The organism is Streptomyces sp. NPDC048479 (assembly GCF_040651435.1).
GTDB lineage: Bacteria > Actinomycetota > Actinomycetes > Streptomycetales > Streptomycetaceae > Streptomyces.
The window spans coordinates 1-168,553 of the sequence record NZ_JBEZKA010000021.1; the positions used below are offsets into that span (position 1 = coordinate 1).

Below are 168,553 nucleotides of genomic sequence, written 5' to 3' on the forward strand. Positions count from 1 at the left end.
CGATCCGAACGGCCCACCGACACCGCACCACGAGTCAGACACCACAACGGCGCCTCCACCCCGGCATCACCCAACGCCTGCACCAAACCAGCCGTGGCCAACAACCCACCGGACTCGTCCAGCCCCAGCAACGACACCACACCAGCACACGAACCCGCCTCGACCAACAGCTGCGCCAACGCGACCCGATCCGCACCGGCCTCAACCACCACCCGCCGGACCTCAACACCACGCTCAGCCAGCCCACCCACCACAACCGAGTCGTCCACACCCCCGGCCGGCACCACTACCAGCCAGGAGCCGGACAACCGTGCCCCCGACGAGACCTCAGCCAGCGGCTTCCACGACACCCGGTACCGCCAACCATCCACCTCCGACTGGGTACGGCGTCGGCGACGCCACGCCGACAGAGCCGGCACGACCTCGCTGAGCGGCTGTTCGCCGTCGAGGTCCAGTTCGAGCGCGGCGGCGAGCGTGGCCACGTCCTCGTGCTCGACGGCGTCCCAGAAGACGCTGTCAGCCGGGTCGGTACGGCGCGCGGCGCCGGCGGATTCGGCGGCGGGGGTCCGCGAGTCCATCCAGTAGCGCTGCCGCTGGAAGGCGTAGGTCGGCAGATCGACCCGCTGGGCACCCGTACCTGCGAAGAACGCTGCCCAGTCCACCTCCACACCCCGCACGTGTGCGCGGGCGACGGCGTTGAGCAGAGTGTCCGCTTCGGGGCGGCCGGAGCGCAGGGCCGGTGCGAAGGCGATGCCCTGCGGGTCGACGCAGTCCTGCGCCATGGCGGTGAGCACGGGGTCCGGTCCGAGCTCCAGGAAGGTGCCGGCGCCGCGCTCCTGAAGAGTGCGTACGCCGTCGAGGAACCGTACGGCGTCCCGGACGTGACGCACCCAGTACTCGGGGGTGGCCAGTTCGGCGGCGGTGGCGGTGCTGCCCGTGAGGAGGGAGACGACGGGGAGGATGGGCGTCCCGTAGTCCAGCACCTGGGCCACGCGGAGGAACTCCTCCAGCATGCCGTCCATGTGCGGCGAGTGGAACGCATGGCTCACCGTCAGACGCTTCGCCTTGCGGCCCTGAACCTCGAAGGACCCGGCGATCGCAACCGCTGCATCCTCGTCACCGGCGATCACGACCGACTGGGGACCATTGATCGCCGCAATGCTCACCCGGTCCGTGAGCAGCGGCAGGACCTCGTCCTCGGATGCCTGGACCGCGATCATCACGCCACCCGTCGGCAGCGCCTGCATCAGCCGCCCACGAGCCGCCACCAGCATGCAGGCGTCTTCCAGCGAGAACACACCCGCCACATGCGCTGCGGCGATCTCACCGATCGAATGCCCCGCCAGGAAATCCGGCTTCACACCCCACGACTCCACCAGCCGGAACAACGCCACCTCAACCGCAAACAACGCAGGCTGCGTGTACGCGGTCTGGTGCAGGAGTGCGGCCCCCGGTGTGCCCTCGTCCGCGAACAGCACGTCGAGGAGCGGGAGTTCGAGCTGTTCGTCGAGGTACCAGCAGGCGTCGTCGAGGGCGTCGGCGAACACCGGGTACGTGTCGTACAGCTCACGGCCCATGCCCAGCCGCTGGCTGCCCTGGCCGGTGAAGAGGAACGCCAGCTTGCCCGCCGCGGGCGCGCCCTGGACGACGGAGGGTGCGTCGGTGCTCTCGGCGAGGGCGTGCAGTCCGCGCAGCAGCGTCTCGCGGTCGTCGCCGAGTACGACGGCGCGCTGCTCGAAGCGGCCTCGGGTGGTCGCCAGGGAGTGGCCGATGTCGAGGGGGGTGACGTCCGGCTGTGCTTCGAGCCGGTCGCTCAGCCTGCGCGCCTGCGCGCGGAGCGCTTCGGGGGTCTTGGCCGACAGGGTCCAGGGCAGGAGGCCCGGTGCCGCAGGGGTGTCCCGTACCTGCTGCTCGTCGTATTCGGTGGCTTCGGCCCACTGGTCCGATGCGAGGCTCTCGGTCTGCCGGCCGGATTCGGACTTCTCGGCCGACTGGTCCGATTCGGACCGCTCAGCCCGCTGTTCGGACTCGGGCCCCTCGTGGTCGGCCGCCTGCGAAGCGTCGCGGTCGTCGGCCGGCGGCTCCTCGATAATGGCGTGCGCATTGGTGCCGCTCATGCCGAACGACGAGACACCTGCCCGACGCGGACGGTCCGACTCCGGCCACTCCACGGCCTCCGTCAGCAGGGAGACCGCTCCGGCCTCCCAGTCGACGTGCGGGGTCGGCTCGTCGACGTGGAGTGTCCGGGGCAGGACACCGTGCCGCATGGCCATGATCATTTTGATGATGCCCGCGACACCTGCGGCGGCCTGCGTGTGGCCGATGTTCGACTTCAGGGAGCCGAGCCACAGGGGCTGGTCGTCGGTGTGCTGCTGGCCGTACGTGGCGAGGAGCGCCTGGGCCTCGATCGGGTCGCCGAGCCGGGTGCCGGTGCCGTGGGCTTCGACGACGTCGACCTCGGCGGCGGACAGGCCGGCATTGGCCAGCGCCTGCCGGATGACGCGCTGTTGGGAGGGGCCGCTGGGTGCGGTCAGGCCGTTGCTCGCACCGTCCTGGTTGATGGCGGAGCCGCGGACGACGGCCAGGATCTTGTGGCCCTTGGCTCGCGCGTCGGAGAGCCGCTCCACCAGCAGCATGCCGACGCCCTCGCCCCACGCCGTACCGTCGGCGGCCGCGGCGAACGGCTTGCAGCGGCCGTCGGGAGCCAGGCCGCGCTGGCGGCTGAAGGAGACGAAGGATCCGGGGCTAGCCATCACGGCAACGCCGCCGGCGAGCGCCAGGGAGCATTCGCCGGTGCGCAGCGCCTGGACTGCGAGGTGGAGGGCGGCGAGAGAGGAGGAGCAGGCCGTGTCGACGGTGACCGTCGGGCCCTCGAATCCGAAGGTGTAGGCGATACGGCCGGAGGCGACGCTCGCCGCGTTTCCGGTGACGAGGTATCCCTCGAATCCGTCCGTGGCATCCTGGAGCCGGGGACCGTATTCCTGGGTCTCGGCGCCGACGAATACGCCGACTTGGCCGCCACGCAGCCCTGAGGGGTCGACTCCGGCCCGGTCGAATGCCTCCCAGGACGTTTCGAGAAGCAGGCGCTGCTGCGGGTCCATCGCCAGTGCCTCGCGCGGTGATATGCCGAAGAATGCCGCGTCGAATTGGTCGGCGTCGTGCAGGAATCCGCCCTCGCGGGCGTAGCTGGTGCCGGCCCGGTCGGGGTCCGGGTCGTACAGCGCGTCGAGATCCCAGCCGCGCCCGGTCGGGAATTCGGAAATGGCGTCGGTGCCGGCCGCGACGAGGTCCCACAGCGCTTCGGGGGACTGGACGTCACCGGGGAAGCGGCAGCCGATGCCCACGATGGCGATGGGTTCGTCGCTGCTGACGGCGGCGGTGACGGGCGTCCCGGTGTGCTCGGTCAGGCCGAGGATCGCGGCGCGCAGATGGCGGGCGAGGTGCACGGGGGTGGGGTGGTCGAAGGCGAGGGTGACCGGCAGGCGCAGGCCGGTTCCGGCGACGAGCCTGGCGTGCAGATCGACGGCGGCGAGCGAGTCGAAGCCCAGGTCCAGGAAGGGGCGGTGGGGGTCGAGGGTGGCGGGGGCTGTGTCCCGCAGCGCGGCGGAGGCCAGCGAGGCGACCCACTCCAGCAGGGCGGCGTGCTGCTCGGTCTCGGTGAGGCCGGCCAGGCGCTGCTCCCACGACGAGGCCCCTTCGGGACTTTCGCCCTGCGTTCCACCGGCCTCGGAGGCGACATTGATTTCGGGCGTGAAATCCTCGGACTCATTCAACATCGCGCGCTCCATTACCCCCGAATAAAGAATCCAAGACCAGGGGTCACTCTTGCATGCGGAAGAAGAGGGAGAAACCCCTAACAAGCCCCTACGGACCCCTAACCCCCGGGCTCAGGCAGCGCCTTGACTCGGCATGCGCGACTGCATCAGGATGCGCCGAGAAGGCTGGTAATTGCAAGAATAACGATGCTATTCCATCGTCGAACCTCCGGCCTGGCAAATACACAGCTACCCGAGAGGAGCGCGTTTCCATGCGCGTGCTGTTCGTCTCGTATCCGGCCATTGGCCATGTCTTTCCCACCATTCCGCTGGCCTGGGCGCTGCGCTCGGCCGGACACGAGGTACTGGTCGCCAGTGCCGGCGACGCGCTGGAGGCCGCCAACGCCGGTCTGCATGTGGCGGATGTCTCCCCCGGCTTCGAGCTGGAGAGCTTCCTCCAGTCGACGGCCGGTGAGCTGATGGCTCGGCTGCGCGGTCCGGGCGGTGTCGACCCGATGGACGGGCTGAGGCTCTTCACCCACCTCAACAACCATCTGGCTGACGGCATCGTGCGGACCGCCGACGCGTTCCGGCCCGACCTGATCGTCTTCGAGCAGATCTTTGTGTCGGGTCTGATCGCCGCCGCGCGGCTGGGCGTCCCGGCGGTGCAGCACAACTTCGGCTTCGCGCGCGGTACGCAGCTGCGGGAGCTGACGGTGTCGATGCTGGGCGAGACTATGGCCCGGCACGGCGTGGACCAGGTGCCCGGCCGGGTACCGACGATCGACATCGCGCCGCCGAGCATGGCGGAGCCCGAGCGCGACGGCTGGTCGATGCGGCCCGTCCCGTACAACAGCGGTGCCGTGCTGCCGGACTGGCTGCTGGACGAGCCGAAGGGCCGCCGGATCGGTGTGACGCTGGGCACGGCTTCGGTGCATGTGAACGGCCTGGGGCCGGTTCAGCGGATGGCGGCCGCCGCCTCCGGGGTGGACGCGGAGTTCGTTCTGGCGCTGGGTGATGTGGACACGGCTGCGCTCGGCGAACTGCCCGACAATGTGCGGGTCGTGGGGTGGGTGCCGCTGACGGCGCTGCTGCAGACCTGCGACGCGGCGGTGCACCACGGTGGTGCGGGGACGACGCTGGCCGCGCTGAACGCGGGTGTGCCGCAGCTCGTCCTGCCGGACGGCGCGGACCGTCAGATCAATGCGGAGGCCGTACGGGACCGGGGCGCGGGTCTGCTCGGCACGGCCGACGATCTCGACGCGGCGGTGCTCGGGCGGCTGCTGTCGGACGAGAAGATGACGGCGGTCGCACATGAGGTGCGCGAGGAGATCGGGACGATGCCCTCTCCCGCGTCGCTGGTGCCGAGGCTGGAGGAGCTGGCGGGCTGAGCGCGCGGAAGGACAAGCGGCAGGGGCCGTATCCGGAAGGCGTTTCCGGATACGGCCCCTGCCGCGTGCGGGCGGTCGGTGCGAGGTGGAGGGGCGGCACGGGGGTCGCCGCCCCTCCACCTCTCGGGGGATCGCCAGTTGGTCTGAGGGTCAGCCGCGCGGGACGCGTTCGATGAACGGGGCGAGCAGCTTGGGCACGGCCTCTTCGGCGAAGGCCAGGCCGACGCCGACGGATACGTCCCGGACCTTGTAGGAGCCGTCGCCCGCGGCGGTGGTGGCGCCGATGGTGAGCAGTCCGTTGCGTCGCTGGAAGTAGGAGCGGGTGATGTTCCAGCCGATGACGCCGTCGCGCTGGAGGGCGGCGGTGCGGCGGGCGAAGGTGCCGGCGCGGACGACGAGGTAGCGGTCACGGATTCCGTGGCCGAGGGCACGGTAGGCGTCGTTGGCGAGGGCGATGACGACCGGCAGGCCGACGAGGGCCGTGATCCAGGCGGTGTGCACCAGGACGGGGGTGAGCCACAGCCCCAGGCCCAGCGGGATCGCGACGACAGGTGCGAGGACCATCAGGCCGCGGTTGATACGGCGGCGCAGGGCGACGCGAGGGTGCGGGACGAGCTCGGTCAGCTCGGTCGGGGACTGTTCCTCGGCGAGGACGTCGGCGGCGACCCGCAGGGCCTCGTCCCGGGGCACAGGCGGGGTCAGGGAGCGGCGGCTGCGGTTCTCGTCGCTGTTGCCGAGGCCGCTGGCGATGGCGTTCAGGCGGGCGCCGCCCGCCCAGCGCAGCAACATCGGCTCGGCGACCTCGACGCCGCGCAGCCGGCGCTCCTCGATGGTGACGGAGCGGGAGATGAGCAGTCCGCGGCGGACCCGGAAGACACCGTCCTGCTCGCGCTCCAGGCGGTAGTTGGCCCAGGCGTCCACGAAGGTGGCGGTGGAGATCGCGACACCTGCGACGGCGGTGATCACGACGGCGACGAGTATGCCGAACCACAGGGGTACGGAACCGAAGCGGTCCTCGATGCCCTTGACGATGCCGAGTTCGAGCGGGTCGATCTTCATCTCGTGCAGGATGCGGTAGGCGGTGCCGACGCCGGCGAAGACACTGCCGACGCCCCACAGGGTGAGCGGCGCGTACCGCAGCCAGGCCCAGTCCATCTCGGCGATGGTGACGTCCTCGTCCTGACCGGTGGTGCGGCCGCTGCCGCGGCGGTCGAGGAGGAGCCTGCGCAGTTCGCTCGCCTGATGCTTGGTGATGCCGTCGAGGGAGAAATTGCGGCTGGCGGACGAGCTCTGTTCGCCGGTGCCGATGCGCAGCGAGGTGAGGCCGAAGAGGCGGTGCATCGGCTTGGCGTCGAGGTCGACACTGCGGATCCGGTCGACGGGGGCCGAGCGGCGGCTGCGGAAGAGCAGCCCGGAGCGCAGTTCGACGCGGTCGCCGGTGACGCGGAAGCGGGTGGTGAGCAGCCGCATCGTGCTGATCCCGGTGATGACCAGGAAGGTGATCACCAGTGAGCCGAGCGAGATGAGGGCCTGGAGGTTGGCGCCGGTGAGGGCGACAGTGACGGCGAACAGGGCGAGCGGTCCGGCGAGCATGCTCAGATTGACCAGCAGCAGCCTGGGGCTGAGCCTGCTCCACTCGGTGCCTTCGGCGGCGCCGTTGGAGGTCCCGGTGGTCTCCCGCTGCTCGGTGTCGTGGCTCATGTCGCGTCTCCCGGCGTGGCCTGGGTCGACTTGGTGAGGTGCTCGACCACTTCCTGCGCGGTCCGGTGGTCGATTCCCTTGATCCTCACGGCGCCGGAGGAGGAGGCGGTGGTGACGGTGATGCCGGAGAGGCCGAAGAGCTGCTGGAGAGGCCCGCGGAGGGTGTCCACGGTCTGGATGCGGGACAGCGGCACGACCCGCCAGCGCTGCCAGAGCCAGCCGGACGCCGCGTAGACGGCTTCGTCGGTGGTCTCCCAACGGTGCACCCGGTAACGCCAGACGGGCATGACGGCCATGTAGGCGAGGCCCGGTACGAGCGAGATCAGGAAGGCCCAGCCGAAGAACGGCCTGGCGGGCGGGATGAAGAGATACAGCACGCCGAAGACGATCGGCAGGGGCAGGGCGAACATCGCCGACTGAAGCGTCCACCAGCCGACTGCCCGGCCCTCGACACGATTGCGCGGGGGCCTGAGCCTCACATCATCCATGCGTTCCACTGCTTCACCCTAGCTCTGAGACGATCTTGCACCGAACCGGACCTGACGCACCGTCATATCAGTGCGCGCTGGCGGAACTCCCCTGGTGTGCCGCCGCGTTGCCAGCCGCCGGAGTCGGCCCGCCCCGCAGCCGGCGGCGCTTGTTCAGCAGGACGGCGGTCCGAGTCAGCACCATAGCCAGGGCCATGAAGACGAAGGCGTTGGAGTAGACGTCCTGTCCGCTGAGCTTGTAATCGATGCTGAAACGGATGATGCCCTCGCTGAACCAGTGCTCTGAACCGTAGGCGAAGAGCACACGTGAGGCGGACAGCGCGGTCCACACCAGCGCGTAACCGATACCGCCCTTGGTGTAGATCTCACCGGAGGCGTCCCGGTGGGCGGGGAGCAGTGCCGCGGCGACCAGTCCGCAGATGACACCGGCGCCGATGCCCGCCAGCTGGAGCGAGGGATCGTTGCCGTCGACCGGCAGCGTGTGCACGAAGAGCGCGAGGACGATGACGACCGCAAGGATCGAGCGCAGCATCCGCATATTGGTGACTTGGCGGGTGCCGAGGTCGGTCGACAGAATGATGGTCAGGATCGTCCCGCTGGCGATCAGTGCGGTCAAGAACGGGCTCATGGGGTGGGCCTCTTCCTCTGCTTCGGCAGTGCCTGTCGTTCGGCAGTGCAGTACTCCATGCCTCTCACCTGCAACGCTATGGGGCGGGCGGGGGACGCGAGGACAACTGACCGGTGGGTTCGGCTGTCAACCGACCGGTGGACACGGTGGACGCCGCCGGGCGCACGGCCGCCCTCGTGCCGCGCCCGGCAGGGGTGATAGGACTTGTCGGGTGAGCACTGAAACCCGGGCGGCGGAGGCGGCCGACGGCCCGGATCACGCGCCCGAGGCGGGAACCCGGTGGTTCGGCCTGTGGGACGCCTTCTTCGCGGTCTCGTACGCCGTCACCACCATGCTGCTGTTCACCTCCGCGGGTGAGCAGGTCCACCGTGCCGTGGCGATGGCCGCGCTGACCCTGGCCGTGCCCTGGTACGCGGCCCTGGGACGCAGCGCGATGATCCAGCAGGGCCAGGGGCACGGCCGGCGCAGCATCGTCTTCTCCGTCGGCCTGTTCGTGCTGTTCGCGGTGGCCGTGGTCTTCGACCTGGCGGCCTCCTTCGCGCTGTTCGCCGTGGTCCCGATGCTGATGATGAGCCTGGCGACCTCACCGGCGATCGCCGTGGTCATGCTGGCCAATCTGATGCCGGTCATCGTGGTGTGGCTGCGCGGCGGCACCCTGAGCCGCGACATCCTGGCCGTCCTGCCCACCTCGCTCCTCGGCATCGCCCTGTCGGTCATGCTCGGGCTGTGGATCACCCGCGTGACCCGGCAGAGCCGGGAACGGGCCGAACTCATCAAGGAGTTGCAACGCAACCGCGAGCATGTCGCTCGGCTGTCGCGCGAGGCGGGGGTCTCCGCCGAGCGCGAGCGGCTCGCCCGGGAGATCCACGACACCCTCGCCCAGGGCCTCACCAGCATCATCGGCCTCGTACAGGCCGCCGAGACCGACTTCACGGCCGACCCGGAACTGGCCAGGTCGCATCTGGGGCTGGCGGGCCGCGTGGCCCGCGAAAGCCTGGCTGAGGCCCGCGAGTTCGTCACCGAGCTCACCCCGCCCGCGCTGCAGGAGTCCTCGCTTGTGCAGGCGGCGCGGCGGCAGGCCGAGGGCCTGACGGCGCAGACCGGCATGCGGGCGGACGTCACCGTCGAGGGAAACGAGCGGGAGCTGCCGATGGCGGTCAGCGTGGTCCTGCTGCGCTCCCTCCAGGAGGCCATCGCGAACATCCGCAAGCACGCGGGCAAGGCACGCACGGCCGAGATCCGGCTGGTGTACGAACAGGACACCGTCCGGCTGCTCGTACGGGACGACGGGCCCGGGTTCGCCGTCACCGAGGACCAGCAGGGATTCGGGCTGCGCGGTATGCAGGCCCGCGCACACGGGATCAGCGGGGCGGCGACCGTGGTCAGCAGCCCCGGGCGGGGCACCACCATCGAGGTGACAGTGCCCGTGCCCGCGAGTGGAGAGGCAGCCGATGAGCGCTGACAAGACGATCGGCGTGATGCTGGTCGACGACCATCCGGTCGTACGGGAGGGCCTGAGCTCGATGCTGCAGTCCGCCGACGGCGTGAGCGTCGTCGGGCAGGCCGGCTCGGGCGAGGAGGCGATCACGATGGTCGCCAGGCTGGCTCCCGACATCGTCCTGCTCGACCTGCAGATGGGCGGGATGGACGGAGTGGAGACCACCGGCCACCTGCTGCGCGCCGCTCCGGCCACCAAGGTGGTGATCGTGACGACGTACGAGAGCGACACCGACATCCTGCGGGCCGTGGAGGCGGGCGCGGCGGGCTATCTGCTCAAGGGCAGTTCGCGCGACGACCTGGTGCAGGCGGTGAAGGCGGCGGCCCGCGGCGAGACGGTGCTGACGCCGTCGCTGGCCCCCAAGCTGTTCCGGGCCCGGGTGGTGGAGCCGCCGGCGCTGTCGGACCGTGAGCGCGAGGTGCTCCAGCTGGTCAGCCTCGGGCTGACCAACGCGGATATCGGCCGTCGTCTGTTCATCAGCGAGGCGACGGTGAAGACGCATCTACTGCGGTCGTTCAAGAAGCTGTCGGTTTCGGACCGGACGGCCGCGGTGATCACGGCACTGGAGCGCGGCCTGCTGTCCTGACGGGTTCGGCCGGGGGGACGGCGAGCGCCGAGCCCCCCGGCGGTGAGCCCCGGCGCCGGGCTCCCGGCGCCGAGCACGGTCAGGCGATACCCGGCAGGCTCATGTCCGACAGCCGGGCGGGCAGATCGCGGCGCCGCTTCACCTTCAGCTTGCGGTAGATGCGCGTCAGATGCTGCTCGACCGTCGACACGGTGACATACAGCTTGGTCGCTATCTCACGGTTGGTGTGGCCGCGCGCCGCCAGCAGCGCGACCCGCGCCTCGGCCTCGGATAGCACCTCGACCTCACTGGGGGGCTCTGCCTCCCGGCCGCTCTGCGCACCGGCCTCGCCGTCGCCCTGGCCCGGCATGAACTGCTGGCACAGCGGTTCGGCGCCGCAGGACTTGGCGACGTGCCACGCCTTGCGCACCAGCATCCGAGCCCGGTTGAAATCGCCCAGCGCACGGTAGCCGCGGCCCAGCTCCCCCAGCGCCACGGCCAGTTGGAGCCGGTCTCCGCCCTCCTCCAAGGTCTCGACGGCCTCGGTGAGCCGCTTGAGCCGGAACGTGAGGTCACCGCCGGTGCGGGCGAGCGCGAGCAACAGGAAGCCACGCGTCCGGCTGCCCACGGGCCCCGTCTCGCGCTGCTTCTGCTGCTCGGTGTACTCCTTCGCGCGCGCGGGGTTGCCGAGGGCCAGCCACGCCTCGGCGGCGTCCAGCCGCCACGGCATCAGCTCCGCCGCGTCCATGTCCCAGGCCTGCATCAGCTCGCCGCAGTTCAGGAAGTCGCGCAGGGCGGCGTGGTAGCGGCCGGTGGCCAGGTGGCAGCGGCCCCGGGCCCTGCGGTAGTGCAGGCCGGACAGGGTGTCGAACATGGCCTCGGGCACGGGCTGTTCGAGCAGGCTCATCGCCTCCTCGTGGTTGCCCATCTGGATCTCGGACTCGACGAGGATGGCCAGCGGCAATGCGATGCCCACGCCCCAGCTCTGCAAAGAGATGCGGGACATGGCGTGGCGGGCCTGGGCGGCCGCGCCGGGCAGATCGCCCTGGCGCAGCGATATCTCGGCCCGGACCACGCCGAGGGCGGCCTGCCAGGTCGGGGCGTTGCGGGCGGAGCACTCACTGAGCAGTCGTTGGCACCAGTCGAGCGCAAGGTCGAGGCGTCCCGCGTAGACGACGGCGAGGAGGGCGAAGACGAGGGGCTGGAGGGTGCGGTCGCTGAGGTGGTAGCGCTGGAGCACCCGTGTGGCCTGGCTGACGGCGGCGGCGGCCCGGGTCCCGCCGCGCAGGGCGGTGCGGACGGCGTCGGCGGCCTGGACGTAGGCGTTGTCGGGCATGTCGTACGGGACGCTCTCGAGCCCCGCGACGGGCAGCGCCCCCGGCGCGCCTGACAGCGTTGTCGGCGGAGGTTCCACGGCGGCGAAGATGTCGCGGACCGGTGGGCTGACCATCGAGAGCCAGCTCTGGGCGGCGGCGAGCGTGCTCGGGTCGTACGCAGGCGCCCGTCCGGCGGCCTCGGCCTTGCTGCCGGTCTCCTGCAGCTGGAGTACCGCCTCGCTCGCGCCCTGGGACTCCCCCATCCACACCAGGCACGACACGGCCTGGACGAGATCACGGTCGGCGAGCCGGCCGGCGGTGAGCTCGCGGGACAGCTGCCGCAGATGCCCCTCGGCCGCGGCCGGGCTACTGCGCCAGACGATGCTCACCAGCCGGGACTTGAGGGCGGCGTGCCGGGGGCCCTCGACACAGGAGGCGACCGCCAGTTCACCGCAGCGCAGGGCGAGTTCGTGCTCATCGTCGACGAGGGCGTACTCGGCCGCCTCCTGGAGGACGGGGATCGCCCAGTCCTCGACGTTCTTGCGGGCGGCGAGGAGGTGGCGGGCGACATCGAGCGCCGCCGCGCCTTCCTGGTGCAGGAGTCTCGCGGCGCGCAGGTGCAGTGCGGACAGCGCGCCGGGCGGGGCGGCTTCCAGGACGGCGGTGCGGGCCGCGGGGTCGCGGAAGGAGCCGTTGTGCAGGACGGCGCACCGGCTGAGGTCCTGTAGGGCCTGTTCGGTGGCCTTGACGTGCAGGTCGACGATCCGGCTGAGCAGGACCGCGGAGCGGGCGTCACCGAGTACGGCAACGCCCCGGGCGACGGTCAGCAGTTCGGGGTCGCCGCGGTGCAGACAGTCGAGCACGGCGCGCTCGAAGGTCTCGGCGGGGGCGAGCCGTTGGAAGGGCTCGCTGTCCCCGAGCGCCGTGAGGCCGTCGTCGACCAGCGCCCTGACCAGCAGCGGATTGCCGCCGGTGGTCTCCTGGCACTCGGCGGACAGCCGTTGCGCCGCCGAAGGTGAGAAGTGGTCGGCGAGGACGCGCGCGGTGCCGCCCGTGGTGAGCAGGGGAAGCCGGAGGCTGGTGCAGTTGGGCTGGCGCTGCAGTTCGGCGTGGAAGGCGAGTTGCGCGGGCCGCAGCCGGACGGCTTCGGTGAGCACGATCAGGACACCCGCCTGCCGCACTCGGCGGGCGAGGCACAGCAGGAAGGCGAGGGAGAGTTCGTCGCCGTGGTGGACGTCGTCGACGGCGATAACGACGGTCCGGTTCCGGGCGATCCGCAGCAGCGCGGTGGAGACATGGGGCAGGACGCGCATGCCTGCCTCGACGGCGCCTTCGGCGTCCGTCGTCTCGGCGGAGACGCGGTCCAGCAGTTCGGTGGCGTAGGCGTGGACCTCGGGCGACAGGGGTGCCGCGCTGTCGAGGATTCTGCGCAGAACTCCGAAGGGAAGATAGCGCTCCGCCCGGGAGCCGGCGGCTTCCAGCACCAGCGCGCCCTCGGAGATCGCCTCTTCGGTGAAGCTTTCCAGCAGACTCGTTTTGCCGCCGGCGACTGCCCCGCTGATGACGGCGACGCGTCCCCGGCCACGCATTGCGCGGCCGAGCAATTCCCTCAGCGTCTCCAGCTGCTTCTCGCGCTCGACGAGCCTAGCCCCCACTGACTTTCCTTCCCCCGAACTGCACGACTTGCGAAGACCTCACAACGGGCCCGGCGGGCGCCCGACGAAGGCGCCGCCGCACCACGCGGTGTGCGGGTGCACGGTGTGCACCGCCGGGCCGTCACCGCGGCCTGCCCCGTTCGGTCGCCATCGGTCGGCCGTTGGTCGTTCGGCTTCCCGGCTCCGCCACTGCGGCGGAGGTTGGCACGGGGCGTGCCGGGTTTCCCCGGCCTGGTCCACAGCGCTCTGCTCAGTCCTTTCGAGCTGCTGCGGCGAGTTCCTCCGAAACAATTTTCAAGATCTGTTCCTGATGATTCGCCAAGAAGAAATGGCCGCCCGGGAAACGATGTATGTCGAATCCACCGGCAGTGTGCGCTTCCCAGGCGGCCGCCTCTTCCCGGCTGGTCTTCGGGTCTGCGTCACCGGCCAGTACCGTGACGGGAGTACGCACGATGTCTTCCGGCGCGGCACGGTAGTTCTCGATGGCGGTGTAGTCGCTTCGAATCGCGGGGAGCACCATGCAAAGGATTTCCTCGTTCCCGAGTATCTTCGCGTCGGTTCCACTGAGTTCCCGCATTTCCGCCACAATTCCGTCGTCATCACGCAGATGCACGGTCTCGTGGCGGAAACTGGAGGGCGAGCGCCGGCCGGAAGCGAAGATCCGCACCGGAGTGGCGCCGTGGTCACGCTCCAGCCTGCGCGTCACCTCGAAGGCAAGAATCGCGCCCATGCTGTGGCCGAAGAACGCCAGGGGGCGATCGAGCCACGGTACGAGTTGCTTGGTCAGGGCGTCTGCGTAGGCGCCGATGTCGGTGATCCCGGGCTCGTCCCTGCGGTCCTGCCTGCCGGGGTACTGCACCGAGAGCACGTCCACCGCCGGAGCCAGCGACTGGGACATGGGGAAGTAGAAGGAGGCCGATCCGCCGGCGTGCGGCAGACAGACCAGTTGGATCGGGCTTTCGTCCGAAGCGTGGTAGCGGCGAACCCAGCGGCTAGTGTTTTGCTTTTCAATCAACGGACTGAAACTCCCTGTTCAAGTCCCAGATGCAGCGCGCTCGTTCGACGGTTCGAACCCTTCCGCCACTTCCGTACGCGCGTTTCGGTATGGCCATGTCTAGCAGAGCGGCCAAAGCTTGGAGTACCCCTACTTCACACCCCTACTTTGGCTGGAACCACCCACTCCGGAGCCCTGACCTGGCGTCCGGTCTCCCTATGCGACGACAGCGCCCCCTGGCCCGACCGGGAGCGACGGCAGCCCGGTTCGACGGTTCTCCACCGATTGCTCCACCACGGAACCCGGCAGGGGCGACTTCTGCCGCGTGGCTCAAAACAGGCCCAACCGCAACTCCCCGCAGAGGGCATTTCTTTACCTTCGCTTTGCGGACGGGGCCGCAGCCGCTTCGCCAGGTCGTCCGAGGTAGGTACGCCCCCCGGGCCTGAAACGCAACTGACCGCACGCCCAGTAGTGTGCACTGGGCGTGCGGTCGGTCGGATGGCTGAAGTGGGCTACTTGCCCGGTGTACGGGAGCCGGACCCGCCGGGCTTGGCGGGGGCCCAGGTGGGCTTCGCCCTGGCATCGGCAGGATCGGGTTCGCCGAGCAGGCCGTCAGCAAGGTGCCTGCGGCCACGGCGAGGCCCAGGAGCTTCCACCTCAGTGCCGTGATCAGTTCCTTAACCGCGCTCCGCCGGGGCCTGCTCTTCCGGTCTCGACATGTCTCCTCGTCGCCTCGCTGCAATGGCCGGGTGGCCGTGGTCGGTGCGGCCGCCGCCAAGGTACAGAGGCGCCCTGGCTTACGGACCGAAGGCGGCGGGGCGGTGTCGCTGGAGCGGCACTCAACTCCGCGCGTTGAGGACAACCATTTTGCCAGCTGGACCTGGGGAACGTGGCGCGCCTCGGCGACGATTTCATCGTGGGCCTTCTGCGCTGACCTTCGTCACGCACGCAGCCGGATCCTCAGCGGTGTGACGAAGGGGGACGTCAACGACGAGAGCGGAAGTTCGTGCACTCCCGCCGGCGCCCCGCTCGCGTCAAGGCCGCCCGCCCGAAGCTGGTCATGAGTCGCATCAAGTGACCAAGCCTGTGGGTAGGCCCGGCGGTCGCTCCGTGCACCCTGAGCGACTCATGCCGCCCGCAGAGGGCCCCGGCTACAACGAAGCATCTGCGGGCTGAACCGGTCGTACGTCAGGGAGATGTGCCGGCAGGGCCTTTCATGACCAGGTCTGGCGCCCCCACCACGGGCCGGCCTGCTGATGTCGCTACTGATGCCGCCCCACGCTTGTCGCCTGCGCGGTGGGTCACGTTACGTCGCGGTGACCGATGCCCTCCTGAAACAGGGTGCCTAGTGTCATCTCGTCCCTGGCAGCAACGGATCGGAATCGGACCCGCATGCGTCTGCTCACGTACTTCATCGGCTGCAGCGTCGACGGCTTCATCGCCGGTCCGGACGGACAGTGCGACTCTTCCGGCTTCGACGGCGACCTCAAGGCCGCGATCCTCGCCGAGTACCCCGAGACCATCCCGGACCACGTCCGCAGGTCGCTGGGTGCCGTCAGCACAGCGAACAGGAGGTTCGACACGGTCGTCATGGGGCGCGGCGCCTACGAATCCTCTCTGGCGACCAATGTCACCAGCCCGTATCCCTACCTGCGCCAGTACGTGTTCTCCTCATCCCTCGAACAGCCCGCCCCTGACGTCGACGTCGTTGCCGGCGACCCGGCGGCATTCGTCCGCGAGCTGAAGCAGCAAGCGGGCAGGGGCATCTGGCTGTGCGGCGGCGCGGTGCTGGCCGGACAGTTGCTGGGTGAGATCGACGAGCTGATCGTCCACCGTTACCCGGTGGTGTTCGGGGACGGCATTCCCCTGTTCCATACCGCATTCGACCCTGCCGCCTTCACGCTGACCGGCTCCCGGGTCTTCACCACGGGCGCGACCGTCACCACGTACACCAAACCGTAGGAGAGCACGTGTTGTTTCGTCCCACGACCGAGGCCGATCTGGAGCGCATCGTAGAAGTGATCGTGGATGAGCCGGTGGGCTGGATAGGGGCCGACCGCTACCTGGCCGAGCTGCGGCAGGGCATGTACCGGCCGCAGTGGACCTGGATCGCCGAGGACGACGGGCAGGTATGGGCCAGAGCCCTGTGGTGGGGGCAGGCGGACAGCGCTCACCCCGTCGCACTGGACTGCCTGCACGTGGACCCCGCACTCCCCGACCGGGCGCAAGTGGCGGCCGAGCTACTGAGCGCCGGGCTGCGGGCGTTCGCCGACCACGGAGCGCCCAAACCTCCGCTGTACAACCTGACGCTGCCCGTCGGCTGGCGTGACAATCCAGCCGCAGCGGCCGCCGTGGGCTGGCGGCGCCAGGCCGCCGTAGCGGCCGGGCTCACCCACGAGGTGGAACGGCTGCGCCTGGAGTGGACACCCGATGCCGGCCTTCCCCGTGCCGAGGGCCGGCTGGCCTTCGCCCCGGCGTCGGACGAGGAGTTCCTCCAGTTGTTCCGGAGGATAGCCGTCGGTAGCCTGGACGACGAGACCCGCAGGAACATCGCGGTCAAGGGTGCCGAAGCCACCGCCCGCGACGAGATGGACTTCTACCTTGGCTGCCCCGGCCGGCGCGAGTGGTGGCGACTGGCGCACACCCCGGACGGGCAGGTCGTGGGACTCGCTCTCCCGTCCGCGACGCCGTACGCCCGCAACGTCGGCTACCTGGGCGTCGTACCCGAGTTCCGCGGTCGCGGGTACGTGGACGACCTCCTCGCCGAGATCACCCGCATCCACGCGGACACCGGTGCCGAGCTCATCACCGCCACCACGGACAGCGGGAATGCGCCGATGGCCGCGGCCTTCGCCCGCGCCGGCTACCGGACTTCGGAGATCCGCATGATCTATTCGACCCCGGTGGCATGAAGGCCGAGGCAACACACCCAGCGCCCCGGACGATCAGCACGCCGCAGAACAAGCGCTGCCTCCCGCGGCGACGCAGTTGCCGTCTCATACCGGCCACCGGCCCCACCGATAAAGGATGTTGCGTTGTCTCCCGATCCGACCACCGTGCACCCACTGCCGGCGCATGACCGCGTCGTGTTCCTTCGACCGTTGATCACCTCACCGAAGATCGCCATAGGCGAGTACACCTATTACGACGATCCCGAGGGCGCGACAGACTTCGAGCATCGCAACGTGCTCTACGCCTACGGGCCGGAGCGTCTGATCATCGGCAAGTACTGCGCCATCGCCACGGGCACCAAGTTTCTGATGGCCGGCGCCGAGCATCCGACGATGGGGGTGTCCACGTTCCCCTTCACCATGTTCGGCGGCCGGTGGGCCGAGCAGACCCTGGACATCGTCACCGCCATGCCCAGCCGCGGCGACACAGTGGTCGGCAACGATGTGTGGTTCGGGCACCAGGTGACGGTGATGCCCGGCGTGCGGATCGGAGATGGCGCCATCATCGCAGCCGGCGCGGTGGTTACCGCCGACGTCACCCCCTACACGATCGTGGGCGGCAACCCGGCCCGGCCGATCCGGCAACGCTTCGCCGATGCCGACATCGAGCGCCTCCTGCACACCGCATGGTGGGACTGGCCCGCCGACCTGGTCACCGAACACACCCGCACCATCATGGCGGGGGCCCCGGCCGAGATCGAAAGTATCGGCAAACAGCATGGTCAGAGCGGCAGTTGAGGGCGGACGCCACCGGACCCCACTCATGGGGGCGGGAGAGCGCACATCGTATGGAGAGAAGTGAAAAGTTGATGCCAGTGTTCATCGAGGAGTTCGCCGTAACCGATCGCGACAGCGGCCCCTACGCGCTCACCAATGGCCCGGACGGGGCGCTGTGGTTCACCCTGGTCCACAGCGGAAGGATCGGACGGCTTGTGCCCGGCGGAGAGCCAACGAGCCATCAACTCGATCCGGAGTGCGGGCCGATGATGATCGCTGTCGGGCCGGACGGCGCCTTGTCGTTCACCGAGCACCGGGCACACCGCATCGGTCGGATCACGCTTGACGGCAAGGTGGCGGAGTTCGCGCTGCCCACGGCTGAATGCGGGCCGTTCGGGATCGCCGCCGGGCCGGATGGGGCGCTGTGGTTCACCGAGATCACCGCCGACCGGATCGGCCGGATCACCACCGACGGTCAGGTGACCGAGTTCGCGCTGCCGGCCACGGGGGCCTTCCCTTCTGCGATCACCGCCGGGGCCGACGACGGGATGTGGTTCACCCTGAACCAAGCCAACGCGATCGGGCGGATCGGCATGGATGGAGCCATCACCCTCCACGATCTGCCGACCGAGTCCGCTGCTCCGGTGGGCATCGCAGCCGGGCACGACGGGGCGCTTTGGTTCGTCGAGATCGGCGCCGGGCAGATCGGGCGGATCACCGCCGATGGCGCGATCACCGAGTTCCCGCTGCCCCACCGCACCTCCCGGCCACATGCCATCACCCCCGGCAGCGGTGGCGCGTTGTGGTTCACCGAGTGGGCGGGCAACCGCGTCGGCTCCATCACCCCCGACGGCATCATCACCGTGCACGACCTGCCGACCGCCGGCTCGGAACCGCACGGCATCACCCTGGGCCCGGACGGAGCCCTGTGGACAGCACTGGAGATCGGCGCACTCGCCCGCATCACCGCGACCCGGACTCCGGCGGCCCAACTGGGCCCCTCGGCACCTTCCGCGTAACAGCAAGTCCGGACGACGCAGCACACACAAAGGGAGACACCCATGAAGTACGCGCTCGTGATATTCGAGACCCACGAATCACGCAGCGGGATCAAGTCTGATCCGGCCGCCCACCGAAAGGCATACGAAACCTGGATCGGTCAGATCGCGGCGGCAGGCAAACTGATCAGCGGCGATGCCCTCGAAACCGATCCCCCCACCGCGGTAACCGTGCGCAAGGCGGCCGACAGAGCCTCCACCGTGGCCGAGGGGCCCGCGCACGCCGGTGAGGAGACCCTTGGCGGCTGGTTCGTCATCGACGTGGCCGACCGTGCGGAAGCCGTAGAACTCGCCAAGGCGCTCGCCACCCCCGAGACGGTCGAGATCTGGCCGCTCCTCGAAACCGCCTGAGCCGCGCCGCCGACACACGAGAACAGAGAGGCACCCCCGAGGGCGCACACACGGAGGCCGATCCCTTCGTTCGCGTCCGAGGGCCGGCGGCCCCTGCCTGGTTGTCCGTCGCCGACATCACCAGCGTCCTTGCATGCATTGCCGCGATCGCCATCGCCGGGGACCTCTCCCCGCACATACAGTGGTGATCATGTGCTCGGTCGCGGCCGGGCCGCGGACCGGGGAGAGCGTGCGGTGCAGGGACGTGAACAAGAGCGGCGACATATCGAACGGATGCTCGCCGACGCCCACCGCGGGAAGAGCAGCGCCCAACTCCTGCACGGTGAGGCCGGCATCGGCAAGACCACCCTCCTCGAGCACGCGGTCGCCTGCGCGGAAGGCATGGGCGTGCTGCGGGTCGAGGGCATCGAGTCGGAGATGGAGCTCGCCTTCGGCGGGCTCCATCAGCTCTTCCTGCCGCTGCTGGACCTCATCGACCGGCTTCCCGCACCGCAGGCCGGGGCCCTACGGGCCGTCTTCGGCTTGAGCGACGAGGCCGTGCGTGATCGTCTCACCATCGGGCTCGCCACGCTCTCACTGCTCTCCGAGGCCGCCGCGGAGAGTCCCCTGCTGTGCCTTGTCGATGACCTGCAATGGATCGACCAACCGTCCGCGGACGCACTGACCTTCACCGCCCGGCGGCTACGGGCAGAAGGCATCGCCATGCTCTTCACCACCCGCGACATCTCCCCGGAGAGCGGATCAAGGGCACTGCCCCGAGTACACGTCACCGGCATCGACCGGCGGTCGGCCGTGGCGCTGCTGCCCGGCCTTGCGCCCCCGGTCGCCGAGCGGATCATCGACCAGGCACAAGGCAACCCACTGGCGCTGCAAGAACTGGCCGCCGCCCTGACCCCGGCACAGCGGGCCGGACAACTGGGACCACTGGCGCTGCCCGATGCGCAGCTGACGCCGCCGAGCCAGCTGCGGGACGCGTTCGCACAGCAGCTCCGCCGCCTCCCCGAGGCCACCCAGCGCATACTCGCGGTAGCCGCCGCCGACGACACGGGGGACCTCCCCACGGTGCTGGCGGCCGCGGACCGCCTCGGCGGAGAGATCCGGGATCTGGAGCCCGCCGAACGCGCCGGACTGATCTTCGTCTCCGCACAGAGGCTGCGATTTCGGCACCCCCTCATCCGGTTCACCGCCTACCAACAGACCCCGCTCGCCCGGCGGCTGGCGCTGCACCAAGCATTGGTGGCAGTGCTGGACGGCACGCAGCACGCGCACCGACGCGCCTGGCACCTGGCCGCCGCCACGACCGGACCGGATGAGCAGGTCGCCGCGGAGTTGGAGCGGGTCGCCGTGTGGGCGGGCAGCAGGCAGGCGATGGCGTCCGCCTCCGCCGCGTACGAGCGAGCCGCCCACCTCACCGCCGATACACAGCAACGCGCCCGCCGGCTGATCAACGCCGCGCAAAAGGCGAGCGAGGCCGGCCAGGACGAACGGTGCCGCGACCTCACAGAACAGGTGCCGCTGCCACTCCAGGACCCGGGCATGGCAGCGGACTTCGCCCGCGTTCGCTCCGTGGTCGAACTGGGCTACGGCAGCCCCGGTCAAGCCGCCCGCATCCTGGCCGACTGCGCGGACACGGTCGCCGCCGACCGCCCCGACAAGATCGCCCCGTTGCTGACCGACGCGATCCACGCGGCTTTCGCCGCCGGCGACCCAGCCCTCATAGCCGAGATCAGCGTCCGTACGCCCCTCCTTCCCGTGCTGGCCGTACCCGCCCAACTGCTTGCCGGCAACATCCCCGGCGCATGTCGGACACTGGACGATCTAGTACGCGCCGGTCGGCTCGCCGGCAGCGGGCTCATGGACCGGTTGATGACCGGGATCTACTGTCACCTGGTCGCCGACCACGCGGCCGCACACGAGCTGGCCGTCGCCGCGGTCACCCACTGCCGCGAGCAGGGCATCGGCGGATGGCTGCCCACCACGCTGCATCTGCGCGCCCAAGTGGAACTGGCGCTCGGCCGACACGACGACGCGCACGCACACGCCACCGAAGCACTGGGGCTGGCAGACGGCTACGGCCTGGACCACCGAGCCGCCCACCTGCGCGCCCTGTTGGCGCTCCTTGCCGCCGTGCGAGGGGAGGAGGCGATGGCACAGGAACTGGCCGACCAGGCACTGGACTACGCCCGTCCCCGTGATGTCGGACGGGCCACGGCGGAGGCGCTGTGGGCGCTGGGGCTCCTCGACCTCGGCCTCGGGCGAGCCCAGGCCGCGCTGGAACACTTGACCGCGGCCCGGCAGGCGGCGGGTCACCCCCTCCTGGCGCGCCCCCTGTTGCCAGATCTGATCGAGGCCGCCGTTCGCGCCGGCCACCCGGAGCGTGCGCAGGAGCCCGCGCAACAGCTCACGACATGGGCGGCCGACCTCCAGCAGACCCACTTCGCGGCGCAAGCCCACCGCTGCGCGGCCCTTACCAGCCCGGACACACAGGCCGAGCAGCATTATCTGGCCGCCTTGAACCTTCACGACGACGGCAGCGACTTCGACCGGGCCCGCACCGAACTGCTCTACGGCGAGTGGCTACGCCGCTCGCGACGCAAGCTCGACGCCCGCGACCACCTGCGCACCGCGATGGAGCTCTTCGACGAACTGGGCACACAGCCATGGGCCCACCGGGCACGCACAGAACTGCAGGCAGCCGGCGAGACCCACGACCCGGCCGAGGCCCCCGACTCACCCATGAGCCGCCTGAGCGCGCAGGAACGCGAAGTCGTCCGGCTCGCAGCCACCGGGGCCACCAACCGCGAAATCGCCACGCAACTGTTCCTGAGCCCGCGCACCGTCGGACACCACCTATACCGCGCATTTCCCAAGCTGGGCATCAGCTCACGATCGGAACTCGCCGACCTGCTCGCTTCCTGACATCACGCCCACGTTGCCGGACCGCGTTCGACTCGGCATCGACGAGGACCTTGAAATGCCCCCGCACGAACCGCGCTCGTACTGAAGCCCACCGCCGACGCGGCGTGCGAACCTCAGTCAACAATGACAAAGCGGAGCCTCAGGGTACGGCAGCCCGCCCATCGCCACCTGCAAGAAACCTCACCTGACGCCTCATCAGGTAACGCTCCAAATGTGCGTCACCGTGCGTCACGACATCGCCCGTAACGGCCACGGCGCACATCATGCACACTACCTAAAACCGCAGGTCAGGAACCCTTTGTGGCAGGCTCAAGGATCGCGACGCACTCCACGTGATGCGTCATCGGGAACAGGTCGAACGCCCGCAGGGTGCGCGGCTTGTAGCCGTTGTCGCGGAAGTACGCCAGGTCGCGCGCGAGCGCCGCCGGGTCGCACGCCACATACGCGATACGGCGCGCGCCCAGGGCCGCCAGCTGCTTCACCGTCTGCTTGCCCGCTCCCGCGCGCGGCGGGTCGAGCACGATCAGGTCCACCTCGGTGATCTGCGTGCGCGGCAGCACCTGTTCGACCTTGCCGTGTTCGATGCGTACGCGCTCGAAGCCCTGCAGGTTGTGGCGCGCGTCCTCGACGGCGCGCTTGCCCGACTCGATGCCGAGCACCGCGCCCTTCTCGCCCACCCGGTCGGCGATGGCACCCGCGAACAGGCCGACCCCGCAGTACAGATCGAGTGCCATGTCGCCCTTGCGCGGCAGCAGGCCCTGCATCACGGCCTTCACCAGGGTGTCGGCGGCCTGGGGATGCACCTGCCAGAAGCCGCCGTTGCCGACGCGGTACGTACGCTCGTCGGCGCGCTCCCGGACGAAGGCGCGGCCGTGCACCCGGTGCACTCCGCCGTCGCGCTCGTCGACGCGCAGCACCGAGACCGGCTTGTCCAGTTCGACCAGCGGCAGTCGACCGCCGGGCCGCGGGGTGAGGATGACCTGGCGGTCGCTGGATCCAGTCGCCGCGATCGCCTCGACCGTGGCCATCTGGGACCAGTCCTGCTTCTCGATGCCGAGTTCGGTGACCCCCGGGGCGGCGATCATGCAGTGATCGATCGGCTGGACATCGTGCGAGCGGTGCTTGCGCAGCCCCGCGCGGCCCTCCGTGTCGATCGCGTACTGCACGCGCGTGCGCCAGGCCGGCACCTCGCCCTTCGGCAGCTTGTCGCCCTCCGCGGGCATGACCGTGCCGTCCCAGCCGGCCTCCTCAGGGGTGAGGCCCGCGAGCCGCTGCAGCTGCTCGGCGATCACCTCGCCCTTGAGCCGCCGCTGGGCGCCGGGCTTGGCGTGCTGCCAGTCGCAGCCGCCGCAGTTCCCGGGGCCGGAGTACGGGCAGGGCGCCTCGATGCGGTCCTTCGACGCCTCGATGATCCGCACGGCGTCGGCGCGCAGGAAGCGGGAGTCCTCCTCGCCCTCGGTGATACGGGCGACGACCTTCTCACCGGGCAGCGTGTGCCGTACGAACAGCACCCGCCCCTCCTCGGTGCGGGCGATGCAGTGGCCGCCGTGTGCGACGGGCCCGACCTCGACCTCGTATTCCTGCCCGACCAGCGAAGACTCAGGTGCGTTCTGCATGGCGGGGTGACTCCAGAGGATCAAAGGAAAACGGCCGGACAACAACCCACCACTGTACGTGGGTGTCGACCGGCCGCCTGCCATGAACGTTCGAGCGGAAGTCTCAGCTCGTGCGCGAGGACTCGAAAACTCGAAAACTCGAAGACCCGCGGACTCGAACCTCAGCTCTTGCCGGTGGGCTCCTTGGGCCGCTGGTCCACGGGCCCGCGCCGTACCGAACCGGGCGCGTTCCACTCCTGGCGCTTCCTCGCCCGCTGCTTCGCGGCCTCCGAGGACTCCAGCTGGTACGGCACCGAGGTCACCATCACTCCGGGCGTGAACAGCAGCCGGCCCTTGAGGCGCAGCGCGCTCTGGTTGTGCAGCAGATGCTCGTACCAGTGCCCCACCACGTACTCGGGAATGATGACGCTGACCACGTCCCGCGGACTCTCGCGCCGCAGCCCCTTGACGTACTCGATGACAGGCCGGGTGATCTCTCGGTACGGAGAGTCGAGGATCTTCAGCGGCACATTGATGCCGCGCCGCTCCCACTCGTCCTTGAGCGCCTTGGTCTCGGCCGCGTCGACGCTGATGCTGAGCGCTTCGAGCTTGTCGGAGCGCATCAGCTTGGCGTACGCGAGGGCGCGCAGGGTCGGCTTGTGGATCTTGGAGACCAGGACGATGGAGTGCACGCGCGACGGGCGCACATAGTCGTCGGGACGCTCCTCCGCCGCGGCGATCTCCTCCGACACCCGGTCGTAGTGCTTACGGATCGCGGTCATCGTCCCGTAGAAGATCACCATGCCCAGCAGCGCCACCCAGGCGCCGTGCGTGAACTTGGTGGCGAGCACGACGACCAGCACCAGGCCCGTGAAGAAGGCGCCGAAGGTGTTGATCGCGCGGGAGCGGATCATATGGCGGCGCTTGGCCGGGTCCTTCTCGGTCTTCAGATGGCGGTTCCAGTGCCGCACCATGCCGGTCTGGCTGAGCGTGAAGGAGACGAAGACGCCGACGATGTAGAGCTGGATGAGCTTGGTCGAGTCGGCGCCGTACAGCCAGATCAGGAGTACGGCAGCGCCCGACAGCAGCACGATGCCGTTGGAGAAAGCGAGCCGGTCGCCGCGGGTGTGCAGCTGGCGCGGCAGATAGCGGTCCTGGGCGAGGATCGAGCCGAGCAGCGGGAAGCCGTTGTACGCGGTGTTGGCGGCCAGGAACAGGACCAGCGCGGTCGCTGCGGCGAGCACCACGAAGAAGAACGTTCCGTCACCGAAGACGGCGGCGGCGACCTGCGAGATCACCGGGTTCTGGACATAGCTTTCGCCGACCGGGCTGCCGTTGTTCAGCAGGTCCTGCGCGGGCTGCTCGGCCATCTTCACATCGCTGGCCATGGCCAGGGCGATGATGCCGCAGAACATGGTGACGGCGAGACCGCCCATCAGGGCCAGCGTGGTCGCGGCGTTCTTGCTCTTCGGCTTGCGGAAGGCGGGCACGCCGTTGCTGATCGCCTCGACGCCGGTGAGCGCGGCACAGCCGGAGGAGAAGGCCCGCAGCAGCAGGAAGACGAGGGCGAAGCCGGCCAGTCCCTGGTGCTCGGCCTTGATCTCGAAACCGGCGGTGGGGGCCTGCATGGTCTCGTCGAGCACCAGGCCCTTGAAGGCGCCCCAGGCGATCATGATGAAGACGCCGGCGACGAAGACGTACGTCGGGATGGCGAAGAGCTTGCCCGACTCCTTCACGCCGCGCAGGTTCATCAGCGTCAGCAGGATGATTGTCCCGATGGCGCAGAGAACCTTGTGCTCGACGACGAAGGGGATCGCGGAGCCGAGGTTCTCCACTCCGGAGGCGATCGAGACCGCGACCGTGAGGACGTAGTCCACCAGCAGTGCGCTGGCGACGGTGAGGCCGGCCTTGGGCCCGAGGTTCGTGGTGGCGACCTCGTAGTCGCCGCCGCCGCTCGGGTAGGCATGCACGTTCTGACGGTAGGAGGCGACGACGGTGAACATCAGCACCACGACGGCGAGCGCGATCCAGGGGCTGAAGCGGTAGGCCGACACGCCCGCGATGGAGAGCACCAGGAGGACTTCGCCTGGTGCATACGCCACCGAGGACAGCGGGTCGGAGGCGAAGACGGGAAGCGCGATGCGCTTGGGGAGGAGCGTTTCTCCCAGTCGGTCGCTTCGCAGCGCCCGCCCGATCAGGATCCGTTTGGGCACGTCGGTCAGTTTGGGCACGCAGAGGATCGTAAGCGTTCCGTATGAACACCGCCCACCCACCACCCCCCTACCGCTGCGGAATCTCCCGCTCCCCCGCGCAGGGAGTCCCTGGGCGGACCGCGCGTGTGTAGCTTGGGCCGCGGTCTGAGACCCTGACCCTGTTAAACCTGAGCAAAAAACCATTGACAGCCGGAAGGACGGTCGTGCACATCGTCATCATGGGATGCGGGCGAGTGGGAGCCGCTCTCGCGCAGACCCTGGAGCAGCAGGGGCACACGGTCGCCGTCGTCGACCAGGACCCCACGGCCTTCCGCCGCTTGGGCTCCGGGTTCGGCGGCCGCCGCGTCACCGGAGTCGGTTTCGACCAGGACACCCTGCGCGAAGCGGGGATCGAGGACGCCGGCGCCTTCGCCGCTGTCAGCAGCGGCGACAACTCCAACATCATCGCCGCGCGGGTGGCGCGCGAGATGTTCGGCATCGAGAACGTCGCGGCCCGTATCTACGACCCGCGGCGCGCCGAGGTGTACCAGCGCCTGGGCATTCCGACTGTCGCCACGGTCCGCTGGACCGCCGACCAGATGCTGCGGCGTCTGCTGCCGTCCGGCGCGGAGCCGCTGTGGCGCGACCCCAGCGGCGGTGTGCAGCTCGCCGAGGTGCACACCTCGGCCTCCTGGATAGGCCACAAGGTCAGCACGCTGCAGGAGGAGACCGGCGTGCGCGTCGCCTTCCTCACCCGGCTGGGCGAGGCGATTCTGCCGACGTCGCAGACGGTGCTGCAGGAAGGCGATCTCGTCCACGTGATGATGCGTACGGACGAGGTCGAGAAGGTCGAGGCGGCCTTCGCCGAGGGCCCTGAGGAGGGCGGTCACTGATGCGGGTCGCTATTGCGGGCGCCGGCGCGGTGGGCCGTTCCATCGCGGGCGAGCTGCTGGAGAACGGTCACGAGGTCCTTCTGATCGACAAGGCGCCGACCGCCATCTCGGTGGAGCGGGTGCCGCAGGCGGAGTGGCTGCTGGCCGACGCCTGCGAGATCACCTCGCTCGACGAGGCGGCGCTGCAGCGCTGCAACGTTGTGATCGCGGCGACCGGTGACGACAAGGTCAATCTGGTCGTCTCGCTGCTGGCGAAGACCGAGTACGGGGTGCCGCGGGTGGTCGCCCGGGTCAACAACCCCAAGAACGAGTGGCTGTTCAACGAGTCCTGGGGTGTCGACGTCGCGGTCTCCACGCCGCGTCTGATGTCGGCTCTGGTCGAGGAGGCGGTGAGCGTCGGCGACCTCGTACGGCTGCTGCGCTTCAGCCACGGCGACGCCAACCTGGTCGAGCTCACGCTGCCCCCGGAGTCGGCCCTGGCCGGCACCCAGGTCAGCGATGTGGCCTGGCCCGAGGACACCTCGCTGGTCACGATCATCCGCGGCTCGCGGGTGCTGACGCCGGGCTCCGAGGAGACTCTGGAGGCCGGCGACGAGCTGCTGTTCGTGGCCGCGCAGGCGCGCGAGGAGCAGCTGGAGGACCTCCTCTCGGTACGCCGGGAGGACGCTTCGAGCTGAGTCTCGCAGGCAGTACGCGGATGGGGCGCCCGGATGATTCCGGGCGCCCCATCGGCTTATGAGCGAGAAAACCGCGAGAAGAGCTAGGGCTTGCGGTGCTTGGCCGGACCGTCGGTGATGCGCCGGGAATCGGCGCCGTCCGCGAGGCGCTGCGCCGCATCGTCGACCAGGGGCTTCATCGCCTCGCCGAACTGCTCCGCGGTGTCCCGGCGCTCTTTCCCGGCGCGCTCCTCCGCCTCCATCTCGGCGAAAACGTCGATCGGCGGCGGCGCCTTGGCCAGGAAGACCCAGGTCAGGTACACCGCGAGCAGGAACGGCGGGATCTTCAGCGCCACCAGAACCCAGCCGAGCTGAGCGGTGTCGGCCCACCAGTAGAGCGGGAAGAGGATCGCGCACTTGGCGAGCAGGATCAGGCCCCAGGCCCAGCTGGCCTTGGCGTACGCCTTCTTGCGGCCGGGGTTACGGGTCCGCCAGGAGAGGTTCTCCTTGAAGACGGGGCCGAGGATCAGGCCGATCAGCGGGACGCCCGCGATCGTGGTCGCGATGTACGCCACCGCCAGGCCGAGCGTGTAGATCATGCCCGGCAGATAGAAGTCCTTCGCATTGCCGGTCATCATCGCGAAGACGACACCGAAGGCCACTCCGAAGACCCCGCTGAAGGCATGCTTGAGGGTGTCCCTGCGGATCAGCCGGACCGCGACGAGCAGCAGGGACACCGCCAGGGCCGCGATGGCCGAGATGTGGAGATCCTTGTTGACCGTGAAGATCGTGACGAAGAGCAGCCCGGGGAGGACCGTCTCCACCATGCCGCGTACGCCGCCGAAGGCCTCGAACAGTGCGGCCTCCGTGACGGCTTTCGCGTCGCTGTCCTGCTGGTCGTTCGTCGTGGTGGTGGTCGGCTTGTCGAAAGACGTCACCGGCTACTCCTGTCCGAGCGGTCGGAGTTCGTATTTGGGGTTGAACAGCACCCGGCGGCCGTGGTTCATGGAGATCCGGCCCGAGGCGATGAGCTTGCGGCCCGGCTCTATGCCCACTATGGAACGGCGGCCGAGCCAGACGACGTCCAGCGGGGCCGTGCCGTCGAAGAGTTCCGCCTCCAGCGCGGGCACTCCGGCCCGCGGACGCAGGGTGACCGTGCGCAAGGTACCAGTCACCCGGACTATCTGGCGGTCGTTGCATTCGGCGATGCGGGTACACCCCGATGCCTGCGCGTCCTCCTGCAGCTCCTCCGACTCGAGGTCCTCCTGGGAGGTGGACAGCCGGTCGAGCATGCGGCGGAACCGGCCGGCGGGCTTCGCCGGCCTCTCGGCCTTCTCGGAACGGGGTACGGCACTCATACAGAAAGCCTACCGGCCACGGCCTGTGTGCCGGATCAACGCTCGAAGCGGTATCCCATGCCCGGTTCGGTGACGAAGTGCTTGGGGTGCGAGGGATCGTCTTCGAGCTTGCGGCGCAGCTGGGCCATGTAGACCCGCAGATAGTTGGTCTCCGTGCCGTACGAGGGGCCCCAGACCTCCTGGAGCAGCTGCTTCTGGCTGACCAGTCGGCCCGTGTTGCGTACAAGGACTTCCAGGAGATGCCACTCGGTCGGGGTCAGCCGGACATCGCGACCGTCCCGGTGCACCTTCTTCGCCGCGAGGTCGACGGTGAAGCCCTCCGTCTCGACGATCACGAGATCGTCGTCACCGCCCCCGACCGGCTCGGCCCGACGGACTGCGGCGCGCAGCCGGGCCAGCAGCTCGTCCATGCCGAAGGGCTTGGTGACGTAGTCGTCGGCGCCGGCGTCCAGCGCCTCGACCTTCTCGTCGGAGGTGTGGCGGGCGGAGAGCACCAGGATCGGGACGCGGGTCCAGCCGCGCAGGCCCTTGATCACCTCGACGCCGTCCATGTCGGGCAGACCGAGGTCGAGGACGACGACGTCGGGGGGACGGGCCGCGGCGATCTGGAGCGCGGTCGCACCGTCGGGGGCCGCGTCCACCTCGTACTTGCGCGCCTTCAAATTGATCACGAGGGCACGTACGATCTGCGGCTCGTCGTCGACCACGAGCACCCGGGTCATTTTTGCCGGCCTGCCTTTCTGCGGTGTTGTGGCTGCGCTGCCGTCTCTTTCTGCGCTGCCGTCTCTTTCTGCGCTGTCGTCTGTTGCTGCGCTGTCGTCTGTTGCTGCGCTCCCGTCCCGGTCATGAGGTGACCTGGGCAGGAAGGTCGGAACTGGCCGGAGCGATCCCGGGCGCCGCCCTGAGGGTGAGGACCATGGTCATGCCACCGCCGGGGGTGTCCTCGGCGATGAGCGTGCCGCCCATGGCATCGACGAAGCCGCGCGCGACCGCGAGACCGAGGCCGACTCCGGCGCCGCGTGGAGCGTCACCGTAACGCTGGAACGGCTCGAAAATCCGGTCCTTCGCGTCATCGGGAACGCCGGGGCCTCGGTCCGCGACCCGCACCTCGACTCGGTCGCCCAGCGTGCTCGCGGAAACGGTGACGGGCGTGGCGTCGGGGCTGTACTTGACGGCGTTCTCGACGATGTTGGCGACGGACCGCTCCAGCAGTCCCCGGTCGACGGCCACCATCGGCAGCGTCTCCGGAATGTCCAGCTCGACGCTCTCCACGGGCACTCCGACGAGCGCCATCGGGACGACCTCGTCGAGGTCGGTCACCCGGATCAGCGGGGCGACGGTGCCGGTCTGAAGCCGGGACATGTCGAGGAGGTTGCCGACCAGATGGTCGAGCCGGTCGGCGCCGTCCTCGATGGCTTCGAGCAGTTCCGCCTCGTCCTCGTCGGACCAGGCGACGTCGTCGGACCTGAGCGAGGAGACAGCGGCCTTGATGGCGGCCAGCGGGGTCCGCAGATCGTGGCTTACGGCGGCGAGAAGCGCCGTACGGATGCGGTTGCCCTCGGCCAGCCGACGGGCCTCCTCCGCCTGCCCCACCAGCCGCTGCCGGTCCAGTACGACCGCGGCCTGGGCCGCGAAGGCCGCCAGCACCCGGCGGTCCTCGGCGGGCAGTACGCGGCCGGAGAGGGCCAGTGCCATATGGGCGCCGACCGGCATGTCCACGTCCGCGTCCTCGGGACGTACGACGGAACTGGGGCCGACGCTGCCCGCGCAGGTCCAGGGGGCGACGTCGCTCTCCCGCTCCAGCAGTGCCACGGACTCCATGGCGAAGGTCTCGCGGACCCGCTCCAGCAGGGCGTCCAGCGTGGTCTCCCCGCGCAGCACACTGCCTGCCAGGAAGGAGAGGATCTCCGACTCGGCTCGCAGCCTGGCGGCCTGGTGGGTGCGGCGGGCAGCCAGATCCACGACGGACGCGACCGCCACGGCCACCGCGAAGAAGATCACAATGGCGACGATGTTCTTCGGGTCGCTGATCGTCAGGGTGTGGGTGGGCGGGGTGAAGTAGTAGTTCAGCAGCAGCGAGCCGACGGCGGCCGAGGTCAGCGCCGGCAGCAGTCCGCCGAGCAGCGCCGACACCACGGTCAGGAAGAGGAAGACCAGGACGTCGTTGGCGAGTCCCAGACTGTCGTCGAGGCCGGCCAGTACCAGCGAGAGCAGGACAGGACCGACGACGCCGACCAGCCAGCCGGCGATGATCCGGGAGCGGCCGAGGCGTGCGCCGCGGGCCACGGGCAGTCCGCGACCCTTGCCGGCCTCGCCGTGAGTGACGATGTGTACGTCGAGGTCGGGGCCGGAGTCGCGGGCGACAGTCGCGCCGACGCCGGGGCCGAAGATGTACTGCCAGGTCTTGCGGCGGCTGGAGCCGAGCACGATCTGGGTGGCGTTGACTCCGCGCGCGAACTCCAGCAGCGAGGACGGGACGTCGTCGCCGATGACGTGGTGGAAGGTGCCGCCGAGATCCTCGACGAGGGTCCGCTGGACGGCCAGCTCCTTGGGCGAGGCGGAGGTCAGTCCGTCGCTGCGGGCGATGTAGACGGCGAGGATCTCGCTGCCGGAGCCCTTGGCGGCCATCCGGGACGCGCGGCGGATGAGGGTGCGGCCCTCGGGACCGCCGGTGAGGCCGACGACGATGCGCTCGCGGGCCTGCCAGGTGGAGCGTATGTCGTGCTCACCGCGGTACTGCTGGAGGTATTCGTCGACCCGGTCGGCGACCCAGAGCAGGGCGAGTTCACGCAGTGCGGTGAGGTTTCCCGGGCGGAAGTAGTTGGAGAGGGCCGCGTCGACCTTGTCCGACGTGTAGATGTTGCCGTGAGCCATCCGGCGGCGCAGCGCCTGTGGCGACATGTCGACCAGCTCGATCTGGTCGGCCCTGCGGACCACCTCGTCGGGGACGGTCTCCCGCTGGCGAACAGCGGTGATCGACTCGACGACGTCGCCGAGGGACTCGAGATGCTGGATGTTGACGGTGGAGATGACGTCGATGCCGGCCGCGAGCAGTTCCTCGACGTCCTGCCAGCGCTTGGCATTGCGGGAGCCGGGCACATTGGTGTGGGCCAGTTCGTCCACGAGGGCGACGGTGGGATGTCGTTCGAGGACCGCGTCGACGTCCATCTCGGTGAAGACGGTGCCGCGGTACTCGATCTCGCGGCGCTGGGTCTGCTCCAGGCCGTGCAGCATCACTTCGGTGCGGGAACGTCCGTGGTGCTCCACGAAGGCGACGACACAGTCGGTGCCACGCTCCACCCGGCGGTGCGCCTCGGACAGCATCGCGTATGTCTTGCCGACGCCCGGCGCCGCGCCGAGATATATCCGTAGCTTGCCGCGTCCCATGGCCTCATTGTCTTTCAGGAACAGCTGTGTACGCTGCGTCGACCTTACGGCCGGAGATTCGGAAAAATCGGGCCGGGGACGGGCCTCAGCTGCGTATATCCCTAGCCTGTTGACCGCGGATCAGCCCTTCTCGGTGAGTGCCTTGAGTGCGATGTTGAGCTGGAGGACGTTCACGGTCGGCTCGCCGATGAAGCCGAGGGTGCGGCCGTCGGTGTTGTCCTTGACGAGTTTGTCGGCCTGGGCGACGTCGAGGTGGTTCTTCTCGGCGACGCGGTGGATCTGGAGCGTGGCGTACTCGGGGGAGATGGCCGGGTCCAGACCGGAGCCGGAGGAGGTGACGGCGTCGGCCGGCACATCCGAGCGCTTGACCTTGTAGGTGGCGGTGGAGTTGTCCTTGACGACGGCGGCCTTGGCGTCGGTGACCCACTTGATCAGCTCTGGGTTGTCGCCGGAGCGGTTGGTCGCGCCGGAGAGGATGAGCTGGTACTGGGTGTTGACGCTGTTGCTGCCCAGGCCGTTGGAGGGGCGCGGCTGGAACCACCTCAGGTCCGGTGCCGCCGCCTCCTCCGGGTCGTTGGAGTTCTCCTTCGGCAGGTTGTAGGTCTGGCCGATGAGGTCGGAGCCGACGACCTTGCCGTCCGCCGTGATCTCGGAGCCGTTGGCCTTGTCGTTGAAGAGGGCGCGGGCCACCCCGGTGATGGCGAGCGGGTAGACGACGCCGCAGACCAGGGTCAGGACGAGGAGGGCGCGCAGCGCCGCCCAGGCCAGCCGTGCGGTGTTTCCTGCAGAGTTGTTCATGGTCGTCACCCGATGCCAGGGATGAGGGAGATGAGCAGGTCGATGAGCTTGATGCCGATGAAGGGCGCGATCAGGCCGCCGAGGCCGTAGATCCCCAGGTTGCGGCGGAGCATCTTGTCCGCGCTGGTCGGCCTGTACTGCACGCCCTTCAGGGCGAGCGGCACCAGCGCGATGATGATCAGCGCGTTGAAGATGACGGCGGACAGGATCGCCGACTCCGGGGAGGACAGGTTCATGATGTTGAGCTTGTCCAGGCCCGGGTGGACCACCGCGAACATCGCCGGGATGATCGCGAAGTACTTCGCGACGTCGTTGGCGATCGAGAAGGTCGTCAGCGCGCCCCGGGTGATGAGCAGCTGCTTGCCGATCTCGACGATCTCGATCAGCTTGGTCGGGTTGGAGTCCAGGTCCACCATGTTCCCGGCCTCCTTGGCGGCCGAGGTACCGGTGTTCATGGCCACACCGACATCCGCCTGCGCGAGAGCCGGGGCGTCGTTGGTGCCGTCACCGGTCATCGCGACGAGCTTGCCACCGGCCTGCTCCCGCTTGATCAGCGCCATCTTGTCCTCGGGGGTGGCCTCCGCGAGGAAGTCGTCGACGCCGGCCTCATCCGCGATCGCCTTCGCGGTCAGCGGGTTGTCACCCGTGATCATCACGGTCTTGATGCCCATACGGCGCAGCTCGTCGAACCGCTCCCGCATGCCCTCCTTGACGACGTCCTTGAGGTGGATGACACCCAGCACGCGGGCACCGTCGGCGTCCTCGACCGCGACCAGCAGCGGAGTGCCGCCCGCCTGCGAGATCTTGTTGGCGGTCGTGTCCGCGTCCTCGACGACCCGGCCACCGTGCTCGGTGACCCAGGAGATCACGGAAGCCGTCGCGCCCTTGCGGACCTTGCGGCCCGTGCCGTTCTCGACGAGGTCGACGCCGGACATCCGGGTCTGGGCCGTGAAGGGCACCCACTCGGCATCGATCAGCTCGCCCTGCTGGCGCTCGCGCAGACCGTACTTCTCCTTCGCCAGGACGACGATGGAGCGGCCCTCCGGGGTCTCGTCGGCCAGCGAGGACAGCTGGGCGGCGTCGGCGACCTGCGCCGCGGTGGCACCGCTGACCGGGACGAACTCGGCGGCCTGCCGGTTGCCGAGCGTGATCGTGCCGGTCTTGTCGAGCAGCAGCGTGGAAACATCACCGGCGGCCTCGACCGCACGCCCCGACATCGCCAGTACGTTGCGCTGCACCAGCCGGTCCATACCGGCGATGCCGATCGCGGAGAGCAGTGCGCCGATGGTGGTCGGGATGAGGCAGACCAGCAGGGCGGTCAGCACGATCATGGTCTGCTCGGCGCCCGCGTACTTCGCGAACGGCTGCAGCGTGACGACCGCGAGCAGGAAGACGATCGTGAGGGACGCGAGCAGAATGTTGAGCGCGATCTCATTGGGCGTCTTCTGCCGGGCAGCACCCTCGACCAGGGCGATCATCCGGTCGATGAACGTCTCGCCCGGCTTCGTCGTGATCTTGACGACGATCCGGTCGGAGAGCACCTTTGTGCCACCGGTGACCGCTGATCGGTCGCCGCCCGACTCCCGGATGACCGGGGCCGATTCACCGGTGATGGCCGACTCGTCGACCGACGCCACACCCTCGACGACGTCACCGTCGCCGGGGAGGATGTCGCCGGCCTCGCAGACCACCAGGTCACCGATGCGCAGCTCGGTGCCGGGCACCCGCTCCTCGCTCTTGCCGTCCCTGGACAGGCGGCGGGCGATCGTGTCGGTCTTGGCCTTGCGCAGGGTGTCGGCCTGCGCCTTGCCGCGGCCCTCGGCGACCGCCTCCGCCAGATTGGCGAAGATCGTGGTCAGCCACAGCCAGGCCGCGATCGCCCAGCCGAACCAGTCGGTCGGGTCCTTGATCGCGAAGATCGTCGTCAGCACGGAACCGACCAGGACCACGAACATCACCGGGGACTTGATCATCACCCGCGGGTCGAGCTTCCTGACGGCATCCGGGAGGGACTTGATCAGCTGCCTGGGGTCGAACAACCCCCCGCCGACGCGGGTGGCGTCGTGCTTGTGACCGGTCGGCACATCGCTGTGCGGTGCGCGCGTGGGAGTTGTAACGGGCATGGAGTCGTCTTGCTTCTTTACGTCGGGGGTCATGACGCCAGCCCTTCGGCGAGCGGACCCAGCGCCAGGGCCGGGAAGTAGGTCAGACCGGTGATGATCAGGATCGTGCCGACCAGCAGGCCGGTGAAGAGCGGCTTGCTGGTCCGCAGCGTGCCGGCCGTCTCCGGGACGGGCTTCTGCTCGGCGAGCGAACCCGCCAGCGCCAGCACGAACACCATCGGCAGGAAACGGCCGAGCAGCATCGCCAGACCGAGGGTGGTGTTGAACCACTGCGTGTCCGCGTTCAGGCCCGCGAAGGCCGAGCCGTTGTTGTTGCCGGCCGAGGTGTACGCATAAAGGGTCTCGGAGAAGCCGTGCGCACCACTGTTGGTCATCGAGTGCACCGGGGTGGGCAGGGCCATCGCTGCGGCGGTGAAGCAGAGCACCAGCGCCGGCGTGATGAGGATGTAGCAGGCCGCCAGCTTGATCTCACGGGTGCCGATCTTCTTGCCCAGGTACTCGGGCGTACGGCCCACCATCAGACCCGCGATGAACACCGCGATGATCGCCATGATCAGCATGCCGTAGAGACCCGAGCCGGTACCACCGGGCGCGATCTCGCCCAGCTGCATACCCAGCATCGTGATACCGCCACCGAAACCGGTGAAGGAGGAATGGAAGGAGTTGACCGCACCGGTCGAGGTGAGCGTGGTGGCCACCGCGAAGATCGACGAGCCGCCGACTCCGAACCGGGTCTCCTTGCCCTCCATCGCACCACCGGCGATGTCGAACGCCGGGCCGCCGTGATGGAACTCGGTCCACATCATCAGCGCCGTGAACCCGAGCCAGATCGTCACCATCGTCGCCAGGATCGCGTAACCCTGCTTCAGCGAGCCGACCATCCTGCCGAAGGTGCGGGTCAGCGCGAACGGGATCAGCAGGATCAGGAAGATCTCGAAAAGGTTCGACAGCGGGTTCGGGTTCTCGAAGGGGTGGGCCGAGTTGGCGTTGAAGTAACCGCCACCGTTCGTACCCACCTCCTTGATCGCCTCCTGCGAGGCCACCGCGCCGCCGTTCCACTGCTGCGAGCCGCCCATGAACTGGCCGACCTCGTGAATGCCCGCGAAGTTCTGGATCGCGCCGCACGCGACCAGCACGATCGCGCCGATCACCGAGATCGGGATCAGGATCCGGACGGTGCCGCGCACCAGGTCCGCCCAGAAGTTGCCCAGCTCACCGGTCCGGGAGCGGGCAAAGCCCCGCACCAGAGCCACCGCGACGGCGATACCCACCGCGGCGGAGACGAAGTTCTGCACCGCCAGACCGCCGGTCTGCACGACATGGCCCATGGCCTGCTCGCCGTAGTACGACTGCCAGTTGGTGTTCGACACGAACGACGCGGCGGTGTTGAACGCCTGGTCCGGGCCGATCGAGGAAAAGCCCAGCGAGCCGGGCAGGGAGCCCTGCAGCCGCTGCAGCAGATAGAGGAACAGGACACTGACCGCGGAGAAGGCGAGCACACCGCGCAGATAAGCGGGCCAGCGCATCTCGGCCGAGGGGTTGGCGCCAATGGCCTTGTAGATCCACTTCTCCACCCGCAGATGCTTCGTCGAGGAGTAGACCCGGGCCATGTAATCGCCGAGCGGACGGTAGGACAGCGCAAGCGCGGCGATCAGCGCGAGCAGCTGGAGCACACCGGCAAGGAAGGGGCTCATATCGAGGCTCAGAACCTCTCCGGGTACACAAGGGCGAGGACGAGGTAACCCAGCAGGGCGACGGCCACAACCAGGCCAACGATGTTCTCGGCAGTCACAGCTTCGCCACCCCCCTGGCGATGAGAGCCACCAACGCGAAAACCGCGAGCGTGGTGACGACGAAGGCCACGTCGGCCATCGTGTGCTCCTGGATGAGGTACGGATTTTCGGACCTCTCGAGGAAACCTCCTCACGACGCCTTTTCGGCCACCGTTGACGGCTCCCATACGGCCGGCGGCGCCTCCTTGACGACTCTCATACGGAATCGGCGCCCGCCCGGCGCTGACCTGCAAAAAAGGCCGGTGGGCCGTACTCCCGTCGAGGGAATACGGCCCACCGGCCGAGTCGATTTCAGGTCGCCGTGTCAGCGCACCTCGGTGATCTCAGGTCCGCGCTGCAACTGCCCCATGCCTCCGGAGAAGCGTGAGCCTTCCTGCTCCTCCTGCTGGACACCCTCGGGCACCATCTGGGCGTCTTCCGGCAGCTTGAGGACGATCGGGTCGCGCGGCGCCATCGGTCCTTCGCCACGTACGACCACGGTGTCCCGGAAGATCTGCTCCAGCAGCCCGGCGGCCTCCGGCTGCACCGCGCCCTGCCCGGAGATCACTCCGCGCAGGAACCATCGCGGCCCGTCGACGCCGATGAAGCGCACCAGCTGCACGCCGCCGGTGCCGTCCGGCAGCTGTACGGGCACCTGGGCCCGCAGCTCCCAGCCCAGCGGGCCCTCGACCTCGTCGATGATGCCGCCCTGCTGGGTGATGCCGGAGGCGATCTCCTCGCGGACCTCGCCCCAGATGCCTTCCTTCTTGGGCGCTGCGAAGGCCTGCAGCTGTACGGCGCTGTCGCGCAGTACGACGGTGGCGGCGACAATCGCGTCACCTGCGACCTCGACGCGCAGCTCCATGCCGTCGACCCCGGGCACGAAAAGACCGCCCAGGTCGACCCGGCCCTCGCCGGGCTTGGACACCTCGGAGACGTCCCAGGGGCCGTCGGGCCGGGGCGCCGGCGGAAGGTTCACCCGGCGGGGCGCGCCTTCCTCGTCGGCGTACTCCGTGTCGCGCTCGTCGACGACCTGCTCGGCCTCGCCCGCTGCGTCCGCCGTGTCCTCGGCGGAACCACTCTTCTTGCGACGTCCGAACACGTCACTGTCCTTCCCGGTCGGATACGACCGAAGCGTATCGATTCCCACCCGTTGAGCCGTCCACAGCGGCATGACCGCCGGTGGACCCGAAGCCCCCCTCGGCCCGCGCCGAGCCGGGAAGCTCCGCCACCTCGTGGAAGCGCACCTTCTCGACCTGCTGGACGACCAGTTGGGCAATCCGGTCGAACCGATCGAACCGCACACTCTCGCGCGGGTCGAGATTGACCACGATCACCTTGATCTCCCCACGGTACCCGGCATCCACCGTCCCCGGGGCATTCACAAGGGCTACTCCGCAGCGGGCTGCGAGACCGGAGCGGGGGTGCACGAAGGCGGCGTACCCGTCGGGGAGGGCGATGGACACTCCGGTGGGCAACACCGTCCGCTCGCCCGGTGCGAGTTCGGCGGCCTCACAGGTGACCAGATCGGCTCCGGCGTCGCCGGCGTGCGCATACGTCGGCAGCGGCACTTCCGGGTCGACTCGGCGGATCAGGACATCGACAGGGTTACGCATCAGGGGTTCACCTCAAAGGCGCGGGTGCGCCTGATCCGGTCGGGGTCGGCCATGGCTGCCTGGATCTCCTCCGGGCGGCCGTTGTCGATGAAGTGGTCGACCTTGACCTCGACGAAGAGTGCGTCGGCACGGACGGCGACGGGCCCGTCGGGGCCGCCGATCCGGCCCACGGCGGTGGAGTAGATCTTGCGGCCGGCGACCGCGGTCACCTCGGCCTGCAGATGCAGCACGGTGTCCACGGGCACGGGCCGTACGAAATCGGTCTCGAGCCGGCCGGTCACCGCGATCACCCGCAGCAGCCAGTTCAGCGAGCCGAGGGTCTCGTCCAGCGCCGTGGCGAGGACGCCGCCGTGCGCCAGGCCGGGTGCGCCCTGGTGGGCGGGCTTGACGGTGAACTCGGCGGTGATACGTACACCTTCGCCGGCCCGTGCCGCGAGGTGCAGCCCGTGGGACTGGCCCTCGCCGCAGCCGAAGCAGTGCTCGTAGTGCGAGCCGAGGAGCTCACCTGGGGCCGGGGCGTCGGGGTGCCGTACCGGCGGTATGGCATCGGCCGGCGGGGTCAGAGCCGCGGCGCGGGCCGAGGGTCCGGGGGCCGCCCCCCGGGATTTCGCAGTACTCACAGGCGCAGACCTTACCCGCGCGGGTACCCGCAGGTCGCGCCGTGCCAAGCTTGGTTTCATGCAGCCTTCCGCCCCGCACTACGAAGAACGTCTCACCGCGCCCCGTTCGTGGTGGCTCATCACCGCGCTCGTGGGTGTCGCGGGCGGGCTCATCATGCTGCCGCTCGGCCCTCTGGCGCTGCTCGGAGGTCTGATCGCCGCCACCGCGGTCGCAACGGTCGTGGTGAGTTCGTACGGCTCGGTCCGTATCCGTGTGGTGGCCGGCTCACTGGTCGCGGGCGACGCGCTGATCCCGCTGTCGGCGCTCGGCGAAGCCGAGGCGCTGGACGCGGAGGAAGCGCGCGCCTGGCGCTCGTACAAGGCCGACACGCGGGCGTTCATGCTGCTGCGCAGCTATGTGCCGACCGCCCTGCGGGTGGAGGTCACGGACCCGGACGACCCGACGCCGTACCTGTATCTGTCGACCCGGGACCCGAAGGCGCTGGCTGCCGCTCTCGCGGCCGTTCACCCGGTCTGACTAGGGGCCCCCTGTCAGCGCCCGAGCTCTCTCGGGATGTACACCGTCTCAAGGGGGTTCTCGGGCTGTTCCAGCGGCGGCAGCGCGGGCAGCGCGTCCCATGGGATCTGCCGGCTTCTCAAGTCCTTGCGGATCCGGTTCGCCAGCTTTCTGGTGTCCCGGCGGTTCATCACTGCGCCGACGGCCGCGCCGACCATGAACGGCATGAGGTTCGGCAGATTGCGGACCGTGCGCTTCATGATCTGCTGCCGCAGCTCACGCCTGAGCTGACCGCCGAGTGCGGCGTTGATCGTCGCCGGTTTGGTCACCTGGATCCCGCGCTCCTCCGACCAGGAGGTCAGATACGCGGTGCTGCGCTCCATGAGGGTGCCGGGCGGCCGTATGCCGTAGACCTCGTGGAGCTCGGCGATGAGTTTGAGCTCGATCGCGGCGACGCCGACGATCTCGGTTGCCAGCTCGGCCGGCATTGCGGGCGGTACGGGCAGCATCGCGGCCGCGCCGATGCCCGCACCCACCGTGGAGGTGGCGTTCGCCGCGCCCGCGACCAGCTTGTCGGCAAGCTGCTCGGGAGCGAGGCCGGGGAACTGCTTGCGCAGCGTCCCGAGATCGCGCACCGGAATGCGTGGTGCGTTCTCGATGAGCCGGTCGGCGACGTACGCGAGCGCCGCTTTGGCGCTCTCGCCGCTCCTTCGGAAGCCGTTCCTGACCGTGGCCAGGCGTGGGGCCCTGGTCGGGGGCCCCGCCTGATCCGCGGCACCGGGTGGTTCGAGCGAGGCCATCAGGCCCCGCCCCTCGTCGTCTCCTGCACCGTCGGGCAGCAGAGCGGCCGAGTGCTCGGCAGACGCCGTGGCGCCTTCTGCCGGGCCCGTACCGCCCTGGTGCCCCTCCGGCGGCTTCTGACGCCGGAAGCGCCGCTTCCTGGACGGTGTTTCGCCTGCCACGGCCGGCCGGACCTCAGTCGCAGTCGCGGCAGATCGGCTGACCGTTCTTCTCGCGCGCCAGCTGGCTGCGGTGGTGCACGAGGAAGCAGCTCATGCAGGTGAACTCGTCGGCCTGCCGGGGCAGCACGCGGACGGACAGTTCCTCGTTGGAGAGGTCCGCTCCGGGCAGCTCCAGGCCTTCAGCCTGCTCGAACTCGTCGACGTCGACGGCCGAGGTCGTCTTGTCGTTCCGGCGGGCCTTCAGTTCCTCAAGGCTGTCCGAGTCGACGTCGTCATCGGTCTTGCGTGGGGTGTCGTAGTCCGTTGCCATGTGTGCCTCTCCCCCTCTGGGTGTCTGCGGTGTCTCAGCGCACGTAACGCGTGAGAGGCCGGACTTGTGCCCGACCTGAGGCGGAGATTTTGCCTCACATCAAGGTCTGTTACTCAATCGACACCCAACCGGACCCCTCAAGAGTGCTGGGGTTGGGTGGCGATCGGGACCGTACACGGTCCGAATGTCGCACTTCACGGGCGCCACCCCGTGTACTTCCCGTGATCCCACCCCCCGGAAACCCGGACTTTTCCCGGCTTTCCGGCAGGAGTCTTGATCACGGAGAGTAGGTGGCCTGAAATTCGCCTGTGTGATCGACCCCACACGGGCCTCTCGGGCACGGGTCCCGAAAATTCCGCGTAAAGCGAACGAAGCGAGAAAAACGATTCGCGTCGCTCAGCATCTCAGACCGGGAGGGTGACACGCATCACGAGGCCACCGCCCTCACGAGGCTCCGCGATGATACGGCCTCCGTGGGCGCGGGCTACCGAGCGGGCGATCGAAAGCCCCAGGCCGACACCCTTGTCGCTGCCGGTCCGCTCCTGCCGCAGGCGCCGGAAGGGCTCGAAGAGATTGTCGATCTCGTACGCGGGAACCACCGGTCCCGTGTTCGAGACCACCAGGACCGCCTGGCCCTGCCGGACCTCGGTGGTGACATCCACCCACCCGCCTTCCGGGATGTTGTAGCGCACGCCGTTCTGCACCAGATTCAGGGCGATCCGCTCCAGCAGGACGCCATTGCCCTGTACGACGGCGGGCGCACGCTCCCCGCGGATCTCCACGCCGTTCGCCTCGGCCTCGGCCCGCGTCTGGTCCACGGCACGCGTGGCGACCTCGGCCAGGTCCACCGGTTTGCGCTCGACGATCTGGTTGTCGCTGCGCGCGAGCAGCAGCAGGCCCTCGACCAGCTGCTCGCTGCGCTCGTTGGTGGTCAGGAGCGTCTTGCCGAGCTGCTGGAGCTCCGCGGGCACCCCGGGGTCGGAGAGGTGGACCTCCAGCAGCGTGCGGTTGATCGCGAGGGGCGTACGGAGCTCGTGCGAGGCGTTCGCCACGAACCGCTGCTGCGCGGTGAAGGCCCGCTCCAGCCGGTCCAGCATCTCGTCGAAGGTGTCCGCGAGCTCCTTGAGCTCGTCGTCGGGGCCGTCCAGCTCGATCCGCCGCGAGAGGTCGGAGCCGGCCACCTGACGGGCGGTGCGGGTGATCTTGCCGAGCGGCGAGAGGACACGCCCCGCCATCGCGTAACCGAAGGCGAAGGCGATGATGCTGAGGCCGAGCAGTGCGAAGAGAGAGCGGCGCAGCAGGTCGTCCAGGGCGTGCTGGCGCTGCACGGACATGCAGGTCTTGAGCGCCGTGTTGAGCTGATCGTTGTTGATCACGCCGTTGAGCTCCGGGCAGGTGGGGCTGTCGAGAGTCACGTTCACACCTGTGACCCTCAGCGCCAGCTCACTGCCCTGGTGGATGGCCTGCGCGGCGAGCAGATAGATGATCGAGAGCAGCAGGATGCCCGCGATCAGGAACATGCCGCCGTACAGCAGGGTCAGCCGTATCCGGATCGTCGGACGCAGCCAGGGGCGTACGGGATCGCGCGGATCCCACGTCGGCTTCGGAGGCGCCTGCGGTGGCGCCGGGGCAGTGGCCATGGGGTCAGATCCGGTAGCCGGAGCCGGGCACGGTGACGATCACTGGCGGCTCGCCGAGTTTGCGGCGCAGGGTCATCACCGTCACACGGACAACATTGGTGAACGGGTCGGTGTTCTCGTCCCAGGCCTTCTCGAGGAGCTGCTCGGCCGACACGACCGCGCCCTCGCTGCGCATCAGCACCTCCAGCACCGCGAACTCCTTGGGCGCGAGCTGGATCTCCTTGCCGTCGCGGAAGACCTCACGGCGGTTGGGGTCGAGCTTGATGCCGGCGCGCTCCAGGACGGGCGGCAGCGGCACGGTCGTACGGCGGCCGAGCGCCCGCACCCGGGCGGTGAGCTCGCTGAAGGCGAAGGGCTTGGGGAGGTAGTCGTCCGCGCCGAGCTCGAGGCCCTCGACGCGGTCGCTGACGTCTCCGGAGGCGGTCAGCATCAGCACCCGGGTGGGCATGCCCAGCTCGACGATCTTGCGGCAGACATCGTCGCCGTGAACCAGCGGAAGATCACGGTCCAGCACGACCACGTCGTAGTCGTTGACCCCGATACGCTCCAGAGCGGCAGCGCCGTCGTACACGACGTCGACGGCCATGGCCTCCCGGCGCAGTCCGGTGGCCACCGCATCGGCGAGCAGCTGCTCGTCCTCGACGACGAGTACGCGCACGTCGCTGTCCTTCCTCTGTGCCCGTCAAGCGTGATCAGGGCAGGTGTGTGAGCACTGGCTGTGCGCTTCCATCCTGCCCGTTACGCGCGTAAACCGGCTGTAAGGCGGAGTGCCCGGACCACCCGCCCCAGGAATTCACCGGATTCTGCAACCAGTTGAGGTTTCTCTGAGGGAAGGCTGGGGGAGGACGACTGCACACCCCGAGATCACGCCCTGTTTGTGGCATACCACGACCTGTTCCAGGGTTGATCCACCCACCGTCGGCACACCCCCGTGCCACCGACCCACGACGAGGGGGCGCACCATGGACGCATTCACCACAGGATTGCTGCAGCGCATAAAGGCTGCCGAGACCGACCTCACGCTGGCTCGAGAGACGGGCGACGACTTCCTCGCGGATGTCGAGCAGGCAGAGCTGGACGACCTGCACCGCCTGGCGGCGGAGCACGGCGTGCAGCTCAGCGCCGCGTAGCGCGGACCGTACCCAACCGATACGAGAGGGCCCCGACGCCGCTGGACGACGTCGGGGCCCTCTTGTGCCGGATGCAGGGTTGATCCCGTCGTGGTGCCGGGCTGATCTAGTCGTGCCAGGCGCCGAACTCCTCCAGCAGGGCCTGCAGCGGCTCGAATACGCCAGGGCTCGCCGCGACCGCCAGATCGCCGTTCGCCGTGTCGCCGGGGCGGCCACCGGTCAGCGCCCCCGCCTCGCGCGCGATCAGGTCGCCCGCCGACAGGTCCCAGGGGTTGAGGCCGCGCTCGTAGTAGCCGTCCAGGCGGCCCGCGGCGACATCGCAGAGGTCGACGGCCGCGGAGCCGCTGCGGCGGATGTCACGCAGCCGCGGGATGAGCCGCTGGGCGACCTCCGCCTGGTGGGTGCGTACGGTCGTGACGTAGTTGAAGCCGGTGGAGACCAGGGCCTGGTCCAGCGGGGGCGCCGGACGGCAGCGGAGGGGCTTGTCGTTGGCGTACGCGCCGCCGCCGAGCACCGCGCGGTAGGTCTCGCGGCGCATCGGCGCCTCGACGACCCCGACGACCGTCTCGCCGTCACGCTCGGCACCTATGGAGACCGCCCAGGTCGGCAGCCCGTAGAGATAGTTGACCGTGCCGTCGAGCGGATCGATGACCCAGCGGACGCCGCTGGTGCCGGTGGTGGAGGCACCTTCCTCGCCGAGGAATCCGTCGTCCGGGCGGCGCTCGCTCAGGAACCCGGTGATCAGCTTCTCCGCCGCGATGTCCATCTCGGTGACGACGTCGATGGGGCTGGACTTGGTCGCGGCGACCCCGAGGTCGGCGGGGCGGCCGTCGCGCAGCAGCTCCCCGGCCCGGCGGGCGGCCTCCAGGGCGAGGTCGAGGAGTTCGGACAGGAGAGGATCGGTCACAGGTCTTCCTTACGCGTACGTGCTGTCGGCACCGGCGGCCGCGGGCTTCGGCGTCCGGGCCGGACAGCAGCCGACCGGACAGAGGTCGTGGGAGGGGCCGAGGCTTCCCAGCGCGCACCGTTCGGCGCGCACGCCCCGTTCGGTCGCCGCACGCTCCAGGACGAGGTCCCGTACGGCCGCCGCGAAGCGCGGGTCGGCACCCACCGTCGACGATCGCCGCACGGGCAGCCCCAGCTCGGCGGCCTTGGCAGTGGCCTCCGTGTCGAGGTCGTACAGGACCTCCATATGGTCCGAGACGAAGCCGATGGGCACCATCACCACGGCAGATGCGCCCGCGGCGTGCAGCTCCTCCAGGTGCTCGCAGATGTCCGGCTCCAGCCAGGGGATGTGCGGGGCGCCGCTGCGCGACTGGTAGACGAGCTCCCAGGGGTGCTCGACGCCCGTCTCCTCGCGCACGGCGTCCGCGATCAGCCGGGCCACGTCCAAGTGCTGCCGTACGTACGCACCGCCCTCGCCGTGCTCCTCCACCGGGCCCGATCCGTCGGCGGCTGACGTCGGGATGGAGTGGGTGGTGAAGGCCAGCCGGGCGCCTGCCCGCACCTCCTCGGGGAGGTCCGCGAGGGACTCCAGGACGCCTTCCACCATGGGCCGTACAAAACCGGGGTGGTTGAAGTAGTGCCGCAGCTTGTCCACGCGCGGCAGCTCAAGGCCTTCCGCCTCCAGCGTGGCCAGCGCGTCCGCGAGGTTCTCGCGGTACTGCCGGCAGCCCGAGTACGAGGCGTACGCGCTGGTGGTGAGGACGGCGATGCGCCGGTGGCCGTCCGCGACCATCTCGCGCAGGGTGTCGGTCAGATACGGCGCCCAGTTCCGGTTTCCCCAGTGCACCGGCAGGTCCAGGCCGTGTTCGGCGAAATCCTTGCGCAGGGCGTCCAGCAGGGCGCGGTTCTGGTCGTTGATGGGGCTGACCCCGCCGAACAGGAAGTAGTGCTGACCCACCTCCTTGAGCCGTTCCTTGGGGATACCGCGGCCGCGCGTCACGTTCTCCAGGAACGGGACGACGTCGTCCGGGCCCTCGGGTCCGCCGAAGGAGAGCAGCAGCAGAGCATCGTAAGGGGCTGGATCGCGCTGATCGGACATGGGTCCGATCCTGCCACCAGCCTCTGACAGCGGGGAAACCGCCGTGCGCCGGGCTGCCGTTCGGACGTAATCTGTGAACGCCACTGATACGCCTTACCGGAGCACCGCTTGCCCAGTCCGTACCGCGCCATCTTCACCGCCCCCGGCAGCAAGGGGTTCTCCGCCGCGGGCTTCTTCGGGCGGATGCCGCTGTCCATGATGGGCATCGGGATTGTGACGATGGTTTCGCAGCTCACGGGGCGCTACGGGCTTGCGGGCGCGCTCTCCGCGACCCTTGCGATGTCGGCCGCGGCGGTCGGTCCGCAGATCTCCCGGCTCGTCGACCGGCACGGTCAGGCGCGCGTGCTGCGCCCGGCCACGCTCGTCTCGGTGGCGGCGGTCACGGGTCTGCTGATCTGCGCCCAGCAGGAGGCCCCGGACTGGACGCTGTTCGTCTTCGCCGCGGCTGCCGGCTGTGTGCCGAGCGTGGGCTCGATGATCCGGGCCCGCTGGGCCGAGATCTACCGGGGATCGCCGCGCGCGCTGCACACCGCGTACTCGTGGGAGTCGATCGTCGACGAGGTCTGCTTCATCTTCGGACCGATCATCTCCATCGGGCTCTCCACCGCCTGGTTCCCGGAGGCGGGCCCGCTGCTCGCCGCCGTGTTCCTGCTCGTCGGCGTCTTCTGGCTGACCGCTCAGCGCGACACCGAGCCTGTTCCGCATCCGCGGGAGCACCACACCGGTGGCTCCGCGCTCCGCTCCCCCGGACTGCAGGTCCTGGTGGCCACCTTCGTGGCCACCGGCGCGATCTTCGGCGCGGTCGACGTCGTCACGGTCGCCTTCGCCGACGAGCAGGGCCACAAGGCCGCGGCGAGCCTGGTCCTCGCGGTGTACGCGCTCGGCTCCTGCCTCGCCGGCGCGGTTTTCGGGCTGCTGCACCTCAAGGGCCCGGCCTCCCGAAGGTGGCTGGTGGGAGTGTGTGCGATGGCCGTGAGTATGATCCCCCTCCAACTGGCCGGGAACCTTCCCTTCCTGGCCGTGGCGCTCTTTGTCGCGGGCCTGTCCATCGCACCCACGATGGTGACCACGATGGCTCTCGTCGAAGCGCACGTACCGCGCACCAAGCTGACCGAGGGCATGACCTGGACCAGTACCGGGCTCGCGGTCGGTGTGGCGCTCGGCTCGTCGGCCGCAGGCTGGGTGGTCGACGCGTCCGGGGCGGACGCGGGGTATGTGGTGCCCGCCGTGTCGGGAGCGATCGCGGCCGTGGTGGCGTTCCTGGGGTACTGCCGGCTGGCCAAGCCGGTGCCGACGCGGGAGGGGCAGCGTGAGCGGGACTACGAAGACGGGGCGCAGCACATGGCGTAACTGGGCGGGGAATGTCACCGCCCGGCCGGTACGGGAGGTCTCGCCCGCCTCCGCCCAGGAACTCGCCGACGCCGTACGCAAGGCGGCCGAGGACGGCCTGAAGGTGAAGGCCGTCGGCACGGGCCACTCCTTCACCGCTGCCGCCGCCACCGACGGAGTGCTGATACGGCCCGATCTGCTGACCGGAATCCGGGACATCGACCGTACGGCGATGACCGTGACCGTCGAGGCGGGCACCCCGCTCAAGCGGCTGAACGCGGCCCTCGCCCGCGAGGGCCTGTCGCTCACGAACATGGGCGACATCATGGATCAGACGGTCGCGGGCGCGACCTCGACCGGCACGCACGGCACAGGCCGCGAATCGGCCTCGATCGCCGCGCAGATCAAGGCACTTGAGCTGGTCACGGCGGACGGATCGCTGCTGACCTGCTCCGAGAAGGAGAATCCGGAGGTCTTCGCGGCGGCCCGGATCGGGCTCGGCGCACTGGGCGTCGTCGCCGCGATCACCTTCTCCGTGGAGCCGGTCTTCCTGCTGACGGCTCGTGAGGAACCGATGGCCTTCGACAAGGTCACGGCCGAATTCGACGCGCTCTTCGCGGAGAACGAGCACTTCGAGTTCTACTGGTTCCCGCACACCGGCAACTGCAACACCAAGCGCAACAACCGCAGCGCGGGTCCCGCCGCTCCGCCCGGACAGATCAGCGGCTGGATCGAGGAGGAGCTGCTCTCCAACGGCCTGTTCCAGCTGGCCTGTTCGCTCGGCCGGGCCGTGCCCGCGACTATTCCGGCGATCGCCAAGTTCTCCAGCCGCGCCCTCTCCGCCCGCACCTACACGGACATCCCCTACAAGGTTTTCACCTCTCCGCGCCGGGTGCGGTTCGTGGAGATGGAGTACGCGCTGCCGCGCGAGGCCGCGGTCGGGGCGCTGCGCGAGGTCAAGGCGATGATCGAGCGCTCGCCGCTGCGTGTGAGCTTCCCGGTGGAGGTGCGTACGGCACCGGCGGACGACATCGCGCTCTCCACAGCGTCGGGCCGGGAGAGCGCGTACATCGCCGTGCACCTGTACCGGGGCACGCCGTACCAGTCGTACTTCACGGCGGTGGAGCGGATCATGACCGCGCACGGTGGCCGACCGCACTGGGGCAAGGTGCATACGCGGGACGCGGAGTACTTCGCCGAGGTGTATCCGCGGTTCGGTGAGTTCACGGCACTGCGGGACCGGCTGGATCCGGAGCGGCTGTTCGGCAACGACTATCTCCGCCGGGTGCTGGGCGGCTGACGGCCGTTCACTGTCCGGTCGTCGTACCGGTTCAGGCTCCGGTGTCGGGCTGAGGGGCCGGAGTCGTGCCGGTGGAGCCGGACGGCGTCGGTGCCGGAGTGGGGGTCGGGGCGTCGCCGCCGAGCGCGCTGCCCGAGACCTGCGGAAGGCTCAGATCCAGCCGCTGTTCCTGCTCTTCGGTTTTTTTGTGCTCTTTATTCTCTTCGCTCGGTTCCTTCTGTTTTATCGCGCCGTCCTGCTTCTGATCCATCTTTCAGTCCCTGATTGCCCATCTGTCCCGCCGTGCACCCAGTAGGGACATTTGAGCGAAGCGAATAGTTCCCTTTGGGCAGATTCTGTGAAGCAGAACACCTGGTCACGCATGCCCAGGAGGCCCAACTCCCGTACTCCTGGAGAAGTTCGGCGGCGCGGCGGTCCACCCCCGTGGCCCGAATGGAGTACTGTGGCGAGCCCTGGGCCGGCCTCCCTCTCGGGTGGTGGGACCCCAGGTAGGGGGCCGAAAGCGGCGCTCGATCCGGCGGCGCCGCGGCACCGCACGGGTACCCGATGCGAAGAGTGACGGATCAGTCACTCAGAGTCGCAAACAGGTAACCGTGCCATAACGGCGATCCAGGGCCTGTGCCCGACACGCCGGGCAACTCGGCAAGGTTGTGGCAGGCTGCACCCGGGCAGGCCACACTCGACTAGCGGAAGCAGCGACGCACGTGACGTCGGCAGGCACCACCCGGGAGGTCCCCATGCCCGAACTGCGTGTCGTGGCCGTCTCCAACGACGGCACACGACTGGTGCTCAAGGCTGCGGACAGCACGGAATACACGCTTCCGATTGATGAGCGGCTGCGCGCTGCCGTACGCAATGACCGCGCCCGCCTCGGCCAGATCGAGATCGAGGTGGAGAGCCATCTCCGGCCCCGAGACATCCAGGCCCGTATACGTGCCGGAGCCTCCGCGGAGGAGGTCGCCCAGCTCGCCGGAATTCCGGTCGACCGGGTGCGCCGCTTCGAGGGGCCCGTGCTCGCGGAGCGCGCTTTCATGGCGGAGCGGGCCCGCAAGACGCCCGTACGCCGTCCCGGCGAGAACACCGGACCGCAGCTCGGCGAGGCGGTGCAGGAGCGGCTGACGCTGCGCGGCGCCGAGAAGGACACCGTGCTGTGGGACTCCTGGCGCCGCGACGACGGCACCTGGGAGGTGTTGTTGGTCTACCGGGTGGCGGGCGAGCCGCACTCGGCGAGCTGGACGTACGACCCGCCGCGGCGGCTCGTCCAGGCCGTCGACGACGAGGCTCGTGCGCTGATCGGCGAGACCGACGACACGATCGCGGCGACGCAGGAGCCGAGCTTTCCGTTCGTACCGCGGATCGCACGGCTGCCGCGGGACCGGCCGCTGGACCGGGCCCTCGACCGTCAGCTGGAGCGTCCGACCGCGTCGGCGGCTCCGGCCGAGCCGGAGGAGGGCGGCGGGGAGCGGGACTCCCTGACGAGTCTGCTGGAGGCGGTGCCGAGTTTCCGCGGCGACATGGTCGTCCCCGAGCGCCCGGCACCACCGGAGCCGCCGGCCACCGAGCCGGTACAGGAGCCGGAGGCGGAGGAGCCGGTGGCCCCTGCGGCCTCGGCCGGTGCGGGGTCGGCGTACGCGGATGTGCTGATGCCGCGTTCGGTGGCCGGTCACCGCGACCGCCTGACGGGCACGACGGACCGCCAGGCGGAGGCGGACGGCGTCCGCCCGGGCCGGCGGGCGGCGGTACCGAGCTGGGACGAGATCGTCTTCGGCACCCGCCGCAAGAAGCAGGACTAGCGGGCACGGCCCATTGCCCAGAGGGTCCGGCACGGTCTTCGTGCCGGACCCTTTTTGACGCGTACTCAGGGGTCTCGCCGAGCCGCCCGCCCTCGAAGCAGGGGTACGCGGGTGTCCCTGGGTCGCCCGGGTCGGCCTCACGCCCCCGCCGAGACCGTCAGCCCGGCTGCGGGCCCGTTGCCACCGGGCGGGTCGGGTCCGTGGACCACTCGGACCAGGAGCCTGCGTACAGGGCCGGCTCGAAGCCCGCAATCTCCAGGGCCAGGGCCTCGTGTGCGCCGGAGACGCCCGAGCCGCAGTAGACGCCGACGGGCTTGGCCTCCTCGGACGCCCCCAGTTCGAGGAAGCGGGCAGCCAGGGCCTCCGCCGGCAGGAAGCGGCCGTGCTGGTCCACGTTCTCCGTGGTCGGGGCCGAGACCGCGCCCGGGATATGGCCTGCGATGCGGTCGATCGGCTCCACATCGCCGCGATAGCGCTCCGCCGCGCGCGCGTCGAGCAGCAGGCCGGAGCGGGCCTGCGCCGCGGCGGCGTCCGCGTCCAGCAGTGGGAGCGCGCCCGGCTTCGGGGCGAACGTGCCCTCCTCGGGAGAGGGGACCCCGGTCTCCAGCGGCCCGGTCCACATGGCGAGGCCACCGTCCAGGACCCGCACATCCTCGTGGCCCGTCCAGCGCAGCAGCCACCAGGCGCGGGCCGACGCCCAGCCCTGGCCGCCGTCGTACGCCACCACCGGCGAGCCGGGTGATACGCCGGCGCGACGCATCACCGCGCCGAAGGCCTCCGGCTCGGGCAGCGGGTGGCGGCCTCCCGCACCGGGCGGACCGGCCAGTTCCGTATCCAGGTCGACGAAGACCGCTCCGGGGATGTGTCCAGCCTCGTACGCGGGCCGCCCATGCGGGCCGCCGAGCTGCCAGCGGACGTCCAGAAGAACCGGACGGCGGGATCCGGTCAGCTCCTTCGCCAGTTCCGTGGCGGAGATGATGGGGTTCATGTGAGCCATCCTCGCGCAGTGACTGGCCGACCCGTAACGCAGCCGAAAAGGATGAGACGTGCCAAAAAGGGCATCCTCCAGCGGGAACCCGCCAAATGCGGCGCGGCCGGGGCACGCCGGACGCTCTGTGGTGCAAGCATCTGCACGGGGCACAGTTCCGCACAACGGCATACCCGGTCCCCCCGCACGGCCACCACGATGGTCCGAGGAGAGAGTGACGATGACCGAGGCGACTCGGCACACGCCCGGCACACCCTGCTGGGTGAGCTTGATGGTGCACGGCCTTGAGGCGACGCAAGATTTCTACGGAGCGCTGTTCGGCTGGGAGTTCTCCCCCGGTCCCGAGCAGTTGGGCCCGTACGTCCGCGCGCTGATCGACGGCAAAGAGGTCGCGGGCATCGGCCGGATCCCGACCAGTCGGCAGCTGCCGATCGCCTGGACGCCGTATCTGGCGACCGACGACGCGGATGTGACCGCCGAGACGATCAGAAGCTGCGGCGGCACGGTCGGTGTCGGCCCGCTGGACGCGGGCCCCGCGGGCCGGATGGCCATCGCGACCGACCCCTCGGGCGCGGTCTTCGGCATCTGGCAGACGGCAGCCCACGGTGGCACCGCGGTGTACGGCACGCATGGCACGCCCGTCTGGAACGAACTGGTGACCACGGAGACCTCGTTCGTCGGCAAGTTCTACGAGGCGGTCTTCGGCTATGAAGTGGAGGCAGTCGTCTCGGCCGACTTCGACTGTCTGACGCTGCACCTGGCGGGACGCCCGGTCGCCGCTGTCCACGGTGTGGGCCAGGCCCTTTCGCGCAGGGGCTCACACTGGATGACCCACTTCGAGGTCGAGGACACCGAAGAGGCCGCACGCCAGGTGGTGGAGCTCGGCGGGCACGTGCTGCAGCCGCCGAGAGACGGCTACCGCGGCCGGCTCGCGACCGTCGCGGACCCGGAGGGCGCGGTCTTCACGATCGTACGGACGACCTCTCGCTGACCTCGACGGGCAGGACGTCCGGGGAGAGGGCGGCCGCGCGGGCGGTGGCGGCCGTCATCCGCCGCCGGTGGTGGCGTCGGCAGAGCACCTCGTAGCCGATCTCGTCCGGCGACTGGTCGACGTCACCCACGACGACCTGCGCGCCCTCGAGGACCATGATCCCGCCGACGGTACGGGCGTTGTGCGTGGCACGCGCGCCGCACCAGCACAGCGCCTCGACCTGCAGTACCTCGACCCGGTCGGCGAGCTCGACGAGCCGCTGCGAGCCGGGGAAGAGCTTGGAGCGGAAGTCGGTGGTGATACCGAAGGCGAAGACGTCCAGGTCGAGGTCGTCGACAACACGGGCGAGCTGGTCGATCTGCTCGGGCGCGAGGAACTGCGCCTCGTCGGCGATCACGTAGTCGCAGCGGCCGCCCTTGGAGAGATGGGCGACGAGATACGCGTAGAAGTCGAAGCCCTCCGCGGCTTCGACCGCGTCGGTGACCAGGCCGAGCCGGGAGGACAGCTTGCCCTCGCCGGCGCGGTCGTCACGGGTGAAGATCATGCCCTGGAGGCCGCGCGCGGACCGGTTGTGCTCGATCTGAAGAGCGAGGGTGCTCTTTCCGCAGTCCATGGTTCCGGAGAAGAACACCAGCTCGGGCATGGGGAGTTGAGGACCTTTCGGGTCTGGGTGAGGGAGGCGGTTACGAGCGTACTTCGAAGAGCGGGACGAGCTGCTCGGCGGGGGTCATGGAGCCGTGCATCCCGACCATCGCCGACTCGTGCGGCTCATTGACGGAGGCGGTGATCACCACATCGTCGCAGGCCGCGGCGACGACGTCACCGATCCGTGCGTACACCCGCTCGTCCACCCGGTCGCCGAACCATCCCGCGGCGATCGCCTCGTCCCGGCTCGCCACCCAGAACTGCTCGCCGAGCACCTCGCGCCAGACCGTGAGCACATCGGACTCGGCACCCGGCACGGCGTAGACATGGCGGGCGCGGCCCTCGCCGCCCAGCAGGGCAACCCCGGCGCGCAGTTCCCAGTCCTCGTCGAAGTCGATGCGCGACTGTTCGTCGAAGGGGATGTCGATCATGCCGTGGTCGGCGGTGACGTACAGGGCGGCGCGCGGCGGGAGTTGCTCGGCAAGGCGCTGCACCAGCCGGTCGACGTACATCAGTTGGCCGCGCCAGGCGTCGGAGTCCACGCCGAAGCGGTGGCCCTTGCCGTCCACATCGCTGTAGTACGTGTAGACCAGCGACCGGTCCCCCAGGGCCAGTTGCTCGGCCGCCAGGTCCATCCGCTCCTCGCCGGAGAGCCGGCCGAGGAAGCTGCCGCCGCTGAGTGCGATCTTGGTGAGCGGGGTGTGCTGAAAGGTCGGCGATGTCACCTGTGCGGTGTGCACACCCGCGGCGTCGGCGAGCTGGAAGACCGTGGGGTAGGGCTGCCAGACGTGCGGGGCCGTCCAGGGCTTCCAGCGCAGCTGGTTCATCAGCTCGCCGGTCTCCGGATTGCGCGCGGTGTAGCCGGGCAGGCCGTGTGCGCCGGGCGGCAGGCCGGTCCCGACGGAGGCCAGCGAGGTGGCTGTGGTGGCGGGGAAACCGGCGGTTATGGGCAGTCCCGTGCCGCCGCGCGAAGTGGCGAGCAGCGAGGTGAGATACGGGGCCTCGTCAGGGTGGTTCTTGATCTGCTCCCAGCCGAGGCCGTCGATCAGGAAGACGCAGTTCCGGTCGGCGGGGGTCAGCTCGGGGATGCTCTGCGCCAGGCCCGGTACGCCCTGGCCCGCGGCGAGCGTCGGGAGCAGATCGGCGAGCGATCCAGTGCCGTACTCGGGGACGGGCGCGGTGTCGAGGGCGAGCGGAACGGGGTCGTCCGGCCAGACTGCGGGCTGAGCCATCAGCGCGTGGCTGCCGTGGCCTCGGAGAGCGCCTGCGCGAAGGCAAGCGTCTGCCGGACCGCGTCCGGGCCGTCGCCGGCCTCGCTGACGCGCAGGCTCAGGTCGTCCGCGGTGGAGTTGCCGGTGTAGCCGTGATCCGCCTCGCAGTTGGGGTCGCCGCAGGCGGCGGGCTCCAGGTCGATACGGGAGACAGCGCCCCAGCCGATGGTGAGGACGACCTCGCGGGGCAGGGTGCCGGGGGTGTACGACTCCGGGTTCGCGACGACGCGGCTCACCACGACCGACGAGATCCGGCCGAGCTTGACCGATTCGGTCGAGGTGGTGGCGTACGGCGTCGGGGAGCTGGAGTCGGCGGCCTGCTCGTCGGTGTGGCTGACGATGAAGCGGTTGGCCGTCAGGACGAGGACGGTGACATGGCGGCGCACCTCGTTGGCATCGAAGGTGGTTTCTTGGTGCACCAGGTACGACGCAATCTGCTCGCCACCGACAGCGGCCTCCACCGCCTCGGCCACGAGGGCCGGGTAGTAGCCGCTGCGCTCGATCGCCGCGCGCAGCCCCTGGGTCGTCGTACCGGTCTTCGCCATGCGGTCCATCCTACGGGGCTCGGGGGGTACTGAGCGCTCAGTAGCTGGGGAGTCGGCGGGGGCCCAGGTCGGTGCGGGCGGGCGACGGCGCGAGCCGTACGGACGCGCCGAGCACAGAGAGGCCATGCTGAGCGACGACGACCGGTTCGAGGCTGATTCCGACCACTTCCGGGTGATCGTCGACCAGTCGTGACACCCGGAGCAGCAGCTCTTCGAGGGCTGGGGTGTCAACGGGCGCGGAGCCCCGCCAGCCAAAGAGGAGCGGGGCCGTCCGGATCGTCCTGATCAACTCCGCGGCGTCCCGGTCGGTGGCGGGCACGAGCCGGTGGGCGGTGTCACCGAGCAGCTCGGAGGCGGCTCCGGCCAGCCCGAAGGAGAGCACGGCGCCGACGGCGGGGTCGATGGCGGCGCGTACGACCGTGTCAACGCCGCGCGGGGCCATCGCCTGAACGACGGGCTGGAGCTCCTCGGGCTTGCCGAGGGCGTCGGTCAATTCGCGGTAAGCCTGCCGCAGTTGCGCCTCGTTGGCCAGATCCAGCCGTACGCCGCCGAGGTCGGCGCGATGGCGGAGGTGCGGGGCGGTGGTCTTGAGGGCGACGGGGTAGCCGAGGCGGCCGGCGGCGGCCACGGCGGCGTCGGGACCGGGCGCGGGGAGGGTCGGCCGTACGGGGATGCCGTACCGGCCGAGGAGCTCGTGGGCGGCAGCGGGCCCCAGGGTGCTGCCGCGAGGGTCGGTGAGCCCGCCGAGCAGTGCGTCGATCTGCGCGGCCGCGCCGGCCTCGTCGATGTCCTCGTACTGTGGCACCCTGCCGGGCTCGGCGTCCTGCCGGCGCCACTGGGCGTACTTGACCGCCTCGGAAAGGGCTCGGACGGCCCGCTCGGCGGCGGGGTAGGCGGGGATACGAGAGGCGTGCGGGGCGGTCGCGGGGGCCGGGGCGGCGTAACGGACGGCCGCGGAGACGGCGGACGAGCTCGGGGCGGGTGGTCGGGTGCGGACGGCCGCGGAGACGGCGGACGAGCTCGGGGCGGGCGGTCGGGTGCGGACGGCCTGCGGCGCTTCGTGGCCGGGGCCCGGGTTCCCGTCGTCGGTCGCGTGTGCCTGGACCGTACGCGTACTCGTCGCCGCCGCCAGCGCCTCCGCCAGACCCCCGATCTCCACATGGACCACCGCGACCGGTTTGGCCGGGGCCGTGGTGACCGCGTCGCGCAGCGCTGCTGCCAGGACCTCGCCGTCGCCCGACTCCGTGACGCCGTTCTCCCCTACCCACGGGATCGCCGTCACCACCACCGCGTCGCAGGCGTCGTCCACCAGGGCCTCGGCGAGGGCGGCACGGAAGTCCGCGGGCGTGGCGGCCGTCGTGAGGTCGCGCGGCCGGAGGGGACGGAGGCCGTCGGCGAGGCAGGCGTCGTACGTGAGGAGGCCGAGGGACTCGGAGTTGCCGAGGATCGCCACACGCGGTCCTGCGGGCAGCGGCTGGCCGGCCAGCAACAGGCCCACGTCGACGAGTTCGGTGACGGTGTCGACGCGGATCACGCCGGCCTGGCGGAACAGCGCCCCGACCGTGGTGTCGGGGATCCGGGTGACCGGCACCGCGTGTCCGGGCGGCGCGCTGCCGCTGTGCCGGGCGCCCTTCACCACGACCACCGGTTTCACCGCCGCCGTTCGCCGGGCCAGGCGCGTGAACTTGCGCGGGTTGCCGATCGATTCGAGGTACAGCAGGACCACATCGGTGTCCGGGTCCTCGTACCAGTACTGCAGAAAGTCGTTCCCGGACACATCCGCGCGGTTGCCCGACGAGATGAAGGAGGACAGCCCGGCGCCGCGCCGGTGCAGGCCGGCGAGCAGCGCTATGCCGATGGCGCCGGACTGGGTGAACAACCCGATGCGGCCGGGCGCCGGGGACTCCGGGGCCAGCGAGGCATTGAGGCGGACGGTGTCGGCGGTGCTGATGATGCCGAAGGAGTTCGGGCCGATGATGCGCATCCCGTACGAGCGGGCCTGCCGCACCAGTTCGCGCTGGCGCTCCCGTCCTGCGGCCCCGCTCTCGGCGTAACCGGCGGTCAGCACGACCAGCCCCCGGACGCCGTGCTCGCCGCAGTCGGCGACCACTTCGGGCACCCGCTCCGCCGGGACGGCCACGACCGCCAGGTCGACGGTCTCCCCGATCTCGCCCACGGAGCGGTGGGCCGGGACGCCGTCGACCTCGGCCTGGTCCTCGGGAAAGGCGCGGTTCACGGCGTAGGTACGTCCCGTGTATCCGGCACTGAGGAGGTTGCGCAGGGCGGTGCGGCCCACGCCGCCGGGCACGCGGCCGGTGCCGATGACGGCGACCGAACCGGGCGCGAGGAGGCGCTGCACGGAGCGGGCCTCGGCGCGCTGCTCGCGGCCGCGCTGGACGGCGAGGGACTCCTCGGTCGGTTCGAGGTCGAGGGTGAGATGGACAGAGCCGTCCTCGAAGCTGCGCTTCTGGGTGTAGCCGGCATCCCGGAACACCTTGATCATTTTATTGTTGGCGGGCAGCACCTCGGCTGCGAAGCGCCGGATGCCGCGTTCGCGTGCCACCGCGGCGATGTGCTCGAGGAGGGCGGAGGCCACGCCGCGACCCTGATGGGCGTCCTGGACGAGGAAGGCGACCTCGGCCTCGTCGGCGGGGGCGCTCGCGGGCCGGCCCTCTGCGTTGATCCGGTCGTAGCGGACGGTGGCGATGAACTCGCCGCCCACCGTGACCGCGAGACCCACCCGGTCCACATAGTCGTGATGGGTGAAGCGGTGGACGTCCTTGTCGGAGAGCCTGGGGTAGGGCGCGAAGAAGCGGTAGTACTTCGACTCGTCGGAGACCTGCTCGTAGAAGCTGACCAGACGGTCGGCGTCCTCGGTGGTGATGGGCCTGATGCGCGCGGTGCCGCCGTCGCGCAGCACCACGTCTGCTTCCCAGTGGTCGGGGTAGGCGTGATCCGACGAGGTCTGCATGGGGAAAGCGTACGGCTCAGCCACGGGTCGCGGAGGTGGTTGCCGCGGGGCAGTCTGAGAAGGCCGATCGGCGGCCGATCCCGGGTCCGGGGCCGGTGCGAGCACGCAGAACCACATGAGAGACTGGTCTAGACAACCACTGAGACTCGAAGGGCAACACCATGGCTGAGCGCCGCGTCAATGTCGGCTGGGCCGAGGGCCTTCACGCCCGCCCCGCTTCCATCTTCGTCCGTGCCGCCACGGCCGCCGGCGTCCCCGTGACGATCGCCAAGGCGGACGGCACCCCGGTCAACGCCGCCTCCATGCTCGCGGTGCTCGGCCTGGGCGCGCAGGGCGGCGAGGAGATCGTGCTCGTTTCCGAGGCGGAGGACTCCGACGCCGCGCTGGACCGTCTCGCCCGGCTCGTCGCCGAGGGTCTCGAAGAGCTTCCCGAGACCGTCTGAGCCGATCAGGCCCATTACCCACGGCAAAGCCGCGGTGTCCCGAATTCTCGGACATCGCGGCTTCGTCATTTCTGGACGCGGCTTTCCTGGACGCGACTTTCGGCCCCGGCGCTTTGTATGCGGGCAGCAGAAAAAGGCCCCGCCAATATCTACCCTTTGTATACGGTGCACCTGTTAATGGCGGGCGCTTGCGATGTTTACGGCATGTTGCGAAGTCCTCACCCGCTCGGGGCGGCGCAGCCGGTGCGCGGCGGCAGCCCGTTCGGTGTGCACGGCCGTCAGCGCCCGCGCCCGTTCCGCGTCGCCGCGCGCCACCGCGTCCACGATCGCGCCGTGCTCGATCCAGGACTCGACGGGCTTGGCGGGCTGCTCGACGGCGTACATCCAGGCGATCTTGTGCCGCAGCTGGGTGAGCAGAGCGATCAGCCCCGGACTGCCGGAGGCCTGGGCGAGCGTCTCGTGGAACCAACCACCCAGTGAACGCAGATCCTCGCCCTGACCACGGCGGGCCCGCTCCTGCCCCAGTCTGACCAGGCCACGCAGCACCTTGAGATGTGCCTCGGTGCGGCGCTGGGCGGCGCGCGCCGCACCCATGGGCTCCAGCAGCATCCGGATCTCCAGAAGGTCGGCGGCCTCCTGCTCGGTGGGCTCGGCGACACAGGCGCCGGCGTGGCGGCGGGTGGTGACGAAGCCCTCGGACTCCAGCGTGCGCAGGGCCTCGCGCACCGGGACCCGGGAGACGCCGTAGCGGCGTGCCAGCTGCTCCTCGGTGAGCCGGCTGCCGCGCTCGAATACACCGGAGACGATGTCGTCGCGGATCGCCGTGCATACCGAGTGCGCGGGAATGCGCATGACCGAACCTCCGCTTTAATCCGCGCGAAACGCAGCCGATTGACGTCTGTTCGGTGACTCTATTGCAGTGGGCGGGATTTTCCGATGGGAGACCGGAATCCATGGATATCTTTTGGCCAGAACTCCGGTGGGGCGGCAAACGCCGAAGGCCCCGGCGGTGAGCCGGGGCCTTCGGGAAGCACGCGGGACCGGGCATCGGCCCCGTCGTCGGATCAGACGTTGACGCCGTGCGCGCGCAGGTACGCGACCGGGTCCATGTCGGAGCCGTACTCGGGGCTGGTGCGGGCCTCGAAGTGGAGGTGCGGACCAGTGGTGTTGCCGGTCGAGCCGGAGTGGCCGATCTGCTCGCCCGGGGTCACCGACTGGCCTACCGAGACGCTGATGGACGAGAGGTGACCGTACTGCGTGTACGAGCCGTCGTTCATCTTGATCACAATGTTGTTGCCGTACGCGCCGCCCCAGCCGGCCTCGACGACGGTGCCGGAGCCGACCGCGTGCACGGTGGTGCCGGACGCGGCGTGGAAGTCGATCCCGGTGTGGCTGCCGGAGGACCAGATGGAGCCGCCGGTCTTGTAGCCCGTGGACACGTACGAGTGGGATATCGGCGCCACGAAGGAGTTGAGGCGCTTGCGCTCGGCCTCCCGGGCGGCGCGCTCCTTGGCCCGGCGGGCCTCCTTGGCGCGGGCCTCGGCCTTGCGCTTCGCCTCGGCCTTCGCCTCGGCCTTCGCCTCGGCCTCGGCGGCCTCCTGCTTCTGCGCGGCGGCCTGGTCGGCGATCTGCTCGGCGAGGGAGTCGGCGGCCACGATCTGGGTCAGGCCGGTGTCCTCGACGGTGGTCGCGCCGTTCTCGGCGGCGAGTGCCGGGGAAGCGAGGGTTCCGATGACGCCGGTGGTGGCGAGAGCCGCGACGCCGGCGATGTTCGCCCTCTTGCGCGTCATTCGGCTCGGGGCACGGTGCTTCCCGGTGGCACGGGTGAACGCCATGAAGTGGCTGATCCTTTCCTTCCTTCTCGCCTACCGGGTTAGCTGACGGGTTCGGAGCAGGAAGGTCTCCTACAGGCCCCTCCGCAGGTGCGAAGGCGCCCGATTCACCCCAGGGACTGAGTGGGTCCCCGGCTCCCCAGGCTCGCGCCAGACGGGGACTCGGCGATGACTGTCCGATGCCGCGGATGCGGCGGGCTACTGGCGGACAGCCGGACCGACGCTAGGCGGGCCGTCTTTCAATCGCCAAACAGACAGGCCCTTTTGTAGCGCACGCCACAGGGCAGACAGGCAACCTCTCCAACAAAACGGACATAAGACGGAACCCCGGCATCCCAAGGGATGCCGGGGTTCCGCTTGCCCGTTTTGAGTTGTCTGCCGGATATCCCCAATCAGCCTGTGACAACCGTCACTTCGCCGATGCCGAGCGCCTTGACCGGCTCCTCGATCTGCGAGGCGTCGCCGACGAGCACCGTGACAAGACGGTCCATCGGGAAGGCGCTGACAGCCGCGGCCGTCGCCTCGACGGTGCCGGTCTCGGCCAGGCGCACGTACAACTGCGCCTGGTAGTCGTCCGGGAGGAACTGCTCGACCTGGTCGGCGAGCGTGCCCGCGACGGAGGCGGCCGTCTCGAATTTCAGCGGGGCGACACCCACCAGGTTCTGCACGGCGACATCGCGCTCGGCGTCGGTCAGCCCCTCGGCCGCGAGCGTACGCAGCACCTTCCAGAGGTCGTCCAGCGCCGGTCCGGTGTTCGGGGTGTCCACGGAGCCGCTGATGGCGAGCATCGCGGCGCCCGACCCGTCGGGAGCGGAGCGCAGCACCTGGCCGAAGGCCCGTACCCCGTAGGTGTAGCCCTTCTCCTCGCGCAGCACGCGGTCAAGGCGCGAGGTGAGAGTGCCACCCAGGCAGTACGCCCCGAGCACCTGGGCCGGCCAGACGCGGTCGTGGCGGTCCGGGCCGATGCGGCCGATCAGCAGCTGCGTCTGGACGGCGCCGGGACGGTCCACGATGACCACACGGCCGGTGTCGTCGGCGGTGATCGGCGGTTTGGGACGGGGCGCGGCGCTGTCGCCCTTCCAGGTGCCGAGTGAGTCGGCGAGCACGGCGTCCAGGTCGATGTCCGTGAGGTCGCCGACGATCACCGCGGTGGCGGTGGCGGGCCGGACATGCGCCTCGTAGAAGGCCCGTACGGCCGCGGAGTCGATACGGGCGACCGTCTCCTCCGCGCCCTGCCGGGGGCGCGACATACGCAGGGAGGCCGGGAAGAGCTCCTTGGAGAGCTCCTTGGCCGCACGGCGGGCCGGGTTGGCCGTCTCGTGCGGGATCTCGTCCAGCCGGTTGCGTACCAGCCGCTCCACCTCGTTGTCGGCGAAGGCCGGCGCACGCAGCGCCTCGGCGAGCAGGCCGAGCGCCTTCGGCAGCCGGGAGACCGGGACCTCCAGGGAGACGCGGAGACCCGGGTGGTCGGCGTGCGCGTCGAGGGTGGCGCCGCAGCGCTCCAGCTCGGCGGCGAACTCCTCGGCGGTGTGCTTGTCGGTGCCTTCCGACAGAGCGCGCGCCATGATCGTGGCAACGCCGTCGAGGCCCTCCGGCTCGGCGTCCAGCGGGGCGTCGAGGCAGATCTCGACGGCCGCCACCTGCTGGCCCGGGCGATGGCAGCGCAGCACGGTGAGGCCGTTGTCCAGCGTGCCGCGCTCGGGGGCCGGGAACGCCCAGGGGCGGGCGGCGCCGGCCTTCGGCTGCGGGTGGAACTCCATGGTCACGGCAGCGTCGCTCACTGGTCCGCCCCTTCGCGCTCGTCGTTCTCGTCGCTGTCGCTGTCGCCGTTGTCCGCGGAGAGGGGCTCGTAGACCAGCACCGCCCTGTTGTCCGGGCGCAGCCGGGCCTTGGCGACCGCCTGTACCTCTGCGGCGGTGACGTCCAGCACCCGCTGCACGGCGGTCAGTGCCAGCTGCGGGTCGCCGAACAGCACGGCGTACCGGCACAGTTCGTCGGCGCGGCCGGCGACAGTGCCGAGCCGGTCCAGCCACTCGCGCTCCAACTGGGCCTGCGCCCGCTCCATCTCCTCGGGCGTGGGGCCCTCCGCGGCGAACCGCGCCAGCTCCTCGTCGACCGCAGCCTCGATCTGCGGCACCTCGACACCGCCGGAGGTCTTGACGTCCAGCCAGCCCAGCGAAGGGGCGCCGGCCAGCCGCAGCAGACCGAAGCCGGCCGCGACGGCCGTCTGGTCACGGCGCACCAGGCGGTTGTGCAGCCGCGAGGACTCACCGCCGCCGAGGACGGTGAGCGCCAGGTCGGCGGCGTCGCTCTCGCGCGTGCCGTCGTGCGGCAGGCGGTAGGCGGCCATCAGCGCCCGGGCCGGGACCTCCTCGACGATCTCCTCGCGCAACTGCTCGCCGGTGATCTCCGGGAGGGAGCCGTCGCGCGGCGGCTGCTTGCCCTCGTGGGACGGGATGGAGCCGAAGTACGTCTCGATCCAGGCGAGCGTCTGCTCCGGGTCGATGTCGCCGACGACCGACAGCACGGCGTTGTTCGGCGCGTAGTACGTACGGAAGAACGTGCGCGCGTCCTCGAGGGTCGCGGCGTCGAGATCGGCCATCGAGCCGATCGGCGTGTGGTGGTACGGGTGGCCCTCCGGGTAGGCCAGAGCCGTCAGCCGCTCGAAGGCCGTGCCGTACGGGACATTGTCGTACCGCTGGCGGCGCTCGTTCTTGACGACGTCACGCTGATTCTCCATCGACTCGTCGTCGAGAGCCGCGAGCAGCGAGCCCATGCGGTCGGCTTCCAGCCACAGGGCGAGCTCCAGTTGGTGCGTGGGCATCGTCTCGAAGTAGTTGGTGCGCTCGAAGCTGGTGGTGCCGTTCAGCGAGCCGCCGGCTCCCTGAACCAGCTCGAAATGGCCGTTCCCCTTGACCTGGCCCGAGCCCTGGAACATCAGATGCTCGAAAAGGTGAGCAAGGCCGGTACGGCCCTTGACCTCGTGGCGCGAACCTACGTCGTACCAGAGGCAGACCGCGGCGACCGGGGTCAGGTGGTCCTCGGAGAGCACCACGCGCAGGCCGTTGGCCAGGCGGTGCTCGGTCGCTGTCAGGCCGCCGGAACCGGCCTGCGCTGTGGCCGTGTGACCCATGGGCATGTACGTCCCTTCGATCGCGATATGGAGAAGTCCTGCCACTGTATGCAAGCGATCTGACACCTGGCGAAGTTCCCGGCCGAGAACGGCCCAACGACGGGTCGAGGTCGGCGTTGTCAGAGGCTCGGTCCACAATGGTCCGCGTCAGAACCTGAGTACTGCCCCGCACAAGAGCGAGAAGGAGCCGCAGCCGCGATGGCCCGCCGCAGCACGAAGACCCCGCCGCCGGACGACTTCGAGGAGAAGATCCTCGATATCGACGTCGTCGACGAAATGCAGGGCTCCTTCCTCGAGTACGCGTACTCGGTGATCTACTCCCGGGCCCTGCCGGACGCCCGCGACGGTATGAAGCCGGTGCACCGCCGCATCGTCTACCAGATGAACGAGATGGGCCTGCGCCCCGACCGCGGCTATGTGAAGTGCGCCCGCGTGGTCGGCGAGGTCATGGGTAAGCTGCACCCGCACGGCGACGCGTCGATCTACGACGCCCTGGTGCGGATGGCGCAGCCGTTCACGATGCGCCTGCCGCTGGTCGACGGCCACGGCAACTTCGGCTCCCTCGGCAACGACGACCCGCCGGCCGCCATGCGGTACACCGAGTGCCGGATGGCGGATGCCACCAGCCTGATGACGGAGTCGATCGACGAGGACACCGTCGACTTCCAGTCGAACTACGACGGCCAGGAGCGGGAGCCGGTCGCACTCCCCGCCGCCTATCCGAACCTGCTGGTCAACGGTTCGACCGGGATCGCCGTCGGCATGGCGACGAACATGCCGCCGCACAATCTGGGCGAGGTCATCGCCGCCGCCCGGCATCTGATCAAGCACCCGGGCGCGGACCTCGACACGCTGATGCGTTTCGTCCCCGGGCCCGACCTGCCCACCGGCGGCCGGATCGTGGGCCTGAACGGCATCAAGGACGCGTACGAGACCGGCCGCGGCACCTTCAAGATCCGCGCGACGGCCTCCGTGGAGGACGTCACGGCGCGCCGCAAGGGCCTGGTGATCACCGAACTGCCCTTCACGGTCGGCCCGGAGAAGGTGATCGCGAAGATCAAGGACCTGGTCTCGGCGAAGAAGCTCCAGGGCATCGCGGACGTCAAGGACCTCACCGACCGGCAGCACGGTCTGCGGCTGGTCATCGAGGTCAAGAACGGCTTCATCCCCGAGGCCGTGCTGGAGCAGCTCTACAAGCTGACGCCGATGGAGGAGTCCTTCGGCATCAACAATGTGGCGCTGGTGGACGGGCAGCCGCTCACCCTGGGGCTCAAGGAGCTGCTCGAGGTCTATCTCGATCACCGCTTCGAGGTCGTGCGGCGGCGCAGCGAGTTCCGGCGGGCCAAGCGGCGCGACCGGTTGCACCTGGTCGCGGGCCTGCTTGTCGCGCTTCTCGACATCGACGAGGTCATCCGGCTCATCCGGTCGAGTGACAATTCCGCGCAGGCGAAGGAGCGGCTGATCGAGCGCTTCTCGCTCAGCGAAATCCAGACTCAGTACATTCTGGACACTCCGCTCCGCCGGCTGACCAGGTTCGACCGGATCGAGCTGGAGAGCGAGCGAGACCGGCTCAACGGCGAGATCGACGAGCTGACCAGGATCCTCGACTCGGACGCCGAGCTGCGCAAGCTGGTCTCGACCGAACTGGCCGCGGTGGCCAAGAAGTTCGGCACCGAGCGGCGCACGGTGCTGCTGGAGTCGGCGGGTACACCGCTCGCTGCGGTGGCGCTGGAGGTCGCGGACGACCCGTGCCGGGTGCTGCTGTCCTCGACCGGTCTGCTGGCCCGCACCGCCAATGGCGAGCCCCTGGCGCACGAGGGCGGAAAGCGCGCCAAGCACGATGTGATCGTTTCGGCGGTGCCGGCGACACAGCGCGGCGATGTGGGCGCTGTGACCTCAGCCGGGCGGCTGCTGCGGCTCGCGGTGATCGACCTTCCGCAGATTCCGGACACTGTGTCCTCGCCCAATCTGTCGGGCGGTGCGCCGGTCTCGGAGTTCCTGTCGCTGGAGGAGGACGAGACGGTCATCTGCCTCACCACGCTCGACGAGTCCTCGCCGGGCCTCGCGGTCGGCACGTTGCAGGGTGTCGTCAAGCGCGTCGTCCCCGACTACCCGGCGAACAAGGACGAGTTGGAGGTCATCACCCTCAAGGAAGGTGACCGGATCGTCGGCGGGACCGAGCTGCGTACGGGCGAGGAGGACCTGGTCTTCATCACCTCCGACGCCCAGCTGCTGCGCTACCAGGCCTCGCAGGTGCGGCCGCAGGGCCGGGCGGCCGGCGGCATGGCCGGCATCAAGCTGGCGGACGGCGCCGAGGTGCTCTCGTTCACGGCGGTCGACCCGGCCGGCGACGCGGTGGTCTTCACCATCGCGGGCTCGCACGGCACGCTGGACGACTCGGTGACGACGTGGAAGCTCACCCCCTTCGACCAGTACCCGCGCAAGGGGCGGGCCACGGGCGGCGTGCGCTGCCAGCGCTTCCTCAAGGGCGAGGATGTGCTGGTGCTGGCCTGGGCGGGCGCGGCACCGGCCCGTGCGGCGCAGAAGAACGGCGCACCGGCCGAGCTCCCGGAGCTGGACCCGCGGCGTGACGGCTCGGGTACGCCGGTGACGTCGGCGGTCGCGGTGCTGGCGGGCCCGTTGAGCTAGTCGAGCTGCTGGAGCGCGGTCTCCGCCGGCTCCGCTGTCTCATCCGGTTCGGCCGGTACGTACCGCAGGACGCCCCATATGCTCCGCTCGTCGGGGGCGTCCTGCGGACCGGTCTGCGCGCAGGACTCCAGCTGCTTGCGCAGCGCCCCGGCGTCGACGCCCGAGCCGATCAGCACGAGCTGCGTCAGCCGCTCCTCGCCGGGCGCCCAGCGTGACGGGTAGAACCGCAGAAACCGGCCGACGGCATGGACGGCGTACCGGTTGTCCGGGTCGGCGGTCCCGAAGTCGACGAATCCCTTGATCCGGTAGAGCACTTCGGGCCTGGAGTCGAGGAACTCCATGAACCGGCGCGGATGCATGGGCGCGTCCGCCGTGAAGGCGAGGCTCTCGTACGCGGTGTGCAGATGGTTCGTATGGCCCTGGTCGTGGTCGTACTCGTCCGCGTACAGGTCCTCGAAGGACAGCTGGCGTACCTTCTCCTGCCGCTCCGGCCGCACCGCGGGATCGAAGAGCATCTGCGGGTCGACCCGCCCGTGTTCCACGGTGATCGCGGGCGTGCCCGCACCGAGCTCGCCGAGCGTCCCGAGCACTCGTCCCAGTGCGTCCGGCTCCACCCGGTCCGCCTTGTTCAGAACGACGAGATCCGCGATCGCGAGATGCCGGTCGATCTCGGGGTGTCGCGCCCGGGTCGCGTCGAACTCGGCCGCGTCGACGACCTCGACCAGTCCCCCGTACACGATGCGCGGATTGTCGCTGGCCAGCAGCATCCGTACGAGCTCCTGCGGCTCGGCAAGCCCACTGGCCTCGATGACGATGACGTCGATACGCGCGGCGGGCCGGGTGAGTTTCTCCAGATAGTTGTCCAGCTCACTCGCGTCGACGGCACAGCACAGACAGCCGTTTCCGAGGGACACGGTGGAGCCGACCTGCCCTGCGACGGTCATGGCGTCGATCTCGATGGAGCCGAAGTCATTGACGACGACACCGATGCGGGTGCCGCCGTTGCGACGGAGCAGGTGGTTGAGGAGGGTGGTCTTGCCGGATCCCAGAAAGCCCGCGAGGACGACGACGGGGATCTGCGGCTTGCTCAAGGGGGCACCTCGGGGGGTTCTCGACTGCGGCGGGGGCTCCCCAGGATATGGGCGCGGCGCGAAGTGAACGGTTGTTAGCGGCGCGCAGCGGGCACACATGGGACACGGCCCACGGATATACGCCACCGCGTTCCCTCTGTGCGCCGTTTTCTCCGCCTCCCGGCCGATCAGAGCCGCTCGGCACTCTGGGAGTCGGTACACGCAGTCACCGGCCTCCACATCGGCCGGTCGCCTGTGAATCGGGGGTTGACATGAGCACACAGGGGAACGGCAACCGGGGTGTCATCGCCGGTGTCGCGGTTGTCTTCCTGAGCGCATTGGCGGTCATCGGACTGGTCGCTGCGCTCAGCCTCGCCATCAGCGCCACGATGAAGGAACTCGCGCCCGACACGGACGTCTCTGCCGCCAATGCGGTTTTCTCCGGTCTGGCCTTCGGCGCGGTGATCGTCGCCCTGGTGATTCAGCACCAGCAAATGCACCGCCAGAACAGCAACCTGAGCACCCAGCTGGAGCACATGGAGCAGGCAAACAGTTTCCAGCGCCGCGCCGACATCACCAACCAGCAGCGACTCCATTTCGAGCTGCTGAGCAAGGCGATGGACGATCCGGACCTGGCCGCTGTTCTGGACACCTACGACGCCGCGTTATCGCCGGTGAAGCAGCGCCAGTTCCTCTACGCCAATGCCCTGTACCAGCACGTTCTGCACGCCTACCGGATCGGGGCGGCAAGCGAGGACGACGTCCGAGGACACCTTCGAGTGATTTGCCGGAACCCCATCTTCCGCGAGTTCTGGGCTGCTACAAGGGACCATCGCGCCAGCGTGAGTTACGAATCGCAGGAGGCCTACCTGGGGCGGCTGGTCGATCGCCTCATCAACCGTCAGGGGGATGACGGCCGTGGCTGGTGGGCCGACTGACGCTGCGTGTGTGATCTTGACTTAGCACGGCGATTCATCGCACCCCTACCACCCTCCGAGGATCCCCCAATTGAAGATCGTGCGCCGGATCGGAGCATCTCCCCGTCAGCGCGGAAGCATGTCAGGACAAACATGCCCGGACATCTTCGAGCTGAGTGACGGCAACTTCGCCGTCATCGGCACAGACGCCACGGAGGTGCTCGACCATGAGCTCCCCTCCGACGCAGGACGCGCCGACTACGAGCGGATCGTGATCATCAGTCGCGACACGCTCATCAGAGCGAAGGCAGACATCCCGGACGCTTGATCGGCGCAGGGACCCACACGTGCTCGGCGCCCACAGGTGCCGAGCACGTTGTCGTTCACGGTCTGCCTGTCAGGAGCGGTAGGCCTCCTTTTCACTGAACTGCGCCGCCGGCCAGCCGGTGTTGGCCGTGACCGGGAGCCGCAGATGGCGCGTCGTGGTGCCGGCGGGCAGCGGGACGGTGACCGTGTTGCCGCTCGCCGGGTCGAAGCGGTAGCCCTTCGCGGCCACCGGTGTGGAGTAGGACGAGCCGTTGACGCTGCCCAGTACGGACAGGGTCTGGGTACGCGCCTGCCAGACCTCGGGCGGCGGCAGTTTCAGCACCAGGCGGGTCACCCCCGTGGCCACGCCGAGGTCGACCGTCAGCGACTGCGGGAAGGCGTTGTTGGTGCTCTCCCAGTACGAGTTGGCGTCACCGTCGACCGCCTTGCCCGGGGTGTAGACGCCGACCGAGCCGGTCGCACCGGCCGGGCGGCCCTTGGCGAGGTTACGGCCGGGGTCGGGCGGCGGGGTGGACGCGGCATCCAGGAGCTCGTGCGGGATCGAGTCGAAGAACCGCTTCAGCAGAAAGATGTTGAAGGCGTTGGTGACGGACGGAAGCCAGATCGCCCAGGGCGAGTTGAGCAGATTGCGCTCCACTATCGGCACATCGAGCACCGTCAGATACTGCGGTACGACGAGGACAGTGGCAGGGATCATCAGCGTGTCCAGCATCATCGCCAGGATGACCTTGCCGAAAAGCGGGCCGGAGCCGGGAGAGCGAGTAGGCCGCGGCGACATCGAGGACCAGCTGGGGACAAGCGCGCCGAAGGGGTAGTAGAGGGTGTTGAACAGCAGCGGGCCAGGTCCATCACGTCCCAGGCCCGGGAGTAGTTCTCGGGGTGGAGCGCCTGGGGCACGAGGGTCGGCGGCGTCTGGACGACCTCCTGGGTGGTCTTGAGATCTTGAAGGTGGAGGTCATGTTCTCGAGCGTTGCGGTCTCATACGTCCCCGATCCGCACTGCACGATGGAGTCTTTTGCGTTTGGCGGTCAGAGAGCTGCAGAGATACGCCAAGCCGTCTACGGCCATGACCGCGTCAAATTCGCTGCCTCCGCTCGCCCGGAACCCTGGAATCCGGCTGCACCAGCGACTTCATTGCCCGCTTGCATGAAAACGTAAGTCGGCCGCAAAATACGCAAACCATTTACACGGAGCTGGAGATTTCAGAAAGAACGTTCGGCCCTCTACCGTTCCTAGGCATGAGTCCCGTACCGACCGCTCCCGCCCGGCGCCGGCGGTTCGGCTGGCCGCAGCGGGTCTTCTCCCAGGTCCTGCTGATGCAGCTGGCCATCGCCACCGGTGTCACTGTGCTGGCCACCGGCCTCTTCCTCGCCCCACTCAGCGCACAGCTCGACGATCAGGCGATGCGCCGGGCGCTCGCCATCGCCCAGACCACCGCTTCCCCGGAAGTCGCCGACGAGCTGCTCGGCTCACGGCCGACGGCCGGTGGTCCGGTTCAGGCCAAGGCCGAGCGGATACGACAGGCGACCGGCGCCGAGTATGTCGTGATCATGGACAGGCGTGGCGTGCGCTGGTCCCACACCGCCCCCGAGCAGATCGGCCGGGTCGTCTCCACCGATCCCAGCGACGCCCTCGCGGGCAACGAGGTGCTGGAGATCGACAGCGGAACGCTCGGCCGATCCGCCCGCGGGAAGGTGCCGCTGCGAGACAGAAGCGGCACGATCGTCGGCGCGGTGTCGGTCGGTATCGAGTACGACAGCGTGCGCGCCAGGCTGCTGGCGGCGATCCCGGGACTGCTCGCATATGCCGGCGGGGCCCTGGCCGTCGGAGCCCTGGCCGCCTATCTGATCTCCCGCAGGCTCCAGCGGCAGACCCACGACCTGGCCTTCTCCGATATCTCCGCTCTGCTGGCGGAGCGCGAGGCGATGCTGCACGGCATCCGGGAAGGAGTCGTGGCGCTCGACGCCACGGGCAGGATCCGGCTGATGAACGATGAGGCACAGCGGCTGCTCGGCCTGGGCGACGAGGCGATGGGGCTGCCGCTCGACGAGGTCCTCGGCGACGGCCGCACCACCGATGTACTGGCGGGCCGGGTCACCGGCGAGGACCTGCTGACCGTGCAGGGCAGCCGGGTGCTGATCGCCAACCGGATGCCGACCGACGACGGCGGTGCCGTCGCCACCCTGCGCGACCGCACCGAGCTGGAGCAGCTGGGCCGCGAGCTGGACTCCACCCGCGGCCTGATCGACGCCCTGCGGGCGCAGGACCATGAGCACGCCAACCGGATGCACACCCTGCTCGGGCTCCTCGAGCTGGAGATGCACGAGGACGCGGTGGAGTTCGTCACCGAGGTGGTCGGGGTGCACCGGGCCACCGCGGAGCAGATCACCGAAAAAATCCACGACCCGCTGCTCGCCGCGCTGCTGGTGGGCAAGGCGACGGTGGCGGCGGAGCGGGGCGTATCGCTGCGTATCGCGCCCGGCACGCTGCTGCCGGACCGGCTGGTGGACCCGCGCGGTCTGGTGACGGTCGTCGGCAATCTCGTGGACAACGCTCTGGACGCGGCCGTCGGCTCGGACGACCCGCGGATCGAGATCGAGCTTCGTACGGAGGGCCGTACGGCCGTGCTGCGGATCGCGGACAGCGGTCCCGGAGTCCCGCCCGAGCAGCAAGAGTTGATCTTCACTGAGGGCTGGTCCACCAAGGAACTTCCGGTCCACGGCAAGCGCGGCCTCGGGCTGGCGATGGTGCGCAGGCTCGCGGAGCGGCAGGGCGGCAGCGCGCGAGTACGCGACGCGGCGGGCGGGGGCGCCGAATTCACCGTCGTACTCCCGGAGGCGCTGACCGAGCCGGGGCTGGCTACCGCCGAGGGGGCGCGATGACCGAGGGACGTGCCGAACAGGCGGCCAAGGACCTGATCGACGTACTGGTGGTGGACGACGAGTCCGGGTCGCGGAGATCAACGCGGCCTATGTGTCCAAAGTGCCGGGCTTCCGGGTCTCCGCGACGGCGCACTCGGCCGCCGAGGCGCTCGCCCGGATCGCCGACAGGCCGGTGGATCTGATCCTGCTCGACCACTATCTGCCGGACGGGAACGGTCTTGCGGTCGTACGGGAGCTGCGTCGGCTCGGCCATCAGACCGACGTGATCATGGTGACAGCGGCGCGTGATGTCGCCACCGTTCAGGCGGCGATGCGCCATGGCGCGCTGCAGTATCTGGTGAAACCGTTCAACTTCGCTGGTCTGCGTGCCAAGTTGGAGGCGTATTCCATGCTGCGCCGCACTCTGGAGGGCGGTGGCGAGGCGGAACAGGCGGAGGTGGACCGTATGTTCGGGGCCCTGTCGGCCGGATCCGTCGCGCCCGACCTGCCCAAGGGCCACTCGCCGACCACCGCCGAGCTGGTACGCCAGGTGCTGCTGGCCGCCGAGGGGCCGCTCTCCACCCAGGAGATCGCAGAACGGGCGGGCGTGAGCCGGCAGACCGCGCAGCGCTATCTGAAGCTGCTGGAGCGGACAAGCAGGGTGCGGCTCAGTCTCAAGTACGGCGAGACCGGCCGTCCGGAGCACCGGTACGTGTGGTCCTCGCGCGCCTGATTGTTGAGCCACGGCGGCCCGCAACATCAAGCCCGTCCGGGCCAGCTTTCAAGCCCGCCCAGCCGCCTTCAGGCCCGTACGGCGATTGACGACAAAACGGCCCCAGGCGTACCCGGGCTCACACCGCTCCCGCACCTGTCAGCGCCCGCACCTCCGTCTCCGCGTGCTTCGCCCCGTCCGGCTGCTCCGCCGAGGTCGCGGTGCCGATCCAGCCCGCCAGGAAACCCAGCGGAATGGAGACCAGGCCGGGGTTCTGCAGCGGGAAGACATGAAAGTCCACACCTGGGAACAGCGCCTCCGGGCTGCCCGAGACGACCGGCGAAAGCACCACCAGGAGCAGGGCCGGGACCAGCCCTCCGTACACCGACCAGACCGCCCCACGCGTGGTGAAGTTCCGCCAGAACAGCGAGTAGAGCAGTACCGGCAGATTGGCGGAGGCGGCGACCGCGAAGGCCAGGCCCACCAGGAACGCGACGTTCAGGTCCCGGGCGAGCAGGCCGAGCGCGATGGCGGCCACGCCGATGCCGGCCGCGGCGAGACGGGCGACCGCTACCTCACTGTGCTGTCTGGCGTGGCGTCGGCGGAGCGAGGCGTACAGATCGTGGGCGACGGAGGCGGAGGAGGCGAGGGTGATTCCGGCGACGACGGCAAGGATCGTCGCGAAGGCCACGGCCGCGACCACCGCGAAGAGAACGGTGCCACCCGTGGATCCCGCTCCTCCGCCGAGGTCCAGCGCGAGCAGCGGAACCGCGGTGTTCCCTGCGGCGTTCGACTTCCGCACCTCGTCGGTGCCGACCACCGCAGCCGCACCGAAGCCGAGCACGATCGTCATCAGATAGAAGCTGCCGATGAGACCGATCGACCAGATGACCGAGCGGCGGGCGGCCCGCGCGGTCGGCACGGTGTAGAAGCGGGACAGGATGTGCGGCAGGCCGGCCGTGCCCAGAACCAGCGCCAGTCCGAGGCTGATGAAGTCGAGGCGCGCGGTCCAGTCCCCGCCGTACTTGAGGCCGGGCGAGAGGAAGTCCTTGCCGTGGCCGCTGCGTTCGGCTGCGGTGTTGAGCAGTTGGTTGAAGTCGCCGTGGAAGCGCGTCAGTACGAGCACGGTCATCACGATCGCGCCCGCCATCAGCAGCACGGCCTTCACGATCTGGATCCAGGTGGTGGCTCGCATCCCTCCCAACGACACATAGATCACCATTAGGGCACCCACGCCGATCACGGTCCACGAGCGCGCGGCCTCGCTCGTACCACCGAGCAGCAGCGCGACCAGGCTCCCGGCTCCCACCATCTGCGCCACCAGATAGAGAACGGACACGGTGACCGAAGAAGTTCCCGCGGCGATACGGACAGGCCGCTCTCTCATCCTCGAGGCAACGACATCGGCGAGGGTGAACCGACCGCAGTTGCGCACGAGTTCGGCAACGAGGAACAGAACCACCAGCCAGGCGACCAGGAAGCCCACGGAATAGAGCATCCCGTCGTAGCCGAACAGGGCGATGAGGCCGGAGATTCCGAGGAAGGATGCGGCGGACATGTAGTCGCCGGCGATGGCGAACCCGTTCTCCATGGGGGAGAAGAGCCGCCCGCCGACGTAGAACTCCTCTGCCGAGCCACGCCTGTTGTGGCCCACCCAGCTGGTGATGCCGAGAGTGACCGCGATGAACGCGCTGAACAGCAGCAGCGTCAGGGTCTGGTGGTCGTCGCTCAACGCTCGGTCCCTCGTGCCGTCTCCTGTGCCCTCGTCTGGTCATACACGGTCCAGCGCAGATCCAGGGCCGCGCGGTCCCTTCGCAGCCGGGCATGGCGTGCGTACGCCCAGGTCAGCAGGAAGGTGGTGAGGAACTGTCCGAGGCCCGCGACCATCGCCACGTTCACCGCTCCCGCCACCGGCCGGGCCATCAGGCCGGGAGCGGCGGTCGCCGCGACGACATACGCCAAGTACCAGACGAGGAAGGCGAGAACGGCGGGGCCGACGAACCTCCGGTAGCGGCTGCGCACCTCCTGGAAGGCGGCGCTGCGCTGCACTTCCAGATAGATGTCGGCCGCGCCCGGTCCGGCATTCTCCCGGTTCGCGCGCGGGTCCGGCACGACGGGCGTGGGGGCGCCCGTGCCGTCCAGCTCGCCCCAGCCGGAGGCCAGCGCGTCGTACCACGGGTCGTCGAGCCGCACCGCAGCGGCGTCCCGCCCTTCCTGCTTCTCCACCGATCAGCTCTCCTTGTCAGCGAACCGTTTCAGCTCGCATGCCCAAGGATGGACAGAGTGGGAAGATCCCGGACTCTTCTCCTGCCCGTCTTCACCCCATCAGGTGATGCTTGTCCCGGTTGGCTGCGCGAGTCCCAGGCGGTAGGAGCCGGACCCGGGATCGGACCAGGGGTGGAGCCTGCGGCTCCACCCCTGGGTGGCGGGGGCGCCGTCAGGCGTCGATCCGCGAGCGGTCCAGCGTCGCCGCCGAGCTGGTGATGAACTCCTTGCGGGGCGCGACCTCATTGCCCATCAGCAGGTCGAAGACCTGCTCGGAGGAGTCCAGGTCGCCGATGTTGATCCGGCGCAGCGTGCGGTGGCGCGGGTCCATCGTGGTCTCCGCCAGCTGGTCGGCGTCCATCTCGCCGAGGCCCTTGTAGCGCTGGATGGAGTCCTTGAAACGGACCCCCTTGCGCTGGAACTCCAGCAGCGTCTGCCGCAGCTCGCTGTCGGAGTACGTGTACACGTACTTGTCCTGGCCCTTCTTGGGCTGGACCAGCTCGATCCGGTGCAGCGGCGGCACGGCGGCGAACACCCGGCCCGCCTCCACCATCGGCCGCATATAGCGCTGGAAGAGCGTGAGCAGCAGGATGCGGATGTGGGCGCCGTCGACGTCGGCGTCGACCAGCAGGACGATCTTGCCGTAGCGGGCGGCGTCGATGTCGAAGGTCCGCCCGGACCCCGCTCCTATGACCTGGATGATCGCGCCGCACTCGGCGTTCTTGAGCATGTCCGTGACGGACGCCTTCTGGACGTTCAGGATCTTGCCGCGGATCGGCAGAAGCGCCTGGAACTCGCTGTTCCGCGCGAGCTTGGCGGTGCCGAGTGCGGAGTCCCCCTCGACGATGAAGAGCTCGCTGCGCTCCACGTCGTCGCTGCGGCAGTCGGCGAGCTTGGCCGGCAGCGAGGAGGTCTCCAGCGCGGTCTTACGGCGCTGCGCGTCCTTGTGCTGACGGGCCGCGATGCGCGTACGGGCGGCGGCAACGGCCTTCTCCATCACCGCACGGGCCTGCGCCTTGTCGTCGCGCTTGGTGGAGGTCAGGAACGCCTTGAGCTCCTTGGCGACGACGTTGGCGACGATCCTGTTGGCCGCCGAGGTGCCCAGCACCTCCTTGGTCTGGCCCTCGAACTGCGGCTCCGCCAGCCGGACCGTGACGACCGCGGTGAGACCCTCCAGGGCGTCGTCCTTGACGATGTCGTCCTCGGCGACGCGCAGCAGCTTGGCCGAGCGCAGCACCTCGTTCATCGTCTTGGTGATGGAGCGCTCGAAGCCGGTCACATGGGTGCCGCCCTTGGGGGTGGCGATGATGTTGACGAAGGACTTGACCGCGGTGTCGTATCCCGTGCCCCAGCGGAGGGCAATGTCGACGGCGAGCTCGCGGGTGACCTCGGTGGGCGTCATATGACCGCGGTCGTCGAGGACCGGGACGGTCTCCTTGAAGGTGCCCTGCCCGGTCAGGCGCTGCACATCGCAGACCGCCTTGTCCTGGGCCAGGTACTCGCAGAACTCGCTGATGCCGCCGTCGAAGCGGAAGATCTCCTCGCTCTTGCCCGCGCCCTCCAGGTCCCGCTCGTCCCGGACCACGATCGTCAGCCCGGGCACCAGGAAGGCGGTCTGGCGGGCGCGCTGGTGGAGGTTGTCCAGTGAGAGCTTGGCGTCCTTGAGGAAGATCTGCCGGTCGGCCCAGTACCGTACGCGCGTGCCGGTGCGGGCCTTGGGCACCCGCTTGCCCTTGAGCAGCCCGTTCCCCGGGTCGAAGGGCGCGTCGGGTCCCGCCTCGGTGAAGATGCCGGGGACACCGCGGCGGAAGCTGATCAGGTGGGTCGCGCTCCCGCGGTCGACCTCGACGTCGAGGCGCGCGGAGAGGGCGTTGACGACGGAGGCGCCCACGCCGTGCAGTCCGCCCGACGCGGCGTACGAGCCGCCGCCGAACTTTCCGCCGGCATGCAGCTTGGTCATCACGACCTCGACACCGGAGAGCCCGGTCTTGGGCTCGATATCGACAGGGATGCCTCGGCCGTTGTCCTTGACCTCGACGGATCCGTCCTCGTGAAGGATCACCTCGATGTGGTCGCAGTGGCCGCCGAGGGCTTCGTCCACGGAGTTGTCGATGATCTCCCAGAGGCAGTGCATCAGGCCGCGGCTGTCGGTGGACCCGATGTACATGCCCGGGCGCTTGCGGACCGCCTCGAGCCCCTCGAGTACGAGCAGGTGCCGCGCTGTGTAGTTGGAACCGTCACGGTCTGCTGTCAGCAGCACTGTGGACGGCGCGGACGTTTCGGCGGTCACGCGGTTCGCTCCTCGCTGAATTTGAGATGTGGCCCAGTGGGGTAAGGGGCCGGCGTCGGTCGACGCTCAGAGGGTACCGAGGCCTGGTAGAGCCGATGTAACGCCACCCTATTGATTTCTCATGCTAGTCCAGCTTCGCATGCATGTTCGATCCCTCGATGGAGTGACGTGCACATCACGTTCCCTTCCAGGCATGAACCATTTAGGCTCCGGGCACGTCCTCATGAACAACCGGCAACCCAGCCGGGAGGGCCAATAGAGACAAGCAACGCGAAATCCGTAGAGCGAAGCAATACGGTTCATTCGCCGCCAACCGGCAGCAGACAGCCACCTTGGGAAAGAAGTTTCCAGGAGAAGCCACGAGCGGGAACGTTTTCGGCCTGGTTGGATGTTGACCCTGGTACGACAGCTCGTCGAGCTAGAGAAGAGGCGACGTGACTACTGTTCTGACCCCCGCGAGCCCACTGACGGCCGCTGACCGCTGCGACCGCTGCGGCGCCCAGGCTTATCTGCGCGTCGTCCTGAGCAGCGGCGGTGAACTGCTCTTCTGCGCCCACCATGGGCGCAAGTTCGAGCCGGAACTCAAGAAGATCGCCGCGGAAATACAGGATGAGACCGACCGACTGACGGCCGTGCCGGCCAGCGTTGGTGAAGAGGAACACTGACACCTCGCATCCACGACGAGCCAAGGCCGGTCCAGGATCGGCTGACGGGCGGCCGCCCCTGAATACCAGGGGCGGCCGCCCGCTCTCATAGCGTGACTGCCGCGGCGTCGGCGATCCCGGCGGGGGCGGCCTACGAAGAGGCCACCGCTGAGATCCGCGTGTACACCCCGGGGCTGTCGGCCCGGCCGCAGCCGCCGCCCCAGGAGACCAGTCCGACGAGCCGCCCGCGAGCCACCAGCGGGCCTCCACTGTCCCCCTGACAGGCGTCACGACCGCCCTGCGGGTCTCCGGCGCAGAGCATCGTGGACTTCAGATACTTTCCGCCCAGACCCCCGGGATAGGCCTGCCCGCAGACAGCGTCCGACAGCACCGTCACGCGCGCGGCGCGCAGGGAGAACGCGTAGCTGGCGTTCCCCGTCGTATCGCCCCAGCCGTACACGGTGGCGCTCGTACCCGGCTCGTACGCCGGGTCGCCGGCGCCGGCCAGGGGGATCACCTGGGAGGCGGGCAACGCCTCGGCCAGCGTCAACACCGCCACGTCCGGGCTGTTCGTCTGCGAGTTGTACGTCGGCGCGACCCGGGCGTCGCTCACCCGGATCTCCCTGCCTCCCGCGCCGAGCAGCTGCGTGCGCCCCGCGAGGACCGCCAGGTCACGCACGTCGCGCACATCCACGCCGAGTACGGTCCGGCTCAGACAGTGGGCGGCCGTCATGACCTTCGTCGGCGACACCACCACACCGCCGCAGAACTGACCTGCTCGCGTTCCGCCGAACCGGTCACGGCTGGACAGCGCCACCACCCACGGGCTGTCGGCGGCCTTTGCCGGATAGCCGCCGATGACCACGCTGTCTGCGGCCGCGAGATGGGGCGAAGCAAACGGCGCCACGGCCGCCGCTGCGATCAGGGCCGACGCCATGATCAGGGCTCGAACGATGGGTCGCCGCATACGGCCTCCTGACTCTGGGTGAATTCCGTCCACTCAGAGTCAGCCAGGGCGCCGCCGCCCGCACCCGCGCACACGCCGAGGGCCCGGTTCCCTCACAGGATCCGGGCCCTCGGCCGACATACCGCGTACTGCTGTGACGACCTAGTCGAGGTAGTCGCGCAGAACCTGCGAACGCGACGGGTGACGCAGCTTCGACATGGTCTTGGACTCGATCTGACGGATGCGCTCACGCGTCACGCCGTAGACCTTGCCGATCTCGTCCAGGGTCTTCGGCTGGCCGTCCGTGAGACCGAAGCGCATGGAGACGACACCCGCCTCACGCTCGGACAGGGTGTCGAGCACCGAGTGCAGCTGCTCCTGCAGAAGCGTGAAGCTGACCGCGTCGGCCGGCACGACCGCCTCGGAGTCCTCGATCAGGTCACCGAACTCGCTGTCGCCGTCCTCGCCGAGCGGGGTGTGCAGCGAGATCGGCTCGCGGCCGTACTTCTGGACCTCGATGACCTTCTCGGGGGTCATGTCGAGTTCCTTGGCCAGCTCCTCCGGGGTGGGCTCACGGCCCAGGTCCTGGAGCATCTGGCGCTGCACGCGCGCGAGCTTGTTGATGACCTCGACCATGTGCACCGGGATACGGATGGTGCGGGCCTGGTCGGCCATGGCTCGGGTGATCGCCTGACGGATCCACCAGGTGGCGTACGTGGAGAACTTGTAGCCCTTGGTGTAGTCGAACTTCTCGACCGCGCGGATCAGACCGAGGTTGCCCTCCTGGATCAGGTCCAGGAAGAGCATGCCGCGACCGGTGTAGCGCTTGGCGAGCGAGACGACCAGTCGGAGGTTGGCCTCGAGCAGGTGGTTCTTGGCTCGGCGGCCGTCCTCGGCGATGATCTCCAGCTCGCGCTTGAGCTTCGGCGCGAGCTTGTCGGAGTTCGCCAGCTTATCCTCGGCGAACAGACCCGCCTCGATGCGCTTGGCGAGCTCGACCTCCTGCTCGGCGTTGAGGAGCGGGACCTTGCCGATCTGCTTGAGGTAGTCCTTGACCGGGTCAGCGGTGGCGCCGGCGACGGCGACCTGCTGGGCAGGCGCGTCGTCCTCGTCGTCGTCGGAGAGGACGAAGCCCTTGTTCTCGCCCTCGGCCTCTTCCTCCTCACCCTTTCCACCGGACTGGGCCTCATCGGGCAGCTCTTCGCCCTCGGCGGCCTCGTCGGCGTCCTTCTTGCCCGCGGTCTTCTTGGCCACGGTCTTCTTGGCGGCGGTCTTCTTCGCCACCGCCTTCTTGGCCGCCGTCTTCTTGGCGGCCGCCTTCTTGGCAGGCGCTGTCGCCGAAGCCTCGTCGGCCGGAACGTCGGCGGTCTCGGCCGTCGACGCCGCGGTGGCCGCGACGCTCTTCGCCGTGGCGGTCTTGGCCGCGACGGTCTTGGTGGCGGTGCGCTTTGCCGGGCTCTTCGCTGCGACGCTCTTGCGGGCGCGCTTCGGCGACTCCGCGGCACTGACCATCAGCGTCACACCCTCTTCCTCGAGGATCTGGTTGAGGCTGCGCAGAACATTCTTCCACTGGGTTGGCGGAATCTGGTCAGCCTCGAAGGCCCGACGCACGTCATCGCCGGCGATCTGCCCATCAGCCTTTCCCCGCTCGATGAGCGCCATCACAGACTCGGACTCGGCGATCTCCGGCGGGAGCGTACGGGATGTGCTGGCCGACACGAACAACCTCTCGGAACGATGGAAAACGGCTTCCGGCCCCAGCCATGATCGGGCCGGAGCCGACGACCACCGGGCTGCGGATGTGCCGGTGGCGCGGGATGAAACCTCGGAGCTGCACAGCGCCGTGTATGGCTGCTGTATTCCCTCCTCGGCTGTCACCTCTTAGGTCATCGCGTTGTTTCGAGGAGTGTTACGCCCAATCCACGTGGCCCGAGTCACACCTCATTTACAACAAAACGGCCAGAGAGGGCGTTCGCCACATAATCGTGTCGCCGGATCCCCATGGAATCCGGCGACACGCGATGCGTACGCCTCCGTACTCCCTGGCCGCGCCCTGCGGTCAGTGCTCGCGCGGCGCAGGCACGACTCGCTCCACCTCTGAGTGAGCGGTGAGCAGTTGGCGCATGGCCGACTCGGCAGCGTGCGGGTCGCCGGTGGCGAGTGCGTCGGCGATCCGCGCATGGTGGGCCAGAGAGACCTCGGTAGGGCGGTCACAGCCGGTGACCGGGCCGCCGGAGACCTGGAGGGCGGCGGAGACGATGCCGGAGAGGTGCTCGAGCATGCGGTTGCCGGCGAGCTGGATGAGGAGGGAGTGGAACTCCGCGTCGGCCCGCGAGAACGTGACCCCGTCCCCCTGGGCGAGGGAGTGGCCCATGATCTCGACCATGTCGCCGAGCCGCTGCTGAACGTCCTCACGCCCGTGACCTGCAGCGAGGCGCGCGGCGAGGGGCTCGATGGTCCACCGCAGCTCGCCCAGCTCCCGACGCTGATCGTCCCGCTGCGGGCCGAAGGCACGCCACTCGATGATGTCGGGGTCCAGCAGATTCCAGTCGCTGACCGGACGGACCCGGGTGCCGACATTGGGGCGGGCGCTGACCAGGCCCTTGGCCTCGAGAACGCGTAGGGATTCACGGACGACGGTGCGGGAGACCTCGAAGCGCTGGCCGATCTCCTCGGGGACGAGCGGGCGGTCCGCGCCGAGGTCCCCCGAGACGATCATCTGGCCAAGTTGCTGGACGAGTTGGCCGTGCAGTCCGCGGCCGCGGCTGCCTGCCGTGCGGCGGCCGACCCGGCCCAACTCGACGTCGGCGCCGTCCCAGGAGGGTGGGCCGACGCGGTCGGCGCCGGGCGACTCCGCGTAGGGGTATCGATCGAGTTCGCCCGGGCCGGCGAGGCCGGACTCGGCGGGGCGGGCGGCGGTCATCATGGTGTGCGCAAGGGTACTCACGCATCCTTTGTCGGCGCGGCTCCCGTGGCCCTTGAGGTCTTTGGTGAAAAGCACACGAAAGGGTGATCGGCGCTCGCCTCGCAATTGACGCCTTATCGGAAAGAAACGGGCGCCTTCAAGGGAGTTGCGAACACTTCGTCGAGACCCGGTCGATCATGATCACCAACGTGGCCTGCGACGAAGGCCCGTGAACAGATATGCGCAGATCAGGGCCGAGAGTGACAACGCCAGTGCCGCGCCGAAGGGTTGGGCGACGAGGCGTACGGCGGCCATCAGCCAACGGTCGGCCTGCTGCGGCAGCTGTACCCAGGCCAGCTCGCGCAGCCTGCCGGGAAGTCCGGCAATCGAACGTGCCGGCGGAACGACGAGCGCCGTCTGCACGAGGGGGGCGACGAGGACCGGTACGGCGAGTACCGCGGCCACTCCGGCGGCTGTGACCCGGAAGACTCCGGCGGCGAGCAGCCCGGCCCAGGCGCAGCCCACCGCGAGCCCGCCCCAACTGGCCACCAGAGCAGACCAGTTCCGCGGGGCGGGAGTCATGTCGGTGCCATACACAAGGCGGAGGGCCTGGGCGTCGGCCACCGCAACGAGGAGCGCGAGCAGCAGGGCGAACACGGAGGTCACCGTGAGTTTGGCGAGGAGGAGGCCGAGGCGGCGGGGAACGGTGCCGCGGGCGGCGGCGAGCGCCGGATAGCGGAACTCCTCACCGTAGGAGAGCGCCCCGACCAGGCCGGCCCCGAAGGCGGCGGGCGGCAGCGGGAGGTATTCGGGCCAGGCGGCGAGCAGGGCCGGCAGCGGGGCGTCGCCGATGCGGGCGAGCAGGACGCAGAGGGCGAGGGAGGCGACGAGCGCGGCCGCCGCGATCAGCGCCGCGGTCCGGACTCCGAGGAGACGGCGGATTTCATAGCGCAGCGGCCTCAGGGGGCTGCGTACGGGGCGCGGCGGGGGCGGGAGAGACTTAGGACCGGGGTGCTCCGCCGCGGCCGGGACGGGCCGTTTCTGGGCCTCGCGGGCAGGCGTGGCGTCAGGTGCGGAGTCAGGTGCGGGCGCCGCTGCCGGACCTGTGTCGCCGATCTCGTCGCTGAGCCGGTGGACGAGTACACCGTGCCGGAAGGCGGTTTCGCCGATCTCGGCGCAGCTGCTGCCGTAGACGGAGAGGAGGCTGCCCTCCTCGGTGACCACTTCGACGGAGCGCTGGGCGGCGCGTGCCTCGCGGGCGACGGCGGCGGCGAGGCGGGCGGCGTGCGGGGTGCGGACGGCGACGCGGGGGCGGAGCCTGGTACGGGAGAACGTTGCCGCGTCCTGGTCAGCAACGAGGCGGCCCTTGTCGAGGGTGATGACACGATCGGCGAGGCGGGCGGCCCCCTTGGGATCACTGGTGGTGTAGAGAACGGTGCCGCCGCACGAGGCGCGGGAGCGCAACAGCCCGTACAGCCAACTGTTCTCACCGGCCGAGAGGCCTCGGCAGGGCTCGTCGAGGATCAGCGTCTGCGGGTCGCCCAACAGGGCGGAGGCAAGCCCGAGTCTGCGGTCCATACCGAGGGAGAGCGCGTCGAGGCGCTGGTCGGCGAGACCCGCGAGACCGACAACCTCGAGCATCTCGTCGGCACGGGAGGCGGGCACTCCAGCGGCTGCGCAGAGCATACGGAGCTGGCCCCTGGCCGTCCGAGCGGGATGGCCCGGTACGTCGCCGAGGAGCACACCGACCTCGCGGGCGGGGTGGGCGATGCGATGGAGGGGGCTGCCGCGGAAGTAGGTGACGCCCCGGCCGGACTCGAGTTCGAGCATCAGGCGCAGCGCCGCTGTCTTGCCCGAGCCAGGCACACCGAGAAGGGCCGTGACAGAGCCGGACCGGGCTTCGAAGGTGAGGTCGTCGACGGCTGGCGGGAGTTCTCGGCGGCGGGTGCTGGTGAGTCCGATGGCCTGGAGCATCGCTTCTCTCGCGGTAGGTGAGACCGCTCGGCGGCAGGGCGGGTACCGCAGCAAGATAGCGTGACATTTCCGACTTTTGGTGCAGCCGACAGAGCCCCGGGTGTCAGACCTCGCTCAGACTTCGGGACGCAGCATCGGCGGGTTGAGTACGGTGGCGCCGCCTGCCCGGAAGAGCTGGGCAGGGCGGCCGCCCTGCCGGGTGGTGGTACCGCCGGCCGGGACCAGGAAGCCCGGGGTGCCGGTCACCTTGCGATGGAAGTTGCGGGGATCGAGAGCAACGCCCCAGACCGCTTCGTACACCCGCCGCAGCTCGCCGACGGTGAACTCCGACGGGCAGAAGGCGGTCGCCAGCGAGGAGTACTCGATCTTGGATCGCGCCCTCTCCACCCCGTCGGCCAGGATCCGCGCATGGTCGAAGGCGAGCGCTGCGGGCTGCTCCTCCTCGCGGCCGAAGCCGTTCTCCTGGCCCAGCAGATCCTCGACAGGGGCCCACCGGGCGCTATTCGCGTCGCCGCCCGCGCGGGGTGCGGGCAGGTCCGGGGCCAGCACCAGATGGGCGACGCTGACGACCCGCATACGAGGGTCCCGCTTGGGGTCGCCATAGGTGGCCAGCTGCTCGAGATGCGCGCCGTTGCCAGGTGCCGGGGAAGCGGGGTCGTGCGCGCACAGCCCGGTCTCCTCGGCGAGCTCGCGGGCCGCCGCCGCCGCCAGATCCTCGTCGCCCCTGACGAAGCCGCCGGGCAGCGCCCACCGGCCCTGAAACGGCGGCTCTCCGCGACGTACGACCAGCGCGCAGAGCGCATGGCGGCGCACAGTGAGCACGACCAGGTCGACGGTGACAGCAAAGGGCGGAAAGGCCGACGGGTCGTAGGGCGACATGCCGCGATCATAGTCGTCTGCCTGACGATAAACACTCCCTTCTTCACCTGCGTCGACTCTTTCTTCACTCGTTCCCCCAGCCCTGCGCGCCCACCGGCGCAGACCCCCAACTCAAGGCTGTCGGCCGCCTGCTCGACCGTCCCGAGACCGAGCCTGCTGATCCGTACAGGCGGCGGGGTCACGGGCATCAACGCCCGCTTCTGGTGCCGCGCTGGCCGCTGCGCCTGCGCGCGCGGCTGCGGTTCCCGGCCGCCGTGCCGCCGGGGCGGGTCCCGGCGGACGGGTGCCCTTTCTTGCCGGTGGCCGGCTTGCGAGTCGCCGGCCGGACCTGCTGCGGGCGCGAACTGTGCGGGCGCGCGCCGCCCCGGTGGGTCCCCGAGGAGGCCCGTGTGCCGCGGTCCGTGCGCAGACAGCTGCGCAGCGCCTCCGGATCCAGGCCCTCATTGCACGCCTGGTGCAGAAGCCGGGCGAAGACGTACTCGGGGTCGACGCGCAGGGCGACTCCGAGGGCGACCCGCGCGCCGGGTTCGTCGCCGGTGGACCAGGCGACCCAGCCGGCGAGGGTGAGCGGCGCGGCCGCGTGCTCGGAGTACGGGCCGACGCATCGGCGGGCCAGCGCCCGCCAGAGGCGTAGCGCCGGTTCGGCGTCGGCTCCCTCCATCCATTCCGCAGCCCGGTCGCGGGTGTCCCGGTCCTGCAGGCCCAGGATCACAGCGGCCGCCTCGTCATGTGTGATGAGCCGGTCATCCGCGACATCCGACTCGGCCCAGCCGCCATCCCGCGGTGTCTCCGCGATGCGTTTCATCAGCCGGCGGGCCAGCGCGAGGGTCTCCGCGGCGACCTGCTCACGCCCCGATCCGTCCAGGATCCTGGGCAGCAGGGCGGAACCCGCGGTGTCCAGCGCCTTCTCCTGGCCGGACGCGGCCGGGGTCGTCCAGGGCGCGAGCCGCCCCTCCATCTCCCGCAGGGAGCCGCGCACTTGGACCCCCACGTAGGCGGCGGCCGCGGCCATCACCGAAGTGCCGGGCAGGGCAAGCACACTGCCTTCTGGCGGGCAGCAGCGCACGTCGGGGCAGCAGTAGGACCAGTAACGGCCGTCGGAGATACAGAGAGCCTCGTAGACGGGCACCTCGAGGGTGCCGCAGGCGGTGCGCAGCCGTTGCGCGAGCGGGCGCAGCCGCTCCATCACAGAGCGGCTCGTCTCGCCGTCCGCCGGATCCTGGCAGAGGAAGACGACAATACCGTCGGGGCGCGAACCGCGACGTTCGCTGCCTTCGATCAGACACTCCGCGAGCTGTTCGGCCACGGGCGACCATTCGCGCGGCGAGCGTGGAATGCCGAGCCTCAGCCGCCCGCCGAAGCGGCCGCGGCTGCCGTGCAGCGCGACGAGCACGATCGAATCGTTCGGATGGAAGCCCATCATGTACGGCAGGGCGTCGGCCAGTTCGGCAGGGCCGCGCAGGGTGATCTGCTGCTCGTCGGTCGGACCGGTGTGTTCGTGGTGCTTGTTCATGGCACGACGGTCTCGTGGCGGCTCCGGCACCGCGACCCCTGTGGATAACTTTATCCACAGGCTCGCGGCTTCGTTCGCGCTTTGTCAGCGCCATCGGGTTGCATAGGGGCATGACCAACGCAGACCGCGCAGATCTCAGGGCCTCGGCCGACTCCGTACTCGCCCGCCTCGTCTCGGACACGACGGGTGCGGCCCGGCTGCGCGGGGACCAGTGGCGGGCGATCGAGGCGCTCGTGGCGGACAAGCGCAGGGCTCTGGTCGTGCAGCGGACCGGGTGGGGCAAGTCTGCGGTGTATTTCGTCGCGACCTCGCTGCTGCGCGAGCGCGGCAGCGGACCGACCGTGATCGTCTCTCCCCTGCTCGCGCTCATGCGCAACCAGGTGGAGGCCGCGGCGCGGGCCGGTATCAGCGCCCGGACCATCAATTCCTCCAACACGGAGGAGTGGGACACGGTCCAGGCCGAGGTGGCCGCGGGCGAGGTGGACGTGCTGCTGGTCAGTCCCGAGCGGCTGAACAATCCCGATTTCCGTGACCAGGTGCTGCCCAAGCTGGCCGCCGCCACCGGTCTGCTGGTGGTGGACGAGGCGCACTGCATCTCCGACTGGGGCCATGACTTCCGGCCCGACTACCGACGGCTGCGCACCATGCTCGCGGAGCTGCCGGCCGGGGTCCCGGTGCTCGCCACCACCGCCACGGCCAATGCCCGTGTGACTGCGGACGTCGCCGAACAGCTGGGTACGGGGGCGGGCACGGACGCCCTCGTACTGCGTGGCGCTCTGGACCGGGAGAGCCTCAGCCTGAGTGTGCTGCGGCTGCCCGATGCCGCCAACCGGCTGGCCTGGCTCGCCGATCATCTCGGCGAGCTGCCCGGCTCCGGGATCATCTACACGCTCACCGTCGCGGCTGCCGAGGAGGTCACGGCATATCTGCGCCAGTGCGGGCACACAGTGGCCTCGTACACCGGCCGTACGGAGAACGCCGACCGGCAGCAGGCCGAGGAGGATCTGCTCGCCAACCGCGTCAAGGCCCTCGTCGCCACATCCGCACTCGGGATGGGCTTCGACAAGCCAGATCTCGGTTTCGTCGTGCACATGGGTTCGCCCTCCTCCCCCATCGCCTACTACCAGCAGGTGGGCCGGGCGGGCCGTGGTGTGGAGCACGCGGAAGTACTGCTGCTGCCGGGCAAGGAGGACGAGGCGATCTGGCAGTACTTCGCCTCGGTCGCCTTCCCGCCGGAGGAGCTGGTGCGACGCACCCTCGATGTGCTGGCGCAGGCGGGCAGGCCGCTCTCGCTGCCCGCGCTGGAGCCGCTGGTCGAACTGCGGCGCACCCGGCTGGAGACCATGCTCAAGGTCCTCGACGTCGACGGTGCGGTGCGCCGGGTGAAGGGCGGCTGGACGACCACGGGCCAGCCCTGGTCGTACGACGCCGAGCGGTATGCGTGGGTCGCCCGGCAGCGGGAGTCCGAGCAGCAGGCGATGCGTGACTACGCGACGTCGACCGGCTGCCGGATGGAGTTCCTGCGACGGCAGTTGGACGACGAGGAAGCGGCACCTTGCGGTCGCTGTGACAACTGCTCGGGGGCCCGGTTCAGTGACAAGGTGTCCGCGGCGGCTCTGGATGCCGCGCGCGGGGAGCTGGGCAGGCCGGGTGTGGACGTGGAGCCGCGCAAGATGTGGCCGACCGGGCTGGCGGCGGTGGGCGTCAGCCTCAAGGGCCGTATCCCCGAAGGGGAGCAGCCCTTCCCGGGACGTGCGCTGGGGCGGCTTTCCGACATCGGCTGGGGCAATCGGCTGCGGCCGATGCTCGCGGCGCAGGCTCCGGACGGTCCCGTACCGGACGAGGTGGTGAAGGCCGTGGTGACCGTGCTCGCCGACTGGGCCAAGGGCCCTGGCGGCTGGGCGTCCGGCGCGGCGGACGCACCGCCTCGGCCGGTCGGTGTGGTCACCATCGCCTCCCGCAGCAGGCCTCAGCTGGTCGGATCCCTGGGCGGCCGGATCGCCGAGGTCGGCAGGATGCCGCTGCTGGGCTCTGTCGAGTACGTGCCCGAGGCGTTGGAGGCACGGATCTCGCGCACCAACAGCGCCCAGCGGGTGCGGGCGCTGCACGAGGCGTTCACGGTGCCTCCCCAGCTGGCTGAGACATTGGCCGAAGCCGACGGGCCCGTTCTGCTGGTGGACGACCTTTCGGACAGTGGCTGGACCCTCGCGGTGGCGGCGCGACTGCTGCGCAGGGCAGGTGCGCGGGGGGTGTTTCCGCTGGTCCTTGCCATTCAGACGTGACTGGAGGGTCACCGGCTACGCAAATGGGCAGGGATATGAGCGTCATACCCGCCGATTCCTGTCGGTGGCGCCAAATTGCTCGTTGCCGCATGCTCACGAGGCAGCAAGAATTGGAACGCTCCCCCGCACGGTCCGTTCGCGGTCCGGAAGGGCCGTGCCGCGGTGCGCCCTCACCCGACCCTGCCCGCACCGTGGGCGCGAATGTGAAGGGAGGACCGTGACCTTCGGATTCCCTCCGTCCGCAGCCACTTCGATCACCACGTCGGCCGGCTCCGCCAGCCGACTCGCCAGGATGCTCGAGCCCGCAGAGTGGGCAGCAGCCGGGATACCGCTGCTGCGCAACCCCCGCGAAGTGGTCAGTGGACTGCACACCCGGCATGTGCCGGCACCGGCGACAGGCGTCGTCGCAGTGCTCGACCACGAGGACCGGCTCGCTGCCAGTGCTTCGTTCTCCCAGCGTTCCGCGCCCGTGGACGGCTGGGAGTTCCGCAACGTGCTGCTGGCGCACCTGCGCCGGGTCATCCCGCACGATCTGCGTCTCCGCGCGCCCGTGCGTACCGCCGTGCTTCTCTACTGCCGTGAGGGCGACGAGCGTTGGACGGAGGAGGACGGAGCGTGGATGTGGGGGCTGCGGGACGCGTGCACCCTGCATGGGCTGCGCTGTGGTGCGTACATCACGCTGACGCGCGGCGGCTGGCAGGTGCTGGGCGAGGGCCGGGGCGGACGCCGGCCCAACTCCACGTCGTCGCCCGGCCAGTTCTTCGACGGTGCGGCCGAGGCCGAGCCGCTGCCGCTGCGCACCGCGAGCGGCGCGGCTGAAGCGCTCCGGCGCACGGCGGCACGCTGAAGGTGCCACTCTCCGGCTGCCCACGTGGTGGGCAGCCGGGTCACGACCGGACCAGGCGGTCCGTACAGGCCGTGCGGCTCAGACGCCCGTGCCGAGCACGGTGTTGATCCGCTTGGGGTCTCCGCACACGATCAACAGTGCGGTCGCCTTCGCCAGCGCTGCCGGCAGCGCGCGGGCGGCTGCGTCGTCGGCGCCTCCGTTGATCGCGACGACCACCACGGGGCGGGCCGAAGCACGTCCCACCGCGGCGGCGTCGGCGTAGAAGACGTCGTCGCGGGCGTCGTGCTGGGCCCAGTAGGCGGCCTCGCCGAAGGACAGCTCGTGCGCGGCCCACGGGTGCTGCTCGCCGGTGGTGAGTACCAGGACGTCGCCCGGCGCGCGGCCGGAGTCGAGCAGCAGGTCGACCGCCTCGTCGGCGGCGTCGAGCGCGCCGTCGGCGGGGGCGGGGATCAGCTGGATCTGCGGCACAGCGCGATTCTCCGACCGGGGCGCCTGCGGCTGCCCGGCAGAGGTGTGCGTGCGCTGCACCGGCGGTGCGGGCCGGGCGGTACCGGGGCCCGGGTGTCCGGGACGCGGCGAGGCCGCGGAACGCGGACCGGGTACGGGACGGGGGGTCGGCGCGGTGCGGCCTGCGGCCGGAGTTGCGCGGGGACCCTGGGCACTCTCGTGAATCTGAGGCTCCTCGGGGATGAGAGGCATGAGTGGATGTCTATCAAACGCCGGTGCGGATGGCATCGGCGGGTGGGCACATAAGTGCGACCCTGCTGAAGGGAGGGCGAGTTCAGAATTCGAAGCCGAGCTGGCCCCCGCTTTCCAGTGCGGCCGCCTCGGCGGAGACGCGGACCTTCTTGAGGTGCCGCCACTGGGGCAGCGCGTCGAGATACGACCACGAGAGCCGGTGGTAGGGGGTGGGACCCCACTCCTCGAGCGCCGCCTTGTGCACGGGCGAGGGGTAGCCGGCGTTGGCGGCGAAGCCGAAGTCGCCGAACTCCCCCTGCAGTTCGGCCATCATCGCATCCCTGCGCACCTTGGCGATCACCGAAGCGGCCGCGACGGCGACGCAGGACTGGTCGCCCTTGATGACCGTACGAACCTGCCAGGGCAAACCCAGGTAGTTGTGCTTACCGTCGAGGATGATGGCGTCCGGACGGACCGGAAGCGCATCCAGCGCACGGACGGCAGCCAGCCGCAGCGCCGCGGTCATCCCCAGTTCGTCGATTTCCTCCGGGGACGCGTGCCCCAGGGCATGCGACGTGACCCACTGTTCCAGCCGCCCGGCCAGTTCCGTACGGCGCTTCGGGCTGATCAGTTTGGAATCGGTCAGCCCGGGGGGCGGTCTGCGCAGTCCGGTGACCGCCGCGCACACCGTGACCGGACCGGCCCACGCCCCGCGTCCAACCTCGTCGACACCTGCGACGATCTTGGCGCCGGTGGTGGCTCGGATTGAGCGCTCGACTGTGTGGGTGGGTGGTTCGTACGGCATGGCGCCAGCAAGCGTACGCCGCCGGACGCCGCCGGGCGACAACCGGATTGCGCTCAGAGGCTGCGGGCCTGCGATCAGCCGGTGCCCGGGCGTAGCAGCGGCACCATGATCTGATCGATCATTTCGGCGATGTCCTCGTCCGGCCATTCGCTGCCGCACACCTTGGACCGGTACATCATCAGACCCGGAATCACATCGAAAACCAGCTCACCGATCGCGTCGGCGCGGACGTCGCCGCGTGTCACCCCACGCCGCACCACCTCCCGGTAGAGCTGGTTCGCCGGCTCGACCACACGGCGCACGATCACCCCGTGGAAGCGCTCGGCGGTGGAGCTGTCGCACTCGTAAAGCACCGAGCGGAACGCAAAGCCGGACCTGGAGTACATCGCGTCGCGCACCTGCCGGCAGAGCTGAAAGAGGTCCTCGCGGATGCTGCCGTGATCGGCGGCCTCGTCGAGTACCGGCAGCCCGGCCTGCAGGGCGTCCGCGACGAGATCCTCCTTCGACGGCCAGCGCCGGTAGACGGCGGCCTTGCCGGTCTGGGCCCCGGCGGCGACGCCCTCCATGGTGAGCCCGCTCCAGCCGACCGTACTCAACTGCTCCAGAGCGGCCTCGAGGATCGCGCGTTCCAGCACGGGCCCTCGACGGCGCAGCGAGACCGGGGGCGTCTCAGCGGCTGCAGTCCAGCGCGAATTGGCCATGTTCTTCTCTCCGTTGGGGACAGGAGCTGCAGTGAACGCTTGCGTTCACTGAGGGGGACTCTCTACGGTTGACAGGACAGTGAACGGCTGCGTTCACTAACTCACTTGTGGGGGACCATAGTGACAACCTCTCAATTAACTGCTCCAAGCAAACCGGGAGCGGCCCGCAGACAGGGACGCCCCGGGATAGCTCTGGCCGTCATTGCCGCGCTGCAGCTCATGGTGGTCCTCGACACCACGATTGTGAATATCGCGCTCCCGCACATCCAAGAGGCTCTCGAGTTCAGCACGACCCAGCTCTCCTGGGTGGTCAACGCGTACACCCTCACCTTCGGCGGGCTGCTGCTGCTCGGCGGCCGGGCGGGCGACATCCTCGGCCGCCGACGGGTGTTTGTCTTCGGTGTGCTCCTCTTCACCTTCGCCTCACTGCTGTGCGGCGTCGCGCAGGAGCCCTGGCAGATGCTCGCGGCCCGCGCGCTCCAGGGCGTCGGCGGCGCCATCGCCTCGCCCACGGCACTCGCTCTCATCACCACGACCTTCCGCGAAGGCCCCGAGCGCAACCGCGCGTTCGGCATCTTCGCTGCGGTCTCGGCCAGCGGCGCGGCCATCGGCCTGCTCGCCGGCGGCATGCTCACCGAGTGGTTGAACTGGCGCTGGGTGTTCTACGTCAATCTGCCGATCGGAATCCTGATCGCGGTGCTCGCTCCGGTTTTCATCAATGAGTCCGAGCCGCACTCCGGCCGGTTCGACATCGCGGGCGCGCTCACCTCGACCGCGGGCATGGCGTCCCTGGTCTACGGCTTCATCCGGGCCGCCGAGGACGGCTGGAGCGACGGACTCACCCTCTCCTCGTTCGCCGCGGCGATCGTGCTTCTCACCGCCTTCGTGCTGACCGAGCGGCGGGCGCGGGAACCGATCACTCCGCTACGGATGTTCGCCGACCGCAACCGCTCGGGCACGTATCTGATCATGATGAGCCTCGCCGCTGCGATGTTCGGCATGTTCTTCTTCATCGTCCTGTTCGTACAGAACGTGCTGGACTACAGCCCTATCAACTCCGGTCTCGCGTTCCTGCCGGTCACGGTGATGATCGTGACGGCGGCCGGAATCTCCTCGAAGCTGCTGCCGGTGCTCGGTCCCAAACCGTTCCTGGCGGCGGGCGCGGTGCTCACCGGCAGCGGCATAGCGTGGCTGACCGCGCTCGATCCCGGCAGCTCATATGCGGGCGGGGTGCTCGGTCCGATGCTGCTCTTCGGCTTCGGCATGGGTCTGGTGTTCGTGACAGCGACACTCACGGCGGTCTCGGGCGTGGCGCAGCACGAATCGGGTGCGGCTTCCAGTCTGCTCAACGCCACGCAGATGGTGGGTGGTTCCCTGGGGCTGTCGATTCTCATGACCGTCTTCAGCACCGCCAGCCGCGCCGAGGCCGAACGGCAACTGCCGTCGTTCCTCGCGGATTCGACCCCTGCGCAGAAGGAAGTCTTCGCCAGGACGCACGAACTGCCCCCGCCGTGGGGGCACCAGGTGCTCGCCGAAGGCATCGCGACGGCTTTCTGGGCCGGCGTTGGTCTGGTCGGACTCGCCGTGTTGACCGCGGTGTTCATCATCCGCGTACGCAAGAGCGACCTGGAGGCGCTCAGCGGGGCGGCGGGCGCGGGCGGCCCAGCCGCGTAGATCCGCCACATTGATCGGGGGTACGGGCCGTGCGCGGGGGGCACGACCCGTACCTCAGCCTCCGTCAGCAAGGAGTCTCACGGCACGTCGGACGGGCTGATCTCGCCCTCCTCGCCGAACTGGGCGTCCTCGTCGTACTGATCGCGCCCCGCACCGGGAATCCCCTGATTCCCGCAGGCATACCTGAAGGTGTCGACCTTCCGCTCCGCCAGGATCTTCCGCGCCCGCCACTCGCCCCAACTGGACGCGTACCAGGGCTTGTGCCTGCCCTCGAGGTTCGCCGCGATGCCCTTCAGTGCGCAGGAGCGCAGCGGCTCCGGCAGCCTGTCGAGGGCAGGTACGGCATCCGCCGACAGCTCCTGAAAGTACTCGACGTCGAACTTTCCGGTGCTCTCGTAACGCTGTACGTTCCGGTCGGCGACCATTCCGTCCGGGGAGAGCAGGCCGAAAACGAGCACGGCTACCGCGCCGCTCACCGCGACGGCGCGTGGCAGCCACTTCACGCCGAATATCCCCGCCGCCATGATCAGGACGATCACCAGGCCGAGCCACAGTTCCATCGCCGCCACCGACACCCGTAGCCGCGTCAGCCCGTACGCGGCGACGTACAGATCCATCCGGCGCAGCGCCGAGGCGACCACGACCAGGGTGAGCACACAGAGTGCGCCAAGGACGACATGGACCAGCGCGCGGTCGCGGGCACCGGCGCGGGGGGCCCAGCGCAGCGCGAGCGCGATCACGAGCAGCGTGAGCAGGGTGGCCCAGAGCAGCTGCCAGAAGCCCTGCCGCGCGTACTCCGCGTACGTCAGTCCGGTCTCGCGCAACACCTTGTCGTAGCCGCCGAAGAGAACGGCGAGCTGGACGGCGATGAAGGCGGCGAAGAGCAGATTGAGCACGATGAGCGGCAGCGCCCACTCCCAGCGGGCGCGGGCCCGGCCGGGACGCACATCGAAACGGTCCCAGCGCACCGGAGCGGCGGCGGTGTGTGCGGCGGCTAGCGCTCCGACCAGACCGAGCAGAAAGAGGAGGAAGCGCCAGGGGCCGTCGGCCACCGAGACGTCCGGGATCAGCCCGCCGAGCAGATCGGCGAAGGCCGCGTCGGCGCCCGCGAAGAGCGCGCCGAAAACGATCAGCAGCACCGCCGCGACCGCTGTCGTACGCACCACGGGGCCCCAGCGGCCGCGCGAGCTGCCCGCCCGCTCGCGCAGTCCCTGCGCTCCCCAAGCCATGCCGGAACCGATCGCGCCCAACAGTCCGAGCGAGCCGAGCAGTACGCCCGGCCAGGTGCGGCCGCCGTGCAGAGCGAGGGACCCGGCCGCCAGCGCGGAGACGACGGCAAGGAACGTCGGCCAGCCTGCGTCCCTCAGTACGGGAACCGCCAGCAGCACCACCCCGCCGACCGCCCACACACAGGTCCAGGGACGGAGTCGGCGACCGGCCGTGCGGGCTGCGAAGTAGGCGCCGAGGGCAGCGGGCACCGCCACGATCAGCAGGTTCAGACCTGCCCCGTCGCCCAGCAGAAATGCGCTGAGAACGGCCGTGGCCAGGGCCGACCAGAGCGTGGCGACCCGCACGCCGGCCGGCGGGCGGGGGCGTACCCGCACGAGCCAGGCAGCCGGCTCGTTGGACTGCCACTGCTGCCACCGGGGTGGCGGCCTGTACGGATCGGCCTTCACCTGCTTCGGCGCCTGCTTCGGCGCCGCGACCGGAACCCTCGGCTCCGCGCCCGGACCGGGCTCGGAAGCCGACGGCGGTGTGTCGCGTACGTCTGACACGGGACCCCCTCCCAACCGGGCGCAGCGCACGTCGGCAGGACGGTGCGTACGACCCGGCGTCTCGTCTGCGCCCGCCCGTGATGATCAACGCGGCGGCGTGTCGGACAGGTTAGCTCCGGCACGCCCGATCGACGCCCCGTATGCGCGCCCGAGGCCGGACCGTGACCGTCGGGCCGCGCCGGTGGTGGTCAACGGCCCGGCGGCAGCAGCTCAGCGTGCCCGGCCGGGCACCCACTCCGGAAGCGCTTCGGTCTGCTCCAGCCAGTCGGCCGACGGCTGCCCCGCCTTGCCCGCTGCCACTACTCCACAGGCGATGGCGCACGTGGTGTCGACGTCCCCGCCCACTTGTGCGGTCGTCCAGAAGACCCGCTCGAAGTCGCCGAGTGAGCGGGCCGCGGACCACAGGGCGAACGGCACTGTGTCGTGCGCACTGGTGCGCCGACCGCTGCCGAGGACGGCGGCGACCGTCCCGGCATCCTCGTAGTCGAGCATGTCCCGCGCCCGGCGCAGACCGGCTCCCACCGCGCTGCGCGGCACGAGCGCGACGACTCCGTCGAGCAGGTCCGCGGGCCCGGGCGGGCCTGCGGGATCCGCGACGAGCGCGGCGGCCGCCGCGACGGCCATGGCGCCGACGACGGCCTCACGATGCTGGTGCGTGGTGTACGAGGAGATTTCGGCCTGGTGGGTGGCCTGTTCCGGGTCGCCGGCGTACCAGGCGCCGAGCGGTGCGATACGCATCGCCGAGCCGTTGCCCCACGAGCCCTGGCCCTTGAAGAGCTCGGCGGCCAGCTCCCGCCAGTCGCCGCCCTCCCTGATCAGCCGGAGCATCCGGTTGACCGCTGGGCCGTAGCCGCGGTCGAAGTCATGGTGCTCGGCGAAGGACCGGGCGAGCGCGTCCTGGTCCACCCGATGGTGGTCCGCGAGCACGGTCAGTACCGAGCAGGCCATCTCGGTGTCGTCGGTCCACTGCCAGGGACCTGGCGGCAGCTCGCGCCGCTTCAGCAGGGGATAGTTCGCGGGTACGAAGAACTGGGAGCCCAAGGCGTCTCCCACGGACAGTCCGCGCAGGCTGTCCAGGGCGCGTTCGAAGCGCCGGTCGCGAGAGGAGTCGTCGGTCATCTTCCTGCCACTCTATCCGGTGACGCCGTACGGCTCGGGGGTCCGCCAGCGTTCGAACGGCCGGTCCAGTGTGTAGCGCCCGTCGTCGCCGAGCTGCAGAATCCGGGGCTCGGCGTTGTCCGGGTTGGACAGCGACTCGAACTCCGCCACCGACCAGTGGAACCACCGCATACAGAACAGCCTCATGGTCAGTCCGTGCGTGACCAGGAGCACGTTCGGCGGGTGGTCCGGCGCCTCAAAGCTCCGGTGCAGGCTCTCCAGGAACGCCCCCACCCGGTCGTACACATCCGCCCCCGACTCGCCCTGGGCGAAGCGGTAGAAGAAGTGGCCGTAGGCGTCCCGGTAGGCCTTCTGCAGCCGTACGTCCTCCCTGTCCTGCCAGTTCCCCCAGTCCTGCTCGCGCAGCCGTGACTCCTCCCTGACCCGCACCAGCTCCGGGTCCAGGGCGAACGCCCGGAGGGTCTCATGGGTGCGGCGGTAGGGCGAGACATAGACGCTGACGGTCTCGCGTCCGAACAGCTCACGCAGGCGCGCACCCGTCGCCTCGGCCTGGGCCCGGCCGGTCGCGGTCAGCCGCAGCGCATGGTCGGGCACGCGTTCGTACACGGTGTCATCGGCGTTCCCCTCCGACTCGCCGTGCCGGACGAGAACGATGCGTTGCGGTCGTGCCATGTCTTGACAGTAGTTCGGTCCGGACCCGGCCGAGTATTCGGGACGGGTTCCGACGGCGTATCCGGCAAGTTCCACGGGCAGGCCGACAGCCGGACTCAGACCGTCCAGGACGGTTCGAGCTGCACCACATCTCCGGCCAGCGCCGCGACATCCGCCTCGGTCTGCGCGCGCAGCAGCAGCCGCTCCACCCGCTCCCTCCGGTACTTCCCGTGCTCCGCCTCCGACCGCCACATCGACATCACCAGGAACTCGCTCCCCGGCGCCTCACCGAACACCCCGCGCAGCATCCCCGGCGACCCGGCCATCGCCGGGTTCCACACCTTCTCCTGCATCAGGGCGTAGTGCTCGACCCGGTCCTCGTGCACCCGGCAGTGCGCGACCCGCACCACGTCGGCGTCCGTGAACCGCGGCTCGAACCCCGTCTTCACATCGAAGCGGTAGTCGAAGAGCTTGACCTGTATGTCCTTGTACGTCCCCGACTGGCCGGCCGCGAGCCGGTCGTGGGAGCGCGCCATGAACGAGTCGTAGAACGCCCGGCTCTCCCAGAACGCGAATACATGGGCGACATGCGGCCGCCCCCTGCTCCACCCACCGCCCTGTCCCCGGAATCCCGGCTCACCCAGCAGCCCCGCCCACTTCCGCTGCCCCCGCTCGAACCCTCGACGGTCCACCACGGTGCAGCGAATCCACTTGACCAGCACCGCGCCATCGTACGGCGCGGAGCGTGGCCCCCGGTCACTCTCGGGCAGAGTGCACCCGTATCAGCTCGGCCGACTCCTCTGCGTCCAGTTCGATCCCAAACACATCGGCGAGTACCTTGGGCAACTCCCCTGCCGGAACCTGCCGTTCCGTCTCGGGGGCATCGGGGCGCGCGGTCGACAGCCGCGTGCCCGCCAAGCTGTGGCGTACGCCCTCTCCCGTCTGCTGCACCACGGCCCGCGCGATGAAGGGCGAGCGCGGATGCGTCGACATGTAGTGGTTCATCACGGCGTAGTCGACGGGGAAACGCTCCTCCAGCGTGAAGCCGTACAGATCGAACCAGCCGTCCGGATGCAGCGAGCGCAGTGCCCTGACCCCCTTGCCCTCGCGCGCGATGGCGAACGTCCACCCTCCCTGGCGCACTTCGACGCCGTCACGCAGCGGCATCGGCTCCCACAGCCCTTCCCCGCCGAACCCGACGTCACAGAGCCACGGCTCACCGTCGGCCTCGACCCTCAGCGTCATGTGCGTGACGGGCCGGTGTTTCGTCTCGCCCATCCTGACCCGGGCGCCAAGTCCCGTCACGGCGAAACCGATCCGCTCCAGCACGGCCGCGAACAGCAGATTCTGCTCGTAGCAGTAGCCGCCGCGCCGTCGGCCGACCAGCTTCGCCTGGAGAGACGCGATATCCAGGGGGATCGGCCGGCCGAGCACGATGTCCAGATCCTCGAAGGTAATCGCGGCCGCATGCGCCCGGTGGACGGCACGCAGCGTGGCGAGGTCGGGCTTGGCGCCCTCCTGGTACTCCGTACAGCCGGTGCGCCGCAGATACGCCGCGAGGTCCAGCTCGCCGCTGCTCCACGCAGTCTCCGTCGTCACTGGCGCTCCCCATTGCGCTCGCTCAGTGCGCGCAGCCGCACGGCATCCTCGGCATCCAGTTGGATGCCGAATATCTCTTCCAGTACGGCCGTCAGCTCACCCGCCGACACTATGCGCCGCTCGTGCGTACCGTCCGAACGCGACACGCTCAGTTCGTCACGCACAAGGGCGTGACGCACCTCGGGGCCGGGCTGCTGCGCGACCACCTGACCGACGAATCGCGACTGCGGATGGCTCGAGCTGTAGTGGTTCATGACCGTGAAATCTGCGGGATAGAGCGATTGCGGAGCGAACGCGTACAGATCGGCCCACCCTTCGGGACGAAGAGTCCGCAGTACGTGAATCCCCTCGTCCTCCAGGGTGATTCCGAAGGTCCATCCGGCCTGCACCACCTCGGTCCCGTCCCGCAAAGGCACCGGCTCCAGAAGGCCGGACGCGCCGAACCCCGTGTCGGCGAGCCAGGGTTCGCCGTCCACCGTCACCACCAGGACCGCATGGGTCACCGGCCGCAGTCCGGGTCCACTCGCCCGAACGCGGGCTCCGCGCCCCGCCACCTGGAAGCCGATCCGCTCCAGCACGGCGGCGAACAGGGAGTTCTGCTCGTAGCAGTAGCCGCCGCGCCGCCGGCCGACCAGCTTCGCCTGCAGGCTCTTCAGATCCAGCGACACACTCCGGCCGAGCGCCACTTCAAGATTCTCGAAGGGGATCGATGCGACATGCGCCCGCATGAGCGCCCGCAGCGTCTCCAGATCCGGCGCGAGCGCCGCCCCGTTGTACCCGGTCCGCGCCAAGTACGTGTCCAGATCGAGTTCTTCACTACTCCACGTCATGCTTCCTACCCCCGTCCAATCGCCGACGACCCGAGCGGCCCGGCCTGCACAATGATCGTCATGACGGCGCTGCACACAAACCCTTTGTTCACTCGCCTAGAGTCCGCGGAACGCATTCTGGTCGCGGGCGCGGGCGGCGGATTCGATGTGTACGCCGGGCTTCCGGTGGCGCTCTCCCTCCTGCACCAGGGCAAGGACGTGCATCTGGCCAATCTGTCGTTCAGCGCGATCGAGGGCCTGCCACTGGACGCCTGGCTCGCCCCGGACGTCGCGGAGATCACTCCCGAATCGGCGCCCCATCAGACGTACTTCCCCGAGCGCACACTCGCCCAATGGCTGGCCCTGCACGGCTACCCCAGTACGGTCCACGCCTTCGCCCGCGTCGGAGTCCAGCCACTGCGCGCCGCCTACCGGGCGCTGATCGAACGGTACGAGATCGATGCCGTCGTCCTCGTGGACGGCGGTACGGACATCCTCATGCGCGGCGACGAGTCAGGGCTGGGTACCCCCGAGGAGGACTTGACCAGCGTCGCGGCGCTCCATGGTCTCGATGGGATCGATCTGCCCGAGCGTCTGGTGGTTTCCCTCGGCTTCGGTGTCGACGCGTACCACGGGGTGAGCCATGGCCTCGTCCTGGAGAACATCGCCGCGCTCGAAGCGGACGGGGCGTATCTCGGAGCCTTCTCCGTGCCTCGCACCACCCGGGAGGGCGCCCTCTTCATCGACGCCGTGGCCCACGCGCAGGCGCACACCCCCGACCATCCCAGCATCGTGAACGGTTCCATAGCCGCAGCGGTCCAGGGCGCCTTCGGGAACGTCCAGTTCACCTCCCGCACCCGCGGCAGCGAGCTGTTCATCAATCCTCTGATGTCGATCTGCTTCGCCTTCGAGCTCGACGGCCTGGCCCGCCGCTGCTTGTATCTGGACCGGATCGAGAACACCCATCTGATCCGTCAGGTCAGCAGCGCCATCGAGTCCTTCCGCGAGGAAGTCGTGCGACAGCGACCGCCGCGGATGATCCCGCACTGAGCGTAAGCAGGACTCCGTGGTGCGCGAGCGTGAGCATGGCAGCATGGTCAACCGACGTAAGTCTCCCGGCGGTTACAGGGTTACGGGGAAGGAGAATCTGGTGAGCAGTCTCAACAAAGGGGTCCGGAAGGCCGAGGTGACACTCAGGTGGGATCCGAGCCCCCTGGGCGAGCCGGCGCATGATCTCGACATCGTCGCCGCGACGTACCGGGCGGATGCCACTCATGGTGAACCGGCGTACGTCGTGCACTTCGACAGCCGATCGCCGGACGGCACCATCATCCTGACCAGGGACAGCAAGACCGGTCAGGGCTTCGGCTCCGACGAGGTCATGACGCTGGAGTTCGACCGGCTGGCGGCCACCTACGGGCGCGTCGTCGTGGGTGTGGTCATCCAGCAGCGGGAGGGACGGCGGGTGTTCGCCGACATAGCGAACACTCTCGTCCGCGTACTCGAGGGGCACACCGAGCTGGGGAAGGACGACTTCGCCGCCCTCTCCGGATCCACCGCCGCGGTCGTCGGGGAGTTCATCCGGAGCGAGGCGGGCGACTGGGAATTCCAGCTGGCCGTCCGCGGATTCGACGCCGACCCGCAGTCCTTCGTCGAGGTCATGGGCAGCAGTACTTACTGAGCTCGCGTTGCATCCCGTACACACGCGCGGAGGGGCCGGCGAGCAGAGCATGGGAGCCGACATTGCGTCGGCTCCCTGCTCGATCAAGTGACGCAGCAAATTGCGCAGCCTCGGTACCGCGGCTGTTCACATGGAGCATTTTCCCGGCCCGAGCGGCGCAAGGGCAGCAGTGACGCTGCGGAGGAGCACGCCCGGGTCGGCTCCGGCGCGAGAACGCAGGTTCACGCCGTAGGCGAGCAGCGCCAGCACCTCGGCAGCAGCATCGGTCGCGACACCCGCGGACAGCTGTCCGCGGAGGCGAGCCGTTTCGAGTACGGCGCACATCGCGTCCCGCAGCTGCTGGTGGTGCTCGTCCAGCAAGGCGCGAACCGCGGGGTCATTGTGTTCGGCGCCGGTGTGGGCATTGACGACCATGCAGCCCCAGCCCGCGTACTTGCCCGAGCAGCGCACGGCAATCAGCTCAGCGAAGAAGTCTCGGACGGCGGGCAGTCCCCGCCCGTCGTCCGCGAGTCCTTGGAACGCGGGCTGCCCGACATCGCGAAGCAGTTCGGTATCGCTTTCGATCTCCCTGGCGAGCTGGGCGCCCTGTACGACCGGCTGGGGTTCGACCTCCAGCGTGTCAACGCCGGCCATGCCCGCACCCTGCCGCTGCCCGCCACCTATGTCATCGACCGCACCGGCGTCATCCGCTGAGCGTTCGTCGAGACCGACTACACCGTACGTGCCGAACCCGCCGATATCCTGGCCGCACTCGACGCGCTGGACTGAACCCCACCTCCGGCAGACGGTCGAACGAGATAGAGCGGTGGCCGAATTCTCGGCCACCGCTCTATCCGTCATTCGCTTGCCGGCCAACGCCGGAGTATCAACTGCAGCCGCTGGTCGAGCCGCAACCCTCGCAGATGTAGCAGGAGCCGGCCCGCTGCATCTTCGTCCCGCACGAGAAGCACAGCGGCGCGTCCGCGCTGATGCCCAGCTGCATCTCGACGAGCTCCGCCGAGGTGTGCGCCTGCTTCGGAGCCGGAACCTCAGCCTTCGGGACGGCGACGGCCTTCAGCGTCTCCTGCTGACGCGGTGCGGACTGGGCCAGGCCCTCGACGTCCATCTCGTCGTCGGAGGGCTCGTACGAACCGGTCTCCAGGTGACGCTGACGCTCCTCGGCCGAGTGGATGCCGAGCGCCGAGCGGGTCTCGAAGGGCAGGAAGTCCAGCGCCAGGCGGCGGAAGATGTAGTCGACGATCGACTGCGCCATCCGCACATCCGGGTCGTCCGTCATACCGGCCGGCTCGAAGCGCATGTTGGTGAACTTCGAGACGTACGTCTCGAGCGGGACTCCGTACTGCAGACCGACCGAGACGGCGATGGAGAAGGCGTCCATCATGCCGGCGAGGGTGGAACCCTGCTTCGACATCTTCAGGAAGACCTCGCCGAGACCGTCGTCCGGGTAGGAGTTGGCGGTCATGTAGCCCTCGGCGCCGCCCACCGTGAAGGAGGTGGTGATGCCGGGACGGCCCTTCGGAAGGCGCTTGCGGACCGGGCGGTACTCGACGACCTTCTCGACCGCGGCCCGGATCGTCTCCTCGGCCTTCTCGGTGACCTCGGCCTTCTCCTTCTCCTTGGTCTTGGCCGAGAGGGGCTGGCCGACCTTGCAGTTGTCGCGGTAGATCGCGAGCGCCTTGACGCCCATCTTCCACGCCTCGAAGTAGACCTCTTCGACGTCCTCGACAGTGGCGGTCTCCGGCAGGTTGACTGTCTTGGAGAGCGCGCCGGAGATCCACGGCTGGATGGCCGCCATCATGCGGACATGGCCCATCGCGGAGATGGAGCGCTCACCCATGGCGCAGTCGAAGACCTCGTAGTGCTCGGTCTTCAGGCCGGGAGCGTCGATCACATTGCCGTGGTCGGCGATGTGATCGACGATCGCCTCGATCTGCTCCTCCTGGTAGCCCAGGCGGCGCAGCGCCTGCGGGACCGTGCCGTTGACGATCTGCATCGAGCCGCCGCCGACCAGCTTCTTGAACTTGACCAGAGCGAGGTCGGGCTCGAGGCCGGTGGTGTCGCAGGACATCGCGAGACCGATGGTGCCGGTGGGCGCGATGACCGAGGCCTGCGCGTTGCGGAAGCCGTTCTTCGCACCGAGGCGGATCACGTCCTGCCAGGCCTCCGTGGCGGCGGCCCAGATCGGCGAGTCCAGGTCGTCCATGTGGACGGCCGTGGTGTTGGCGCCGGCGTGCTGCTTCATGACCCGCTGATGCGGCTCTGCGTTGCGGGCATAGCCGTCGTACGGGCCGACGACCGCGGCAAGTTCGGCGGAGCGCTTGTACGAGGTACTCGTCATCAGCGAGGTGATGGCGCCGGCCAGCGCACGGCCGCCGTCGGAGTCGTACGCGTGACCCGTGGCCATCAGCAGGGCGCCGAGGTTGGCGTAACCGATGCCCAGCTGACGGAAGGCGCGGGTGTTCTCGCCGATCTTCTGCGTCGGGAAGTCCGCGAAGCAGATGGAGATGTCCATCGCGGTGATGACCAGCTCGACGACCTTGGCGAAGCGCTCGACATCGAAGGACTGGTTGCCCTTGCCGTCGTCCTTGAGGAACTTCATCAGGTTCAGCGAGGCAAGGTTGCACGAGGTGTTGTCCAGGTGCATGTACTCGCTGCAGGGGTTCGAGCCGTTGATCCGGCCGGACTCCGGGCAGGTGTGCCAGTTGTTGATCGTGTCGTCGTACTGGATGCCGGGGTCGGCGCAGGCCCAGGCGGCCTCGGCCATCTTGCGGAAGAGCGACTTGGCGTCGACCTCTTCGATGACATCGCCGGTCATCCGGGCGCGCAGCCCGAACTTGCCGCCGGCCTCGACGGCCTTCATGAACTCGTCGTTCACACGGACCGAGTTGTTGGCGTTCTGGTACTGGACGGACGTGATGTCGTCGCCGCCCAGGTCCATGTCGAAGCCCGCGTCACGCAGGGCGCGGATCTTCTCCTCTTCCTTCACCTTGGTCTCGATGAAGTTCTCGATGTCGGGGTGGTCGACGTCGAGGATGACCATCTTCGCCGCACGGCGGGTGGCGCCGCCCGACTTGATCGTTCCTGCGGACGCGTCCGCGCCACGCATGAAGGAGACCGGGCCGGAGGCGTTGCCGCCGGAGGAGAGCAGTTCCTTGGAGGAGCGGATACGGGAGAGGTTCAGGCCGGCGCCGGAGCCGCCCTTGAAGATCATGCCTTCTTCCTTGTACCAGTCGAGGATCGACTCCATGGAGTCGTCGACGGCCAGGATGAAGCAGGCGGAGACCTGCTGCGGCTGGGGCGTGCCGACGTTGAACCACACCGGCGAGTTGAAGCTGAAGATCTGGTGCAGGAGGGCGTACGCCAGCTCGTGCTCGAAGATCTCGGCGTCGGCGGGCGAGGCGAAGTAGCTGTAGTCCTCGCCGGCCTTCCGATACGTCTTCACGATCCGGTCGATGAGCTGCTTGAGACCGGTCTCGCGCTGCGGGGTGCCGACGGCCCCGCGGAAGTACTTGCTGGTGACGATGTTGACCGCGTTCACCGACCAGAAGTCGGGGAACTCGACGCCACGCTGCTCGAAGTTGACCGAGCCGTCGCGCCAGTTGGTCATGACGACGTCACGGCGCTCCCAGACAACCTCGTCGTACGGATGCACGCCCGGGGTGGTGTGGATTCGCTCGATACGCAGACCCTTGCTCGCCTTCGATCCCTTGGCTCGGGACCCTCGTGCCGGGCCGCTCGTCGTCTCTGTCATGCCGCCTCCCATACATGGGCAAAAACGCCCTGAAGTGCCCAGATCTTCCCGTGGCACATTGTGTGTCTGATGCCTCGGGCGCCGCGCACAGCGCCCGTGACAGGTCTTTTGCCGCTCTGCTGCCGGCCGACGGGATTTTCGCGGGCCCGAGCCGGTCAGCCGGTACTGCTCAGTCGGCGGCGGTGGCGGGCACGGGGACCTCGAGGGTCTCGCCGATCCCGCATTCCTCTGCGGGAGGCCGCTGCTCGCGGAGTTCCGCGATGGCGGCCTCGAAGTCTTCGAGTGAGCCGAAAGCCCGGTACACGGACGCGAAGCGCAGGTACGCGACGAGGTCGAGTTCCTGCAGGGGGCCGAGGATGGCCAGACCCACGTCATGGGTGGTCAGCTCGGCGCTGCCGGTGGCACGGACCGCTTCCTCGACCCGCTGGCCGAGCTGGGCGAGGGCGTCCTCGGTGACCGGCCGCCCCTGGCACGCCTTACGCACGCCGGAGATGACCTTGGTACGACTGAAGGGTTCGGTCACCCCGCTGCGCTTGATCACCATCAGCGAGGCGGTTTCCACCGTCGTGAAGCGGCGGGAGCAGTCGGGGCACTGCCGACGACGCCGGATCGACGTTCCGTCGTCGGTGGTGCGACTGTCGACGACACGGCTGTCGGGGTGCCTGCAGAAGGGGCAGTGCATGGCTCCCAACCCTCCTTCACAGCACGACTGAATGGCCTCGACAGGCAGATCGAAGCCCTCCGAAGCAGCTCCAAGCATAGGCGATGACCACGGTCTTGAAGGACCGGGGACCACAACTTCTGGGCGACAGACACAATCCAACCACTAGATCTGGGGTTTGGTCGCGCTTTGGCTCTCAGCGCGCGTGTCACACGGCGGGGGCGCGGCGGGGCGCATGGCCGCGCGACACAGTGAGGGCCGCGGGAACGCTGCGCCAGCGGCGTACGAGCGCCTCGCCGCGGCATCCGGGCGGCACGGGACCGGCCACGAGAGTACGGGAGACGCGCGGCTCCGCGGATTCCTGACCCCCGGGTGCCAGACTGGAATCACCCCGCCTCACCGCGCCGCGGCGGTGAAGGTTAGCGTAGTGGCCCGAAATGCCTCGCGGACAGATCGTTCGCACATACACCCAGCCAGACGCTCGCGTCAGGCGATCTGCGATTTTTCACTCGAACGTGTGTTTGGCGCAACCTTTCGAAACCAACTACCGTTGTCCAGCGAGGGAGACCATTCGAGAGGGGCCGACGTGACCACCACCGCAGACAGTGCCACCATCACTGCCCAGGACCGCTCCCAGAACCGATTCGAGCCGGTGCATGCCATGAATGACGCAGCCACGACCCCGGAGGGTCCCAAGCCCACGCGTTCGCTGCCCGGCCGACCTCCAGGGATCCGGGCAGACAGCTCCGGGCTCACGGATCGGCAGCGGCGCGTCATCGAGGTGATCCGGGACTCCGTGCAGCGGCGCGGATACCCACCGTCGATGCGCGAGATCGGTCAGGCGGTAGGCCTGTCCAGCACCTCATCCGTCGCACATCAACTGATGGCGCTGGAGCGCAAGGGCTTCCTGCGCAGGGACCCGCACCGGCCCAGGGCGTACGAGGTACGCGGCTCCGACCAGCCCAGCACCCAGCCGACGGACACGACGGGCAAGCCCGCCGCGTCGTACGTGCCACTCGTCGGCCGGATCGCGGCAGGCGGCCCGATCCTCGCGGAGGAATCCGTCGAGGACGTCTTCCCGCTCCCCCGCCAGCTGGTCGGGGACGGCGAGCTGTTCGTACTGAAGGTCGTCGGCGACTCGATGATCGAGGCCGCGATCTGCGACGGGGACTGGGTTACGGTGCGACGCCAGCCCGTCGCGGAGAACGGGGACATCGTGGCCGCGATGCTGGACGGCGAAGCCACCGTCAAGCGGTTCAAGCGGGAGAGCGGCCATGTGTGGCTGCTCCCGCACAACGCTGCGTACCAGCCCATCCCGGGTGACGAGGCGACGATCCTCGGCAAGGTGGTGGCGGTGCTGCGGCGGGTGTGACAGACCCGCCGGCTCTGACCGGGCCCCGGGACCCACTGCGCCGGTCCCGGGGCCCTGCTGTGTCTGAGTGCGGCTGAGTGCGGTTCACCATGTGCGGTTCAGGCGGTTCAGTGCGTGCGGTTCAGGCGGTTCAGTGCGTGCGGTTCAGCAGGGGAACTACTTGCCGTCCGCCTTGGCGGCGGCATCGATCGTGGCCAGCGAGCGACGTACCTGATTACGGTCCGTGGTGTACCAGAAGTCGGGCAGCGAGGCGCGCAGATAGCTGCCGTAGCGGGCGTTGGCGAGCCGCGGATCGAGTACGGCGACGACGCCCCGGTCACCCGTGGCACGGACGAGACGGCCCGCTCCCTGGGCCATCAGCAAGGCGGCATGCGTCGCTGCGACGGCCATGAATCCATTGCCGCCGCCCTCCTCCACCGCCTTCTGGCGGGCGCTCATCAGCGGATCGTCGGGGCGTGGGAACGGGATCCGGTCCATCACCACCAGCTGGCAGCTGGCCCCGGGCACATCGACGCCCTGCCAGAGGGAGAGCGTGCCGAACAGACAGGTCTCCGGGTCAGCGGCGAAGGTCTTGATCAGTTCGCCGAGGGTCTCTTCGCCCTGGAGCAGGATCGGCTTTTCGAGTCTGCCGCGCAGCTCTTCGGCCGCCGCCTGGGCGGCCCGCATGGAGGAGAAAAGGCCGAGCGTACGGCCGCCGGCCGCCTCCACCAGATCGGCAAGCTCGTCCATCATGTCGCCCCGGGAGCCTTCGCGGCCTGGCGTCGCCAGATGGCGGGCGACGTAGAGGATGCCCTGCTTGGGATAGTCGAAGGGCGAGCCGACGTCGAGACCCTTCCACTGCGGGACGTCCTCGCCTTCGGTGCCTTCCGGGGCGAGGCCGAGCGAGGCACCGACGCCATTGAAGTCACCGCCGAGCTTGAGCGTGGCAGAGGTCAGCACCACCGATCGTTCGGCGAAGAGCTTCTCGCGCAGCAGCCCGGAGACGGAGAGCGGAGCCACTCGCAAAGACGCGCCGAATCGGTCGTGGCGCTCGTACCAGACGACGTCGTACTCGGAGCCCTGGGTAATGCGCTCGGCGACGTCATGGATGTTCTCGACGGACGCGAGGGCCTGCTTGCGTACGGCGTCCTCGTCCTGGACGGACTTGTCGCGGGTGGAGCCGAGGGCGGAGATGACCGTACGGGCCGCGTCGCGCAGCGCCATCAGTGCGTACCCGAGATCTTCGGGGAGCTCCTCCAGACGACCCGGGAGCGCGAGCTCCATCAGCCGCTCGAAGGTCTCGGCAGCAGTCTGGAGAGAGTCCGCGGCCTTCTCGTTGACCAGCTTCGCCGCGCGGCGCACGGCCCGGTTCACCTGGCCGGGGGTGAGCTCGCCGGTGGCGACACCGGTGACCCGGGATACCAGCTCATGGGCCTCGTCCACGATCAGCACCTCGTGCTGAGGGAGCACCGGGGCGCCCTCGATCGCGTCGATCGCCAGCAGTGCGTGATTGGTGACGACGACATCGGCGAGCTTGGCGCGTTCGCGGGCCGCCTCGGCGAAGCACTCGGCGCCGTAGGCGCATTTCGTCGCGCCGAGGCACTCCCGGGAGGAAACGGAGACCTGCGCCCAGGCCCGGTCGGAGACTCCGGGGGTGAGGTCGTCACGGTCTCCTGTCTCGGTCTCGTCGGCCCAGTCACGCATCCGCAGCAGGTCCTGGCCGAGCTTGCTGGTGGGCGCGGCGGCTTCGAACTGATCGAAGAGGCCGTCCTCCTCTTCCTGCGGAACGCCTTCGTGCAGGCGGTGCAGACAGAGGTAGTTGGAACGCCCCTTGAGCATCGCGAACTCGGGCCGCCGACGCAGCAGCGGGTGCAGTGCGTCGACCGTACGCGGAAGATCACGCTCCACGAGCTGGCGCTGCAGGGCCAGAGTGGCCGTGGCCACCACGACGCGCTCGCCGTGCGCCAGGGCGGGCACCAGATAGCCGAGGGACTTTCCGGTGCCTGTGCCGGCCTGGACGAGGAGGTGCGCATTGTCGTCGACGGCTTCGGCGACGGCCTCGGCCATGGTGACCTGGCCTGGCCGTTCCACGCCGCCGACGGCGGTGACGGCGGCGTGCAGGAGCTCGGGGAGGTTTGGCTTCGTCATAGCCCGACCACCCTACGGGGCACCACTGACAGCGCGGTCACGCGTCCGTTCATCGAGAGGGGCCCAGAGGGTTGGGGACGGTGCCGTGGACGGCGGCGTGGGGCCGGTCGGGACGGTCACGGTAGCCGTCAAGATGGAGCCGGTTCCGGTTGAGGCAGAGGCGCTCGATACGGGGCGTGAGCAGGTCGAACATCTCGTAACGGTCCTTGAGCCCCGGAAAACGGGCCTGGTGCCGCAGGATTTCCGCCCGTACGAGCGCGAAGAACTCCTCTTCCGGTACGCCCAGCTGCTCGTCGCAGAGCGGGGCGAGGAAGCGGAAGACACCCACGAAGAGCCCGGAGTGGATGAACTGAGTGAGATAGGCGGGGTCCTCGGTGAGGAGGATCTCGCGTACGTCGTCGGGCATCGAGTCGTGTTCGGGCAGCGGCCGGGCGCTGACATTCACATCGTCGACGAAGTCCTTGATCGCGAGACGCACCGGGACGTCCTGTGAGTCGTAGACGACGATCGCGTTCTCCCCGTGCGGGGAGAAGACGGTGCCGTAGCGGTAGAGGAAGTGCAGCAGCGGCGGCAGCAGTGCGGAGAAGAGACGCTGAAGCCAGACGGTGGGGTCGAGCCCGGAACGTCCGACCAGCTCGGCGGTGAAAGCGCGGCCCTGCGGGTCGGTGTGAAGGAGCGACGAGAGGGTGCGGGCCCGCTCGCCAGGGGCGAGGCGGGGCTGGAGCGGCTCGCGCCAGATCGCGCCGAGGAGTTCCTTGTACTGGTACGGCACCTCCGCGAGGTGGTCGTAGAGGGGGTGCTCGACGGTGACCGAGGCGACTTCGCCGAGGAGGATCACACCGCACTCGTCGCGCAGGAAGGGGTCGGCGTCGCGCAGTCCGTGCACCCAAGAGGTGACGGCGGGGGCTGCGAGGGTGCGTTCGGTCGGGAGCCCGCGCCAGACGAGGGTGTTGAGGATCGACAGCGGCAGCTTGACGGTGTGCCGGTCGGCGCGGTCCAGGTTCGCGAAGGTACGGATGGACTGCTGCGGCAGCCGCAGATCGCCGTCGGTGGGCAGCGGAACGATCTCGCCCCGGGCGATGGCCGGCGCGAAGAGGGGCAGGAGCACCTCGTCCCACTGCCAGGGGTGTACGGGGAGGAAGAGGTACGTGTCGGGGTCGAGGCCCCTGGCGCGCAGGGTGGTCGTGAAGGACTCGCGTACGGGAGGGTCGAGTTCACGGACGTACAGATCCTCGGGGGCGCCGAGTCCGGGGACACCGCGGTAGGCGGCGAGGTTGGAGCTGACCGCGATCCACGGGAGCCGGGCGGGTCTGCGGGCCTCGGGCGACCAGAGGGCGGTGTCGGTGGCGGAGAAACCGATGCGGCCCTTGTTGAGGACGAGCCACGGGTGACCGGTCTGGTGGCCCTCGAGTTCGGCATAGCCGAGATCGGCCAGCTCGGCCGAGGTCAGCGCTGTGTGATCGAGCCTGGTGTCGGAGGCGAGGGTGGTGGACAGCTCGCGGAGGAGATGGCCGAGGGTGGCTCCGTCGAGGGCGAGGAGCCGTCGCGCCCGGGCGAGGAAGGAAAGCGGGTCGGTGAAGCGCCGGCCCTGGTGCTCGATGGAGTGCGGATCGACGCGCCAGCTTCCGTATGCCCCGCGCCGGGCGCGGAAGGACAGGCTGCATGCGTCGTCCATCGCGAGTGTGTAGTGGTCACCCGCGCCGGGGACCGGCTCGATGATCTCTTCGTAGGCGAACTCACCGAGCATCTTGGCGAGGAGACGGCCGGCCGCCCGGTCCCAGCCCTGCGGGTTCAGCCCGGGCGGGGTGAACGGGACCGCGGTCGGCTCCGCGGAGTCATGGGTGGGAGGGGACTTCAGCACGGGGACTCCTCGAGTGGAACCGATGCGGGTCGAGCGGTGTAAGTAAGGCAGCGGATCGTTCACAGCAGGTTGCGAAGGGCGCGGTCGCGGACCATGAGGGCAGCTCGCTTGTCAGGGAGGTCGACTTCGGCGGAGAAGCGGAAGCCGGCGCTCAGGAAGGCGGATACGGAGGGGGTGTTGCGCAGGTCTGGTTCCGCGATGACTCGTGCACAGCGGGGTCGATTGTCGAGAGCGAGTTCGGCGACGGCTCTGAGGAGAGTGGAGCCGACACCGCGGCCGCGGTCGGCGACACCGCCGATGAGGAGGTGGATTCCGGTGTCATGAGGACGGGCCGGGTAGTGCCGCGCCAGTGGGTCGAGGTCGGCGCGGTAGATCTCGAAGTAGCTCATGGGGGTGCCACTGAGCACGCCGAGACAGGGGACGCTGCGTCCGTCGCCGTCGAGCTGGGCACGCAGATGGCCGGCGGTGACCGACTCGGGTCCCGCCAGCTCCCAGAACGCGGCAACGGCAGGGTCGTTCATCCAGCGACTGATCAGCGCCAGATCACGTTCGATCCGGACGGGGACGAGCTGGAAGGGACCGAGCGGGGTGGTGGCCGGACCCCAGCAGGCGGGGGTGTCCAGCAGATGGCCGGCGCCGTCGTCCGTGCGCTGAGGTGCGAAGGCCAGCTCGTCCTCCCGGAACGGCGCGAAGAGCTCCTCGGGAAGCTGTAGGTCCAAGGTGTCCTCGGCCCCTCCGCCGAGCTGAGGTGCCGGCCCGGCTCCGGTGCCGGTGCTCGCATCGGTGGGAGGCACGGTGGCGCTCTCCTCTCGCAGTTCGGTCGGGTTGTGTTCCCTCAAGGACGAAGGGGGTTGGTGATGGTGACGTAGACGGACTGGGTGTCGACAGGACCGACGAGCTCGTCGAGGCCGCGCAGCCGCGTGAGCAGATTGGCCTTGGACCGCAGGATGGGGGCATCGAGAAGCTGAGCGGGCAACGGCGATCCCATGCCTGCATTCGCGGTGAGGAACAGCCGGAAAGCGGCAATGAGTACGCGCTCGTCGGCGAGGCGTTGAGCTCCGAAGGCTCCGATCAGTCCGAGGACGTTGTTGATGCCGAGGTAGTAGGCGAAGCGCTCGTCGGTGACGTCGTCGGAGACGAAGGTGTCGCTGACAGTGCCGATGCCAGGAAGGCGGCGCTCGAGTGCGGCACGGTGGGACTCGCGGAAGTAGTACCCCTGGTTGTCTCGGTAGCGGCCGCCGACGGGCCAGCCCTCAGGGTCGAGGATCACGAGCGTGTTCTGCTGGTGGGCCTCGAGAGCGATACCGGCGGTGGCGTCCAGCCAGAGCACCGGGCGTACGACGTGATCGAGGTAGCGCAGGAACCACTCGGCGGCGACCGCGCCGGTGGGCCGGCCGGTGCGCGTGGCGAGCCGTTCCACCGTGTCGGAGAGGCGCGAGTGCATTCCGGGGCGCGACGGCCAGGGGCGAGGTGCGGTCAGTCCCGCGATGCAGACGGCGTCGTCGCCGAGGCCAAAGGGATTGTGGCGCAGCATGACGTCGAGGCCGGGTACGGCTGCGCCGTCGGCGGTGTCGACCGCGAGCCAGGCGGGGTCCCGCACGATGTCGAAGCCGGGGTGGGCGGACTGCCACTGCTCGGCGAGGCCTGTGCGGAGCAGCCGGTGCACCTCGACGCCGCGGTGGAGTTCCTTGCGGAGATTCTCACGACGGGAGTTGGTGATGCGTACGCCGAGCGAGAGCTTGAGCATGGCCGGGGCGCCGGGACGGTGCACCGTGCGGACCGAGGAGGTGGGGTGCCAGGGGTCTCCATAGGGACCGAGGTCGTGCAGGAGACCAGCGTCGAGGAGGGCTGCGACGGCGGGGCGGTGCTTCAGTTCGCGGGCCTGCCAGGGGTGAAGCGGCAAGGGGACGGTGTGGTCGGGGAGTTGGAGGTCACCGCAGAGGCGGGCGGTGAGCTGCTCGGCCGACAGGGTCCGGCCGTGTTCGGTCCATGCCGATTCGGTGGCCAGGACGGAGCGGTCGACGGCCATCCAGTGCAGCGGAAAAGAGCCGTACAACTCCGGTGAGTAGAGCCGGACTTCGGCCTCAGAGAGTCCTTCGCGGCTCTTGGGTGTCGGGTGCAGCGGGTGGCCCAGTACAAGGGACTGCTCGGCGGTGAGGAAGAGATCCGCCTCGGGGGCGGGAGCGGGATGGGCGCGGCGGTCGGTGATGAAGTCGGTGGTGCGCCGCACCGAGTCGGCGACGCGGCCCACCAGATCGGCTCCTTCGCTCTGACCCGCTTCCCGGCCGAGGAGTGCGGCGACGGTGACGGCATCGACGCCCGGCGCGTCGCGCGGACCGCCCTCCAGGGCGGGCAGGCCGAAGCGGTGCCAGCCGGTGAGGGACCAGTACCGCACCGGGACGAGCAGCGCGGTGCCACTGGCGTGCAGCGGGATGCGCAGGGTGGCGCCGTCCGGCTTCGCGAGGTCGTTCTCCCGTACCCAGCAGCGGAGGAGATTCTCGACGGCGGCCGCGTCCGCAGCTCGCTGCGGATCCGGATGGTCGAGGGGCTCTGCCGCTCGGGCGCCGGAGGACGCGCCGGCCGTGGGCGTGTGCTGTTCGCCGAGAACACCCGTCTGTTGGCGGGGCACCGCCGCCGCCTCGACCAAGAGGGGGCCACACATTCCGCCCTGTCCTTGGTGGTGGGCGGTGGGACGGCCGTCGGCCTCGGGCACATCGGGCGCGGGGGTGGGGTTCACGGAGGGCTTCCTTGTGATTTGTCCGGGTCAGTGCAACTGCCCGTTGTCGGTGCGGTGTCGCATGGAGCGTTCGGCATCGGCCAGGGCGTCGGCAAAGCGGTCGAGGACAGCCACGGCCTGTTCGTCGGTGAGGGTGAGAGGAGGAAGTAGCCGTACGACACCGGAGTGACGTCCGCCGAGTTCGACGATGAGCCCGCGGTTCAGGCACTCCTGCTGGACAGCGGCGGCGAGTGCCGGGGCGGTCGGCGGGACCAGGGCGTCGGGGGCGGCGGCGTCCGGGTCGACGAGCTCGACGCCGATCATGAGGCCCTGGCCGCGTACGTCTCCGATGCAGGGGTGGGCCGCGGCCAGTCCCTGCAGCCGGCCCAGCATGCGCGCACCGAGGGTCGCGGCGCGGTCGGCGAGCCGGTTCTCGCGTACGAAGGCGAGGGTGGCCGCCCCCGCCGCCATGGCTAGTTGGTTGCCACGGAAGGTGCCGGCGTGGGCACCGGGCTGCCAGGCGTCGAGTTCGGACCGGTAGACGATGACAGCCAGCGGAAGGGAGCCGCCGATTGCCTTGGAGAGCACCATCACATCGGGCACGACACCGCTGTGTTCGACCGCCCAGAAGGCACCGGTGCGCCCGACGCCCGTCTGCACCTCGTCGGCGATCAGCGGAATCGAGCGGGCGGCGGTGATCTCCCGCATCCTGCGCATCCAGGCATCGGGGGCCGGGATCACTCCACCCTCACCCTGGACCGGTTCCAGGATCATCCCGGCCGGCGTGGACACTCCGCCCTTGGAGTCGTCGAGGAGGTTCTCGGTCCAGCGTGCCCCGAGTTCGGCACCGCGTTCGCCGCCGATCCCGAAGGGGCATCGGTAGTTCTGCGGGAAGGGCAGCCGGGTCACGCGTACGTCGGTGGCGCCACCCGAGGCGTCGAGCGCGCCGGCCGTCATCCCGTGGTATGCGCCGGTGAAAGCAAGGAGGCCGCTTCGACCGGTCGCCGTGCGGACGAGTTTGAGGGCGGCTTCCACCGCGTCGGTGCCGGCAGGCCCGCAGAACTGGACCCGTGCGTCGTCGGCGAACTGCGGTGGCAGCGTGGCGAACAGCTCGGTGGTGAACGCGTCCTTGACCGGGGTGGCGAGGTCGAGGACATGCAGCGGCGCTCCCGAGTCGATCACTTTCCTGATCGCTTCGAGAACCACAGGATGGTTGTGCCCGAGCGCCAAAGTCCCCGCCCCGGAAAGGCAGTCGAGATAGCGCCGCCCGTCCGCTCCCTCGATCGTCAGTCCCCGGGCCCGTACGGGAACGATGGGCAGCGAGCGCGCATACGTACGGGCCGCAGATTCGCGGAGCGACTGCCGACGCAGAATCCCCTCGTGCGCGGCAGGCAGCGCCACCGGAGCAGGTTCGGTCACGCCCACGGCTGTTGGTCCTCCAGCTGTAACAGTTGCGTTGCACATCGGTACAGCGTTCGTAGGCCGCCCACCCACGCTGAACGCTGGCCTTGTGCCCCCCGTACGTACCCAACGACGCCGGGAGCCGGGGATTACGGGCATTCGGAAGATCCTTGCGGTGACGGAACCGCGGACCTGCTGCGCACCGTCCCCATCGGCACCGGCATAGTGGGGGCCGCAGCCGGGCCAGGCTCCACGTACGGCCGCCGGCTGAGCAACGCTTTGTGAAGTTCCGACAGTTCAGAGTTATGAAGTCCCAGGGGGATCACGACATGCGACCCATTCGCCCGACGCTGGCAGCGGCCTCCATCGCCGCTGTACTCGCGCTGGCTGCCACCGCCTGCGGTCCGAGCGAGGACAACGCGGGCGAGAAGCCGAGCACGCCCGCCAGCCAGCCCACCGACGGCAAAATCACCATCCCGGACGATCTCAAGGACCGGCTCAAGGAGCGCGGGATCGACCTGGACAAGTGGAAGAACGGCGAGTGGAAGAACTGGGACAAGGACAAGTGGCTCCGTGAGGCCAAGGACTTCGTCAACCCGATCATCGAGGGCCTCTGGGACCCGGATCGGATGCGCGATGCCGACAAGCCGCCGGAGAAGCCCGTCGACAACGACATCTCGGGCGACGAAGGTGTCACCGACCCCACGCCCGCCCCGGTCAACGCGCAGGCCGTGAAGGCTCCGTACCACTCCACCGCCGCCGAGGCCGGCAAGGTCTTCTTCGACGGCCCGGAGGGTTCGATGGTCTGCTCCGCGACCGTCGTCAAGGACCCGGCCCACCCCGGAAAGTCCAACATGGTGTGGACCGCGGGCCACTGTGTGCACGCCGGAAAGAGCGGCGGCTGGTACCGCAACATCGCCTTCGTGCCGTCGTACAACGACAGCGCCAAGCCCACCGCCGCGCTGGAGAAGGCTCCCAAGGAGCAGATCGCTCCGTACGGCGTGTGGTGGGGCGACTGGGCCCAGACCTCCGAGCAGTGGATCTCCCAGGGCGCCGCGACCGGCGGCCAGGGCGCTCCGTTCGACTTCGCCGTGATCCACGTCACGCCCGAGAAGGGCGGTACGGGCAAGTCGCTTGAGGAGACGATCGGTTCGGCGCTTCCGGTCGACTTCAACGCCCCGGCTGTGCCGAAGATCGACAACATGACCGCCAAGGGCTACCCCGCGGCGCCGCCGTACGACGGCCAGAAGCTCTTCCAGTGCTCCGACAAGCCGGGCCGGCTGTCCATAAAGGCCAACGAGCCGACGATGTACCGCATCGGCTGCACCATGACCGGCGGTTCCTCCGGCGGTGGCTGGGTGGCCAAGGGCCGGGACGGCAAGCCCGCCCTGGTGTCCAACACCTCCATCGGCCCGGTGACGGCCGGCTGGCTGGCGGGTCCCCGCCTGGGTGACGAGGCCAAGGGCGTCTACAACTCGGTCAGCAAGAAGTTCGCGGGCCAGTAAGCAGTCCACAGAAGGGCAGGGGCCGATGGCTCCTGCCCTTCCTGGTGGAGACTCCGTGCAGGTGGGGACCGTCTCAACTGTGCGGCTCCGCACCGGGCATAGAGTGGTGCCCGAGCAGGGGCGGCCCCGGAAGGCCGCCCTTTCGCGTGACACGCTCATGGCAATTCACGCGCACGGCAGCACCACCACGCCGTCAGCTGATGCACGACACATTCATGGCACATAGACACATAGGCACATTTCCAAAAGCACTTCAGGGGGAATCGTTTCCATGCGATCCATACGTCCGCTGCTGGCTGCCACCGGCATTGCCGCAGCCCTCGCGCTGACGGCCACCGCTTGTGGTCCGGGCGAGGACAAGGCGGCCGACAAGCCCGCCGCTTCCAGCCCCGCCGACAAGGGTGGCGCGGATCTTCCCGCAGACCTGGCCGACAAGCTCAAGGAGCACGGTGTCGACCTGGACAAGTGGAAGAACGGCGAGTGGAAGAACTGGGAGAAGGACAAGTGGCTGCGTGAGGCCAAGGACTTCGTCAACCCGGTGATCGAGGGGCTGTGGAAGCCCAAGCGGATGACGACGGCCAAGGCGCCGGCGAAGACGCTCGCGGCCGGCGACATCTCCGGTGACCAGGGCGTCACCGACCCGGAGCCGCGCCCGGTCCAGGCCCAGGCGGAGAAGAAGCCGTACCACGAGAACGCGGCACCGGTCGGCAAGGTCTTCTTCGATTCGCCCGAGGGCACGATGGTCTGCTCCGCCACCGTCGTCAAGGACCCGAAGAACCCGGGCAAGTCCAACCTGGTGTGGACAGCGGGCCACTGCGTCCACGCGGGTCAGGCGGGCGGCTGGTACCGCAACATCGCCTTCGTGCCGTCGTACAACGACCTGGGCAAGTCCCCGGCTGCGCTGGACAACGCGCAGCCGCAGGAGATCGCTCCGTACGGCGTCTACTGGGCCGACTGGGTCTCGACCTCGGGCGAGTGGATCTCCCAGGGCGGCCCGACCGGCGGTACGGGTGCTCCGTACGACTACGCCGTGATGCATGTGAAGCCGGAGAAGGGCACCAAGTCGCTGGAGGAGACGGTGGGCAACGCTCTCGACGTCAACTTCGACGCGCCCGAGGCCAAGAGCATCAGCGCGATGGGCGCCTGGGGCTACCCGGCCGCCCCGCCGTACAACGGCGCGATCATGCACAAGTGCATCGACCGTCCGGGCCGTCTCTCGGTCGCTCCCGGTACGCCGACGATGTGGCGCATCGGCTGCAGCATGACCGGCGGTTCCTCCGGCGGTGGCTGGTTCGCCAACCAGCCGAACGGCAAGCCCGCGCTGGTCTCCAACACCTCCATCGGCCCGGTCACTTCGGGCTGGCTGGCGGGTCCGCGCCTGGGCGCCGGAGCCAAGCAGATCTACACCACGATGAGCGACAAGTTCGCAGGCCAGTAAGACTGCCGGCTGCTGGACACACACCAAGCCGGAAGGCCCGCCCCCTCTCGATGAGGGGGCGGGCCTTCCGGCTTGTTCGGTTCAGTAGGCGATCAGCGAGTCGCCGGCACATACGGCGCCAGCGCCGCGGCCAGCTCCTCGTGCACCCGCGCCTTGAGCAGCGTGCCCTCCGTGGTGTGTTCCTCGGAGAGAACCTCGCCCTCGGCATGCACCCGCGAGACGAGCCCGCCCCGGGTGTACGGCACGAGGACCTCGATCTCGACCTCGGGCCGCGGCAGTTCGACGTCGATCAGCGCGAGCAGCTCGTCGATACCCCTGCCGGTCCGCGCCGACACCGCGATCGCGTGCCGCTCGATACGCAGCAGTCGCTGCAGTACGAGGGGATCGGCCGCATCCGCCTTGTTGATCACCACGATCTCGGGCACGTCCGTCGCGCCCACATCGCGGATCACCTCGCGCACGGCGGCCAGCTGCTCCTCCGGCGCCGGGTGCGATCCGTCCACCACATGCAGGATCAGATCGGAGTCCCCGACCTCCTCCATGGTGGAGCGGAAGGCCTCGACGAGGTGGTGCGGCAGATGCCGTACGAACCCGACGGTGTCGGCCAGGGTGTAGAGCCTGCCGCTCGGCGTTTCGGCCCGGCGGACGGTCGGGTCCAGGGTGGCGAACAGTGCGTTCTCCACCAGGACGCCAGCGCCCGTGAGGCGGTTGAGCAGAGACGACTTGCCTGCGTTGGTGTAGCCGGCGATCGCGACCGAGGGCACCTTGTTGCGCCGGCGCTCCTGCCGCTTGATCTCGCGGCCCGTCTTCATCTCCGCGATCTCCCGGCGCATTTTCGCCATCTTCTCGCGGATCCGACGCCGGTCCGTCTCGATCTTGGTCTCACCGGGACCACGGGTGGCCATGCCGCCACCGCTGCCGCCACCCATCTGCCGGGACAGCGACTGACCCCAGCCGCGCAGCCTCGGCAGCATGTACTGCATCTGTGCCAGCGCGACCTGCGCCTTGCCCTCTCGGGACTTGGCGTGCTGGGCGAAGATGTCGAGGATCAGGGCGGTGCGGTCGACCACCTTGACCTTGACGACGTCTTCGAGGTGAATCAGCTGGCCGGGGCTGAGCTCACCGTCGCAGACGACGGTGTCGGCGCCGGTTTCGAGCACGATGTCGCGCAGCTCCTGCGCCTTGCCGGAGCCGATGTAGGTGGCCGGGTCGGGCTTGTCACGGCGCTGAATGACGCCGTCCAGCACCAGCGCGCCCGCCGTCTCGGCGAGCGCCGCCAGCTCCGCGAGGGAATTCTCGGAGTCCTGTACCGTCCCCGTGGTCCAAACGCCGACCAGCACCACACGCTCAAGGCGCAGCTGCCGGTACTCGACCTCGGTGACGTCCTCGAGCTCCGTGGAGAGACCCGCCACACGCCGCAACGCGGCGCGCTCGGAGCGGTCGAATTGATCGCCGTCCCGCTCTCCGTCGATCTCGTGGCTCCAGGCGACGTCCTCTTCCATCAGGGCATCAGCCCGAAGGCTCTCGGTGCGCGTGTCCGCGAAGCTCTGCTCGTTCTGGGAAGGGGATGAAGAGGAGGTCATTGGATCCTTACGTCGATGGGAGTCGATGGAAAAAGTGCCGGAGAGAATTCCGGTACGTCAGTTACAACGCGTAATGGCCCCGGATGATTCCCCAAGGGGTTCCGGCCCCGGCCGCGTCGTCGACCTGTTGATGGTCCCACGGGCCTGCCGGGGCCGTCACCCCAGTTTCAGCGGGCTGCGGCGGCTGCGCCGGCCGTGCTGCGCCAGTCCGCGTGCCCCGGCATCGGCGGCGTCCGCTTCCCGTACAGCCATTCCCGGAAGAACGCCGACAGGTCACGGCCCGCGATCCCCGATGCCAGTGCCGCGAAGTCGGCCGTACTCGCCGACCGGTCCCGGTGCCCGCTCACCCAGGCCCGCTCCAGCTGGCCGAAGGCGTCCTTCCCGATCGTCTGCCGCAGCGCGTACAGGACCAGTGCGCTGCCGCCGTACACCACGGGACGGAAGAGGCTGATCTTCTCCCCCGGTGCCGGCGGCTTGGGCGCGGCCGGCGGCCCGCCGGTCGCACGCCAGCGGTCGGACTGCCTGTACGCCTCGCGCATCCGCAGATCCAGGGACTTCTGCGCCTTCTCGTCGGCGTACAGCGCCTCGTACCAGGTGGCGTGCCCCTCGTTCAGCCACAGATCTGACCAGGTGCGGGGCGAGACACTGTTGCCGAACCACTGGTGGGCCAGCTCATGCACCATGATCGAGTCGACGTACCACTCGGGGAAGATGCCCTGGGTGAAGAGCGAGCGCTCGAAGAGCGAGAGCGTCTGCGTCTCCAGCTCGTATCCGGTGTCGGCTTCGGCGATCAGCACTCCGTACGACTCGAAGGGATAGCGGCCGACCTGCCGCTCCATCCACTTCAGGTGTTCCGGCGTCTTCTTCAGCCAGGGTTCCAGCCTCGTGCGATCGGCGGTCGGCACGACATCGCGTACGGGCAGGGCGTGCGGCCCCTGGCGGCGGGCGACGGTCGAGCGGCCGATCGACACCTGGGCCAGCTCGGTGGCCATGGGATGCAGGGTCCGGTACGCCCACGTGGTGGTGGACCCTGTCCGTACCTTTGCCGTCTGCACCCCGTTGGCCACCGCGGTGAGCTCGCTGGGCGCGGTGATCCGGAAGGTGAAGTACGCCTTGTCGGCAGGGTGGTCGTTGGACGGGAAGACCCGGTGGGCGGCGTCGGCCTGGTTCGCCATCGCGAGCCCGTCGGCGGTACGCACCCAGCCTCCGGCGTTCGCGGGTCCCCTCGGGTCGCTGGTGTGCGTGACACTGATCCGAAGCGGGGATCCTTCCTCGACCGCGTCCGGCGGGGTGACGACCAGGTCCTCTCCGGCACTCGCGAACTCGGCGGACTCGCCGTTCACTTCGACTGCGCTGACGGTGCCGTGCGTGAAGTCGAGATTGATGCGGTCCAGGCGCCGAGTCGCCAGTGCGTCAATCTTTGTGACGGCGTCCAGCGGCTTGGCGTTGCTGCCGCGATAGGTGAAGGCGATGTCGTAGGCGAGGACGTCATAGCCGGGATTGCCCAGCTGCGGAAAGAGCGGATCGCCGATGCCGAGCGGTGCGGGCGGAGGCAGGGCCGCGGCAACGAGGGTGGCCGATGCGGCGGCCAGCAGAGTGGCACGCAGGCGGCGCCGAGAGGTGTGCAGCATGCACTACGGCTATCAGCGCGCCCGGCGCGGACCGTGGCGGCGCGCGTCGCACCACCCGAACGAGATCAGGCGGTGGCGGCCGGATGCTGGGTGCGGCTCACGTCGTACACCCCCGGCACATCGCGCATGGCGCGCATCAGGGCGGGAAGCCCGGCGGCGTCCGGGAGTTGAAGGGTGTACGTGTGCCGTACGCGCTGTTCGCTGGGCGGCTCGACGGTGGCCGAGACGATGGCCGCGCCCTCGGTGGCGATGACCTCGGTGAGATCGGCCAGCAGGCGGGGGCGGCCGAAGGACTCAGCGATCAGAGTGACCCGGCATTCGGCGGCATCGCCCCAGCTCACCGCGATGGGCTCGCGGTCCAGGGCTCTCATTCGGGCCACGGCCGGACACCTCTCGCGGTGGACGGTCACGGCGCCGCCGCGTACCGCGAACCCGGTGACGGCGTCCGGCGGTACGGGCGTACAGCAGCCGGCGAGACGTACCGTCGCGTCCGGCAGATCGACGACGGCGTTCGCGGCCGCAGGCCGGTCGGCGGTGACGGGGGCGGGCCGGCGGATGGCAGCGGCGGGGACCTTTGTCCCCTCCGGATTCGCCTCGAGCCAGGCGGCGATGGCGATGCGCGCGGCGGGTGTGCGGGCATGGTCGAGCCAGTCGGGCGAAGGTCCGGATGCGGCGTCCTGGGCGAGGAGCAGATGCACTGTGTCGCCGTCGCTCAGCACCGTACTGAGCGTCGCCAGACGGCCGTTGACGCGTGCGCCGATACAGGCGTGCGCCTCCTCTCCGTACTGCGCGTACGCGGCGTCCACACAGCTCGCGCCGACCGGCAGTCCGAGCATGCCGCCGTCGGCGCGGAAGACGGTGATCTCCCGGTCCTGTGCCAGATCCGCACGCAGGGAGGACCAGAACGTGTCGGGGTCGGGGGTGGACTGCTGCCACTCCAGGAGGCGGGAGAGCCAGCCGGGCCGGGTGGGGTCCGCGCGTTCGCCATCGGCCGGTTCTGCCCCTTCGACGGGTTCCAGGGGTACGTAAGGATTGCCGAGTGCGATCACTCCGGCCTCGGCGACCTTGTGCATCTGGTGCGTACGGATGAGGACTTCGGCGACCGCGCCGTCCGGTCCCGCGACAGCGGTGTGCAACGACTGGTACAGGTTGAACTTGGGGGCGGCGATGAAGTCCTTGAACTCGGAGATCACCGGGGTGAAGCAGGTGTGCAGCTCACCCAGGACGCCGTAGCAGTCGGCGTCCTCGCCGACGAGCACCAGCAGTCGGCCGAAGTCCGTGCCGCGCATCTCGCCACGCTTGCGCCGCGCCCGGTGGACGGAGACGAAGTGCCGTGGCCTGACGAAGACTTCGGCGGCGATGTCGGCGTCCCGCAGCACCGCCTTGAAGTCCTCCGCGGTGGCAGCGAGCGCATCACCCGCGCCGGTGTTCTCGGCGATGAGGGCGCGGGTGCGTTCGTACTCCTCCGGGTGGAGGATCGCGAAGACCAGGTCCTCCAGCTCGGTCTTGAGCGCCTGTACGCCGAGCCGTTCGGCGAGGGGGATGAGGACATCGCGAGTGACCTTGGCGATACGAGCCTGTTTCTCGGGGCGCATGACGCCGAGCGTGCGCATGTTGTGCAGCCGGTCGGCGAGTTTGATCGACATCACGCGGACGTCGTTGCCGGTGGCGACGAGCATCTTGCGGAAGGTCTCGGGCTCGGCGGCGGCCCCGTAGTCGACCTTCTCCAGTTTGGTGACGCCGTCGACGAGATAGCAGACCTCGGCGCCGAATTCCGTACGTACCTGATCGAGGGTCACCTCGGTGTCCTCGACGGTGTCGTGGAGGAGCGAGGCGGTCAACGTCGTGGTCTCGGCGCCCAGTTCGGCGAGGATCAGCGTCACGGCGAGCGGATGCGTGATGTACGGCTCGCCGCTCTTGCGGAACTGTCCGCGGTGGGAGGACTCGGCCAGGACGTACGCCTTGCGCAGGATGGCGAGGTCGGCGTCGGGATGGTGTGCGCGGTGCGCGTCGGCGACATGGCCGATCGCGTCGGGCAGCCGGTCCCGGGCGGCAGGCCCGAGGAGCGCGGCGCGGCCCAGCCTGCGGAGGTCGATCCTGGGGCGGCCGCGCCTGCGGCTGTGGGCACCAGGGTTGGTGGCCTCTGCACTCATGGGGCACCTCCGGCAGCTTCGACCGGCGGTGGAAAGGGCAGGCGTGCACTCCGTGCCGGTGCTTGATGCTACCGAGCCCACCACGTGGCGCAGTCCGGCTCTCGCTCAGCGTGAAAGGGATCACCCATTCGAGCGAAGCTCTATGCGATCACGGTTTCGGTTACAGCGAGGAAGGCCGGTTCGATGTGGCCCTCGGCGACGATGACGGCGGGGGCTGTCATCTCGATCTCGCCGTCGGGCCGTTCCGTGATCATGAGCCGTCCGCCGGGGAGATCCACGGTGTACGTGACCGGGGCGCCGGTGACCGAGGGGTCCGCGCCGTCCCTGCGGGCGGCCGCCACGGCGACGGCGCACGCACCCGTGCCGCAGGAGCGGGTCTCGCCGGAGCCGCGCTCGTGCACGCGCATGGCGACATGGCGCTCGCCGCGGTCGACGACGAACTCGACGTTCACGCCGTCCGGGTAGACCGACGCCGGACTGAAGGTCGGTACGGAGAGAAGATCGCCTGCGTGGTCCAGGTCGTCGACGAAGGCAACCGCGTGCGGATTGCCCATGTTGACGTGGCGGGCGGGCCAGCTGCGGCCGTCGACGGTGACTGTGACGCCGCCCTCGGGAAACAGCGCGCGCCCCATGGAGACGGTGATGTCGCCCTCCTTGGCGAGATGCACCTTCTTGACGCCGCCGCGGGTCGCCACGGCCAGGTCGCCCGCCGCGGCATGGCCCGCTCTCTCGAGGTAGCGGGCGAAGACGCGTACGCCGTTGCCGCACATCTCGGCGATCGACCCGTCGGCGTTGCGGTAGTCCATGAACCACTCGGCCTCGTCGGCCATGGCACGCGCCTCGGGGTGCGCCTCGGACCGCACGACATGCAGCAGTCCGTCGCCGCCGATGCCGGCCCGGCGGTCGCAGAGCCTGGCGACAGCTGATGCGGGCAGGTCGATGGCGTTGTCCGGGTCGGGGACGATCACGAAGTCGTTCTCGGTCCCATGGCCCTTGAGGAAGGCGATCGGCGAGGTCTGCGGAGTGCTCACGCCGTCCATCGTACGAGGACGGCCGGGCGGACAGTTCAGCGGAGCCGTGCCACGCGCCAGACGGCGAGCGCGACGATCGCCACGCCCACGCCGACGTACAGGGCGATGACCCGCCAGTCGGGACGCTCCCCGGAGCCGCGGGCCGGCAGTCCGGGCCAGGTGTGGCCCACGCGGCGGGCTGCCATCACGCCCCAGCCGGCGGCGCAGCAGCTGATCAGCAGTCCCAGCATGGCGACGACCGCTCCGCCGTCGCCCGTGCCGAAGGCGAGAGGGAAGGCGAACATCAGGGAGCCGATCGCGGCGAGCGTCACGATGGGGGCGAGCTGCCAGATCCGCAGCCTGCGCTGCGGGCGCAGTTCGACCTCGACCTCGTCCGCGATCACGTCCTGCTCGTCAGGCCCGTCCGGACTCAGACGGGACGCGCTGTCCGCTGCGTCCCGTCTTCCCTGCTCCGTGTCGCGAGGGCCGGCCTCCATCGCCACGCGCCCTCCCAACTCGGACTCCACGTCGATCGATGCTCGATGATGGCACGCTCCAGGGTGCCGAAATGGCTGGCAGAGCGTCCCGATGCCATCACGTGATCAGGCTGTGACCGCTCGTTCGACCAACGTCAGCGCCTGGTGCGGAAGTTCCTCCCTGTGCTGGGCGGCGCCGCTCAGCCAGTGCACCCGCGGGTCTCGCCGGAACCAGGAGTCCTGGCGGCGCGCGAAGCGTTTCGTGGCGCGCACGGTCTCCTCGCGCGCCTCCTGGTCCGTGCACTCCCCCGCGAGCGCCGTGAGCACCTGCTGGTACCCGAGCGCACGCGAGGCCGTGCGCCCCTCGCGCAGACCTTGCGCCTCCAGCGCACGCACTTCGTCGACGAGACCCGCCTCCCACATCCGGTCGACCCGCAGCGCAATGCGCTCGTCGAGCTCGGGGCGTGCGACGTCGACGCCGATCTGGACGGTGTCGTACACGGCGTCATGGCCGGGGAGATTGGCGGTGAAGGGCTTGCCGGTGATCTCAATGACCTCGAGCGCCCGGACGATGCGGCGGCCGTTGCTGGGCAGGATGGCGCTGCCGGCCTCGGGGTCGGCGGTGGCGAGCCGGGCGTGCAGCGCACCTGAGCCGTGCTGCGTCAGCTCCTCCTCGAGCCGGGCACGGATCTCTGGGTCGGTGCCGGGGAATTCGAGGGCGTCGATGGCACCGCGTACGTAGAGCCCGGAGCCACCGACGAGCACGGGTGTACGGCCTTCGGCGAGCAGCAGGTCGATCTCCGCCCTGGCCAGCCTCTGATACTCGGCGACGCTCGCGGCCTCGGTGACGTCCCAGATGTCCAGGAGCCGGTGCGGGACGCCACCGCGCTCGTCGGTCGTCAGCTTGGCGGTACCGATGTCCATCCCTCGGTAGAGCTGCATGGAGTCGGCGTTGACGACTTCACCGCCCAACCGCTGGGCCAGGAAAACGCCCAGATCGGACTTTCCGGCCGCGGTGGGACCGACGATGGCGATGACCCGCGGTGCGGGAGCTGCACTTCTCACTGCCCCAGTCTCGCAAACCCGCGGGCATGTCCCCGAACGAGCGAGGTGACGGCACAGGGGCGGGTTCGTTGCCTGTTGCGAGGTTCCGAACGCCGGTTTTTGGGCCGGTGCCCGCGGGCGGCGCAATGGGACGCCCCGGGCGGCGCGGAACTTCGCCCACACGAGTAGGCTATGGAGCAGATATGGGCGTTTTTTCACGATTCCGTCGCAAGTCCAAGACGACTGCCGAGGCGTCAACCGAGGAGGTGGCTGTCAGCACTCCGACAGCCGAGTCCCCGGTTGAGGCCGATTCCGATGCCGAAGCGCCGAAGGACGCGGCGGCCGAGGTCACCGAAGCCGAAGAGGCTGAGGTCGCCGAGGCGGCCGAGGCCACGGCGGCCGAAGGTGTGGAGATTCCGAAGCAGCAGTCGGCCGAGGAGGCGGCGGACAACGAAGCCGGAGAGGGCGCCCGCAAGTAGTCCCCGGCGAGGGAACACGAGGGAAGGTGACCCATGGGCTTCAAGGACACGCTGAAAGCCAAGCTCACCCCGGCCAAGGACAAGGTCTCTGACCTCGCGCAGCAGCACGGTGGCAAGATCGAGCACGGTCTGGAGAGAGCCGCCAAGACGGTCGATCAAAAGACCAAGGGCAAGTACAGCAGCAAGATCGAGACTGGCACCGGCAAAGCCAAGAACGCCCTGGGCCGAATCGCCCACAAGGACGATGGCACGACGCCTCCGGCTTCCTGACATCACCGGCGGGCGGCCGCGGAGCGAAGAGTTCCGCGGCCGCCCGCCGATGTACGTCCGCTCGACGTCCTCGTTACGTCACGCCTCTACATCCTCGTTACGTCCGCCACGACGGGCGGTTTGCGGCTCCGGGTCCGCTACGACGGGGCGGCTCCACATCCGCTAGGACCAGGCGGCGACGAAGTAGCCGACGCCGTACGGTGCGTCCTCGTACAGCAGCTGTCCGGCCAGTCCCGCGTTCTCCGCGGCTCCCGCGAGTACCTGCCACGGAGCGCGGCCCGCCGCCTTGAGTTCGTACGCCAGTGACTCGTCCAGCGCCTTGAGCGCCTCGACATCGGCGGCGCCCAGCGCACGGGCGGTCTGTCCGTCGAAGTCCGCGGCCCGCTCGTCCAGATAGCCGGGGGCCTTGAGCGTGCGGCAGGCGCTGCCGTCACCCATCACCAGCAGCGCGACGCGGTCCGCCCTTGCGGCCAGTTCCCGTCCGACAGCCACGCAACGCTCACCGGCGAGCGGCTCGCCGACACCGAGGCCCTCCACCGGGGCGTCCGCCCACCGGGCGCGGGTGAGCAACCAGGCGCCGACGGCGAGCGAGGGCGGCAGCGGCCGCTCCTGGACCTCGCCCGCTCCGAGCCGTACGTCGAGGTCCACGCCGAACCCGTGGAAGGATCCGGTCGCGCCCGCGAGGTGGGGGCCGCGGCCGTCCTGCTCGGCAGGTCCGAGCACGACGAGCAGATCGGGCCGGGCGGCGGCGAGCACCCCGAGCGAATCGGCACACGCGGTCCGCGCGGTGTCGAGTTCCGGGGCGGCCCCGGCGGCGACGTCCGGGACCAGCAGCGGCGGACAGGGGCAGACGGCTGCGGCGACAAGCATGATCGCCAGAGTAGTCCGTACTCAGCCCGTCGCCCTGGCCGGCGGGCCTTCCAGCGGGCTGTGTGCCGTCCGCGGGTGTCCGTCAGTCGCAGCCGCACCCGGGCGCCTGAGCCGCCGGCAGCGGCTCGGGTGCGCCGATCTTCGGCAGGCCCAGCATCACGCCGGCCGGCTTCGCGGCAGCCGCGGCATTGCGCTTCTCCCAGGCGTCGCCCGCGCGGGTGGGACGTACGGAGTGCACAGCGCCCTCGGCGAGCAGGTGGTGCGGCGCGGCATAGGTGATCTCGACAGTCACCACATCGCCCGGGCGCACTTCCTCGTCCGGCTTGGTGAAGTGCACGAGGCGGTTGTCGGGGGCGCGCCCCGAAAGGCGGTGGGTGGCACCGTCCTTGCGGCCCTCGCCCTCGGCGACCATGACCTCCAGCGTCCGGCCGACCTGCCTCTTGTTCTCCTCCCAGGAAATCTCCTCCTGGAGGGCGACCAGGCGCAGATAGCGCTCCTGGACGACCTCCTTGGAGATCTGCCCCTCCATGGTGGCCGCCGGGGTGCCGGGGCGCTTGGAGTACTGGAAGGTGAAGGCGTTCGCGAAGCGCGCCTCGCGCACCGTGTGCATCGTCTGCTCGAAGTCCTCCTCGGTCTCGCCGGGGAAGCCCACGATGATGTCGGTGGAGATGGCGGCGTGCGGAATGGCCACGCGCACCTTCTCGATGATTCCGAGGAAACGCTCCTGCCGGTACGAGCGGCGCATCGCCTTCAGGATCGTGTCCGAACCCGACTGCAGCGGCATGTGCAGCTGCGGCATGACGTTCGGGGTCTCGGCCATCGCGGCGATCACGTCGTCCGTGAAGTCGCGCGGGTGCGGCGAGGTGAAGCGGACCCGCTCCAGACCGTCGATCCTTCCGCAGGCGCGCAGCAGCTTGGAGAACGCCTCGCGGTCGCCGATGTCGGAGCCGTACGCATTGACGTTCTGGCCGAGCAGGGTGATCTCGGAGACGCCCTCGGCGACAAGCGCCTCCACCTCGGCCAGGATGTCGCCGGGCCGGCGGTCCTTCTCCTTGCCCCGCAGCGCCGGGACGATACAGAAGGTGCAGGTGTTGTTGCAGCCGACCGAGATGGAGACCCACGCCGCATAGGCGGACTCACGGCGGGTCGGCAGCGTCGAGGGAAAGGCCTCGAGCGACTCCGCGATCTCGACCTGCGCCTCTTCCTGGATACGGGCGCGCTCCAGCAGCACCGGCAGCTTGCCGATGTTGTGCGTACCGAAGACGACGTCCACCCACGGCGCCCTGGTCACGATGGTGTCGCGGTCCTTCTGGGCCAGGCAGCCGCCTACGGCGATCTGCATCCCGGGCCGCTTGGTCTTCATCGGCGCGAGCCGGCCGAGATTGCCGTACAGCTTGTTGTCGGCGTTCTCCCGCACCGCGCAGGTGTTGAAGACGACGACATCGGCGTCACCGTCGGCGCCCTCGGGCGCACGCACATAGCCTGCGTCCTCCAGCAGGCCCGACAGCCGCTCGGAGTCGTGGACGTTCATCTGGCACCCGTAGGTGCGCACCTCGTAAGTTTTCGCACTCATCGCGCCCACCAGGGTACGGGGTCGTACCGACGCTCCGCCCCTCCCTTCCGCGAGGGAGGGCCTGGCCATTACAGGGAGTGAGCTGGCAGGATCGCGGCCATGTTCCCGGTCCTGTCCCGCATCAGCCGCCGCCGTGCCCTGCAGGGGTCGGCCGCTGCCCTGGTGGTGTTCGGGCTGCTGCTGTGGTGGCTGCTGCCCTTCGGCGAGACCTCGCCGCGCGGGACGCTGACCTTCAGCACCGGTTCGCAGAGCGGCGTCTATCAGCGGTACGGCGTGCTGCTGAAGGACGCACTCGCCCATGACCTGCCGGATGTGAAGATCGATCTGCGGACCAGTGAGGGCTCGCAGCAGAATCTCGCGCGGGTGGCCGCAGGCGAGGCCGACTTCACCATCGCCACGGCCGACGCCGTCGCCAAGTACAAGCGGGACGGCAAGCCGGGCGCCGCCCGGCTGCGCGGCTGTGCCCGGCTGTACGACGACTATGTGCAGCTCATCGTGCCGCGCGGCTCGCCGGTGATGTCGGTCCGGGATCTGCGCGACAAGCGGGTGGGCATCGGGCAGGAGGGGTCGGGTGTGAGGCTGGTCGCCGAGCGGCTGCTGAGGGCCTCAGGGATCGATCCGACGCGGGACATCACTCCGGTCCCGGCCGGAATCGACACGGTGCCCGGGCGGCTCGAAGCCGGCGAGCTCGATGCCTTCTTCTGGTCGGGCGGCCTGCCGACGGCGGCCATCGAAGAGCTGTCCGCGCGCTTCCAGATCCGGCTGGTCCCGCTGGAGGCCGATCTCGTCGAGAAGCTGCACGCCACAGGCGAGTCGACCAGCTACTACCGCTCCGCGGTGATGCCCGCCGACGCCTATCTCCAGGCGCAGAGCGGCGTGCCCGTGCCCACCGTGGCGGTGGCGAATCTGCTGGTCACCACGGACCGGATGGATCCGGCGATGACCGAGGGCTTCACCCGTACGGTGATCAACAGCCGGGACCGTATCGGCAATACGGTGCACCCTGCCCAGCTGGTGGATCTGCGGACCGCGGTCTACACGGATCCGCTGCCGCTGCACGAAGGCGCCCAGCGCTACTACCGCTCGGTCAAGCCGTAGCCCTGGCTGGGCGGCCGTCATCGCCGCCCAGTCAGGCCGTCGATACCGCCCGGTCAGGCCGTAGGAGACGTACGCGGGACAGTGACGGTCACCCGCAGTCCGCACGGCTCGTGATGCGCATACGCGATCGAGCCGCCGCCCGCCGTCAGCAGCGCGCGCGAGATGGACAGGCCCAGGCCAGAGCCCTTGACGTTCTGGTGGCGGCCGCTGCGCCAGAAGCGGTCGCCGATTCGGGCCAGCTCCTCGTCGGTCAGACCCGGACCTCCGTCGGTGATCACCACCGTGGAGCTCTCACCGTTGGAGGCGACCGAGACCGTGACCTCCTCGCCCTGCGGCGTGAACTTCAGGGCATTGTCGATCACCGCGTCCAGTGCGCTGGACAGCGCGACCGGATCGGCCCAGGCGGTGACCGCGGCGCCGTGTCCGGTCAGCCGGACGCCCTTCTCCTCGGCGAGGGGGCGCCACGCCGCGACCCGCTCGGCGGCCAGTTCGCCGATATCGGTGAGCTGGAGATCCGCGGAGGCGTGCTCGGCCAGCGCCAGGTCCAGCAGGTCGTCGAGGACCTGGGCGAGGCGCTTGCCCTCGGTGCGGACCGAGGCGATCTCCTCGTTGCCCGCGGGGAGTTCGAGTGCGAGGAGCTCGATCCGGAGCAGCAGTGCGGCGAGCGGGTTGCGCAGCTGGTGGGAGGCGTCGGCGACGAACGCCCGCTGCTGTTCGAGAACTTCTTCGACATTGTCGGCCATCTCGTTGAACGAACGGGCCAGGCGCCGGAGTTCCGGAGGTCCGCTCGCCGCCGCGACACGTGAGTTCATCTGCCCGGTCGCGATGTCGTGGGTGGCCGCGTCCAGGATGCGTACCGGCCGCAGCACCCAGCCCGTGAGGCGGAAGGCGGCGCCGACGGCCAGCAGCATCGCCGCGCCCTCGCCTGCCGCGATCAGCAGCCACCCCTGCAGCACGCGTGAACGCAGCTGGCCGGTGGGCGAGTCCGTGAACACCACGGCCACGACGTCCCCGTCCCGTACGACCGGTGAGGCGACGACGAGCCGGCCGCCCTGCTGCCACGGCCAGACCTGCGGCGGGTCATGGCTGCGCCGCCCCGACAGCGCCTCTTCGAAGGCCTGTCGGCCCTGGCCACTCAGCGGCACGGACCACGTCTCGGGGGCGCGTGCCATGGCGTCGCTGTCGCGGTAGAAGACGCCCGCACTGATGCCGTAGGTGTCGTGGTATCGGTCGAGCTGCTCCTGGAGCGTGGAGCGCCGCTCGTCGGCACCCGAGCGATCGGTGACGAACTGCGCGAGCGCCGCGAAGCGCACCGTGTCGTCGATCCGGTCGACGACGACCCGCTGCTGCTGTGCGGCGGCCACGCTCACGGCGAGCGGGAAGCCGAGCGCGAGCAGCACGCCCGCCATGAGGACGATGAGCAGCGGAAGAAGTCGGGTACGCACAGGGAGTTACGGGCCTTACGCGCCGACGGGAACGACGAGGCGGTAGCCGACGCCGCGCACGGTCTCGATCAGGGCGGGCATGCGGAGCTTGGAGCGCAGGGACGCCACATGCACCTCGAGCGTGCGGCCGGTCCCTTCCCAACTGGTCCGCCACACCTCGCTGATGATCTGCTCCCGGCGGAAGACGACGCCCGGCCGCTGCGCGAGCAGGGCCAGCAGGTCGAACTCCTTGCGGGTCAGCTGCACCGTCGCACCGTCGACGCTGACGCGGCGGGTGGGCAGTTCGATGATGACCCGGCCGAGCCGCAGCGCGTGATCGGCGGTGGCCGTAGCAGCTTCGTCTCCCGGCGCGGTACGCCGGCTGACGGCGTGGATGCGCGCGAGCAGCTCACCGGTGTCGTACGGCTTGACGACATAGTCGTCGGCCCCGAGGTTGAGCCCGTGTATCCGGGATCGGACGTCGGCCCGCGCGGTCACCATGATCACAGGGATCGAAGTGAGCTTCCTGATCTTGCCACAGACCTGGTAGCCGTCCTGGTCGGGCAGCCCCAGATCCAGCAGTACGACCCCGAAAGGCGGCTTGTGCGGATGCGTCGCGGGCAGCACGGCCTGCAGCGCCTCCTCGCCGTTGCGAGCGTGCACCACTTCGAAGCCGTGCCTTGCGAGCACGGCGGAGAGGGCGGCGGCGACATGGTCGTCGTCCTCGACGAGCAGCAGCCTCATGGCCCCCCTCCGGTCGTGCGGTCTTCTCCGATGTACCTGGGCATCAAGGCCGATTGTCGCCCAGACAGTCAAGGGGCACCCCGTTACAGGCGGTTTCCGTTACCCACCCGGTACGCCGATCACCTCCCCGTTCACGCATAGTGTCCGGTTGCAGCCGGATCGTTATCCTCAATTTCCGCTCAGATGTAATGACGCTGGTCGCACTAGGTGAATAGGGTCCTGCCAACCGAGGAGGACGGAGCAAGAAGCCGATGAGCGGAGTTTCAGTGACCAAGGGCGCCGAGGACGCAGTGCCCACCGCGGGCGACCTGGTCGTGCTGAGCAACGTCAACAAGCACTTCGGCGCGCTGCATGTGCTCCAGGACATCGACCTGACCATCGCCCGTGGCGAGGTCGTGGTTGTCATCGGGCCCTCCGGGTCCGGGAAGTCCACGCTGTGCCGCACGATCAACCGCTTGGAGACGATCGACTCAGGTGCGATCTCGATCGACGGCAAGCCGCTGCCCGATGAGGGCAAGGAGCTGGCCAGGCTGCGTGCCGACGTGGGGATGGTCTTCCAGTCGTTCAACCTCTTCGCGCACAAGACGGTGCTCGAGAACGTGATGCTGGGCCAGCTCAAGGTCCGCAAGATGGACAAGAAGGCTGCCGAGGAGAAGGCGCGCGCCCTGCTCGACCGGGTCGGCGTGGCCACGCAGGCGGACAAGTACCCGTCCCAGCTCTCCGGTGGTCAGCAGCAACGTGTCGCCATCGCACGGGCGTTGGCGATGGATCCCAAGGTGATGCTCTTCGACGAGCCGACCTCCGCGCTCGACCCCGAGATGATCAATGAGGTGCTGGAGGTCATGCAGCAGCTCGCCCGGGACGGCATGACCATGGTCGTCGTCACTCATGAGATGGGATTCGCGCGCTCGGCCGCCAACCGGGTCGTGTTCATGGCCGACGGCAAGATCGTCGAAGAGGCCACGCCCGACAACTTCTTCAGCAACCCGCGCAGTGACCGCGCCAAGGACTTCCTGTCGAAGATCCTGCACCACTGAGTCCCGGATCAGCTGATCACCCACATCGCGTCAACCCAGGGGAAAGTCACCATGAAGCTTCGCAAGGTCACCGCCGCTTCGGCCGCTGTGCTCGCACTCTCTCTGGCCGCCACCGCCTGCGGCTCCAACGACAAGGACAGCGCCGGCTCGGGCAGCGGCAAGAAGATCACGATCGGCATCAAGATCGACCAGCCGGGCATCGGCCTGAAGACGCCTGACGGCAAGTACACCGGCTTCGACGTCGACGTCGCCACATACGTCGCCAAGGAGCTCGGCTACGACGCCAAGGACATCACCTTCAAGGAGACGAAGAGCGCCGACCGCGAGACGGCGATCGAGCGCGGTGACGTCAAGTTCATCGCCGCCTCTTACTCGATCAACGACAAGCGTCTGGCGAAGGTCGACTTCGCCGGTCCCTACCTGCTGGCCCACCAGGACATCCTGGTCCGCGCCGACGACGACAAGATCAAGTCCCCGGCGGACCTGAACAACAAGAAGCTGTGCTCGGTCACCGGCTCGACCTCCGCCACGAACGTCAAGGAGAAGCTCGCACCGAAGGCTCAGCTGCAGGTGTACGGCGGCTACTCCGAGTGCCTGACCGGCCTGGAGAACAAGGTCATTGACGCGCTGACCACCGACGACTCCATCCTCGCCGGTTACGCCTCGCAGGACTCGGCCAAGGGCAAGTTCAAGCTGGCCGGCTTCAAGCTGAGCAACGAGAACTACGGCATCGGCCTGAAGAAGGGCGACGCCGACCTGAAGAAGAAGATCGACGCGGCCCTTACCAAGATGGTCTCGGACGGCTCCTGGGAGAAGGCCGTGAAGGCCAACTTCGGTCCGGCGAACTACAAGAACGAGACCGCCCCGAAGATCGGCAACATCGTCAAGTAGTGAAGCAGGGCTGACGAGGTGCGCCGCCGCTGATGGCGGCGCGCCGGGCCCTCCCACACGCGGAAGCGCGGGAGATCGTGTTCGACTTTCTTGAAGGTTACGACCTACTGGGGGCCTTCTGGGTGACGGTGCAACTCGCCGTCTACTCCGCCCTCGGTTCCCTGATATGGGGAACGCTATTGGCCGGCATGCGGGTCAGCCCGGTCCCCCTGATGCGCGGTTTCGGTACCACTTATGTGAACGTGGTCCGGAACATCCCCCTGACCGTGATCATCCTCTTCACCTCGCTGGGCCTGTTCCAGACGCTGAGCGTCACCCTCGGGGCGGAGGACTTCGAGACGATCAACTTCAGGCTGGCGGTGCTCGGTCTGATCGCTTACACCTCCGCCTTCGTGTGCGAGGCGTTGCGGTCGGGCATCAACACGGTCCCCACCGGCCAGGCGGAGGCAGCGCGCGCCCTCGGGCTGAGCTTCACCCAGGTGTTGCGGATGATCATCCTCCCGCAGGCCTTCCGCTCGGTCGTCAACCCGCTGGCCAATGTGCTGATCGCCCTGACCAAGAACACCACGGTGGCCGCCGCGATCGGTGTTCTCGAGGCCGCGAACCTGATGAAGACCATGATCGAGGCTGAGGCCCAACTCATCATGATCTCAGCTGTCTTCGCGTTCGGATTCATCTGCCTCACCCTCCCGACCGGACTGATCCTCGGCTGGGTGAGCAAGAAGGTGGCGGTGAAGCGATGACGTCCGTCCTTTATGACGCACAGGGGCCGCGCGCCAAGCAGCGCAACATCCTGTACACGGTGTTGTTCCTGCTCGCCCTCGCGGGCGTGCTGTGGTGGGTGTACGACAGCCTCAACTCCAAGCACCAGCTCGACTGGATCAAGTGGAAGCCGTTCTTCACCAGCAGCCAGCCGTGGGAGACGTACCTCTGGCCGGGGCTTGAGAACACGCTCATCGCCGCGGGCCTCGCCCTGGTGATCGCACTGCCCCTCGGAGCGCTGTTCGGCATCGGCCGGCTCTCCGATCACCTGTGGGTGCGCATGCCGTCCGGCATTGTCGTGGAATTCTTCCGCGCCATCCCGGTTCTGGTCCTGATGATCTTCGCGAACGAGCTGTACTCCGAGTTCGACAACATCAGTGCCGACCAGCGTCCCCTGTACGCCGTGGTCACAGGTCTCGTCCTCTACAACGCCTCGGTGCTCGCCGAGATCGTACGGGCCGGAATCCTGTCCCTCCCCCAGGGCCAGACCGACGCGTCCAAGGCGATCGGTATGCGCAAGGGCCAGACGATGCGGTACGTGCTGCTGCCGCAGTCGGTGACCGCCATGCTGCCCGCCATCGTCAGCCAGATCGTGGTCATCGTGAAGGACACCGCCCTCGGCGGCGCGGTGCTGACCTACTCCGAACTGCTGGCATCCGCTCGTCCGATGAGCGCCAACTACGGCGCGAACACCATCGCGTGTTTCACCGTGATCGCCCTGATCTACATCGCGGTGAACTTCACGCTCACCTCGTTCGCGAGCTGGCTGGAGGGCCGTCTGCGGCGCGGCAAGAAGAGCACGGGCGCGGTCGTGGGCCCCGGAACCCTCGAGGAGACGGCGGCCCCGATCTCGGTGTCGGGTGACTTCAAGTCCGGCGCCGGAGGCGGCGGGATCTGACGGTACGGATCCTCAGGCTCCACGGGGGCGGCGGCGCGGGTTGCGTCGCCGCCCCCGTCACTTGACGAGGGCACCCGCAATAGGTTGCATACGTTCTGTGATCGCGCACCGGGCTCCCATCTCACCTTCCCGCACGACCCTCCGGGCCCGAGGAGTCACGCCGTGGACCCGGTGATCATCGTCGGCGCCGGGCCGGTCGGGCTCGCGTTCTCGCTGGCCCTTGCCACGCAAGGTGTCCCTTCCGTCGTACTCGACGAGGGCACGGGCAAGGACGAGCCGCGCCCCGCACGCACGGTCGTACTGCGGCCCGACACCGCGGCGATGGTGGAACGGCTCGGCTGTGCCACCGTCCGTGCCGAAGGAGCCCGCTGGACCGGCTGGCGCTCGATGCGGCGCAAGCAGGACGTACGGCAGCTCGTACTCGGCGACGACGGCGCTCCCGCGCCGCTGCACATCCCCCAGCACGCTCTCACCCGCGGACTGCGCAACGCCGTCGCCGGGCAGCAGCTGATCCGGCTCGTCACCGACAGTCGTCTGGACTCGCTGGAGCAGGACGCGACCGGGATCAGTGTGCACACCCGCGGGCCCGGGGCGACCTGGTGGCGCGGAAGCCATCTGGTCGGCTGTGACGGTGCCAGGTCGACGGTCCGCAAGCTGCTGGGCATCCGCTTCCCGGGGCGTACGGCGGTGGAACGGCATGCCGTCGCCGCCCTGCGTACCGAACTTCCCTGGCCCGACGAGGGGTTGCTGCACCGCCGGCCGCCGTGGCGCACAGGCGGCGACGAGGTCACGGCCCGCCCGCTGCCGGACGGTGTCTGGCGTCTTGACTGGCTGCTGCCGCCCCGCGGTGAACTGGTCACCCCCGACACCCTGGTGGCGCGGTTGCGGGACACCCTGGCCGGCTGGTGCGGTGAGACACCTCCGTACGAACTGCTCGACACCGGCGTCTACACCCTGCACCACCGGCTCGCCCGGCGCTGGCGTGTGGACCGGGCCTTCCTCGCGGGCGATGCCGCCCATCTGCTCGGCGCGCTCGGCACCCAGGGCCTCGACGAAGGGCTGCGGGACGCCGACAACCTGGCGTGGAAGCTGGCGCACATCTGGCACCACGGCGCGTCAGAGCCGCTGCTCGACAGCTATCAGGCGGAGCGGCGCGCCGCCGTCGCCGCGCGGCTGCGCGCCGCCGACCAGTCGCTGCCCATACTGCGCGGCGGCAGCGCGCTGCGTACGTACTTCCCGGGCAGCGCGCGCGGGCACGACACCCTGCTCACCGACGGCCATCTGGGGCACGGCCCATTGGGTGCGCCCCCCGTTTACACGCACTCCCCCCTCGCACCTGAGTACGCCGACGCGCAGACGCTCGTCGGCACGGAGGCGGGCGCGCCGGTCGCCGATGTACGGGTGACCGTGCCCGACGGGGCCAGCGCACGGCTGCGGGACAGGCTGGGGCAGGGGCAGCTGCTGGTGGTGCTGGTCGCGCCGGGGACCGGGGTGTGGGACCGGCGGCACTGGGTGAGCGCGGGCGTGATGCCGCGGCTGGCGGCGGCGGTCACCGCGCTGCCGGTGCGGGCGGAGCTGCTGGTGACGGAGAGCTACCCGGGCGCATCCGCGCACACCGTGCTGCTGGTGCGGCCCGACGGGCACCTGGTCGCGTCGTTCACGGGGGTGCGGCCTGCGGAGCTGTACGCGGCGGCGGACGCGGCGCGTGGCGGCGCTCCCTCAGCGCTGCACGGCGCTCCCTCGGCGGTACACAGGGACCGCACTGCGGACATCAATTGACCCTCGAGGGTCGACATGGTGTACTCCGGAGCGTGACTGACACCAATGTGCGCCTGTGGCGGAGGGTCCATATGGACCTCGTCCGCTATGCGGGCTGCGTGTGTCGTCCGTCCTGCTGAATTCGCCTTCCTCGCACGCTGTGGCCTGCTGAGCCCGCGCGCTCTCCCGCGAACTTCCAGGACGGTTTCCGTGTCCCAGCCTGTCTCTGCCCCTGTGGTCACCCGTGACTCGAGCGCGCCGACCTCCGCCGAGCTGCTCGACTTCGTGCGGCGCTGCGCCGCCGACAACGACCTCATCGCCTCGCTCCCACTCGATCCCGAGGGCCGTACCTGGGTACGGCTCGAGGGTCCGGGCGGCAGTGAGGCATGGCTGATCGGCTGGCCGCCGGGGACGGGCACCGGTTGGCACGACCACGCCGAATCGTTCGGCGCGTTCGCCACGGCCGCGGGCGAGTTGAAGGAGAACGCCCTCGCCGTGCGGCTGCCCGCGAGTGGATGGAAGACCCTGGAACTGAACGAAGGGGTCGACCGCGAGAGGCAGTTGGCGGCGGGCAAAAGCCGGGCCTTCCGTACACACCATGTGCACGAGGTGCTGAACGAGTCGGCCACCGACCATGCCGTATCGGTCCATGCGTACTATCCGCCGCTGCCGCTGATCCGGCGCTTCAGCCGGTCCGGCGCGGTGCTCCGTCTTGAGCATGTCGAGCGTCCGGAGGACTGGCAGTGAGCGAGCGGATCGGGATCGACGAGCTTCTGGAGCGGGTGCGGGAGAACCTGGACCGGGTCGAGCCGAAGGAAGCCTTCGAGGCGGCCGCAGACGGGGCGCTGCTGGTGGACATCCGGTACGCGGCGCTGCGCGAGCGGGACGGGCTGATTCCTGGTGCGCTGATCGTCGAACGCAATGAGCTGGAGTGGCGGCTGGACCCGCAGGGCAGCCACCGTGCGCCGGAGGCGGTAGGTCACGATCTGCGGGTCGTGGTGATCTGCAACGAGGGCTACGCGTCGTCTCTCGCGGCCGTGTCCTTGCGGCAGTTGGGCATCCATCGCGCGACGGACCTGGTCGGCGGCTTCCAGGCCTGGAAGACCGCGGGCCTGCCGGTCGAGCCGTAAGTACGTGGGGAGCGGGCCGGTCCTGCGGTCCTGCTTGGCGGTGGCCAACTCGGTGGCGAGCATGCCGCTGGGTGGGGGCGGCGCCAGGACGCGGGCCGGGGTCGCGTCCAGGAGCCCGCATGTCCGGGAGTCGGCGCGGGCGGCGGTGGTTGCCCCAGCCACGGGCGCGGCGTAGGCGCAGCCCTGGACGCACCCCCGGGCAGGCGCGGCGTAGGCGCAGCCCTGGACAGCATCCTCGGCACGGGCACGGCGTAGCCCGCGGCGCGGGCGCAGCTGGACGCACCCCTGGTGCGGGCGCACCGAAGGCGCAGCCCTGGACGCACCCCTGGTGCGGGCGCACCGAAGGCGCAGCCCTGGACGCACCCCTGGTGCGGGCGCACTGCAAGCCCAGGCGCGCAGCCCGCGGCGGCCGGGCTAGAAGCCGTCGCCCTCCAGGTCGTCCGTGTCCTCGCCCTCTTCTTCCAGGGCGCGCTTGACCACCCGGAGGGCCGTGCCCTCGGGGTACCCCTTGCGGGCGAGCATGCCGGCCAGGCGGCGCAGACGACGGTCGCGGTCGAGGCCGCGGGTGGAGCGGAGTCTGCGGGCGACCAGTTCGCGGGCGGTCTCCTCCTCCTGCTCGGGGTCGAGCTGCCCGACCGCCTCGTCGATCACCGCGGAGTCCACGCCCTTGGTACGCAGCTCCCGTGCAAGAGCGCGCCGGGCGAGGCCCCGGCCGTGGTGCCGGGACTCTACCCATGCGTCCGCGAAGGCCGCGTCGTTGATCAGGCCCACGTCCTCGAAGCGTGAGAGGACCTCCTCGGCCACCTCCGAGGGGATCTCACGCTTGTGCAGCGCGTCCGCGAGTTGCTTGCGCGTGCGCGGGGTCCCGGTGAGCAGGCGCAGACAGATCGCCCGCGCCCGCTCGGCCGGATCCTGGGGTGGCGGCTCCCCCTTCTCGGCCCTCGACGAGAAAGGGGGGCCGCTGTCCGGGTCCGGCCAGTCCGTTCGCCGTGCCACGGGTCAGCTCTTGGGCGCCGAGGCCTTGGTCGCCTTGGTGGCCTTCGCCGCCGGGGCGGGCACCTTCGCCGCGTCCTCGGCGCCCGCGGCACCTGCTGCGTCCGCGCCCGGCTCGGCCGTCGGAGCCTCCGGCTTGACGCCGACGCCCAGCTTCTCCTTGATCTTCTTCTCGATCTCATTGGCGAGATCGGGGTTGTCCTTCAGGAAGTTACGGGCGTTCTCCTTGCCCTGGCCCAGCTGGTCGCCCTCGTACGTGTACCAGGCGCCCGCCTTCCGTACGAAGCCGTTCTCCACGCCCATGTCGATCAGGCCGCCCTCGCGGCTGATGCCCTGGCCGTACAGGATGTCGAACTCGGCCTGCTTGAAGGGCGGCGCGACCTTGTTCTTGACGACCTTGACGCGGGTGCGGTTGCCGACCGCGTCCGTGCCGTCCTTCAGGGTCTCGATACGACGGATGTCGAGCCGCACCGAGGCGTAGAACTTCAGTGCCCGGCCACCGGTCGTGGTCTCCGGCGAGCCGAACATCACACCGATCTTCTCGCGGAGCTGGTTGATGAAGATCGCGGTGGTCTTGGACTGGTTCAGCGCGCTGGTGATCTTCCGGAGCGCCTGGCTCATCAGCCGCGCCTGCAGACCGACGTGCGAGTCGCCCATCTCGCCCTCGATTTCCGCGCGCGGCACCAGCGCCGCGACGGAGTCGATGACGATCAGGTCGAGGGCGCCGGAGCGGACGAGCATGTCGACGATCTCGAGCGCCTGCTCGCCGTTGTCCGGCTGGGACAGGATCAGGTTGTCGATGTCGACGCCCAGCTTCTTCGCGTACTCGGGGTCGAGGGCGTGCTCGGCGTCGATGAAGGCCACCGAACCGCCCGCCTTCTGGGCGTTGGCCACGGCGTGCAGCGTGAGGGTGGTCTTACCGGAGGATTCCGGTCCGTACACCTCCACCACGCGGCCGCGCGGCAGGCCGCCGACGCCGAGCGCGACGTCGAGCGCGGTCGACCCTGTGGGGATGACCTCGATGGGCTCGTTCGGCCGCTCGCCCAGGCGCATCACCGCGCCCTTGCCGAATTGCCGTTCAATCTGTGCGAGCGCGGCGTCGAGCGCCTTCTCGCGGTCGGTTCCTGCCATGGGTTCCACCCGATTTACTTGAGTCGATCGCTTCACGTCAAAGACGCTAACCCCTGCCACTGACAATGGGCGCCGACGTCCTTCCAGCCTGTGGATAACTCTCGGAAACCGAGGGCCGGAATCCCATAAGAATGGATGTTCGATTTTGGTGTCAAGCGCACCACCCGGCACACCGGTCGGCCCGCCGAACCGCGCATCACACGGCTCGTCGCCCGGCTCGCCACGCAAGCCGGTGCCTTCCGGCACGGGGCGACCCGCCCCTCCCGTCTCCGACGGCCGGGAGTCCTGCTTCAGGCCCCGTCGTCGGTGTCCGCTCCGGCATGCCGCCCGCCTGCGCCGGCGACCGGAGCGTTACGGCCCTTTCGCAGCGCGTGCCGCACCCGCGCGAACATCCTTCCGTCGCGCAGCCGGTGGCCATGCACACGCGGATCGTCGGTCACGGCGTACCGCTTCACATACGCGCCGAGGAACGCCTGGAGGGTGGCCACCGCCGGGATCGCGATCAGCGCGCCGACCGCTCCCAGCAGCGCTGTGCCCGCGACAACCGAGCCGAAGGCCACCGCCGGGTGTATGTCGACGGTCTTCGAGGTGAGCTTGGGCTGCAGCACATAGTTCTCGAACTGCTGGTAGATCACGACGAATCCGAGCACCCACAACGCGTACCAGGGGTTGACGGTGAAGGCGATCAGCATCGGCAACGCGCCCGCCAGATACGTACCGATGGTCGGGATGAACTGCGAGACCAGACCGACCCAGACCGCGAGCGCCGGGGCGTACGGCACACCCAGGATCTCCAGCAGGATGTAGTGCGCGATGCCGGAGATCAGAGCCATCAGGCCGCGCGAGTAGAGGTATCCGCCGGTCTTGTCGACCGCGATCTCCCAGGCGCGCAGCACCTCTGTCTGCTTGGCCGGCGGCAGTACGGAGCAGATCGCGCGGCGCAGCCGGGGCCCGTCGGCCGCGAAGTAGAACGAGAACAGGAAGATCGTCAGCAGCTTGAAAAGCCCGCCGAGCACGGTGGCGGAGATGTCCAGCACTCCGCTCGCGCTGTTCTGGACGTACTTCCGCAGCCAGTCCGAGCGCAGCAGGCTGTCCTGGACCTCCACCCGGGAGAGCTCGGTGTGGAAGGTGTCGTTGATCCAGCGGATCACCGAGTCGAGGTACTTGGGGAAGTCCTCGACCATGTCGACGATCTGGCCCGCCAGCATCGAGCCGAGCAGCACGATGAAGCCGGCACCCGCGATCAGTACGGCGAAGAAGACCAGGAAGGTGGCGAGGCCGCGGCGCATGCCGCGCGCTGCCATCCGGCCGACCGCCGGTTCGATCGCCAGCGCCAGGAAGAAGGCGATCAGGATATTGATCAGCAGCCCGATGAGCTGGTGGAAGGCCCAGCTGCCGAGCTGGAAGCAGGCGAACAGCGCCAGCGCGAGCACCATGGCACGCGGCAGCCAGCGGGGCATACGGCCGGAGCCACCGGGGCCGCCCTCAGGCGCGGGAGGCGGCACGGTCGGTGGGGTCGTGTCCTGAGCGGCTATGCCTTCGGCGGCTATGCCCTCGGCAGGCACGTCCTGGTCGGGCACGTCCTCAGCGGTCATGTCCTGGTCGGTCTTGTCGGTCGGGGCCACGCGGCCAGTGTCGCCCATGGTTGCCGGGGGTAATCGGCCGCCCCGTATCTCACCGCTCCTCCCACCGATTTCCGGCCGCTCGTCCCGTCGCTCGCGTAACCATGCGCCGCCACTCGCCTCAGCGTTTGTCCGCGGGGATTCCGACGCCGGCGCAGACTCCGCGCCACACATCCTTCGTCTCCCAGCCGGCGGCCAGCGCCTCATGGACCGTACGGCCCCCGAGCTCGGCCATCACATGGTCGCGCGCGAAGGAATCGGCGTACGCCTGACCGAAGTGGTCCGCCATCCGCTCCCAGAAAATCGTCAACCGCATGACCTCAGTATCCCGCCCGGGGGTGCTGCCGCGTCCGTCCCTCTTGCCGAAAGGCCTTTCCGCCCTACGGTCAGAACATGGCTGGAACCGGAGCAACCCCCGCGTCCTCGCTCGCGTCCCCCCTCGCCCGCGCCGAGCAGTTCATCTGGCTGACGGCCCGGGTGCTGGAACAGCGGCGGTTCGCGTACCACTTCCTCGGCGGCGGCTCGGACACCGTCGAGACAGCCCTGGCCGCGTACCTCAACGAGGACGGCGGTTACGGCCACGCCCTCGAACCCGATCTGCGCGGCCCCGTCAGCCAGCCGCTGCACACGGCTCACGCCCTGCGCATCCTCGACTCCATCGGACGCTGCGGCGGACTGCGCGTGGAGCGGATGTGCCGGTACCTCACGGAGGTGTCGACGCACGACGGGGCACTGCCCGCGATCCACCCGTCCCAGCGCGGCTATCCGTCCGCGCCCTTCATCCCGATCGTCGACGATCCGCCGAGCGAGCTGCTCGCGACGGGTCCGGTGGTGGGGCTGCTGCACCGTAATCAGGTGTGGCACGCCTGGCTGTTCCGGGCCACGGACTTCTGCTGGGCCGCCGTCGACGCGCTGGAGAAGTCCCATCCGTACGAGATCGAGGCCGCCTTGGCCTTCCTGGACGGCGCCCCGGACCGCTCGCGCGCCGAGGCCGCGGCGAGCCGACTCGGCCGGCTGGTGCGCGAGCAGCGCCTGGCGGTGCTGGATCCGGAGCGACTCGACGAGTACCCGGTCGCGCCTGGCTACGCGCCGCAGGAGCGTCACTTCCCGCACGACTACGCCCGAACGCCCCAGTCACTCGCCCGCCGCTGGTTCACGGACGAGGAGATGGCGCGTTCGCTCGAGCATCTCGCGGAAGAGCAGCGCGAGGACGGCGGCTGGCCCGTCAACTGGCGCCAGTGGGCACCCGGCACAGCCCTGGAGTCGCGGCCGATCATGACGATCGAGGCACTGCGGACGCTACGGGCGCACGGTCGCGCCATCGGCTGACGCGACCGGCCGCCGTCGTTTGCCCCTCCGTTCCGTGTGGTCAGCCCCCGAGTGCGCGCACGCCCGCCGTGACCGCCACCGCCGCCCCGACAACCACCAGGAAGGGGGCCCGCAGGGCCAGTGCGAGTGCTGCCGCCGCAAGGCCCGCGGCCCGTGCGTCGAGGACGAGGGAGTTGTCGGCGCTGAAGGTCTGCTGCGCGGTGAGCGCGGCCAGCAGGGCGACGGGCAGCAGTGCGGCCAGCCGCTGGACCAGGGGCCGCTCGAGGGCGTCGGCCGGGACAAGCAGGCCGACCAGCTTCACGAGGTAGCAGCCGACGGCGGTCGCCGCGATCGTGATCCAGATGCTCAACGGTCCTCGCCCTTCGCGCTTTCTGCCTTCTTGCTTGTGCCGTCGGCGATCGTGCGGCCCTTGAACCAGAGGACGGCGGGCGCGGCCAGCGCGGCGACCAGGACCGGCACTCCGGCGGGCAGCACCGGCAGGAACCCGAGCCCCAGGATCACCGCCAGTCCTGCGACAGCCCGCTCGGTCGTCGTACGCAGCATGGGCGCGAGGAGCGCGAGGAAGACCGCAGGTCCTGCGGCGTCCAGCCCCCAGGCGGCGGTGTCGCCGATGGCTTCGGCGCCGAGCGCCCCCAGGAGCGTGGTGAGGTTCCACAGCACATACAGGGTCAGCCCGGTGACGGTGAAGCCGAGACGCACGGCGCGCCGCGTGGGCTGGGCGAGGGCGACAGCCGTGGTCTCGTCGATGACCCAGTGCGCCGCGAAGGGTCGTACGAAGCGGGGCAGGGCAAGCAGCTGGGACAGCCGGAGCCCGTAGAACGCGTTGCGCACGCCGAGGAAGAAGGCGCCCGCGGCGGCGGCGAGCGGATTGCCGCCGGCCGCGATCGCACCGACCAGCGCGAACTGCGAGGCACCGGTGAAGACCAGCAGGCTGAGCGCACATGTCTGCAGCAGGCTGAGGCCGGATCCTGCGGAGGTCACGCCGAAGGCGAAGCCGGACAGGCCGACGGCGATGCCGACGCCGAGCGCGTCGCGTACGACGGCCGAGTCCGGCTTGGACACGGGCTCCGCGGTGGTGCGTATCTCTGAGGGGGCCTTCATGTGAGTCTCTGGGGGAGCTGTCTGTTCTGCCACGACGCGGAACTTACGCGGGGCCCTCGCCGGTGGTCTTGTACGTTCTTGCGCGCTCCTTGCGGTACGCCCCGGGCGGGACGCCGACGATCCGGGTGAAGTGCCGGTTCAGATGCGGCTGGTCGGTGAAGCCGACGGCGACGGCCGCCTCGGCGGGCGCTGTGTCTGCCTCCAGGAGGTGGCGGGCGCGGCGCACACGCGCGTCGGTGAGCCAGGTGTGCGGCGGCATGCCGTATGCCGCCTTGAAGGCGCGCAGCAGCGCGAAGGGGCTGCTGCCGAGCTCCTTCGCCAGCTGTTCCAGGGAGGGCGGCTCGGCCATCCGCTCCTCGAGGAGCTCCTTCGCGAGGGCGGCGGTGCGGGCGCCGGAGGCCGTGGGCGCACGGGAGGGGAGGGCGCTTCCGTGGCGGCCGAGCAGCCGGGCCACCGCGATGCGCAGCAGGCTGTCGGCGGCCAGTGCGTTGCCTTCCTCCGCAGCCCGGTGCACCCCGCGGATCAGCTGGGCGGTCTTGGGGTCCTCGACGATCGTCTCGGCGAATCCGGGGGTGCCGCGGAGCGTGGTCACGGCCCCGGCGATGTCGGAGACGAGCTCCACGGAGGGGTAGAGGGTGGCGTACGTCCAGCCTTCGGGCACCCCGGCGCGGGCGGCGTGCGGCACCTCCGGGTTGATCATGACGACGGTTCCGGGGCCCGCCCGGATGACTCCCTCCGGCAGGCTCACGTCCTCGAGACCGCCGGTGACCGCGCCGAAGGTGAAGCCCTCGTGGCTGTGGCGCGGGAAGGTGTGCCGGACATATCGGGCACGCAGCAGATCGAGGCCCGGCAGTTCCTCGTACTGCCAGTGCCTCGCCCACTCGTGCGGTATCGGCCGCCCCATGCAGCCATTGTGCTCCGGCCGCCTCATCGCTGACCTGGGGGTCCATGACCTGGACAGCTGATTGTCAGTGGTGCGGTGCACGATAGGGGGCATGGCCAGGTCTGCACTCGACTCCTTCTCTCCCGCGACCCGAAGCTGGTTCACGGGGGCGTTCAGTGCGCCCACCGCCGCGCAGGAGGGGGCCTGGCAGGCCATCGGGGAGGGCTCGGACGTGCTGGTCGTGGCACCGACGGGCTCCGGCAAGACCCTGGCCGCGTTCCTCGCCGCGCTGGACCGCCTCGCGTCCGCACCGCCGCCCGCGGACGCGAAGATGCGCTGCCGCGTGCTGTACGTATCGCCGCTCAAGGCACTCGCGGTCGACGTCGAGCGCAATCTCCGCAGTCCGCTCACCGGGATCCGTCAGGAGTCCGTGCGGCTCGGGCTGCCGGAGCCTGAGGTGCGGGTCGGTATCCGCTCGGGTGACACCCCGCCCGCCGAGCGGCGTTCGATGGCCACCAAGCCGCCGGACATCCTGATCACCACGCCCGAATCGCTGTTCCTGATGCTCACCTCCTCGGCACGGGAAGCGCTGTCGGGGATCGAGACGGTGATCCTCGACGAGGTGCACGCCGTCGCCGGCACGAAGCGGGGCGCGCACCTCGCTGTGTCGCTGGAGCGGCTCGACGAGCTGCTGCCACGCCCGGCCCGGCGGATCGGCCTGTCCGCGACGGTACGGCCGGTGGACGAAGTGGCCCGCTATCTGTCACCGCAGCGCAAGGTGAAGATCGTCCAGCCGCCCTCGGGCAAGGAGTTCGACCTGTCGGTGGTCGTCCCGGTCGAGGATCTGGGTGAGTTGGGCGGCTCCCCCGCGTCCGAGGTCTCGTCGTCCTCATCCGGCAATGGCGAGAAGCCGTCGATCTGGCCGCATGTCGAGGAGCGCATCGCGGATCTCGTCCAGGCACACCGCTCCACGATCGTCTTCGCCAACTCCCGCCGCCTGGCGGAGCGGTTGTGCAACCGCCTCAATGAGATCGCGTACGAACGCGCCACTGGTGAGGCAATGCCCGAAAAGCCATCACCGGCCGAGATCATGGCTCAGTCCGGAGCCGCACAGGGCGCTCCTCCCCTGCTCGCCCGCGCACACCACGGCTCGGTCTCCAAGGAGCAGCGGGCGCTGGTCGAGGAGGACCTGAAGGCGGGCCGACTGCCGGCCGTTGTGGCCACCTCCAGCCTGGAGCTGGGTATCGACATGGGCGCGGTCGACCTGGTGGTACAGGTCGAGTCCCCGCCGTCCGTCGCCTCCGGCCTGCAGCGGGTCGGCCGCGCCGGCCACCAGGTGGGCGCGGTCTCCACCGGCGTCGTCTTCCCCAAGTACCGGGGCGATCTGGTGCAGGCGGCCGTGGTCACCGAGCGAATGCGCACCGGCTCCATCGAGGCGCTCCGTGTCCCGTCCAACCCCCTGGACGTACTGGCACAGCAGCTCGTCGCGATGGTCGCCCTCGACACCTGGCAGGTCGACGATCTACTGGCTCTGGTCCGTCGGGCCGCGCCGTTCGCCTCGCTGCCCGAGTCGGCCTTCACCGCCGTCCTCGACATGCTCGCCGGACGCTATCCCTCCGACGCCTTCGCCGAACTCCGCCCCCGCGTGGTCTGGGACCGCGTCGCGGGCACGGTCACGGGCCGCCCGGGCGCGCAACGACTCGCCGTCACCTCCGGCGGCACCATTCCCGACCGCGGCCTCTTCGGCGTCTTCCTGGCAGGCGCGGACCCGAAGAAGGGCGGCGGCCGGGTCGGCGAGCTCGACGAGGAGATGGTGTACGAGTCCCGGGTGGGCGATGTCTTCACCCTGGGCACCACCTCCTGGCGGATCGAGGACATCACCCGCGACCGGGTGCTCGTCTCACCGGCCCCCGGCGTGCCGGGCCGGCTCCCCTTCTGGAAGGGCGACCAGCTCGGCCGCCCGCTCGAACTGGGCCGCGCGGTGGGCGCGTTCCTCCGCGAGGTCGGCGGCCTCACCCCCGAGGACGCCCGGCTCCGTCTGCTGGCCGCCGGTCTGGACGCCTGGGCAGCCGACAATGTCCTCGGCTATCTCGACGAGCAGCGCCGGGCCTGCGGCCATGTGCCGGACGACCGGACGATCCTTGTCGAGCGTTTCCGCGATGAGCTGGGCGACTGGCGGGTCGTGATCCACTCCCCTTTCGGAGCCCAGGTGCACGCGCCGTGGGCGCTGGCGCTCGGTGCCCGGCTCGCCGAGCGGTACGGCATGGATGCTCAGGTCATGCATGCCGACGACGGCATCGTGCTGCGGCTGCCGGACGCGGATCTGATGAGCCTGGACCTCCTCGACCAGGACCCGGTCCACCTCGACACGACGTTCGACAGCGAGCAGGCACCGGTCGGCGCGGCGGACACCGTCTTCGACAAGGGCGAGATCAATCAGATCGTCACCGACCAGGTGGGCGGCTCCGCGCTCTTCGCCTCCCGGTTCCGCGAGTGCGCCGCGCGTGCGCTGCTGCTCCCCAGGCGCAGCCCCGGCAAGCGCACCCCGCTGTGGCAGCAGCGCCAGCGTGCGGCCCAACTGCTTCAGGTGGCGAGCGAGTTCGGGTCCTTCCCGATCGTCCTCGAGGCGGTCCGTGAATGCCTCCAGGATGTCTTCGACGTCCCCGGCCTCACCGAGCTGATGGGTGATATCGAGTCCCGACGGGTCCGGCTGGTCGAGGTCACCACCCCGGAGCCCTCGCCCTTCGCACGGTCGCTGCTGTTCGGTTATGTCGCCCAGTTCCTGTACGAGGGGGACTCGCCCCTCGCCGAGCGTCGCGCCGCGGCCCTCTCGCTGGACTCCCGGCTGCTCGCCGAACTCCTCGGCCAGGCCGAGCTGCGGGAGCTGCTCGACGCCGATGTGCTCGCCGAACTGGAGCGGGAGCTGCAGTGGCTCGCCGAGGACCGCCGGATCAAGGACGAGGAGGGCGTCGCCGATCTGCTGCGGATCCTTGGCCCGCTCACCGGTGCCGAGCTGGCCGAGCGCGGCGGCGACCCTCAGTGGCCACAGGATCTGGCGGCGTCGCGCCGGGCCATCCGGGTCCGGATCGCGGGCGCGGACCACTGGGCGGCGGTCGAGGACGCGGGCCGGCTGCGCGACGCGCTGGGCACGGCGCTGCCAGTGGGCGTTCCGGAGGCGTTCACCGAGCCGGTCAAGGACCCGCTGGGCGACCTGCTCGCCCGGTTCGCGCGTACGCACGGCCCGTTCACCTCGACCCAGGCGGCGGCCCGCTTCGGCCTGGGCACGGCCGTCACGGACGGTGCGCTGCAGCGCCTCGCGGCGAACGGGCGGGTCGTACAGGGTGAGTTCCATCCTTCCGGCATCGGCCAGGAGTGGTGCGACGCGACCGTGCTGCGCCGACTGCGCCGCCGGTCGCTGGCAGCTCTGCGCCATGAGCTGGAGCCGGTCCCGCCCGCCGCGCTCGCCACCTTCCTCCCCAAGTGGCAGCACCTGGGCAGCAACAGCCTGCGCGGCATCGACGGACTGGCGCGCGCCATCGAGCAGCTCCAAGGTGCCGCGGTCCCCGCCTCCGCCCTCGAGAAGCTGATCATCCCGTCCCGTGTCTCCGGCTACACCCCCGCCCTTCTCGACGAACTCACCACGACGGGCGAGGTCGTGTGGGCCGGAGCGGGCTCGCTGCCCGGCAAGGACGGCTGGATCTCTCTCTACCTCGCCGACACCGCCCCGCTGCTTCTCCCTCCGCCCCACCCCCTGGAGCTCACCGCGCTGCACGAGTCCGTCCTCAGCGCCCTCTCCCCCGGCTACGGGCTGTTCTTCCGCCAGATCACGGACCAGGTCCGGGCCACCACACACCCGGACGCCGCCGATGCCCAACTGGCTGATGTCATCTGGGACCTGGCCTGGTCCGGCCGGCTCACCAACGACACGCTGGCTCCCCTGCGTTCGCTGCTCGGATCGGGCCGTACCGCCGGTTCCACGGCCCACCGTGCCAAGCGGACCGTCCCCCGCGGGCGCTACGGCAGCCTGACCGCGGCCGCCCGCCCAGCCTCCCGTACGGGACCGCCGACGGTGAGCGGCCGCTGGTCCCTGCTCCCGGCCACCGAGCCCGACCCGACCCACCGGGCACACGCCCTGGCCCGTACGCTCCTCGACCGTCATGGCGTGGTGACCCGGGGCGCGGTGGCGGCCGAGGGCGTGGAAGGAGGCTTCTCCGCGACGTACCGGATCCTCTCGGCGTTCGAGGACAGCGGACAGGCGCGCCGCGGCTATGTCGTGGAGGGGCTCGGCGCGGCCCAGTTCGCGATGGACGGCGCGGTCGACCGCCTCCGTGCGGCGGCCACGGCAAAGGACCGGGCCGACGAGCTGACGGCACCCCGCGCCGTTGTGCTGGCCGCCGCGGATCCCGCCAATGCGTACGGGGCCGCTCTGCCCTGGCCCGAGCCGCCGACCGGTGCCGGGCACAAGCCGGGCCGCAAGGCGGGCTCGCTGGTCGTCCTCGTGAACGGCGAGCTCACGCTCTACCTGGAGCGAGGCGGCAAGACCCTGCTGGCCTGGGCGACCGACCCGGACGCCCCCGCCCTCCACGCGGCGTGCGATGCCCTGGCCAATGCCGCTCGCGCGGGCGCGCTCGGCACCATCACGGTGGAGCGGGCCAACGGCACACCGGCGCTGACCTCTCCGCTGGCCCGCGACCTGGAGACGGCGGGCTTCCACGCCACCCCGAGGGGGCTGCGTCTGCGCCCCTGAGCGCCAGGCCGCTAGCCGCCAGGCCGCTGACGGTCAAGCCCCTGAGCACCAAAGCGCCTGCCCCCGGGCCCCTGAGCCCCAAGCCGCTGACCCCGGCCCGCCGTGTCCCGCATCATGGATGCCATGCCCGAAGGAGACACCGTCTGGCTGACCGCCCAGCGCCTGCACACCGCACTCGCCGGGCAGGTCCTGACCCGTTCCGACCTGCGCGTCCCGCGTTTCGCCACCGCCGATCTCACCGGCCGGACCGTCCTGGACGTCACCTCGCGCGGCAAGCACCTCCTGACCCGCATCGAGGGCGGCCTCACCCTGCACTCGCACCTCCGTATGGACGGCTCCTGGCAGGTGTACGGCTCCGGTGAGCGCTGGCGCGGCGGCCACGCACCAGATCCGTGCCATCCTCGGCAACGCCGCACACACCGCCGTCGGCTACCGGCTCCCCGTCCTGGAGCTGCTGCGCACCGCCGACGAGGAGCAGGCGGTGGGACATCTCGGCCCGGACCTGCTGGGCCCGGACTGGGACGCGGACATCGCCGTCGGCAATCTGCTCGCCGACCCGGCCAGGCCCCTCGGCGAGGCGCTGCTCGATCAGCGCAATCTCGCCGGCATCGGCAATGTCTACAAGTCGGAGCTCGCGTTCCTTGCCCGCGTGACTCCCTGGCTGCCCGTCGGCGAGCTCCCCGCCGGCATCACGGAGCGGCTCATGATCACGGCTCACCGCCTCCTGGAAGCTAACAAGCAGCGCTTCGACCGCCGTACCACGGCGAACACGGCAGCCCCGACCGGCGGCCGCCGCCCCGGCCCCCGCCTCCATGTCTACGGGCGCGAGGGTATGCCCTGTCTGCGCTGCGGCACCCTCATCCGCAAGGCAGACCAGGGCGACGGCAGTCGCGAACGCCCCACCTACTGGTGCCCTCGCTGCCAAACAGGACCCACTAGTTGACGACCCGTCAGATCCAGTCGTACCTTCCCCGCATGGCCCTCAAGGCGTACGACCTCACCGGCCGCACGGCGTTCGTCACCGGCGCGGCCAGCGGCATCGGCCGCGCCTCCGCCGTCCTCCTCGCCGAGGCGGGAGCCACCGTCCACTGCGCCGACCTCGACGAAAAGGGCCTCCACGAGACCCGGACCCTGATCGCCGACGCGGGCGGGGCCGCGCACACCCACACCCTCGACGTCACCGACCGCGCCCGGCTCAGGGCCGCGATCGCGTGCGCGGACCGGCTCGATGTCATGGCGGCCGTCGCCGGCATCATGCACAGCAGCACGGTCCTGGAGACGAGGGACGAGGATCTCGACCGTGTCCTCGCGGTCAACTTCAAAGGGATTCTGTACGCATGCCAGGAGTCGGCCCGCGCCATGATCGCCGCGGGCACCCACGGCTCGATCGTCACCATGGCCTCGGGCGCCGTCGACGCCGCGAATGCCGGCCTGCTCTGCTACAGCGTGGCCAAAGCAGCGGTGGTGCAGCTCACCAAGACCCTCGCGACCGAGCTCGGGCCGCACTCCATCCGCGTCAACGCCGTCGCCCCCGGCTGGATCCGCACTCCCATGACCGACCGCCACGACGAGGCGCTCCAGCTCAAGACCGAGGCGACCATGGTCCGGATGTCCCCGCTGCGCCGAGTCGGCGAGCCGCAGGACATCGCCCATACGGTCCTTCATCTGGCGTCCGACGCATCGTCCTTCACGACGGGCCAGATTCTCCGCCCGAACGGCGGCGTGGCGATGCCCTGGTGATCTCGCGGGAAGCCGTCACATGCACCGGCAGCAGACTCAGCCCCCACCCGCCCGCCGCCATCGCACCCTCGACGAGCCCCGCCTGCTGCGGTATGAGCACCAGCCGCAGCACGGCCCACCACCACAGCCCGCCGACCACGAGCCCGAGAGCGACCACCGGCACGAGGACCACCCCGCGTACTGCCATGGCTGCCTCCTCCGGCCCACGCTAGACCGGCGCGATCACCGGCGGGAGGGCGCACGGGTGGACAACCCGGCGCGCGGAGCGCTGGTCCCCTCACTTCCCATCACTTCAGAGTGCGACGACAAGCCGAAGTCCGCAGCGCCTGGAGTGCGTTTGCCGCCGCGCCCCGGCGATGTGGCCGAGGCCGAGCCCGACCGCCCGGCCACGGCGCAACCGCCTACGCGCTCTCCGCCTGGAACATCCACGCGTGCTTCTCCAGGTCCGCCGTGAGCCCGATCAGAATGTCCTGGGTCACCGGATCCGGATCCGCCGTCGCCACGATCCGCTCCCGCATCCGCCCGATCACCGCGCCCAGCGCATCGACCAGGACCTGTACGGCGTCCGTGTCCTTGACCCATCCCTCAGGCACCGCGCCGATCGCGCTCTGCGCCGCCACCGTCGCGGCCCGCCCGTCCGGCGGCACCCCGATAGCCGACGCCCGCTCGGCCACCGTGTCGGAGTGCAGCCGCGCCGTAGCCACGACCTCGTCGAGCTGCAGATGGATAGACCTGAAGCGTGGGCCGACCACATTCCAGTGGACCTGCTTCGCCACCAGCGAGAGATCCACCAGGTCCACGAGCGCCCCACGCAGCGCGTTGCCGACCGTCTTGAGGTCCACCTCGGACAGAGGGCTCTTCACGACAGACATCCATGCCTCCACTCGGTACACAGCTACTGGCTCCGCAGACACCATCCACGATTACACAAACACCCAAAAACGGGCATCCGGGGAAAGCGGAAGCCCCGACCAGCACTCGAGTACCAGTCGGGGCCCAGCTGTAAACCAAGCCGTACGGATTCAGGCGGCGACGACGTCGACCGCCTCCGCAGGCGCCTTGATGGTCACCCGCTCCGTCGGCACACCCGCCACCGACGTCACGGAGACGGAATTGAGCATCGGGCGTACTGGCGCAGGCACCCGTTCGCTCGCCGCTGCCGACTCGGCCAGTTCGGCCAGTGACAGCTCGTCGCTCACTTCGCGCATGAGCTCGGACATCCGTACGTCAAGCGCGTCGCAGATCGCGGAGAGCAGCTCGGAGGAAGCCTCCTTCTGCCCCCGTTCCACCTCGGAGAGATAGCCGAGCGATACTCGGGCGGACGAGGAGACTTCGCGCAGAGTACGGCCCTGGCGCTGGCGCTGCCGACGCAGCACGTCACCCAGCAGGCGACGGAGCAGAATCATCGGTGGCTCCCTCCTCGGACCGCGTAGCCGCATCCTTCACGCCCCACCGTACCGCCTCGTGCCGCGGCCGTGCGGGGAGCGATGTCGTGTTCACTCAGGGCTGCAAACATCAAGTCCCCCCGTTCTGTTCCGTATCCTGTGTCCGCGCATTTTCGTGCAGTTCGCCGGAGAGCAACTCGAGCACGCTCCGTACACACTCTCTACGGATTTCCGCCCGGTCGCCGTTCAACCGCAGTGCGGCGACTTTCGCCATGCCATTCGGCCCCGCAACGGCCACATAGACCGTCCCGACGGGCTGTCCGTCCTGTGGATCCGGCCCCGCTACACCCGTGGTCGCGATCCCCCAGCCGGCACCCAGCACCTCCCGTACCCCGGCCGCCATCTGCCGTGCGACCTCGGGATCCACCGCGCCGCGCTCCGCCAGGAGGGCCCCGTCGACCCGCAGAACTTCCCTCTTGAGAGTGGTTGCGTACGCCGTGACAGAGCCACGGAAGGACTTCGAGGCACCCGGTACGGAGGTGAGCTCGGCGGCCACCAGGCCGCCGGTCAGCGACTCGGCGACGGCCAGCGTCTCGCCACGCTCCGCGAGCAGAGCCAGCACCCGAGCCGCTGTCTTCACCGTGCGTCCCGCACTTCCTCCGCCGCCGCGTCCTCTGCGTCCGCGCGCTCCGCCGCGAGCCCCCGGCGCCTCAGCACAATCGCCTGCCGCACATAGTCGAGGCCCGTGACCACCGTCAGCAGGACGGCGAGCGCCATCACCCAGAAGCGCAGGGTGGCCAGCGGCCCGGTCAGCGCGAGGACATACATCCCCACCGCGGTGCCCTGCGCGAGCGTCTTCATCTTGCCGCCGCGGCTGGCCGGAATGATCCCGTGCCGGATCACCCAGAACCGCATCAGCGTGATCCCGAGCTCACGGAAGAGAATGACGCCGGTCACCCACCACGGCAGATCCCCGAGCGCCGACAGGCAGATCAGCCCGGCGGCCATGATCGCCTTGTCGGCGATCGGATCGGCGATCTTCCCGAAGTCGGTGACCAGGTTGTACGTACGTGCCAGATGGCCGTCGAAGATGTCGGTGATCATGGCGACGGCGAACGCCGCCCACGCCCAGGCACGCCAGGCCGGGTCGTAGCCGCCGTCCTGCAGCATCAGCATGACGAAGCCGGGCACGAGCACCAGCCGCACCATGGTGAGGATGTTGGCGATGTTCCACAGGCTGGCCTGATTGACGGCCGCAGCGCCCAGCTTGCCGCCGGGCGCCGGCCTACCGGTGCCGCCCGCGGATGCCGGCACTCCGGTCATCTGCCCGCCTCCTCATCAAGACACTCGGCCACCAGGTCGACGCCTTCCGTACCCATGACCTTCGCCTCGACCATACGGCCGGGGACAAGCCCGCGGCTCGTGGTGAAGATCACCTGACCGTCCGTCTCCGGCGCCTGGTGCGCAGCGCGGCCCACCGCACCGTCCTCGCCGTCCACCGACTCGACCAGTACCTCGAGGCTCTCGCCGAGCCGCTCCTCGGCGCGCTGGGCGGTCAGCTCCTCCGCGAGCCGGGAGAGGTGCTCGAGCCGCTCCGCGATGACGTCGGCGTCGAGCTTGTTGTCGTACGAGACGGCTTCGGTGCCGTCCTCGTCGGAGTAGCCGAAGACGCCGATGGCATCGAGCCGCGCCCCGGTGAGGAAGCGTTCCAGCTCGGCGAAATCCGCCTCGGTCTCGCCGGGGAAGCCGACGATGAAGTTGGACCGCACTCCCGCCTGCGGAGCCTTGCCGCGGACGGTCTCCAGCAGCTCCAGGAAACGCTCGGTGTCACCGAAGCGCCGCATCGCGCGAAGCACGCCAGGCGCCGAGTGCTGGAAGGAGAGGTCGAAGTACGGCGCGATCTTCGGCGTCGAGGTGAGGACGTCGATCAGTCCGGGCCGCATCTCGGCGGGTTGCAGATAACTGACCCGCACCCGCTCGATCCCGTCCACCTCGGAAAGCTCCGGAAGCAGGGTCTCCAGCAGACGGATGTCGCCGAGATCCTTGCCGTACGAAGTGTTGTTCTCCGAGACCAGCATGATCTCCTTCACGCCCTGCTCGGCCAGCCAGCGCGTCTCGCCGAGCACATCGCTGGGCCGGCGGGAGATGAAGGAGCCGCGGAAGGACGGGATGGCGCAGAAGGAGCAGCGCCGGTCGCAGCCGGACGCAAGCTTCACCGAGGCGACGGGGCTGGTGCCCAGGCGGCGCCGGAGCGGCGCACGCGGCCCGGACACCGGAGCGACACCTTCGGGAAGGTCCTCGGGGGCCGGCGCGACCTCACCGTGCCCGGGCAGCGCCACATCGGTGGCGTCCTGCCGCTCGACCGGGCTCAGCGGAAGCAGCTTCCGCCGGTCGCGAGGGGTGTGGGAGGCGTGGATTCCGCCATTGAGGATGGTCTGCAGTCGTTCGGAGATATCGGCGTAGTCGTCGAAGCCGAGCACTCCGTCCGCCTCGGGCAGCGCCTCGGCGAGCTCCTTGCCGTACCGCTCGGCCATGCAGCCGACGGCGACCACGGCCTGGGTCTTGCCGTGGTCCTTCAGATCGTTGGCTTCCAGCAGGGCGTCGACGGAGTCCTTTTTGGCGGCCTCGACGAATCCGCAGGTGTTGACGACTGCGACATCCGCGTCGGAGGCTTCCTCGACGAGCTCCCAGCCGTCCGCTGCCAAGCGGCCTGCGAGCTCCTCCGAGTCCACCTCGTTACGGGCGCAGCCGAGAGTGACAAGGGCGACGGTACGGCGTTCGGGCATGGGCTCAAGACTACTTTGTCCTGACCCACGCCCTGGCCCCGAGGGCTGTCGGCCCTCCGCACGTCTCCGGGGCGCCCTTCAGCAGCGGCCTGCTAGCCGACCTCGGGGTCGCCCTTCGTGTACGACAGCCGCTCGACCTGACCGGTCTCGAACTGGTCCTCGACCTTCTTGCCGTTCACGAACAGCTCGATCGCCCCGGCGTTCCCGAGGATGAGATCGACCCGCTCGTCGTCCTGGAAGGTCTTGGACTCGCCCTTGAGCAGCGTCCCGTCAAAGAGCAGCTTGCCGTTGTGCGACTTGGCGGAGATCCAGCTCTTGTCGTCCAGGACGGAGAGCTTCACCGTCACCTTGTCCTTCGGCACCGCCGCGATGGCACTGTCCGAGGGGTCGGGCTTGGGGTCGGCGGGCTTGCTCGTGGACGGCCGGGGCGGGCTGGGCTTCTGCTCGGGCGCCGGGCCCTCCGCGACGTGATTGCCCTTGCTGCCGTTGTCTGCGCCGTTGAAGAGCGTGAAGGCGACAAAGCCGATCACGGCGACGATCGCGGCGACCATGGCCGCGGTCCAGTTGGGGCGGCGCCGTTCCGGGCGGATGCGTTCGGCCTCGAAGAGCGGCGCGGCAGGCGTCGGCGCAGGCCGTCCGCCGTGCTCCGCGTCGTACTGCGCGACGAGCGGATCGGGGTCGAGCCCGACGGCACGCGCCAGCGAGCGGATATGCCCGCGGGCGTAGACATCGCCGCCGCAGCGGGAGAAGTCGTCCTCTTCGATCCCGTGCACGATGGGAATGCGCACCCGGGTGGAGGTCGTGACCTCGTCAACGGTCAGACCTGCGTCGATGCGGGCCTGCTGGAGCGCTCGACCGATCGAAGGCCGTTCGTCGTCGGTCGAAGGCCGTTCGTCTTCGATTGAAGGCCGGTCGTCTTCGGGGGAGTTGCCGATGGACACGGGGGCGCCTTTCGAGCGTGTAACCACCTGCTGGAGGTTCAGTCTATGGGTGGTACGAAAGGGTGGGGCAACCGGGCGGAGGGACTTTGTACGCCATCAGAATGGCCGGACATCCGTGATGGTGGGACATCTGTCTGTCCCTCCCTCCAACTTGACGTACGAGTGGGGGAAACGGTTGCTCTCCGGACCCTTAAGAATCTAAGAGTCAGACTCCCCGCGTATCACGGCGAGCACTCCATCCAGTTCGTCCGGTTTCACCAGAACATCGCGTGCCTTCGAGCCCTCGCTCGGCCCGACGATGTTCCGTGACTCCATTAGATCCATTAGTCTGCCCGCCTTCGCGAAGCCGACACGCAGCTTCCGCTGGAGCATTGAGGTCGACCCGAACTGGGTGGATACGACCAGTTCGGCGGCCTGGCAGAGCAGATCGAGGTCGTCGCCGATGTCCTCGTCGATCTCCTTCTTCTGCTTCGTCCCGACCACCACGTCCTCGCGGAAGACCGGCGCCATCTGATCCTTGCAGTGCTGGACCACCGCCGCGACTTCGTCCTCGGTCACGAAGGCGCCCTGCATACGGGTGGGCTTGTTGGCACCCATTGGGAGGAAGAGCCCGTCGCCCTTGCCGATCAGCTTCTCCGCGCCCGGCTGGTCCAGGATGACCCGGCTGTCGGCGAGCGAGGAGGTCGCGAAGGCGAGTCGCGAGGGCACATTCGCCTTGATCAGACCGGTGACGACATCGACCGACGGCCGCTGGGTCGCCAGTACCAGATGGATACCGGCCGCGCGCGCCAGCTGGGTGATACGGACGATGGCGTCCTCGACATCGCGCGGCGCGACCATCATCAGATCCGCGAGCTCGTCGACGATCACCAGCAGATACGGGTACGGGGTGAGCTCGCGCTCACTGCCCTCCGGTGGTTTGACCTTGCCGTTCCTGATGGCCTGGTTGAAGTCGTCGATGTGCCGGTAGCCGTACGCCGCGAGGTCGTCGTAGCGCAGATCCATCTCTCGTACCACCCACTGCAGGGCCTCCGCGGCCCGCTTGGGGTTGGTGATGATCGGCGTGATCAGGTGCGGAATGCCCTCGTACGCGGTGAGCTCTACCCGCTTGGGGTCGACGAGCACCATCCGTACGTCCTCCGGCGTCGCCCGCACCATCACCGAGGTGATCAGGCAGTTGATGCAGGACGACTTTCCGGAGCCGGTCGCGCCCGCGACCAGCATGTGCGGCATCTTCGCGAGGTTGGCCATCACATAGCCGCCCTCGACGTCCTTGCCGAGCGCGACCAGCATCGGGTGCTCGTCCCCTGCGGCGTCCGCGAGACGCAGCACGTCGCCGAGGTTGACCATCTCGCGGTCGGAGTTCGGGATCTCGATGCCGACCGCGGACTTGCCGGGGATCGGGGAGATGATCCGTACGTCCGGGCTGGCGACGGCGTACGCGATGTTCTTGGTGAGCGCGGTGATCCGCTCGACCTTCACGGCCGGGCCCAGCTCCACCTCGTACCGGGTGACCGTCGGGCCGCGGGTGAAGCCGGTGACGGCCGCGTCGACCTTGAACTCCATGAAGACATTGCTGAGTGAGGCGACGACCGCGTCATTGGCGGCGCTGCGCGTCTTGCCGGGGCCACCCCGCTCCAGCAGGTCGAGGGAGGGCAGCGCGTAGGTGATGTCGCCGGCGAGCTGCAGCTGCTCGGCGCGCGGCGGCAGGGGGTGGGACTCGTCGGGCGCCGGCTTGGTCAGGTCCGGAACGGACGACTTCGACCCGCGTTCCCGCTGCTCGCGCTCCTTCGGCTCCGGCTGTTCGGGCTCACGCGCGTTCGGTACGGGGGTGGCGGCCCGCTGTCGTTCGGCGGTGACATCCCGGGTGAGATCGGCGACGAGCGGCGAGGGCGGCATGCCGTTCAGTACGGCCCCGTCGAGTGCCGCGGCCGCCGCCGCGGCCACGTCCACGGCGTCCATCGGACGGTTCAGGGCAGGCTGCACAGAGGCCCTGCGCGGCCGCCGGCGTCTGGCGAACGCCTCCTCCTCCGCATGGTCCGCGTCGAACTCCGCCGACTCCTCGCTCCGGCGCGCGGACGAGCGGCGCCTACGGGCGGGCACGGCATCGCGCCACTGATCCTCGTACCGCTCGTCGTCGTCCGTGGCCTCGGCACCGGCGTCGTACGGCGGTTCGGCGAGACCCAGCCTGGAGCCGAGCAGCCGCAGCCGCTGCGGAATGGCGTTGACGGGCGTGGCGGTGACCACGAGCAGACCGAAGAGCGTGAGCAGCACGAGCAGCGGTACGGCCAGTACCTCGCCCATGGTGAAGATCAGCGGCTTGGAGGCGGCCCAGCCGATCAGCCCGCCCGCGTCCTGCATCGCCTCGGTGCCGTCCTCGCGGCCCGGTGAGCCGCAGGCGATATGTACCTGGCCGAGGACGCCGATGACGAGTGCGGACAGTCCGATGACGATCCGGCCGTTGGCCTCAGGCTTCTCGGGATAGAGGATCAGACGCACGGCAATGGCGGTCAGCAGTATCGGCACGAGCAGATCGAGCCGGCCGAAGGCGCCGGTCACCAGCATCTCGACGAGGTCGCCGACCGGACCGCTCAAATTGGACCAGGTGCCGGCGGCGACGATCAGCGCCAGACCGAGGAGCAGCAGCGCCAGACCGTCCTTGCGGTGCGCCGGGTCGAGTCCTTTCGCGCCGCGCCCTATGCCGCGGAACATCGCCCCCACCGCGTGTGCGAGGCCGAGCCAGAGAGCGCGCGCGAGCCGGTACACGCCGCCCGTGGGGGACGGTGCCGGCTTCGGCGCAGCAGCTTTCTTGGCCGCTGCCCTTTTGGCGGGCGCCTTCTTCGCGGGCGCGCTCTTCTTCGCGGCGGACTTCTTGGCGGGCGCCGCCTTCTTCGCGGCGCCGGTCGTACGGCCGGCGCGCGGCTTCGCGGTGCCCGCCGCGCCCTGGGAACCCTTGCCGGACGTACGTGAGGCCATGGTGGTGAGGTTACCGGTGTCGACGGCAGGGGACACGTGTGCCTACTGCTTCACCCGTTCGTGTCGCCCGGATGGAGGCGTGAAGCTGACGCCCCCTCAAGCGTGGGGCAGCCGTTCAGTTCTGCGAGGGGAGTGTCGGCGTACCGCCGCCGGTACCGGGCTCCAGCGCGTCCAGCGCCCGGCGCAGACCAGTCAGTTTGCGTTCGAGATGGGCCGCGGTTGCGACGGCCGCGGCGTCCGCCGAGTCGTCGTCGAGCTGCTTGGACAGCGCTTCCGCCTGCTCCTCAACTGCCGCAAGCCGTGCGGAAAGCTCAGCGAGGAGGCCTGCCGGCTCCTTGGTGTCGCCCGGACTCGCCTGGCCACCGCCCTCCAGCTGCAGCCGCAGCAGCGCGGCCTGCTCGCGCAGTTGGCAGTTCTTCATATAGAGCTCGACGAAGACCGAGACCTTCGCCCGCAGCACCCACGGGTCGAACGGCTTGGAGATGTAGTCGACCGCGCCCGCGGCATAACCCCGAAAGGTGTGGTGCGGGCCGTGGTTGATCGCGGTGAGAAAGATGATCGGGATGTCCCGGGTCCGCTCGCGCCGCTTGATGTGCGCGGCCGTCTCGAATCCGTCCATGCCCGGCATCTGGACATCCAGCAGAATGACCGCAAAGTCGTCCGTCAGCAGCGCTTTGAGCGCTTCCTCCCCTGACGATGCCCGCACCAGTGTCTGATCGAGCGCAGAGAGGATGGCCTCCAGCGCCAGCAGATTCTCCGGCCGGTCATCGACCAGGAGGATCTTGGCCTTCTGCACCATGGCCCGCCCTCCTCGCCCCGGATGTGCACCGGGCGCCGCCCCAGGGGACGACTCCCTTGCGTCGCCCGTCCTTGTGCCGGTCATGGTAGCCGCACCCCGCCCGTCGCCACACCCTGTCACCGCGATGTCACTGTGCACGTAGCAGAAACGCAGCGGGAGACCAGAAGGTTCCCCGAATACCGCCGTCTCACACGCCTTCGGCCACAGTCAGTCAGCAACTCGCCGGGAATCGTGCGGTCATCGATCACTCCCCGCGCATCCACTGCTCCATCACCGAGAGCAAATGGTCGGGATCCACCGGCTTGGTGACATAGTCGGAAGCACCCGACTCGATGGCCTTCTCCCGGTCGCCCTTCATCGCCTTCGCGGTGAGCGCGATGATCGGCAGACCGGCGAACTGCGGCATCCTGCGGATCGCCGTCGTCGTCGCGTACCCGTCCATCTCCGGCATCATGATGTCCATCAGTACGACCGTCACATCGTCATGCTGCTCCAGCACTTCGATGCCCTCGCGGCCGTTCTCCGCGTACAGCACCGACAGCCCGTGCTGCTCCAGCACGCTGGTGAGCGCGAAGACATTGCGGATGTCGTCGTCGACGATCAGCACCTTCTCGCCGTCGAAGGTGAAGGTCCGACGCGGATCCGGAGTCTCCTGGCTGCTGTTCGCCGCCCACTGCTCCTGACCCGCCCCGGGCCCACCCGGCTGGCCGGGCAGCGCCGACCGCTGGTCCACGGCACCCAGCGCCTTGCGGCGGCGCCGGAACAGCGCCGCCGGGCCGGCATGGACGTCGGCGGACGCGGCCGGCTGCGCCTGCCGGCCCAAGTCCTCCACACCGTCGTCGGCGGCGCCCTGCGGGGCGACGGCGCCGGGGGCGAGCTGGGGGTAACCCTGCGGCGGCAGTTCGCTCGGGTGAAGAGGCAGATAGAGGGTGAACGTCGAGCCGCGGCCCGGTTCGCTCGCCGCATGGATCTCGCCGCCGAGCAGCCGCGCGATCTCCCGGCTGATCGACAGACCCAGGCCCGTACCGCCGTACTTGCGGCTCGTCGTGCCGTCGGCCTGCTTGAACGCCTCGAAGATCACGCGCATCTTGCCGGCCGCGATCCCGATACCGGTGTCGGTGACCGAGAAAGCGATCAGATCGCCGTCCGCGTCCCGCAGCGACCCGGCCTCCAGCAGCTGTTCGCGGATCGACTGCGGCACATCGGCGCTCGCCGGCCGTATCACCAGCTCCACCGCGCCACTGTCGGTGAACTTCACCGCGTTGGACAGGAGGTTGCGCAGCACCTGCAGCAGCCGCTGCTCGTCGGTGTGCAGCGTCGCGGGCAGCTCCGGCGACACCCGTACGGAGAAGTCGAGACCCTTCTCCGCGGTCAGCGGCCGGAACGTCGCCTCCACATAGTCGACAAGCTGCACCAGCGCGATACGGGTCGGGCTGACGTCCATCTTGCCCGCCTCGACCTTCGACAGATCGAGGATGTCGTTGATCAGCTGCAGCAGATCGGAGCCCGCGCCGTGGATCGTCTCGGCGAACTCCACCTGCTTCGGCGAGAGGTTGCCCTCGGCGTTGTCCGCGAGCAACTTGGCAAGGATCAGCAGGGAGTTGAGCGGCGTACGCAGCTCGTGCGACATGTTCGCCAGGAACTCCGACTTGTAGCGCATCGAGACCGCGAGCTGCTCGGCGCGCTCCTCCAGCACCTGCCTGGCCTCTTCGATCTCGGTGTTCTTCACCTCGATGTCACGGTTCTGCTGCGCCAGCAGCTCGGCCTTCTCCTCCAGTTCGGCATTGGAGGCCTGCAGTGCCTTCTGCCGGTTCTCCAGCTCCGCGGAGCGCTCACGCAGCTGCTCGGTCAGCTCCTGCGACTGCTTGAGCAGCACCTCGGTCTTCGTATTGACGCTGATGGTGTTGACGCTCGTCGCGATCATCTCGGCGATCTGATTCAGGAAGTCCCGCTGGATCTGCGTGAAGGGCTGGAACGACGCCAGCTCGATCACACCGAGGACCTTCCCCTCGAACAGCACCGGCAGCACGATCACATACGCCGGCGAGGCCTCACCGAGCCCCGAGGAGATCCTCAGATAGCCCGGCGGCACATTGACCTGGATGGTCCGCTTCTCCTCGGCGGCGGTGCCGATGAGGGTCTCGCCCGGACGGAACGACGTGGGCATCAGACCCGCGGAGTAGCCGTAACTGCCGCGCATGCACAGCTCGTACGACATCTCCCCGGCGACCGACACATCCGCGCCGCTGCCCGTCGCCATCGCCAGGAAGAACGCGCCGTGCTGCGCCGAGACGACCGGCGTGAGCTCGCTCATGATCAGCGAAGCCACGTCCTCCAGGTCGCGCCTGCCCTGCATCAGACCCGAGATACGGGCCAGGTTGCCCTTGAGCCAGTCCTGTTCCTCATTGGCGAGGGTGGTGTCGCGAAGGTTCGCGATCATCGTGTTGATGTTGTCCTGCAGAACCTGGATCTCGCCCGCCGCGTCCACATCGATCTTGAGGTTCAGATCGCCGCGGGTCACCGCGGTCGCGACGGCCGCGATCGCACGCACCTGCCGGGTGAGGTTCCCGGCCATCTCGTTCACCGATTCGGTGAGGTCGCGCCAGGTGCCGTCGACGTCCCGCACTCGCGCCTGACCGCCGAGCTGCCCGTCCGTACCCACCTCACGAGCCACCCGGGTGACCTCCTCGGCGAACGAGGACAGCTGGTCGACCATGGTGTTGATGGTGGTCTTCAGCTCGAGGATCTCGCCCCGCGCATCGATGTCGATCTTCCTGGTGAGGTCGCCCTTGGCGATGGCGGTGGTGACCGTGGCGATCTGCCGCACCTGGCCGGTCAGATTGGACGCCATCGAGTTCACGGACTCGGTGAGGTCCCTCCAGGTTCCGGAGACGCCCGGCACATGGGCCTGGCCGCCCAGTTCGCCCTCGGTGCCCACCTCGCGGGCCACCCGGGTCACCTCGTCGGCGAACGACGACAGCGTCGTCACCATGGTGTTGACGGTGTCGGCGAGCTCGGCGACTTCGCCGCTCGCCTCGACCGTCACCTTCTTCGTCAGATCACCGTTGGCGACCGCCGCGGAGACCCGCGAGATGTTCCGCACCTGATTGGTCAGGTTGTTGGCCATCAGGTTGACGTTGTCGCTGAGGTCCTTCCAGATGCCGGTGACACCTCGCACCCGCGCCTGACCGCCCAGCACACCTTCCGTACCCACCTCACGGGCGACCCTGGTCACCTCGTCGGCGAAGTCCAGCAGCTGGTCGACCATCGTATTGACCGTCGTCACCAGCTCGAGGATCTCGCCCTTGGCATCGACAGTGATCTTCTTCGACAGGTCGCCCTTCGCCACCGCGGTGGTCACCTCGGCGATATTGCGCACCTGCGAAGTCAGGTTGTTGGCCATGAAGTTGACGGACTGTGTGAGGTCCTTCCAGGTGCCGGAGACACCCTGCACCTCGGCCTGGCCGCCGAGGATGCCCTCGGTGCCCACCTCGCGGGCCACCCGGGTCACCTGCTCCGCGAAGTTCGAGAGCTGGTCGACCATCGTGTTGAGGGTGTTCTTCAGCTCCAGGATCTCGCCGCGCGCATCCACGTCGATCTTCTGCGACAGATCACCGCGGGCCACGGCGGTGGCGACCTGCGCGATATTACGGACCTGGCCGGTGAGGTTCTCGGCCATACCGTTCACGGAGTCGGTCAGGTCGCGCCACACACCGGCGACGCCAGGCACCTGCGCCTGGCCGCCGAGTCGGCCGTCCGTGCCCACCTCACGGGCCACCCGGGTCACCTGCTCGGCGAACGCGGAGAGCTGGTCGACCATCGTGTTGATGGTGTTCTTCAGCTCCAGGATCTCGCCGCGCGCATCCACGTCGATCTTCTGCGACAGATCACCGCGGGCCACGGCAGTCGTCACCTGGGCGATCTGCCGCACCTGCGAAGTCAGGTTCCCCGCCATGAAGTTGACGGAGTCGGTGAGTTCCTTCCACGTACCACTGACGCCGTCGACGCGCGCCTGGCCGCCGAGGCGGCCCTCCGTACCCACGTCCCGCGCCATCCGCGTGACCTGATCGGCGAACGAGGACAGCTGCGCCACCATCGTGTTGACGGTGTTCTTCAGCTCAAGCATCTCGCCCGCGACATCGACCGTGACCTTCTGCGACAGATCGCCATTGGCGACCGCCGTCGTCACCTGCGCGATGTCCCGCACCTGGCCGGTGAGGTTACGGAACGCGGTGTTCACCGAGTCGGTGAGGTCCTTCCACGTCCCCGCCGCACCCGGCACCTCGGCCTGCCCGCCCAGCCGGCCCTCGACGCCGACCTCCCGGGCCACCCGCGTCACCTGGGAACCGAAGGACTGCAGCTGGTCCACCATCGTGTTGACGGTGTTCTTCAGCTCGAGCATCTCGCCCGCGACATCGACCGTGACCTTCTGCGACAGATCGCCGTTCGCCACCGCCGTCGTCACCTGCGCGATGTCCCGCACCTGAGTGGTCAGATTGCGGAAGACGGTGTTCACCGAGTCGGTCAGGTCCTTCCAGGTCCCGGCGGCGCCCGGCACCTGCGCCTGCCCGCCGAGCAGACCCTCGGCCCCGACCTCGCTCGCCACCCGGGTGACCTCGTCCGCGAACGTACGCAGCGTCTCGGTCATCTGGTTGATCGTCTCGGCGAGTTGAGCCACCTCACCGCGCGCGCTGACCGTGACCTTCTGCGACAGATCGCCGTTCGCGACCGCCGTGGTCACCTCGGCGATACCGCGCACCTGGGAGGTGAGGTTTCCGGCCATCGTGTTCACCGAGTCGGTGAGGTCTTTCCACACACCTGCCACACCGGGCACCGCCGCCTGGCCACCGAGCTCGCCCTCCGTGCCGACCTCCCGGGCGACCCGGGTCACCTCGGAGGAGAAAGAGGACAGCTGGTCGACCATCGTGTTGACGGTGTTCTTCAGCTGAAGCATCTCGCCGGCCACATGGACGGTGACCTTGCGCGACAGATCGCCCTTGGCTACCGCCGTGGTGACGAGAGCAATGTCACGCACCTGTGCGGTCAACCGGTACGCCATGGTGTTGACCGAATCCGTGAGATCCTTCCACGAACCGGACATTCCGCGCACCTGGGCCTGGCCGCCGAGTTTGCCCTCGGTACCGACCTCCAGCGCCACCCGCGTCACCTCGTCGGTGAACGCCGACAGCTGGTCGACCAGGTTGTTGACGGTCCGCGCGACCTTCAGGAACTCACCGCGCAGCGGCCGTAGGGACCCGTCGGACCCGTCCGCCCTGTCCACGGCGTGCGAGCGCAGCTCCATACGCTGCTCCAGGTCGCCCTCAGCGACCGCCGAGAGCACCCGCCCCACCTCGGACACCGGCCGCGCCAGATCGTCCACCAGGGCGTTGGAGGCGTCGATCGCGGCCGCCCAGGAGCCCTCACAGGCCCCCGTCTCCAGCCGCTCGGTCAGCTTCCCCTCGCGCCCGACCATCCTGCGTACACGCGCGAGCTCACCCGTGAGGTGGAGATTGCGGTCGGCGACCTCGTTGAACACGGCCGCGATTTCGGACATAACTCCGTCGCCGGACACGGTCAGGCGCCTGCGGAAGTTCCCGTCCCGCATCGACACCAAAGCCGCCAGCAGCCTGTTGAGGGCTGCCGCGTCCACTTCGGTTGTCCCATTGTTCCGGGCCCGTCCGCCTTTCGCGCGCGTGTTTTTGCCACGCGCCGCCACGCCAGACTCCACCGTGTCCCTCCCGCAGGGGTTGACCGTACTGCCCGGACTGTCTCAGGAAGCCTGCCCAGTGTTTCACCATGGCCGAACCAGGCCATAACAGTTCGGCAGCTTCGCATAGCGTCCCCGCCCTCGGTGGGCGGAAACAGCGGTAACCGGCATCCGCTCGGACAGCGAAGGTAAGTAACCTGGCATCCGGCTGTCCACCCGCTCCGGTCCGCCCGGCGGGGGCGGGGTGGCGCAAGTACTACCACCGGGCACCGGGAGGGGCAGGCCGATCATGGCAGAGCCGGGCGTCGAGACGCGTACGAGGAGTTCTGTGATCACCGCGCGGGCGGCTGCCAGCTTCGACCCTGTGGGACGGTCCGTCGCGACCGCCCGCGCCTTTGTGCGCGACACCCTCCAGGGGTGGGGGTATGCCGACGTCATCGATGATGCGGTCGTCCTCACCAGCGAGCTCGTCACCAATGCCGTCGTGCACGCCGGCACCTCGGCCGACGTTCTCTGTCTGCGTACGGAGGACGGCGTACGGGTAGAAGTCGCCGACCGCTATCCCGAACGCGAAATCCCGATCCAGGGCACCGGTCTGTCACTCGGCAGCCCCGACCGCGAGAACGGCCGGGGACTCCTCCTGTGCGCCGCCCTCGCCTCCCGCTGGGGCGTCGAGTACACCCCCACCTACAAACAGGTGTGGTTCCAACTCGACCTCCCCCAGCGCCCGGTGGGCACCCGCTCCGCCGGCCCGGTCATGCCCACGGCCCTGCTCCCGGTGGCCGACGAACGCGTACGCGTCGCCGTCACCCAGATCGACCGCAGCGGTTCGATCTCCGTCTGGAACGAGGACGCCCAGCACCTCTTCGGATACGCCGCCGAGCACGTCATCGGCAAGCCGCTGACCGACTTCGCCGCCTGGCCGCACACCCCCGGCATCGGCACCGGCATCGTCGAGGCGCTCCAACTCTCCCGCTGGGAAGGCAGTTACGGCATCCGCGGCACCGACGGCCGCGTCGTCCCCGTCTACGCCTCCCACCTTCGGGTACGGGACACCAACGGCGAGCCCTCCACGGTCTGCCTTCTCGTACGCGACGACGAACGCGCCGTCATCCAGACCCCGCAGCGCGCCCCCGTCACCGAAACGGGCAGCGAGAGCCGCGCCACCGACCCCTTCGAGGTCTTCATCGGCTCTCCCGCCCCCGATGATCTCGACGGCCTACTCCAGCGCACCGTCGAGCGCGCCCGCGACATGCTCGACGGCGACGCCGCCTTTCTGCTGCTGGCCACCGACGACGAGACCGAGCTGGAAGTACGTGCCACCACCGGCCTCCCCTCGGCTCGCCAGCGCTTCGCCCGCGTCCCGGTCGAAGCCGGCACCGGCCGCTACGGCTCAGCCAGAATGCCCGCCGTCCACGAGGACCTCACCGCCGTCCCCGGCGCCGTCCCGCTGCTCAACTCCACCGGGATGCGCTCGGTCGTCACCGTCCCACTGAAGGTCGAAGGCCGCCTCACCGGCTCCCTCGGCGTCGCCGCCGAATCCGCGGGCCGCTACTCCAACGAGGAGGCCCTGCGCCTCCAGTTCGCGGCCGACCGCATCGCCCTGGCCGTCGAATCGGCCCGCCTGGGCGAGCTGGAACGCCTGCGCCGCGGCTCGCTCTCCTTCCTCGTCGAGGCTTCCGACCTGCTCGCCGGAACACTCGACCGCGACCAAACCCTGGCGCTGATGGCCCAGATGACGGTCCCCACCCTCGCCACCTGGTGCGCCGTCTACACGATCGCCGACCAGGCTTCGGAGCCGTATCTCAGCTACGTACTCCACGAGGACGAGGACCGCATCGACGGCCTCAAGGCCCTCCTCGCCAAAATCGACCCGCCCGACCCGGTCCCCACCCCAGGAGCCCGCGTCTGGACCGCTCCGGCCGACGCCGCCCAACAGGCGGCCCTGCGCACCTCCAAGCGCGAACTCGGCCTGGGCTCCACTTCACCGGTCTCCTCCGGCATCGGCACCACACGCGCCACGGCCGCAGCGGTCGGCGGCGAGACGGTCGTCCTGCCGCTCGTCGCCCGCAACCGTGTCATCGGCATGCTGGTCCTCGGCAAGCCCTCCGACGACCATTTCCGCCAGGAGATCCTGGAACTCGCCGAGGACCTCTCCCGGCGAGCGGCCCTCGCCCTCGACAACGCCCGGCTGTACTCCGAGCGCACAGCCATCAGCCAGGCCCTGCAGCGCAGCCTGCTGCCGCCGGGGCTGCCCCAGATCCCCGGCGTCGAGGTCGAGGTCATCTACCGCGCGGCCGGCGAAGGCAACGAGGTCGGCGGCGACTTCTACGACCTCTTCCCCATCCGTGACGGCGCGTACGGCTTCGCCATCGGCGACGTGTGCGGTACGGGCCCGGAAGCCGCGGCTGTCACCGGCCTCGCCCGCCACGCACTGCGCCTGCTCGCCCGCGAAGGCTTCGGCGGCCCCGCGGTCCTCGAACGCCTGAACGCGGCGATCCTCGACGAAGGCGCCCGCAGCCGCTTCCTCACGCTCCTGTACGGGGAGTTGTGGCCCCAGGAGGACGGCAGCGCAGTCCTCAAGGTCGTCTGCGCCGGCCACCCGCTGCCGCTGCGTCTGCGTCAGGACGGCAGCGTAGAACCGGCAGCGGAGCCGCAGCCCCTCCTCGGCGTCATGGAGGATCTGGAGCTGTACGAGCAGATGGTGACCCTCGACCCCGGCGACGTCCTGCTCTGTGTCACGGACGGCGTCACCGAACGCCGTGAGGGCACCCGCATGCTGGGCGACGACGGCCTGATCGACGTCCTCACGACCTGCACCGGCCTGACGGCGGGAGCGGTCGCCGCCCGCGTCCTGCGCGCTGTGGAGCGCTTCGCGGCCGAACCCGCCTCCGACGACATGGCCATCCTCGCGATGCGCATCCCGGAGCCCCACACAGCCTGAAGACGAAGAAGGCCCCCGCCACTTGGCGGGGGCCTTCTTCTTTGCCGAGCCCCAATACGGAATCGAACCGTAGACCTTCTCCTTACCATGGAGACGCTCTACCGACTGAGCTATTGGGGCCTGCTGCCCTGCGGCAACGAGGTAGATCGTACCCCGAACTCCCGGCTGCTCAGAACCATCCATTCCACTGGGTCGGCCGTTTCCCTGCTGCCACGGTTCCTGCCACCCCTGCACCCTTGCGGACGATCCGAGTACGCCCAGGATCGCCGTCGCCGCCGCACCGGTCCTGCTCTCCCAGGAAGTGGTCCTGAACGCAGGAAAGCCCCGCACCATGACGGTGCGGGGCTTTCCCACAATGATTGTTCGGCGGCGTCCTACTCTCCCACAGGGTCCCCCCTGCAGTACCATCGGCG

135 protein-coding genes, 1 tRNA gene, 5 pseudogenes and 1 riboswitch are annotated in these 168,553 nt (G+C 69.4%); of the genes and pseudogenes, 49 read left to right on the plus strand and 92 right to left on the minus strand.

Annotation, left to right across the window (positions count from 1 at the left end; all coding sequences use genetic code 11):
• Positions 1-3,776 (minus strand): beta-ketoacyl synthase N-terminal-like domain-containing protein (locus tag AB0D12_RS28445; RefSeq protein WP_362688696.1); only part of this gene is annotated, 3,776 nt, incomplete at its 3' end.
• A gap of 251 nt (positions 3,777-4,027) precedes the next feature.
• Here AB0D12_RS28445 and AB0D12_RS28450 point away from each other — a divergent pair.
• Positions 4,028-5,146 carry a nucleotide disphospho-sugar-binding domain-containing protein gene (locus AB0D12_RS28450; protein WP_362688699.1) on the plus strand — a complete coding sequence of 373 codons (1,119 nt, stop codon included), beginning with the start codon at positions 4,028-4,030 and terminating at the stop codon, positions 5,144-5,146.
• A 150-nt stretch (positions 5,147-5,296) separates the two neighbouring features.
• On the opposite strand, the gene AB0D12_RS28455 is transcribed toward AB0D12_RS28450, so the two are convergent.
• Genes AB0D12_RS28455 through AB0D12_RS28465 form a run of 3 tightly spaced genes read right to left on the minus strand, consistent with a single transcriptional unit; the run spans position 5,297 to position 7,963 of the window.
• Positions 5,297-6,847, minus strand: a complete 1,551-nt coding sequence (locus AB0D12_RS28455; protein WP_362688702.1) for a PH domain-containing protein — start codon at positions 6,845-6,847, stop codon at positions 5,297-5,299.
• The gene (locus AB0D12_RS28460; RefSeq protein ID WP_362688705.1) at positions 6,844-7,344 is read right to left on the minus strand and encodes a PH domain-containing protein; all 501 of its coding nucleotides are present in this window, start codon (positions 7,342-7,344) and stop codon (positions 6,844-6,846) included. Before AB0D12_RS28460 ends, AB0D12_RS28455 begins: the two co-directional genes overlap by 4 nt.
• Positions 7,345-7,402: 58 nt before the next feature.
• Positions 7,403-7,963 (minus strand): hypothetical protein, encoded by a 561-nt coding sequence (locus AB0D12_RS28465; protein WP_362688708.1) that lies wholly within the window; start codon positions 7,961-7,963, stop codon positions 7,403-7,405.
• 211 nt (positions 7,964-8,174) lie between these two features.
• On the opposite strand from AB0D12_RS28465, the gene AB0D12_RS28470 reads away from it, so the two are divergent.
• Entirely contained in the window at positions 8,175-9,425 is a 1,251-nt protein-coding gene (locus AB0D12_RS28470) for a sensor histidine kinase (RefSeq protein ID WP_362688711.1), read from the plus strand.
• Positions 9,415-10,047: a response regulator transcription factor gene (locus tag AB0D12_RS28475; protein ID WP_362688714.1), complete on the plus strand. Its 633-nt coding sequence runs from the start codon at positions 9,415-9,417 to the stop codon at positions 10,045-10,047. The genes AB0D12_RS28470 and AB0D12_RS28475 overlap by 11 nt, the downstream gene beginning before the upstream one ends.
• 79 nt (positions 10,048-10,126) lie before the next feature.
• Here AB0D12_RS28475 and AB0D12_RS28480 read toward each other — a convergent pair whose 3' ends face one another.
• Positions 10,127-12,997: an AAA family ATPase gene (locus tag AB0D12_RS28480; RefSeq protein WP_362688717.1), complete on the minus strand. Its 2,871-nt coding sequence runs from the start codon at positions 12,995-12,997 to the stop codon at positions 10,127-10,129.
• A 250-nt stretch (positions 12,998-13,247) separates the two neighbouring features.
• Positions 13,248-14,012 carry an alpha/beta fold hydrolase gene (locus AB0D12_RS28485; protein WP_362688720.1) on the minus strand — a complete coding sequence of 255 codons (765 nt, stop codon included), beginning with the start codon at positions 14,010-14,012 and terminating at the stop codon, positions 13,248-13,250.
• Between the two features lie 1,371 nt (positions 14,013-15,383).
• On the opposite strand from AB0D12_RS28485, the gene AB0D12_RS28490 reads away from it, so the two are divergent.
• The 6 genes from AB0D12_RS28490 (at position 15,384) to AB0D12_RS28515 (ending at position 21,987) form a co-directional block, all read left to right on the plus strand.
• A complete protein-coding gene (locus tag AB0D12_RS28490) occupies positions 15,384-15,953 on the plus strand; it encodes a dihydrofolate reductase family protein (RefSeq protein WP_362688723.1) in 570 nt (189 codons plus the stop codon).
• A gap of 8 nt (positions 15,954-15,961) precedes the next feature.
• Complete coding sequence (locus AB0D12_RS28495; RefSeq protein ID WP_362688726.1) at positions 15,962-16,903, plus strand: GNAT family N-acetyltransferase; 942 nt, start codon at positions 15,962-15,964, stop codon at positions 16,901-16,903.
• A gap of 123 nt (positions 16,904-17,026) precedes the next feature.
• Positions 17,027-17,680 carry a CatB-related O-acetyltransferase gene (locus tag AB0D12_RS28500; RefSeq protein WP_362688729.1) on the plus strand — a complete coding sequence of 218 codons (654 nt, stop codon included), beginning with the start codon at positions 17,027-17,029 and terminating at the stop codon, positions 17,678-17,680.
• Positions 17,681-17,751: 71 nt separating this feature from the next.
• A complete protein-coding gene (locus tag AB0D12_RS28505) occupies positions 17,752-18,678 on the plus strand; it encodes a virginiamycin B lyase (RefSeq protein WP_362688732.1) in 927 nt (308 codons plus the stop codon).
• Between the two features lie 42 nt (positions 18,679-18,720).
• Entirely contained in the window at positions 18,721-19,068 is a 348-nt protein-coding gene (locus AB0D12_RS28510) for a YciI family protein (RefSeq protein ID WP_362688734.1), read from the plus strand.
• A 234-nt stretch (positions 19,069-19,302) separates the two neighbouring features.
• Entirely contained in the window at positions 19,303-21,987 is a 2,685-nt protein-coding gene (locus AB0D12_RS28515; protein WP_362688737.1) for an AAA family ATPase, read from the plus strand.
• A gap of 287 nt (positions 21,988-22,274) precedes the next feature.
• On the opposite strand, the gene AB0D12_RS28520 is transcribed toward AB0D12_RS28515, so the two are convergent.
• Together AB0D12_RS28520 and AB0D12_RS28525 are read right to left on the minus strand one after the other, a co-directional pair.
• The gene (locus tag AB0D12_RS28520; RefSeq protein ID WP_362688740.1) at positions 22,275-23,603 is read right to left on the minus strand and encodes a class I SAM-dependent RNA methyltransferase; all 1,329 of its coding nucleotides are present in this window, start codon (positions 23,601-23,603) and stop codon (positions 22,275-22,277) included.
• A gap of 161 nt (positions 23,604-23,764) precedes the next feature.
• Positions 23,765-25,813 (minus strand): APC family permease, encoded by a 2,049-nt coding sequence (locus AB0D12_RS28525; RefSeq protein ID WP_362688743.1) that lies wholly within the window; start codon positions 25,811-25,813, stop codon positions 23,765-23,767.
• Positions 25,814-25,998: 185 nt separating this feature from the next.
• Between AB0D12_RS28525 and AB0D12_RS28530 the strand changes: the two genes are divergently transcribed.
• Together AB0D12_RS28530 and AB0D12_RS28535 are read left to right on the plus strand one after the other, a co-directional pair.
• Positions 25,999-26,667, plus strand: coding sequence for a TrkA family potassium uptake protein (locus tag AB0D12_RS28530; protein ID WP_327326541.1), 669 nt, complete (start codon positions 25,999-26,001; stop codon positions 26,665-26,667).
• Positions 26,667-27,344: a TrkA family potassium uptake protein gene (locus AB0D12_RS28535; RefSeq protein WP_326653121.1), complete on the plus strand. Its 678-nt coding sequence runs from the start codon at positions 26,667-26,669 to the stop codon at positions 27,342-27,344. Before AB0D12_RS28530 ends, AB0D12_RS28535 begins: the two co-directional genes overlap by 1 nt.
• 83 nt (positions 27,345-27,427) lie before the next feature.
• Here the strand turns inward: AB0D12_RS28535 and AB0D12_RS28540 are convergent, their stop codons facing one another.
• From AB0D12_RS28540 to AB0D12_RS28590, 11 genes are all read right to left on the minus strand, one after another.
• Complete coding sequence (locus tag AB0D12_RS28540) at positions 27,428-28,261, minus strand: DUF3159 domain-containing protein (protein WP_362688747.1); 834 nt, start codon at positions 28,259-28,261, stop codon at positions 27,428-27,430.
• A 3-nt stretch (positions 28,262-28,264) separates the two neighbouring features.
• Positions 28,265-28,681: an OB-fold nucleic acid binding domain-containing protein gene (locus AB0D12_RS28545; RefSeq protein ID WP_327326539.1), complete on the minus strand. Its 417-nt coding sequence runs from the start codon at positions 28,679-28,681 to the stop codon at positions 28,265-28,267.
• 35 nt (positions 28,682-28,716) lie between these two features.
• A complete protein-coding gene (locus AB0D12_RS28550) occupies positions 28,717-29,403 on the minus strand; it encodes a response regulator (protein WP_362688750.1) in 687 nt (228 codons plus the stop codon).
• 121 nt (positions 29,404-29,524) lie between these two features.
• Complete coding sequence (locus tag AB0D12_RS28555) at positions 29,525-32,068, minus strand: sensor histidine kinase KdpD (protein ID WP_362688753.1); 2,544 nt, start codon at positions 32,066-32,068, stop codon at positions 29,525-29,527.
• A gap of 120 nt (positions 32,069-32,188) precedes the next feature.
• On the minus strand, positions 32,189-32,866 hold the full coding sequence (locus tag AB0D12_RS28560; protein ID WP_362688755.1) for a potassium-transporting ATPase subunit C: 678 nt from the start codon (positions 32,864-32,866) through the stop codon (positions 32,189-32,191).
• Positions 32,867-32,871: 5 nt separating this feature from the next.
• The gene (gene kdpB / locus AB0D12_RS28565) at positions 32,872-35,022 is read right to left on the minus strand and encodes a potassium-transporting ATPase subunit KdpB (protein ID WP_362688762.1); all 2,151 of its coding nucleotides are present in this window, start codon (positions 35,020-35,022) and stop codon (positions 32,872-32,874) included.
• A complete protein-coding gene (gene kdpA / locus AB0D12_RS28570; RefSeq protein ID WP_362688765.1) occupies positions 35,019-36,683 on the minus strand; it encodes a potassium-transporting ATPase subunit KdpA in 1,665 nt (554 codons plus the stop codon). Before kdpA ends, kdpB begins: the two co-directional genes overlap by 4 nt.
• Positions 36,684-36,691: 8 nt before the next feature.
• Positions 36,692-36,781 carry a K(+)-transporting ATPase subunit F gene (kdpF, locus tag AB0D12_RS28575; protein WP_175264873.1) on the minus strand — a complete coding sequence of 30 codons (90 nt, stop codon included), beginning with the start codon at positions 36,779-36,781 and terminating at the stop codon, positions 36,692-36,694.
• A gap of 305 nt (positions 36,782-37,086) precedes the next feature.
• A complete protein-coding gene (locus AB0D12_RS28580; protein ID WP_327326532.1) occupies positions 37,087-37,863 on the minus strand; it encodes a DUF3710 domain-containing protein in 777 nt (258 codons plus the stop codon).
• A 1-nt stretch (position 37,864) separates the two neighbouring features.
• Positions 37,865-38,377 carry a dUTP diphosphatase gene (gene dut / locus AB0D12_RS28585; RefSeq protein WP_362688769.1) on the minus strand — a complete coding sequence of 171 codons (513 nt, stop codon included), beginning with the start codon at positions 38,375-38,377 and terminating at the stop codon, positions 37,865-37,867.
• A complete protein-coding gene (locus AB0D12_RS28590) occupies positions 38,377-38,997 on the minus strand; it encodes a PaaI family thioesterase (RefSeq protein ID WP_362688772.1) in 621 nt (206 codons plus the stop codon). Before AB0D12_RS28590 ends, dut begins: the two co-directional genes overlap by 1 nt.
• A 58-nt stretch (positions 38,998-39,055) precedes the next feature.
• Between AB0D12_RS28590 and AB0D12_RS28595 the strand changes: the two genes are divergently transcribed.
• Entirely contained in the window at positions 39,056-39,514 is a 459-nt protein-coding gene (locus tag AB0D12_RS28595; RefSeq protein ID WP_362688774.1) for a DUF3093 domain-containing protein, read from the plus strand.
• A 14-nt stretch (positions 39,515-39,528) separates the two neighbouring features.
• Here the strand turns inward: AB0D12_RS28595 and AB0D12_RS28600 are convergent, their stop codons facing one another.
• The 4 genes from AB0D12_RS28600 to AB0D12_RS28615 all read right to left on the minus strand — a co-directional run bounded on the left by AB0D12_RS28600 (position 39,529) and on the right by AB0D12_RS28615 (position 43,063).
• Positions 39,529-40,455 carry a hypothetical protein gene (locus tag AB0D12_RS28600; protein WP_362688776.1) on the minus strand — a complete coding sequence of 309 codons (927 nt, stop codon included), beginning with the start codon at positions 40,453-40,455 and terminating at the stop codon, positions 39,529-39,531.
• A gap of 13 nt (positions 40,456-40,468) precedes the next feature.
• Complete coding sequence (locus AB0D12_RS28605; protein WP_108153055.1) at positions 40,469-40,765, minus strand: DUF4193 domain-containing protein; 297 nt, start codon at positions 40,763-40,765, stop codon at positions 40,469-40,471.
• A 404-nt stretch (positions 40,766-41,169) separates the two neighbouring features.
• A complete protein-coding gene (locus tag AB0D12_RS28610; RefSeq protein WP_362688778.1) occupies positions 41,170-42,405 on the minus strand; it encodes an ATP-binding protein in 1,236 nt (411 codons plus the stop codon).
• A gap of 4 nt (positions 42,406-42,409) precedes the next feature.
• The gene (locus AB0D12_RS28615; protein ID WP_142213241.1) at positions 42,410-43,063 is read right to left on the minus strand and encodes a response regulator transcription factor; all 654 of its coding nucleotides are present in this window, start codon (positions 43,061-43,063) and stop codon (positions 42,410-42,412) included.
• A gap of 304 nt (positions 43,064-43,367) precedes the next feature.
• Here AB0D12_RS28615 and AB0D12_RS28620 point away from each other — a divergent pair, with 304 nt between their 5' ends.
• Positions 43,368-43,535 (plus strand): hypothetical protein, encoded by a 168-nt coding sequence (locus AB0D12_RS28620; RefSeq protein ID WP_327326527.1) that lies wholly within the window; start codon positions 43,368-43,370, stop codon positions 43,533-43,535.
• A gap of 106 nt (positions 43,536-43,641) precedes the next feature.
• Here AB0D12_RS28620 and AB0D12_RS28625 read toward each other — a convergent pair whose 3' ends face one another.
• Both AB0D12_RS28625 and AB0D12_RS28630 read right to left on the minus strand, forming a co-directional pair.
• Positions 43,642-44,442 carry an inositol monophosphatase family protein gene (locus tag AB0D12_RS28625; RefSeq protein ID WP_327326526.1) on the minus strand — a complete coding sequence of 267 codons (801 nt, stop codon included), beginning with the start codon at positions 44,440-44,442 and terminating at the stop codon, positions 43,642-43,644.
• Between the two features lie 9 nt (positions 44,443-44,451).
• A complete protein-coding gene (locus tag AB0D12_RS28630) occupies positions 44,452-45,579 on the minus strand; it encodes a ferrochelatase (RefSeq protein WP_362688781.1) in 1,128 nt (375 codons plus the stop codon).
• Positions 45,580-45,687: 108 nt separating this feature from the next.
• Between AB0D12_RS28630 and AB0D12_RS28635 the strand changes: the two genes are divergently transcribed.
• Positions 45,688-46,929 (plus strand): MFS transporter, encoded by a 1,242-nt coding sequence (locus AB0D12_RS28635; RefSeq protein WP_362688783.1) that lies wholly within the window; start codon positions 45,688-45,690, stop codon positions 46,927-46,929.
• Positions 46,889-48,208 (plus strand): D-arabinono-1,4-lactone oxidase, encoded by a 1,320-nt coding sequence (locus AB0D12_RS28640; RefSeq protein ID WP_362688786.1) that lies wholly within the window; start codon positions 46,889-46,891, stop codon positions 48,206-48,208. The genes AB0D12_RS28635 and AB0D12_RS28640 overlap by 41 nt, the downstream gene beginning before the upstream one ends.
• 31 nt (positions 48,209-48,239) lie before the next feature.
• On the opposite strand, the gene AB0D12_RS28645 is transcribed toward AB0D12_RS28640, so the two are convergent.
• Positions 48,240-48,458, minus strand: a complete 219-nt coding sequence (locus tag AB0D12_RS28645) for a hypothetical protein (protein ID WP_362688789.1) — start codon at positions 48,456-48,458, stop codon at positions 48,240-48,242.
• Between the two features lie 487 nt (positions 48,459-48,945).
• Here AB0D12_RS28645 and sepH point away from each other — a divergent pair, with 487 nt between their 5' ends.
• Positions 48,946-50,001, plus strand: a complete 1,056-nt coding sequence (sepH, locus tag AB0D12_RS28650; protein WP_362688792.1) for a septation protein SepH — start codon at positions 48,946-48,948, stop codon at positions 49,999-50,001.
• 157 nt (positions 50,002-50,158) lie between these two features.
• Here sepH and AB0D12_RS28655 read toward each other — a convergent pair whose 3' ends face one another.
• A complete protein-coding gene (locus AB0D12_RS28655; protein ID WP_362688795.1) occupies positions 50,159-50,989 on the minus strand; it encodes a sulfurtransferase in 831 nt (276 codons plus the stop codon).
• Positions 50,990-51,209: 220 nt separating this feature from the next.
• Here AB0D12_RS28655 and AB0D12_RS28660 point away from each other — a divergent pair, with 220 nt between their 5' ends.
• Complete coding sequence (locus AB0D12_RS28660) at positions 51,210-51,980, plus strand: VOC family protein (RefSeq protein WP_362688798.1); 771 nt, start codon at positions 51,210-51,212, stop codon at positions 51,978-51,980.
• Here AB0D12_RS28660 and AB0D12_RS28665 read toward each other — a convergent pair.
• The 4 genes from AB0D12_RS28665 to AB0D12_RS28680 are packed head-to-tail and all read right to left on the minus strand — an operon-like array spanning position 51,952 to position 57,412.
• The gene (locus tag AB0D12_RS28665) at positions 51,952-52,623 is read right to left on the minus strand and encodes a thymidine kinase (RefSeq protein WP_362688801.1); all 672 of its coding nucleotides are present in this window, start codon (positions 52,621-52,623) and stop codon (positions 51,952-51,954) included. The genes AB0D12_RS28660 and AB0D12_RS28665 overlap by 29 nt on opposite strands.
• Before the next feature lie 40 nt (positions 52,624-52,663).
• Entirely contained in the window at positions 52,664-53,857 is a 1,194-nt protein-coding gene (locus AB0D12_RS28670; protein ID WP_362688804.1) for a nucleotide pyrophosphatase/phosphodiesterase family protein, read from the minus strand.
• The gene (locus tag AB0D12_RS28675) at positions 53,857-54,441 is read right to left on the minus strand and encodes a DUF5998 family protein (RefSeq protein ID WP_327326517.1); all 585 of its coding nucleotides are present in this window, start codon (positions 54,439-54,441) and stop codon (positions 53,857-53,859) included. Before AB0D12_RS28675 ends, AB0D12_RS28670 begins: the two co-directional genes overlap by 1 nt.
• Positions 54,442-54,478: 37 nt before the next feature.
• Positions 54,479-57,412 carry a GNAT family N-acetyltransferase gene (locus AB0D12_RS28680; RefSeq protein ID WP_362688808.1) on the minus strand — a complete coding sequence of 978 codons (2,934 nt, stop codon included), beginning with the start codon at positions 57,410-57,412 and terminating at the stop codon, positions 54,479-54,481.
• 161 nt (positions 57,413-57,573) lie between these two features.
• Here AB0D12_RS28680 and AB0D12_RS28685 point away from each other — a divergent pair, with 161 nt between their 5' ends.
• Entirely contained in the window at positions 57,574-57,855 is a 282-nt protein-coding gene (locus tag AB0D12_RS28685) for an HPr family phosphocarrier protein (RefSeq protein WP_362688811.1), read from the plus strand.
• A 174-nt stretch (positions 57,856-58,029) separates the two neighbouring features.
• On the opposite strand, the gene AB0D12_RS28690 is transcribed toward AB0D12_RS28685, so the two are convergent.
• The 4 genes from AB0D12_RS28690 to AB0D12_RS28705 form a co-directional block, all read right to left on the minus strand.
• Positions 58,030-58,707, minus strand: coding sequence for a GntR family transcriptional regulator (locus AB0D12_RS28690; RefSeq protein ID WP_362688814.1), 678 nt, complete (start codon positions 58,705-58,707; stop codon positions 58,030-58,032).
• 212 nt (positions 58,708-58,919) lie between these two features.
• The gene (locus AB0D12_RS28695; RefSeq protein ID WP_362688817.1) at positions 58,920-59,690 is read right to left on the minus strand and encodes a M23 family metallopeptidase; all 771 of its coding nucleotides are present in this window, start codon (positions 59,688-59,690) and stop codon (positions 58,920-58,922) included.
• 12 nt (positions 59,691-59,702) lie between these two features.
• A riboswitch (cyclic di-AMP (ydaO/yuaA leader) is annotated at positions 59,703-59,865 on the minus strand.
• Positions 59,866-60,079: 214 nt separating this feature from the next.
• Positions 60,080-61,468: a pitrilysin family protein gene (locus AB0D12_RS28700; protein WP_362688820.1), complete on the minus strand. Its 1,389-nt coding sequence runs from the start codon at positions 61,466-61,468 to the stop codon at positions 60,080-60,082.
• A complete protein-coding gene (locus AB0D12_RS28705; protein WP_362689027.1) occupies positions 61,465-62,826 on the minus strand; it encodes a pitrilysin family protein in 1,362 nt (453 codons plus the stop codon). Before AB0D12_RS28705 ends, AB0D12_RS28700 begins: the two co-directional genes overlap by 4 nt.
• Before the next feature lie 192 nt (positions 62,827-63,018).
• On the opposite strand from AB0D12_RS28705, the gene AB0D12_RS28710 reads away from it, so the two are divergent.
• Positions 63,019-65,469 (plus strand): DNA topoisomerase IV subunit A, encoded by a 2,451-nt coding sequence (locus AB0D12_RS28710; protein WP_362688823.1) that lies wholly within the window; start codon positions 63,019-63,021, stop codon positions 65,467-65,469.
• Here the strand turns inward: AB0D12_RS28710 and AB0D12_RS28715 are convergent.
• On the minus strand, positions 65,466-66,560 hold the full coding sequence (locus AB0D12_RS28715; RefSeq protein ID WP_362688826.1) for a GTP-binding protein: 1,095 nt from the start codon (positions 66,558-66,560) through the stop codon (positions 65,466-65,468). The two genes, AB0D12_RS28710 and AB0D12_RS28715, sit on opposite strands and share 4 nt — an antisense overlap.
• 251 nt (positions 66,561-66,811) lie before the next feature.
• On the opposite strand from AB0D12_RS28715, the gene AB0D12_RS28720 reads away from it, so the two are divergent.
• Entirely contained in the window at positions 66,812-67,477 is a 666-nt protein-coding gene (locus AB0D12_RS28720; RefSeq protein WP_327326509.1) for a DUF6082 family protein, read from the plus strand.
• A gap of 70 nt (positions 67,478-67,547) precedes the next feature.
• Positions 67,548-67,784 carry a hypothetical protein gene (locus AB0D12_RS28725; RefSeq protein WP_327326508.1) on the plus strand — a complete coding sequence of 79 codons (237 nt, stop codon included), beginning with the start codon at positions 67,548-67,550 and terminating at the stop codon, positions 67,782-67,784.
• A gap of 69 nt (positions 67,785-67,853) precedes the next feature.
• Here the strand turns inward: AB0D12_RS28725 and AB0D12_RS28730 are convergent.
• Together AB0D12_RS28730 and AB0D12_RS28735 are read right to left on the minus strand one after the other, a co-directional pair.
• Positions 67,854-68,341, minus strand: a pseudogene (locus AB0D12_RS28730) (discoidin domain-containing protein); the annotation flags it as partial.
• Positions 68,295-68,722: pseudogene (locus AB0D12_RS28735) on the minus strand (carbohydrate ABC transporter permease); the annotation flags it as partial. The pseudogenes AB0D12_RS28735 and AB0D12_RS28730, both read right to left, overlap by 47 nt.
• Before the next feature lie 299 nt (positions 68,723-69,021).
• Between AB0D12_RS28735 and AB0D12_RS28740 the strand changes: the two are divergent.
• Entirely contained in the window at positions 69,022-70,665 is a 1,644-nt protein-coding gene (locus AB0D12_RS28740; RefSeq protein ID WP_362688830.1) for a sensor histidine kinase, read from the plus strand.
• A gap of 32 nt (positions 70,666-70,697) precedes the next feature.
• A pseudogene (locus tag AB0D12_RS28745) lies at positions 70,698-71,377 on the plus strand (response regulator).
• A gap of 118 nt (positions 71,378-71,495) precedes the next feature.
• On the opposite strand, the gene AB0D12_RS28750 reads toward AB0D12_RS28745, so the two are convergent.
• The 3 genes from AB0D12_RS28750 to AB0D12_RS28760 form a co-directional block, all read right to left on the minus strand.
• Positions 71,496-73,088: a cation acetate symporter gene (locus tag AB0D12_RS28750; RefSeq protein ID WP_362688833.1), complete on the minus strand. Its 1,593-nt coding sequence runs from the start codon at positions 73,086-73,088 to the stop codon at positions 71,496-71,498.
• On the minus strand, positions 73,085-73,582 hold the full coding sequence (locus AB0D12_RS28755) for a DUF485 domain-containing protein (protein WP_362688836.1): 498 nt from the start codon (positions 73,580-73,582) through the stop codon (positions 73,085-73,087). Before AB0D12_RS28755 ends, AB0D12_RS28750 begins: the two co-directional genes overlap by 4 nt.
• A gap of 211 nt (positions 73,583-73,793) precedes the next feature.
• The gene (locus AB0D12_RS28760; protein WP_362688839.1) at positions 73,794-75,911 is read right to left on the minus strand and encodes a DNA topoisomerase IV subunit B; all 2,118 of its coding nucleotides are present in this window, start codon (positions 75,909-75,911) and stop codon (positions 73,794-73,796) included.
• Positions 75,912-76,345: 434 nt separating this feature from the next.
• On the opposite strand from AB0D12_RS28760, the gene AB0D12_RS28765 reads away from it, so the two are divergent.
• Positions 76,346-76,576 (plus strand): hypothetical protein, encoded by a 231-nt coding sequence (locus tag AB0D12_RS28765; RefSeq protein ID WP_326653069.1) that lies wholly within the window; start codon positions 76,346-76,348, stop codon positions 76,574-76,576.
• Positions 76,577-76,706: 130 nt separating this feature from the next.
• Here AB0D12_RS28765 and AB0D12_RS28770 read toward each other — a convergent pair whose 3' ends face one another.
• The 6 genes from AB0D12_RS28770 to AB0D12_RS28795 form a co-directional block, all read right to left on the minus strand.
• Positions 76,707-77,522 (minus strand): serine protease, encoded by an 816-nt coding sequence (locus tag AB0D12_RS28770; protein ID WP_362688842.1) that lies wholly within the window; start codon positions 77,520-77,522, stop codon positions 76,707-76,709.
• 141 nt (positions 77,523-77,663) lie between these two features.
• Entirely contained in the window at positions 77,664-79,220 is a 1,557-nt protein-coding gene (locus AB0D12_RS28775; RefSeq protein WP_362688845.1) for an RNA polymerase sigma factor, read from the minus strand.
• A gap of 340 nt (positions 79,221-79,560) precedes the next feature.
• A complete protein-coding gene (locus AB0D12_RS28780; RefSeq protein WP_362688848.1) occupies positions 79,561-80,448 on the minus strand; it encodes a FadR/GntR family transcriptional regulator in 888 nt (295 codons plus the stop codon).
• Positions 80,449-80,607: 159 nt separating this feature from the next.
• Entirely contained in the window at positions 80,608-82,380 is a 1,773-nt protein-coding gene (locus AB0D12_RS28785) for an ABC transporter ATP-binding protein (RefSeq protein WP_362688851.1), read from the minus strand.
• 114 nt (positions 82,381-82,494) lie between these two features.
• Positions 82,495-83,259 (minus strand): NUDIX domain-containing protein, encoded by a 765-nt coding sequence (locus tag AB0D12_RS28790; RefSeq protein ID WP_327326499.1) that lies wholly within the window; start codon positions 83,257-83,259, stop codon positions 82,495-82,497.
• Between the two features lie 187 nt (positions 83,260-83,446).
• A complete protein-coding gene (locus AB0D12_RS28795) occupies positions 83,447-84,772 on the minus strand; it encodes a DUF4192 domain-containing protein (RefSeq protein ID WP_362688854.1) in 1,326 nt (441 codons plus the stop codon).
• A gap of 110 nt (positions 84,773-84,882) precedes the next feature.
• Here AB0D12_RS28795 and AB0D12_RS28800 point away from each other — a divergent pair, with 110 nt between their 5' ends.
• Positions 84,883-87,054 carry a RecQ family ATP-dependent DNA helicase gene (locus tag AB0D12_RS28800; RefSeq protein ID WP_362688857.1) on the plus strand — a complete coding sequence of 724 codons (2,172 nt, stop codon included), beginning with the start codon at positions 84,883-84,885 and terminating at the stop codon, positions 87,052-87,054.
• 217 nt (positions 87,055-87,271) lie between these two features.
• Positions 87,272-87,901 carry a hypothetical protein gene (locus AB0D12_RS28805; protein WP_362688860.1) on the plus strand — a complete coding sequence of 210 codons (630 nt, stop codon included), beginning with the start codon at positions 87,272-87,274 and terminating at the stop codon, positions 87,899-87,901.
• Positions 87,902-87,979: 78 nt separating this feature from the next.
• Here AB0D12_RS28805 and AB0D12_RS28810 read toward each other — a convergent pair whose 3' ends face one another.
• The 3 genes from AB0D12_RS28810 to AB0D12_RS28820 form a co-directional block, all read right to left on the minus strand.
• Positions 87,980-88,600 (minus strand): hypothetical protein, encoded by a 621-nt coding sequence (locus tag AB0D12_RS28810; protein ID WP_362688863.1) that lies wholly within the window; start codon positions 88,598-88,600, stop codon positions 87,980-87,982.
• A gap of 82 nt (positions 88,601-88,682) precedes the next feature.
• Positions 88,683-89,384 (minus strand): ribonuclease HII, encoded by a 702-nt coding sequence (locus AB0D12_RS28815; RefSeq protein WP_362688866.1) that lies wholly within the window; start codon positions 89,382-89,384, stop codon positions 88,683-88,685.
• A gap of 74 nt (positions 89,385-89,458) precedes the next feature.
• Entirely contained in the window at positions 89,459-90,085 is a 627-nt protein-coding gene (locus AB0D12_RS28820) for a TetR/AcrR family transcriptional regulator (RefSeq protein ID WP_362688869.1), read from the minus strand.
• Positions 90,086-90,205: 120 nt separating this feature from the next.
• On the opposite strand from AB0D12_RS28820, the gene AB0D12_RS28825 reads away from it, so the two are divergent.
• Positions 90,206-91,759 (plus strand): MFS transporter, encoded by a 1,554-nt coding sequence (locus AB0D12_RS28825; RefSeq protein WP_362688872.1) that lies wholly within the window; start codon positions 90,206-90,208, stop codon positions 91,757-91,759.
• A gap of 77 nt (positions 91,760-91,836) precedes the next feature.
• On the opposite strand, the gene AB0D12_RS28830 is transcribed toward AB0D12_RS28825, so the two are convergent.
• The 6 genes from AB0D12_RS28830 to AB0D12_RS28855 all read right to left on the minus strand — a co-directional run bounded on the left by AB0D12_RS28830 (position 91,837) and on the right by AB0D12_RS28855 (position 97,733).
• On the minus strand, positions 91,837-93,534 hold the full coding sequence (locus AB0D12_RS28830) for a DUF4173 domain-containing protein (protein ID WP_362688875.1): 1,698 nt from the start codon (positions 93,532-93,534) through the stop codon (positions 91,837-91,839).
• A 210-nt stretch (positions 93,535-93,744) separates the two neighbouring features.
• Positions 93,745-94,653, minus strand: coding sequence for an ADP-ribosylglycohydrolase family protein (locus tag AB0D12_RS28835; RefSeq protein WP_362688878.1), 909 nt, complete (start codon positions 94,651-94,653; stop codon positions 93,745-93,747).
• A gap of 12 nt (positions 94,654-94,665) precedes the next feature.
• Positions 94,666-95,325 (minus strand): histidine phosphatase family protein, encoded by a 660-nt coding sequence (locus AB0D12_RS28840; protein ID WP_327326489.1) that lies wholly within the window; start codon positions 95,323-95,325, stop codon positions 94,666-94,668.
• Positions 95,326-95,420: 95 nt separating this feature from the next.
• Positions 95,421-96,026: a YdbC family protein gene (locus tag AB0D12_RS28845; protein ID WP_362688882.1), complete on the minus strand. Its 606-nt coding sequence runs from the start codon at positions 96,024-96,026 to the stop codon at positions 95,421-95,423.
• 34 nt (positions 96,027-96,060) lie between these two features.
• Positions 96,061-96,903, minus strand: a complete 843-nt coding sequence (locus AB0D12_RS28850) for an arylamine N-acetyltransferase (protein WP_362688885.1) — start codon at positions 96,901-96,903, stop codon at positions 96,061-96,063.
• Positions 96,900-97,733, minus strand: a complete 834-nt coding sequence (locus AB0D12_RS28855) for an arylamine N-acetyltransferase (RefSeq protein WP_362688888.1) — start codon at positions 97,731-97,733, stop codon at positions 96,900-96,902. The genes AB0D12_RS28850 and AB0D12_RS28855 overlap by 4 nt, the downstream gene beginning before the upstream one ends.
• A gap of 60 nt (positions 97,734-97,793) precedes the next feature.
• Here AB0D12_RS28855 and AB0D12_RS28860 point away from each other — a divergent pair, with 60 nt between their 5' ends.
• Both AB0D12_RS28860 and AB0D12_RS28865 read left to right on the plus strand, forming a co-directional pair.
• Positions 97,794-98,762, plus strand: a complete 969-nt coding sequence (locus AB0D12_RS28860; protein WP_362688891.1) for a DUF1152 domain-containing protein — start codon at positions 97,794-97,796, stop codon at positions 98,760-98,762.
• Positions 98,763-98,862: 100 nt separating this feature from the next.
• Positions 98,863-99,393: a TerD family protein gene (locus AB0D12_RS28865; protein WP_362688894.1), complete on the plus strand. Its 531-nt coding sequence runs from the start codon at positions 98,863-98,865 to the stop codon at positions 99,391-99,393.
• Positions 99,394-99,519: 126 nt separating this feature from the next.
• On the opposite strand, the gene AB0D12_RS28870 is transcribed toward AB0D12_RS28865, so the two are convergent.
• Entirely contained in the window at positions 99,520-100,026 is a 507-nt protein-coding gene (locus tag AB0D12_RS28870) for a hypothetical protein (RefSeq protein ID WP_362688897.1), read from the minus strand.
• Here AB0D12_RS28870 and AB0D12_RS28875 point away from each other — a divergent pair.
• Positions 99,925-100,161 (plus strand): annotated as a pseudogene (locus AB0D12_RS28875) (AhpC/TSA family protein); the annotation flags it as partial. The gene AB0D12_RS28870 and the pseudogene AB0D12_RS28875 overlap by 102 nt on opposite strands.
• A 97-nt stretch (positions 100,162-100,258) precedes the next feature.
• Here the strand turns inward: AB0D12_RS28875 and AB0D12_RS28880 are convergent.
• The gene (locus AB0D12_RS28880) at positions 100,259-103,144 is read right to left on the minus strand and encodes a vitamin B12-dependent ribonucleotide reductase (protein WP_362688900.1); all 2,886 of its coding nucleotides are present in this window, start codon (positions 103,142-103,144) and stop codon (positions 100,259-100,261) included.
• A gap of 169 nt (positions 103,145-103,313) precedes the next feature.
• Complete coding sequence (nrdR, locus tag AB0D12_RS28885; RefSeq protein ID WP_362688903.1) at positions 103,314-103,826, minus strand: transcriptional regulator NrdR; 513 nt, start codon at positions 103,824-103,826, stop codon at positions 103,314-103,316.
• A 565-nt stretch (positions 103,827-104,391) separates the two neighbouring features.
• Between nrdR and lexA the strand changes: the two genes are divergently transcribed.
• On the plus strand, positions 104,392-105,177 hold the full coding sequence (lexA, locus tag AB0D12_RS28890; protein ID WP_326653047.1) for a transcriptional repressor LexA: 786 nt from the start codon (positions 104,392-104,394) through the stop codon (positions 105,175-105,177).
• A gap of 156 nt (positions 105,178-105,333) precedes the next feature.
• Here lexA and AB0D12_RS28895 read toward each other — a convergent pair whose 3' ends face one another.
• The 5 genes from AB0D12_RS28895 to AB0D12_RS28915 all read right to left on the minus strand — a co-directional run bounded on the left by AB0D12_RS28895 (position 105,334) and on the right by AB0D12_RS28915 (position 113,306).
• Positions 105,334-107,304 carry an ATP-dependent DNA helicase gene (locus tag AB0D12_RS28895; protein ID WP_362688907.1) on the minus strand — a complete coding sequence of 657 codons (1,971 nt, stop codon included), beginning with the start codon at positions 107,302-107,304 and terminating at the stop codon, positions 105,334-105,336.
• A 49-nt stretch (positions 107,305-107,353) separates the two neighbouring features.
• Positions 107,354-109,162, minus strand: coding sequence for an IucA/IucC family siderophore biosynthesis protein (locus AB0D12_RS28900; protein ID WP_362689030.1), 1,809 nt, complete (start codon positions 109,160-109,162; stop codon positions 107,354-107,356).
• A 62-nt stretch (positions 109,163-109,224) separates the two neighbouring features.
• Positions 109,225-109,959 (minus strand): GNAT family N-acetyltransferase, encoded by a 735-nt coding sequence (locus tag AB0D12_RS28905; RefSeq protein ID WP_362688910.1) that lies wholly within the window; start codon positions 109,957-109,959, stop codon positions 109,225-109,227.
• A 41-nt stretch (positions 109,960-110,000) separates the two neighbouring features.
• The gene (locus AB0D12_RS28910) at positions 110,001-111,902 is read right to left on the minus strand and encodes an IucA/IucC family protein (protein ID WP_362688913.1); all 1,902 of its coding nucleotides are present in this window, start codon (positions 111,900-111,902) and stop codon (positions 110,001-110,003) included.
• A 27-nt stretch (positions 111,903-111,929) separates the two neighbouring features.
• Complete coding sequence (locus tag AB0D12_RS28915) at positions 111,930-113,306, minus strand: diaminobutyrate--2-oxoglutarate transaminase family protein (RefSeq protein WP_362688916.1); 1,377 nt, start codon at positions 113,304-113,306, stop codon at positions 111,930-111,932.
• Between the two features lie 305 nt (positions 113,307-113,611).
• Here AB0D12_RS28915 and AB0D12_RS28920 point away from each other — a divergent pair, with 305 nt between their 5' ends.
• Positions 113,612-114,787: a hypothetical protein gene (locus tag AB0D12_RS28920; protein WP_362688919.1), complete on the plus strand. Its 1,176-nt coding sequence runs from the start codon at positions 113,612-113,614 to the stop codon at positions 114,785-114,787.
• Between the two features lie 271 nt (positions 114,788-115,058).
• Positions 115,059-116,225, plus strand: coding sequence for a hypothetical protein (locus tag AB0D12_RS28925; RefSeq protein ID WP_362688922.1), 1,167 nt, complete (start codon positions 115,059-115,061; stop codon positions 116,223-116,225).
• Positions 116,226-116,317: 92 nt separating this feature from the next.
• On the opposite strand, the gene hflX is transcribed toward AB0D12_RS28925, so the two are convergent.
• From hflX to miaA, 6 genes are all read right to left on the minus strand, one after another.
• The gene (gene hflX / locus AB0D12_RS28930; RefSeq protein ID WP_362688925.1) at positions 116,318-117,808 is read right to left on the minus strand and encodes a GTPase HflX; all 1,491 of its coding nucleotides are present in this window, start codon (positions 117,806-117,808) and stop codon (positions 116,318-116,320) included.
• Between the two features lie 167 nt (positions 117,809-117,975).
• On the minus strand, positions 117,976-119,439 hold the full coding sequence (locus AB0D12_RS28935; RefSeq protein WP_362688928.1) for a M1 family metallopeptidase: 1,464 nt from the start codon (positions 119,437-119,439) through the stop codon (positions 117,976-117,978).
• Positions 119,440-119,504: 65 nt separating this feature from the next.
• Positions 119,505-121,592, minus strand: a complete 2,088-nt coding sequence (locus tag AB0D12_RS28940; RefSeq protein ID WP_362688931.1) for an HD domain-containing protein — start codon at positions 121,590-121,592, stop codon at positions 119,505-119,507.
• A gap of 140 nt (positions 121,593-121,732) precedes the next feature.
• Positions 121,733-122,632, minus strand: coding sequence for a diaminopimelate epimerase (gene dapF, locus AB0D12_RS28945; protein WP_362688934.1), 900 nt, complete (start codon positions 122,630-122,632; stop codon positions 121,733-121,735).
• Positions 122,633-122,658: 26 nt separating this feature from the next.
• Positions 122,659-123,099, minus strand: coding sequence for a hypothetical protein (locus AB0D12_RS28950; RefSeq protein WP_362689033.1), 441 nt, complete (start codon positions 123,097-123,099; stop codon positions 122,659-122,661).
• A gap of 105 nt (positions 123,100-123,204) precedes the next feature.
• Entirely contained in the window at positions 123,205-124,143 is a 939-nt protein-coding gene (gene miaA / locus AB0D12_RS28955; RefSeq protein ID WP_362688937.1) for a tRNA (adenosine(37)-N6)-dimethylallyltransferase MiaA, read from the minus strand.
• 182 nt (positions 124,144-124,325) lie between these two features.
• On the opposite strand from miaA, the gene AB0D12_RS28960 reads away from it, so the two are divergent.
• Both AB0D12_RS28960 and AB0D12_RS28965 read left to right on the plus strand, forming a co-directional pair.
• Positions 124,326-124,601, plus strand: coding sequence for a hypothetical protein (locus tag AB0D12_RS28960; RefSeq protein WP_362688940.1), 276 nt, complete (start codon positions 124,326-124,328; stop codon positions 124,599-124,601).
• Between the two features lie 33 nt (positions 124,602-124,634).
• Positions 124,635-124,871, plus strand: coding sequence for an antitoxin (locus AB0D12_RS28965; protein WP_327326467.1), 237 nt, complete (start codon positions 124,635-124,637; stop codon positions 124,869-124,871).
• Between the two features lie 162 nt (positions 124,872-125,033).
• On the opposite strand, the gene AB0D12_RS28970 is transcribed toward AB0D12_RS28965, so the two are convergent.
• Together AB0D12_RS28970 and miaB are read right to left on the minus strand one after the other, a co-directional pair.
• Positions 125,034-125,741: a class III extradiol dioxygenase subunit B-like domain-containing protein gene (locus AB0D12_RS28970; protein WP_362688943.1), complete on the minus strand. Its 708-nt coding sequence runs from the start codon at positions 125,739-125,741 to the stop codon at positions 125,034-125,036.
• Between the two features lie 82 nt (positions 125,742-125,823).
• Complete coding sequence (miaB, locus tag AB0D12_RS28975) at positions 125,824-127,314, minus strand: tRNA (N6-isopentenyl adenosine(37)-C2)-methylthiotransferase MiaB (protein ID WP_362688946.1); 1,491 nt, start codon at positions 127,312-127,314, stop codon at positions 125,824-125,826.
• Positions 127,315-127,413: 99 nt separating this feature from the next.
• Here miaB and AB0D12_RS28980 point away from each other — a divergent pair, with 99 nt between their 5' ends.
• On the plus strand, positions 127,414-128,412 hold the full coding sequence (locus AB0D12_RS28980) for a TAXI family TRAP transporter solute-binding subunit (protein WP_362688949.1): 999 nt from the start codon (positions 127,414-127,416) through the stop codon (positions 128,410-128,412).
• Positions 128,413-128,465: 53 nt separating this feature from the next.
• Here AB0D12_RS28980 and AB0D12_RS28985 read toward each other — a convergent pair whose 3' ends face one another.
• Together AB0D12_RS28985 and AB0D12_RS28990 are read right to left on the minus strand one after the other, a co-directional pair.
• A complete protein-coding gene (locus AB0D12_RS28985) occupies positions 128,466-129,857 on the minus strand; it encodes a HAMP domain-containing sensor histidine kinase (protein ID WP_362688952.1) in 1,392 nt (463 codons plus the stop codon).
• 15 nt (positions 129,858-129,872) lie between these two features.
• Positions 129,873-130,580, minus strand: a complete 708-nt coding sequence (locus AB0D12_RS28990; protein WP_362688955.1) for a response regulator transcription factor — start codon at positions 130,578-130,580, stop codon at positions 129,873-129,875.
• 251 nt (positions 130,581-130,831) lie between these two features.
• On the opposite strand from AB0D12_RS28990, the gene AB0D12_RS28995 reads away from it, so the two are divergent.
• The 8 genes from AB0D12_RS28995 to AB0D12_RS29030 all read left to right on the plus strand — a co-directional run bounded on the left by AB0D12_RS28995 (position 130,832) and on the right by AB0D12_RS29030 (position 137,056).
• Positions 130,832-131,617: an amino acid ABC transporter ATP-binding protein gene (locus AB0D12_RS28995; protein WP_362688958.1), complete on the plus strand. Its 786-nt coding sequence runs from the start codon at positions 130,832-130,834 to the stop codon at positions 131,615-131,617.
• 51 nt (positions 131,618-131,668) lie between these two features.
• A complete protein-coding gene (locus AB0D12_RS29000) occupies positions 131,669-132,508 on the plus strand; it encodes a glutamate ABC transporter substrate-binding protein (RefSeq protein ID WP_362688961.1) in 840 nt (279 codons plus the stop codon).
• Between the two features lie 77 nt (positions 132,509-132,585).
• The gene (locus tag AB0D12_RS29005) at positions 132,586-133,251 is read left to right on the plus strand and encodes an amino acid ABC transporter permease (protein ID WP_362689036.1); all 666 of its coding nucleotides are present in this window, start codon (positions 132,586-132,588) and stop codon (positions 133,249-133,251) included.
• Positions 133,248-134,168: an amino acid ABC transporter permease gene (locus AB0D12_RS29010; protein ID WP_362688964.1), complete on the plus strand. Its 921-nt coding sequence runs from the start codon at positions 133,248-133,250 to the stop codon at positions 134,166-134,168. The genes AB0D12_RS29005 and AB0D12_RS29010 overlap by 4 nt, the downstream gene beginning before the upstream one ends.
• A 162-nt stretch (positions 134,169-134,330) precedes the next feature.
• Complete coding sequence (locus tag AB0D12_RS29015; RefSeq protein ID WP_362688967.1) at positions 134,331-135,947, plus strand: FAD-dependent monooxygenase; 1,617 nt, start codon at positions 134,331-134,333, stop codon at positions 135,945-135,947.
• A gap of 47 nt (positions 135,948-135,994) precedes the next feature.
• Positions 135,995-136,066 (plus strand): putative leader peptide, encoded by a 72-nt coding sequence (locus tag AB0D12_RS29020; protein WP_309544753.1) that lies wholly within the window; start codon positions 135,995-135,997, stop codon positions 136,064-136,066.
• Between the two features lie 70 nt (positions 136,067-136,136).
• On the plus strand, positions 136,137-136,673 hold the full coding sequence (locus AB0D12_RS29025) for a cysteine dioxygenase (protein WP_362688970.1): 537 nt from the start codon (positions 136,137-136,139) through the stop codon (positions 136,671-136,673).
• The gene (locus tag AB0D12_RS29030) at positions 136,664-137,056 is read left to right on the plus strand and encodes a rhodanese-like domain-containing protein (protein WP_362689040.1); all 393 of its coding nucleotides are present in this window, start codon (positions 136,664-136,666) and stop codon (positions 137,054-137,056) included. Before AB0D12_RS29025 ends, AB0D12_RS29030 begins: the two co-directional genes overlap by 10 nt.
• 414 nt (positions 137,057-137,470) lie before the next feature.
• Here AB0D12_RS29030 and recX read toward each other — a convergent pair whose 3' ends face one another.
• The 4 genes from recX to AB0D12_RS29050 all read right to left on the minus strand — a co-directional run bounded on the left by recX (position 137,471) and on the right by AB0D12_RS29050 (position 141,118).
• Positions 137,471-138,052, minus strand: a complete 582-nt coding sequence (gene recX, locus AB0D12_RS29035) for a recombination regulator RecX (protein ID WP_362688973.1) — start codon at positions 138,050-138,052, stop codon at positions 137,471-137,473.
• A gap of 3 nt (positions 138,053-138,055) precedes the next feature.
• Positions 138,056-139,180, minus strand: a complete 1,125-nt coding sequence (recA, locus tag AB0D12_RS29040; protein ID WP_362688976.1) for a recombinase RecA — start codon at positions 139,178-139,180, stop codon at positions 138,056-138,058.
• A 290-nt stretch (positions 139,181-139,470) separates the two neighbouring features.
• On the minus strand, positions 139,471-140,640 hold the full coding sequence (locus AB0D12_RS29045) for an AI-2E family transporter (protein ID WP_362689043.1): 1,170 nt from the start codon (positions 140,638-140,640) through the stop codon (positions 139,471-139,473).
• Positions 140,641-140,923: 283 nt separating this feature from the next.
• On the minus strand, positions 140,924-141,118 hold the full coding sequence (locus AB0D12_RS29050) for a DUF3046 domain-containing protein (protein WP_362688979.1): 195 nt from the start codon (positions 141,116-141,118) through the stop codon (positions 140,924-140,926).
• 77 nt (positions 141,119-141,195) lie between these two features.
• Between AB0D12_RS29050 and AB0D12_RS29055 the strand changes: the two genes are divergently transcribed.
• Positions 141,196-142,131, plus strand: a complete 936-nt coding sequence (locus tag AB0D12_RS29055; RefSeq protein WP_362688982.1) for a hypothetical protein — start codon at positions 141,196-141,198, stop codon at positions 142,129-142,131.
• A 40-nt stretch (positions 142,132-142,171) separates the two neighbouring features.
• On the opposite strand, the gene AB0D12_RS29060 is transcribed toward AB0D12_RS29055, so the two are convergent.
• Genes AB0D12_RS29060 through AB0D12_RS29070 form a run of 3 tightly spaced genes read right to left on the minus strand, consistent with a single transcriptional unit; the run spans position 142,172 to position 144,136 of the window.
• The gene (locus tag AB0D12_RS29060; protein ID WP_362688985.1) at positions 142,172-142,480 is read right to left on the minus strand and encodes an AzlD domain-containing protein; all 309 of its coding nucleotides are present in this window, start codon (positions 142,478-142,480) and stop codon (positions 142,172-142,174) included.
• Complete coding sequence (locus AB0D12_RS29065; RefSeq protein ID WP_362688988.1) at positions 142,477-143,232, minus strand: AzlC family ABC transporter permease; 756 nt, start codon at positions 143,230-143,232, stop codon at positions 142,477-142,479. Before AB0D12_RS29065 ends, AB0D12_RS29060 begins: the two co-directional genes overlap by 4 nt.
• A gap of 43 nt (positions 143,233-143,275) precedes the next feature.
• Positions 143,276-144,136, minus strand: a complete 861-nt coding sequence (locus AB0D12_RS29070; protein WP_362688991.1) for an AraC family transcriptional regulator — start codon at positions 144,134-144,136, stop codon at positions 143,276-143,278.
• A gap of 91 nt (positions 144,137-144,227) precedes the next feature.
• On the opposite strand from AB0D12_RS29070, the gene AB0D12_RS29075 reads away from it, so the two are divergent.
• The 3 genes and pseudogenes from AB0D12_RS29075 (at position 144,228) to AB0D12_RS29085 (ending at position 150,602) form a co-directional block, all read left to right on the plus strand.
• Positions 144,228-148,862 carry an ATP-dependent helicase gene (locus tag AB0D12_RS29075; protein ID WP_362688994.1) on the plus strand — a complete coding sequence of 1,545 codons (4,635 nt, stop codon included), beginning with the start codon at positions 144,228-144,230 and terminating at the stop codon, positions 148,860-148,862.
• Between the two features lie 123 nt (positions 148,863-148,985).
• Positions 148,986-149,805: pseudogene (locus tag AB0D12_RS29080) on the plus strand (DNA-formamidopyrimidine glycosylase family protein).
• A gap of 32 nt (positions 149,806-149,837) precedes the next feature.
• Complete coding sequence (locus tag AB0D12_RS29085; RefSeq protein ID WP_362688997.1) at positions 149,838-150,602, plus strand: SDR family NAD(P)-dependent oxidoreductase; 765 nt, start codon at positions 149,838-149,840, stop codon at positions 150,600-150,602.
• On the opposite strand, the gene AB0D12_RS29090 is transcribed toward AB0D12_RS29085, so the two are convergent.
• The 10 genes from AB0D12_RS29090 to AB0D12_RS29135 form a co-directional block, all read right to left on the minus strand.
• Entirely contained in the window at positions 150,550-150,789 is a 240-nt protein-coding gene (locus tag AB0D12_RS29090) for a hypothetical protein (protein WP_327326444.1), read from the minus strand. The two genes, AB0D12_RS29085 and AB0D12_RS29090, sit on opposite strands and share 53 nt — an antisense overlap.
• Before the next feature lie 214 nt (positions 150,790-151,003).
• On the minus strand, positions 151,004-151,474 hold the full coding sequence (locus tag AB0D12_RS29095) for a DNA starvation/stationary phase protection protein (protein ID WP_362689000.1): 471 nt from the start codon (positions 151,472-151,474) through the stop codon (positions 151,004-151,006).
• A gap of 150 nt (positions 151,475-151,624) precedes the next feature.
• Entirely contained in the window at positions 151,625-152,008 is a 384-nt protein-coding gene (locus AB0D12_RS29100; protein ID WP_327326442.1) for a helix-turn-helix transcriptional regulator, read from the minus strand.
• Between the two features lie 109 nt (positions 152,009-152,117).
• Positions 152,118-152,627, minus strand: a complete 510-nt coding sequence (locus AB0D12_RS29105; RefSeq protein ID WP_362689003.1) for a CinA family protein — start codon at positions 152,625-152,627, stop codon at positions 152,118-152,120.
• A complete protein-coding gene (gene pgsA, locus AB0D12_RS29110) occupies positions 152,624-153,310 on the minus strand; it encodes a CDP-diacylglycerol--glycerol-3-phosphate 3-phosphatidyltransferase (protein ID WP_362689006.1) in 687 nt (228 codons plus the stop codon). The genes AB0D12_RS29105 and pgsA overlap by 4 nt, the downstream gene beginning before the upstream one ends.
• On the minus strand, positions 153,307-154,773 hold the full coding sequence (gene rimO / locus AB0D12_RS29115) for a 30S ribosomal protein S12 methylthiotransferase RimO (RefSeq protein WP_362689009.1): 1,467 nt from the start codon (positions 154,771-154,773) through the stop codon (positions 153,307-153,309). The genes pgsA and rimO overlap by 4 nt, the downstream gene beginning before the upstream one ends.
• A gap of 92 nt (positions 154,774-154,865) precedes the next feature.
• Positions 154,866-155,714 (minus strand): helix-turn-helix domain-containing protein, encoded by an 849-nt coding sequence (locus AB0D12_RS29120; RefSeq protein WP_362689012.1) that lies wholly within the window; start codon positions 155,712-155,714, stop codon positions 154,866-154,868.
• A 198-nt stretch (positions 155,715-155,912) separates the two neighbouring features.
• Entirely contained in the window at positions 155,913-158,690 is a 2,778-nt protein-coding gene (locus AB0D12_RS29125; protein ID WP_362689015.1) for a DNA translocase FtsK, read from the minus strand.
• Positions 158,691-158,805: 115 nt separating this feature from the next.
• Positions 158,806-159,489, minus strand: coding sequence for a response regulator (locus tag AB0D12_RS29130; protein ID WP_362689018.1), 684 nt, complete (start codon positions 159,487-159,489; stop codon positions 158,806-158,808).
• Between the two features lie 244 nt (positions 159,490-159,733).
• Entirely contained in the window at positions 159,734-165,217 is a 5,484-nt protein-coding gene (locus tag AB0D12_RS29135) for a HAMP domain-containing protein (RefSeq protein WP_362689021.1), read from the minus strand.
• A gap of 268 nt (positions 165,218-165,485) precedes the next feature.
• On the opposite strand from AB0D12_RS29135, the gene AB0D12_RS29140 reads away from it, so the two are divergent.
• Entirely contained in the window at positions 165,486-168,140 is a 2,655-nt protein-coding gene (locus tag AB0D12_RS29140; RefSeq protein ID WP_362689024.1) for a SpoIIE family protein phosphatase, read from the plus strand.
• A 47-nt stretch (positions 168,141-168,187) separates the two neighbouring features.
• On the opposite strand, the gene AB0D12_RS29145 is transcribed toward AB0D12_RS29140, so the two are convergent.
• A tRNA-Thr gene (locus tag AB0D12_RS29145) sits at positions 168,188-168,260 on the minus strand.
• Between the last annotated feature and the right edge of the window lie 293 nt (positions 168,261-168,553).

Excerpts from the sequence above, each read along its gene's own strand:
- AB0D12_RS28450 (WP_362688699.1), top strand. The coding sequence starts at position 4,028 with ATGCGCGTGCTGTTCGTCTCGTATCCGGCCATTGGCCATGTCTTTCCC.
- AB0D12_RS28455 (WP_362688702.1), bottom strand. The coding sequence starts at position 6,847 with ATGAGCCACGACACCGAGCAGCGGGAGACCACCGGGACCTCCAACGGC.
- AB0D12_RS28465 (WP_362688708.1), bottom strand. The coding sequence starts at position 7,963 with ATGAGCCCGTTCTTGACCGCACTGATCGCCAGCGGGACGATCCTGACC.
- AB0D12_RS28475 (WP_362688714.1), top strand. The coding sequence starts at position 9,415 with ATGAGCGCTGACAAGACGATCGGCGTGATGCTGGTCGACGACCATCCG.
- AB0D12_RS28490 (WP_362688723.1), top strand. The coding sequence starts at position 15,384 with ATGCGTCTGCTCACGTACTTCATCGGCTGCAGCGTCGACGGCTTCATC.
- AB0D12_RS28505 (WP_362688732.1), top strand. The coding sequence starts at position 17,752 with ATGCCAGTGTTCATCGAGGAGTTCGCCGTAACCGATCGCGACAGCGGC.
- AB0D12_RS28510 (WP_362688734.1), top strand. The coding sequence starts at position 18,721 with ATGAAGTACGCGCTCGTGATATTCGAGACCCACGAATCACGCAGCGGG.
- AB0D12_RS28520 (WP_362688740.1), bottom strand. The coding sequence starts at position 23,603 with ATGCAGAACGCACCTGAGTCTTCGCTGGTCGGGCAGGAATACGAGGTC.
- AB0D12_RS28535 (WP_326653121.1), top strand. The coding sequence starts at position 26,667 with ATGCGGGTCGCTATTGCGGGCGCCGGCGCGGTGGGCCGTTCCATCGCG.
- AB0D12_RS28545 (WP_327326539.1), bottom strand. The coding sequence starts at position 28,681 with ATGAGTGCCGTACCCCGTTCCGAGAAGGCCGAGAGGCCGGCGAAGCCC.
- AB0D12_RS28550 (WP_362688750.1), bottom strand. The coding sequence starts at position 29,403 with ATGACCCGGGTGCTCGTGGTCGACGACGAGCCGCAGATCGTACGTGCC.
- AB0D12_RS28555 (WP_362688753.1), bottom strand. The coding sequence starts at position 32,068 with ATGGGACGCGGCAAGCTACGGATATATCTCGGCGCGGCGCCGGGCGTC.
- AB0D12_RS28560 (WP_362688755.1), bottom strand. The coding sequence starts at position 32,866 with ATGAACAACTCTGCAGGAAACACCGCACGGCTGGCCTGGGCGGCGCTG.
- kdpB (WP_362688762.1), bottom strand. The coding sequence starts at position 35,022 with ATGACCCCCGACGTAAAGAAGCAAGACGACTCCATGCCCGTTACAACT.
- kdpA (WP_362688765.1), bottom strand. The coding sequence starts at position 36,683 with ATGAGCCCCTTCCTTGCCGGTGTGCTCCAGCTGCTCGCGCTGATCGCC.
- dut (WP_362688769.1), bottom strand. The coding sequence starts at position 38,377 with ATGCGTAACCCTGTCGATGTCCTGATCCGCCGAGTCGACCCGGAAGTG.
- AB0D12_RS28595 (WP_362688774.1), top strand. The coding sequence starts at position 39,056 with ATGCAGCCTTCCGCCCCGCACTACGAAGAACGTCTCACCGCGCCCCGT.
- AB0D12_RS28605 (WP_108153055.1), bottom strand. The coding sequence starts at position 40,765 with ATGGCAACGGACTACGACACCCCACGCAAGACCGATGACGACGTCGAC.
- AB0D12_RS28610 (WP_362688778.1), bottom strand. The coding sequence starts at position 42,405 with ATGGCCACTGCCCCGGCGCCACCGCAGGCGCCTCCGAAGCCGACGTGG.
- AB0D12_RS28620 (WP_327326527.1), top strand. The coding sequence starts at position 43,368 with ATGGACGCATTCACCACAGGATTGCTGCAGCGCATAAAGGCTGCCGAG.
- AB0D12_RS28630 (WP_362688781.1), bottom strand. The coding sequence starts at position 45,579 with ATGTCCGATCAGCGCGATCCAGCCCCTTACGATGCTCTGCTGCTGCTC.
- AB0D12_RS28645 (WP_362688789.1), bottom strand. The coding sequence starts at position 48,458 with ATGGATCAGAAGCAGGACGGCGCGATAAAACAGAAGGAACCGAGCGAA.
- sepH (WP_362688792.1), top strand. The coding sequence starts at position 48,946 with ATGCCCGAACTGCGTGTCGTGGCCGTCTCCAACGACGGCACACGACTG.
- AB0D12_RS28655 (WP_362688795.1), bottom strand. The coding sequence starts at position 50,989 with ATGAACCCCATCATCTCCGCCACGGAACTGGCGAAGGAGCTGACCGGA.
- AB0D12_RS28660 (WP_362688798.1), top strand. The coding sequence starts at position 51,210 with ATGACCGAGGCGACTCGGCACACGCCCGGCACACCCTGCTGGGTGAGC.
- AB0D12_RS28665 (WP_362688801.1), bottom strand. The coding sequence starts at position 52,623 with ATGCCCGAGCTGGTGTTCTTCTCCGGAACCATGGACTGCGGAAAGAGC.
- AB0D12_RS28670 (WP_362688804.1), bottom strand. The coding sequence starts at position 53,857 with ATGGCTCAGCCCGCAGTCTGGCCGGACGACCCCGTTCCGCTCGCCCTC.
- AB0D12_RS28675 (WP_327326517.1), bottom strand. The coding sequence starts at position 54,441 with ATGGCGAAGACCGGTACGACGACCCAGGGGCTGCGCGCGGCGATCGAG.
- AB0D12_RS28680 (WP_362688808.1), bottom strand. The coding sequence starts at position 57,412 with ATGCAGACCTCGTCGGATCACGCCTACCCCGACCACTGGGAAGCAGAC.
- AB0D12_RS28685 (WP_362688811.1), top strand. The coding sequence starts at position 57,574 with ATGGCTGAGCGCCGCGTCAATGTCGGCTGGGCCGAGGGCCTTCACGCC.
- AB0D12_RS28690 (WP_362688814.1), bottom strand. The coding sequence starts at position 58,707 with ATGCGCATTCCCGCGCACTCGGTATGCACGGCGATCCGCGACGACATC.
- AB0D12_RS28695 (WP_362688817.1), bottom strand. The coding sequence starts at position 59,690 with ATGGCGTTCACCCGTGCCACCGGGAAGCACCGTGCCCCGAGCCGAATG.
- AB0D12_RS28705 (WP_362689027.1), bottom strand. The coding sequence starts at position 62,826 with ATGCCCATGGGTCACACGGCCACAGCGCAGGCCGGTTCCGGCGGCCTG.
- AB0D12_RS28710 (WP_362688823.1), top strand. The coding sequence starts at position 63,019 with ATGGCCCGCCGCAGCACGAAGACCCCGCCGCCGGACGACTTCGAGGAG.
- AB0D12_RS28720 (WP_327326509.1), top strand. The coding sequence starts at position 66,812 with ATGAGCACACAGGGGAACGGCAACCGGGGTGTCATCGCCGGTGTCGCG.
- AB0D12_RS28740 (WP_362688830.1), top strand. The coding sequence starts at position 69,022 with ATGAGTCCCGTACCGACCGCTCCCGCCCGGCGCCGGCGGTTCGGCTGG.
- AB0D12_RS28770 (WP_362688842.1), bottom strand. The coding sequence starts at position 77,522 with ATGCGGCGACCCATCGTTCGAGCCCTGATCATGGCGTCGGCCCTGATC.
- AB0D12_RS28785 (WP_362688851.1), bottom strand. The coding sequence starts at position 82,380 with ATGCTCCAGGCCATCGGACTCACCAGCACCCGCCGCCGAGAACTCCCG.
- AB0D12_RS28790 (WP_327326499.1), bottom strand. The coding sequence starts at position 83,259 with ATGTCGCCCTACGACCCGTCGGCCTTTCCGCCCTTTGCTGTCACCGTC.
- AB0D12_RS28795 (WP_362688854.1), bottom strand. The coding sequence starts at position 84,772 with ATGAACAAGCACCACGAACACACCGGTCCGACCGACGAGCAGCAGATC.
- AB0D12_RS28800 (WP_362688857.1), top strand. The coding sequence starts at position 84,883 with ATGACCAACGCAGACCGCGCAGATCTCAGGGCCTCGGCCGACTCCGTA.
- AB0D12_RS28810 (WP_362688863.1), bottom strand. The coding sequence starts at position 88,600 with ATGCCTCTCATCCCCGAGGAGCCTCAGATTCACGAGAGTGCCCAGGGT.
- AB0D12_RS28815 (WP_362688866.1), bottom strand. The coding sequence starts at position 89,384 with ATGCCGTACGAACCACCCACCCACACAGTCGAGCGCTCAATCCGAGCC.
- AB0D12_RS28820 (WP_362688869.1), bottom strand. The coding sequence starts at position 90,085 with ATGGCCAATTCGCGCTGGACTGCAGCCGCTGAGACGCCCCCGGTCTCG.
- AB0D12_RS28835 (WP_362688878.1), bottom strand. The coding sequence starts at position 94,653 with ATGACCGACGACTCCTCTCGCGACCGGCGCTTCGAACGCGCCCTGGAC.
- AB0D12_RS28840 (WP_327326489.1), bottom strand. The coding sequence starts at position 95,325 with ATGGCACGACCGCAACGCATCGTTCTCGTCCGGCACGGCGAGTCGGAG.
- AB0D12_RS28855 (WP_362688888.1), bottom strand. The coding sequence starts at position 97,733 with ATGACGTGGAGTAGTGAAGAACTCGATCTGGACACGTACTTGGCGCGG.
- AB0D12_RS28860 (WP_362688891.1), top strand. The coding sequence starts at position 97,794 with ATGACGGCGCTGCACACAAACCCTTTGTTCACTCGCCTAGAGTCCGCG.
- AB0D12_RS28870 (WP_362688897.1), bottom strand. The coding sequence starts at position 100,026 with ATGGCCGGCGTTGACACGCTGGAGGTCGAACCCCAGCCGGTCGTACAG.
- AB0D12_RS28880 (WP_362688900.1), bottom strand. The coding sequence starts at position 103,144 with ATGACAGAGACGACGAGCGGCCCGGCACGAGGGTCCCGAGCCAAGGGA.
- nrdR (WP_362688903.1), bottom strand. The coding sequence starts at position 103,826 with ATGCACTGCCCCTTCTGCAGGCACCCCGACAGCCGTGTCGTCGACAGT.
- AB0D12_RS28895 (WP_362688907.1), bottom strand. The coding sequence starts at position 107,304 with ATGACGAAGCCAAACCTCCCCGAGCTCCTGCACGCCGCCGTCACCGCC.
- AB0D12_RS28920 (WP_362688919.1), top strand. The coding sequence starts at position 113,612 with ATGCGACCCATTCGCCCGACGCTGGCAGCGGCCTCCATCGCCGCTGTA.
- AB0D12_RS28925 (WP_362688922.1), top strand. The coding sequence starts at position 115,059 with ATGCGATCCATACGTCCGCTGCTGGCTGCCACCGGCATTGCCGCAGCC.
- hflX (WP_362688925.1), bottom strand. The coding sequence starts at position 117,808 with ATGACCTCCTCTTCATCCCCTTCCCAGAACGAGCAGAGCTTCGCGGAC.
- AB0D12_RS28935 (WP_362688928.1), bottom strand. The coding sequence starts at position 119,439 with ATGCTGCACACCTCTCGGCGCCGCCTGCGTGCCACTCTGCTGGCCGCC.
- AB0D12_RS28940 (WP_362688931.1), bottom strand. The coding sequence starts at position 121,592 with ATGAGTGCAGAGGCCACCAACCCTGGTGCCCACAGCCGCAGGCGCGGC.
- dapF (WP_362688934.1), bottom strand. The coding sequence starts at position 122,632 with ATGGACGGCGTGAGCACTCCGCAGACCTCGCCGATCGCCTTCCTCAAG.
- AB0D12_RS28950 (WP_362689033.1), bottom strand. The coding sequence starts at position 123,099 with ATGGAGGCCGGCCCTCGCGACACGGAGCAGGGAAGACGGGACGCAGCG.
- AB0D12_RS28960 (WP_362688940.1), top strand. The coding sequence starts at position 124,326 with ATGGGCGTTTTTTCACGATTCCGTCGCAAGTCCAAGACGACTGCCGAG.
- AB0D12_RS28965 (WP_327326467.1), top strand. The coding sequence starts at position 124,635 with ATGGGCTTCAAGGACACGCTGAAAGCCAAGCTCACCCCGGCCAAGGAC.
- AB0D12_RS28970 (WP_362688943.1), bottom strand. The coding sequence starts at position 125,741 with ATGCTTGTCGCCGCAGCCGTCTGCCCCTGTCCGCCGCTGCTGGTCCCG.
- miaB (WP_362688946.1), bottom strand. The coding sequence starts at position 127,314 with ATGAGTGCGAAAACTTACGAGGTGCGCACCTACGGGTGCCAGATGAAC.
- AB0D12_RS28980 (WP_362688949.1), top strand. The coding sequence starts at position 127,414 with ATGTTCCCGGTCCTGTCCCGCATCAGCCGCCGCCGTGCCCTGCAGGGG.
- AB0D12_RS28990 (WP_362688955.1), bottom strand. The coding sequence starts at position 130,580 with ATGAGGCTGCTGCTCGTCGAGGACGACGACCATGTCGCCGCCGCCCTC.
- AB0D12_RS28995 (WP_362688958.1), top strand. The coding sequence starts at position 130,832 with ATGAGCGGAGTTTCAGTGACCAAGGGCGCCGAGGACGCAGTGCCCACC.
- AB0D12_RS29000 (WP_362688961.1), top strand. The coding sequence starts at position 131,669 with ATGAAGCTTCGCAAGGTCACCGCCGCTTCGGCCGCTGTGCTCGCACTC.
- AB0D12_RS29010 (WP_362688964.1), top strand. The coding sequence starts at position 133,248 with ATGACGTCCGTCCTTTATGACGCACAGGGGCCGCGCGCCAAGCAGCGC.
- recA (WP_362688976.1), bottom strand. The coding sequence starts at position 139,180 with ATGGCAGGAACCGACCGCGAGAAGGCGCTCGACGCCGCGCTCGCACAG.
- AB0D12_RS29045 (WP_362689043.1), bottom strand. The coding sequence starts at position 140,640 with ATGCCCCGCTGGCTGCCGCGTGCCATGGTGCTCGCGCTGGCGCTGTTC.
- AB0D12_RS29050 (WP_362688979.1), bottom strand. The coding sequence starts at position 141,118 with ATGCGGTTGACGATTTTCTGGGAGCGGATGGCGGACCACTTCGGTCAG.
- AB0D12_RS29055 (WP_362688982.1), top strand. The coding sequence starts at position 141,196 with ATGGCTGGAACCGGAGCAACCCCCGCGTCCTCGCTCGCGTCCCCCCTC.
- AB0D12_RS29065 (WP_362688988.1), bottom strand. The coding sequence starts at position 143,232 with ATGAAGGCCCCCTCAGAGATACGCACCACCGCGGAGCCCGTGTCCAAG.
- AB0D12_RS29070 (WP_362688991.1), bottom strand. The coding sequence starts at position 144,136 with ATGGGGCGGCCGATACCGCACGAGTGGGCGAGGCACTGGCAGTACGAG.
- AB0D12_RS29075 (WP_362688994.1), top strand. The coding sequence starts at position 144,228 with ATGGCCAGGTCTGCACTCGACTCCTTCTCTCCCGCGACCCGAAGCTGG.
- AB0D12_RS29085 (WP_362688997.1), top strand. The coding sequence starts at position 149,838 with ATGGCCCTCAAGGCGTACGACCTCACCGGCCGCACGGCGTTCGTCACC.
- AB0D12_RS29090 (WP_327326444.1), bottom strand. The coding sequence starts at position 150,789 with ATGGCAGTACGCGGGGTGGTCCTCGTGCCGGTGGTCGCTCTCGGGCTC.
- AB0D12_RS29095 (WP_362689000.1), bottom strand. The coding sequence starts at position 151,474 with ATGTCTGTCGTGAAGAGCCCTCTGTCCGAGGTGGACCTCAAGACGGTC.
- AB0D12_RS29100 (WP_327326442.1), bottom strand. The coding sequence starts at position 152,008 with ATGATTCTGCTCCGTCGCCTGCTGGGTGACGTGCTGCGTCGGCAGCGC.
- pgsA (WP_362689006.1), bottom strand. The coding sequence starts at position 153,310 with ATGACCGGAGTGCCGGCATCCGCGGGCGGCACCGGTAGGCCGGCGCCC.
- rimO (WP_362689009.1), bottom strand. The coding sequence starts at position 154,773 with ATGCCCGAACGCCGTACCGTCGCCCTTGTCACTCTCGGCTGCGCCCGT.
- AB0D12_RS29125 (WP_362689015.1), bottom strand. The coding sequence starts at position 158,690 with ATGGCCTCACGTACGTCCGGCAAGGGTTCCCAGGGCGCGGCGGGCACC.
- AB0D12_RS29130 (WP_362689018.1), bottom strand. The coding sequence starts at position 159,489 with ATGGTGCAGAAGGCCAAGATCCTCCTGGTCGATGACCGGCCGGAGAAT.
- AB0D12_RS29140 (WP_362689024.1), top strand. The coding sequence starts at position 165,486 with ATGGCAGAGCCGGGCGTCGAGACGCGTACGAGGAGTTCTGTGATCACC.